211 protein-coding genes and 5 pseudogenes (2 of these 216 cut by a window edge) are annotated in these 225,133 nt (G+C 74.1%); 104 read left to right on the top strand and 112 right to left on the bottom strand.

Annotated elements, in window-relative coordinates; translation table 11 throughout:
* Positions 1-215: the 3' portion of an acyltransferase gene (locus tag K7I03_RS02500; protein ID WP_185942880.1), read on the top strand. Its footprint begins 493 nt before the window's first position; only the last 215 of its 708 coding nucleotides appear in the window; the start codon falls outside the window, past its left edge; the stop codon is at positions 213-215.
* Between the two features lie 47 nt (positions 216-262).
* Here the strand turns inward: K7I03_RS02500 and K7I03_RS02495 are convergent, their stop codons facing one another.
* The gene (locus K7I03_RS02495) at positions 263-1,123 is read right to left on the bottom strand and encodes an EamA family transporter (protein ID WP_185942881.1); all 861 of its coding nucleotides are present in this window, start codon (positions 1,121-1,123) and stop codon (positions 263-265) included.
* 95 nt (positions 1,124-1,218) lie between these two features.
* Between K7I03_RS02495 and K7I03_RS02490 the strand changes: the two genes are divergently transcribed.
* Entirely contained in the window at positions 1,219-1,839 is a 621-nt protein-coding gene (locus tag K7I03_RS02490; RefSeq protein ID WP_185942882.1) for a helix-turn-helix domain-containing protein, read from the top strand.
* Between the two features lie 31 nt (positions 1,840-1,870).
* On the top strand, positions 1,871-2,422 hold the full coding sequence (locus tag K7I03_RS02485; RefSeq protein WP_185942940.1) for a YbaK/EbsC family protein: 552 nt from the start codon (positions 1,871-1,873) through the stop codon (positions 2,420-2,422).
* Between the two features lie 19 nt (positions 2,423-2,441).
* Here the strand turns inward: K7I03_RS02485 and K7I03_RS02480 are convergent, their stop codons facing one another.
* Entirely contained in the window at positions 2,442-2,957 is a 516-nt protein-coding gene (locus tag K7I03_RS02480) for a GNAT family N-acetyltransferase (protein WP_185942883.1), read from the bottom strand.
* A 128-nt stretch (positions 2,958-3,085) separates the two neighbouring features.
* Here K7I03_RS02480 and K7I03_RS02475 point away from each other — a divergent pair, with 128 nt between their 5' ends.
* The 5 genes from K7I03_RS02475 (at position 3,086) to K7I03_RS33710 (ending at position 5,726) form a co-directional block, all read left to right on the top strand.
* Positions 3,086-3,499 carry a recombinase family protein gene (locus K7I03_RS02475; protein WP_185942884.1) on the top strand — a complete coding sequence of 138 codons (414 nt, stop codon included), beginning with the start codon at positions 3,086-3,088 and terminating at the stop codon, positions 3,497-3,499.
* Between the two features lie 32 nt (positions 3,500-3,531).
* Positions 3,532-4,713, top strand: coding sequence for a recombinase family protein (locus K7I03_RS02470; RefSeq protein ID WP_221902968.1), 1,182 nt, complete (start codon positions 3,532-3,534; stop codon positions 4,711-4,713).
* A gap of 174 nt (positions 4,714-4,887) precedes the next feature.
* On the top strand, positions 4,888-5,229 hold the full coding sequence (locus tag K7I03_RS02465) for a helix-turn-helix domain-containing protein (RefSeq protein WP_185942886.1): 342 nt from the start codon (positions 4,888-4,890) through the stop codon (positions 5,227-5,229).
* A gap of 20 nt (positions 5,230-5,249) precedes the next feature.
* Positions 5,250-5,567, top strand: a complete 318-nt coding sequence (locus tag K7I03_RS02460; RefSeq protein WP_185942887.1) for a hypothetical protein — start codon at positions 5,250-5,252, stop codon at positions 5,565-5,567.
* A gap of 36 nt (positions 5,568-5,603) precedes the next feature.
* Positions 5,604-5,726: a hypothetical protein gene (locus K7I03_RS33710; RefSeq protein ID WP_260630220.1), complete on the top strand. Its 123-nt coding sequence runs from the start codon at positions 5,604-5,606 to the stop codon at positions 5,724-5,726.
* Between the two features lie 462 nt (positions 5,727-6,188).
* Here the strand turns inward: K7I03_RS33710 and K7I03_RS02455 are convergent, their stop codons facing one another.
* A complete protein-coding gene (locus K7I03_RS02455) occupies positions 6,189-6,458 on the bottom strand; it encodes a hypothetical protein (protein WP_185942888.1) in 270 nt (89 codons plus the stop codon).
* Positions 6,459-6,513: 55 nt separating this feature from the next.
* On the opposite strand from K7I03_RS02455, the gene K7I03_RS02450 reads away from it, so the two are divergent.
* The 9 genes from K7I03_RS02450 to K7I03_RS02405 all read left to right on the top strand — a co-directional run bounded on the left by K7I03_RS02450 (position 6,514) and on the right by K7I03_RS02405 (position 11,843).
* Positions 6,514-6,831, top strand: coding sequence for an HNH endonuclease (locus tag K7I03_RS02450; RefSeq protein ID WP_185942889.1), 318 nt, complete (start codon positions 6,514-6,516; stop codon positions 6,829-6,831).
* Between the two features lie 121 nt (positions 6,832-6,952).
* Positions 6,953-7,387 (top strand): ML domain-containing protein, encoded by a 435-nt coding sequence (locus tag K7I03_RS02445; protein ID WP_185942890.1) that lies wholly within the window; start codon positions 6,953-6,955, stop codon positions 7,385-7,387.
* Positions 7,388-8,354: 967 nt separating this feature from the next.
* Positions 8,355-8,879 (top strand): DUF6879 family protein, encoded by a 525-nt coding sequence (locus K7I03_RS02435; RefSeq protein ID WP_185942891.1) that lies wholly within the window; start codon positions 8,355-8,357, stop codon positions 8,877-8,879.
* A 14-nt stretch (positions 8,880-8,893) separates the two neighbouring features.
* Positions 8,894-9,742, top strand: a complete 849-nt coding sequence (locus K7I03_RS02430) for a helix-turn-helix domain-containing protein (RefSeq protein ID WP_185942892.1) — start codon at positions 8,894-8,896, stop codon at positions 9,740-9,742.
* A 101-nt stretch (positions 9,743-9,843) separates the two neighbouring features.
* Positions 9,844-10,092, top strand: a complete 249-nt coding sequence (locus K7I03_RS02425) for a hypothetical protein (RefSeq protein ID WP_185942893.1) — start codon at positions 9,844-9,846, stop codon at positions 10,090-10,092.
* An 11-nt stretch (positions 10,093-10,103) separates the two neighbouring features.
* The gene (locus K7I03_RS02420; RefSeq protein ID WP_224346827.1) at positions 10,104-10,304 is read left to right on the top strand and encodes a hypothetical protein; all 201 of its coding nucleotides are present in this window, start codon (positions 10,104-10,106) and stop codon (positions 10,302-10,304) included.
* On the top strand, positions 10,301-10,525 hold the full coding sequence (locus tag K7I03_RS02415) for a DUF7848 domain-containing protein (protein ID WP_185942895.1): 225 nt from the start codon (positions 10,301-10,303) through the stop codon (positions 10,523-10,525). Before K7I03_RS02420 ends, K7I03_RS02415 begins: the two co-directional genes overlap by 4 nt.
* 87 nt (positions 10,526-10,612) lie before the next feature.
* Positions 10,613-11,095 carry a hypothetical protein gene (locus K7I03_RS02410; RefSeq protein ID WP_185942896.1) on the top strand — a complete coding sequence of 161 codons (483 nt, stop codon included), beginning with the start codon at positions 10,613-10,615 and terminating at the stop codon, positions 11,093-11,095.
* Between the two features lie 85 nt (positions 11,096-11,180).
* A complete protein-coding gene (locus tag K7I03_RS02405) occupies positions 11,181-11,843 on the top strand; it encodes a class I SAM-dependent methyltransferase (RefSeq protein ID WP_185942897.1) in 663 nt (220 codons plus the stop codon).
* An 87-nt stretch (positions 11,844-11,930) separates the two neighbouring features.
* On the opposite strand, the gene K7I03_RS02400 is transcribed toward K7I03_RS02405, so the two are convergent.
* From K7I03_RS02400 to K7I03_RS02375, 6 genes are all read right to left on the bottom strand, one after another.
* On the bottom strand, positions 11,931-12,344 hold the full coding sequence (locus tag K7I03_RS02400) for a CoA-binding protein (RefSeq protein ID WP_185942898.1): 414 nt from the start codon (positions 12,342-12,344) through the stop codon (positions 11,931-11,933).
* 119 nt (positions 12,345-12,463) lie between these two features.
* A complete protein-coding gene (locus K7I03_RS02395) occupies positions 12,464-12,799 on the bottom strand; it encodes a hypothetical protein (RefSeq protein WP_185942899.1) in 336 nt (111 codons plus the stop codon).
* A 26-nt stretch (positions 12,800-12,825) separates the two neighbouring features.
* The gene (locus K7I03_RS02390; protein WP_185942900.1) at positions 12,826-13,212 is read right to left on the bottom strand and encodes a hypothetical protein; all 387 of its coding nucleotides are present in this window, start codon (positions 13,210-13,212) and stop codon (positions 12,826-12,828) included.
* 65 nt (positions 13,213-13,277) lie between these two features.
* Complete coding sequence (locus K7I03_RS02385) at positions 13,278-18,008, bottom strand: putative T7SS-secreted protein (RefSeq protein WP_185942901.1); 4,731 nt, start codon at positions 18,006-18,008, stop codon at positions 13,278-13,280.
* Between the two features lie 3 nt (positions 18,009-18,011).
* On the bottom strand, positions 18,012-18,659 hold the full coding sequence (locus tag K7I03_RS02380) for a hypothetical protein (protein WP_185942902.1): 648 nt from the start codon (positions 18,657-18,659) through the stop codon (positions 18,012-18,014).
* Positions 18,659-19,192 carry a hypothetical protein gene (locus tag K7I03_RS02375; protein ID WP_224346826.1) on the bottom strand — a complete coding sequence of 178 codons (534 nt, stop codon included), beginning with the start codon at positions 19,190-19,192 and terminating at the stop codon, positions 18,659-18,661. Before K7I03_RS02375 ends, K7I03_RS02380 begins: the two co-directional genes overlap by 1 nt.
* A 199-nt stretch (positions 19,193-19,391) precedes the next feature.
* Here K7I03_RS02375 and K7I03_RS02370 point away from each other — a divergent pair, with 199 nt between their 5' ends.
* The gene (locus tag K7I03_RS02370) at positions 19,392-20,018 is read left to right on the top strand and encodes a YigZ family protein (protein ID WP_185942903.1); all 627 of its coding nucleotides are present in this window, start codon (positions 19,392-19,394) and stop codon (positions 20,016-20,018) included.
* Positions 20,019-20,056: 38 nt separating this feature from the next.
* Here K7I03_RS02370 and K7I03_RS02365 read toward each other — a convergent pair whose 3' ends face one another.
* Together K7I03_RS02365 and K7I03_RS02360 are read right to left on the bottom strand one after the other, a co-directional pair.
* The gene (locus tag K7I03_RS02365) at positions 20,057-20,545 is read right to left on the bottom strand and encodes a Pycsar system effector family protein (protein ID WP_185942904.1); all 489 of its coding nucleotides are present in this window, start codon (positions 20,543-20,545) and stop codon (positions 20,057-20,059) included.
* A 16-nt stretch (positions 20,546-20,561) separates the two neighbouring features.
* Entirely contained in the window at positions 20,562-21,062 is a 501-nt protein-coding gene (locus K7I03_RS02360; protein ID WP_224346825.1) for a Crp/Fnr family transcriptional regulator, read from the bottom strand.
* A gap of 211 nt (positions 21,063-21,273) precedes the next feature.
* On the opposite strand from K7I03_RS02360, the gene K7I03_RS02355 reads away from it, so the two are divergent.
* A complete protein-coding gene (locus tag K7I03_RS02355; protein WP_185942905.1) occupies positions 21,274-22,431 on the top strand; it encodes an exonuclease SbcCD subunit D in 1,158 nt (385 codons plus the stop codon).
* 73 nt (positions 22,432-22,504) lie between these two features.
* Positions 22,505-25,585, top strand: a complete 3,081-nt coding sequence (locus K7I03_RS02350) for an AAA family ATPase (protein ID WP_224346824.1) — start codon at positions 22,505-22,507, stop codon at positions 25,583-25,585.
* Here the strand turns inward: K7I03_RS02350 and K7I03_RS02345 are convergent.
* Complete coding sequence (locus K7I03_RS02345) at positions 25,524-26,021, bottom strand: Lrp/AsnC family transcriptional regulator (protein WP_185942907.1); 498 nt, start codon at positions 26,019-26,021, stop codon at positions 25,524-25,526. The genes K7I03_RS02350 and K7I03_RS02345 overlap by 62 nt on opposite strands.
* Before the next feature lie 358 nt (positions 26,022-26,379).
* On the opposite strand from K7I03_RS02345, the gene K7I03_RS02340 reads away from it, so the two are divergent.
* Positions 26,380-26,829 carry a rhodanese-like domain-containing protein gene (locus K7I03_RS02340; RefSeq protein ID WP_185942908.1) on the top strand — a complete coding sequence of 150 codons (450 nt, stop codon included), beginning with the start codon at positions 26,380-26,382 and terminating at the stop codon, positions 26,827-26,829.
* 226 nt (positions 26,830-27,055) lie between these two features.
* Here K7I03_RS02340 and K7I03_RS02335 read toward each other — a convergent pair whose 3' ends face one another.
* Positions 27,056-27,970 (bottom strand): ATP-grasp domain-containing protein, encoded by a 915-nt coding sequence (locus tag K7I03_RS02335; protein ID WP_185942909.1) that lies wholly within the window; start codon positions 27,968-27,970, stop codon positions 27,056-27,058.
* A 322-nt stretch (positions 27,971-28,292) separates the two neighbouring features.
* Here K7I03_RS02335 and K7I03_RS02330 point away from each other — a divergent pair, with 322 nt between their 5' ends.
* The 3 genes from K7I03_RS02330 to K7I03_RS02320 are packed head-to-tail and all read left to right on the top strand — an operon-like array spanning position 28,293 to position 29,813.
* Entirely contained in the window at positions 28,293-28,520 is a 228-nt protein-coding gene (locus K7I03_RS02330) for a hypothetical protein (RefSeq protein WP_185942910.1), read from the top strand.
* Positions 28,521-28,522: 2 nt separating this feature from the next.
* The gene (locus tag K7I03_RS02325; RefSeq protein ID WP_185942911.1) at positions 28,523-29,173 is read left to right on the top strand and encodes an RNA polymerase sigma factor; all 651 of its coding nucleotides are present in this window, start codon (positions 28,523-28,525) and stop codon (positions 29,171-29,173) included.
* Between the two features lie 4 nt (positions 29,174-29,177).
* Positions 29,178-29,813 carry a hypothetical protein gene (locus tag K7I03_RS02320; protein ID WP_185942912.1) on the top strand — a complete coding sequence of 212 codons (636 nt, stop codon included), beginning with the start codon at positions 29,178-29,180 and terminating at the stop codon, positions 29,811-29,813.
* Between the two features lie 57 nt (positions 29,814-29,870).
* Here the strand turns inward: K7I03_RS02320 and K7I03_RS02315 are convergent, their stop codons facing one another.
* Both K7I03_RS02315 and K7I03_RS02310 read right to left on the bottom strand, forming a co-directional pair.
* Positions 29,871-31,559 carry a DUF885 domain-containing protein gene (locus tag K7I03_RS02315; RefSeq protein ID WP_185942913.1) on the bottom strand — a complete coding sequence of 563 codons (1,689 nt, stop codon included), beginning with the start codon at positions 31,557-31,559 and terminating at the stop codon, positions 29,871-29,873.
* Positions 31,560-31,745: 186 nt separating this feature from the next.
* Positions 31,746-33,104, bottom strand: coding sequence for a GNAT family N-acetyltransferase (locus K7I03_RS02310; RefSeq protein WP_185942914.1), 1,359 nt, complete (start codon positions 33,102-33,104; stop codon positions 31,746-31,748).
* 195 nt (positions 33,105-33,299) lie between these two features.
* On the opposite strand from K7I03_RS02310, the gene K7I03_RS02305 reads away from it, so the two are divergent.
* Entirely contained in the window at positions 33,300-33,917 is a 618-nt protein-coding gene (locus tag K7I03_RS02305) for a flavin reductase family protein (protein WP_185942915.1), read from the top strand.
* A 987-nt stretch (positions 33,918-34,904) separates the two neighbouring features.
* Here K7I03_RS02305 and K7I03_RS02300 read toward each other — a convergent pair.
* Positions 34,905-36,281 (bottom strand): dihydrolipoyl dehydrogenase family protein, encoded by a 1,377-nt coding sequence (locus K7I03_RS02300; protein ID WP_185942944.1) that lies wholly within the window; start codon positions 36,279-36,281, stop codon positions 34,905-34,907.
* Between the two features lie 135 nt (positions 36,282-36,416).
* Between K7I03_RS02300 and K7I03_RS02295 the strand changes: the two genes are divergently transcribed.
* Both K7I03_RS02295 and K7I03_RS02290 read left to right on the top strand, forming a co-directional pair.
* The gene (locus K7I03_RS02295) at positions 36,417-36,974 is read left to right on the top strand and encodes an AAA family ATPase (protein WP_185942945.1); all 558 of its coding nucleotides are present in this window, start codon (positions 36,417-36,419) and stop codon (positions 36,972-36,974) included.
* Positions 36,975-37,100: 126 nt separating this feature from the next.
* Positions 37,101-37,652, top strand: a complete 552-nt coding sequence (locus K7I03_RS02290) for a hypothetical protein (RefSeq protein WP_221902996.1) — start codon at positions 37,101-37,103, stop codon at positions 37,650-37,652.
* Between the two features lie 21 nt (positions 37,653-37,673).
* On the opposite strand, the gene K7I03_RS02285 is transcribed toward K7I03_RS02290, so the two are convergent.
* Both K7I03_RS02285 and K7I03_RS02280 read right to left on the bottom strand, forming a co-directional pair.
* Complete coding sequence (locus K7I03_RS02285; RefSeq protein WP_185942947.1) at positions 37,674-38,324, bottom strand: response regulator transcription factor; 651 nt, start codon at positions 38,322-38,324, stop codon at positions 37,674-37,676.
* A gap of 9 nt (positions 38,325-38,333) precedes the next feature.
* Positions 38,334-39,509: a sensor histidine kinase gene (locus K7I03_RS02280; RefSeq protein WP_185942948.1), complete on the bottom strand. Its 1,176-nt coding sequence runs from the start codon at positions 39,507-39,509 to the stop codon at positions 38,334-38,336.
* Positions 39,510-39,617: 108 nt separating this feature from the next.
* Between K7I03_RS02280 and K7I03_RS02275 the strand changes: the two genes are divergently transcribed.
* Together K7I03_RS02275 and K7I03_RS02270 are read left to right on the top strand one after the other, a co-directional pair.
* Complete coding sequence (locus tag K7I03_RS02275; RefSeq protein ID WP_185942949.1) at positions 39,618-40,553, top strand: ATP-binding cassette domain-containing protein; 936 nt, start codon at positions 39,618-39,620, stop codon at positions 40,551-40,553.
* Positions 40,550-41,314: an ABC transporter permease gene (locus K7I03_RS02270; RefSeq protein WP_185942950.1), complete on the top strand. Its 765-nt coding sequence runs from the start codon at positions 40,550-40,552 to the stop codon at positions 41,312-41,314. The genes K7I03_RS02275 and K7I03_RS02270 overlap by 4 nt, the downstream gene beginning before the upstream one ends.
* Before the next feature lie 87 nt (positions 41,315-41,401).
* Here K7I03_RS02270 and K7I03_RS02265 read toward each other — a convergent pair whose 3' ends face one another.
* Both K7I03_RS02265 and K7I03_RS02260 read right to left on the bottom strand, forming a co-directional pair.
* Positions 41,402-42,808: a PQQ-binding-like beta-propeller repeat protein gene (locus tag K7I03_RS02265; RefSeq protein ID WP_185942951.1), complete on the bottom strand. Its 1,407-nt coding sequence runs from the start codon at positions 42,806-42,808 to the stop codon at positions 41,402-41,404.
* A 107-nt stretch (positions 42,809-42,915) separates the two neighbouring features.
* Complete coding sequence (locus K7I03_RS02260) at positions 42,916-43,755, bottom strand: alpha/beta fold hydrolase (RefSeq protein ID WP_185942952.1); 840 nt, start codon at positions 43,753-43,755, stop codon at positions 42,916-42,918.
* A gap of 379 nt (positions 43,756-44,134) precedes the next feature.
* Between K7I03_RS02260 and K7I03_RS02255 the strand changes: the two genes are divergently transcribed.
* The gene (locus K7I03_RS02255) at positions 44,135-44,878 is read left to right on the top strand and encodes a GntR family transcriptional regulator (protein WP_185942953.1); all 744 of its coding nucleotides are present in this window, start codon (positions 44,135-44,137) and stop codon (positions 44,876-44,878) included.
* 147 nt (positions 44,879-45,025) lie between these two features.
* Here K7I03_RS02255 and K7I03_RS02250 read toward each other — a convergent pair whose 3' ends face one another.
* Entirely contained in the window at positions 45,026-46,189 is a 1,164-nt protein-coding gene (locus K7I03_RS02250; RefSeq protein ID WP_185942954.1) for an ROK family protein, read from the bottom strand.
* 232 nt (positions 46,190-46,421) lie between these two features.
* Here K7I03_RS02250 and K7I03_RS02245 point away from each other — a divergent pair, with 232 nt between their 5' ends.
* A complete protein-coding gene (locus K7I03_RS02245; RefSeq protein ID WP_185942955.1) occupies positions 46,422-46,961 on the top strand; it encodes an EF-hand domain-containing protein in 540 nt (179 codons plus the stop codon).
* Between the two features lie 24 nt (positions 46,962-46,985).
* Here K7I03_RS02245 and mug read toward each other — a convergent pair whose 3' ends face one another.
* The 6 genes from mug to K7I03_RS02215 all read right to left on the bottom strand — a co-directional run bounded on the left by mug (position 46,986) and on the right by K7I03_RS02215 (position 53,777).
* Entirely contained in the window at positions 46,986-47,540 is a 555-nt protein-coding gene (gene mug / locus K7I03_RS02240; RefSeq protein WP_185942956.1) for a G/U mismatch-specific DNA glycosylase, read from the bottom strand.
* A gap of 3 nt (positions 47,541-47,543) precedes the next feature.
* On the bottom strand, positions 47,544-48,977 hold the full coding sequence (gene purB / locus K7I03_RS02235; RefSeq protein WP_185942991.1) for an adenylosuccinate lyase: 1,434 nt from the start codon (positions 48,975-48,977) through the stop codon (positions 47,544-47,546).
* Between the two features lie 71 nt (positions 48,978-49,048).
* Positions 49,049-49,963: an SGNH/GDSL hydrolase family protein gene (locus K7I03_RS02230; protein WP_185942957.1), complete on the bottom strand. Its 915-nt coding sequence runs from the start codon at positions 49,961-49,963 to the stop codon at positions 49,049-49,051.
* A gap of 75 nt (positions 49,964-50,038) precedes the next feature.
* The gene (locus tag K7I03_RS02225; RefSeq protein WP_185942958.1) at positions 50,039-51,052 is read right to left on the bottom strand and encodes a hemolysin family protein; all 1,014 of its coding nucleotides are present in this window, start codon (positions 51,050-51,052) and stop codon (positions 50,039-50,041) included.
* Positions 51,049-52,413, bottom strand: coding sequence for a hemolysin family protein (locus tag K7I03_RS02220; RefSeq protein WP_185942959.1), 1,365 nt, complete (start codon positions 52,411-52,413; stop codon positions 51,049-51,051). The genes K7I03_RS02225 and K7I03_RS02220 overlap by 4 nt, the downstream gene beginning before the upstream one ends.
* 206 nt (positions 52,414-52,619) lie before the next feature.
* A complete protein-coding gene (locus tag K7I03_RS02215) occupies positions 52,620-53,777 on the bottom strand; it encodes an FAD-dependent monooxygenase (protein ID WP_185942960.1) in 1,158 nt (385 codons plus the stop codon).
* A 106-nt stretch (positions 53,778-53,883) separates the two neighbouring features.
* Between K7I03_RS02215 and K7I03_RS02210 the strand changes: the two genes are divergently transcribed.
* Positions 53,884-54,456 (top strand): TetR/AcrR family transcriptional regulator, encoded by a 573-nt coding sequence (locus tag K7I03_RS02210; protein WP_185942961.1) that lies wholly within the window; start codon positions 53,884-53,886, stop codon positions 54,454-54,456.
* 7 nt (positions 54,457-54,463) lie between these two features.
* Here the strand turns inward: K7I03_RS02210 and K7I03_RS02205 are convergent, their stop codons facing one another.
* The 4 genes from K7I03_RS02205 to bioB all read right to left on the bottom strand — a co-directional run bounded on the left by K7I03_RS02205 (position 54,464) and on the right by bioB (position 58,653).
* Positions 54,464-55,141: a class I SAM-dependent methyltransferase gene (locus K7I03_RS02205; RefSeq protein ID WP_185942962.1), complete on the bottom strand. Its 678-nt coding sequence runs from the start codon at positions 55,139-55,141 to the stop codon at positions 54,464-54,466.
* A gap of 281 nt (positions 55,142-55,422) precedes the next feature.
* Positions 55,423-56,124 carry a dethiobiotin synthase gene (bioD, locus tag K7I03_RS02200; RefSeq protein ID WP_185942963.1) on the bottom strand — a complete coding sequence of 234 codons (702 nt, stop codon included), beginning with the start codon at positions 56,122-56,124 and terminating at the stop codon, positions 55,423-55,425.
* Positions 56,121-57,470 (bottom strand): adenosylmethionine--8-amino-7-oxononanoate transaminase, encoded by a 1,350-nt coding sequence (locus K7I03_RS02195; protein ID WP_185942964.1) that lies wholly within the window; start codon positions 57,468-57,470, stop codon positions 56,121-56,123. Before K7I03_RS02195 ends, bioD begins: the two co-directional genes overlap by 4 nt.
* On the bottom strand, positions 57,463-58,653 hold the full coding sequence (bioB, locus tag K7I03_RS02190) for a biotin synthase BioB (RefSeq protein WP_185942965.1): 1,191 nt from the start codon (positions 58,651-58,653) through the stop codon (positions 57,463-57,465). The genes K7I03_RS02195 and bioB overlap by 8 nt, the downstream gene beginning before the upstream one ends.
* A gap of 311 nt (positions 58,654-58,964) precedes the next feature.
* On the opposite strand from bioB, the pseudogene K7I03_RS02185 reads away from it, so the two are divergent.
* Positions 58,965-60,189 (top strand): annotated as a pseudogene (locus tag K7I03_RS02185) (8-amino-7-oxononanoate synthase).
* Between the two features lie 49 nt (positions 60,190-60,238).
* Here K7I03_RS02185 and K7I03_RS02180 read toward each other — a convergent pair.
* On the bottom strand, positions 60,239-60,502 hold the full coding sequence (locus tag K7I03_RS02180) for a DUF397 domain-containing protein (RefSeq protein WP_185942967.1): 264 nt from the start codon (positions 60,500-60,502) through the stop codon (positions 60,239-60,241).
* Positions 60,503-60,556: 54 nt separating this feature from the next.
* Positions 60,557-61,450, bottom strand: a complete 894-nt coding sequence (locus K7I03_RS02175) for a helix-turn-helix domain-containing protein (RefSeq protein ID WP_185942968.1) — start codon at positions 61,448-61,450, stop codon at positions 60,557-60,559.
* A gap of 485 nt (positions 61,451-61,935) precedes the next feature.
* On the opposite strand from K7I03_RS02175, the gene K7I03_RS02170 reads away from it, so the two are divergent.
* The gene (locus tag K7I03_RS02170; protein WP_185942969.1) at positions 61,936-62,364 is read left to right on the top strand and encodes an ATP-binding protein; all 429 of its coding nucleotides are present in this window, start codon (positions 61,936-61,938) and stop codon (positions 62,362-62,364) included.
* Positions 62,365-62,458: 94 nt separating this feature from the next.
* Here the strand turns inward: K7I03_RS02170 and K7I03_RS02165 are convergent, their stop codons facing one another.
* The 4 genes and pseudogenes from K7I03_RS02165 to K7I03_RS02150 all read right to left on the bottom strand — a co-directional run.
* Positions 62,459-62,929 carry a C40 family peptidase gene (locus tag K7I03_RS02165; protein ID WP_185942970.1) on the bottom strand — a complete coding sequence of 157 codons (471 nt, stop codon included), beginning with the start codon at positions 62,927-62,929 and terminating at the stop codon, positions 62,459-62,461.
* Positions 62,930-63,410: 481 nt separating this feature from the next.
* Positions 63,411-63,716 (bottom strand): hypothetical protein, encoded by a 306-nt coding sequence (locus K7I03_RS02160; RefSeq protein WP_185942992.1) that lies wholly within the window; start codon positions 63,714-63,716, stop codon positions 63,411-63,413.
* Between the two features lie 53 nt (positions 63,717-63,769).
* Positions 63,770-64,405 (bottom strand): ATP-dependent Clp protease proteolytic subunit, encoded by a 636-nt coding sequence (locus K7I03_RS02155; protein WP_185942971.1) that lies wholly within the window; start codon positions 64,403-64,405, stop codon positions 63,770-63,772.
* A gap of 187 nt (positions 64,406-64,592) precedes the next feature.
* Positions 64,593-64,814 (bottom strand): annotated as a pseudogene (locus K7I03_RS02150) (tyrosine-type recombinase/integrase); the annotation flags it as partial.
* An 803-nt stretch (positions 64,815-65,617) separates the two neighbouring features.
* On the opposite strand from K7I03_RS02150, the gene K7I03_RS02145 reads away from it, so the two are divergent.
* Positions 65,618-65,848 carry a hypothetical protein gene (locus K7I03_RS02145; protein ID WP_185942972.1) on the top strand — a complete coding sequence of 77 codons (231 nt, stop codon included), beginning with the start codon at positions 65,618-65,620 and terminating at the stop codon, positions 65,846-65,848.
* 580 nt (positions 65,849-66,428) lie between these two features.
* On the opposite strand, the gene K7I03_RS02140 is transcribed toward K7I03_RS02145, so the two are convergent.
* A complete protein-coding gene (locus K7I03_RS02140; RefSeq protein ID WP_185942973.1) occupies positions 66,429-67,658 on the bottom strand; it encodes a hypothetical protein in 1,230 nt (409 codons plus the stop codon).
* 246 nt (positions 67,659-67,904) lie between these two features.
* On the opposite strand from K7I03_RS02140, the gene K7I03_RS02135 reads away from it, so the two are divergent.
* Complete coding sequence (locus K7I03_RS02135) at positions 67,905-68,165, top strand: hypothetical protein (protein ID WP_185942974.1); 261 nt, start codon at positions 67,905-67,907, stop codon at positions 68,163-68,165.
* 323 nt (positions 68,166-68,488) lie between these two features.
* Positions 68,489-68,791, top strand: a complete 303-nt coding sequence (locus K7I03_RS02130) for a type II toxin-antitoxin system Phd/YefM family antitoxin (RefSeq protein WP_185942975.1) — start codon at positions 68,489-68,491, stop codon at positions 68,789-68,791.
* 38 nt (positions 68,792-68,829) lie between these two features.
* On the opposite strand, the gene K7I03_RS02125 is transcribed toward K7I03_RS02130, so the two are convergent.
* Positions 68,830-69,159 (bottom strand): branched-chain amino acid transporter permease, encoded by a 330-nt coding sequence (locus K7I03_RS02125; protein ID WP_224346823.1) that lies wholly within the window; start codon positions 69,157-69,159, stop codon positions 68,830-68,832.
* Complete coding sequence (locus tag K7I03_RS02120; RefSeq protein WP_224346822.1) at positions 69,152-70,048, bottom strand: AzlC family ABC transporter permease; 897 nt, start codon at positions 70,046-70,048, stop codon at positions 69,152-69,154. The genes K7I03_RS02125 and K7I03_RS02120 overlap by 8 nt, the downstream gene beginning before the upstream one ends.
* Before the next feature lie 62 nt (positions 70,049-70,110).
* Between K7I03_RS02120 and K7I03_RS02115 the strand changes: the two genes are divergently transcribed.
* From K7I03_RS02115 to K7I03_RS02075, 9 genes are all read left to right on the top strand, one after another.
* Positions 70,111-70,569: an Lrp/AsnC family transcriptional regulator gene (locus K7I03_RS02115; protein ID WP_185942978.1), complete on the top strand. Its 459-nt coding sequence runs from the start codon at positions 70,111-70,113 to the stop codon at positions 70,567-70,569.
* 170 nt (positions 70,570-70,739) lie between these two features.
* Positions 70,740-71,042 (top strand): urease subunit gamma, encoded by a 303-nt coding sequence (locus tag K7I03_RS02110; protein WP_185942979.1) that lies wholly within the window; start codon positions 70,740-70,742, stop codon positions 71,040-71,042.
* A 28-nt stretch (positions 71,043-71,070) separates the two neighbouring features.
* Positions 71,071-71,382, top strand: a complete 312-nt coding sequence (locus tag K7I03_RS02105; protein ID WP_185942993.1) for an urease subunit beta — start codon at positions 71,071-71,073, stop codon at positions 71,380-71,382.
* Positions 71,375-73,132, top strand: a complete 1,758-nt coding sequence (locus tag K7I03_RS02100) for an urease subunit alpha (RefSeq protein WP_185942980.1) — start codon at positions 71,375-71,377, stop codon at positions 73,130-73,132. Before K7I03_RS02105 ends, K7I03_RS02100 begins: the two co-directional genes overlap by 8 nt.
* Positions 73,132-73,824 (top strand): urease accessory protein UreF, encoded by a 693-nt coding sequence (locus tag K7I03_RS02095; RefSeq protein ID WP_185942981.1) that lies wholly within the window; start codon positions 73,132-73,134, stop codon positions 73,822-73,824. Before K7I03_RS02100 ends, K7I03_RS02095 begins: the two co-directional genes overlap by 1 nt.
* A 220-nt stretch (positions 73,825-74,044) precedes the next feature.
* The gene (gene ureG / locus K7I03_RS02090) at positions 74,045-74,740 is read left to right on the top strand and encodes an urease accessory protein UreG (RefSeq protein ID WP_185942982.1); all 696 of its coding nucleotides are present in this window, start codon (positions 74,045-74,047) and stop codon (positions 74,738-74,740) included.
* Positions 74,737-75,570: an urease accessory protein UreD gene (locus K7I03_RS02085; protein ID WP_185942983.1), complete on the top strand. Its 834-nt coding sequence runs from the start codon at positions 74,737-74,739 to the stop codon at positions 75,568-75,570. The genes ureG and K7I03_RS02085 overlap by 4 nt, the downstream gene beginning before the upstream one ends.
* Positions 75,571-75,751: 181 nt before the next feature.
* Entirely contained in the window at positions 75,752-77,302 is a 1,551-nt protein-coding gene (locus K7I03_RS02080) for an alpha/beta hydrolase (protein ID WP_185942994.1), read from the top strand.
* A gap of 145 nt (positions 77,303-77,447) precedes the next feature.
* A complete protein-coding gene (locus K7I03_RS02075; RefSeq protein WP_224346821.1) occupies positions 77,448-78,284 on the top strand; it encodes an MOSC domain-containing protein in 837 nt (278 codons plus the stop codon).
* A 15-nt stretch (positions 78,285-78,299) separates the two neighbouring features.
* On the opposite strand, the gene bla is transcribed toward K7I03_RS02075, so the two are convergent.
* The 4 genes and pseudogenes from bla to K7I03_RS02055 all read right to left on the bottom strand — a co-directional run.
* A complete protein-coding gene (bla, locus tag K7I03_RS02070) occupies positions 78,300-79,226 on the bottom strand; it encodes a class A beta-lactamase (RefSeq protein WP_185942985.1) in 927 nt (308 codons plus the stop codon).
* A gap of 10 nt (positions 79,227-79,236) precedes the next feature.
* Complete coding sequence (locus K7I03_RS02065; RefSeq protein ID WP_185942986.1) at positions 79,237-80,073, bottom strand: TIGR02452 family protein; 837 nt, start codon at positions 80,071-80,073, stop codon at positions 79,237-79,239.
* Between the two features lie 88 nt (positions 80,074-80,161).
* Positions 80,162-80,704 carry an NADPH-dependent FMN reductase gene (locus K7I03_RS02060; RefSeq protein ID WP_185942987.1) on the bottom strand — a complete coding sequence of 181 codons (543 nt, stop codon included), beginning with the start codon at positions 80,702-80,704 and terminating at the stop codon, positions 80,162-80,164.
* Between the two features lie 51 nt (positions 80,705-80,755).
* A pseudogene (locus K7I03_RS02055) lies at positions 80,756-81,244 on the bottom strand (hypothetical protein); the annotation flags it as partial.
* A gap of 108 nt (positions 81,245-81,352) precedes the next feature.
* Here K7I03_RS02055 and K7I03_RS02050 point away from each other — a divergent pair.
* A complete protein-coding gene (locus tag K7I03_RS02050; RefSeq protein ID WP_185942989.1) occupies positions 81,353-82,330 on the top strand; it encodes an Lrp/AsnC family transcriptional regulator in 978 nt (325 codons plus the stop codon).
* A 95-nt stretch (positions 82,331-82,425) separates the two neighbouring features.
* Here K7I03_RS02050 and K7I03_RS02045 read toward each other — a convergent pair whose 3' ends face one another.
* The 3 genes from K7I03_RS02045 to K7I03_RS02035 all read right to left on the bottom strand — a co-directional run bounded on the left by K7I03_RS02045 (position 82,426) and on the right by K7I03_RS02035 (position 85,862).
* Positions 82,426-84,288, bottom strand: coding sequence for a glycoside hydrolase family 15 protein (locus K7I03_RS02045; RefSeq protein WP_224346820.1), 1,863 nt, complete (start codon positions 84,286-84,288; stop codon positions 82,426-82,428).
* A 126-nt stretch (positions 84,289-84,414) separates the two neighbouring features.
* Positions 84,415-84,924 (bottom strand): DUF1269 domain-containing protein, encoded by a 510-nt coding sequence (locus tag K7I03_RS02040; protein WP_224346819.1) that lies wholly within the window; start codon positions 84,922-84,924, stop codon positions 84,415-84,417.
* A gap of 251 nt (positions 84,925-85,175) precedes the next feature.
* On the bottom strand, positions 85,176-85,862 hold the full coding sequence (locus tag K7I03_RS02035; protein WP_185945596.1) for a TetR/AcrR family transcriptional regulator: 687 nt from the start codon (positions 85,860-85,862) through the stop codon (positions 85,176-85,178).
* Positions 85,863-85,958: 96 nt separating this feature from the next.
* On the opposite strand from K7I03_RS02035, the gene K7I03_RS02030 reads away from it, so the two are divergent.
* From K7I03_RS02030 to K7I03_RS02020, 3 genes are all read left to right on the top strand, one after another.
* Positions 85,959-86,873 carry an SDR family oxidoreductase gene (locus K7I03_RS02030; RefSeq protein WP_185945595.1) on the top strand — a complete coding sequence of 305 codons (915 nt, stop codon included), beginning with the start codon at positions 85,959-85,961 and terminating at the stop codon, positions 86,871-86,873.
* A gap of 385 nt (positions 86,874-87,258) precedes the next feature.
* Positions 87,259-88,635, top strand: a complete 1,377-nt coding sequence (locus K7I03_RS02025) for an erythromycin esterase family protein (protein ID WP_185945594.1) — start codon at positions 87,259-87,261, stop codon at positions 88,633-88,635.
* A 100-nt stretch (positions 88,636-88,735) separates the two neighbouring features.
* Positions 88,736-89,128 (top strand): SSI family serine proteinase inhibitor, encoded by a 393-nt coding sequence (locus K7I03_RS02020; protein WP_185945593.1) that lies wholly within the window; start codon positions 88,736-88,738, stop codon positions 89,126-89,128.
* 322 nt (positions 89,129-89,450) lie between these two features.
* Here the strand turns inward: K7I03_RS02020 and K7I03_RS02015 are convergent, their stop codons facing one another.
* The 5 genes from K7I03_RS02015 to K7I03_RS01995 form a co-directional block, all read right to left on the bottom strand.
* Positions 89,451-89,609 (bottom strand): hypothetical protein, encoded by a 159-nt coding sequence (locus K7I03_RS02015; RefSeq protein ID WP_004948753.1) that lies wholly within the window; start codon positions 89,607-89,609, stop codon positions 89,451-89,453.
* Between the two features lie 140 nt (positions 89,610-89,749).
* Positions 89,750-90,703 carry a cytochrome c oxidase assembly protein gene (locus tag K7I03_RS02010; protein ID WP_185945592.1) on the bottom strand — a complete coding sequence of 318 codons (954 nt, stop codon included), beginning with the start codon at positions 90,701-90,703 and terminating at the stop codon, positions 89,750-89,752.
* A 92-nt stretch (positions 90,704-90,795) separates the two neighbouring features.
* On the bottom strand, positions 90,796-91,821 hold the full coding sequence (locus K7I03_RS02005) for a 6-phosphofructokinase (protein ID WP_185945591.1): 1,026 nt from the start codon (positions 91,819-91,821) through the stop codon (positions 90,796-90,798).
* A 120-nt stretch (positions 91,822-91,941) separates the two neighbouring features.
* Complete coding sequence (locus K7I03_RS02000) at positions 91,942-92,670, bottom strand: type 1 glutamine amidotransferase (RefSeq protein WP_004948762.1); 729 nt, start codon at positions 92,668-92,670, stop codon at positions 91,942-91,944.
* A gap of 19 nt (positions 92,671-92,689) precedes the next feature.
* Positions 92,690-93,928, bottom strand: coding sequence for a MurT ligase domain-containing protein (locus K7I03_RS01995; RefSeq protein ID WP_152263773.1), 1,239 nt, complete (start codon positions 93,926-93,928; stop codon positions 92,690-92,692).
* 165 nt (positions 93,929-94,093) lie between these two features.
* Here K7I03_RS01995 and def point away from each other — a divergent pair, with 165 nt between their 5' ends.
* The gene (def, locus tag K7I03_RS01990) at positions 94,094-94,681 is read left to right on the top strand and encodes a peptide deformylase (RefSeq protein ID WP_185945590.1); all 588 of its coding nucleotides are present in this window, start codon (positions 94,094-94,096) and stop codon (positions 94,679-94,681) included.
* Between the two features lie 251 nt (positions 94,682-94,932).
* On the opposite strand, the gene K7I03_RS01985 is transcribed toward def, so the two are convergent.
* Together K7I03_RS01985 and K7I03_RS01980 are read right to left on the bottom strand one after the other, a co-directional pair.
* Positions 94,933-95,568, bottom strand: a complete 636-nt coding sequence (locus K7I03_RS01985) for a GNAT family N-acetyltransferase (protein WP_185945589.1) — start codon at positions 95,566-95,568, stop codon at positions 94,933-94,935.
* Positions 95,569-95,686: 118 nt separating this feature from the next.
* Complete coding sequence (locus K7I03_RS01980) at positions 95,687-96,331, bottom strand: TetR family transcriptional regulator (RefSeq protein WP_185945588.1); 645 nt, start codon at positions 96,329-96,331, stop codon at positions 95,687-95,689.
* 152 nt (positions 96,332-96,483) lie between these two features.
* Here K7I03_RS01980 and K7I03_RS01975 point away from each other — a divergent pair, with 152 nt between their 5' ends.
* Complete coding sequence (locus tag K7I03_RS01975) at positions 96,484-97,722, top strand: acyl-CoA dehydrogenase family protein (protein ID WP_185945587.1); 1,239 nt, start codon at positions 96,484-96,486, stop codon at positions 97,720-97,722.
* A 625-nt stretch (positions 97,723-98,347) separates the two neighbouring features.
* On the opposite strand, the gene K7I03_RS01970 is transcribed toward K7I03_RS01975, so the two are convergent.
* Positions 98,348-98,950: a DUF4291 domain-containing protein gene (locus tag K7I03_RS01970; RefSeq protein WP_221903589.1), complete on the bottom strand. Its 603-nt coding sequence runs from the start codon at positions 98,948-98,950 to the stop codon at positions 98,348-98,350.
* Positions 98,951-99,187: 237 nt separating this feature from the next.
* Here K7I03_RS01970 and K7I03_RS01965 point away from each other — a divergent pair, with 237 nt between their 5' ends.
* Complete coding sequence (locus K7I03_RS01965; RefSeq protein ID WP_185945585.1) at positions 99,188-100,840, top strand: GMC oxidoreductase; 1,653 nt, start codon at positions 99,188-99,190, stop codon at positions 100,838-100,840.
* Between the two features lie 167 nt (positions 100,841-101,007).
* Entirely contained in the window at positions 101,008-101,775 is a 768-nt protein-coding gene (locus K7I03_RS01960; protein ID WP_185945584.1) for a thioesterase II family protein, read from the top strand.
* 77 nt (positions 101,776-101,852) lie between these two features.
* Here K7I03_RS01960 and K7I03_RS01955 read toward each other — a convergent pair whose 3' ends face one another.
* Together K7I03_RS01955 and K7I03_RS01950 are read right to left on the bottom strand one after the other, a co-directional pair.
* Positions 101,853-104,030, bottom strand: coding sequence for a PIG-L family deacetylase (locus K7I03_RS01955; protein ID WP_185945583.1), 2,178 nt, complete (start codon positions 104,028-104,030; stop codon positions 101,853-101,855).
* A gap of 234 nt (positions 104,031-104,264) precedes the next feature.
* A complete protein-coding gene (locus K7I03_RS01950) occupies positions 104,265-104,825 on the bottom strand; it encodes a GNAT family N-acetyltransferase (RefSeq protein WP_185945582.1) in 561 nt (186 codons plus the stop codon).
* 190 nt (positions 104,826-105,015) lie between these two features.
* Here K7I03_RS01950 and K7I03_RS01945 point away from each other — a divergent pair, with 190 nt between their 5' ends.
* The 3 genes from K7I03_RS01945 to K7I03_RS01935 all read left to right on the top strand — a co-directional run bounded on the left by K7I03_RS01945 (position 105,016) and on the right by K7I03_RS01935 (position 108,243).
* Positions 105,016-106,164 (top strand): alpha/beta hydrolase, encoded by a 1,149-nt coding sequence (locus K7I03_RS01945; RefSeq protein ID WP_185945581.1) that lies wholly within the window; start codon positions 105,016-105,018, stop codon positions 106,162-106,164.
* Positions 106,165-106,258: 94 nt separating this feature from the next.
* Positions 106,259-106,912, top strand: coding sequence for a winged helix-turn-helix domain-containing protein (locus tag K7I03_RS01940; RefSeq protein ID WP_185945580.1), 654 nt, complete (start codon positions 106,259-106,261; stop codon positions 106,910-106,912).
* Entirely contained in the window at positions 106,909-108,243 is a 1,335-nt protein-coding gene (locus tag K7I03_RS01935) for an MFS transporter (protein WP_185945579.1), read from the top strand. Before K7I03_RS01940 ends, K7I03_RS01935 begins: the two co-directional genes overlap by 4 nt.
* Positions 108,244-108,419: 176 nt before the next feature.
* Here K7I03_RS01935 and K7I03_RS01930 read toward each other — a convergent pair whose 3' ends face one another.
* Together K7I03_RS01930 and K7I03_RS01925 are read right to left on the bottom strand one after the other, a co-directional pair.
* Complete coding sequence (locus K7I03_RS01930; protein ID WP_398858453.1) at positions 108,420-110,546, bottom strand: SDR family NAD(P)-dependent oxidoreductase; 2,127 nt, start codon at positions 110,544-110,546, stop codon at positions 108,420-108,422.
* A gap of 646 nt (positions 110,547-111,192) precedes the next feature.
* Complete coding sequence (locus K7I03_RS01925) at positions 111,193-115,890, bottom strand: type I polyketide synthase (protein WP_224346818.1); 4,698 nt, start codon at positions 115,888-115,890, stop codon at positions 111,193-111,195.
* Positions 115,891-116,227: 337 nt separating this feature from the next.
* Here K7I03_RS01925 and K7I03_RS01920 point away from each other — a divergent pair, with 337 nt between their 5' ends.
* Entirely contained in the window at positions 116,228-117,337 is a 1,110-nt protein-coding gene (locus K7I03_RS01920) for an SDR family oxidoreductase (RefSeq protein ID WP_185945577.1), read from the top strand.
* Between the two features lie 9 nt (positions 117,338-117,346).
* On the opposite strand, the gene K7I03_RS01915 is transcribed toward K7I03_RS01920, so the two are convergent.
* The gene (locus K7I03_RS01915) at positions 117,347-118,642 is read right to left on the bottom strand and encodes a WS/DGAT domain-containing protein (protein ID WP_185945576.1); all 1,296 of its coding nucleotides are present in this window, start codon (positions 118,640-118,642) and stop codon (positions 117,347-117,349) included.
* A gap of 365 nt (positions 118,643-119,007) precedes the next feature.
* Positions 119,008-119,775, bottom strand: coding sequence for a TetR/AcrR family transcriptional regulator (locus K7I03_RS01910; RefSeq protein ID WP_185945575.1), 768 nt, complete (start codon positions 119,773-119,775; stop codon positions 119,008-119,010).
* Between the two features lie 128 nt (positions 119,776-119,903).
* Here K7I03_RS01910 and K7I03_RS01905 point away from each other — a divergent pair, with 128 nt between their 5' ends.
* Complete coding sequence (locus K7I03_RS01905) at positions 119,904-120,149, top strand: hypothetical protein (protein WP_185945574.1); 246 nt, start codon at positions 119,904-119,906, stop codon at positions 120,147-120,149.
* A 114-nt stretch (positions 120,150-120,263) separates the two neighbouring features.
* Here K7I03_RS01905 and K7I03_RS01900 read toward each other — a convergent pair whose 3' ends face one another.
* A complete protein-coding gene (locus K7I03_RS01900) occupies positions 120,264-120,911 on the bottom strand; it encodes a class I SAM-dependent methyltransferase (protein WP_185945573.1) in 648 nt (215 codons plus the stop codon).
* A gap of 480 nt (positions 120,912-121,391) precedes the next feature.
* On the opposite strand from K7I03_RS01900, the gene K7I03_RS01895 reads away from it, so the two are divergent.
* The 3 genes from K7I03_RS01895 (at position 121,392) to K7I03_RS01885 (ending at position 125,703) form a co-directional block, all read left to right on the top strand.
* Entirely contained in the window at positions 121,392-122,789 is a 1,398-nt protein-coding gene (locus K7I03_RS01895) for an FAD-binding oxidoreductase (RefSeq protein ID WP_185945572.1), read from the top strand.
* 166 nt (positions 122,790-122,955) lie between these two features.
* Positions 122,956-124,569: a phospholipase D-like domain-containing protein gene (locus tag K7I03_RS01890; protein WP_185945571.1), complete on the top strand. Its 1,614-nt coding sequence runs from the start codon at positions 122,956-122,958 to the stop codon at positions 124,567-124,569.
* Between the two features lie 204 nt (positions 124,570-124,773).
* Positions 124,774-125,703 carry a D-alanyl-D-alanine carboxypeptidase family protein gene (locus tag K7I03_RS01885; protein WP_185945570.1) on the top strand — a complete coding sequence of 310 codons (930 nt, stop codon included), beginning with the start codon at positions 124,774-124,776 and terminating at the stop codon, positions 125,701-125,703.
* 54 nt (positions 125,704-125,757) lie between these two features.
* On the opposite strand, the gene K7I03_RS01880 is transcribed toward K7I03_RS01885, so the two are convergent.
* From K7I03_RS01880 to K7I03_RS01865, 4 genes are all read right to left on the bottom strand, one after another.
* Positions 125,758-126,708, bottom strand: a complete 951-nt coding sequence (locus tag K7I03_RS01880) for an alpha/beta fold hydrolase (RefSeq protein ID WP_185945569.1) — start codon at positions 126,706-126,708, stop codon at positions 125,758-125,760.
* 191 nt (positions 126,709-126,899) lie between these two features.
* Positions 126,900-128,111: a wax ester/triacylglycerol synthase domain-containing protein gene (locus K7I03_RS01875; protein ID WP_185945568.1), complete on the bottom strand. Its 1,212-nt coding sequence runs from the start codon at positions 128,109-128,111 to the stop codon at positions 126,900-126,902.
* 17 nt (positions 128,112-128,128) lie between these two features.
* Complete coding sequence (locus K7I03_RS01870; protein ID WP_185945567.1) at positions 128,129-129,373, bottom strand: glycosyltransferase; 1,245 nt, start codon at positions 129,371-129,373, stop codon at positions 128,129-128,131.
* 283 nt (positions 129,374-129,656) lie between these two features.
* On the bottom strand, positions 129,657-130,247 hold the full coding sequence (locus tag K7I03_RS01865; RefSeq protein ID WP_185945566.1) for a TetR/AcrR family transcriptional regulator: 591 nt from the start codon (positions 130,245-130,247) through the stop codon (positions 129,657-129,659).
* 144 nt (positions 130,248-130,391) lie between these two features.
* Here K7I03_RS01865 and K7I03_RS01860 point away from each other — a divergent pair, with 144 nt between their 5' ends.
* On the top strand, positions 130,392-131,870 hold the full coding sequence (locus tag K7I03_RS01860) for an MFS transporter (RefSeq protein WP_185945565.1): 1,479 nt from the start codon (positions 130,392-130,394) through the stop codon (positions 131,868-131,870).
* A gap of 93 nt (positions 131,871-131,963) precedes the next feature.
* Here the strand turns inward: K7I03_RS01860 and K7I03_RS01855 are convergent, their stop codons facing one another.
* Together K7I03_RS01855 and K7I03_RS01850 are read right to left on the bottom strand one after the other, a co-directional pair.
* Positions 131,964-133,112, bottom strand: coding sequence for an amidohydrolase family protein (locus tag K7I03_RS01855; protein ID WP_185945564.1), 1,149 nt, complete (start codon positions 133,110-133,112; stop codon positions 131,964-131,966).
* A 1-nt stretch (position 133,113) separates the two neighbouring features.
* A complete protein-coding gene (locus tag K7I03_RS01850) occupies positions 133,114-134,463 on the bottom strand; it encodes a type I glutamate--ammonia ligase (RefSeq protein ID WP_224346817.1) in 1,350 nt (449 codons plus the stop codon).
* A 296-nt stretch (positions 134,464-134,759) separates the two neighbouring features.
* On the opposite strand from K7I03_RS01850, the gene K7I03_RS01845 reads away from it, so the two are divergent.
* The gene (locus tag K7I03_RS01845) at positions 134,760-135,380 is read left to right on the top strand and encodes a TetR/AcrR family transcriptional regulator (RefSeq protein ID WP_185945562.1); all 621 of its coding nucleotides are present in this window, start codon (positions 134,760-134,762) and stop codon (positions 135,378-135,380) included.
* Positions 135,381-135,585: 205 nt separating this feature from the next.
* Positions 135,586-136,536, top strand: coding sequence for a polysaccharide deacetylase family protein (locus K7I03_RS01840; RefSeq protein WP_185945561.1), 951 nt, complete (start codon positions 135,586-135,588; stop codon positions 136,534-136,536).
* A gap of 19 nt (positions 136,537-136,555) precedes the next feature.
* Here K7I03_RS01840 and K7I03_RS01835 read toward each other — a convergent pair whose 3' ends face one another.
* From K7I03_RS01835 to K7I03_RS01820, 4 genes are all read right to left on the bottom strand, one after another.
* Complete coding sequence (locus tag K7I03_RS01835) at positions 136,556-137,173, bottom strand: phosphatase PAP2 family protein (RefSeq protein ID WP_185945560.1); 618 nt, start codon at positions 137,171-137,173, stop codon at positions 136,556-136,558.
* Between the two features lie 49 nt (positions 137,174-137,222).
* Complete coding sequence (locus tag K7I03_RS01830) at positions 137,223-137,900, bottom strand: DedA family protein (RefSeq protein WP_185945559.1); 678 nt, start codon at positions 137,898-137,900, stop codon at positions 137,223-137,225.
* Positions 137,901-138,180: 280 nt separating this feature from the next.
* On the bottom strand, positions 138,181-139,941 hold the full coding sequence (locus K7I03_RS01825; protein WP_398856385.1) for a carbohydrate binding domain-containing protein: 1,761 nt from the start codon (positions 139,939-139,941) through the stop codon (positions 138,181-138,183).
* 271 nt (positions 139,942-140,212) lie between these two features.
* The gene (locus K7I03_RS01820) at positions 140,213-140,608 is read right to left on the bottom strand and encodes a rodlin (RefSeq protein WP_185945558.1); all 396 of its coding nucleotides are present in this window, start codon (positions 140,606-140,608) and stop codon (positions 140,213-140,215) included.
* 754 nt (positions 140,609-141,362) lie between these two features.
* On the opposite strand from K7I03_RS01820, the gene K7I03_RS01815 reads away from it, so the two are divergent.
* The 3 genes and pseudogenes from K7I03_RS01815 to K7I03_RS01805 all read left to right on the top strand — a co-directional run bounded on the left by K7I03_RS01815 (position 141,363) and on the right by K7I03_RS01805 (position 144,792).
* Positions 141,363-142,376: an isopenicillin N synthase family dioxygenase gene (locus K7I03_RS01815; protein WP_185945557.1), complete on the top strand. Its 1,014-nt coding sequence runs from the start codon at positions 141,363-141,365 to the stop codon at positions 142,374-142,376.
* 106 nt (positions 142,377-142,482) lie between these two features.
* Positions 142,483-143,752 (top strand): annotated as a pseudogene (locus K7I03_RS01810) (DUF692 domain-containing protein).
* The gene (locus K7I03_RS01805; protein ID WP_185945556.1) at positions 143,749-144,792 is read left to right on the top strand and encodes a TIGR04222 domain-containing membrane protein; all 1,044 of its coding nucleotides are present in this window, start codon (positions 143,749-143,751) and stop codon (positions 144,790-144,792) included. Before K7I03_RS01810 ends, K7I03_RS01805 begins: the two are co-directional and overlap by 4 nt.
* 152 nt (positions 144,793-144,944) lie before the next feature.
* Here K7I03_RS01805 and K7I03_RS01800 read toward each other — a convergent pair whose 3' ends face one another.
* Together K7I03_RS01800 and K7I03_RS01795 are read right to left on the bottom strand one after the other, a co-directional pair.
* On the bottom strand, positions 144,945-145,733 hold the full coding sequence (locus tag K7I03_RS01800) for a putative hydro-lyase (protein WP_185945601.1): 789 nt from the start codon (positions 145,731-145,733) through the stop codon (positions 144,945-144,947).
* 94 nt (positions 145,734-145,827) lie between these two features.
* On the bottom strand, positions 145,828-147,210 hold the full coding sequence (locus tag K7I03_RS01795) for an FtsW/RodA/SpoVE family cell cycle protein (protein ID WP_185945555.1): 1,383 nt from the start codon (positions 147,208-147,210) through the stop codon (positions 145,828-145,830).
* A 534-nt stretch (positions 147,211-147,744) separates the two neighbouring features.
* On the opposite strand from K7I03_RS01795, the gene K7I03_RS01790 reads away from it, so the two are divergent.
* On the top strand, positions 147,745-148,818 hold the full coding sequence (locus K7I03_RS01790; RefSeq protein WP_224346816.1) for a S1 family peptidase: 1,074 nt from the start codon (positions 147,745-147,747) through the stop codon (positions 148,816-148,818).
* 89 nt (positions 148,819-148,907) lie between these two features.
* Here K7I03_RS01790 and K7I03_RS01785 read toward each other — a convergent pair whose 3' ends face one another.
* The gene (locus K7I03_RS01785) at positions 148,908-149,960 is read right to left on the bottom strand and encodes an NAD(P)-dependent alcohol dehydrogenase (protein ID WP_274390166.1); all 1,053 of its coding nucleotides are present in this window, start codon (positions 149,958-149,960) and stop codon (positions 148,908-148,910) included.
* Between the two features lie 267 nt (positions 149,961-150,227).
* Between K7I03_RS01785 and K7I03_RS01780 the strand changes: the two genes are divergently transcribed.
* Both K7I03_RS01780 and K7I03_RS01775 read left to right on the top strand, forming a co-directional pair.
* On the top strand, positions 150,228-150,749 hold the full coding sequence (locus tag K7I03_RS01780) for a hypothetical protein (protein ID WP_185945554.1): 522 nt from the start codon (positions 150,228-150,230) through the stop codon (positions 150,747-150,749).
* Positions 150,750-150,839: 90 nt separating this feature from the next.
* The gene (locus K7I03_RS01775) at positions 150,840-151,742 is read left to right on the top strand and encodes a helix-turn-helix domain-containing protein (RefSeq protein WP_224346815.1); all 903 of its coding nucleotides are present in this window, start codon (positions 150,840-150,842) and stop codon (positions 151,740-151,742) included.
* 21 nt (positions 151,743-151,763) lie between these two features.
* Here K7I03_RS01775 and K7I03_RS01770 read toward each other — a convergent pair whose 3' ends face one another.
* Positions 151,764-153,053: a mannosyltransferase family protein gene (locus tag K7I03_RS01770; RefSeq protein WP_221903583.1), complete on the bottom strand. Its 1,290-nt coding sequence runs from the start codon at positions 153,051-153,053 to the stop codon at positions 151,764-151,766.
* Positions 153,054-153,145: 92 nt separating this feature from the next.
* Positions 153,146-153,841: a TetR/AcrR family transcriptional regulator C-terminal domain-containing protein gene (locus K7I03_RS01765; protein ID WP_185945552.1), complete on the bottom strand. Its 696-nt coding sequence runs from the start codon at positions 153,839-153,841 to the stop codon at positions 153,146-153,148.
* A gap of 111 nt (positions 153,842-153,952) precedes the next feature.
* Between K7I03_RS01765 and K7I03_RS01760 the strand changes: the two genes are divergently transcribed.
* From K7I03_RS01760 to K7I03_RS01745, 4 genes are all read left to right on the top strand, one after another.
* The gene (locus K7I03_RS01760; RefSeq protein WP_224346814.1) at positions 153,953-155,476 is read left to right on the top strand and encodes an MFS transporter; all 1,524 of its coding nucleotides are present in this window, start codon (positions 153,953-153,955) and stop codon (positions 155,474-155,476) included.
* Positions 155,477-155,652: 176 nt separating this feature from the next.
* The gene (locus K7I03_RS01755) at positions 155,653-156,732 is read left to right on the top strand and encodes a hypothetical protein (protein ID WP_221903581.1); all 1,080 of its coding nucleotides are present in this window, start codon (positions 155,653-155,655) and stop codon (positions 156,730-156,732) included.
* Positions 156,733-156,867: 135 nt separating this feature from the next.
* Positions 156,868-157,311 (top strand): large conductance mechanosensitive channel protein MscL, encoded by a 444-nt coding sequence (locus tag K7I03_RS01750; protein ID WP_185945550.1) that lies wholly within the window; start codon positions 156,868-156,870, stop codon positions 157,309-157,311.
* A gap of 362 nt (positions 157,312-157,673) precedes the next feature.
* Complete coding sequence (locus K7I03_RS01745) at positions 157,674-159,839, top strand: ATP-binding SpoIIE family protein phosphatase (RefSeq protein WP_185945549.1); 2,166 nt, start codon at positions 157,674-157,676, stop codon at positions 159,837-159,839.
* A 64-nt stretch (positions 159,840-159,903) separates the two neighbouring features.
* Here the strand turns inward: K7I03_RS01745 and K7I03_RS01740 are convergent, their stop codons facing one another.
* Positions 159,904-160,281 (bottom strand): hypothetical protein, encoded by a 378-nt coding sequence (locus tag K7I03_RS01740; protein WP_224346813.1) that lies wholly within the window; start codon positions 160,279-160,281, stop codon positions 159,904-159,906.
* Positions 160,282-160,517: 236 nt separating this feature from the next.
* Here K7I03_RS01740 and K7I03_RS01735 point away from each other — a divergent pair, with 236 nt between their 5' ends.
* Together K7I03_RS01735 and K7I03_RS01730 are read left to right on the top strand one after the other, a co-directional pair.
* Positions 160,518-161,831: an alpha/beta hydrolase gene (locus K7I03_RS01735; protein WP_185945547.1), complete on the top strand. Its 1,314-nt coding sequence runs from the start codon at positions 160,518-160,520 to the stop codon at positions 161,829-161,831.
* Between the two features lie 160 nt (positions 161,832-161,991).
* Positions 161,992-163,113 carry an IS30 family transposase gene (locus K7I03_RS01730; RefSeq protein ID WP_185946280.1) on the top strand — a complete coding sequence of 374 codons (1,122 nt, stop codon included), beginning with the start codon at positions 161,992-161,994 and terminating at the stop codon, positions 163,111-163,113.
* A 66-nt stretch (positions 163,114-163,179) separates the two neighbouring features.
* On the opposite strand, the gene K7I03_RS01725 is transcribed toward K7I03_RS01730, so the two are convergent.
* The 3 genes from K7I03_RS01725 to K7I03_RS01715 all read right to left on the bottom strand — a co-directional run bounded on the left by K7I03_RS01725 (position 163,180) and on the right by K7I03_RS01715 (position 167,199).
* Positions 163,180-164,937, bottom strand: coding sequence for a M4 family metallopeptidase (locus K7I03_RS01725; RefSeq protein ID WP_221903479.1), 1,758 nt, complete (start codon positions 164,935-164,937; stop codon positions 163,180-163,182).
* 485 nt (positions 164,938-165,422) lie between these two features.
* A complete protein-coding gene (locus tag K7I03_RS01720) occupies positions 165,423-165,848 on the bottom strand; it encodes a gamma-glutamylcyclotransferase family protein (RefSeq protein WP_185945094.1) in 426 nt (141 codons plus the stop codon).
* A 70-nt stretch (positions 165,849-165,918) separates the two neighbouring features.
* On the bottom strand, positions 165,919-167,199 hold the full coding sequence (locus K7I03_RS01715; protein WP_185945093.1) for a streptophobe family protein: 1,281 nt from the start codon (positions 167,197-167,199) through the stop codon (positions 165,919-165,921).
* Between the two features lie 168 nt (positions 167,200-167,367).
* On the opposite strand from K7I03_RS01715, the gene K7I03_RS01710 reads away from it, so the two are divergent.
* The 4 genes from K7I03_RS01710 (at position 167,368) to K7I03_RS01695 (ending at position 171,215) form a co-directional block, all read left to right on the top strand.
* Complete coding sequence (locus tag K7I03_RS01710; protein WP_224346812.1) at positions 167,368-168,150, top strand: DUF998 domain-containing protein; 783 nt, start codon at positions 167,368-167,370, stop codon at positions 168,148-168,150.
* A gap of 287 nt (positions 168,151-168,437) precedes the next feature.
* The gene (locus K7I03_RS01705) at positions 168,438-168,614 is read left to right on the top strand and encodes a hypothetical protein (RefSeq protein ID WP_185945092.1); all 177 of its coding nucleotides are present in this window, start codon (positions 168,438-168,440) and stop codon (positions 168,612-168,614) included.
* Between the two features lie 239 nt (positions 168,615-168,853).
* Positions 168,854-170,392 carry an amino acid permease gene (locus K7I03_RS01700; protein ID WP_185945091.1) on the top strand — a complete coding sequence of 513 codons (1,539 nt, stop codon included), beginning with the start codon at positions 168,854-168,856 and terminating at the stop codon, positions 170,390-170,392.
* A 16-nt stretch (positions 170,393-170,408) separates the two neighbouring features.
* Positions 170,409-171,215: a GNAT family N-acetyltransferase gene (locus K7I03_RS01695; protein ID WP_185945090.1), complete on the top strand. Its 807-nt coding sequence runs from the start codon at positions 170,409-170,411 to the stop codon at positions 171,213-171,215.
* Positions 171,216-171,696: 481 nt separating this feature from the next.
* Here K7I03_RS01695 and K7I03_RS01690 read toward each other — a convergent pair whose 3' ends face one another.
* Positions 171,697-172,986, bottom strand: coding sequence for a cation:proton antiporter (locus K7I03_RS01690; protein ID WP_185945089.1), 1,290 nt, complete (start codon positions 172,984-172,986; stop codon positions 171,697-171,699).
* 603 nt (positions 172,987-173,589) lie between these two features.
* On the opposite strand from K7I03_RS01690, the gene K7I03_RS01685 reads away from it, so the two are divergent.
* From K7I03_RS01685 to K7I03_RS01665, 5 genes are all read left to right on the top strand, one after another.
* Complete coding sequence (locus tag K7I03_RS01685; protein WP_185945088.1) at positions 173,590-173,790, top strand: hypothetical protein; 201 nt, start codon at positions 173,590-173,592, stop codon at positions 173,788-173,790.
* Between the two features lie 55 nt (positions 173,791-173,845).
* Positions 173,846-174,019, top strand: a complete 174-nt coding sequence (locus tag K7I03_RS01680) for a hypothetical protein (RefSeq protein WP_185945087.1) — start codon at positions 173,846-173,848, stop codon at positions 174,017-174,019.
* 151 nt (positions 174,020-174,170) lie between these two features.
* Complete coding sequence (locus K7I03_RS01675; protein WP_185945086.1) at positions 174,171-175,097, top strand: PrsW family intramembrane metalloprotease; 927 nt, start codon at positions 174,171-174,173, stop codon at positions 175,095-175,097.
* A 109-nt stretch (positions 175,098-175,206) separates the two neighbouring features.
* Complete coding sequence (locus K7I03_RS01670; RefSeq protein ID WP_185945085.1) at positions 175,207-176,877, top strand: sensor histidine kinase; 1,671 nt, start codon at positions 175,207-175,209, stop codon at positions 176,875-176,877.
* A gap of 46 nt (positions 176,878-176,923) precedes the next feature.
* On the top strand, positions 176,924-177,577 hold the full coding sequence (locus K7I03_RS01665; RefSeq protein ID WP_185945084.1) for a response regulator: 654 nt from the start codon (positions 176,924-176,926) through the stop codon (positions 177,575-177,577).
* A 31-nt stretch (positions 177,578-177,608) separates the two neighbouring features.
* Here the strand turns inward: K7I03_RS01665 and K7I03_RS01660 are convergent, their stop codons facing one another.
* Positions 177,609-178,259: an alpha-ketoglutarate-dependent dioxygenase AlkB gene (locus K7I03_RS01660; RefSeq protein ID WP_185945083.1), complete on the bottom strand. Its 651-nt coding sequence runs from the start codon at positions 178,257-178,259 to the stop codon at positions 177,609-177,611.
* A gap of 198 nt (positions 178,260-178,457) precedes the next feature.
* On the opposite strand from K7I03_RS01660, the gene K7I03_RS01655 reads away from it, so the two are divergent.
* Complete coding sequence (locus K7I03_RS01655; RefSeq protein ID WP_185945082.1) at positions 178,458-179,630, top strand: serine hydrolase domain-containing protein; 1,173 nt, start codon at positions 178,458-178,460, stop codon at positions 179,628-179,630.
* 67 nt (positions 179,631-179,697) lie between these two features.
* Here the strand turns inward: K7I03_RS01655 and K7I03_RS01650 are convergent, their stop codons facing one another.
* Both K7I03_RS01650 and K7I03_RS01645 read right to left on the bottom strand, forming a co-directional pair.
* Complete coding sequence (locus tag K7I03_RS01650; protein ID WP_221903451.1) at positions 179,698-180,393, bottom strand: hypothetical protein; 696 nt, start codon at positions 180,391-180,393, stop codon at positions 179,698-179,700.
* Between the two features lie 81 nt (positions 180,394-180,474).
* Positions 180,475-181,056, bottom strand: coding sequence for a TIGR03086 family metal-binding protein (locus tag K7I03_RS01645; RefSeq protein ID WP_185945081.1), 582 nt, complete (start codon positions 181,054-181,056; stop codon positions 180,475-180,477).
* Positions 181,057-181,551: 495 nt separating this feature from the next.
* Here K7I03_RS01645 and K7I03_RS01640 point away from each other — a divergent pair, with 495 nt between their 5' ends.
* Positions 181,552-182,421, top strand: coding sequence for a universal stress protein (locus tag K7I03_RS01640; RefSeq protein ID WP_185945080.1), 870 nt, complete (start codon positions 181,552-181,554; stop codon positions 182,419-182,421).
* Positions 182,422-182,550: 129 nt separating this feature from the next.
* On the opposite strand, the gene K7I03_RS01635 is transcribed toward K7I03_RS01640, so the two are convergent.
* Positions 182,551-183,780: a PP2C family protein-serine/threonine phosphatase gene (locus tag K7I03_RS01635; RefSeq protein ID WP_224346811.1), complete on the bottom strand. Its 1,230-nt coding sequence runs from the start codon at positions 183,778-183,780 to the stop codon at positions 182,551-182,553.
* Positions 183,777-185,435, bottom strand: coding sequence for a sensor histidine kinase (locus K7I03_RS01630; protein WP_185945079.1), 1,659 nt, complete (start codon positions 185,433-185,435; stop codon positions 183,777-183,779). Before K7I03_RS01630 ends, K7I03_RS01635 begins: the two co-directional genes overlap by 4 nt.
* Before the next feature lie 121 nt (positions 185,436-185,556).
* On the opposite strand from K7I03_RS01630, the gene K7I03_RS01625 reads away from it, so the two are divergent.
* From K7I03_RS01625 to K7I03_RS01615, 3 genes are all read left to right on the top strand, one after another.
* Positions 185,557-185,928, top strand: coding sequence for a hypothetical protein (locus K7I03_RS01625; protein ID WP_224346810.1), 372 nt, complete (start codon positions 185,557-185,559; stop codon positions 185,926-185,928).
* The gene (locus tag K7I03_RS01620; RefSeq protein WP_185945078.1) at positions 185,928-186,362 is read left to right on the top strand and encodes a response regulator; all 435 of its coding nucleotides are present in this window, start codon (positions 185,928-185,930) and stop codon (positions 186,360-186,362) included. The genes K7I03_RS01625 and K7I03_RS01620 overlap by 1 nt, the downstream gene beginning before the upstream one ends.
* Before the next feature lie 285 nt (positions 186,363-186,647).
* On the top strand, positions 186,648-187,829 hold the full coding sequence (locus tag K7I03_RS01615) for a L,D-transpeptidase (RefSeq protein ID WP_185945077.1): 1,182 nt from the start codon (positions 186,648-186,650) through the stop codon (positions 187,827-187,829).
* Between the two features lie 182 nt (positions 187,830-188,011).
* Here K7I03_RS01615 and K7I03_RS01610 read toward each other — a convergent pair whose 3' ends face one another.
* Positions 188,012-189,481 (bottom strand): hypothetical protein, encoded by a 1,470-nt coding sequence (locus K7I03_RS01610; protein WP_185945076.1) that lies wholly within the window; start codon positions 189,479-189,481, stop codon positions 188,012-188,014.
* Positions 189,482-189,764: 283 nt separating this feature from the next.
* Between K7I03_RS01610 and K7I03_RS01605 the strand changes: the two genes are divergently transcribed.
* Positions 189,765-190,136, top strand: a complete 372-nt coding sequence (locus K7I03_RS01605) for a hypothetical protein (RefSeq protein WP_185945075.1) — start codon at positions 189,765-189,767, stop codon at positions 190,134-190,136.
* A gap of 95 nt (positions 190,137-190,231) precedes the next feature.
* On the opposite strand, the gene K7I03_RS01600 is transcribed toward K7I03_RS01605, so the two are convergent.
* Positions 190,232-190,936, bottom strand: coding sequence for a hypothetical protein (locus tag K7I03_RS01600; protein WP_185945074.1), 705 nt, complete (start codon positions 190,934-190,936; stop codon positions 190,232-190,234).
* Positions 190,937-191,053: 117 nt separating this feature from the next.
* On the opposite strand from K7I03_RS01600, the gene K7I03_RS01595 reads away from it, so the two are divergent.
* The gene (locus K7I03_RS01595; protein ID WP_185945073.1) at positions 191,054-191,497 is read left to right on the top strand and encodes an RICIN domain-containing protein; all 444 of its coding nucleotides are present in this window, start codon (positions 191,054-191,056) and stop codon (positions 191,495-191,497) included.
* A 21-nt stretch (positions 191,498-191,518) separates the two neighbouring features.
* On the opposite strand, the gene K7I03_RS01590 is transcribed toward K7I03_RS01595, so the two are convergent.
* Together K7I03_RS01590 and K7I03_RS01585 are read right to left on the bottom strand one after the other, a co-directional pair.
* A complete protein-coding gene (locus K7I03_RS01590) occupies positions 191,519-192,196 on the bottom strand; it encodes an oxidoreductase (protein ID WP_185945072.1) in 678 nt (225 codons plus the stop codon).
* A gap of 89 nt (positions 192,197-192,285) precedes the next feature.
* Complete coding sequence (locus K7I03_RS01585; RefSeq protein ID WP_185945071.1) at positions 192,286-192,603, bottom strand: ArsR/SmtB family transcription factor; 318 nt, start codon at positions 192,601-192,603, stop codon at positions 192,286-192,288.
* Between the two features lie 129 nt (positions 192,604-192,732).
* On the opposite strand from K7I03_RS01585, the gene K7I03_RS01580 reads away from it, so the two are divergent.
* Entirely contained in the window at positions 192,733-193,047 is a 315-nt protein-coding gene (locus K7I03_RS01580) for a putative quinol monooxygenase (protein WP_185945070.1), read from the top strand.
* A gap of 16 nt (positions 193,048-193,063) precedes the next feature.
* On the opposite strand, the gene K7I03_RS01575 is transcribed toward K7I03_RS01580, so the two are convergent.
* Positions 193,064-193,717 (bottom strand): TetR/AcrR family transcriptional regulator C-terminal domain-containing protein, encoded by a 654-nt coding sequence (locus tag K7I03_RS01575; RefSeq protein ID WP_185945069.1) that lies wholly within the window; start codon positions 193,715-193,717, stop codon positions 193,064-193,066.
* Between the two features lie 87 nt (positions 193,718-193,804).
* Between K7I03_RS01575 and K7I03_RS01570 the strand changes: the two genes are divergently transcribed.
* On the top strand, positions 193,805-194,236 hold the full coding sequence (locus K7I03_RS01570; protein WP_185945068.1) for an ester cyclase: 432 nt from the start codon (positions 193,805-193,807) through the stop codon (positions 194,234-194,236).
* Between the two features lie 4 nt (positions 194,237-194,240).
* Here K7I03_RS01570 and K7I03_RS01565 read toward each other — a convergent pair whose 3' ends face one another.
* Positions 194,241-194,933: a flavin reductase family protein gene (locus K7I03_RS01565; protein WP_185945067.1), complete on the bottom strand. Its 693-nt coding sequence runs from the start codon at positions 194,931-194,933 to the stop codon at positions 194,241-194,243.
* An 82-nt stretch (positions 194,934-195,015) separates the two neighbouring features.
* The gene (locus K7I03_RS01560) at positions 195,016-195,582 is read right to left on the bottom strand and encodes a helix-turn-helix domain-containing protein (protein WP_185945066.1); all 567 of its coding nucleotides are present in this window, start codon (positions 195,580-195,582) and stop codon (positions 195,016-195,018) included.
* Between the two features lie 90 nt (positions 195,583-195,672).
* Between K7I03_RS01560 and K7I03_RS01555 the strand changes: the two genes are divergently transcribed.
* Entirely contained in the window at positions 195,673-196,380 is a 708-nt protein-coding gene (locus tag K7I03_RS01555; protein ID WP_185945065.1) for an RraA family protein, read from the top strand.
* A gap of 36 nt (positions 196,381-196,416) precedes the next feature.
* Here the strand turns inward: K7I03_RS01555 and K7I03_RS01550 are convergent, their stop codons facing one another.
* On the bottom strand, positions 196,417-198,006 hold the full coding sequence (locus K7I03_RS01550; RefSeq protein WP_224346809.1) for an amidase: 1,590 nt from the start codon (positions 198,004-198,006) through the stop codon (positions 196,417-196,419).
* 222 nt (positions 198,007-198,228) lie between these two features.
* On the opposite strand from K7I03_RS01550, the gene K7I03_RS01545 reads away from it, so the two are divergent.
* Positions 198,229-198,606 carry a hypothetical protein gene (locus tag K7I03_RS01545; RefSeq protein ID WP_185945064.1) on the top strand — a complete coding sequence of 126 codons (378 nt, stop codon included), beginning with the start codon at positions 198,229-198,231 and terminating at the stop codon, positions 198,604-198,606.
* 100 nt (positions 198,607-198,706) lie between these two features.
* Here the strand turns inward: K7I03_RS01545 and K7I03_RS01540 are convergent, their stop codons facing one another.
* The 10 genes and pseudogenes from K7I03_RS01540 to K7I03_RS01495 form a co-directional block, all read right to left on the bottom strand.
* Entirely contained in the window at positions 198,707-199,234 is a 528-nt protein-coding gene (locus K7I03_RS01540) for an isoprenylcysteine carboxyl methyltransferase family protein (RefSeq protein WP_185945106.1), read from the bottom strand.
* 82 nt (positions 199,235-199,316) lie between these two features.
* A complete protein-coding gene (locus K7I03_RS01535) occupies positions 199,317-200,426 on the bottom strand; it encodes a type III polyketide synthase (RefSeq protein WP_185945063.1) in 1,110 nt (369 codons plus the stop codon).
* Positions 200,423-202,591, bottom strand: coding sequence for an MMPL family transporter (locus tag K7I03_RS01530; protein ID WP_185945062.1), 2,169 nt, complete (start codon positions 202,589-202,591; stop codon positions 200,423-200,425). Before K7I03_RS01530 ends, K7I03_RS01535 begins: the two co-directional genes overlap by 4 nt.
* 63 nt (positions 202,592-202,654) lie before the next feature.
* Positions 202,655-203,878 (bottom strand): beta-ketoacyl-[acyl-carrier-protein] synthase family protein, encoded by a 1,224-nt coding sequence (locus K7I03_RS01525; protein ID WP_185945061.1) that lies wholly within the window; start codon positions 203,876-203,878, stop codon positions 202,655-202,657.
* Positions 203,868-204,179 carry an acyl carrier protein gene (locus tag K7I03_RS01520; RefSeq protein ID WP_185945060.1) on the bottom strand — a complete coding sequence of 104 codons (312 nt, stop codon included), beginning with the start codon at positions 204,177-204,179 and terminating at the stop codon, positions 203,868-203,870. The genes K7I03_RS01525 and K7I03_RS01520 overlap by 11 nt, the downstream gene beginning before the upstream one ends.
* Entirely contained in the window at positions 204,176-205,135 is a 960-nt protein-coding gene (locus K7I03_RS01515; RefSeq protein WP_224346808.1) for an acyl-ACP desaturase, read from the bottom strand. The genes K7I03_RS01520 and K7I03_RS01515 overlap by 4 nt, the downstream gene beginning before the upstream one ends.
* A 649-nt stretch (positions 205,136-205,784) precedes the next feature.
* On the bottom strand, positions 205,785-206,753 hold the full coding sequence (locus tag K7I03_RS01510; protein WP_185945059.1) for a ribokinase: 969 nt from the start codon (positions 206,751-206,753) through the stop codon (positions 205,785-205,787).
* Positions 206,754-206,886: 133 nt separating this feature from the next.
* Positions 206,887-208,784, bottom strand: a pseudogene (locus K7I03_RS01505) (ABC transporter permease/substrate-binding protein).
* On the bottom strand, positions 208,774-210,432 hold the full coding sequence (locus tag K7I03_RS01500; protein WP_185945056.1) for a sugar ABC transporter ATP-binding protein: 1,659 nt from the start codon (positions 210,430-210,432) through the stop codon (positions 208,774-208,776). The pseudogene K7I03_RS01505 and the gene K7I03_RS01500 overlap by 11 nt, the downstream one beginning before the upstream one ends.
* Positions 210,433-210,487: 55 nt before the next feature.
* Positions 210,488-211,483, bottom strand: a complete 996-nt coding sequence (locus tag K7I03_RS01495) for a LacI family DNA-binding transcriptional regulator (protein ID WP_185945055.1) — start codon at positions 211,481-211,483, stop codon at positions 210,488-210,490.
* Positions 211,484-211,674: 191 nt separating this feature from the next.
* Between K7I03_RS01495 and K7I03_RS01490 the strand changes: the two genes are divergently transcribed.
* The 4 genes from K7I03_RS01490 (at position 211,675) to K7I03_RS01475 (ending at position 214,515) form a co-directional block, all read left to right on the top strand.
* On the top strand, positions 211,675-212,490 hold the full coding sequence (locus K7I03_RS01490; protein ID WP_185945054.1) for an excalibur calcium-binding domain-containing protein: 816 nt from the start codon (positions 211,675-211,677) through the stop codon (positions 212,488-212,490).
* 202 nt (positions 212,491-212,692) lie between these two features.
* Complete coding sequence (locus tag K7I03_RS01485; RefSeq protein ID WP_185945053.1) at positions 212,693-212,989, top strand: barstar family protein; 297 nt, start codon at positions 212,693-212,695, stop codon at positions 212,987-212,989.
* Between the two features lie 257 nt (positions 212,990-213,246).
* Positions 213,247-213,528: a hypothetical protein gene (locus tag K7I03_RS01480; protein WP_185945052.1), complete on the top strand. Its 282-nt coding sequence runs from the start codon at positions 213,247-213,249 to the stop codon at positions 213,526-213,528.
* 378 nt (positions 213,529-213,906) lie between these two features.
* The gene (locus K7I03_RS01475; protein ID WP_221903450.1) at positions 213,907-214,515 is read left to right on the top strand and encodes a superoxide dismutase family protein; all 609 of its coding nucleotides are present in this window, start codon (positions 213,907-213,909) and stop codon (positions 214,513-214,515) included.
* A 105-nt stretch (positions 214,516-214,620) separates the two neighbouring features.
* Here K7I03_RS01475 and K7I03_RS01470 read toward each other — a convergent pair whose 3' ends face one another.
* From K7I03_RS01470 to tdh, 4 genes are all read right to left on the bottom strand, one after another.
* The gene (locus K7I03_RS01470) at positions 214,621-214,896 is read right to left on the bottom strand and encodes a hypothetical protein (protein ID WP_185945051.1); all 276 of its coding nucleotides are present in this window, start codon (positions 214,894-214,896) and stop codon (positions 214,621-214,623) included.
* A gap of 217 nt (positions 214,897-215,113) precedes the next feature.
* A complete protein-coding gene (locus K7I03_RS01465) occupies positions 215,114-216,025 on the bottom strand; it encodes a LysR family transcriptional regulator (RefSeq protein ID WP_185945050.1) in 912 nt (303 codons plus the stop codon).
* Positions 216,026-216,073: 48 nt separating this feature from the next.
* Positions 216,074-217,267, bottom strand: coding sequence for a glycine C-acetyltransferase (locus K7I03_RS01460; RefSeq protein WP_185945049.1), 1,194 nt, complete (start codon positions 217,265-217,267; stop codon positions 216,074-216,076).
* A 57-nt stretch (positions 217,268-217,324) separates the two neighbouring features.
* A complete protein-coding gene (gene tdh / locus K7I03_RS01455) occupies positions 217,325-218,353 on the bottom strand; it encodes an L-threonine 3-dehydrogenase (protein WP_004941156.1) in 1,029 nt (342 codons plus the stop codon).
* Between the two features lie 511 nt (positions 218,354-218,864).
* Between tdh and sph the strand changes: the two genes are divergently transcribed.
* From sph to K7I03_RS01440, 3 genes are all read left to right on the top strand, one after another.
* Positions 218,865-219,857: a sphingomyelin phosphodiesterase gene (sph, locus tag K7I03_RS01450; protein ID WP_185945048.1), complete on the top strand. Its 993-nt coding sequence runs from the start codon at positions 218,865-218,867 to the stop codon at positions 219,855-219,857.
* A 139-nt stretch (positions 219,858-219,996) separates the two neighbouring features.
* A complete protein-coding gene (locus K7I03_RS01445; protein WP_221903449.1) occupies positions 219,997-221,220 on the top strand; it encodes a saccharopine dehydrogenase family protein in 1,224 nt (407 codons plus the stop codon).
* A gap of 203 nt (positions 221,221-221,423) precedes the next feature.
* A complete protein-coding gene (locus K7I03_RS01440; RefSeq protein ID WP_185945047.1) occupies positions 221,424-222,350 on the top strand; it encodes an SMP-30/gluconolactonase/LRE family protein in 927 nt (308 codons plus the stop codon).
* Between the two features lie 60 nt (positions 222,351-222,410).
* On the opposite strand, the gene K7I03_RS01435 is transcribed toward K7I03_RS01440, so the two are convergent.
* The 3 genes from K7I03_RS01435 to K7I03_RS01425 all read right to left on the bottom strand — a co-directional run.
* Positions 222,411-223,565: a nucleotide disphospho-sugar-binding domain-containing protein gene (locus K7I03_RS01435; protein ID WP_185945046.1), complete on the bottom strand. Its 1,155-nt coding sequence runs from the start codon at positions 223,563-223,565 to the stop codon at positions 222,411-222,413.
* Positions 223,566-223,623: 58 nt separating this feature from the next.
* Positions 223,624-224,838 carry an FAD-dependent oxidoreductase gene (locus tag K7I03_RS01430; RefSeq protein WP_185945045.1) on the bottom strand — a complete coding sequence of 405 codons (1,215 nt, stop codon included), beginning with the start codon at positions 224,836-224,838 and terminating at the stop codon, positions 223,624-223,626.
* 65 nt (positions 224,839-224,903) lie between these two features.
* Positions 224,904-225,133, bottom strand: partial view of a cytochrome P450 gene (locus tag K7I03_RS01425; RefSeq protein ID WP_185945044.1) — the final stretch only. The gene runs 973 nt beyond the window's last position; 230 of the gene's 1,203 nt are visible here — the last part of the coding sequence; the start codon falls outside the window, past its right edge; it ends in the stop codon at positions 224,904-224,906.

Here is a 225,133-nt window from a genome sequence, read left to right as displayed (position 1 = left end):
CCGGCAGCTGGCTGGGCGCGGGGGCGGTGATCCTGCCCGGGGCGCGGCTCGGACGGAACGTCGTGGTGGCGGCCGGGGCGGTGGTCCGGGGCGAGGTCCCGGACCACGCGGTGGTCGCCGGCGTGCCGGCCAGGGTCGTCCGGCGGTGGGACGAGGAACGGGGCTGGACGCCGCCGATGCGGCCCGTGCCGGAGCGCGGGGCGCCGGACGCGTGAGGGCGCTCGCCGGCGAGGCCCCCGGCGCGCGTCGGCAGCTCGCCCCCTCAGCCCGTCGCGAGCAACACCGTGCCGACCAGCGCCAGTCCCGCGCCCGACGCCTGCACCGAACGCAGCCGCTCGTTGAGCACGCCGCGCGCGGTCAGGGCCGTCACCACCGGATAGAGCGACGCGAGGACGGCCGCGACGGTGACCGGGCCGCTGTGAGCCGCCAGGTTGTAGGTGCCGTTGGCGGCCACGTCGGCCAGTCCGACGAAGGCCAGCGCGGGCAGGGCGGGCAGCAGGGCGCTCCGGCCGCCCTCCGGGAGCACCGCGCCGCCGCGCCGCGCGGAGACGAGCAGGGTGCCGCCGCCGACGAGCACATTGCACAGCCGCTGTACGAACAGCGCGAGGAACAGGCCGGTCAGGGTGTGGGACGCCTCGGCGATCAGGGCCATCACCGTGCCGAAGCCGAACGCCGCGACGAGCGTCAGCAGCAGCGTCTGCCGCCGTACCGCGCCGCCGCCCGGACCGCTCGCGAGGACCACGCCGGCCACCGCGACCACGATGCCCGCGACCTGGAGCACGCCGGGCCGTTCGCCGGCCGCGAGGCCGACGCCGAGCGGCACGAGCACGCCGCCGAGCGCGGCGACCGGGGCGACGACGCCCATCGGGCCCTGCGCCAGCGCCCGGTAGAAGAAGAGCATGGCCACCGGGCCGATCACCCCCGCGCCCACCGCGAACCACAGCCGCGGTCCGGCCTCCGACCAGCCGCCGGTGGCGACGACGATCGTGCCCAGCGCGGTCAGGGCCAGTATCTGCGAGACCACGACCACCGTCAGAGCCGGGATACGGCGGGTCAGGAGGCCGCCGCCGAAGTCGGCCAGCCCCCACAGGAGGCTGGTGGCCAGGGCGAAGATCGGTGTCATGGGGTGAACCTCGCAGTGCAGTACAGTGAATGACGCGAACGGGCACACTGTAGTTCACTGCACTGAACCGCGTCATCGAAGATATTGGATGGAACGTGACGGACCTCGACCAGCTCACGCAGTCGCTCGCCCGGAACCTCAAACACTGGCGCGCCGAACGGAACTTCACCCTCGACGCCCTCGCCGCCCGCTCCGGCGTGAGCCGCGGCATGATCATCCAGATCGAACAGGCGCGGACCAACCCCAGCGTCGGCACCACCGTCAAGCTCGCCGACGCCCTCGGCATCAGCATCACCACGCTGCTCGACTACGAACACGGCCCGCGCGTCCGGCTCGTCCCGGAGGGCGAGGCCGTACAGATGTGGTCCACCGGGGCCGGCAGCCACACGTCCCTGCTGATCGGCGCCGAGAGCCCCGGGCCGCTGGAGATGTGGGACTGGCGGGTCGAACCCGGCGACGAGAGCGCCTCCGACCCGCACCCCGCCGGCACCGTCGAACTGCTCCGCGTGACCGCCGGGGTGCTCACGCTCGTCGTCGACGGGGAGCAGCACACCGTCCCCGCCGGAACGGCGGCGGCGTTCGAGGCCGACGTCCGGCACACGTACCGCAACGACGGTACGGAGCCCGTCACGATGACGATGGTGGTGGCGGTGCCGCCGGTGGCCCGGAAGGATGCGCACCGGGACCCCGCCCGCCGTGCCGGCGACGGCTGTTAACGTGCCCGGCATGATCACCCAACGGACCCCCATGGACGCGTTCGACGACGTCCGGCCCGCGCCCGAGCGGCTGGACCTGCTGGTACCGCCCGTCGCCGCCGCCCTCCGCGCCTGGCCCGGCCCCGGCACCGCCGACCAGGTGCTGCACGTGGACACGGCACCCGAAGTAGCCGACACGGCCGTGCTGGTGGAGCACTACGGACCCTGGCTGATGGAGCAGTCCGCCAACTGCGTCGTCGTCGCGGCCAAACGCGGCGGGGCCAGCAGCCTGGCCGCCTGCGTCGTCCTCGGCCACACGCGCGTCGACGTCAACGGCACCGTCCGGCGGCACCTCGGGGCGCGCAAGGCGTCCTTCGCGCCCATGGACGCCGCCCTGGAGGCCACGGGCATGGAGTACGGCGGCATCACGCCGATCGGACTGCCCGCCGACTGGCCGCTGTTGATCGACGCGGCGGTCGTCGCGTCCCCGTACGTCCTCATCGGCAGCGGCAGCCGGCGCGGCAAGCTCATCGCCCCCGGGGCCGCCCTCGCCGGACTCCCGGGGGCGACGGTGCTGGAGGGGCTGGCGGTGGCGGCCGGCTGAGCCGCTCTCCGTGCCGCTCTCAGTGACCGGAACGGGGGACGGGCGGGCGCGAGACGTCGAGGGAGAGCGCCGTCGAGTGCTCGGCGAACCCCAGGGAGCGGTACAGCCGTTCGGCGTCCTCCGTCGCGTGCAGGTCCACGCGCGTGACGCCCTGCGCGGCGAACCAGCCGAGCAGCGCCTCCGTCGTCGCCCGCCCGAACCCGCGCCCCCGGTACCGGTCGTCCGTACAGACGGAGAAGACGAACCCGAACCGCCCGGTGGGATGCCCGGGCGCCGGCAGCCGCTGCTCGACCGTCCCGACGGCGCACGCGGCGAGGTGCGGCGCGCCGCCTGTGCCGTCGACCGGATCCCCGTCCACGACGAACGCCCCCAGCCGCGGCGACGGGACCGACAACCGCTCCCGCACGATCCCCTCGGCAGTGGCCTCCCACGCGCCGGGGGAGTCCCGCCCGTCCATGGCGGCGAACATCAGGCGGCGCAGCCGCACTATCTCGGCCGCGTCCTCGGGACGGGCGGCCCGTGTCGTCTGGATCATGGAACGACGTTAGCGGAGGCCCTCGCCCGCGGACAGCCGGGGAATCTCGATCGCCGGAGGGCGGTGGGTTAACTCCCTAGGTGCCCTCTGCTGTGCGAAGACGTCGCGCACGGCAGAGGCTGAGAAACATGAGACGCGAAGACTCGGGGGCTCTCAAGGCCCTGGGCTTCTCCGAGGACGAACTGGCCGCCCTGGGGTTGGACCGCCCTGCTGAGGGCGCTCCGGCCGACCTCGTCGACGTATACATCCGCCGTTCCAAGAAGCGGGAAGATCTGGCCACGCTCCGGGCCCACCTGCGGGACGTGGTGCGCTGGGCCCGGTCCGAAGGGCTGGGCATCCGGCATGTGTGGTTCGAGCAGCGCAGCGCAAGCAAGGCGCACGTCCGCCGGGACGAGTTCGAGAAGGCGAAGGAAGCGGTTCTGGCGGGCCTCTCCAAAACGCTCGCCGTTGGAAGACGGACCGGCTCGACCGGCGGGGCATGGGCGCGGTCGGCTCCCTCCTGGACGAGCTGGAGAAACGGCGCGCCCGCCTTGTCTCGGTGATCGAGTCATTGGACTCCAGCAAGGGAGGGCGCATGATCTTCGCGTTCCTCTCCGAGAGGGCCCGGGACGAAGCGAAGGACATCGCGCTGCGTGTCCAGACAGGGCTGGACGAGCACCGCATCATCGGGCGCGCTCCGGGCGGCAGGCCCCCTTACGGCGTGATGCACCTTGGTGACGGCAAGGTCGGTCCGAATCCGGACGAGTACCCGACCGCCCGGCGGATCGCCGAGGCGCTGTTGCGGGGCGAGGCGAGTACGAGGATCGCTCACGTTCTGACCGCAGACGGGGCGACCACCCGTACAGGTCGGCACTGGTCCGCGAACGCGATCTCCCGCATGGCCCAGTCACCGCTGTGGGCGGGCCTGGTGCCACACCGCGAACGGCACACGGACGAGTACGGGAATCCAATCGACAAGTGGGGCTGGAAGGCGGACCCGTTGATCGGAGCCGACGGGCACCCTGTCCACTGCGGCACGGGCGTGGTCTCCCTCGGCGAGAGGTACGCGATCCGCGCGCAGTTCGCGTCCCGGACAGTGCGAGGCATCAAGGGAAGCCACGGAGCCAAGCAGCCCGGCAAGATGCTGACCGGCATCATGCTGTGCCCGCACTGCAAGGTGGGCTTGGTCTCGGGCGGCGAGTCGTACCGCTGTCGGACGCGCATGGAAGGCGGTGCGGCGGCATGCGCCGGGGTACGCACGAAGGCCGGCCGAGTGGACGAGGCGGTATCCGGGGTCTGGGTCGCCCGGGTGTCGGCCATGGAACACGACGATCCGGTCCTGCACGAGATCGCCCGACGATGGCTGGAATACCAGGATCCGGAGCGGGGCGCGCGACGGCGAGAGGTCTCCGCCGCTCTGGACGATGCCGAGCGGCGGTCGTCGGAACTGGACGATGCGTACTACGTGCATGGGCGCATGAAGCCCGCGCGATACGAGCAACTCTCGGCGGCCCTCAACGACCAGATCAGCGCCATGCGCGCCGAGCTGGCGGAACTGCACCGCCAGACGGACCTCGGTCCGCTGCTGGACGGCGAACTGCTGGCCGAGATGTTCGACGGCGCGACTCTCGTCGACAAGCGCATGTTGCTGCGATGCGCACTCAACAGCGTGACGCTCAAGCCCTCGAAGGGGCAGGGGGACAAGACACCGATCCACGATCGGCTGGTCTTCGATTGGGTCGAGACGCCGACTCAGGGGCTCACCGCGGCCGCCTGAGACTGCGGCCGAACGCGCTGCCGCTGATTCCCGCTCGTGTACCCCACCCGAACTTAATCAGTACAGAAGGCCCCGCCTTTAGTCCGCGCCCTCGTTTCTTGGGCGGCAAGAGACAAGGCGGGGTCTTTCTTTTGGTCGGGCGACTGCCTTCTGACATATCGAGAGGAACCCCGCATGTACGACCCCGTCAAGGCTCGCGCACGACGGATCAAGCTGGGGCTGACCGTTCCACAGCTCGCTGCTCGTATGGGCGTCGACAGTGCCCGTGTCTACCGCTGGGAGAACGGTGAGCGTCTCCCTTCCCTCACATCCTTCGTGACCCTGGCGCACGCCCTCCGTATCCCCTTCGAATCCCTTCTGTGCAACGCGGACGACGAGAGCCGCCCCGCTTTGATTACTGCCGAGATCCGCCGGGCCGAGCTGCCTGGGGAGCGCGAAACGATCAGGTTCGCTAGGGATGTTGCGATCGAGATCGTGACTGATCGAGTCCGCGCTGGCATGACGAACAACCACTGAAAGAGCCTTATCACTTGAGTGTGACTGACGGCGGCAACAAGATTGCCGTGACCGATAAGATCGCTGCCGTTGCACTGGCGGGACTCCGTGCGGAAATCATCCTCCCCGCTCTGGTGTACCGCGATGTTGAACGCGATTTTGTAGCCGGTGTGGGCCACATCGTAAATGTGCGCAAGCCGTCGAAGTTCACGGCCAGCAACAGGGCCCGGGGTGTTGACCTGGTGCCGGAGAACCTGGACGAGAAGGTCGTCCCGGTGAAGATCGACACCCATGCGACGCACGGCGTGAACGTCGACACCCAGGACTCCACTCTCAACATCGAGCCTTACATGGCTTAGGTCACCATCCCGCAGGCCCAGGCCATCGCGGACTCCGTGGAGGAGCGGGTCGCCCGTGAGCTGAACACCGTCATCAATGCGGGCGGCAAGACCACAGTGGACGCGGAGGGCAAGGTGATCCCGGCGGCGGTGGAGCACCGCTCATGTGCACTGGCGTGACACTTCTGTAGCGGAGAGGGGCCGCGCCTTTCAGTGGCTTCACTGCGCTTCGGGACGGGCGCACACCGTAAGCTCGTTGGCGGCCTGTGGCTGTCCGGTGACGTTCGGTGTCAGAAGGCAGCGGGAAATGCGCTGTGCGTACCTTCTTTCCTTATGTGTGTATAGGGGAAGAAGGAACGGACAGCACCCTTTTTGCTGGACTTGGTGTCCGGCGCGGCCCTGCGGGACGATTGCGCCGGCCGCTTCGCTGTTGTGCCAACCCGAACTGCATCAGGTTGCAGGACCGAGAGCGCCACGCGCGTGCGTGCGCAGAAGACGGAGCGACGCCCCGTAGCGCGGCCCTGCAACCCGCCCCGCCTGGCGCGGTCCCGTGGTGACTCTCCTCCCACGGTTCGACCCCGGGCGGGGCGCTGTACATGCTGTGCGGCGCGCTGTGCCGGCCTCCGCCGCGAGGTGAGGGTGTCAGACGAGGTGGGAACCAACTCCGCTGATGCCCCCGATACTTGTAACTGGGGTAAAGGTGTTGCCCAGGCCGTTCATCAACGAATCTCCGATGACGTGGAGAGCCTGGTTGGAAGACTCGTCGCGGTTCTGGCCGCCGCTGTCGCCCAGCCCGAGGATGCCCCCGGTGACGGTCGTCACGGGGTTTTCGTCCGCGTGAGCTGTGCCGGTGAAGGGCAGGACGGCCCCCGCGAGGGCGAGGGCGGCGAGTGTGCGCCTGACGTTGTTCATATGGTGTCAACGCCGATGGGCTGCCTGGGTTACGTGGGGCCCGCGGCGGTGCCTGGTGAGCGGCAACTGGTCCACCAGCACCCGCCGTGCCCAGCTCCCGCGTAACTGGCCGCAGCTACGCGCCGCCGTCCTCCTGCGGGACGCGCACCTGTGCCAGTGGGTCCGGTACGACACCGGTCTGCCGTGCTTCGAGGAGGCCACCGAGGTGGACCATCGCTTCGACCCACACGACCACCGGCCCGAGGCGCTGTGGTCGCTGTGCCACTGGCACCACGCTCGTAAGACGGCGCAGGAAGCGGCGGCCGGCCGGAAGCGGGCCCGCGAAGCCCGCGAGGTACCCCGCAGTCGCAGGCCCCACCCTGGGGCGCTGTAGGCCCAATGCGGTTGCCCTATGGGGGGTGCTGTTAACAAGCGGCGAACCAACCGTTGGGTGATAGCCGTGTTCCGTCGCGAATGTTCATCACTGGGCGGCGTCATGCCGATACGCTTCGCGCATGGCTGGTTGGAGTTACACAGATGCAGGCTTGGCGTCGGATCCGCTGCTGATCGAGAGCATCCGGGTCACTCCGGATCCTCCGATGCCGGGCACGTCTTTGAAGGCCACCGTCAAGGCGGCCGCCCAGGAGGAGATCGTTGATGGCGCCTACATCGACGTCGTGGTCAAGCTGGGCCTGGTCAAGCTGTCCACGAAGCGGTATGACCTGTTCGAGAAGCTGAGGGGGGACACGTCCGACTGGAGCCTGACTGCCGATCCGGCCCTCGGTGGAGAGCCCATCATGCCCGGCAACGTGGAGCTGACGTTCGGCATGGATCTTCCCAGGGAGACCCCGCAGGCCAAGTTCACCGTGAACGTCCGCGCCTATACCGTCGACGACGATGATCTGTTCAGCCTCGACTTCAAGTTCGACTTCATGAAGAAACCCTTCTGATCGCGGGCTGAGTGAGCGGTGCTCCCCATCACGGCTTGTACGTGACCGGGAGCACCGTTGTTGCAGGTGCCCTCATATGCCACTGGTCGGCACGCGCAGTACCTCCCGGGCGAACAGACCCAGGGCCAGGACAAAAGCAACTGCATTGGTGCCGTAGGCCCCCCTGGGTCTGCGCGAAACCCCCCCGGGTGCTTCCGGGAGAGGCCCCGGGCCGCAACCCCTCGGTGGGTACGTGGCCCGCGCGGAGCGCGTGGCCGGTGGGTGTGGAGGGGGGTGCCCGGTGCTGCCGTTGTGCTGTTCGTCGTGTTGTCGAACCGTGCAGTGCGCGAGCGTGCCCGGGTGTTGCCTGGGCCTGGTGCCCGTTGAGATGTGCCCTCGGTGGGCAGGGCCGATGTGCTGCCGCTCCTGCTGGTGCGGATCGTCGCGTTCGCCGCTGCTTCAACGTCGTTGCTCGCTTCTCATGCGCGAGCTGCGATGAGTCGACGTCGCGTCGTTGTGATCGTGACCAACCCAGGGGGTGGCTCCCCGATCATGATTCTCCCTGACCGGGGCGTGACAGCAGCTCGGTTTCTGTGCGATCCCGAGGCCGCCCCTTTTCCCTGGCTTCGGCCTTGCCGCCGCTGGGGAAACTGCACTTTTGCCTCGTACTGGACCCGTCGCTCGGGCACTCCCGACGAGGCACCCTTGACGCACGTCTGCCCGAGGGTGAAAGTCGCGGAAGGTTGTAGAACTCGCCACTCGTCTGAGGCAGTCATGGCGCTACGGTTCATCTCGAAGGACCCTGAGACGGATGGGGCGAACTGTCCCACGGTGTGGGTGGACGAGGAGTCACGGGAACTCGTGTTCCAAGGCCGGAAGGCCGACGAGAAGACGCAGGACGAGTGCCTGAAATCGGGCCCTATCCCTGACTACGAGGGGATCGTTCGGTTGCCGTTCAGCATCGTGGCCGCGATTCGGGAGGCATGTGATGTGGCGGAGCGCGCCGCCGTTCGATGAGCTGTTGGCCGGCTGCAAGCGGTCGGCGGTCCATCTTGAGATGCGGGACTTCTACGACGACCCTGACGAAGCCCCGCGCGTCGCGGCGTGGAGGGCCGGTCACCGGCATGACCCGGAGGACCGCGCGTCCTGGTGGCGGCCTTGGCTCGACATGGTGTCGGCCGCCGTGGACAGGGGCGTCGTGATCCGTCGTGCCCGGGTTGTCTCGGAGCCGGTGAGCGAGTACACCAAGTACCTGTACGACGGCACCTTCACCAATGTCACGGCAGGGGAGTCGATCCGTTGGCTCCCTCGCCGGAAGGCGTCGGACCTCGCGCTGCCGGGTAACGACTTCTGGGTTTTCGACGAGCGGTTGGTCCGCTTCGGATACTTCTCGGGCGAGGGCGCCTATCTCGACGACGAGGTGACCGACGAACCGAGCGTCGCGAAGCTCTGCACGGACGCCTTCGAAGCCGTGTGGGAGAGGGCGACACCCCACGAGGACTACCGGATCTGACGACCCCAGCGCGCATGCCCGTTTCTCCCTCTTCAAGCGTCGAGGCCGCACGCAAAGCCGTCGCCGACCGTCTGCGCGAGATCCGCCGGGATGCCGGGCTGTACGCCAGGGACGTCGCGGAGCGGACGGGGTGGTACGCGTCCAAGGTCTCGCGCCTTGAGAACGCGACCACCCCGCCCAGTGACGACGACATCCGCGCCTGGTGCCGGGCCTGCGGTGCGGAAGACCAAGCCGCGGACATCATCGCGGCATCACGGAACGCGAACAACGCCTACGTCGAATGGCGGCGCTTGCAGCGCACCGGGCTGCGCAGGCTCCAGGAGTCCTACGTCCCGCTCTTCGAGCGGACCCAGGTGTTCCGGATCTACTGTTCCAACGTCGTCCCCGGCCTGCTTCAGACGGAGGAGTACGCCCGCGCGTTGCTGTCGTCCATCACCGAGTTCCGCGAGACGCCGGACGACGTTTCCGCAGCCGTGGCCGCCCGTCTGGCGCGTTCCCACGTGATACGCGAGGGGAATCACCGCTTCGCGCTTCTCGTCGAGGAGGCGGTGCTGCGGCACCGCGTGGGCGACGCGGCGACGATGGCCGGGCAACTCGGCTACCTGCTGTCCGTGATGGCGTTCCCGTCCGTCTCGCTGGGAGTGATCCCCTTCTCCGCCGAGCGACGGATGTGGATGATCGAGACGTTCAGCGTGTACGACGAGGAGCAGGCCCAGGTCGAACTCCTGACGGCTCAGGTGAACGTCACCGCTCCATCCGAGGTGCGCCAGTACCTGAAGGCGTTCGGCGAGTACGCCCGGCTCGCCGTCCACGGGGCGGAGGCGCGGTCACTGATCACTGCTGCGATTGACGCGTTGGGGTGACCAGCGTGGAATTTCATAGAACTTCGTTGAGGCCGGGGCCCCGCCGCTCCTAGCGTCGCTCCACGAACAGGGCGACGCGTAAGCGGCGACGAGGGGTCGGCATGGTCACGCAGCACAGCAAGAGGGTCTCGGTGAAGCGGCGGCAGACGCGGGAAGAGCGGACCGCCGAGGCGTTCGCCTCCTTGCGGTCCGCTCTCGACCGGGCGGGGATCGTGATCCCGTCCCTCCGCCGAGACGCCGCCATGCCCGAGCTGACCCACCTCGGCAGGGTGAACCCGGAGACCGCGGAGCGCTTGGCCGCTGTGATCCTCGCCGGGTGCGAAGCGCCCGTAGGCGGAGTGGTTCGGTGAGCGCGCCCGAAGTGGGATCGCTTGTACTGGACATCAAGCGGGACCGTGTGGGCACGGTCATGGGGCAGCTCGCCGGGCGGATCTTCCTGAGACCGCCGCATGGCGGCAGGGAGTGGGAAGCGGCCCCGAGCGACGTTCGGCCCGCCGGCACCTTGGAGGAGCTGCGGGCGAAGGCGCAAGAGCTGAACGAGCGCCGACGGTGGCTGCCGTGAATGCCAGAACGACGTATCGCCATGTGATCCACAAGATCGTCGAACACCCCGACACCGACGTGACCCACGAGGCCGAGTGCCTGCACTGCGGCTGGTCCGCCACGCCGTCCATTGACTCCAAGGCCGTCGACCTGGCGTGCATGGAGCACACAGGCCGCAGCAACCACAGAGGCTTCCGCCGCATCCGGACCAGTTTTGAGATGGTCGTGCGCGCGGAGTGAAGTCCCACCCCGGTCGTGGCCGCGATCGGTCACGCCCGAGAGGGTCGGCAAGTGCAGCAACCTTCCCAAACAGGAGGAGACCGCACTATGAGCACAGCAGTCCGGACGCGGACCCGTGATCCGCGCCTCATCCTCAACCAGGTGGGGGAGCGCGTGCCCCAACTCGTCACGGACGTCGGTGTGCCCGACCTGTGGGAACGAGAGGTGCGGCTCCTGCTCCGCGACAGCGTCGCGGTGCGTAGTCTGGCGGAACGCGTCCTCGGCCAGGGCATCGCCTATCTGATCACCGCCATGGAGAACCCCGGCACCGACATGGGCGTCGGCTACACCGTGGACCTTGGTGTTCACCAGCTCATCCTCGACACCCCGCTGTACTTCGCCCTGTGCGAGGAGTACAACGGCGGCGTCTACAAGCACCACGCTCCCCTGATCGAGCGCCGCCGCGACGGCACCGTCATGCGCACGGCCGAGATCATCCGGCGCAACGGCTTCGCCGTCGACGAGGAACTGTGGTCGGTGGACGCCTCCGACTGCTCCCCGTGCGACGACAAGGTTCCCGACAGCCACTGATCCGGTACCAGAGTGCCTGCCCCTGCCCTCGCTCTCCGGAGGACAGGGGCAATGGCGCATCAACTCCCACCACCGAGGAAGCCAGTTGCCAGCACGACACGACATCGACGCAGAGCGCGAGCTGTGGGACATCTACGCTCGAAGCACCAAGGGGGACGTGTCCGACTCCGAGCCCGTTTTCCGCTGGACGCAGTACACCGACCACGGGCCGGGCCCCGAACTGCTCGGTACTCCGGAATCCGCCCTGGAGATCGGATGCGGCACGGGGCGTGCCCTGGCCTACCTCGCCCAGCAGGGCGTGAAGGCGACCGGGGTCGATCTGTCACCGGTCATGGTCGCGCAGACTACGGAACGCTGGGGACCGCTGGGAGCGCGGTTCGTCTGCGCCGAGGTACTGGAGCACCTGAGCGCGAGCCCGGGGACCTATGACGCCGTCTACTCGATTTTCGGAGCCGTCTGGTTCACCGACCCGGCCAAGCTGTTCCCCCTGATCGCCTCGCGGCTGAATCCCGGGGGCGTACTCGTCTTCTCCCAGCCGCCGGCCATCCCGGGCGCTTACGGCCCTCAGGGGATGTACAAGGGCGGGTTCGCCGGGAAGGCCATGTATACCTACCGGTACAGCCACACGCCCCGGAAGTGGCAGAACCTCGCACTGAACGCGGGCTTCGCGGAAGTCGACGCAAAGATCATTGAGGCGCCGAAGCCCGGCCACATCGGCACGCTGATCGTGCGGGCAGTGGCGAAGTGATCGCTGTCCAGCCTTGGGGCTCTCGCCGCAGCGCGCGGGCGGGCCGTCTGCTCACCTGCCCGGAGGCCCGCGCCTCCGGGCATCGGGCTAGCGATAACCTAGGGACTTAAGTTCAATCGCCGGACAGCGGTCCATGACCATGTCCAGCCCGGCTCCACGCGTCCGCTCGTACGCCTCCTCGTCGACGACACCGAGCTGGAACCAGACCGCCTTCGCGCCGACCGCCACGGCCTCGTCCGCGACGGTACCCGCGAGCTCCGACCGTACGAACACGTCCACGACGTCCACGGGAAACGGCACCTCGGCCAACGACGCGTATCCCTGCTCCCCACCCACGAACTCCGCCTTGGGGTGCACGGGCACCACGCGTTTGCCGTACTGGCGGAGCACTTCCGCCACGCCGTAGGCGGCGCGCCGCGTGTTGTTCGAAAGGCCGACCACCGCCCAGGTGTCGCCGGTCTCTTGGAGGATCTTCTTGATGGTGCCGGGGTCCGCGTACATGCCCCGGATAACGGTGGCGGGGGCGTGGACATTCCTGCCGGTGAGCCCGCAGGCAGGTACCGCGTCGTGCTCCGACAGCGGTACCGGGTGCTCCCTGAGGGGAGGACTCGCGTGACGGCTCAGTCCAACAGGTCGACATCCGGCGAAACGTCGAAGCGGTTGAAAATCATCCACGCCACCCGGATCTGCTTGCCGAGGCAGGGATCGTCGCACGGGATCGAGACCTTGAGGTCGCTGTCTCCCTCCTCCACCGCATGGGAAACAGCGACTTCGACCGTGGACCGCCCGACCAGCGGGTAGACGAACCAGCCGCTGTCGTCTCCCGAGGAAAGCCCGGATTCGAAGGCGTCCCAGTCCAAGTGACCGAAGTCGTACTCGACGATGTGTGACAGCGCGACAAGGAAGCCCTTGAGGTTTTCGCGCTTCAGCCATCCGTTCAGCTCTGTGGTCCCCATCCGGATCCAGTAGTGGGTCTGTCACGTCAAAGAAAGCTCAGCTCGACGTTCTTTTGCACGCAGACCTGCAGAACCGCGATGAGGTCGCGAGCATCAGCGATGTGCTCTCTGAGTTCAGGCTCCTGCGGTTCCGTTTCCGTCCACTCGGCCAGTACGGCCTCAAGTCGCGGCAGGAACGCCCGGCACTCATCGGGTGTGAGTGATCTCCCGTGATCGTCCGGGTGGTTGAGCAACGGTTCGAAGGCCGTGGCGATGTCATTCCATGACCGGTCCCCTCCGAATCCTTGCATCTCTTCGAGGCGGATCTGTTCGGCAAGGGCGAGCCGTCGACGAAACTGAGCGAACCCTCCGTATGAGAAGCACGCTTCCGGTCCGTCGACCTCCCCGTCGGCCGGAAACAGGCACAGCCCCATGGTGACTCCCTTCTTGCTGTGTTTCCTTGAGTAGTTGACTGCCTATCGGCTGGTCTGTGCGGACTCTATGGCGTGTATGGCCGGGACCTCGGGACGACTTGCCACGGGATCCCTTTCTTCTCGAACCACGAGGTGAATTCCGGAGGGATGGGGTTCTCGGAGATGATGCGGTAGTCGATGCCCCGATCCCGGGCTATAGCTAGCTTCTCCCCTTCGACCCCCTTGAATTTCTCCATACGTTTGGGATCGGCCAGCGTGTCCTCCCAGAACCTTCCGGACTTCGCCTCGTACCACGTGCCGCGGCCGGTGGTGCTGTCGATGAAAGCGCCGTCGAATTGCCGCTTCCCCTCCTTGAAGCCTCCGCCGCCCCCGAGTTGCTGTTGGAGGTCCGCTTCGTAAGCGTCGCCGGACTCCTGCGCCAGTCGGCCACCATTGGCCTTGTTGGTGCGATCGTAGGGCATCAGCCCGAGTGGGTCCGCGCAGATGTGCGGGTTGTGGACGTACGTCGCCGGGTTCGGGGCCGGGGGGAGGCCGAGGGGGTCTGGGGTGAGGTAGCGGGCTGTTTCGGGGTCGTAGTGGCGGTGGAGGTTGTAGTGGAGGCCGGTTTCCGGGTCGTGGTACTGGCCGGGGAAGCGGAGGGGGGTGTACGTGGTGCTGGTGGTGGGCCAGGTGGTGGTGCCCCAGAGGGTGGTGCGGGTGTGCCAGGCGAGGGTGCCGGTGTCGTCGACGAGTTCGGTCGGGGTGCCCAGGAGGTCGGTGGCCATGGCGAAGAAGCGTTCGTCCACCGCCTGTTGGTCGTGGAGGATGCGTTCCGTTTGGGCGAGGGGGTGGAGGCCCTGGTGGTCCCAGGTGAGGGCTACCGGGTGGGGGAGGGCGGGGGACGTCGTCGTCTGTTCGCAGAGGGTGGTGCCGTCCCAGGTGAAGTGGGTTTCCTCCCGTACGGTGTGGCCGTCTTCGGCCAGGCGCTGTTTCGCCGTGCGGCGGCCCAAGGGGTCGTAGCGGTAGCGCCAGCGGGTGCCGTCCGGGGTGGTGACGGCGGTGAGGCGGTCCTCCGGGTCCCATGTGTAGCGCCAGGTGTCCGGTTTCCTCGACAGGCGGTTCTTGCGGCGCAGCACCATGCGGCCGGCCGCGTCGTGGTCGTAGCGGACGCGGCCCGCGCGGGTGATGGTGGTGCCGGTGTACGCGCGCGGGCCGGTGGCCGTGGTGTCGGGGTGGTGGTTCGGCCAGCCGGCGTGGGTTTGGTTGCCCGCCGCGTCGTAGCTGTAGCGCTCGTGCCCGTTCTCGGCGGTGACGTCGGTGACCCGGCCGGTCGCGTCGAGGGTGAAGCGGGTAGCGCCGCGCAGGGTGTCGTGGAGGGCGGTGAGGTAGCCGTCGGGGCGGTAGGTGTACGTGCGGTGGTTGAGGGTGCGGCCGTCGGCGGTGAGGTGGTGGGTGGTCAGGCGGCCTGTGGTGTCCCATGCCGAGGTCAGGGACAGGGTGCCGGCCACGGTGCGGTGGGTTTCGCGGCCGGCGGCGTCGTGGGTGAAGGTGATCCGCCGGCCGCCGGTGGACAGTTCGCGGGCCCGGCCGGCCGCGTCGTAGGCGTACGTGGTGATGTGGCCGGTGGGTGTGGTGCGGCGGGTACGGCGGCCCGTGGCGTCGTACGCGTAGGTGGTGGCCCGGCCGTCGGACAGTTCGGTTGTCAGGCGGCCGCAGCGGTCGTACCGGCGCAGGAGTTCGCCGTCCGGGCCCGTGGCCCGCACCAGCCGGCCGGCCGGGTCGTAGGCGTAGGTGGTGAGCCGGCCTTCGGCGTCTTTGCGGGTCGGCCGGCCCAGCGCGTCGTAGGCGTAGCGGATCGACTCGCCGAGCGGGCTCACGCGGGCGGTGAGCTGCCCGGCCGCGTCGTGTGCGTAGCCGGTGGTGCGGCCGTCGAAGTCGGTCTCGGCGATGAGGCGGCCGGCCTCGTCGTAGGTGTAGGTCCAGGTCAGGCCTTGCGGGTTGGTCACCCGCGTGAGGCGTAACTGTGTGTCGTGGACGAACTCGTAGCGGGCGCCGTCCGGTTCGGTGCGGGCCGCGAGGAGGTCGAAGTGGGTGTACTCGAAGCGCGTGGTGTGGCCGGCGGCGTCCGTGTGACTGGTGCGGTTGCCCTCGCCGTCGTACGTCCACGACTCGCTCGTGCCGTCCGGTGCGGTGCGCCGGGCGAGGTCGCCGTCCGCCGTCCAGTGGAGCGTGGTGGTCGCCCCGAGGGGGTCGGTGATGCGCACCGGGCGGCCGAAGGCGTCGCGGTCGTAGCGTGTGGTGCCGCCGAGGGGGTCCGTCACCGCGAGCGGCAGCCCCGCGGCGTCGCAGCGGACGGTGGTGACCGCGCCGAGCGCGTCCGTGATGCCCGTCAGCCGGCCCGACGCGTCGTAGGCGTAGCGGGTGGTGTGACCGGCGGGGTCGGTGAGGGCGGTGCGGTTGCCGTGGGCGTCATATTCCTGGTGCCAGGTGGCGCCGTCGGGTTCGGTGAGACGGGTGATGCGGCCTGCCTCGTCGCGTTCGACGTGGGAGGCGCTGCCGTCGGGGCGGGTGACGGTGGTGAGGCGGCGGTGGTGGTCGTAGGTGTAGGTGGTGGTGTGGTTGAGGGGATCGGTGTGGGTGAGGAGGTTGCCGCGTCGGTCGTAGGTGAAGCGGGTGGTGTGGCCGAGGGGGTCGGTGGTGGCCAGGACGCGGCAGCCGTCGCCGATGAGGTGGCGGGTGGTGTGGCCGTCGGCCGTGGTCAGGGTGGTGACGCGGTGGCCGGTGGCGGGGTCCGGGTCGCCGTAGGCGAGGGTGACGGTGAGGTGGCCCGCCTCGCCGCCTTCCGCCACCGTCCGGTCGGACGCGTCGTAGGCGTAGGTGTAGCGGCTGCCGTTGGAGTCGGTCCAGGACGTGACGCGGTGGCGCTCGTCGTAGGTGAACGCGAGGGTGGCGCCGGACGGTTTGGTGACGGTCGTCAGGTCGCCGGCGTCGTAGCCGTAGCACATCAGGGTGCGGTCGCCGCCGTTCCCGTCCGCCCCGGCCAGGGCCAGGGCCGTGATCCGGCCTTCGGTGACGCTGACGGCGAGGTGCCGGCCCGCCGAGTGCACCAGGGCCAGCGGGGTGCCGTCGGCCGTGCGGTCGATGGTGATCCTGTTGCCGTTGAGGTCGGCGGTCTCGGCCAGCCACGCCACGCCGTCACCACCGGGCCGCGCGTCGGCCGGACCGGGGAAGTGCCGGACAAGGCCGGTGTCCGGGTCGGTGACCGCGTAGTCCCCGGCCGCGTCCCGCGCGAGCGTGCGGCGGCACGTTCCCGTCGGCGGCAGCGTCGGGACGCCCGGGACCGGGTGCGGGTAGGCGAGCAGCAGGCCGTCGGCGGTGACGTGGACGACGCCGGCCGCGTCGATCTCGAGGCGCTCGTCGACCGTCGACGACCAGGAAGGGCCGAAGAAGCGGCCGACCGTGTACCCCGACTCCACCCGGCGGGTGAACACCAGCGGCAGGTCCCCGTCCAGCACCACGTCCGTCTGCGGCAGGAACATCCGCCCCGAGGCCAGGTCGACGGGGTCCGTGCCCTGGGTGACGCGCTCACGGCCGGGCCGGCCGTGCGTACCCTCCGGCGTCTTCTCCAGCAGGCCGCGGGCGCGGCCGGCGTCGGCGGCCAGTTCCGCGCCCTCCTTCGCGACCCGCGCGGCCTTGACCCCGGCCCCCGCGCCGCCCGTGGCCGCGGTCAGGAGCACGTCCGGGGCAAGGCGCCCCAGGCCCTCCGAGGGGTCCTTCGCGAAGTCGGAGATCATCCGACCACCCGCGCCCCAGGGGTCGTTGGCGACCTGGAGGAGGCCGGTCGCGGTGCCGTTGAGACCGGTGAGGTACTCGGCCGGGTGCGTGACGTTGTACGGGTCCGTGGGGTTGACGCTGCGGACGAAGTTCAGCAGCCCCGCCGTGCCCTTGAGGACACCACCCTCGAAGTGGTCGACCATGACCGGCACTTCCCGCACCCCGTCCATGGCCTGCTCACCGTAGGACGGCTTCGGTGGGGCCGCGTCCCGCGCCGCCCGCACCGCGGCCCGCGCCGTCTCCGCCGCCGCGTTGCGCTGCCGCCGCGCCTCGGCCAGGATCTCCTGCGCCTCCTTCATCCGCGCCGCCCCCGGATCCGTGAACTCCCCCGGCTTCGGAGGCAGCGAGGCAGGGTCACGCCGGTCGGCGGGCTGGGCGTTATAGTGCTCGGCGGCCTTGTTGTACGCCGCCACCTTCTCCCGGTGCGCCTCCCGCGCCTCCTGCGACGCCTTCAAGCCGGCCTTCCACTTCTCCACCGCGGCCTGCGCCTGCCCCTGCGCCCACTCCACCGTCCCGGCGAACGAATCCAGAGCGCCGGCCGCCTTCTCGAAGGCGTCCGCGCCCTTGAACCACTTCGGCGGCTCCACCGACACCGACTCCCGGAACGCGTCCGCCGTCCTGCCCCGCAGGTGCGCGGAGTCCAGACCCCGCAGCCCCTTGCCGACGTCGTCGAACGCCGTGTGCATCCGCCGCAGGCGGGAGGCGGTGGCCCGGATCTTCGACGGGCTGCCGTAGACGAGCTTCGCCTTGTCCTCGGTCTGACCGAGATCCATCTCGTCGGTCTCGGCGCCCATCCGGTTCGCCAGCGAACGCGACCGCTCGCGCACCCAGTCCGCGCCCGAGTCCCAGCCCGCGTCCTCCAGCCGGTCCGCCGTCCAGTTCCCGACGTCCTCGACCCGGTCGCCCAGCCACTCGGTCCCCTCCTCGACCACGTCCTCGACGCAGTCGGGGGTGACGTCCTTGATGAAGTCCTTGAAGCCCACGGCTCAGCCGCCCCCGTTCCCGCCGTCGCCTTGTCGGGCTCGCTCCTCGGGGGACGGGCCGAACGCCTCGTCCACTCCACGGTCGAAGCTGTCCTGGTCGACGCCGAGCAGCTTGTTCAGCACCCGGGAACGCATGCCGCCGGTCCCTTCCGTCACCAGCGCCCGTCCGGTGTCCTTCCAATTCCGCGCGATGTCGTCACGTGCCTTGCCGAACGACGCACCGCTGTAGTCCGGATGCAGGAAGCCGGGCGTGGCCACGTCCCCCCAGCTCTTTTTGGTGATCTCCTCCTCCGAGGCGTGGGGATTGCCCACCACCGAGTTCAGCCCGACCTTCAACGCGCCCTCGATGTACCGGTCCTCCTCCCAGTGCTTGCCGGCCGCCAGACCCAGCCGCTCCGCGATGGCGTTGGCGTCCTGGACCAGCGCCCGCACACCCCAGTCCCACCGCTCGCAGAAGTCCTCGAAGTCCTTGGACAGGCCGTGGTGCCCGGCCTCCATCCCGGTCATCGACAGATCGGCCAGCCCCTTGCCGAGCACGGCCCCCGTACCGCCGCCGGCCCCCTTCAGCTCGCTCACCGCCGACCGCAGACCCCGGGTGATGCGCCCGACGTCCTCCGGATCGACCCTCAGGTCCGCCCCGCCCCCGCCCATCAACCCCCACCGCCCTCGCCCGTACCGCGCCGGGCGCTCGGAACGCTGGCGGACTCCGGCGCGGGCCCGCGCCGGGGGAGCGGGTCGTCGGTGACTACGTCGACGGCGACCGCGTCTACGGCGACCGCCTCAGGAACGATGCCGGTCACGGGCGGGAACAGCATCGCCCCCTCCGGATCGGCGATGTCGACGGCCACCCCCGCCGGGCACCCCATCAACGGGACGATCTCGTCCAGCAGCCGGGCGCCGCGCAGCGCCGCGTACTCCCACGGCCGGCTCCCGGCAAGCCCGGCCCCGGCGTCCCGTACCCCGGCCGCCCCCGCGTCCCGTACCCGGGCGAACCGGGCCAGGGCGGCCTCGTCCGTGAAACCGATGATCCACCGCACCCCGCCGAACGCCTGGGTCCACAGCCCGCCGGCCGTCATGGGCACCAGCACCACCGACCGCCGGAACTCGCCCACCAGGGCCTGTGGATCACCCGTCCCGGCCCGGCGTTCGGCGATCCGAGCCGCCAGAGCGTTCCCATCAGCCACCCTCAACACCCCCGTCACAAAAGCCCGTTGGCATGCGGTGTCTACCGTAGAACAGGACGCGTCCCGCGGACCGGTGGTTTCGCCGGACCCGCGGGCCACTCCCGGCCCGTCCGCTCCCGGGCCGCTCGCAGCAGCGGCCGGCAGGACGCTCGTATAGCCTGTTTCGGCAGGTCGGAGCCGTCGGCCGGGAAAGGGCAGGATGCAGGACGCGTATCGGACCGTGGCCCGTGAAGGGGTGCACGAGATCGAGATCAGCAGGTCGCGCTTCCTCTGCGCGCTCGCGCCCGCCGCCACGGAGGAGGAGGCGCAGGCGTTCATCGCGCGCGTCCGCAAGGAGCATCCGACGGCGCGGCACCACTGCTTCGCGTACGTCCTCGGGGCCGACGGGTCGGTGCAGAAGGCCAGTGACGACGGGGAGCCCGGGGGCACGGCCGGGGTGCCGATGCTGCAGATGCTGGTGCGCCGGGAGATGCGGTATGTCGTCGCGGTCGTCACCCGGTACTTCGGCGGGATCAAGCTCGGGGCGGGCGGGCTGATCCGCGCCTACGGGGGAGCGGTCGGCGAGGCGCTCGACGTGCTGGGGACGGTGACGCGCAGGCGGTACCGGCTCGCCACCGTCACCGTCGACCACCAGCGCGCCGGAAAGCTGGAGAACGAGCTGCGGGCGTCCGGGCGCACGGTGCGCGAGGTGTCGTACGGGGCGGGCGTGACGATCGGGATCGGGCTGCCGGACTCCGACGTGGACGCCTTCCGGGCCTGGCTCGCCGACGCCACGGCCGGGACGGCGGTGCTGGAGCTCGGGGCCGAGGCGTACGGGGAGGCGTAGCCGCCGTCGGGACGGGCCTCCTCGGACCCGCGGTCCCGTCACGTCAGGGCCGCCGCCGCGCCCACCCCCGCCGTGCCGACCGCCGCGCACACGAAGGGCCAGCGCACGTACACGTGTTTGCGCCAGGCGATCCGGCTCATGACGACCAGCTCGCGGCTCAGCGCGGGCAGCGGGTCCGCCTCCCGGAGGCGGTACTCCAGCGCGCCGGGCTCCCAGTGGCGCAGGTGCCCGAAGTAGACGAAGCGCTCCTCCGCGGGGCCCGGCACGTCCGCCCGCAGGCTCGGGGCGACGGCGAGGACCGCGCAGGCCAGGCCGACGACGAGGGCCGCGACCCCGGCCCACAGCAGCACCGCCACCAGCCCTCCCGCGTGGCCGAAACCCCGGCCCGCGCCCGCCGCCAGCCCCAGCACCAGCAGCGCCGTCGACTGCACGGTGAGCGCGAACGACGCCTTCGCGTCCGCCTTGCCCGTCCAGTCGGACAGCGCGGCGTGCAGTCTCCAGGCGGTGTCCTGGGGGGATTCCGGCACGGCCACCTCGCTCCTCTCACGACCCGACGATCGTCCCCCGGCGCCGGACGCCCCACGGGAGTCCCGCGGGAAGGTGACCGAAAGGCCGCGAAGACCGGCAACTTTTCGCCTGCGCGACAACTGACGTAGCGAGGACATGCCGGACCGCCTCGCCGACGGCGGGCCGTTCGCGGAGGACGGTGGTGAAACGGTCCGCCGGGAGGACCAGCGCGGTGACGTCCGTGAGGGCGACGAGGGACGCGGAGCGTGGCCGGCCGTCGAGGCCGCCCTGCTCGCCGAGGAGGTCGCCGGCGTTCCTGATCGCCAGGACGGCGGGGTAGCCGGCCTCGGTGCAGGAGAGCACCTTGACGCAGCCCCGGCGCAGCACCAGCAGGTACGAGGAGGTGTCGTTCTGCTGGAGAATGATGGATTTGGGCGGGAATTCCCGCATATGACCGATATGTAGCAGTGCCGCCCGGGCCGTCGCGTCGAGCAGCGACCAGAAATGCGCTTCCGTGTCCATGGGCACGCTTCCCATGTCTCTCATCTCCCGCCGCCGGAGCCGGAGTCCGGCCTCAGGTAACAGGAGACCCTTCCCGGCCCGCAAGAAGCGTGCTCCCACCTCCGGCCCCCGGACCCGCCGCCGGATGCGAGACTGTGGGGCGGCGTGGACCCCCGTGACTGCCGGGGCCGCGACAAGCGGCAGGAGCGAGGGGAGCCGAGGAGAGCATGGGGACGGGAGCCGACGCGTGAGACTGCTGCATACGTCCGACTGGCATCTGGGCCGCTCCTTCCACCGGGTCGGCCTCCTGGACGCCCAGCGCGCGTTCCTCGCGCACCTCGTGGACGCCGTGCGCGAGCACGCCGTGGACGCCGTGCTCGTCGCCGGCGACGTCTACGACCGGGCCGTGCCGCCGCTCGCCGCCGTCGAGCTGTTCGACGAGGCCCTGCACCGGCTCGCGGAGACCGGCGTGCCCGTCGTCATGATCTCCGGCAACCACGACTCCGCCCGCCGCCTCGGCGTCGGCGCCGGGCTCCTCGGCCGGGCCGGCGTCCACCTCCGCACCGACCCCGCCGGCTGCGGCACCCCCGTCGTCCTCTCCGACGCCCACGGCGACGTCGCCCTCTACGGCCTGCCCTACCTAGAACCCGCGCTCGTCCGCACCGCCCTCGACGCCCGGGGCGCCGGGCACGCCGCCGTACTGGAGGCGGCGATGGACCGGGTCCGCGCCGACCTCGCCGCCCGCCCGGCCGGGACGCGGTCCGTCGTCCTCGCCCACGCCTTCGTCGCGGGCGGCGCGGCCAGCGACAGCGAGCGCGACATCACCGTCGGCGGGGCCGCCGCCGTCCCGCCGGAGATCTTCGACGGCGTGGACTACGCCGCCCTCGGCCACCTCCACGGCTGCCAGACGATCACCGACCGCGTCCGATACTCCGGCTCGCCGCTCGCCTACTCCTTCTCCGAGGCGACCCACCGCAAGACCATGTGGCTGATCGACCTCGACGCCGACGGCACGGTGACCGGCGAGCGGATCGACTGCCCGGTGCCCCGGCCGCTCGCCCGGATCCGCGGCCGGCTGGACGAACTGCTGGACGACCCCGCCCTCGACCGGCACGAGGACGCCTGGGTCGAGGCCACCCTCACCGACCCCGTCCGCCCCAAGGACCCCATGGCCCGGCTGGCCGCCCGCTTCCCGCACGTCCTCAGCCTCGTCCTGGACCCCGACCGCGCCCCCGAGGACCCCCTCGCCTCCTACGCCCTCCGGCTGCGCGGCCGGACCGACCGGCAGATCGCCGAGGACTTCGTCGCCCACGTCCGGGGCGAGGGCCCCGACGCCGCCGAGCGCGCCCTGCTGACCGACGCCCTCGACACCGTCCGGGTCACCGCCGCCGAGGGAGAACGATGAGTCCGCGCCACTCCGGAACCGTGACCACCGGCCGGCACGTCCGCTCCGGCGAGCCCGCCGCCGAGGGGGAGCGATGAGACTGCACCGCCTGGAGATCACCGCGTTCGGCCCGTTCGCCGGCACCCAGCGCGTCGACTTCGACGAACTCTCCGCCGCCGGACTGTTCCTGCTGCACGGCCCCACCGGCGCCGGCAAGACCTCCGTCCTCGACGCCGTCTGCTACGCCCTCTACAACGGCGTCCCCGGCGCCCGCCAGAGCAGCGGCCCCGGACTGCGCAGCGACCACGCCGCGCCGGACACCCTCACCGAGGTCGTCCTCGAACTCACCGTCGCCGGCCGCCGGCTGGAGCTCACCCGGCGGCCCGAGCAGCCGCGCCCCAAGAAGCGCGGCAGCGGCTACACCCGCGAGAAGGCGTACAGCGCCCTGCGCGAGTTCCGCGACGGGCAGTGGCACGGCCTCAGCCGTTCCCACCAGGAGATCGGCGAGGAGATCAAGCAGCTCCTCGGGCTGGACAGGGAGCAGTTCTGCCAGGTCGTCCTGCTCCCGCAGGGCGACTTCGCCCGCTTCCTGCGCGCCGACGACACCGCTCGCGCCGGGCTGCTGGGCCGGCTCTTCGACACCGGCCGGTTCGGCGCCGCCGCGAAGCGCCTCGCCGAGCTGCGCGCGGCCGCCGAGACCCGGGTGCGCACCGGCGACGAGCGGCTGCTCGCGCTCGGCCACCGGATGCGGCAGGCCGCCGACGACCCGTCGCTGCCCGAGGTCGGCACCCCCTCGCCCGCCACCGCCGCCCCGGCCCGTGCCCGCGCCGGCGTTCCCGCCCCGCGAGCGGCCGAGCCGCCGCTCGCCGCCGGCGCCCCCGGGCTCGCCGCCGCCGTCCTGGAGTGGGCGGCCCTCGCCCGTACCACCGCCCGCGAGCGCCGCGCCGTCACCGCGGCCGCCGTCCGGGCCGCCGAGGACCTCCACACGCGCACGGCCGGACGCGCCGCCGAGGTCCGGGAACGGGCCCGGCTCCAGCGGCGGTACACCGAGGCGCGCCGCCGCGCCGACGAGCTCGCGGAGCGGCGCCCCGAACGCGACGCGCTCCGCGACCGGCTGGACCGGGCCCGCGAGGCCGCCGCCGTCGCCCCCGCCCTGGAACTCCGCGCCGAGGCCGAACGCCGGCACCGCGCGGCGGCCGAGGCCGAACGCCGCGCCCGCGCCCGGCTGCCCGAGGAGCACCGGGAGGCCGGCGCCGACCGGCTCGCCGCCCTCGACCGCGCCCACCGCGAGGAGCTCGGTTCGCTCACCGCCTCCCGCCGCGCCGAGGCCCGCGCCGCCGAGGTCACCGCCGAGATCGCCGCCCTCGAACGGCAGGCCCGCGCCGACGACGAGGCCCTCACCGACGACGCCGACTGGCTGGCCGGCTGGCCCGCCCTGCGCGAGCGGCACCAGCGCCGCCTCGACGCCGCCCACGAGGCCACCGCCCGCGCCGAACAGCTCGGCGCGCGCGTCACCCCCGCCGAGGAACGCCTCGCCGCCGCCCGCCGCCGCGACGAACTCGCCGTCCGGGCCGCGACGGCGGAACAGGCGGAGGCCGACGCCCGCGAGGAGGCCGCCCGCGCCCGCGAGCACTGGCTCGACACCAAGGAACGCCGGCTGCGCGGCATCGCCGCAGAACTGGCCGCCGGACTCGTCCCCGGCGACCCCTGCACCGTCTGCGGCGCCACCGAGCACCCCGCCCCCGCCCGCGCCGCCGCCGGCCACGTGGACCGCGCCGCAGAGCAGACCGCCGAGGCCGCCTACCGGCACGCCGAGACCGCCCGCGAGGAGGCCGCCCGCCGCCACGGCCCGCTCCGCGAGGCCCTGGCCGCCGCCCGCGCTGCCGCGGGTGAAGCGGCCACCGCCGAACTCACCGCCCTCGCCGACGCCGCCCGCCGCGCGTACGCCGAGGCGCGTACGGCCGCCGCCGACGCGTCCGCCGCCCGCACCGCCCTCGCCGAGGCCGAGCGCGAGTACGAACGCCGCCGCGACGCCCAGCAGGCGGCCCGGCTGCGGATCGCCGCCCGCACCTCCCACCGCGACGACCTCGAACGCGAACTGGAGGGACTGCACGAGGAGTTGACGCGGGCGCGGGCCGGCGAGGCGTCCGTCGCACGCCGTGCCGCGGCGCTGGAGGAGCGGGCCGGCCTGTTCGCCGCCGCCGCCGGGGCCGCCCGCGCCGCCGAGGAGGCGGCGACCGCCCTCAAGGCGGCCGACGACCGGCTCGCCGACGCCGCGTACCACGCCGGTTTCGCCACCCCCGCCCAGGCGGCCGAGGCCCTGCTCGGCGCCGCCGAACTCCGCGCCGCGCAGGTCCGGTTGGACGCCTGGCGGCAGGAGGAGGCCGCCGTCGCGGCGGCCCTGGCCGACGAGGAGACGGTCGCCGCCGCCGGCCTGCCGCCTGCCGACCCGCAGGCCGCAGACGCCGAACTCGCCGACGCCGTGGGGAGGTTGCGTGCCTCGTCCGACCGCGACGCGGAGGCCCGGCGCCGTTGCGATGCCCTCGACCGGCTCTCCGCCGAGGCCGCGGCCGACGTCCGGCGGCTCGCCCCGCTGCGCGAGGAGTACCACCGGATCGCCGGCCTCGCCGCGCTCGCCGCCGGCACGAGCGCCGACAACGAGCTGAAGATGAGCCTGGAGTCGTACGTCCTCGCCGCCCGTCTGGAACAGGTCGCCGCCGCCGCGACCGTCCGGCTCCAGCGGATGTCCGCCGGCCGCTACACCCTCGTCCACTCCGACGCCCGCGGCACCGGACGCGGCCGTTCCGGCCTGGGCCTGCACGTCGTCGACGCCTGGACCGGCAACGAACGCGACACCGCCACCCTGTCCGGCGGCGAGACCTTCTTCGCCTCCCTCGCCCTGGCCCTCGGCCTCGCGGACGTCGTGACGGAGGAGGCGGGCGGCACCCGCCTGGACACCCTCTTCATCGACGAGGGTTTCGGCAGCCTGGACGAGCAGACCCTCGACGAGGTCCTCGACGTCCTCGACTCGCTCCGCGAACGCGACCGCGCCGTCGGCATCGTCAGCCACGTCGCCGACCTGCGGCAGCGCGTCCCGGCACAGCTCCAGGTCGTCAAGGACCGCTCGGGCTCGGCGGTACGGCACCGAACGGGTGGGGACCGTCGGGCCGGCTGAACGCCCGCCGTTCCAGCGGCGACGAGTACACCACGCTCGTCGTCACCGACCCCAGCGCCCCGATCCGCCCCGCCACCTCCTCCAGGTGCCGCATGGACCGGGCGGCGACCTTGATGACGAAGCAGTCGTCCCCGGTGACGTGGTGCGCTTCCAGCGCCTCGGGGGTGGTGTCGAGGAGGTCGTGGAACGGCTTGTAGTTCCCGTTCGGATACCGCAGCCGGACGAACGCGAGCACCGGCATCCCCAGGCGCTCCGGCCGGACGACGGCGGTGTACCCCTCGATCACCCCCGCCTCCTCCAGCCGCCGGACGCGCTCGGTCACCGCGCTGGAGGACATGTTCACGATCCGGGCCAGCTCGGCGTATCCGACGCGTCCGTTCCGCTGGAGGGCGTCGAGTATGCGCCAGTCGGTGGCGTCCGGGGAATGATCGGTCATGGGCGGTGTCTAGCAGGGAAACACCCGGCAGATCAAGGGTTTCGCCGTGGAAGCGGACCCCGCGCTGTGTGTCCTCCGCGCGGCTCATGGGGTTCCGGCATGGACGCGACGGCGTTCCCTTCGGCGGGTGCCGCGCGGGCTGGTCGGCACCAATAGCCCGTCGGAATATCCGTGATGAAGGCGGCTTCTGCCGCCGGAGGCTCGTCGTGGTGCCCTTGGTGCCGCTCCGCGACCGCGCCGTTACGGTAGGGGATTCGGTGGTGGTGTGCCGGAAGGGCAGGGGAATCCGTGGCAAGAGACATGATCCGCCGGGGATCGAGCGTTCCCGGCCGACAGCAGCCCGCATAGATTTCCCCGCATGACGATCACCCCCTTCGCCGAACCCGCCGACTCCGCCGCCTACTTCTCCGCCCGCCTCGCCTTCCACACCGACGTCGCCGACGTCCACGCCGCCCTCACCGCCGGCGCCGCGGGCTTCGCCGTCGTCGACTCGCGCTCCACGGCGGCGTGGGACCAGGGGCACGTCCCCGGTGCCGTGCATCTGCCGACGGCCCAGATGCCCCGGCTGGCCGGTGAGTTCCTCGATCCGGCGCGGCCCGTCGTCGTGTACTGCTGGGGGCCCGGCTGCGACGGGGCCACGCGGGCGGCGCTCGCGCTCGCGACGCTCGGGTACCGGGTCAAGGAGATGCTCGGCGGCATCGAGTACTGGACGCGCGAGGGGTACGAGGTCGAGACCTGGGAGGGGACGCGCCGGTCGGCGCCCGACCCGCTGACCGCGCCGGTGGACGGCGCCGACTGCGGTTGCTGACCCCGCCGGGCCCGCCGGGCCTTGGCTCGACACCGACCCCGAGGTCACCGGCTACCCGCACCAGGCCGCCGAGCACACCCGACGCGCCCCGGCCCGGGCCCCGGTGGAACGCCGTCCCGGCGGCCGAGCATGCGTCCCCCTGCCCACACCCGTTCGTACGGCGCGGCCGGTGTGCGCGCGGGCGGCGCACGCCCCGCGCCGGGTGGTCAGCGAACGTCGCGAGTGGTCAGCGGACGTCCTCCTGCCCCGCCGCCACCGGAACCGACCGTCCGCGGCCCCCGGCCAGGGCCGTGAGCAGCGGTCCGGGGTCGGCGTCCTGCGGCAGGTCGCTCACCTGGCCGTCGCCGACCTCCACCACGCGCCACACGCCGTCCTCGCGGAGAGCCAAGTCCGTGGTGACGAAACGGCAGTCCAACGCGGCCACGCACGGCGCCACCGCGTCCAGCGCCGGGGCCGGCAGGCGCTCCGGGGTGTCCGGGTGGGCGGTCACCAGGGCCGGGCGGCCGTCCACCCACCACACCCGGGCCTCGCCCGCCGCCGTGAAGCGCTCGAAGGAGCGGAGGACGACGCCGCCCGCCAGGAACTCCCCCTGGAGCTCGACGAACCGGCCGACGACCGCTGCCAGCCGGTCCGTGTCGGCGCGGTCGGGCACGTAACACGCCTCGTCCCACTCGTGTTTGCGGGACTTCACGTAGTCCTTGACCACCACCGGACCGCCACCGCCGCCGAGCAGGGCCGCCCCCGCCGCCAGCCGCTCCCGGTCCGGCGCCCGCCCGGGCTCCGTCGGAAACCACACGGTGCGCGGTGTCACCGGGGCGAACGTCCGGTACCAGCCCGGCAGTTCGTGTGCCCGCCGGTAGTCCGCCGGCGGGGTCAGCGGCGTCACCCCGCGCCCGGCCAGGGCCTCCGCCAGTTCCGCGTACCGCGCGGCGGGGATCATCCAGCCCCGGTACCACGCCGGGCCCGGCTCGTGCGGCACGTCCGCGACCGCCCCCGCCGCGTCCCCCGCGAGCAGCGCGTCGTGGTCGATCCGCGCGACCCGCAGCCCCCGTTCGCCCGCCGCCCGCGCCTCGGCGGCGAAGTGCGGGTCCGTGCGGCGGGAGCAGAGCGGGTCGCGGCAGACGAGGAGGAGTGGAGTCATGTGCGGGACTCTACGGGGGTGTCAAGAGGGCCTCGCCTTCCCTGTGATCCGAGTCACTTGAGAGGGGGGTGTGCGGAGGTGTGGTCTTGGCGCGGGGCGGGAACGGGGTGGGTTTGCGCTGGTCGGCGCGGTGGCTGCCGACCGTCGGCCCGAATTGGTCTACTCCTCTGTGTGCTCAGCTGATCACGCCTCGTGAAAAAACTCGTCATGGGCATACGTGTTCGGGCGTACCCATTCGCAATCCTGCGAGGGAGGACAAACGTTCTCCGGCGCCCGGGACACCGGGGGTTGGGCGTCGCGCCGACTATCTCAAGGACTGCTCATGACTGTTCATGACGCGTTGGACTGGGCGGCCGTGGCCGCCGCCTTGCGAGTGCTCGTCCCGGACGTTCGTGTCCTCGCGCGGCGCATGCTCCGTACCGGCGTACGGATCGGCATCGCCGGTCTGTCGGACGGCATGGTGCGCACCGGTACCTGTACCCGCGCCCGCACCCGCGGCTCCGGCGACGGGCCGGCCCTGGTGCCGGTCCCGCGGGACGAGGAGGGCTGACCGTGACCATCCTGCCGTCACCCGACGAGGCCGACGGAGCCGGCGCGGCGCAGCCCCTCCTCCCGCACGACCTCTCCAGGGAACTCGACGCGCTGCGGGGCGTGCAGTACCGGATGCCGCCGGATCTGGAGGGCTTCTACGACCTCTACGCCCGCGCGCACCTGCGCTACGCCCACACGTTGCTCGGAGACGAGGACGCCGCCAGGACCGTCGTCCGCCGGGTCTACGTCCACCTGGCGCTCAACTGGGTCATGGTGCTGAAAGAGGAGAGCCCCGCGGCGTACGCCTTCTCCTACCTGAAGCAGTGCGTGGAGACCCATCTGCGGCTGACGGGCAGCGTGTCGCAGAACCTGCGCACCGAGGGTCTGCGGCAGGCGGCCCGCGCCACGCTGGAGGCCATGCGCAGGCAGTTGCGGGTGATGGACTCCTCCCTGGGCCTCTTCACCGCCATAGCGTCGCTGCCTCCCCGGCAGTACGACGTCATCGTGCTGCGCTACGTCCTGGGTTACCCCTGCTCCCACATCGCTTACGTCATGGGCATCAAGGCGGACACCGTCCGTACCCACCGCCGGCTGGCGAAAGAGCGCATCGCCACCAAACTCGGCCTCTCCACCCCGCCGGCCGCCGACGAACAAGAACTAGAAGAGGAGTGACGCCGTGCCGCGCAGCATCGACGATTTCCTGGCCGGAGCCGCCCTGCCCGACCCGTTCTCCGACAGGGACCTCGCCGACCTGAAACACGAGGTCGTCCGCGACGTCACCGAAAGCCTGATGTTCGGCGCCGTTCCCGCGCCCGTCGGGGAGTTCCCGACGTCCCACGGCGTGGCGCAGAAGCGACTGCGCGCGCTGGCCGCCTCGTTGCTGCACCGCGACGAGGTCGGCGACCGGCTGCACAGGCTGTGTGACGAGGGCATCGACCCCGAGGGAGCCCTCGACTTCGGATGTCTGCTGAGCCTCGCGGGGGAGCCCGCCTGCGCCCAGTTCTGGTGGCAGTTCTCCGCCGGGGTCGGCAATGCGCTCGCCGCCTACTGCCTGCACCTGTTCCACCTGGGCCGTGGGGACCTGCGCCACGCCGACCACTGGTTCCACCAGGCCATCACGCTCACCGACCACCGCTCCAGCCTCATCGCCGAGGGCGTCACCGCCCCGCAGCCGAACGTCCCCAACGACGCCCTGCGGGCGGCCGTCGGCCGGCTGAAGGCCGACGACGTCGAGGAGTTCGGCCTGGGGCGGGTGCTGCACCCCGATCCCCGGCTCGCCGACCAGATCGGGGAACTCGCCGACGTCCTCTGAGCGCGGAGGGCGGCCGGGCCCGCACCGGCCCGGCCGCCCCCTCCCGCTCACCGCCCGTCAGAGCGCCGACAGCTCCGCCACCAGGTCGTCCAGCCCCAGCGAGCCCTGCGACAGCGCCGCCATGTGCCACGCCTTCGCGTCGAACGCGTCACCGTGCCGCTTCCGGGCCGCCTCGCGGCCCAGCAGCCAGGCGCGCTCGCCGAGCTTGTAGCCGATGGCCTGGCCCGGCATGCCCAGGTAGCGGACGAGTTCGCTCTCCACGTAGTCCGCCGGGCGGCTGCTGTGCAGGCCGAAGAACTCCTGGGCCAGCTCCGGCGTCCAGCGCTCGCCGGGGTGGTACGGGGAGTCGGCCGGGATCTCCAGCTCCAGGTGCATGCCGATGTCGACGATGACGCGGGCGGCGCGCATCATCTGGGCGTCGAGGTAGCCCAGCCGCCGCTCGGCGTCGGTGAGGAAGCCCAGTTCGTCCATCAGCCGCTCCGCGTACAGCGCCCAGCCCTCGGCGTTGGCGCTGACCTGGCCCAGGGTGACCTGGTAGCGGGAGAGGCGGTCGGCCACGTGCGTCCACTGGGCGAGCTGGAGGTGATGGCCCGGCACACCCTCGTGGTACCAGGTGGACACCAGGTCGTACACCGGGAAGCGGGTCAGGCCCATGGTCGGCAGCCAGGTCCGGCCGGGGCGGGAGAAGTCCTCCGACGGGGCCGTGTAGTACGGGGCCGCCGCGCCACCGGGCGGGGCGATCCGCGACTCGACGCGCTTGACCCGCTCGGCCAGGTCGAAGTGGGTGCCGTCCAGCGCCTCGATGGCCTCGTCCATCACGCCCTGGAGCCACTCCCTGACCTCCTCCACCCCCTCGATGTGGGTGCCGTGCTCGTCGAGGTGGGCCAGCGCCTCCCAGGGCGTCCGCGCCCCCGGCAGGATCTTCTCGGCCTCGGTCCGCATCTCCGCCAGCAGGCGGTGGAACTCCGACCAGCCGTACGCGTACGCCTCGTCCAGGTCCAGATCGGTGCCGTTCCAGTAGCGCGCCCAGCGGGCGTAGCGCTCGCGGCCCACCACGTCCGGGGCGCCCTCGACGGCGGGGGCGTAGACGTCCCGCAGCCAGTCGCGGACCTCGGCGAGGGCGCCCGTCGCGGCCTCCGCCGCGCCGTCCAGCTCCGCCCGCAGCTCCTCGGGGCCGGGGGCCGTGAAGTCGCCGAACCAGCCCTTGCCGTCCGTGCCGATCCACTCGGCCAGCTGCTCCAGCACCGTGGCCACCTGCCGCGGACCGCCCGGCAGCCCGCGCTTCAACCCCTCGGCCAGCGACGCCCGGTAGCCCTCCAGCGCGGCCGGTACGGCCCGCAGCCGGGCCGCGACCGCCGACCAGTCGTCGGCGCTCTCCACCGGCATCAGCGTGAAGACCTCGCGCACCGAGTGCAGCGGCGAGTGGATGTTGCTCACGGCGCGCAGCGGCTCGCCCGCGTCGTGCACCGCGAGTTCGGCGGTCAGCCGCTCGCGCAGCAGCCGGGCGCAGCGCCGCTCGGCGGCGTCGTCCGCGCCGGGCAGCCGCTCGGCCTCCGCCAGCCGGTCCAGCGTCTCCCGCGCCAACGCGGCCACGGCTTCCTGCCCCTCGGGCGAGAAGTCGGGCAGCCGGCGGGCGCTGGACGCCACGCCGAGGTAAGTACCGGTGATCGGGTCGAGCTCGAGGTACGCGTCGACATAGGCGTCGGCGACCTGGCGGGGCAGCTGAGTGCTGGTGGTGTTCGGCATGCGCCCATCCTCGTACGGCCGGGGCCGCCGCGTCACGCGGGATTCGCCGGGACCGGGATCCGCGGCGGGTGCCCGGATCCGCGGTGGGTCACGGCCGGCAGCCCGGATCCGCGGCAGCCGTCCGGGGTTCACGGCCGCCGGCCGGGATGCGTGGCCGTCCGGCGGGTCCACCACCGTCCGGGGCCTTCACGGCGATCCGGCGGGTCGCACGGCCGTCCGGCCGGCCAGGCGCGGGACGGCGGCCGGCGTGACGCGGGCGGTGATCACCAGCGTGCCCTCCTCGACCTGGTAGTCCAGCGGCAGGCCCAGCCCGCGCATCGCCGCCACCATCCCGGTGTTGGACGCCCGGGTGACCGCGTAGACGCTCTCGCAGCCCGCCTCGGCCGCCATCACCACCAGCCGGCGCAGCAGTTCGGCGCCGACGCCGCGCCGCTGCCACGCGTCCTCGACGAGCAGCGCCACCTCGGTCTCCTCGCCGTCCCACAGCAGATGGCCGAGGGCGACCAGCCGGCCGGACGGCTCGTACGCGGCGAGCGTCCGGCCGAACCGCGGGCCGAGCAGGTGGCCGAGGTAGCGGTCGGCGGCGGCGACGTCCCGGACCGGACCGTGGTAGCGCAGGGCGAGCGTCGCGGGGGAGCAGCGCTCGTGCATCGCCTTGGCCGCCGCCAGGTCGCCGGTGTCCGCCCTGCGGACCGTCACCTCGTCGCCGGCGGGCAGCGTCAGCACGTCGTCGCGGCGCGGGAACCGCGGGCCCAGCCGCGCGTCCAGCTCGACGAGCGCCCGGGCGCGGGCGAACTCCGCCGGGGTGAACGGGAGATGGGGCCGCTCGATGGTGATCGTGCCGCCGGAGGGGTCGCGCAGCCGCAGGACGGTGTCCCGCCACTCACCCTCGGCCGGGGCCCCCGCCGCGTCCGTTGGTGTCGAGCGGATCGCGCACCGGCCGAGCAGCCGGCGCAGTGCGAGCGGCAGTTCGGCGGAGTCGAGGGCGGTGCGGGTGGCGAGGTCCAGCACCCGGGTGGGGGCGTCCACCAGGTCGTGGGCGTCGGCCCGTTCCAGCCAGGTCTCCCGGCCGCCGCCCGCCTCGGCGGCCAGGGCCAGCGCGTCGGCCGTGAGCCCGCCCGGCGCGCGCAGCAGCAACTCGTCGACCGTCCCCTCGGCCAGCGGGTGCGTCTGGAGGGCGAGGATGTCGACGCCCCGGCCGGCCAGGGCCAGGCAGAGGGCCGCCAGACTACCCGGGGCGTCGCGGACGGTGGTGCGCATCCGCCACAGCGTGCTGCCGACGGTCTCCTCGGGGAGGCTGGGGGCGGGAGCCTCGGACCGCGCCCGGCGCCGCCGGTGCCACCAGGTGTGGAACCCGGCCGTGGCCAGCAGCGCGGCGGCCGACCCGGCCAGCAGGGCCGGCCCGTCGGGACCGTGCGCCACGGTGTCGGCCACACAGTCGGCGGCGGCCACGGCGGTGAACAGGGCGGCGACTTCCGCCAGGTCACGCCGCCAGTGGTGCGCGCGGCCGGGGGCGTCCGTGGAGGTCGCGTCGGTGTCGGTCATGGTGTCCACCCTGACGAAGCGGTGTTGCCCGATCACGAACACCTCGTGTCCTCCGGGTAAAGGACGCCCGCGGCACGTTACGGACGTGGTCGCTCCGTCGGGCCCCGGCGGCCGCTCCCACCTGCGATGACGGGCCCCGCCCCGGGGGCCGTCCCAGGTCGGCGGCCGGGCCCTGTGGCGTGGATACTGGCGGGCATGCGCGTTGACATCGACATCGAAGCCGCCGGCCGGACCGCCGTCTACCGGCTCCTCACCTCGGTGGTCGTGCCCCGGCCGATCGCCTGGGTGTCCACGGTCTCCGAGGACGGGACGACGGCCAACCTCGCCCCCCACTCGTTCTTCACCATCGCCTGCGTGGAACCGCCGATCGTGCAGTTCACCTCGGTCGGCCGTAAGGACACCCTGCGCAACGTCGAGGCGACCGGCGAGTTCGTCGTCAGCCTCGCCCCCGAGGGGCTCGAACGGCAGATCAACGAGACCGGAGCCGACTTCCCGCCGGGCGTCGACGAGTTCGACGCCGTCGGCCTCGCCAAGGAGCCCTCGCTCATGGTGAAGGCGCCCCGGGTCGCGGACTCGCCCGTCGCCCTCGAATGCCGGCTGCACGGCACGCTCCGCCTCGGCGACTCCACGATCGTCCTCGGCCGGGTGGTGCACGCCGTCGTCGCCGAGTCCGTCCTGGACGGCGACCACCCGGAGATCACGCGCATGCGCCCGCTCAGCCGGCTCGGGAGGGACGAGTGGGGGACGGTCGGCGGGGTCCGCTCCATCCCGCGCGTCGCGTACGCGGACTGGAAGGCCGACGGCGCGAACTGACGCGCTCTAGAGGATCGCTCGCCGCGCCTGGAGGATCGCTCGCCGCGCCTGGAGGGCCGCTCGCCGCGAGGCGCCCGGGCCACTCGCCTGGGCCGACCTCCCGGGCGGCCTTCCGGCGGCCCTTGCGCCGAGACCCCGCCCGGCCGCCGCCCCGGCCTGTGAGCCCCGGTTTGTATGTCCCACCCGGGACCGAACCGGTCGTCCGCGACCCGGAGCCGGCGTCCGCCGCGTACGCCGCCCGGCACCCGGAAGACGCCGAAGCCGCTGTCTTCGCGGTCGGCGCGGGCCCCGGCGGCGGCAACGAACGCGAAATGCCGCGACGGCGGGGGGCGCGGGCCGCCCCCTTGGCGCCCCGGCCGGCCGCCTTGCCAGCGCGCCAGCCGGTCGCCTCGCCAGCGCCCCGGCCGATCGCCTCCCCGCCGTCCCAGCCGGTCGCCTCGCCAGCGCCCCGGCCGATCGCCTCCCCGCCGTCCCAGCCGGTCGCCTCGCCAGCGCCCCGGCCGATCGCCTCCCCGCCGTCCCAGCCGGTCGCCTCGCCAGCGCCCCGGCCGATCGCCTCCCCGCCGTCCCAGCCGGTCGCCTCGCCAGCGCCCCGGCCGATCGCCTCCCCGCCGTCCCAGCCGGTCGCCTCGCCAGCGCCCCGGCCGATCGCCTCCCCGCCGTCCCAGCCGGTCGCCTCGCCAGCGCCCCGGCCGATCGCCTCCCCGCCGTCCCAGCCGGTCGCCTCCCCGGCGCCCCGGCCGATCGCCTCCCCGCCGTCCCAGCCGGTCGCCTCCCCGGCGCCCCGGCCGATCGCCTCCCCGCCGTCCCAGCCGGCCGCCTCCCCGGCTCCCCAGCCGGCCGCCTCCCCGGCGCCCCAGTCGGCCGCCTCGCCGGCGCCCCAGTCAATTGCCTCCCCGGCGCCCGCCGGGCCGGCCGTCTCCCCGGCGTCCCAGCCGATCGCCTCCCCGGCTCCCCAGCCGGCCGCCTCCCCGCGCCCCCCGCCCGCTACCCTCCCGAGACGAGATCCCGCAGCGCGTCCTCCACCCCCCGGTGAAAGGTCGGATACGCGTAGATCATGTGCCGCAGCGTCTCCACCGGCACCTCCGCCTGGACCGCCACGGCCACCCCGTACAGCATCTCGCCGCCCGCCGGGCCGGCCGTCGTCGCTCCGACGAGGATCCCGCGGTCCGCGTCCTCGACCAGCTTGATCAGGCCCTGGTTGCCGGCCTTGTGGATCCAGCCGCGGGCCGAGGACGGCACCCGTGCCAGGCCGGTGCGCACCCGGAGGCCGCGGTCGCGTGCCTGACGCTCCGTCAGGCCGACGGCGCCGATCTCCGGGTCGGTGAAGGTGACGCGCGGCAGCGCCCGGTAGTCGGCGCCGGGCCCGGGCTCGCCCAGCACCTCACGGGCGACGATCTCCGCCTCGTACATGGCCACGTGCGTGAACGCGCCGTGGCCCGTCACGTCCCCCGCCGCCCAGAGCCCGTCCGCGGCCCGCATCCGGGCGTCCGTGCGCACCGACTTCGCCCCCGGGTCGAGGCCGACGTTCTCCAGGCCGAGGTCCCGCAGGTCCGCCCGGCGGCCGGTCGCCACCAGCAGCCGGTCGGCCGTCAGTTCCTCACCGCCTTCCAGGACGAGGGTGAACACACCGCCGTCGTGGCGGGCCGCCGTCGCCCGGGCGTCCGTCCGGACGGTCAGCCCCTCGGCCGCCAGCACCTCGGCGAGGAGGGCGGCGGCCTCCGGCTCCTCCGACGGGACGAGGGTGTCCATCGCCTCCACCACGGTGACGCGGGTCCCGAACCGGGCGTAGACCTGGGCGAGTTCGACGCCGATCGAGCCGCCGCCCAGCACCAGTAGCGACCCCGGGGGCTCGGTCGCGGCGATGGCGTCCCGGTTCGTCCAGTACGGGACGGCGTCCAGCCCGGGCACCGGCGGGATCTGCGGCTTCGTTCCGGTGGCGAGCACCACGCCGCGCGCGGCCTCGAAGACGCCGCCCTCCGGACCGTCCACGGTCACCGTGCGGGGGCCGGTGAGCCGCCCCCGGCCGCGGGCCAGCCGGCCGCCCTTGTCGCGGAACCGGTCGGCGGCCACCTGGTCGTTCCAGTCGTCGGTGGCCTCGTCGCGGATCCGCGCCGCGACCGGCGACCAGTCCGGCTCCACCCGTGCCGCGCCGGCCATCCCGGGGATCCGCCGGGCCTCGGCCAGCAGGCCGCCGGCCCGGATCATCATCTTGCTGGGCACACAGCCCCAGTACGGGCACTCGCCGCCGACGAGCTCCGCCTCCACCCCCACCACCCGCAGCCCGGCCTCCGCCAGCCGCCCCGCGACGTGCTCGCCGCCCGGGCCCATTCCGATGACGACGACGTCCACTTCTTCGGCCATGCCACCGCACTCCGCTTCCTTGTGGGTTTTCGACGCGTCCGCCCACCCTGCCAGCGCCCGGGGCGCCCGTCACGGTTGACGCGCGCCGGGCGTACGGTCGGGTGGCGGACGCCCGGGCGAAGGAGAGGAAGGCACGTGGGACAGGACCGTTTCGTCGTGGTGACCGGGGGACCCGGCGCGGGCAAGAGCACCCTGATCGACGCCCTGGAGGCGGCCGGCCACCACCGCTCGTGGGAGGCCGGACGCGGCGTCATCCGGGACCAGACGGCCATCGGCGGCCGGGCCCTGCCCTGGACGGACCCCGAGCTGTTCGCCGAGCTGATGCTCTGCTGGGAACTGCGCTCCTACCACGCCGCGGCGGAGCGGCCCGGGACCGTCTTCTTCGACCGCGGCCTTCCCGACATCATCGGCTACCTGCGGCTGGAGGGCCGCCCGGTGCCCCCGCACGTACGGGCCGCCGCCGAGCGGTTCCGGTACCACCGCCGGGTGTTCACCGCCCCGCCCTGGCCGGAGATCTACGCTCGGGACACCGAGCGCCGGCAGTCCTACGAGGAGGCCGTGCGCACCCACGAGGCGGTGACGGCCGCCTACGCGGAGCTCGGCTACGAGGCCGTGGAACTGCCCCGGGCATCCGTGGGCGAGCGGGTCCGGTTCGTCACCGGGCGGGTCCCGGAGGGTGCCGGGGACGTGTGACCGGTTCTGCCCTTGGGGGTTTTGTGAAGGACGTGCAGAATTCCCGACCGTACCGCCATGCGTCTCGCATCACGTCGCATCACGTCACGTCGTGGCACGTCGGTTTCACGCCTGTGAGGAGAAGTCATGCGCTCGGTGACCGCACGTCCGGTAAAACTGGTGCTCGCCCTCGGTGCCGCGGCCCTCGCCGCGGCCGGTGCGCTCACGGCCCCCGCGGCGGCGGCCCCGCCCGCCCCCGACTCCAACGGCAAGGCCATGACCTGGACCCTGCTCGCCGACGGGCCCAGCGGCACCGTCCAGGTCGGCGGCGGCCCCCTGAGCAACCCCTACCAGGGCGACACCGCCACGACCACGGCGCTGCCGCTGCTCTGCCTCAAGGTCGACGGCCGCCCCGTCCCCGCGGGCATCACCCCCGGCTTCTACGCCGGCTGGGCGCGCGGCACGGTCGCGGCCACCGCCCCGATCCGCGGCAGCCGGCTGTCGAGCCGTGCCGTCGCCGACGGCGTCTGCGCCAACAACTTCGGGGCCGGCTGGCGCATGGCCGAGTTCCACGACGGAAGATACGGGACCAACCTGGAGAGTTCGGGTGGCTGGAGCTTCTGGGCCGACGGCGACGTGCCCGCCGGCACCCGCTTCTGGACGGCGATCAACGACCAGCCGGCCAACCCCTGGAACTGACCGGCCCGAGGGCGGCCGCGCTCAGCCCGGGGTGACGAACCCCGACTCGTACGCCGCGATCACGGCCTGCGTGCGGTCCCGCGCCCCCAACTTCGCGAGCACCGCGCTGACATGGGTCTTCACCGTCTCCGTGCCCAGTACCAGGTGCTCGGCTATCTCGGTGTTGGACAGCCCGCGGGCCATCAGCCGCAGCACGTCCGTCTCCCGGCCCGTCAGCGCGGCCCGCTCCAGGGCCGCGCGGGCACCGGGGTTGCCGTGCTCGGCGGCCAGCCGCCGCAGGGCGGCGGGGAACAGGAGGGAGGAACCCGAGGCGACCAGCCGGACCGCGTGCACGATCTCGGCCGGGTGCGCCCGCTTCAGCAGGAACCCGTCGGCGCCCGCGCGCAGCGCCTCGTACACGTACTCGTCGTTCTCGAACGTCGTGACCACCAGGATCTTCGGCGGCTCGGGAAACGCGGCCAGCACCGCGCGGGTGGCCTCGATGCCGTCCATCAGCGGCATCCGGACGTCCATCGCCACCACGTCCGGGCGCAGTTGCCGCACCAGCGGCAGGACGGCGGCGCCGTCGGCGGCCTCGCCCGTCACCTCGATGTCGGGCTGCGCGTCGAGGATGGCGCGCAGCCCGGCGCGGACCAGGGGTTCGTCGTCGACCAGGAGGACGGAGAGCGGCATGGCGGCAGCCTAAGCGGTCGGCAGCCGGGCGCTGACCCGCCAGCCGTCCTCGTACGGTCCGGTCTCCGCCCGCCCGCCGAGCAGCGCGGCGCGCTCGCGGATGCCGCGCAGCCCGCTGCCCCGGCGCGGGGCGGCGGCCGGCCGCGGGCCGGGCAGCGGATTGCGGACGTCCAGCTCGACGGCGTCCCCGGTGACGGCGATCCGGACGGTGACGGGCACCGGCCCGGCGTGCCGCAGCACGTTGGTGAGTGCCTCCTGGACGATGCGGTAGCCCTCCCGGGAGACCGGCCCCGGCACGGCCTCCAGCGGCCCGGTGAGCTCGGCCGTGACCTCCGCGCCGGAGCCGTCGGCCGCGTCCAGCAGCCGCCGCGCGTCGGCAAGGGTGGGGCGGCCCGCCGGGTCCTGGGCGCCCTCGCGCAGCACCTTCAGCACCCGTTCCAGATCCTCCAGGGCGTGCCGTCCCGTCTCCTCGATCGCGGCCAGCGCGCGCTCGGTGAACTCCGGCGACCCCGCCGCCCGGGCCGCGCCCGCCTGCACCACCGCCGTGGTGAGCGCGTGGCCGATCGAGTCGTGCAGCTCGCGGGCCAGCCGGTTGTGCTCCAACAGCCGTTCCGCGCGCTCCTCCAGGGCCGCGATCCGCTCGGCCGCCGACGGCGCGAGCAGCCACCGGGCCGCCGCGGCGGTCAGCTTGCCGGCCCCCACGACCAGGGCCGCGAGGGCGACCAGCGGCACCGGCGCCAGCAGGGCGTACGCCCGCTCCCGGTGGACGGCCAGGTCCACCGCCGCCGTCGGCAGCCACACCGAGGCGGCCAGCGTCACGGTGCCCAACTGCACCCGCAGCACCAGCCAGCCGACGGTCCGCCACCGGTCCGCCCAGCACGCGGCCGGCGCGGTGGCGATGGCCGCGGCCTCCGACCGGTCCCGGCCGGGCAACCGCGGGCCGGGGACGAGCATCAGCCTCGCCTGCACGCCCTCGGCCACCCGCACCGCCGGCACCAGACCGAGTACCACGAGCGGCGGGACGGTCGCGAGGGACCCGAGCAGCAGCGCGGACCGCCCGCCGTCGCCCCCGGGGTAGACGAACATGCACACCATCGCGAACAGGCCGCCCACCACGAGGTGCAGCCAGCGGGTGCAGGTGACGGCGCGGGTCAGGGGGCGGAACAGCCGGTGAAGCGGGTGCATGGAGATCATCCTGGCAGCGGACCGGAGGAGCGGCCTCCCCCGGGCGGGGGAGATCGTTTCCCCTGGCGGGGGAAGCGCCGCCCCCGGCCGGTCGGCGAGCGTGGAGCCATGACCTCGATCGACATCAGGGACCTCGTCAAGGAGTACGGCACCGTCCGGGCCCTCGCCGGGCTCACCATGAGCGTCCGGCCCGGCCGCGTCACCGGCTTCCTCGGCCCCAACGGCGCCGGCAAGTCCACCACCCTGCGCATCGTCCTCGGCCTGGACCGGGCGACGTCCGGCACGGCGACCGTCGGCGGCCGGCCGTACGCCCTGCGGGACCGTCCGCTGCGGCACGTCGGCGCCCTGCTGGACGCGACCGCCGCCCACCCCGCCCGTACCGCCCGCGGCCACCTGCTGGCCCTCGCCCACAGCAACCGCATCCCCCGCGAGCGGGTCACCGCCGTCCTGGAGGAGACCGGCCTCGCGGCGGTGGCCCGGCGACGCGTCCGCACCTTCTCGCTCGGCATGCGGCAGCGGCTCGGCATCGCCGCCGCGCTGCTCGGCGATCCGCCGGTGCTGATCCTGGACGAGCCCACCAACGGCCTGGACCCGGAGGGCATCGTCTGGCTGCGCGACCTGGCCCGCCGGCTGGCCGGCGAGGGCCGGACCGTCCTGGTCTCCAGCCACCTGATGGGCGAGGTCGCCGCCACCGCCGACCACGTGATCGTCCTCGGCCGGGGCCGGCTGCTCGCCGACAGCCCGATGGACGCCTTCCTCGCCGAACACACCCCGCCCCGGGTACGCGTCCGCACCACCGAGGGCGAACGGCTGCGCACGGCGCTCGCCGACGGCGGACTGCTCGCGGTACCGGACGGCGACGGCCGGTGGACGGTGGACGGTACGGAGGCGGCTCATGTCGGCGCCCTCGCCGCCCGGTCCGGCGTCCCGATCCTCGAACTCGCCGACGAACGCGCCTCCCTGGAGGACGTCTACCTCCGGCTCACCGCCGACGACGCCGAGTTCGCGACCACCACGACGACCACCCGAGGAGCCCGGGCATGAACCCCTCCGCCGTCCCCCTGCGGTCCGCCTTCACCGCCGCCGCCCGCGCCGAGTGGGCCAAGACCGCCTCCGTCCGGGGCCTGGTCGCCGCGCTCGCCGCCACCGTCGTCAGCACGATCGCCCTGGGCGCGGTGGCCTGCGCGGTCGCCGGGGACGCCACCGGCGAGAGCGACTTCGACCCGATCCGCTTCTCGTTCTTCGGCGTCGGCTTCGGGCAGATCACGGCGATCTGCTTCGGCGCCCTGGCCATGGCGGGGGAGTACACCCACGGCTCCATCCGCGTCTCGCTCGCCGCCGTGCCGCGCCGCGGCGTCTTCTACACGGCCAAGCTCGGCGTCGTCACCGGTCTGACGCTGGCGGCGGGGCTGATCGCCGGGTTCGGCGCGCTGTTCGTGGGACAGCCGCTGCTGGGGGACGCCGGGGTGGGCGCCGGTGCCCCGGGCGCCCTGCGGGCCGCCGTCGGCTGCGGCCTCCACCTGGCGCTGCTCGCCCTGCTGGCCGCGGGCGCGGCGGCCGTCCTGCGCAGCCCGGTGGGGACGCTGGGGCTGCTGGTTCCGCTGGTCTGCCTGCTCTCGCCGGTCCTGGGCCCCGACGCGCTGGGCGGCGCGGGGCAGTTCCTGCCCGACCGGGCGGGCCAGCAGATGATGTCCGCCGATCCGGACGGTGCGCTGGGCGCCTGGAGCGGGCTCGGCGTCGCGGCCCTGTGGGCCGTCGCCGCGGCGGCGGCGGGCTGGTGGGCGCTGCGCCGCCGGGACGCGTGAGCGGGGGCGGCGCCCGGGGGCGCGGACCAACGGGCCCGCGCCCCGGCGCGTTGATGCGGCGTGCGTGGATCGGCACCGCCGGTACGGTCAGGCCGCTGGGAAGACGAAGACACCCTTCTCGACGGAGACCGCGCCGTGCCCGTCGGCGCCGAAGACCGGAACCTGGTCGTTGTCGAGCTTCTTCGCCAGGACCTTCTTCGTCTTCACGTCGACGGCGATCGGGTCCCAATACCCCTGCGTCCCCCGGTTGGTGTAGCCGTAGACGACGCCGTCGCCGGCGGTCAGCGGAGAGAAGTCGTTCTCGTCCGGCCCCTGCGCCCAGAGCCGCTTGCCGCTCTTGAGGTCCCAGGCGGTGGCCAGCCAGGGCTTCCCCATACCGGGCTGGCCGGAGGTGACGAGCGTGCCGGTCGACGCCTCGTAGGTGACCTCGAAGGTGGGGTCGGTGAGCGGGTTCCCGAAGTCGGTCCGGGAGCCGGGGGCCTCCGCCTCGACGACCGGGCCGGTGGCCAGCAGCCGCCCGGTCCTGACGTCGTTCACCGACATCACCCAGGGCTCGGTCCCGGCGTGCTCGTCGCCCTTGGTCTGCCAGGCCAGGACGATCCGGTCGCCGACCACCGTCACCGGTATGACGTTGACGGCGTGGGACTTGTCCTCCGGGAGGGCCTGCGACGGCCGGCCGGCCTCACTGGTCGTCCACGCCTTCTTGCCCGTCGCCAGGTCGGTGACCACCAGGCGCTTGGGGTGGTTGAACATGCCGCGCTCCACCTCCTCGTACGAGAAGGCGTGGTCCCCGGCGAACGTCCGCTCCTCCGGCGCGTACCGGTACAGGTCCTGGGAGCGGACGGGGCCGTGCGTCCCCTGGAGGTCGCCGGGCGTCTCCAGCTTGTTCGCCGCCCCGCCCCCGGCCCGCGCGACGGTGCCGTCCTTGGCCAGCCAGCCGTCCGAGAAGTGGGTCGCGTTCCCCTGCGGGGCGCTGCCGAGCTTGCCGCCCCGGCCGTCGTAGACCTCTTCGACGGAGGTGCTCTTGTCGGAGGTCATGCCGTCGGACGGGGTCGTGCTCGTCACGCGCACGCGCAGCGCCGGGGCGCCGTGCCAGGTGTCGGCCGTCACCTTGGCGTCGCCGAACTTCAGGGTCTTGCGGACGGCGCCGTCGCGCGCGTCGCGGAACTCGACGGTCTTGGGGCCCTCCCGCAGCGCGGGCCCCTTGTCGTTCGCCGTCTTCTCCGCGCCGGGCGCGGTCACCACGGCGAAGGCGTCGCCGACCGCGAACACCGCCGTGCCGCCGGGCGCCGCCGGCACGGTCCAGGCCGGCTTCGCCGCCAGGCCCGGCAGCGCGGCGCCCTCCCAGGCGAGACGGGCCGTTTTCTTCGCCGGGCCGTCGTCCTTCCCCGAACCCGAACCCGAACCGGAGTCCGAGCCACAGGCGGTGAGCCCGGCGAGGAGCGCCACGGCCACGGCGGCCGGGACGAGGACGGTGCGCGCGGTGGAAGCCACGAGAATCCCCCAAGGTCGTGCTGTCTGATCGGGAGATCCTATGACGCGCCGCATCACGCTTCTCTCAGGTACCTGCCATCACACCGGTAACTTCCCTCTCGGTGGGCTCAGCGCGCGGTGTCCAGCACCACCCGGGCGACCAGGGCCGGGTCGTCGTTCATCGGAACGTGCCCGCAGCCCGGCAGCCGGACCAGCCGGGCGCCGGGGATCACCTGCGCGGCGCGGATCCCCTGCCGGCGCGGCAGTACCCGGTCGCGGGTGCCCCAGGCGATGGTGACCGGCAGGTCCGGCAGTTCGTGGGCGAACAGCACGGAGCGTCCGGCGGCGAGGGTGGCCTCGAATCCCACGGCGTCCCGCAGCGCGCTCGCCTCCGCGACCACGGCGTCGACCGGGCGCCGGCCGGGGCGGGCGTAGACCAGGCTGACCAGCGCGGCCCGGCCGGCGGGGGTGGCGGCGAGCCCGGCCAGCCGCTCGGGCGGCAGCCGGCGGGCGCCGTTGCGCAGGCCGCGCAGGACGGTGAAGGCGTAACGGCGCTCGGACTCCGTCCAGAACCCGGCGGGGGAGAGGGCGGTGACGGTCCGTACCAGCTTCTCGTGGCCCAGTTGCAGGGCGATCAGACCGCCCAGGGAGTTGCCCGCCACGTGCGGCCGGTCCAGGCCGAGTTCCTCGAAGAACGCGCGGAGGACGGCGGCCGTGCTCGGCAGGTCGTACGGCACCGCCGCCGGCAGGGCGGGGGAGCGGCCGAAGCCGGGCAGGTCCACGGCGACGACGTCGTGTTCCGTGGCGAGTATGTCGAACACCGGGTCCCACGCCTGGAGATGGTGGCCGATGCCGTGCAGCAGGACGAGCGGGTCGCCTTCGCCGGCCCGCCGGTAGACCACCTCGGCCGGGTGCGGCCCGGAGGGGGTGTCGAGGGAGAACGTCGCGGTCTGCAAGGTGTCACCCATGAGTCGGCTCCTGCTGATCCTCGGGGGGTCTTGTAGACAGGATGTCAGCAATGGTTACCGCCGGGTAGACCCGTGACGTGACCCTTGCGCACGCGACTTCAAGGGCCGGCCGGCCCGGCGCTCGCGACTCGCGGCGTGCGCCTCCGCGCGCCGCTCACCCCGCTTCCCCCGGGGCGTCGGCGACGGTTGGTGACCGTGCTCCTGCGCGAGAGGGGGCGGGCGCGAACCGACGGTCACCGAGGGTGTCGAAAAGTCCGTACCACCTCGATGGATGCGGCGCATTGGTCTTGACCAAGTGCGCACACCGTCCTATGGTCACAGGCATACTGCAACAACCTTTAATAAAGAAGCGCGCGAAAAGCCTTTGCGGAGGATGAGGGTGGGGACGACGCAGCTGGAGACGGCGCCCGAGCCGAAGTACTGGCATCTGAAAACGGTGTTGAGCGACGCGCTCGACTCGGAGTTCGCGGTGGGGGAGATCCTGCCCAACGAGCGTGAACTCGCCGCCCGTTTCGGGGTCGCGCGCGCCACGCTCCGCCAGGCGCTCGAACAACTGGAGCTGGAGGGCCGCCTCCAGCGCCGCCGCGGCGTCGGCACCACGGTCGCCCCGCCGCGCGTGGGCGTCGCCGTAGCCGACGCCGAACACGCCTGGCCCGGCACCACCGAGGACGACTGGCAGCCGGTGGACAGCACCCAGGACGCCCCGCCCGCCGCCGTCGCGCTGCTCCTGGGCACCGGACGCGACGAGGCCGCGCACATCGTCCGCCGCACCCGCAGCAGCCACGGCCGGCCCGTCGCCACCGAGCTCCTCTACGTGCCCGCCCCCGCCCTCCCCGGCCTCGACATCCCCGAGACCGCCCCCGGCCCGGCCCGCGCCCGCGCCGTCCTCCGGGCCCTCCACCGGCTTCCTCTGGAGGGGCAGGACCGCGCGGTGGAACTCGGCTCCGCCCGCGCCGATGACGCCAAACAGCTCGACCGGCTGCCCGGCGCACCCGTCCTCCTCGTCACCACCCGCTACTTCGCGGAGGGCCGCACGGCGGCGGTGGCGGTCGCCACGTACCGGGCTGATACGTGCCGGCTCACGTTCGGGGACGGCGATCCGGTGGGGCTGCTCGCGAGCTGAGCGCAAAGCGCGCTGCGCGCGCTGTCCTCAAATGCCGGACGGGCTGACTTTCAGCCCGTCCGGCATTTGAGGACGAGCGGCGAAGCCGCGAAAAGGGGGTCTGGGGCGCAGCCCCAGGAAACGGCGAAAGGGCGGGACCGGGGCCACTCACCCCGTCGTAACCGGCCGCTCCACCGCGAAAAGCTCGCCCTCCACATGGTCCAGCGCCAAGCGCAAAGCCCCCGTGGCCACCGCCGAGTCACCCAGCAGTGAGAGAGCCACCCGAGGCGGCCGCAGGCAGTAGCGCGCCAGCTCTGTGCGGAGCGGATCGAGGATGCCGCCGATGCCGGCGGCCCAGCCGCCGACCACGACCAGCTCGGGGTCGAGGGCCAGGACCAGCGCGGCCACGTCGTGGACCAGGCGGCGCAGGTAGCGGTCGACGGCGGCCCGCGCCCGTTCGTCGCCTTCTCGCGCAAGGGCGAACACCCGGACGACCTGGGCCTCGTCCAGCGGGTGGAGCGGCTCGTCGGTCGGTGACAGGACCTCTTCCGGTGTTGCCTCGCGGCCCAGCAGGTGCAGGGCGCCGATCTCGCCGGCCGCGCCCCCGAATCCGCGGTGCAGCCGTCCGCCGATCAGCGAGCCGGCGCCGGGGCTCAGGCCCGCCAGGACGAAGACGACGTCGTCGACCTCGCGTGCCGCGCCCTTCCAGTGCTCGGCGACGGCCGCGGCGTTGGCGTCGTTCTCGACGAGGACCGGGCAGCGGAACGACCGCCGCAGCCGTTCGCCGAGCGGCAGTCCCGTCCACTCCGGCAGTGCCGTGCCCAGCCGGACCGTCCCGTCGGCCTCCACGATGCCCGGGCTGGCCACGCCCACCGCCCGGAGGGCGCCGCGCGGCACGTCCGCGCGCCGCAGCAGGTCGGCGACGGTCGCCCGGACCCGTTCGAGCCGTTCGTCCGCCGACGCGGTCTCCGTCACCTCGGCCGCCGCGGAGCCGGTGACCCGGCCGCTCAGGTCGGACAGCAGGGCCGCCACCCGGTGCGGTCCGATCTCGACGCCGAGCAGATGTCCGGCCTCCGCCCGGAAGCGGTACCGCCGGGCGGGCCGCCCCTGGCGGCGTGCCGCGCCCTCCTCGGCGGACGCCTCGGCGACCAGGCCGGAGTCGATCAGCCCCTCGACCACGCCCTCGACGGTGGGCCGGGACAGCCCGGTGGCCTTGACCAGGTCGGTGAGGGTGGGGGGCGAGGACGGCGCGGCGGCCCGGAGCGCGTGCAGGACCACGGCCGAATTGATCCGCCGCAGCAGGGACGGGTCCCCACCGGTGAGCCGCCCCAACGTCGCCGCCTCCCTGCCCTCGAACTCTCGCGCGTCCGCGCCTTTTGCGTCCTCTTTGCCGCCACCGGATCGTAGCCGGTGGGCGCGGGGGCGGCGAGGGCCGGTGCGCCCGGCCGTGCTCCACCCGGGCAGCTTTGACGGCGGTTCACGGTGGCGTGCGCCCGGCCGCCCCGGACCGCGCCCGCACAGTTGAGGCACCCAGGACCAGCGACCGGCACAGGAGGCCAAGCGCGTGAGCGATGTGCTGCGAGAGAAGTACGAACACCGGTTCCGCCAGCTCGACGTGGACGGTGACGGGTTCGTCAGCCAGGACGACGTCCGGGGCCGGGCCCGGCAGCTGGCCGACGCGCTCGGCGTGCCGGCGCACGACCCGCTGACCCGGGCGGCCGAGGACGCGGCCGACGTCTACTGGAAGGGCGTCGTCTCGCACACCCCCGACGGCGGCGCCCGGCGCGTGGACCTGCCGGCGTTCGTCGCCGCGCTGGAGGCCGCGCGGGAGGACGGGACGCTGCGGTCGATGGTGAAGCCGACGGTCCGCGCGCACCTGGCCGTCGCCGACCAGGACGGTGACGGCGTCGTCGACGCCGGGGAGTTCGCCGCCGCCCAGCAGGCGCTGGGCATTCCCGAGGACCGGGCGCTCGCCGCGTTCACCGCGCTGGACGTGGACGGCGACGGGAGGCTGACCCTGGCCGAGTGGGAGAACGCCGTCTGGGACTTCTATACGGGTACGGATCCCGACGGCCTCGGTGCGCGGGTCCTCGGGCACGCCTGAATCCGGTGCTTCCGGTGCTCCCGGTCAGGGGTTCTCCGCGAAGGCCGCCTCCCGCAGCCGTCCGAACTCCTCCGCCATCGTCGCGAGCGACCAGTGGGCGTTGAGGCCGCTGGGGTTGGGCAGTGCCCAGACCCGGGTGGCGCCTATGGTGCGCTCCTGCGGGCCTATCCGGGCCTTCTTGTCGCCGAAGGCCGTCCGGTAGGCCGTCACCCCGGCGACCGCCAGCCAGCGCGGCCGCAGCCGCTCGACCTTCTCCACGAGCAGCCGGCCGCCCTCGCGGAACTCCTCGTCGCCCAGCTCGTCCGCCCGCGCCGTGGCCCGCGCCACCACGTTGGTGATGCCCAGCCCGTACTGCGGCAGCAGGTGCTGCTCGGACGGGTGGAGGCGGCGCGGGGTGAAGCCGGAGGCGTACAGCACCGGCCAGAACCGGTTGCCGGGGCGGGCGAAGTGGTGGCCGGTGGCGGCGGACATCAGCCCGGGGTTGATGCCGCAGAACAGCACGTTGAGGCCGGCCGCGACCACGTCGGGGACGAGGAGGTCGCGGGCGGCTTCGAGTTCCTCAGGAGTCGGTCGGGCCATGCGTCACAGGATGGCACCCGGCGCGTACGCCGCGGCCTCCGGGCGGGCCTTGACGATCTCCTCGACGCGGGCGGCCACGGAGGCGACCTGGTCGGCGGCGGCGCCGGAGAAGGAGAGCTTGTCCGCCATGAGCTCGTCGAGCGCGGCCCGGTCCAGCGGGATCCGCTCGTCGGCCGCCAGCTTGTCCAGCAGCTCGTTGCGCTCGGCGCCCTGCTCGCGCATGGCCAGCGCGGAGGCGACGGCGTGCTCCTTGATGGCCTCGTGCGCGACCTCGCGGCCGACACCGGCGCGGACCGCGCCCATCAGCACCTTGGTGGTGGCCAGGAACGGCAGGTAGCGGTCCAGTTCGCGGGCGACGACGGCCGGGAACGCGCCGAACTCGTCGAGGACGGTGAGGAAGGTCTCCAGCAGGCCGTCGAGCGCGAAGAACGCGTCCGGCAGCGCGACGCGGCGCACGACCGAGCAGGAGACGTCGCCCTCGTTCCACTGGTCGCCCGCCAGCTCGCCGGTCATCGAGGCGTAGCCGCGCAGGATGACCATCAGGCCGTTGACGCGCTCGCAGGAGCGGGTGTTCATCTTGTGCGGCATGGCGGACGAGCCGACCTGGCCGGGCTTGAAGCCCTCGGTGACCAGCTCGTGCCCGGCCATCAGCCGGATCGTCTTGGCGAGCGAGGACGGCGCGGCGGCGAGCTGCACCAGCGCGGTGACCACGTCGTAGTCCAGCGACCGCGGGTAGACCTGGCCGACGGAGGTGAAGGCGGTGCCGAAGCCGAGGTGCGCGGCGATCCGCCCCTCCAGCTCGGCCAGCTTGGCGGCGTCGCCGCCGAGCAGGTCCAGCATGTCCTGGGCGGTGCCGACCGGGCCCTTGATCCCGCGCAGCGGGTAGCGGGCCAGCAGGTCCTCGACCCGGCCGTACGCGACGAGCAGCTCGTCGGCGGCGGTCGCGAAGCGCTTGCCGAGGGTGGTGGCCTGGGCGGCGACGTTGTGCGAGCGGCCCGCCATGACCAGCTCGGCGTGGTCGGCGGCCAGCTTCGCCAGCCGGGCCAGGACGGCGACCGTGCGGTCGCGGACCAGCTCCAGCGAGAGCCGGATCTGCAGCTGCTCGACGTTCTCGGTGAGGTCGCGCGAGGTCATGCCCTTGTGGACGTGCTCGTGGCCGGCGAGGGCGTTGAACTCCTCGATGCGGGCCTTGACGTCGTGCCGGGTGACCTTCTCGCGCTCGGCGATCGACGCGAGGTCGACCTGCTCCAGCCCCCGCTCGTAGTCGGCGAGCGCGGCGTCCGGCACCTCGATCCCCAGGTCCTTCTGGGCGCGGAGCACGGCGAGCCACAGCCGGCGCTCCAGGGTCACCTTGTACTCGGGGGACCACAGGACGGCGAGCTCGGCGGAGGCGTAGCGGCCGGCGAGCACGTTGGGGATGCGGGGCTTCGAAGACACAGGAGCAGTCACGTGACGTAAGTCTACTGGCGGAACGCGCAGAGCCGTGCGGCGGCCCGGATCGTGCGTTCCTACGAGGACGGGCCGGAAGCAACGGTTCCGTCGGTCCAGCGCCGCCAGCCGGTGACGCAACCCGGCGGCTCGGCCGCGGGCGTCACGAAGTACGCCTCGCCGAGCGCGGTGCTGAAGTGCGCGCCCGCCCGCCCGTCGCCCGAGGAGCGCCCGGTGAGCCGGCGGCCTATCCACGGGCCCAGGTGCTCACGGGCGAAGCGGAGGTCGGAGCTCCGCCGGGTGGCCCAGCCGGGGCGGACCGCCGGCGGCAGGGGCTTCCGCCAGTCCGACTCGGGCGGCAGGCCGAGCGCCTGCCAGACCGCCTCGGCGACTCGTCGGTGCCCCTCGGCGTTCAGGTGCAGCCGGTCCTCGGCCCACAGCCGGGAGTCGCCCAGCACCTCGGCGCCGAACAGGTCGACGACCAGGGCGCCGTGCCGCTCGGCCAGCTCGTCGATGAAGCCGAACAGCCGCTCCATCCGGGGGCGGAACCGTTCCAGGACCGGGCCGCGGCGGCCCGGGCTGCGCATCAGCACCAGCTGCCGGCAGCCCGGCGCCAGCCGCTCCACGGTCTCGGCCAGCCGGGCGCAGACCAGGTCGACGTCGCACTTGGGCCGCAGCACGTCGTTGAGTCCGCCGACCAGCGTCACCAGGTCGGCGCCCAGCGCCGCGGCGGGCGCCGCCTGCTCGTCGGCGATCTGCCCGATGAGCTTGCCGCGCACCGCGAGGTTCGCGTACCGGAAGCCGGGGGTCCGGGCGGCGAGGCGGGTGGCCAGCAGGTCGGCCCAGCCGCGGTAGGAGCCGTCCGGCAGCAGGTCGGACATGCCCTCGGTGAAGGAGTCGCCGACCGCGACGAAGCTGGTGAACACGGGGGCGTCGGCGGGCTGGGCCGGCCCGGTGTGCTCGGGGTTCTCGGGGTGCGTGGCATTCATCGGCATGGCGCGGCGATCCTACTCCCGTCGCTCGCCGCGCCCCTTCGGTCCCTCCTGTCTCACACCTCGCTCACACCCGGCTCACACCTTCCGCCCCACCAGCTGCCGGAGCACGTCCTCCAGCGTGACCATCCCGGCCAGCCGGTCGTCGGTGCCGAGCACCGCCGCGAGGTGGGCGCCGGTGCCGCTCATCGCGGTGATGACGTCGTCCAGCGGGGTGTCGGCCCGCACCTGGGCGATGGTGCGTATCCGGCGCAGCGGGAACGGGACGTCGCGGGGCGTCGCGTCCAGGGCGTCCTTGACGTGCAGGTAGCCCAGGATCCGGCCGTGGTCGTCGATCACCGGGAAGCGGGAGTAACCCGACCGGGCGGACAGCGCCTCCAGCTGCTCGGGGGTGACCCCGAAACGGGCCGCGACCACCCGTTCGACCGGCAGCACGACGTCGGCCACCGGGCGTTTGCCCAGCTCCAGGGCGTCCCGCAGCCGTGCCGTCGACCGCTCGTCCAGCAGTCCGGCCGCCCTGGCGTCCGCCACCATGCGGGCCAGCTGGTCGTCCGAGAAGACCGCCGCCACCTCGTCCTTGGGCTCCACCCGCAGCAGCTTCAGGGCGCCGTTGGCGAGCTGGTTGATGGCGAACACCACCGGGCGCAGCCCGCGCGAGAGGGCCACCAGCGGCGGGCCGAGGAACAGGGCGGTGCGCACCGGCTCGGCGAGCGCGATGTTCTTGGGCACCATCTCGCCGAAGAGCATGTGCAGATAGGTCGAGACGGCCAGGGCGATGGCGAACGACACCGCGTGGATGCCCCCGGGCGGCAGTCCGGCCGCGTGGAGGACGGGCTCCAGCAGGGTGGCGATGGCCGGTTCGGCGACCACACCGAGCACCAGGGTGCAGAGCGTGATGCCGAGCTGTGCCGCCGCCATCAGGGCCGAGATGTGCTCCAGGCCCCAGAGGACCCGGCGGGCCCGCCGGTCGCCCTGGTCGGCGTACGGCTCGACCTGGCTGCGGCGCACGGAGATCAGCGCGAACTCGGCGCCGACGAAGAAGGCGTTGGCGACCAGCGTCGCCAGCCCGATGAGCAGTTGCACGGCGGTCATCGGCCGGCCTCCCCCGGGCCGTCCGCCGCGTCGCCGTCGGCGTCCGCGTCGGGGCCGCGGTCGGGGGCCGTGAGCCGGACGCGGGCGGCGCGCCGGCCCGACGCGTCCGTCACCTCGATCCGCCAGCCGGCCACCTCCAGGGTGTCCCCGGCGGCCGGGATCCGGCCGAGGTCGGTGGCGATCAGGCCGGCCAGCGTCTCGTACGGGCCCTCGGGGAGCCGCAGGCCGATGGCGTCGAGCTGGTCGGTGCGGGTCGCGCCGTCGGCGTCGTACCGCTGCCGGCCCTCGGGGCCGGTGCCGACGGGGGCCAGGTCGGGGCGTTCGACGGGGTCGTGCTCGTCGCGGACCTCGCCCACGACCTCCTCGACGATGTCCTCCAGCGTGACCACGCCGGCCGTGCCGCCGTACTCGTCGATGACGACGGCCATGCTGCGCTTGGCCGAGAGCCGGTCCAGCAGCCGGTCGACGGTGAGGGACGCGGGGACGAGCAGCGGCTCGCGCAGCAGGGTGGTCACCGAACGCTGGGGGCGCTGGTCGGCGGGGACGGCGAGGACGTCCTTGATGTGGGCGACGCCGACGACGGAGTCGAGGCTGCCCCGGTAGACGGGGAAGCGGGAGAGGCCGGTGGCGCGGGTGGCGTTGGCCACGTCCTCGACGGTGGCCCGCTCGTCCAGCGCGGTGACCTGCACCCGGGGGGTCATCACGTTCTCCGCGGTCAGCTCCGCGAGGTTGAGGGTGCGGACGAACAGCTCGGCGGTGTCCGGCTCCAGCGCGCCCTCGCGGGCCGAGTGCCGGGCCAGGGCGGCCAGTTCGCGGGGGCCGCGCGCGGTGGCGAGCTCCTCGGCGGGCTCCACGCCCATCCGGTGCAGGACGCGGTTGGCGGAGTTGTTGAGGTGCCGGATCAGCGGCCGGAAGAAGGTGGAGAAGGCGCGCTGCGGCCCGGCCACGGTCCGGGCCACCGGCAGCGGCCGGGAGATCGCCCAGTTCTTGGGGATCAGCTCGCCGACGACCATGAGCACCACGGTCGACAGCACGGTTCCGAGCGCCAGCGCCACCGACGACGCCACGCCCCGGGACAGCCCGAGGGCCTGCACCGGGCCGGTCAGCAGGGTGGCCAGGGACGGCTTGGAGAGCATGCCGATGACCAGGCCGGTGACGGTGATGCCGAGCTGGGCGCCGGAGAGCTGGAAGGTGAGGCCGCGGACGGCCCGCAGCGCGCCCTGCGCGCGGCGGTCGCCGGACTCCGCGGCCCGCTCCAGCTCGCCGCGCTCCACCGTGGTGAGCGAGAACTCGGCGGCGACGAAGACGGCGCACGCGAGCGTCAGCACCAGGGTGAGCACCAGCAGGAGCACTTCGGTCATCGGGTCACCTCCGTCCCATGATCGGGCACGGGCCGGAGGGGCGCGCGATGTCGGACGCCGGGACTGCTGGGAGGTTCGCCCATGGGAGGACGCTCACACCTTTCGTTCGCACGGGAGGACGGTTCGCGGGGACTCACAGGGAGACGGATGCCCAGGGAACCATGACCACCCATGGTAAAGGAAAGGCAAAGCGGCGGTGGGGCGGCTCAGCCCAGCCGGGGCGGCGTCCACCTGGCGTGGCGCAGGACCGCCTGGACCGCCATACCGGACGGAGCCAGCCGGAACGCCGTGTTCCGAAGGGCGATCGCGAGCGGCCGGTCCAGCCGCGGACCCAAGCGCCCGGCCTGCCGGGCGGCGCGGGCGACGGCCTGGCTCCGGGGCCGCCGCTCGGCGTCGTAGCGGGCCAGCCCGGACGCGACCGACGGCTCGGCGGCCAGGGCGGCGGCCAGGGTGACCGCGTCCTCCAGCGCCTGGCAGGCACCCTGGCCCAGGAACGGGGTCATCGCGTGGGCGGCGTCGCCGAGGACGGCCACCCGGCCGGCGACGAACGACGGGAGCGGGGTCGCCAGCTCGTGGATGTCGTGGTGCAGGACGTCCTCGGGGCGGGTGGCGGCCAGCAGCTCCGGGATCGGGGCGTGCCAGCCGCCGAAGCGGCGGCGGAGGGCGACCAGCGGGTCGGCGGGGCGGAGCCCGAGTGGCGCGTTGAGGACCGCGTGCCACTCGGCCCGGCCGTCGGCGAACGCGATGTGACCGAACTCCGCGCCCCGCCCCCAGGTCAGTTCGAAGTCGGTGCGGAGGTCCAGCGGGCGCTCGGTGATCGCCCGCAGCACCGTCGAGCCGCTGTACGCGGGGCCCGGGTGGGAGGGGAACAGCGCGCGGCGCAGCCGGCTGCCGACGCCGTCGGCGGCCACGACCACGTCCGCCGTACGGACCTCGTCACCCCAGCGGACCCGGGCGCCGGACGGGTCCGACCGGTCTATCTCCGTCACCTCCGCCCCCGTCACCAGCGCCCCCGGCGGGAGCGCGGCGCGCAGGATCCCGTGCAGCGTGGACCGGGGGATGCCGACGATCGGCGTGCCCAGCTCCCGCTCCAGGGCCGCGCCGTCCATCCGGGCCAGCCAGCGGCCGTCGGGGGTGCGCGTCCCGCCCGTGTACTGGAAGCGGGACGCGGCGCGGAGCGCCTCACCGACGCCGAGTGCGTCGAGGGCGCGGACGCCGTTGGCCCCGAGGGAGATGCCCGCGCCCGCGTCGCCCAGGACGGGGGCGCGTTCGACGACCGTCACCTCCCAGCCGACCCGGCGCAGCCCCACGGCGGCCGCCAGGCCCCCGATGCCCCCACCGACGATCACCGCGCTGCTGCCCATGTCAGGCCCCTTCCCACGTCGCGCTCACACCGGATCTTCTACACCTGTAGAACATCCTTGTGCCGGGATCATAGGCCAGAGCCTCACCTGCGGTAGAAAGGGGGGCGTGGCCACCGCACGACGCATCCTCATCGCCGACGCCGCCCTCGACGTCCTGGCCGACGAGGGCATGCGCGGGCTCACCCACCGCGCCGTCGACCGGGCGGCGAACCTGCCGCCCGGCACCACCTCCGCGTACTTCCGCACCCGCCGGTCCCTGCTCGACGCCCTCGTCCGGCGGCTCGTCGACCTCGACCAGACCGAGCTGCGGACGCTCGGCGCGGCCTTCCCGGTGCCCAGGAACGCCGACGAACTGACCTCCGGCCTCGCCGCGTTCACCGCACTCCGCCTCACCGGCCCCGGCCGCCGGCGCACCCTGGCCCGCTACGCCTGCGCCGTCGAGAGCGTGCGCGACCCCGCGCTGCGGGAGGTCCTCGCCCCACGGGAGAACCCGGCCCGGGACGCCGTACGGGACTTCCTGGCGGCCCACGGCGTCCCGGACCCCGAGGAACGCACCGTCACCCTGCTCGCCTGCGTCGACGGCCTCGTCTTCGACCGCCTGGTGGCGGGCGGCGAGGTGCCGCGCGCACACGTCAGGGGCCTGGTGGAGGCGGCCCTGCGCGGACCCGGCGACGGCTGACGGCCGCTCAGTCCGCGCGGACCGCGACCCCCGTGACACACGAGGACGACGGCAGCCGCAACCCCGTCGCCGGCACCCGCACCCGCCGCGGGGAGCGGACGGCGAACCCCGCCGCGGCGAGAGCGCGCAGCGGATCCCGGCTCGTCCGGCAGCCGCCGAACAACCGGGGCCACAGGATGCGGTCGGCCACGCGCTGGACGGCGGCGAACGTCCGTTCCTCCGCGCGCCCGTGCTCGAAGAAACGGACCTCGGCGCCCGGACGCAGCACCCGCCGCAGCTCGCCGAGCGCCCTCGGCACGTCCCGCACCGAGCACAGCACCAGACAGACCACGGCCGCGTCGAACGCCTCGCTCTTCACCGGCAGCGCCTCCGCCGCCGCCGGGACGACGTCCACCGGCACCTCGGCCCGCACCGCCGCCTCCACCGCCGCCCGCCGCAGCCACTGCTCCGGCTCGACCGCCACCACCTCCGACACGGCGTCCGGGTAATACGGAAAGTTCAGCCCCGGGCCGGCCCCGATCTCGATCACCCGCCCGGCCAGCCCGGCCAGCAACTCCCGCCGGTGCGCCGCCATTCCGCTCCGCACCTCCAGCGCGGGGGCGGTCCGCGCGTAGAAACGCGCGAAGAGGGGGTGATGGACGGGGCCGGGGTCGCGCGGTGACCTGGAACGGTGAAGCGGCGGCATGGCACACCCCTTTCCGGGGACACGTCGGCTAACGCGATTGTTCCCCGTGCGGGGGGTGGTGAGCCCCGGTCCAGCCCTTTCGCCGTTTCTTGCGAGGGCCGGCCCCCCGCACGCCCGAAACCGCGCTCCGCGCGGTTGTCCTCAAACTCCCCCAGAGGGGGTGCCCCCAGACGGGCTGGAGTGGGCGCCCTATCAGCCCGTCCGGCGTTTGAGGACAAGGGGTCTGGGGCGCAGCCCCAGGAAACGGTGAGAGGGCGGGACCGGGGCACCCACCCCCAAGGTCACCCCAGCGCCGTCGGCGACCACGTCCCCGACAGCTCCGGCCCCAGCCAACCCCCCGCACCCGCGCGGAAATCGACCGGCGACAAGGCCCCCGCCCCGGCGGGCAGCGCGCCCACCAGAGGGGCACCCGCCGACTCCGGGAAGTCGGACAGATTGCACCGCATCGCCAGATCCGGCTCCGCCGGCCAGCTGCCGATGACGACGCCCGCACAGGCCAGCCCGCGCGAGCGCAGAGCCTCCGCCGTGAGCGCGGTGACGTTCAGCGTGCCGAGCCCCGCCGCCGCCACCACCAGGACGGGGGCCCCGAGCAGCCGCGCCGCGTCCGCGAGCGTGCCGCCCTCGTCGTCGAAACGGACGAGCAGGCCGCCCGCGCCCTCGACGAGGACCAGGTCGTGGTCGGCGGCGAGCTTCTCCGCCGCCGTGGCGACGTCCGCCGGGCGGACGGGGGGCAGGCCGGCGCGGCGGGCCGCCGTCCCGGGGGCCAACGGCTCGGGGTAGCGGGCCAGTTCGCGGCCGGTGACCGGGCCGGCGAGGCGGCGGACCTCGGCCACGTCGCCCGGTTCGTCCGCCGCGACGCCCGTCTGGGCGGGCTTGAGGACGGCCACCGAGCGGCCCTCCGCCAGGGCGACCGCGGCGATGGCCGCCGTCGTCATGGTCTTGCCGAGCTCGGTGCCCGTGCCCGAGACGATCAGTATGGTCATTTCCGTGTTCCTCCCGCCGTCGCCGCCGCGCGTACCGCGCGGCAGATCCGGGCCAGGTCCTCGTCGCCGGTGATGAACGGCGGCATCGTGTAGACGAGGTCGCCGAACGGCCGCAGCCAGACGCCCGCGCGTACCGCCGCCTCCGTCGCCGCCGCCATCCCCGCCGCGTCGAGCGGCGCGTCCAGCTGGACGACGCCGATGGCGCCCAGGACGCGGACGTCCCGTACCCCCGGCACCTCGGCGGCCTCGGCGAGGCCGTCCCGCAGGCCGGTCTCGATGCGTTTGACCTTCGCCTGCCAGTCCTGGCCGAGCAGCAGGTCGACCGACGCGCAGGCGACGGCCGCCGCCAGCGGGTTGCCCATGAACGTGGGGCCGTGCGCGAGCACCGGCACTTCGCCCCGCGAGATCCCGTCGGCCACCCGCGGGGTGCACAGCGCCGCCGCCATCGTCAGATAGCCGCCCGTCAGCGCCTTGCCCAGGCAGAGCACGTCGGGGGTGACGCCCGCGTGGTCCGCCGCGAACAGCGCGCCCGTGCGGCCGAAACCGGTGGCGATCTCGTCGAAGACCAGCAGCACGTCGTGCTCGTCGCAGAGCCGGCGCAGCAGCCGCAGGTAGGCGGGGGAGTGGAAGCGCATCCCGCCCGCGTTCTGCACCACCGGCTCGACGATCACCGCGGCCACCTCGTGCGCGTGCCGCTCCACCAGCTCCCGCAGGTGCGCCTCGTACGCCGGGTCGGGCTCGGCGTCGAAGCCGGGCGGCGGCGCGTCCGCGAACACCTGCTCCGGCAGGACGCCGGACCAGAGGCTGTGCATCCCGCCGTCCGGGTCGCAGACGGACATCGGCGTCCAGGTGTCGCCGTGGTAGCCGCCGCGCCAGGTGAGCAGCCGCCGCTTCTCCGGCCGGCCGGACGAACGCCAGTACTGGAGGCACATCTTGACGGCCACCTCGACCGACACCGAACCCGAGTCGGCGAGGAAGACGTGCTCCAGGCCCTCCGGTGTGATCTCCACCAGCCGGGCGGCCAGCCGGACGGCGGGCTCGTGGGTGAGCCCGCCGAACATCACATGGCTCATCCGGTCCAGCTGCGCCCGCGCGGCCTCGTTGAGCACCGGGTGGTTGTAGCCGTGCAGCGCCGACCACCAGGACGACATGCCGTCCACCAGCTCGGACGTGCCGTGCGCCGGTTCCGCCAGCCGCAGCCGGACGCCCGACGCCGACGCGACGACCAGCGGGTCGCGGCGGCCGGGCATCGGGGCGTACGGGTGCCAGACGTGCTGCCGGTCCAGTTCCAGGAGGCGGCGCGGAGTGAGGGATTCCGTCCCGGGGCGGGGGAGCGGTTCAGGCATTGGGCGGCAGGTCCGTTCCCGCACCCCGGCGGCGTACCGCGACCAGGTCCGTACGGGCCGCGCCCGGCTCGTCGGCGGCGGAAGCGGCCGGCTCGGCCGGCTCGGAGGCCTCCGAGGTCCCGGCACGCTCCCCGTCCCCGCACGGCCCGCAGCTTCCGCCACCGCAGCCCTCCGACCGCACCCGGTGCGCGGGCAGCGTCGTCGTGTCCATGCCCTCCACCTCGAAGCCCGCGTCCGCGATCATGTCGAGGTCGGCCTTGCCCTCCTGGCCCTCACTCGTCAGGTAGTCGCCCAGGAAGATGGAGTTGACCAGGTGCAGGGCCAGCGGCTGGAGGCTGCGCAGGTGGATCTCGCGGCCGCCGGCCAGCCGCACTTCCGCGTCCGGGTGGACGAAACGCACCATCGCCAGGATGCGCAGTGCCCGTTGCGGCGTGAGGTTCCACTGCTCGGCCAGCGGGGTTCCCTCGAACGGGATGAGGAAGTTGACCGGCACCGAGTCCACGTCCATCGCGCGCAGCGCGAACACGACGTCCACCAGGTCCTCGTCGCGCTCGCCCATGCCCGCGATCAGCCCCGAGCAGGCCGACAGGCCGGCGCCCTGCGCCAGCCGCACGGTCTCCTCGCGGTCCGCGTAGGTGTGGGTGGTGGTGATGTCGCCGTAGGTGGACTCGGAGGTGTTGAGGTTGTGGTTGTAGGCGTTGACGCCCGCCGCGCGGAGCCGCTCCGCCTGGCCCTCGGAGAGCAGCCCGAGGCAGGCGCACACCTCGACCTGCTCGTTCTCCTCCTTGATCGCCTCGATGGTCCGGGAGACCCGGTCGATGTCCCGGTCCGTCGGACCGCGTCCGCTGGCCACCAGGCAGACGCGCTTGGCACCGCCCGCGACGCCCGCCGACGCCGCCTTCGACGCCTCCTCGGGCTTCAGCCAGGTGTACTTGAGGATCCCGGCCTCCGAGCCCAGCCGCTGGGAGCAGTACGAGCAGTCCTCGGGGCACAGCCCGGACTTCAGGTTGACGAGGTAGTTGAGCTTCACCCGCCGCCCGAACCACTTCCGGCGCACCCGGCCCGCCCCGGCCACCACGTCCAGCAACTCGTCGTCGGAGGTCGCCAGCACGGCCAGCGCCTCGTCACGGGTCGGCGACTCGCGCCGCAGCCCCTTCTCCACCAAGGTGTCGATCAGGTCCATGGCCAGTGATCCTGTCCCACCGGAGCGCTCCGGGCCAAGGTAGGGATCTCACAACACCGCGTCTCCAAGCTGGGTGGATCACGACATGCTGATCATGCGCGGAAAAGGCTAGTTTGAGGATCGGCCGTACTCGGCCCGGGTCATGGACTCCTTAAGGATTTATGTGAACCCCACAGAATCCCCGAGGAGTCCCCTACGGAATCCCCTGCAGGTTCTGCACAGATTCCCCTAGGCGGAACCCGGACCGGCGCGGTGCGCACACCCGTAGTAGACACCCCCAACCAGGGACCGCACAGGAGCCGGGACGGCCGATGCCCCACGACAGCGCCCACAGCCGCGACAGCGTCTTCGACTGGATCGACGAACAGCACCGGGCGCGCCGCGACGCGGGCCTCGTCCGTACCCTGCGCCCCCGTCCCGCCCGCCCCTCGGGCGACACCTCCACCACCGACCTCGCCGGCAACGACTACCTGGGCCTGTGCCGCCACCCGGGCGTCACCCGGGCCGCCGCCGCGGCGGCCCACCGCTGGGGCGCCGGCGCCACCGGCTCCCGTCTGGTCAGCGGCAGCACCGAGCTGCACGCCGAACTCGAACGGAACCTCGCCGAGTTCTGCGGCTTCGAGGCCGCGCTCGTCCTCTCCTCCGGGTACGCCGCCAACCTGGCCGCCGTCACCGCCCTCGCCGCGCCCCCGGACCCGGCGGGCACCCCGTCGCTGCTGGTCTCCGACGAGGGCAACCACGCCTCGCTGATCGACGGCTGCCGGCTCGCCCGCGCCCGCAAGGCCGTCGTCCCGCACGCCGACCCGGCCGCCGTCCGCAAGGCCCTGACCGCCCACCCGGGCCGGGCCCTGGTCGTCACCGACTCCGTGTTCTCCGTCGACGGCGACGCCGCGCCGCTCGCCGGCCTGGCACGGGTGTGCCGGGAGCGCGGCGCGGGGCTGCTGGTGGACGACGCGCACGGGCTCGGCGTCCTGGGGGAGGGGGGGCCGCGGCGCGCCGTACGCCGCCGGGCTCGCCGGAGCCGTGGACGTGGTGGCCACCGTCACCCTCTCCAAGTCGCTGGGCGCCCAGGGCGGCGCGGTGCTCGGCCCCGCGCGCGTCATCACCCACCTCGTCAACACCGCCCGCACCTTCGTCTTCGACACCGGGCTCGCGCCCGCCGCCGCGGGGGCGGCCCTGGCGGCCCTGGACGTACTGCGCCGGGAACCGGACCGGGTGACCCGGGTCCGCGCGGTGGCCGGCGGGCTGCACCGGCGGCTGACGGACGCCGGGTTCACCACCGTGCGCCCCGACGCGGCCGTCGTCTCGGTCCGCGCCCCCACGCCCGAGGCGGCCGTACGCTGGCAGGCCGCCTGCCGGGCGGAGGGGCTCGCGGTGGGCTGCTTCCGCCCGCCCTCCGTGCCGGACGGCGTCTCCCGGCTGCGGCTGACCGCCCACGCCGACCTCTCGGACCGCGAGGTCGAACGGGCGGTCGCGACGATCGTCCGGACCGCCCCGGCGGCGGCCCGCGGCCTCCGGCCGGAGCGGGGGCTTTGACGGACCCCAACGGGACTTCAATGGGACCTCAGCGGGACCTAACGGGCCCTCAATGGGAGGGGCATGGGAGAGACGGGCCGTAGCGCACCGCACCCGTCGGCGCGCGCAGCAGTGTGACGAACGGCCTCCAGGCGGCGGCCCCGACCACCATCCACGGTCCCGCCGGCCGCTTGGAGTCGCGCACGGCGAGGCCGCCGCCGGCCAGGACGGCGGCCTCGACGCAGTTGTTCATCCCGGTGCTGTGACTGCTGCGCCGCCACTCGGCCGCACGCAGAACCGGACGAGAAGGTACGTACCGCGATGGTGCGGACATGGCGCCTCCCTGCGCGTCCTCGTGTGGTCGGGCACCCCGTGGGTCCGGGGCGGATCACCGCGTGCGGTCGCGGCCCGCCGCGACCTCGGCGATGTACTCCAGGGACTCTTCGTGCGAGAGGGCGTGCGCCCGGAGCGTGGTGAACGCGGCGCCGTACGCCCTGAGGTCTTCTTTCCGTTCCAGGTAGAGGCTACTCGTCAAATGGTCGAGAACCACCACGTCCAGATCGGCGATGCGCGGAAAGGAGAAGATAACGAAAGGCCCGGTGATACCGATGTGGTTGCCCCGGGTGAACGGGAGGACGTGCAGCCGCACATGAGGCAGGAGACCCGTCTCCAGCAAGTGCCCCAACTGCCCCGCCATCACCTCGGGACCGCCCACCTCGTGCCGCAGCACCGCCTCGTCCAGGATCGCGCACAGCTCCAGTGGCCGGGCCCGGCGCAGCACCGACTGCCGTGCCATGCGCACCCGGACGAGCTCCTCGACCTGCCGCTCGGGCGGGTCGCCCAGCGCGGCCCGGGTCACCGCCCGGGCGTACGCCGGGGTCTGGAGCAGGCCGGGCACCACGGTGGTCTCCAGGGTGCGCGAGCGCGAGGCCTCCGACTCCAGGCTGATGAAGTCCAGGTAGGCGGAGGGCAGCAGATCGCGGTACGCGTACCACCAGCCGCGCCGCGACCCGGAACCGCCGTCGCCCGGGCCCGTGGAGTCCGCGCCGCACAAGGCCCCGAGCAGGGCCCGGAGTTCGGGGTCCGAGACGCGGTAGGCGTCCAGCAGCCGGGTGACGTCGGCGGGCTTGGCGCCGCTGCTACCGGTCTCGATGCGGCTCACCTTCGACTGGTGCCAGCCGACCGCGTCCGCGGCCTGCCGACTGGTCATTCCGGTCAGTTCGCGCTGGCGGCGCAGTTCGGCACCGAGTTTGCGGCGGCGTACCGCCGGTCCATACCGCAACGGCCGTCCCTCCCCTCGTGTGTCGTACGGGCGGGTGTGCCGTACGTCCTCGCCTGCGTATCCCTGAGTCGGCGCGTGCCCCTGGGGCGGCGCGTGCCCCTGGGGCGGCGCGTGCCCCTGGGGCGGCGCGTGCCCCTGGGGCGGCGCGTGCCCCTGAGGCCGTGCTTACCTCTGAGCCGGCGCGTACCCATGGGGACTCCGCGTCCCTCTGAGTCAATAGACCATCGATCCGCTCACATACGGTCCGCCGTCGCAGAGTTCACCGCTTCGAGCGACAGATATATGCACATCTCGGTGGATCACACCCATCACGGGCGTTATCAGTGGCACTCTGACGTGAAGAGCCGCCCGTGGGCCTCTCCCGACCGGTCCTGTCACCCCGCGTGTCCGCACGCACCGGCCCAGGGAGCCCGCCCTGGTGGGACCGGGTGGAACCGGACGTAACTGGACGGAACCGGATGGAACCCGGCGGAAAGGTCAGTGACATGGCAGATCTCCAGGAAGCGTCCGTCACTCTGCCGAGCGCCCCCGCCTCGGTGTCCACGGCCCGCCGCTATGTCGCGTCCGTCCTGGCGGGATGGGGTCTGCCGGACGGCACGGAGACCGCCGAGGCGGTGCGGCTGATCGTCTCCGAGCTGGCCACCAACGCCGTGCAGCACACCCGCGGCCAGTCCCCCACCTTCACCGTGGATGTGCTGCTCGAACGGGACGAGGAGCTGCGTATCGGGGTCACCGACAGTCATCCCCGTCACCCTCGCCGGCTGCCCGCCGCGGTCCAGCAGGACAACGGGCGCGGGTTGGTGATCGTCCGCTGGCTCGCCGCCGAGCGCGGCGGCCGGTTCTGCGTCACGCCGACCGCCGAGGGCGGCAAGACGGTGTGGATCCGCCTTCCGTGGACCGTGCCGGTACGGTGAGGGCCGCGGACGGCCGCGGCAGGGGCGAGGGTCCCTCGCCCGGCCGACGGCCTCGGGTCGCTCGGCTTATGAAGCGCGGCGCAGGTCGCCCGCCTCAGGTCACCCGGCCGTACCAGACGCTGTTCGTCCAGATCCGCTCCAGGCGGACGACGGAACCGGTCTTGGGGGCGTGCCACATCTTGCCGCCCCCGGCGTATATCCCGACGTGGTAGACGCCCCGCCCGGAGTGGAAGAAGACCAGGTCGCCCTCTTCACGGGCGGACCGGGGGATGTGGCGGGTGCGGTTGTACTGGGCCGCGGCGGTGCGGGGCAGCTGCTTGCCGGCCCGCTTGAAGGAGTAGAGGGTCAGCCCCGAGCAGTCGAAGCGGTACGGGCCCGTGGCGCCCCACTGGTAGGGCGAGCCCTGCTTGGATGCGGCGATCTGCAGTGCCCTGACCGAGACGGATGCCGCCTCCGCCTTGGAGGTGCCGCCCGGCGTCAGGAACGAGACGCCGACGGCGGCGAGGGTCAGGGCCGATGCGGCCTTGGCTTTGGACAGCCTTGCGGGACGTTTGTGCGCGCCCATGCGCATACCCTTCGTCAGCCGCCTGTGAAGGATTGCCTGTCGGGTTCGGGCAGGCGAAGAATGCCCGGCCGCCTGGGCGGCTTCACCCCAAGGGGCGGCTCCGGGGAGCCGTCCCGCCGTGCTCGGGTCCTCCATCCCTGCCGATGCACTCCTCGTCGACCCGCCCCGGCGGCGGCAGGGTTCGGCGTCCGCCGGGACCGCCCCGCCGTGTGGCGGGGGCTTGTCGTCCCGAGGATCTTGACGCAGTCGCGGCCGGCTTTCCGAGCGGAACCCCGGTTATGTGAGCCTCGTCACCTGTGGGCAATTCAGGTGGACGCAGGGCGGTTTGACCCTCATGGGAAGGCCGTGCTGAGGCCGCCACCTGCGCCGGTTACGGATCACTCAAGCGCGGAGTGCGCGCGCCGCTGAGAGTGATCACCGCACCCCGTCTACGAACGCGTCCGCTGTCTGGAGGAATCCTGTTGAAAAGCGTTTCCGCTTCTCAACTCGCGGATGGCGGCGGCAACATCACCCGGCGCGCACGGCGCTCTCCGTCGAGGGCGCGCAACGCGCGTGCCATTGTCCCCGTGTACACCTCCCGTTCACCGCGTTCGAACATGACCGTGAGGGCGTCCCGCAGTCCCGTGCTCGCGACCACCAGAGCCTGCGCGGCTCGTAGCCCTCCGTACGTGCCCTGTACCCGGGCGGGGTTGATCCTGCCGAGGAGATCCAGTACTTCGAGGTACCGGTCCACCACCTCGCCCTCGGCGCGGGTCAGGGCGGGCAGCGGCGGCCACTCGGGCCAGATGCCGCGCGCCCCGTTCGTCCCGTCTGCTCCGTCCGCTCCGTCTTTCACCCCCGTCACCGCCCGGCCGGCTGCGTCGGCCAGGCGGCGCGGTTGTCGACGACCCGGTCGGCCAGGCCGTAGGTCACCGCCGCCGGGGCGTCGAAGACCGTGTCCCGGTCGGTGTCGGCCAGGATCCGCTCGACGTCCCGCCCGGTGTAACGGGCCAGCAACTCCGCCTGCGTGGACCGTCGGCGCAGCAGCTCCTCGGCGTGGATCACCAGGTCGGAGGGGGTGCCGCGGACCGGCTCCGGCAGGGCGGGCGGGCCGATGAGCACCCGGGCGTGCGGCAGCACCGCCCGCTTGCCCGGGGTGCCGGCGGCGAGCAGCAGGGCGGCGGCCGGGCCGGCCTGGCCCAGGCAGACGGTCTCGATGTCGCAGGCGATGTAGCGCAGGGTGTCGTGCACGGCGCACAGGGCGGCGAAGGAGCCGCCGGGGGAGTTGATGTAGAGCGAGACGTCCCGGTCGGGCGCCGCGTGCTCCAGATGCATCAGCTGGGCGATCACGTCCGTGGCGGCGGTGTCGTCGACCTCCGTGCCCAGCATGACGATCCGCTCCGACAGGAGTTTCGAGTAGGGGTCGAGCGTGCGGCGGCCGTCGGTGGTGCGCTCGGTGAACTCCGGCAGGACGTGACGGGACGTGTACGGGATCACGGCTGGCCTCCAGGGCGTGGTCGACGCGGGCGTGCTGCGGTGGACGGCGCGTCGGTCCTGATCGCGACGCCCTCTGTAAAAAATGTACAGGACGTACGTGCTGATGGAACGGGATCGGATTCTAGTGATCAGGTGAAATGCCCAGGTAAGAGGGCTTTTTGACTCCCCGCAGGTCACAGATAACTCACGCCTCGGCGGTCTCACGGTCAGCCTTCAGCGGCCGGACGTGGTCCTCGGTGGCCGGCAGGTGGGAGGGGTCGGGACGGTAGAAACCCCGCAGCCGGCGCACTGGAAGCGGATGGGGCGGGCGGGCCGGCCCGCCTTGACGTTGCTCGGCTCGATGCGGCCGCCGAAGGGGACGGCTACCGAGCGCCGTTTCGTAGGCGGTATTCGAGGTCATCGGGGCTGGGCGCGGCACGTTCGCCGGGGTCTCTCCCGCGCGGATCGCCGACGTGACAGAGGTGACGTGGGGGCGCAAGCACCGCACGGATGTCCGAGAGTGAGGCCTCGTTCGGTCCACGTGCTGTCCCCGGTGATGCGCAGGGTCTCGACGCTGGGCAGGTCGGCGTGCGGTGGCTCGCCTTCGCCAGGCTCATCGTGGTCGGCGTATGCCGCGCGGATCCGGTAGCCGAATTCCGCCGAGCCCGGATCCAGGTAGAAGGTGACGTCGCACTGTCCACAGGGCGTGTGTCGAAGTGATTCACGTGAACTGATGGTTTGGGGTGTCCATCCCCGATTTCGATCACTGTGCGGGCAGGGCTGGGACGGCGACGCCGGCCGGAGGGTGAACCGGCTGCCGGAAGGCGAGACAACTCTCGTGCGCACCGCGGGTAGTTCGCGCATGCGTCCGGCGACGCGGATCGACGTCTGCCAGGCGACAATGAGGAGGCATGGATGCCGGTCACCGAGCTCGTGGTGGGTACCCCGTCATGGCAAGGGCGATCCGGGCCGCGCCCAGCGAGGGGGGCAGTGGCGGCCTCGGGAGTGGTCCTGCCCGTGGGGCCGACGGGGATCGGGACGTCGGCCGCCCGATTCTCCAGGCACGAGGCAGCGCCCCCCGGGCCGGGTTCGTGCCACGCCGGTCCGGCGGCGCAGCCGGCCGACGGACCCGGCCGTACGCCGGAGGCGAGTCAGCTCCGCATCCCGAAGTTCCACTTTCCGTGGCCTTCGGCGGTCCACCCCGACGCCGACGATGTCGAACGGGGTGCCAGGATGTTCGCCGAGCGGTACGGACTCGCCCCCGACGAGGCATACCGGGCCAGGCTGGCCCGGGCCAAGTACGGCAGGTTCGCGGCGCGCTGCTACCCGGAGGCCGGCCGCGAGTTGCTGCGGGCCCTGGCCGACTACGCGCTCTGGTTCTTCATCGTCGATGACATGTTTGTCGACCGCGTGGAGACGCTCACCGACCGCACCCTGCCCAACCTCACTACCTCACTGCGATGATCGATGTTTGCATCCACCGGTTCTTCTGAGCCGGGCTCCGCGCGGCGTCTGACGGCCGCACAGCGCCCCGGGTGTGGCCGCCAGACGGGCGGCGCGGCAGACTGCGCGGGTGAGTAACCCGACCCGCGACCGCGCCCTGGGGAGCGGTGTCACCGCCCTGATCCCCGACATGCAGACCCCGGCCGGCCGCGCCCGGGCAGCCCTGGCCGCCGTTCAGACCGCTCAGGTCCCTCTCGCTCTCGTCGTCCTCGACGCAATCACCGGCCTGCTTGCCTCACCGGCTGACCCCGGTCGGGTCCTGACCCGAACGCCCCTCGGACCCCGCATCGGCGGGGCCCTTGTCGTACCCCTTGAGCCCGGCCTGTTGTGAACCTGATGGGAGGTCAGGGCTACCCGTCACACTGGCCTCCTCGCCGACCAGCAGGGGGTCAGTGTGACGTTCGGGGCCGTGCATCAGGAGTGGGGGACCGTCTTCGCGCACCTGCCCGACCTGGGATGCGGCCGCATCTGGACCGAGGCATGGAAGGCCCGGCCGCTTGCGCCGATCGTGTGTGAGAGGGTGAAGCCCGGCGGGACTTCGTCAGATGGACGGGACGCGTACGAGGCCAGGCCGTTCCATGTCCCCGTTGAACCGGTAGGCCGGCAGTGACGTGGTCTTGATGAGACGGAAGCCCTTGCCGCCGTTGTCCAGGGTCGTGGTGCCGGCCTTGCCGTCGGCGACCCAGTGCAGGATGATCGCGAACGCGCAGTCGCCGGTGGTGTTCTTCGCGTGGATGAGGAAGTCCTCGGGGTCGGTGAGACTGACCTTGAAGGGGAAACGCACCGGCGGGATCGCTTTGCCGTCGTTGTCCTGGCCGGCGCCGGCGGTCACCTTCACCGGCCGACGAGCGAAGTCCGCGGTGAACGGCCGCTGGGGCTGCTCCCCACCGCAGCCGTACGCGGTGTTGATGACGACGCCATGGGTCGGCGGAGGAGCGCTGCGCAGAACCGTGACCTCCAAGCCCGTGAGAATCACCGACTCCTCGGTGCGGCCCTGCACCGTCATGGCCACCGGCGGACTGTACTGGTCACTGACGAACTCCGTCGGCGTCGCGCTCTTCGTGCGGTTCTTCCACGCGGTGAAGTACTGCTCCGCCGGGCCGTCGTACCAGATCGTCGGGCCGCACACGTCGTCGGACCATGCGGCGCGCACGGCCAGAGGCGGCTTGCCCGTCCAGACCGGTCCGTCCGGCGACGCGCCGGCTGCTGACGACAGGGGAGCGGGCCGTCCGTGCCCGGCGGAGGGCGCCGCCGGGGCGCCGGTACGGCCGCCGACGGCCTCCGCCGGGGCCTGGTGACCGGTCAGCTGCCAGACGCCGACACCCGCGGCAAGCAATGTGGCCGCGGTGACGGTGACCACTTTCCAGGGCACGAGCCGGTGCCGACCGGTGACGGGGCCCCCGGCCGGCGCCGCGTCGTTCGGGGCCTCCTCTGTCTCCGCTCTCGCCGTTTTCACCGTGCGGCCGGCGGCCGCGGCCTCGTTGCGCTGCCTGCGCGCCGCGTCCCACATCCGCAGTGCTTCGGTGGTGGCCGCCTGGTCGCCGAGCGCCCGGGCGACGGCCTCGATGTTCCTGCGGTGTGACAAGCCGCGGCCATTGAAGACGTGCGTCAAGGTGCCCTTGGAGAGCGACGAGGACGGGTCGTTCTTACGGACCCGCTTGACGATGTCCTCGTAGCTGGGCGAGCCGTTTGTCACCCAGAGCTCGCGCATGTACCGCGCGAGCTCCTGCACCGCGCCCTCCTGCGCCGCCGCGTCCTCGATATCGACCACGCCCGTACCCCTCCCGCACTCCTCCGCCCTTTCCCCGGGCGGTCGGTGGAGCGCAGCCTAGACCGGGCCGCCCGGGCAGGTGGCGGCATCCGTCCAACAGGCTCCAGTCCTCTTCAACGCCATTCAAAATCCTCCAACTTCCTTCGGAATAGCGGCGGATGACGGCGCCGGGCCTTGAACTTGAGGCATCCCACCCGATCGGCCAGGCCCCGTTCGTGCCTCGGCCTCGCTGTGTCCGGAGCTGCCGTGACTCTCACTTTTCACTCGCCCCAGGGACTTTATGAACTCCTGTACGCCTGGGGAGTTCTGCAGCGCCAGGCCCGCCCGCAGCGGTGCGTCGCGTATCTCGTCCGGCACACGGACCTCGCCCTTCACGACCTCGAACACCTGCGGCTGGTACGCAACCGCTGTGCCCACCCGGAGGACGGCTGGCCCGCTCAGGTCGAGATGGACCGCGCTCTGTCCACTGCCCGCCGTGCCCGTCGCTGTCTGGGGCTGGACGGGTGATCGCGGCAGCACCAGCCCTTCGAGTGACAGGGTGGCATGCGGGCTGTCAGTCACCGACCTCGTCTGGGGGCACACAGTCCTCCAGGACTCAACCTGAGCCCCTCTCCAGGCGGGCCCGGTCGGGCCCGTGACGCTGCCGAGCGAGCCAGATCTGCCCGAACGCGGGTGCCGGGACGCTGGACAGCTCCTGTTCCACGTCTCACCTCGGCTCACACATTTCTCACAGACGAGAGCGCACGGGCGCATACGAGAGTCCCTGACCTGGGCATTCGCTGTCGTCACGGACCACGGCGGACCAGGTGGGCATTGCCTAAGCTAGGGGCATGGCCTACGAGATTCCTGTGACGCAAGCCCGAGCGGAGCTGGCGGAGCTGATCAACCGCGTCGTCTACGGCGGCGAGCGGGTCGTCGTGACGCGCCACGGGAAGCCCCTGGTCGCGCTGGTGTCCGCCGCCGACCTGGAGCGGCTGGAGCGGCGTGAGGCGGAAGCGGACGAGCGGGCCGCGGACGAGCCGGTGATCAGCACCGTCTCGACCGTCCGGCACCTGCCGTCCACCCCCGGCGACCCCGGCCGTTTCGGCATCGCGGCCGAGCACCGCGCCCCGGGGAGCGGCCCTCGGCGCTGAGGGGCGGCCCGGCGCCCCGGAGGCGGTCGTCCTGGGGATCAGTCGAAGACCGTGCTGGCGAGCAGCACGTGGACGACGGTGCCGGCGAGGACGGACAGCAGGAGATTGCGCCGCCACAGGTGCAGCGCCACGGTGAAAACCAGCGCGATGACGGTCGGCCAGGCGCGGTCGGGGACGTGCGGGTCGAAGCCGCGCAGGGTGTAGACGGCGAGGACGGCCATCACCCCGACCGGCATCGCCTTGTTGAGGTAGACGGCCAGCGGGCTCGACCGCAGCGGGGCCAGGGCGGCGAAGGGCAGGGCGCGCAGGGCCCAGGTGACGGCGACGGCGGTGGCCACGGCCGCGATCAGGTATCCGGTGTCAGGCACGGATCCGCTCCTTGTCGTCGTTCTGGTCCTGCCGGTCCTGCCGGTCCTGCCGGTCCTGCCGGTCCTGCCGGTCCTGCCGGTCCTGCCGGTCCTGCCGGTCCTGCCGGTCCTGCCCTCCCTGTCGGTCCTTCCGTGTCCGCCGTCTCCGCCGCGTCTTTCCGGTCCAGACGTAGCGGGCCAGCAGCCCGGCGGTGAACAGCGCGAACGCGACAAGCAGCATCTGCCCGGGGAACGTGAACCGGGCCACAAGCGCGCAGGCCAGGGCCAGCAGCGGGGTGGGGATGTCGCGGCGGGCGCGGAAGGCGTCGATGGCCAGGACGGTGAAGAGGGCGGTCACCGCGAAGTCGAGGCCCTTGATGCTCTCCGGTATCACCGAGCCCAGCAGGGCGCCGGTCGTCGCCCCGCCGGCCCAGTAGCAGTGGATGAACACCTGGAGCCAGAGGATCCGCCGGCCGGAGTGGTTCCGGGCGGCCTCGCCGACCGTGACCGCGTACGCCTCGTCGGACAGGGCGAAGGTGCTGTACACCTTCCCGAGCCGGCCCCGGACCCGGTGCAGCGGGAAGGACAGCGCGTAGAAGACGTGCCGGAAGTTGACCAGGAAGGCCGTCACCGCGATCGACGCGAGCGGCGCGGTCGACAGCACCAGGCCGAGGAAGAGGAACTCCAGGGAGCCGGCGTAGATGAAGCCGGAGAAGACGCTCGCCCACCACCACGGGAGCCCGGAGTGGGCGACCAGGACGCCGAAGGCCACGCCCATCGGACAGGCCCCCAGGCCCACCGAGCCGGAGTCCTTGAGTGCGCGTCGCAGGTCCGTCCGCAGTCCCTCGGGGGGAGCCGGGGGAGAGGGGGCAGTGCCGGTGCCGATGTGTCCCGTCGGAAGGGTCGCCATGCGGCAATCCTAGGATGTATGCCGCCTCATATGGTTTCGAAATATGCCCGTAGGGTGGGTGCATGAGTAACAAAAGTAAAGTCGACGAGGTCGATCGTGACATCTTGTATCACCTTCAGCAAGACGGGCGGCTGACCAACGTCGAACTGGCCCGGCGGGTCGGCCTGACGCCCCCGCCCTGCCTGCGCCGGGTGAAGCGACTGGAGGAGGCCGGGATCATCACCGGCTACCGGGCGAGGGTCGACCACGAGGCGGCCGGCCGGGGGTTGGAGGTGCTGGTGTCCATCGAGGTGTCGGTCAGCGACCTGAAGACGCTGGAGGGGCTGGAGTCGACCATCGCCGCCTACGAGGAAGTCGTCGAGTTCCGCCGCGCGTTCGGCACGCCCGACTACTACCTGCGGGTGCTGGTCGCCGACTACGCCGCCTACGAGGCGTTCCAGACGAAGAAGATCATCGGCATCCCCGGCGTCGCCCGGGTCATCTCCCAGCCGACCATGAAGAAGATCAAGGTGATCGACTGAACGGCCCGGCGCGCCCGTTCGCCATGGTGACGCAAAGCGGCGGTTAACACGGTGGAAAAGCTTGCGCAGTAAGTTGCAATCACCGGCCCCCGGGCGGGTCCGCGCCCGTCGGCACCGTGCTGAACTGGGGTAACGTCCCGCTGCGTTCGGACGACAGTGAGGTGGGACCTGTGCGACTGACCCCGCACGAGCAGGAGCGGCTGCTGATCCATGTGGCCGCCGACGTGGCCGAGAAGCGCCGGACCCGCGGACTGCTCCTCAACCACCCCGAGGCCGTGGCCCTCATCACCGCGCACGTCCTGGAGGGCGCCCGCGACGGCCGGACGGTCGCCGAACTCATGGCGTCCGGACGGAAGGTGCTCACCCGCGACGAGGTCATGCCCGGCATCCCCGAGATGATCCCCGACGTCCAGGTCGAGGCCACCTTCCCGGACGGGACCAAGCTCGTCACCGTCCACGAGCCCATAGCCTGACGAGGGGGAACCCATGACCGTCGACGCCCTGATACCGGGTCAGGTCTTCCACGCGGACGAGCCCGTCCGCCTCAACGAGGGCCTGCACCGCACCCGGATCACCGTGCTCAACGCCGCCGACCGGCCCGTGCAGGTGGGCTCGCACTACCACTTCGCCGAGGCCAACCCGGGCCTCGACTTCGACCGGGCCGCCGCCCACGGCAAACGGCTCGACATCCCGGCCGGCACCGCCGTCCGCTTCGAGCCCGGCATCCCGGTGGAGGTGGACCTCGTCCCGCTGGCCGGCAAGCGGATCGTCCCGGGGCTGCGCGGGGCCTGCGGGGGCCAGCTCGATGGCTGACTCCGCGGCCGACGCGACGCTCCCGGGACCGCCCCGGCTCGACCGGGCCGCGTACGCCGCCCTCTACGGCCCCACCACCGGCGACCGCATCCGCCTCGCCGACACCAGCCTCCTGATCGAGGTGGAGGAGGACCGCTGCGGAGGGCCCGGGCGGGCGGGCGACGAGGCGGTGTTCGGCGGCGGCAAGGTCATCCGCGAGTCCATGGGCCAGTCCCGGGCCACCCGGGCCGAGGGCGCCCCCGACACCGTCATCACGGGTGCGGTGGTCCTCGACCACTGGGGCGTCGTCAAGGCCGACGTGGGCATCCGCGACGGCCGGATCACCGGCGTCGGCAAGGCCGGCAACCCCGACACCATGGACGGCGTCCACCCCGACCTGGTGATCGGACCCGAAACCGAGATCATCTCCGGCAACGGGCGCATCCTCACCGCCGGAGCCGTCGACGCCCACGTCCACTTCATCTGCCCGCAGGCCGCCGAGACCGCCCTCGCCACCGGGATCACCACCCTCGTCGGCGGCGGCACCGGCCCGGCGGAGGGCAGCAAGGCCACCACCGTCACCCCCGGCGCCTGGCACCTCGCCCGGATGTTCGAGGCGATGGAGGCATACCCCGTCAACGTCGGGCTGCTCGGCAAGGGCAACACCGTCTCGTACGACGCCATGCGCGCCCAACTGCGCGCCGGCGCCGTCGGATTCAAGATCCACGAGGACTGGGGGGCGACCCCCGCCGTCATTGACGCCTGCCTCTCCGTGTGCGAGGAGAGCGGCGCCCAGCTCGCCATCCACACCGACACCCTCAACGAGGCCGGGTTCGTCGGCGACACCCTCCGCGCCATCGCCGGGCGCTCCATCCACGCGTACCACACCGAGGGCGCGGGCGGCGGGCACGCTCCCGACATCATCACCGTCGTCTCCGAACCCAACGTCCTCCCCAGCTCCACCAACCCCACCCGGCCGCACACCGTCAACACCGTCGAGGAACACCTCGACATGCTGATGGTCTGCCACCACCTCAACCCCGCCGTCCCCGAGGACCTGGCCTTCGCCGAGTCCCGCATCCGCCCCGGCACCATCGCCGCCGAGGACGTCCTCCACGACCTCGGCGCCATCTCCATCGTCTCCTCCGACTCCCAGGCCATGGGCCGCATCGGGGAGACCGTGCTGCGCACCTGGCAGACGGCGCATGTGATGAAGGCCCGGCGCGGCCCGCTGCCCGGCGACGGCCCGGCCGACAACCGGCGCGCCCGCCGCTACGTCGCCAAGTACACGATCAACCCGGCCGTGGCCCAGGGGCTCGACCACGAGATCGGGTCGGTAGAGGAGGGGAAACTCGCCGATCTGGTGCTGTGGGAACCGGCCTTCTTCGGCGTCCGGCCGTTGCTCGTGCTCAAGGGCGGGCAGATCGCCTGGGCGCAGATGGGCGACGCCAACGCCTCCATTCCCACCCCCCAACCCGTGCTGCCGCGTCCGATGTTCGGGGCGGTGGGCCGCGCCCCCGCCGCCACCTCCCTCAACTTCGTCACCCAGTGGGCCCTCGACGACGGCCTTCCCGAACGCCTCGGGCTCGGCAAGCGCTTCCTCCCCATCCGCGACACCCGGGGCGTCACCAAGGCCGACATGCGCGAGAACGACGCCCGGCCGCGCGTCGAGGTCGACCCGGACACCTTCACCGTCACCGTCGACGGCGATCCGGTGGAACCGAGCCCGGTGATGGAACTCCCCATGGCCCAGCGCTACTTCCTCTTCTGATGACGGGCGTCGACACCACCGCTCTCGGCCCGCTGCTCGTCCTCGCCGACGGGCGGTTCCCCGCCGGCGGCCACGCGCACTCCGGCGGCGCGGAGGCGGCCGTCGCCGCGGGCCGCATCCGGGACGCGGCCGACCTGGAGGAGTTCTGCCGCGGCCGGCTGCACACCGCCGGGCTGACCGCCGCCGCGCTCGCCGCGGCGGCCGCCGCCGGCGCGGACCCGCTCCTCCTCGACGAGGCCGCCGACGCGCGGACACCGTCCCCGGCCCTGCGCGCCACCGCCCGCCGCCTCGGCCGCCAGTTGATGCGCGCCGCGCGGGCGGCCTGGCCCTCACCCGCCCTCGACACCCTCGCCGCGGCCCGGCCGCGCGGCGCCCACCAGCCCGTCGTCCTCGGCCTCACCGCCCGCGCGGCGGGGCTGGGGGCGGGGGCCGCCGCGTACGCGGCCGGGTACGAGGCGATCGGCGGGCCCGCCACGGCTGTCGTACGGCTCCTCGGTCTCGATCCGTTCGACGCTACGGGGGTGCTGGCGCGGCTGGCGCCGGAGCTGGACGCGGTGGCGGGGCGGGCCGCGGCTCTGGGGGTGCGTGTTCTCGCGGAGGGGGCGGACGTGCTGCCGGCTGCGTCGGCGCCGCTGCTGGATGTGATGGCGGAGGTGCATGCGGGGTGGCCGGTGCGGCTGTTCGCTTCGTAGGGGGGTGTGCCCCGGTCCCTCCCCCAGAGGGGGCACCCCCACTTCGCCGATTCCTGGGGGCGAGCCCCCAGACCCCCCTTGTCGCGGCTTCGCCGCTCGTCCTCAAACGCCGGACGGGCTGAGAGGGGGTGCAGGGGCGCAGCCCCTGCAGGAAACGGAGAAAGGGCGGGACCGGGGTACCCCAAAAGCCCGCAACTACCCACCCAAGGGAGACCCGACAATGCACCTCGACCACTCCACCACCCCCTACCCCCACCGCCACACCCACTCAGCCACCCCAGCCCTCCGCGCGAACGGCCAGCGCCGAGCGCTCCGCATCGGCCTCGGCGGCCCCGTAGGCACCGGCAAAACGGCCACCGTGGCCGCCCTCTGCCGAGCCCTCCGCGACGAACTCTCGATCGCGGTCGTGACCAACGACATCTACACCCGCGAGGACGCCGAGTTCCTCCTCCGCAACGCCGTCCTGCCGCCGGAGCGCATCACGGCCGTGGAGACGGGCGCCTGCCCGCACACCGCGATCCGGGACGACATCTCGGCCAACCTCGAAGCCATCGAGGACCTTGAGGACACCATCGAAGGCCCCCTCGACCTCGTCCTGGTCGAGTCGGGCGGCGACAACCTCACCGCCACCTTCTCGAAGGGCCTCGTCGACGCCCAGATCTTCGTGATCGACGTGGCGGGCGGCGACGACATCCCGCGCAAGGGCGGCCCGGGCATCACCGGCGCGGACCTGCTCGTCGTCAACAAGACGGACCTCGCGCCGTACGTCGGCGTCGACTTGGACGGCATGGCGCGCGACGCCAAGGCCCAACGCGGGGACCTGCCGGTGGCGTTCACGTCGCTCGCCGCCGAGGGCGGCGTCGCGCCGGTACGGGACTGGGTGCGCGAGCGGCTCGCCGCGTGGCGCCGGGCATGACCACCGCCCCGATCGCCGGGCCGCGGCCGCCGGCGGCCGCCGTCCGGGCCGCCGCCCGCCTCGTCGCGGCCCCGGACGGCCGCGGCAGCACGGCGCTCCCCGTCCTGGCCGGCGAGGCGCCGTTCGCGCTCCGCAGGACCGGACACCGCGGGCCGGTGGCGCACGTCGCGCTGGTCGGCGCGATGAGCGCGCCGCTCGGCGGCGACCGGCTGACGCTGACCGCGACCGTCGAGCCGGGCGCAGCGCTCCGCTTCACCACCACGGCCGCCACCCTCGCCCTGCCCGGCCGGACGGGCGCCCCGGCCGCGTACGACATCCGGATCACGGTCGGGGACGGTGCGACGCTGCACTGGCTGCCCGAGCCGCTGATCTCCGCCGCGGGCAGCGACCTGCGGACGACCACCCGCGTCGAACTCGCCCCCACGGCCCGGCTGGTGCTCCGGGAGGAGCAGGTCCTCGGCCGGACGGGGGAGCGGCCCGGGCGGCTCACCGCCCGGCTGACCGTCCGCCGCGCCGGCCGCCCGCTCCTCGACCAGGAGCTGGCCTACGGGCCGGGCGCGCCCGGCTGGGAAGGCGGCGCGGTGCTCGGCGGCCACCGGGCCGTGGGGCAGCTCCTCGTCGTCGATCCGGACTTCGGCGACACCCCGCCGGCACCGGCCCTGCCGCCGGGCGAAGGGGCCGTGGCCGCCGCCATGCCGCTCGCCGGCCCTGCCGTCGTGGTGAGCGCCGTGGCGTCGGACGCCCTCCGGTTGCGCGCGCTCCTGCGCACGGCGGAAAGGGCACTGACGGACGAGGGTGACGCGGGACGCCTCAGGAGGCATCCGGCATGACGTCATCCTTACGGATTAGTAAAGATTCACCCGAACAACCTGTCCATCTTGGTACGGGAGACGGAATCATCCCTGGTGCAGCTCTGTGATCATCGCCGTCCCGATCCGAGGACGGCGTTCCCAGCAGGGGGATTCCCACGTGAGACCTAAAGCGATACTCGGCGCGGCCACCGGCACCGTGATGACCGGCGCCCTCGTCGCGGGCTTCCTGGCCGCTCCGTCGGCCAGTGCCACCGAGCGCGTGCCCGGCGGCGCCGCCGAGGCCAAGGGCGTGCAGGCCGCCGCCGCGAAGGCGGCGAAGACGGGCATCAAGTGGCAGGACTGTCCCGCCACCTGGGGCCTGGAGAAGCCCATCCAGTGCGGTTGGGTGACCGTCCCGGTCGACTACGCCAAGCCGAACGGCCCGACGATCAAGATCGCCGTGGACCGCGTCCACTCCACCGGCACCGCCAAGGAGCGCCAGGGCTCGCTGGTCTACAACCCGGGCGGCCCGGGCGGTTCCGGCCTGAAGTTCCCGCGCAAGGTCACGACGAAGAACCCCATCTACACCAAGGTCGCCAAGGCCTACGACTTCGTCGGCTTCGACCCGCGCGGTGTGGGCAAGTCCGCCCCGATCTCCTGCGTCGACCCCAAGCAGTTCGTCGCCGCCCCCAAGGCCGACCCGGTGCCGGGCAACGAGGCGGACAAGCTGGCGCAGCGCAAGCTCGCCAAGCAGTACGCGGACGGCTGCGCCAAGCGCAGCGGCAAGATGCTGCCGTACATGACGACCATGAACACCGCCCGCGACCTCGACGTCGTGCGCGCCGCCCTGGGCGAGAAGAAGCTCAACTACCTGGGCGTCTCCTACGGCACCTACCTGGGCGCCGTCTACGGCACGCTGTTCCCGGGCCACGTCCGCCGCATGATCGTGGACAGCGTCGTCAACCCGGACACCAGCAACATCTGGTACGACGCCAACCTCGAGCAGGACATCGCCTTCGAGGGCCGCTTCAAGGACTGGGAGCAGTGGGTCGCCAAGTACGACTCCGTCTTCCACATCGGCAACAGCCAGGCCAAGGTGCACGCCCAGTGGCTGAAGCTGCGCGCCGAGGCGAAGAAGAAGCCGATCGGCGGGGTCGTCGGCCCGGCCGAGCTCATCAACTTCTTCCAGAGCGCCGCGTACTACGACTCCTCCTGGATCCCGGTCGCCGACACCTGGGCCAAGTACCGCGCCGGTGACAAGAAGGCCCTCGTCGAGGCCGCCGGCCCCGACCTGGCCGGTGCCGTCTCCGCCGAGAACGGCAACGCCGTCTACACGGCCGTCGAGTGCGCCGACGCCAAGTGGCCCACCAGCTGGAAGAAGTGGGACCGCGACAACACCCGCATCCACCGCCAGGCCCCCTTCATGACCTGGGCCAACGCCTGGATGAACCTCCCCTGCGCCACCTGGAAGGGCCCGCAGGGCACGCCCCTTGAGGTCAAGACCTACAAGGGCCTGCCGCAGACCCTCATCGTGCAGTCCACCCGCGACGCCGCCACCCCCTACGTCGGCGCGGTCGAGCTGCACAAGCGCTTCCAGGGCTCCCGCCTGATCACGGAGAAGGGCGCCGGCTCGCACGGCGTCACCGGCCTGGTCAACCCCTGCATCAACAACCGGGTCGACACCTACCTGCTCACCGGCAAGGTCGACGCCAAGGACGTCACGTGCACCCCGCACGCCGTCCCGGCGCCGAAGGCCGCCGCCGCCAAGTAACAGGCCGACGGACTCACCACCTCCGCACCCCGGGCCGGATCACGGCCCGGGGTGCGGTCTTTTCCGAGCCCGCGGGAAGCGGGCGGGAAGCGGACAGGAACAGGCACTCATGACAGCCCCCACGACAGTTCCCCTGACAACCCCCGTGAGAGCACCAGCCACCGTCGTCGCCCTGGCGTCCTACCCGGTCAAGGGCTGCGCCGGGACCGCCCTCGGGCAGGCGGTCCTGACGCCCGCGGGGCTCGCGCACGACCGGACGTTCATGGTCGTCGACGACGAGGGGGTGTTCCGCAGCCAGCGCAAGGACCCGCTCCTCGCGACGATCCGCCCCGAGGTCGGCGCCGACGGCGCGCTGCTCACCCTGCGGGCGCCCGACGCCGGCGAGGTCGTCGTCGAGGTGGACACCACCGGGCCCAGGCGCGGCGTCGAGATGTTCGGCCTGCCCTACCGGGCCGTCGACCAGGGGCCGGACGCCGCCGCCTGGCTGAGCGAGGTGCTCGGCGCGCCCAGCCGGCTGGTCAGGGTGCCGCCGGAACACGACCGCGTCACCGACGGGCTCACCCCGGGCACCTCCGGCTGGGCCGACAGCTCCGCCGTCCACCTGCTCTCCCGCTCCAGCCTCGCCCTGCTCGACGCGAAGCTGGCCGAGCGCGGCGCGGAGCCGCTCCCCGTGAACCGCTTCCGCCCCAACATCGTCGTCGACGGCTGGGACGAGCCGCACACCGAGGACCGGCTGCGCCGCTTCGCCATCGGCGACGCCGAACTGGCCTACGCCAAGCTCGCCGTGCGCTGCGCGGTCACCATGGTCGCCCAGGAGAACGGGACGAAGGCCGGCCCGGAACCCCTCCGCACCCTCGCTGCCTACCGGCGGGCGGCGGCGGGCGGGGTCGTGTTCGGCGCCAAGTTCTCCGTCCTCCGGCCCGGAACCCTGTCCGTCGGCGACGAGTTGAGCGTCGGGGAGTGGGGCGAGCCGGAGGCGTGAGGGCCCGTCCCCGCGCTACACGGTCCGGCAGGCGCAGCCCGCGCCCGCGCAGGACGACGGGACCAGGGCGCAGCGGGCCACCGCCGCGGTCCGCGCGATGACCGCGCTGTCACCGGTCTCCGTGCTGCCGACGCGCGTCGTGTAGACCGCGACGACCAGCGGGGCCCGGCCGGGCGGCCGGACGACCGCGATGTCGTTGGCGGCGCCGCGCTGACCCGTTCCCGTCTTGTCCCCGACCCGCCAGCCGGCCGGCATGGCCTTGCGGATGCGTTCGTCCCCGGTCCGGCACCCCTCCAGCCAGCGGTTCAGCTGCTCCTGGTCGGGCGCCGCGAGGGCCGTGCCCACGGTGAGGGCGTACACGTCACGGGCCATGGCCGCGGGCGTCGTGGTGTCCCGGAGGTCACCGGGGAGGTTGGTGTTGAGCGTGGGCTCGGTGCGGTCCAGCCGGGTGTGGCGGTCACCGAGCGTCCGGGCGAACGCGCCGATCGCCCGCGGGCCGCCCAACTGCTCCAGCAGCAGGTTGCCCGCCGTGTTGTCGCTCACGGCGATGGTCGCGTCGCACAGCTCGCGTACGGTCATGAAGCCCCGGGGGAGGTTGGCCTTGGTGACGTCGGAGCCGTCGATGACCTCGCTGTAGTACACGGGACGGTCCAGGAGCCCGGGGGCGTCCCGGCGCGCCTTGTCCAGGATCGCGGCGGCGGCCAGGAACTTGAACGTCGAGCAGATCGCGAAGCGTTCGTGCGCCCGGTACGTCACCGACCGCCCGGAGCCGGTGTCGAACGCCGCCAGTCCGATCCGGCCGTGGTACGCCTCCTCCATGGCGCGCAGCCGTTCCGCCACCCCGTTCCCGGCGGCGTGCGCGACCGGGGCGGCCAGGGCGGCCGCCAGCGGTACGGCGGCTGTCGCGGTCAGCAGTCCTCTGCGGGATATCCCTGTTTCCATGATCGGCACACTAGCCGCGCCCTCCGAACACGGCGGAGAACGCGGCTCGTGTCGGCGAGTCGCTCCTCCGGTCCAGCACCGCGAAGACCACACGCCCGAAGTGCCCGGCGAACCGGCCCCTACCGGTGAGGTGAGCGGCGAACGCGGCGGCCACGTGCGCCGGTTCGTTACGGAAGACGCCGCATCCCCAGGCGCCGAGCACCAGTTGCCCGTACCCGTGCGCCGCCGCCACCTCCAGTACCCGCCCGGCGCGCGCGACCAGCGCGGCGGGGATCCGGCCGGCCCGCTCCGGCGTCCGCCGCTCGATCACACCCGCGTTGGGGGCCGCCGAGGTCAGGAAGCCCGCGCGGAACGGGGATTCGAGCAGGGCGGACCGGTCGTCGCGGAAGACCGGCACACCGGGGGAGTGGGCGACCCGGTCGCTGTAGAACGGGCTGGGGTCGGCCCGGTGTTCCGCATAGAACCCGGGCACCTCGCGCAGGCAGGCGTACAGCGCCGAGCCGCGGCACACCGCTTCCTCCTGCGCCTGCGCGCCGTTGAGGTAACCGCCGCCCGGGTTGCGGGCGGAGGCGAAGTTCAGCACCGCGACCTCGCCGGCGGCCCGGTCGGCCGCCAGCCGGCGGGCCGCCGCCAGGCTGTCCTCCCCGGTCACCTCGAACACCGTGGCCGCTCCGGTGGTGCCTTCTCCGGGGACGGCCACCGGGCCCGGCCCGTACAGCCGCGTCCCCGCGCGGGCCGCCGCGACCGCGTCGGCGATGTCCACCACCCGCCCGCCGGGCGCCGTGTACCGGCCCTCGGCGACGATCCGTTCCGTCTCCCGCGCGATCGCGCGCAGCCGTGCGCTCATCTGTCACTCCTCGTCACGCCGGTGACCCTAGGCGTACGAACACGCCGACGACCAAGGGTTTTCCACCCGCCGGGGCCACGCGGGGACGTCAGACGCCGACAGCGGCGGTCAGCGTTCCCAGCACCTCGCGCAGCCGGTCGTGAACCCCCGGATCGCCGATGAGGCCGTCCGCCCCGACCATCTCCCGCCCCACCGGCACGCGCACACACGCCGCCTCCACGATGTGCGCCCCGGTGTACTCCAGCACCGTCCGCAAGGTGGCCTCCGCGCCCTGCCCCCGCCCGGGCGCCGCCGCGTTCACCCAGGCCGTGGGCTTGTCGCAGATCTCGGTCCCGCCCACCGTCCAGTCGAGGAGGTTCTTGAACGAACCCGGCAGCGTCCCCGCGTACTCCGGCGTGCAGACCAGCACCGCCGAAGCGGCGTCGATCGCCGCCCGCAGCTCCGCCACCGGAGCCGGCAGCGGGTCGGTGTCGTCATCGGGGTTGAAGTGCGGCAACGCCGCCAGCCCGTTGTAACGGACGGTGCGTACGCCCTCGGGCGCGAAGGCGTGGGCGGTACGCAGCACGGCCTCGTTCGAGGAATCGCCCCGCAGGCTCCCGGACAAGAGCAGGACGGTCGGTGTCTGTGGCATCCGCACAACCTACCGCCGCCCGCCGGCGGACGCGTCTGGTCGAGGGCCGGGTCAGCGGCGTGCGCCATGGGCGCGGTCGGGCTCGTTGGGCTGTGGGGTGTGCGGGTGCGGCCGGGGGCGGGGGTCGTGGTCCACGAGGAGGGTGGCGGTGATCGCGGCGAGGGTGATGATGCCGGCGGCCCACCACAGGGCGGTGCTGTAGCCGTGGACGAGGGCCTCGGTGGCCCGGCCGGGGTGGTGACGGGTGTGGGCGGCGGTCGTGGTGGCGGCGATGGTGTTGAGCAGGGCGGTGCCGATCGCGCCGCCGACCTGCTGGGAGGTGTTGACCATGGCCGACGCGATGCCGGCGTCCTCCGGCCGGGCGCCCAGGGTGGCCAGGCTGAAGGCGGGCATCAGGGCGGTGCCCAGGCCCAGGCCGGTGACGAGCATGCCGGGCAGGACGACGGTCCAGTAGGAGCTGTCGGGGGTGATCCTGGTGAGGAGGGCCAGCCCGGCGGCGGCCACCAGGAAGCCGGGGCCCATCAGGGCACGGGCGGGCAGGCAGCCGGTGGCCCGGCGCCGTGCCGCCCACTGTCACCGTGGGAGGCACCGATCCCGAAGCCGTACGCTGCGGATGGCACAGATCCGTCACACAGCCCGGAGCAGACGATGGATTCCCTCACCCTGGACGAGATCGACCACCGTCTCGTTCACGAGCTCCAGCGGGACGGTCGCGCACCGTTCAGCCGCCTCGCCGAGGTCCTCGGCGTCTCCGAGCACACCGTCGCCCGCCGCTACCGGCGTCTGCACACCCTGGGCCTGCGCGTGGTCGGCGTCCCCGGGCGACGCCCTTCAGCAGGAGCGACCCGGTGGCTGCTGCGTGTGCACTGCACCCCCGACGCCTCCGCCAAGATCGCCGACGCGCTGGCCCGGCGCCCCGACACCGCCTGGGTCGGCATCGCCTCCGCCGGGACCGAGCTGCACTGCGCGGTCGAAACGCGCACCACCCGCGAGCGCGACGCCCTCCTCCTGGACAAACTTCCCCAGACCCCGCGCGTCGGCCCCGTCCACGCCTACCACCTGCTGCACGCCTTCTCCGGCGCCGCCGACGCCTGGCACATCCCGGACCCGACCCCCACCACCCGCGCCACCGACGACCGGCAAGAGGAGCCACCCCAGCCGGCCCCCGACGCCCGCACACCGGACGCCCTGGACGAACAGCTCATCGGCGAACTCGCCAAGGACGGCCGCGCCACCGTCTCCCGACTCGCCCAGGGCACGGGCCGTTCACCCGCCGCCGTCGCCCGGCGCCTCGACCGCCTGCGCGCCACCGCCGCACTGCGGCTCGCCGTCGACTTCGTCCCGGAACTGCTCGGCTACCACCTCTTGGTGCGCTTCTGGCTGCGCGTGGCCCCCGGGCGACTCGGTACCGTGGGCGCCGCTCTCGCCGCCCACCCCGAGATCCCCTTCGCGGCCGCCACCACCGGCCCGTCCAACCTGGTCGCCACCGGCATGTTCCATGACACGGACGAGTTGTACCGCTACCTCGACCACCGCATCGGCGCGCTACCGGGCGTGCAGTCCATCGAGACCACCCCCATCCTGCGAGAAGTCAAACGCCTCACCTACAACAACGCCTCCCGGTGAGCGCGATACGTACGCGGCTGCTTCGCTCGCCGAAGGTCCCTGAGGCGCGCGTGCCCGGTGTGGCCCCGGCAACGGTCCCCACCCCAGTGGCCGGCTCACCCCAGTGCCCGGTCGAGGTTGAACGCGGCGCTGATCAGCGCCAGGTGGGTGAAGGCTTGGGGGAAGTTGCCGATCTGTTCGCCGGTGCGGCCGATCTCCTCGGCGAAGAGGCCCAGGTGGTTGCCGTAGGTGAGCATCTTCTCGAAGGCCAGCCGGGCCTCGTCCACCCGGCCGGCGCGGCAGAGGGCCTCGACGTACCAGAAGGAACAGATCGAGAAGGTGCCCTCCTCGCCCCGCAGGCCGTCCGGACTGCGCCGCGGATCGTAGCGGTAGACCAGGGAGTCGGACACCAGGCCCTCGCCCAGGGCGTCGAGGGTGGCCAGCCACTTGGGGTCGGTGGGCGAGATGAACTTGGTCAGCGGCATCATCAGGACGGCGGCGTCGAGGACGTCGTCACCCTCGTGCTGGATGAACGCCCGCCGCTCCGCGGACCAGCCGCGCCGCATGATCCGCCGGTAGATCGCGTCACGGACCCGGATCCAGCGCAGCATGTCCGCCGGCAGGCCGCGGTGGCGGGCGATCCGGATCGCCCGCTCGATCGCGACCCAGCACATCAGCTGGGAGTAGAGGAAGTGCTGGGTCCTCCCGCGGGTCTCCCAGATGCCTTCGTCCGGCTGGTCCCAGTGGTCGCAGACCCAGTCGACCAGCGTGCCGACGGTGTCCCAGTCGTCGCTGGACAGCGGCTCCCCCCATTTGTCGTAGAGGTAGAGGGAGTCGATGAGGGCTCCGTAGATGTCCAGCTGGAGCTGGGTGACGGCGTTGTTGCCGATACGGACGGGTGACGAGCCCAAATGGCCCTCCAGGTGGGGCAGTTCCTCCTCCGGGAGCTCGCTTCCGCCGTCGATCCCGTACATGATCTGCAGCGGGCCTTCAGCCCCGGCCCCGGCTCCAGTGCCGGGTCCGGACCCGCATCCGGTGCGGATGATCCCGGACAGGAAACCGACGAACGCCTTGGCCTCGTCGGTGAATCCGAGCCGGAGCAGCGCGTAGATGCAGAACGCGGCGTCCCGTACCCACACATAGCGGTAGTCCCAGTTGCGCTCCCCGCCGACCTGTTCGGGCAGGCTGGTCGTCGGCGCGGCCACGATGGCGCCGGTCGGGGCGTACGTGAGGAGTTTGAGGGTGAGCGCGGAACGGTGGACCGTCTCCCGCCAGCGCCCCCGGTAGCGGGAGTGCGAGAGCCACCGGCGCCAGTACCGCACCGTGGCACCGAACATCTCCTCCGCCTCAAGCGGCGTGCAGCCCCGCGGCTCCACCCCCTCGCAGATCCGGTCCAGCGTGAACACCGCCGCCTCGCCCTCCTCCAGCGTGAAGGAGGACCGGGCGTCCGGTCCGTCGGTCTCGACCGGGACGCTGGACGTAAGGCCCAGGCACAGGCCCGGGGACGCGAAGACCGTATGGCCGTCCCGGACGCTCACGGTGTGCGTCTGCCGCCCGTAGTCGAAGCGCGGTGCCACCCGGGCGCTGAACGGCAGCGCCCCGCGGACGCACAGCACCCGGCGGATCAGGCGGTGGCGGTCCGCCTCCCGCGAGTCGTCGACGATCGGCATGAAGTCCTGGATCTCGCCGACGCCGTGGTCCGCGAAGAAACGGGTGATCAGGATGTTGGTGTCGGGGAAGTAGAACTGCTTCGTCCGGGCGGGCACGTCCGGGGCGAGTTCGAAGGCCCCGCCGCGGTCCGCGTCCAGGATCGCCGCGAAGACGCTCGGTGCGTCGAAACGCGCGCAGCAGTACCAGTCGATCGTGCCGTCCGTCCCGATGAGCGCGGCCGTGCGCATGTCGCCGATCAGGCCGTGCTCGGCGATGGGCAGGTAGCGGGGCGCGTCGGCCCTGCTCGGGCGGGGGCTCTCACAGGTCATCCGGCGGCCTCCCCTACACCGGCACCGGAGGTGCGACCACCGGCAGGGCGGTGCACGGGCCACTGCTTCGCCGGGCCGGTGAGCCGGTGCGGCGGGGCGGAGGGGGACGGTCCGGGCGCGCGGGCGTCACGCGCTCCTCCTGCCCTCCGCGATCGCCGCCTCGACCTCTTCCCTGACCCGGTCCGCCGGGTGCCGTACGGGCGTCCCGTACGGCGCCAGCGCCTCGTCCGCCGCCTCCGGGCCGTCCTCGGCGACCTCCGCCACCAGGACCGTGGTGTCCGGTGGCACTTCCTCGGTCAGCAGCTGGAGGGCGACGTTGTCCGCGGTGGCCCGCCGCGCGTCCCGGGCGCCGCCGATGAGACCACCGGCTCCGAAACCGGCCATGACGCCGAGGGGCCCGCCGAGGATGCCGACGAGGCCGCCGATCAGCCCGCCCGCGAGGAAGCCCCGAGCGGTGCCGGTGGTGTCGAGGGTGTCGGGGAAGTCGACGGAACCCTCCGCGTCCCGGGCGATCACGGCGGCCCCGCGCAGGGTGAGGGCGCCGTCGGCATCGGCGCGGCGCAGCCGGTCCAGCGCCTGGTGTCCCGTGCCGGCGTCTTCGGCCCGCATGAACAGCACGTTCTCCATACGGCTCATGGACGCCATTGTCGGGCCGCGTCACCGCGCCCGCACCTCACGACCGGCCCGCACCCTGCCCGGCGGCACCCGTCGGGACGCCGGTGGCTCAGTCGGCCCGGGTGCCCGCGTGCCTGGGCTGGAGGAACGTCAGGGCCCACATGGCGGCGAACAGGCCCGAGGCCGAACCGGCGTGCTCCTGCGGGACCTTGGGACGCCACCGAGCCGCGCACGGCCCGCGGCGACACGCCTGCGACGGCATGGGCGGGCGCTCAGGAAGCCGGACGTGCGGCGGCCGCCTCCTGGCGGGCGAGGAGTCCCCAGACGGTCACCTCCGCCGTGCGGCGCACCAGGTCGGTGAAGTCCATCCGCAGGGCGCCCAGCGCCGGGTCCGAGTCGTAGGCGGCCCGCAGCGCCTCCGAGGGACGGCTGCACGGCCAGGCCGCCATGGCCGTGAGCACGGTCGTCTCGACCAGTCCGGACGCGCCCTCGACGCCGAGCTCGGGAAGGAGCCGCCGCACCAGCTCGATCAGGGTCTGTGTGTTCTGCCAGGCCGCGTGCTTGTGCCGGACGGCGACCTCGGTGGAGATGTTGTGTTCCAGCACCGCGGCCTGTGCGGCGAGCAGGTCGCACAGCACCGGCCGCCGTGCCAGCGAGGCGGCCAGGGTCTCGGCCAGCCGGTCCCCGCGCTCGCGCGGTGTTCCGCCGGCCGGAGGGGGCGTGCGCTCCAGCTCCGCGGCCCAGTCCCGCATCTCGGCCTGCAGGACCTCGAGCAGGACTGCTTCGCGGGACTCGAAATAGCGCAGTACGTTGGATTTGGCCAGCCCTGTCCGGCGGCTCAGCTCGTTGAGGCTGAGCTTGGCGACCGGCATCTCGGCCAGCATCGCGGCCGCGGTCGACAAGATCTGCCGGCGCCGTTCGAGTCGCTGCTCGGCACTGCGTGCGCGCTGGAATTCCACCCTCCCATCGTAGCTACCCGCCGGTCTCTTAATACGAGACCGGCGGTCTGTTACCGTTGGAGGTATTAGAGACCAGCAGTCTTTTAGGAGGCGGGGATGTACCGGGTTCCCGAACAGAACGGCAAGCTCGCCGTCGTCACCGGCGCGAACAGCGGCACGGGCAGAGAGGCCGCCACACGCCTGGCCGCGGCCGGAGCCCACGTGGTGCTCGCCGTGCGCACCCCGGCCAAGGGCGAGCAAGCGCGAGCGGAGATCCTCGCCGCGCACCCCGACGCCCAGGTCGAGGTCCGCCGGCTCGACCTGGCCGACCTGGCTTCGGTCCGCGAGTTCGCCGACCGGCTGATCGCCGACGGCAGGCCGCTGGACCTGCTGCTCAACAACGCCGGAGTGGCGAACGTGCCCAGCCGGCACGAGACGGCGGACGGATTCGAGCTGCAACTGGGCAGCAACTTCCTGGGCCCGTTCGCGCTCACGGTGAAGCTGCTCCCGCTGCTGCTGTCGGCCCCCACGCCGCGAGTCGCCACGATGAGCAGCCTCGGCGCCGCCACCGGCCGGATCGACTTCGACGACCTCCAGTCCACCCGCCACTACAGCCCCACCAAGGCATACCACCAGTCCAAACTGGCCGACCTGATGATGACCCTGCACCTGGCGGACATCGCAGCCCAGCGCAACTGGCCACTACTGTCGGTCGGCGCGCACCCCGGCAATACCCGCACCAACCTGCTGAACGCGGGACCGACCCTCGGCGACGGCCGACTCGACCGGTTCACCTCGCTGGCCGCCAATATCGTGCCCTCCCAGGGCCCGGAGCAAGGCGCGGAACCGCTGCTGTACGCGGCGACCGGCCCCGACGCCTCGCCCGGTGGCTACTTCGGCCCGCGCTGGGTCATGACCGGCCCCCCGAAAGCCACCCGCCCACCGCGCCGGGCCCGGGACAGGACCGTCGCGGCACGCCTGTGGACCCAGGCCGAGCACCTCACCGGCACCGCCCTCGACGACCGGCTCTGACCAGCCCGCCCTCGTCCTCGTGGCGGCCGCCCTGTCGGCGGCGGTCGTCCTCACGACGGTTCACCTCGCCCGGCGGACCCGGCACGGTCGCCGCCCGCCGAAGGGCGCACATCCGTCTGCGCACGATCCGCACAGTGCCGGACCGGACGCGACGACGAGCGTCGGCGGACAAACCCGATGCGCGCCCGCCCCGCCCCTTGGTACCGTCGCCGGCATGTGCTTCCCCGCCGTCCAGGGCTGGTTCGTCAGGCCCCGCAGCGCCGCCTAGCGGCAGGCTGCGACCAACGTTCCGTCAGCTTCGCCGCACTCCGGTTCCCCGCCGGTGCGGTGCCTCACGCTGCCCGGCTCCGACGATGATGACGACGTACACCGCGGAGCACCTCTCATGAACGAACAGCACCACGACCACGACACCAGCGATCTGCGCGACCTCCTGCCCGCCGCCGAACCGACCCTGACCGCAGCCCCGGCCGAGCTGGTGCGCTGGGTCGCCCGGAACGCCTCCCGGCTGGCCCCGCTGGGCCCCGGCGCGGACCCGGAGGCGCCACTCGGCGACCTGGAGCCGCTGCGCGACCTCGTCGGCGACGCCCGCGTCGTCGCCCTCGGGGAGAACTCGCACCAGATACGGGAGTTCGGCCTCCTGCGCCACCGCGTCCTGCGGTATCTCGTCGAGGAACTCGGCTTCACCGCCTACGCGATGGAGTACGGCGCCGCCGAGGGCCGCGCCGTGGACGCCTGGGTGCGGGGCGGCCCCGGTGACCTCGACGGCCTTCTGGCACCCGGTGGTACGGCCGGCGGGATCCACCGTCTCGGGCTGCCCGCCGAGTGCCGGGACACCCTGCGGTGGCTGCGCCGCCACAACGCCGCCGCCCCGCGCCCCGTCCGCTTCCTCGGCTGCGACATCCCTTCGGCGGGCGGCTCGCTCGCGCCCGTCCTCGACCCCGTCGCCGCCTACCTGGCCGCCGTCGACCCCGGCGCGCTGCGCTTCCTGGAGGCCGCGCGGCAGATCTCCGAGCCGATCGCAGGCGGCACGGTGATGGTGCCCGCCTACGCCCGGCTCGATCTGGACGAGGCGACGCAGGACCGTCTCACCACCGCCCTCTCCCGGCTCCTCGGCCGCCTCACCGACCTGCGCGAGGTCCACGTCGAGCGCGCCGGCCGTGCGGCGTACGAGACGGCGCTGTCGGACGTCCGCGCCGCGGTCGCCACCGACCGGGCGCAACGAGCCATGGCCGAGGCGCTCGCGGGCGCGCCCGACGGTGCCGGCTTCGCGGCGCGGGAGCGCTATTTGGCCGACACCCCGCTGGAGTTCCTCGACCGGTCCGCGCCGGGCACCCGGGCCGTCCTCGTCGGACACAACGCCCACATCCAGCGCTCCACCGGACCGCTCGGGGTGGCCACCATGGGGAATCTGCTCGCCCGGGCGCTCGGTGCGGACTACGTGCCGATCGCGCTGACCGGCAACGGCGGCGAGACGGTCGAGAACGTGCCCGACCGCGACCACCCGGCCGGGATGCGCTGGGGCCGGGCCGCCGTCCCGGACGCCGTACCGGACAGCGTCGAGGCGCTGTTCGCGGACGTACGCGACCGGCCCGCGCTGGTGGACGCGCGGGCGCTGCGCGCGTACGCCCGCCGCTGCGGGCTGCCCGAGCCGGTCCGCACCCGGCTGGACACCGCCTTCCTGGAGGTCCCCGCTCTGGAGGCGTTCGACGGGATCCTCTGCGTGCCGGACACCACCCTCAGCGCCGATCTCCCGAAGTGACCGGGGTTCGGTTGCGCTTTGCCCCGAAAGAGGGGTGAAAGTAGCGGTTCGGGTGGTGGATGTGCGAGCATCCGGGCCCCACTTCTCGGAAGGCACAGCGATGTCCGCCACCACCGCCCTCGCCGCCGCCGCGGCGGCCGTCGCGCTCGTCCTGCCGGCCGCCCCGGCGTCCGCCGGGGAACCCGGGCCGGAGCAGGGCGAGTTGCTCCTCACCCTCTCCGGCGCCGACCACACCTGGATCCGCGGCGTCCGGCTGACCTGCCCGGACGCCGGCGGCCGGCACCCGCACGCGGCGGAGGCGTGCGCGCGTCTCGCCGAGGCGCACGGCCGGCCGAACGCGCTCCGGCGCGAGGACCGGCCGTGCGGCGCCGAGCGTGAGCCGGTCACCGCGACGGCCGACGGCCGCTGGGGAACGGCCGACCTGCACTGGAAGGGCACCTACTCCGGCCCGTGCGCCCTCGACACGGCGACCGGGCCGGTGTTCCGGTTCTGAGCGGCGGGGGCGCGGGGCGGAGGCCGGGGCGTCCTACGCCACAGCGTGGCCGCTGTGCCGCCCGCGGCAGCCAGGCGGCCCGAGGTTGCCACGTGATCCGAGGCCACCGGGTGGACCGCGGCCGCCGGACGGCCGGGAGCCCTCGGGTCACCTGCCGCCGACGGGCTGCCTGTCGTCCGCCGGTCCGCCGGACCCGGAGCCGGCAGGACCCCGATCCGCCGGACCCGGGTCCGGCGGCCGGCATCGACCCCACTCCCGTCGGCGACCGGCGGCGCCGACCACTCCCGCTGCCGCCGACCATCCGCCGCCGCCCGGCGGCCCCTCACGTCCCCCGCGCCACCAGCGCCCCTATCGTCGTCAGCCCCAGCACGACCCAGGCGAACCAGAGCCAGCCGTTGCCCCCCAACGTCACCGTGTAAGCGGTCACGGCCACCAGGCCGCCCACGGTGAGCCAAGCCATCGTCTTCGTCGATCCGGGCACCCCGCACCTCCTCACGGCGGCCCCGCGCACATATGAGGCGCACATATGCGCGAGCCGCGGCCGGAGACCATCGTCTCCGGCCGCGGCCGTCAATGCCACAGCGCTGAAGGTGCTCGTCGCTCAGCCGCGTCCGAGCCGGTTCATCTGCCGCGCGCCTGGAGCGAAGCGAGGTACGCGTTGTAGGCCGCCAGCTCCTGGTCGCCGTCCCGGTCCGCCTGCCGGTCGCTGCGCCGGGCCTGCCGCTGCTCGGAGCGGTACCACTGGAAGGCCAGCGCCAGGAGCACGACCACCGACGGGATCTCGCTGAAGGCCCAGGCGATGCCGCCGCCCGCGTGCTGGTCGTCCAGGGCGTCGATGCCCAGCGAGGCCATCGGGTGCTTGTACGTCCCGATCATGGGCTCGGACGACATCATCAGCGCGATGCCGAAGAACGCGTGGAACGGCATGCCCGCGAACAGCTCCAGCATCCGCATCACATAGCCCGGCCGGTGCGGGCCCGGGTCCACGCCCATGATCGGCCAGAAGAACACCAGGCCGACCGCCAGGAAGTGGATCATCATGGCGATGTGGCCGGTCCGGCTCTCCATGAGGAAGTCGAAGAGCGGGGTGAAGTAGAGGCCGTAGAGGCTCGCGATGAACATGGGGATCGTGAACGCCGGGTGCGTGATGATCCGCATATAGCGGCTGTGCAGCAGCATCACGAGCCACTCGCGCGGGCCCTTGCGCCCCCGGCCCGCCGGCGGCAGCGCGCGCAGGGTGAGGGACACCGGCGCGCCCAGCAGGATCAGGATGGGGGAGAGCATGCTGATCACCATGTGCTGGACCATGTGCACGCTGAACATGACCATGCCGTAGTCGTTCAGCTTGGTGCACATCACCAGCGCCACGGAGAGGACGCCGAGGGTGAACCACACGGTCCGGTTCACCGGCCACTTGTCGCCCCGGCGCCACAGCCGCACGACGGCATAGCCGTAGAGGGCCAGGCCCACGGCGCAGGCGGTGGTGAAGAACGGATCACCGCTCCACTCCAGACCCCGTCCGAGGGTGAACGGTGGCATGTCCATCATGTCCATGCCGTGCCCGCTGTGATCCATCCGCTCTCTCCCGATTAGGACCGATGCGCCGGATCCAGAGTAGAGGCGGCCCCCGTGTGACCTGCGCCCGGGGGCCGCCCCCGAGCGGTGGGTCAAAGGACGGAGTCGACCTCGCCGTAGCGGTCCTCCGGCACGGTCTTCAGCGACTCCACCGCCTCCGCCAGCGGCACCAGCGTGATCTCCGTGCCGCGCAGCGCGGTCATCATCCCGAAGTCGCCGCGGTGCGCGGCCTCGACCGCGTGCCAGCCGAAGCGGGTGGCGAGGACGCGGTCGTACGCGGTCGGGGTGCCGCCGCGCTGGACGTGGCCGAGGATCACCGGCCGGGCCTCCTTGCCGAGCCGCCGCTCCAGTTCGACGGCGAGCTGCCGGGCCACCCCGGCGAACCGCTCGTGCCCGTAGACGTCCGTCCCGCCGGTCTCGAACGCCATCGAGCCCTCGCGCGGCTTGGCGCCCTCCGCGACCACCACGATCGCGAACCGCTTGCCGGCCTCGAAGCGCTTGCCGACCACCGCGCTGAGCTCGTCGATGTCGAAGGGCCGCTCCGGGACCACGATCGCGTGGGCGCCGGCGGCCATGCCCGAATGCAGGGCGATCCAGCCGGTGTGCCGGCCCATCACCTCGACGATCAGCACCCGCTGGTGCGACTCGGCGGTGGTCTTCAGCCGGTCCAGGGCCTCCGTGGCGACGCCCACGGCCGTGTCGAAGCCGAAGGTCACATCGGTGACCGCGATGTCGTTGTCGATCGTCTTGGGGACGCCGACGATGGGGATCCCGCCGTCCGACAGCAGCCGGGCCGCCTTGAGCGTGCCCTCGCCGCCGATCGGGATCACGGCGTCCAGGCCCAGCGCCGCGACGTGCTCCTTCGCCCGCTCGACGCCGTCCCGCAACTGCTCGGGGCGGACCCGGGAGGAGCCGAGGACCGTGCCGCCGGAGGCCAGGATGCCGGCCACCGCGTCCAGGTCGAGCGGCCGGTGGTCGCCTTCGAGGAGGCCGCGCCAGCCGTCGTGGAAGCCGATCACCTCGTCGCCGTGGTCCGCGACCGCGCGGTGCACGACGGAACGTATGACGGCGTTGAGACCGGGGCAGTCGCCGCCGGAGGTGAGCACACCGATGCGCATGGTGGAAACCTTTGTGACAGGGCCGACGACCGGACCCCGTCGTCCGGTGGAATCCCCGTCACCCTACCCAGGGCGGGTGACGGGGAACACCGGCGTCCGGCACGCGGACGATGCGGACCGCTACGCGGGCTGCGTCGCCGCCGCGATGCGCTCGTTGCGCAGCGCGTCGTACCAGCGGTCGTCCACCGGCGGCAGCGCGTTGACGTCCAGCGCCAGCTTCAGCAGCAGGTCCGCGATGTGCGGGTTCCGCGCCATGACCGGGCCGTGCATGTACGTACCGAAGACCGTCTCGTTGAACGCGCCCTCGGTGCCGTCGCCCGTGCCGTTGCCGTTGCCGAAGCGGACCCGGGCGAACGGGCGCGCGGACGGGCCGAGGTGGGTGACGCCCTGGTGGTTCTCGAAACCGGTCAGCGGCGGCAGGCCGAGCTGCGGGTCGATGTCACCGAGCACGTCGCCGACGCAGCGCTCGCCCTCGCCGCGGGTGCTGTAGACGTCCAGCAGGCCCAGGCCCTGCTCGCGCTGGCCCAGGTCGTTGATGAACTCGTGGCCCAGGATCTGGTACCCGGCGCAGACCGAGAAGACGATCGCGCCGTTGGCGACCGCCCGGTTGAGGCCGCCGTCGCGGCGCAGCCGCTCCGCCGCCAGCCGCTGCGGACGGTCCTCACCGCCGCCGATCAGGTAGATGTCACCCGAGGTGGGGATCTGCTGGTCGGAACGGACGTCCAGGCGCTGGACGTCCAGGCGGCGCTGGTGGGCGCGGCGCTCCAGGACCAGGACGTTGCCCTGGTCCCCGTAGGTGCTGAGCAGGTCGGGGTAGACCCACACCACACGCAGACTGTTCTGGCTCATGCTCATGGTCCTTTGCGGGTCAGTTGCCGACGCGGCGGCGGAGGTCCTGGAACGCGGTGTAGTTGGCGATGACCTCGATCCGGCCGGGCGGGGCCGACTGCACGGCCTCGTCCACGCTCTCGCAGACCCGGAAGTCCAGGCCGGCGACCTCCAGACGCACCGCCAGGTCGAGCTTGCGGTCGCCGATCACGAAGATCGGGTGCCCCGCGAGCCGCGTGTAGTCCACGTCCCACAGCCACGAGGTGTCCGTACCGTCCGCGCCGCGCGCGTTCACCGACAGCAGCACCGGCGCCGGCGGGCCGTCGATCAGCGAGAACGTCTCCAGCCAGCCGGCCGGGTTCTTCGCCAGCAGCAGCCGCAGTTCGCGGTTCATGAACGTCACCACGTCGTACCGGCCGGCCACCGCCTGCACCTGGTACATCCGCTCCAGCGCCACCTGCGGCGGCACCCCGAAGGTGGCGGCCACGGCGGCGGAGGTGGTGGCGTTCGCCTTGTTGGCCCGGCCCGGCAGCTGGAGGTGGATCGGCCACGCCGAACCGTGCGGGTCCAGCACGTAGTCGCCCGACAGCGCCCAGCTCGGCGTCGGCCGGCGGAAACCGCACTCGCCGCAGAACCAGTCGTCGCCCGGGCGCTGCATCACACCGCCGCACGACGGGCAGGACCAGGCGTCGTCCTTCCACTCCTGGCCGGCCGCCACCCACACCACGTTCGGCGAGGACGAGGCGGCCCACACGATCAGCGGGTCGTCGGCGTTGGCGATGATCACCGCCTTGGAGCCGGCCAGGCCCTCCCGCCACTTCTCGGCCAGCATGCGGGTCTCCGCGGCGCGGTCGAGCTGGTCGCGGGAGAGGTTGAGCAGCGCTATGGCCTTGGGCGAGACGTCCCGGGCGACCATCGCCAGGTACTTCTCGTCCACCTCGATCACGCCGAAGCGCGCGTCCGAGCCGCCGGCCAGGGCGGAGGTGATGCCCGCGGGCATGTTGGCGCCCAGCGCGTTCGACACCACCGGGCCGCTGGCCCGCAGCGCCTCGGCGATCAGCCGGGTCGTGGTCGTCTTGCCGTTCGTGGCCGAGACGAGGACCACATCGAGGTGGGTCGCCAGCCGGGCGAGCAGGTCAGGGTCGAGCTTGAGCGCGACCTTGCCGCCGATCACCGATCCGCTGCCGCGCCCCGCGGCCCGCGACACCGCCGCCGCGGCCTTGCCCGCTGTCACGGCCAGCTTGGCGCGTGCGGACAGCGGCCCCGAGTTGCCTGCCATCGTCCTAGATCCTCCTTGTTCGGCGCCGTCGCCTGTTCCCTGGTCCGCCGGTGGAACGCCCCCTCCGCGCCGAATCGTCAGCCAGGAGGCTTCGGTCGGGGATCAGCCTATCGAGATCCGCCCGTGGGCCCGAAACCGTCTTCCGCGGGCCCGTAGGCTGGACCCATGCGAAGACGTGCCATTCCAGGAAGTTCCGGACGCGTGCGGCCCGTGCGGCTGCTCGGCGATCCGGTACTGGCCGCCCCCTGCGCCGAGGTCGAGGACTTCACGGCGCCCGTCGAGGCCGACGGGGAGCGCACCGACCTGGCCGGACTCGTGGAGTCGATGTTCGCCACGATGTACGCCTTCGACGGCGTCGGCCTCGCCGCCAACCAGATCGGCGTCCCGCTGCGCGTCTTCGTCTACGACTGCCCCGACGACGAGGACGTCCGCCACCTCGGCCACCTCGTCAACCCCCGCCTCGTCTCGACCGGCGGGGTGGAGGTACTCGGCCCCGAGGGCTGTCTGTCGCTGCCCGGCCTCGAGGCACCCACGCCGCGCTCCGACGAGGCGGTGGTCGAGGGCTTCACCCTGGACGGCACCCCGGTGCGGGTGACGGGCACCGGCTTCTTCGCCCGCTGCCTCCAGCACGAGTGCGCCCACCTCGACGGCGGCCTCTACCTCGACCACCTCACCGGCTCCGCCCACCGCCGCACCCTCCGCGCCGCACGCCGGGCGCCCTGGGCGGGCGCGGGGGTACGGCCGGTGCCGTAGCGCGCGGAGCGCGCGGTGTGCCGGGGGCTTGTGCCGGGGCTCGCGCCGGGCGTGGCCCGCGCGGCGCGCGCTCGGCGGACGGACGGCGCCGGACGGTGGCCCGCGCCGTCTCGCGGCCGGTGGGCCGTGCGGCTGCCGTCCCGCGACCGGCGAGCGCCGCCTCATGGCCGACAGGCGTCAGGTTCGCCGTCCCATGCCCGGCAGGCGTCAGGTCCGCCGTCCCATGCCCGGCAGGCGTTCCGCGCGCCGGCTCACGGTCGGTAGGCGCACGCCGTCAGGGCCGTGTGCCGCTTCCAGCCCAGCGTCTCGTACAGCGCGCGCCCGTCGTCCGTCGCGCCCAGGACGCCGGTGAACGCGCCCGCGGCCAGGGCGTGTTCGCCGAGCGTACGCATCACGAGGCGGCCGAGGCCGCGCCGGCGGTGCGCCTCCTCGGTCACGACGCGGTCGACGACCGCCACGTCCCCGACGACCACCAGCTGCCCCTTGGCGGCGGGTCCGCCCGCCGCGTCGGTCACCCGGACGTGGAGGACGCCGTCGGCCTCGTTCACGGAAGCCACGTATCCGGGCGGCGCCGTCGACGGGCCGGCGGGCGGTGCGAGGTCGACGGCCATCAGATGGCCGGTGTCCTCCTCATCCACCACCCAGCCCCGGGGGAGCAGGCGCCGTATCACGTCGGGATCCTCGGCGGCCTTGAGCCAGGCGTACGGGACGGGGTCCGCGCACGCCGCCCGTACCGCGTCCGCCTCCGGGACGTACACGACCCGGCGCTCCGACTGCTCCGGCAGCCCGACCGTGATGACGCATCCCCAGGGGTGCGCGGTGGGCGGGTGAGTCCCCCGCGAGACGGCCCAGCCGGCCGCCCAGGCCGTGACGAGTTCCGGAACCATGGTGCCCCTTCCGAGTAATGCCTGCCTTGCGGCAGTGCACATTACGTCGAGGAAGGGAGGCGGGCATCCGGTTTTCCGCCCCGCCCGCCGGGACGGCGGGCGGACCGGCTCGTGGCGGTCAGAATCCCGGGCCGTCCGCCCGGTCGCCCGCCGTGGCCAGCCGGCCCCACAGGAGGTCGGCGAGGTGGCTGACCAGGTGCTCGCGGGGGAAGGGGTGCTCGCGGAGCCACCAGTCGCCGGCCGCGTGCATCATGCCGACGATGCCGTGCCCCCAGGCGCGGGCGAGCCCGGTGCCCTCCGGGCCCAGTTCCACGCGCTCGGCTATCACCACCGCCAGCTCCTCGCCCATCCGCCGCAGGAGCGGCGCGGAGTGCCGGCCCACGTCGAAGCCGCGGTCCGACGGGCCGGCGTCCTCGGCCGGGTGCATCAGGAACCGGTAGACCTGCGGCCGCGCCTCTATGGCGGCGAGGTAGGTGTCGAGGGTCGCCTCCACGCGCCGCCGCCGCTCGGCCGGCGCGTCGAGCGCGGCCCGCAGCCCCTCCAGCAGTGCCTCGGTGTGCCGGGCCGCGAGCGCCCGGTAGAGGCCGCCCTTGTCGCCGAAATGCCGGTAGAGGATCGGTTTGGTGATCCCCGCCTCGGCCGCGATGGCGTTCATCGACGCCCCCGGCCCGTCCCTGAGCACCACCCGGTCCGCGGCCTCCAGCAGTTCCCTGCGCCGCCGTTCCGTCGTGCGCTGCTGGTCTTCCCGCTGACTGGTCGTCATGGCTGTGCCTCCCGCCCCCGTGTCTTCTCACATGCCTGCGCAACGTAACACCCGCGGCACCCAGCGGATCCGGGGGGAGAGGGGAGTTGACAGGTCCTACTGACCGGTAACAGACTCCTGTTACCGCAGGTAAGCAACGCTCGGGAGGGGCCATGGCGGGTTTCGGACTGGAGCTCGACGACGAACAGAAGGCCGTGCGCGACTGGGTCCACGGCTTCGCCGCCGACGTGATGCGGCCCGCCGCCGCGGAGTGGGACGAACGCGAGGAGTTCCCCTGGCCGGTCGTCCAGGAAGCGGCGAAAATCGGCCTGTATTCGCTCGACTTCTACGCGAAGCAGTTCTTCGACCCCACCGGCCTGGGCATCCCCGTGGCCATCGAGGAGCTCTTCTGGGGCGACGCCGGCCTGGGCCTGGCCATCACCGGCACCGGCCTGGCGGCCGTCGGCGTCCTCACCAACGGCACCGACGAACAGATCGGCACCTGGATCCCGCAGATGTACGGCGACCCGGACGACGTGAAGGTCGCCGCCTTCTGCTCCTCCGAGCCCGACGCCGGCTCCGACGTCTCCGCGATGCGCACCCGCGCCGTCTACGACGAGGCCAAGGACGAATGGGTGCTCAACGGCACCAAGACCTGGGCGACCAACGGCGGCATCGCCAACGTCCACGTCGTCGTCGCCGTCGTCGAACCCGGCCTGGGCGCCCGCGGACACGCCTCCTTCATCATCCCGCCGGGCACCGAAGGGCTGTCCCAGGGGCAGAAGTTCAAGAAGCACGGCATCCGCGCGTCGCACACCGCCGAGGTCGTCCTCGACGGCGTCCGGGTGCCCGGTCACTGCCTGCTCGGCGGCAAGGAGAAGCTCGACGAGCGTCTGGCGCGGGCTCGGGAGGGCAAGAAGAAGGGCGGTTCACGCGGCGGCGAGCGCGGCGGCAACGCGGCGATGGCCACCTTCGAGGCGTCCCGCCCGGCCGTGGCCGCCCAGGCCGTCGGCATCGCCCGCGCCGCCTACGAGATCGCCCTCGACTACGCCACCACGCGCGTCCAGTTCGGCCGCCCGATCATCGACAACCAGGGCGTCGCCTTCCAGCTCGCCGACATGCGCACCCGCATCGACGCCGCCCGCCTCCTCGTCTGGCGCGCCTCGGCGATGGCCGCCACCGGCAAGCCGTTCACCTCGGCCGAGGGCTCCATGAGCAAGCTCTTCGCCGGCGAGACCGCCAAGGCGGTCACCGCCCAGGCGATGCAGATCCTCGGCGGCAACGGCTACACCCGCGAATACCCCGTGGAGCGGATGCACCGGGACGCCGCCATCTACACGATCTTCGAGGGCACCAGCGAGATCCAGCGGTTGGTGATCGCCCGGGCGGTCTCGGGGGTGCAGGTGCGCTGAGGCGCGGGCCGGGGCGGCGCGGCGGGTCGTTACGGGGCGACGTGCCGGGCGCGCCGGCGCACCGGGCGGACTGACGCGTGGACGACATCGGGCGCGCCGGCGCACCCGGCGGTCTGACGTGTCGACGCACCGGGCCTGCCGACGCGTTGAGGCACTGAGTGGGTGTCGACGCGTGACGCGCCGGACGCACTGACGTATCGCGACGTGCCGGGTGCACTGACGCGCCAATGCGCCGGGCGCGCACCGGCAGGGCGCGCGCCCTCGCGTCTCAGGGCACGCCGCCCCCACACCCCTGGCGACCGGTCATGTGCCGGACCATCCGGACCACTGCGTCGTACCGCATTTGCGGCAGCGGCTGGCGCCGCTCCACAGGACCCACTCGTGGTCGCACTCGTCACTCATCGCACTCTCCCCTTCTCCTGACTTCTCCCGAGGTGACCGCGAACCCCACGCCACCCACCAGTACCACCAGCCTGCACCAGTACGGCCCCGGTCGTGCCCGGGCGGGATCCCACTCACCCGCCCTCACCCGCCGTATGCCCTCACCCGCACTGACTCCCCGCGGGCCGTGGGGGTTTACCGCCGGCGCGGGAACTCCGTCGCGTTCCGGGGCGCGGGGGAGGGGCTACGAGCACAGATGCGCGAGGAACCCGTCCGCCACGGGATACGGGCGCTCCTCCGGCAGCAGCCGCTCGGCGCCCTTCAGATCACCCTCGCGCACGCGCGCGTGCACGGCATGGGCCAGCGCCGTGACGTCCGTGATGCCCACCGTCCACTCGTCCGCGTACCGGCGGGCCGCCTCGCCGGACAGCCCGAGCTGCAGCGACCGGTAAGGCAGCGGCCGCAGCCGCGGATCCCGTTCCGGATCCCACTGCACCCGCGCCGGCGCCCGGCGCAACTCCCGGCGCCAGGCGTCCCGATCCTCGTGCACATCCGGGTCGTAGTGCGACAGGCACGCGTTCCGCAGCGCCCACTCGAACCCCTCCCGGTCGATCTCCACGGCCAGCACCGTCCGCTGCCCCTCCTTGGTGCCCCAGCCGCAGCGGTACATCATCCAGAGGAAGGACGGCTTGATCCACGTCATGCGGTCCCGCTTCCAGGTGGCCGGAAACCGGCCGTCCCGTGCGGCGGGCAGGCCGATGGCCGGATCGTACGCCTGGTAGACGGTGATGGTGGAAGGGGAGTACAGGGCGCGAATCCGGTGTTTCTGTGCTGTCACGGATACCAGGGTCCGTCCGGCGGGCGGGTCTGGCCACTCATTTACGGGGAGTGAAGCGGGCGTACCGCGTCGGGCCGTCGGCCTTCGGCGTCTCTACTTCGTCCCGCCGCGCCGGTCAAGCGGAATGGGGAAATCAAGGGCTGTTCCGGTGCAACTCCCTTACCTCTCCGGCAACTTCTGTTTGCATGCGTCCGGGGTCCTGGCGTTCGTCCCATTCGGTGGGCCCCGGAAAGGTGAGGTGTGTCCATGTCGGTTCAGCGTCATCCGTCCCGTCGTCGGGTGCTCGGCGGCGGGCTCGTGCTGGGGGCGGCGGCCCTTGGTGGCGGGGTTCTCCTCGGGGGTTCCGGTGCCGAGGCTGCCGAGGCCGCCGAAGCCGCCGAGGTCGCGCGGGACGGGGCGTTCGTGCCCGCCGTCGTCGTCGGGACCGGGTACGGGGCCGCCGTCACGGCGTTACGGCTCGCCGAGGCGGGGGTGCGGGTGCTGATGCTGGAGATGGGGCGGTGGTGGGACCGGCCGGGGGCGGACGGGCGGGTGTTCTGCGGGATGCTCGACCCCGACCGGCGGTCCAGCTGGTTCCGGACCCGGACCGCGGCGCCGCTCGGCTCGTTCCTCTGGCTCGACGTCGTCGACCGGAACGTCGAGCCGTACCCCGGCGTGCTCGACCGGGTCGACTTCGGGTCCATGGCCGTCTACGCGGGCCGCGGTGTCGGCGGCGGCTCGCTGGTCAACGGGGGGATGGCCGTGGCGCCCCGGCGCGACTATCTGCGGCGGATGCTCCCGCAGGTGGACGCGGGGGAGATGTACCGCCGGTACTTCCCGCGCGCCCGTGCCATGCTCCGCGTCAACGGCGTCGACCGGACCTGGTTCGAGGGGACAGAGTGGTACCGGTACTCGCGTGTGGCGCGTGAGCAGGCGGCGCGGGCCGGGCTGCGGTCGGTGTTCCTCGACAACGTCTATGACTTCGGGCATATGCGGAGGGAAGCGGACGGTACGGCACCGCGGTCCGCGCTCGCAGGTGAGCTGATCTACGGCAACAACCACGGGCGGATGTCCCTCGACAAGACCTACCTGGCCGCGGCCCTGCGCACCGGGCGCGTCACCATCGCGACCCTGCACCGGGCGCGGGCCATCCGCCGCCGGCGGGCCGGGGGTTACGTCCTGACGGTCGAGCGGTCCGACGAGGCCGGGCGCCGGATCGCCGTCAAGGAGATCGGCTGCCGGCGGCTGTTCCTCGGGGCCGGAAGTCTCGGGAGCACCGAACTCCTGCTGCGCGCCCGGGAGACCGGCGCCTTGCCGGACCTCGGCCCCGAGATCGGCCGCGGCTGGGGGCCCAACGGGAACGTGATGGCCGCGCGCGCCAACCACCCCACCGACCCCACCGGTTGCCACCAGTCCACCGTCCCCGCCCTCGGCCTCGACGCCTGGGACGACCCGCGGCACCCGGTCTTCGCCGAGGTCACCCCGGTGCCGGCCGGCATCGAGACCTGGATCAGCCTCTACATCGCGATCACCCGCAACCCCGAGCGCGGCACCTTCGTGTACGACCGCGGCACGGACCGGATGGGGCTGCGGTGGACCCGGGACCAGAGCCGGCCCGCCGTCGACGCCGCCCGCTCCCTCTTCGACCGCGTCAACCGCGCCAATCGCACCGACTACCGCTACGACCTCTTCGGCCCCCGCGCCAAGGCGTTCGCCGACGACTTCACCTACCACCCCCTCGGCGGCTGCGTGCTCGGCCGCGCCACCGACCCGTACGGCCGGATCCCCGGGCACCCCGGCCTCTACGTCACCGACGGCGCGCTGATCCCGGGATCGCTCGGCGTCAATCCCTTCCTCACCATCACCGCGCTCGCGGAGCGGAACATCGAGCGGATCGTCCGGCAGGACGTGGCGCGGTAGCCGGGTCGCCGAACGTGACGCCCGCCGCATCAGGTGTGCGGCGCCGGCTTCCGGGGCACGTCTGACCTGGCCCTACCCGGCCGGCCGGTGGGGGACCCGGACCTGTCATCGTGGTGTCCACCGGTCCGCGGCACCGCCCGGCAGCTCCTGGAAGGAAGACCCGTCCCGTGAACGACGTCCGTGGCATCACCGAGGAGAACACCCAGTGGATACGCAGGTTCGCGCCGCGCCCGGACGCTGACGTCCGGCTGGTCTGCCTGCCGCACGCCGGCGGCTCGGCGAGCTTCTACTACCCGATGGCGCGGGCCATGGCCGACGTCGCCGACGTGCTCTGCGTCCAGTACCCCGGCCGCCAGGACCGCCGGGACGAGCCGCTCGTCGACAACATCCCCGACCTCGCGGACCGGGTCTTCTCGGTGCTGCTGCCCTGGGCCGACCGGCCGCTGGCCTTCTTCGGGCACAGCATGGGCGCCAGCCTCGCCTTCGAGGTCGCCCGGCGGTTCGAGCGGGAGAAGGGCGTCGTCGCGACCGCCCTGTTCGTGTCCGCCCGCCGCGCCCCGTCGATCCACCGGGAGGAGACCGTCCACCTGCGGGACGACGACGGGATCATCGCCGAGACCCGGCGGCTGAGCGGCACCGACGCCCAGGTGCTGGAGGACGACGAGCTCGTCCGCATGATCCTCCCGGTGCTGCGGTCGGACTACCGGGCCGCCGAGACCTACCGCTACGAGCCCGGCCCGCCGCTGCGCTGCCCGGTGGTCGCGCTGACGGGCGACGCCGACCCCAAGGTGTCCGTGGACGACGCGGCGGCCTGGGCCGGCCACACCGCGTCCTCCTTCGACCTGCGCGTCTTCACCGGCGGCCACTTCTACCTGACGAGGCATCAGGACGCGGTGGTCCGCGAGGTCACGGAGCGGCTGCGGCCCGCGGCCTGAGCCACGTCGGAACACGGCGGCCGCGCCGCCCGCCCCGGTTCCAGGGACGGGCGGCGCGGCCCTCGCGTGCGCGGCCCCTACGCCGACGTGCCGCCCTGCGACCGCCCGTCCTGCCCGGTCCAGGCCGTGAACGGGTACTTGCCCGACGTCTGCGTCCGGGCGCTGCTCAGCTTGCCGTCCATGCCGAGCACCACGACGGTCGTCAGACCCCGCGCGTCCTGGGCGAGGCCCGGCGTGGCGCGGTACGTCACGCCGCCGCCCTGCCAGGGGCCGGGGCGTCCCGAGCCCTTCGACAGCCGCACCCGGCCCCGGGCGTCCCGGGCGGCGAGCACCACGTTCCGGCCGTCCTGGGCCAGTGCCACCCGGCCGTACCCGCCGATCGGCGGCAGGTCGGCGGTCATCCGCCAGGGGCCGTTCGCCGGGCGCTCGGCGACCATGACGCGCGCGGTGGAGGGCTGCCGGGTGACCAGCCGCATGCCGCCGCCCGGGAAGGCGGTCAGCGACAGCGGGCCGCTCGCGGTGGGCAGCCGGGTCGCCCCGGTGGGCTGCGGCGGCTCGCCCTCGTTCTCGGACATCCAGTGGTAGAGGGTCTTGCTGTCGGCGGCGACCACATGGATCCGGCCCTTGTCGTCCAGGGCGGCGTCCAGCCCGTCGAGGACCACCGGCGGCTGGTCCCCGTCCGACTCCAGGTGCTCCCAGTCGGTCCAGTCCGTGCCGTGCTCGCCGGTGCGGTACATCAGGCCGCCGGCCCAGTCGCGGACGAAGAGGAAGACCTTGCCGTCCTTGCCCGCGACGGTCACCGGGTAGCCGACCTCCATCGACCGCTCCGGATCGGCCTCGGGCGAGCCCAGGGACTCCCAGTTCCCGAAGGACGGGACGGCTCCCGGGCGGGGCTTGCCGTTCTGCCGGGCGGTGACGATCTCCCGGTGGTGCGGGGTGCCGCGGCTCGGCAGGACCGTGCGCACGGAGAACAGCTGGAGCGTGCCGTCCGCGTGCCGCAGGACCTCCACCTGCCCCTCCAGCATCGACCCGCCGATCTTGGCGGGTCCGGACCAGGCGCCGGTCCCGGGCCTGGTCTCGGTCCAGCAGTGCACGGCGCCGTCGAGGAGCGCGAACGCGGCGAGCCGGCCGTCGGGCAGCGGCTGCACCCAGCGCTGGGTGCCGGGTGCCCGGTAGCGGAGGTTGTTGGACCAGCGGACGTCCTTGGAGCGGGCGCCGACCTTGCGGTCGCCGCAGCCGGCGGGGTCACCGCAGTCCTTGCCGTCGGCCCAGCCGTAGATGTCGAGGAGCTTCACCTTGTGCCGGGTGGTGGCCGCGTCGAGGTTGGACGGCAGGAGGGAGACTTCGTAGCCGACGTAGTTCTCGACCGCCGTGGGGCGGCTGTGCCGGCGTCCCCAGTACTCGGCCAGCGCCGCCTGGGCGAAATGGGCGGAGGTGGTGTGGTCCTGGTGGTCGTAGTGGGATATGCCCTCCAGCTCGTGCGCCACCCCGGGGAACTGCTGCTGGATCGCCCGGTGCGTCGGGTTGGGGTCGAGGGTGCGGACGACCGTCGGCCGGTACCGGTCCAGCACCGCCACCAGCGAGTCGATGACGTGCTTGCGCTCGTACAGGTACGTGCGCTTGACCGGGCTGTGCGCCGGGACGAGCGTCGTCAGCTTCGGCGTGACCCCCAGCCACAGCCCGCGCAGGCTCTCCTTGCGCGGCACCCGGATGAACCGGGCCTCCACCAGCTCCAGGAAGATCAGTTGGACCTGCGGAGCGGCCTTGAGCGTGTGCAGCTCCGCCTGGAAGCCGGGGATCAGCTGCGTCGTCTCCACCCGCCAGGGGCTGAGCCAGTCGCCGGTGGCCATCTGGGCGGTCGCCTCGCGCAGGCCGTTGATGCGGGCGCGGACGAACTCCGGCCGCTTCATGGGCAGCTTCGGGTACCCGGGCGTCTGCGAAAGGGCGTTGCGGCCGTCCGACTCACCGCCGGTGAGGCACACGGTGACGGTCGGGGCGCCGCTCCGGATGGACTGCTCCAGCTCCGGGTTCATGAAGTACAGCGAGTCGTCGGGGTGCGCGATGATGTGGACGAACGACTCGGTCGTCACCACCTTCGCCGGCTGCACGGGGAACTCGTCCTCGTGCCCGCTGCCCTGCGCCGAACCGGGGGCCAGCCACTGCCAGGCCCCCACCGTGCCCGTTCCGACGACCAGACCCGCACCGCCGACCTGGAGAACCCGGCGGCGGGACAGTCGTGATATTCGCCCCGGCACAGGGGTCTCCCATCTCCTGCGCCCAAAGCGCGGTTGAGCAAACGCGGACATGTCGGACAAAGTCGAACCAACCCCCCTTAGTTGACCGTAAGATCTTACGACTCGCGGGGCGCGGTTTTCCGACTGTCGTGTAACAGCCGTGCTTCGGCGAACCATAGATTGCGATGCAATCGTGCGTCGTGAGCACGGGGAATGGCTGTGAGACGGCTGAAAGGCCGTGGGGTCGGTGCGGTGTCAGCGCGGCTCGCGGTCGTGCAGGATCCTCTGAAAGAGGTAGTGGTCTCGCCAGGCGCCGTCGATGTGCAGATAGTTCGGCGCGGTGCCGAACCGCTCGAAACCGCACTTCGCCAGGACGCGCTGCGAGGCGGCGTTGGCGATCACCGTGCCCGCCTCCACCCGGTGCATCCCGAGCTCGTCGGCCGCCGTCCGGCACACCGCCGTCACCGCGGCGGTGGCCAGCCCCCGGCCGGCCCGCCGGGCGGCGACCCAGTAACCGAGCGAGCCGCTCTGGAAGGCGCCCCGCACGATATTGCTCAGGTTGACGATGCCGACGATGCCCTCCCGCTCGTCATCGAGTACCCAGGGCACCATCCGCCCCTCCCGGCGCAGCGCCGTCAGCTCGCCCAGCCGGGCCGTCTGGCCCTCGGCGGTGAAGAACTCCGGGGCCCGGTGCGGCTCCCAGGGGCGCAGGTGATCGCGGTTCTCGGAGTAGGCCCGGGCCAGGCCGGCCGCGTCGTCGAGGGTCGCGAGGCGGAGGACGACGCCGGGCGCGACGGTGCGGGGTTCGATGATCATCCCCGTAGCGTAGGACGGTCCGGCGCGGGAGGGCGAACGGGCGTCCGTGCCCGCCACTCCGCGCCGCGCACCGTGCGCCACCCCCTACCCCGGTATCACTCCCGACTTGGCCCCGGAGGGTGACGCCCGCCCGGGTACCGCCTCCTTACCTTCCCCTCGCACCGCAACGGAACGAGGGAGAACGCCCGACATGCACCGCTTCAAGCGCACCCTGGCCGCCGTCGCGCTCACGACGACCGTGGTCGCGGGGACGGCGGGCTGGGCCGCCGCCCACCGGGAGGCCGCGGTCACCGGCCCGCCGCCCGGCACCGCCGCCTGGCGCGCGGACCACTCCCTCCACCGCACCCTGCCCGACCCGGCCACCGCCTCGCCCGCCGAGGTCGCCCGCTTCTTCGCCGCCCTCCCCGAGGACGCCCGGCAGCGGCTCGCGGACCGCCACCCCATGGTCGTCGGCAACCTGGACGGCGCCCCGCCGGCCCTGCGGTACGCGGCCAACCGCCGCGCCCTCGCCGCCGAGCGCGCCGAGCGGCTCCGGCAGGCGGCCGACACCTCCCTCCCGGAGTACGAGCGCGCGGAGGCCCGCGCCCTCGCCGACCGCTACCGGGAACTCCTCGCTCCCGGGCGGCGGATCCTCGCCTTCGACCCGCGCGGGCGCGGCCAGCTCGCCGAGGTGTACGGCGACCTGGCCGCCGCCCGGCGGACGGCCGTCGTCGTCCCCGGCTCCGACATCGACCTGTCCTCCTTCGACCGGCGCACCGACCCCTACGGCACCCCGGCCGGCATGGCCCGGTCCCTGCGCGCCGAGATGGCCCGGCAGTCGCCCGGCACCCCCACCGCCGTCATCGCCTGGGCCGGCTACACCACCCCCGTCGGCGTCGGCCCCGACGCCGCCACCGGCCGGCTCGCCGAAGCCGGCGCGCCCCGGCTCGACCGCTTCCTCGCCGGGCTGGCCGCCGCCGGGACCGCCGCGCCGGCCGTCTTCTGCCACAGCTACGGCTCGGTGGTCTGCGGCCTCGCCGCCCACGCCATCGGCCGCGGCGAGGCGACCGACCTCGTCGTCCTGGGCAGCCCGGGCGTCCGCGCCGGCTCCGCCGCCGGCCTGCGCACCACCGCCCGGGTCTGGGCCGTCCGCCGCAACGCCGACGACTGGATCGGGAACGTCCCCAACGTCGAGCTGTTCGGCCTCGGCCACGGCACCGACCCCACGTCCGCGGCCTTCGGCGCCCGTCCCGTCTCCTCGGCGGGCGCCCACGGTCACACCGGCTACTTCGCGCCCGGCACGGAGTCGCTGCGCCACTGCGCCGAGATCGCGCTGGGCGCCTACGACGCGGTCCGCTGAGGCGCGGTCCGCCGAGAGGAGCGGGAGCAACTGCCAAGAGTTCTTCGCAAAAATCTCTTTGCGAAGAACTCTTGGCGGTCTAGAGTCCCCACTCATGGCAGACGAGAGTGAACTCGCATGCGGCGGAAAGGGGTTGGCGCCCGACCCGGAGACGGACGTGGTCCTGGACGCCAAGGGCCTCCGCGCCCTCGCGCACCCCCTCCGCGTCCGGCTGGTCGGCCTGCTGCGCACCCACGGGCCGTCCACCGCCACCCGCCTCGCCCAGGACCTGGGCGTCGGGTCGGGCGTCACCAGCTACCACCTCCGGCAGCTCGCCGCCGCCGGGTTCGTGGCCGAGGACGGCGAGCGCGGCAACGCGCGGGAGCGCTGGTGGCGCGCGGCGCACGAGACGACGTGGCTCCGCGACAAGAGCCTCTACGACGAGGAGCCGGAGGCCGCCGCGGCGTTCCGCGGCTCCGTCGCCGGCATGCACGCGCTGCACACCCAAGTCGCCCTCGGCCGGGTGCCGTCCATGCCGCGGCCCTGGCGCGACGTCCTGGAGACGAGCGACTGGCTGCTGCGGCTCACGCCCGAGGAGACCGCCGAACTGTCGGCGGAACTGCGGGCGGTGCTGGCCCGGTACCGCCGCTGGGCGCCGGGGGCGGAGGGGGACGCGCCGGCGGACGCGGAACAGGTGAAGGTCGTGCTGCACGTGCTGCCCGACCCGGCGGCGGCCGACGGGCCGGCCGGGAAACCGGGGCGGACGTGACGGGCGTCCCCGCGACCCGGCCGGGCCGAGGCGTACGCCCCCTCGTCGGGGTGCTGGTCTCCACGGCCGTCGCCCTCACCGCCACCCGCGTCTCCGCCATCGCCCTGCCCTGGTTCGTGCTGGTCACCACCGGCAGCGCCACCCGCACCGGGCTCGTCGCCTTCTGCGAACTGGCCCCCTACGTCGTGGTGAAGGCTCTCACCGGACCGCTCGTGGACCGCGTCGGCCCCCGCGTCGTCTGCTGGACGGCCGACTCCCTCAGCGCGACCGCCGCCGCCCTGATCCCGCTCTGCCACACCCTCGGCGCGCTGCGGTTCTGGCTGCTGCTCGTCCTCGTCGCCGTGATCGGTGCCGTCCGCGGGCCGGGGGACCTGGCGCGGGACGTCATGGTCCCCGAGGCCGCCGACCGCGGCGGGCTGCGGCTGGAACGGGCCACCGGGCTCGCGGGCGTCGTCGAAAATCTCGCCGCGACCGTCGGACCCGCGGCCGGCGGCGCCCTCGTCGCCCTGACCGGTCCGCTGCCGGCGCTGCTCGCCACCGCCGGCTGCTTCGCCCTCGGCTCGGTGATCATCGCGCTGGTGCTGCCGCCCGGCATGGGACGCCCGGCCGCGCCCGGGAGCGCCGGCGACACCCCCGAACCCGGCGGCTACGGGCAGCGGCTGCGCGAGGGGTCCGTCTTCCTGCGCGGCGACCCGCTGCTGCTGGCCATCTGCGGCGTCGTCGGCGTCGGCAACTTCCTCGGCGCGGCCTTCGCCCAGGTCCTCGTCCCCGTCTGGGCCCGCGAGTCCGGCGGCGGACCGGCCGCCATCGGACTCGTCAACGGCCTCTTCGGCGTCACCGCCGTCCTCGGCGGCCTCACCGCCGCGGCCGTCGCCCACCGGCTCCGCCGCCGCCTGGTCTTCTTCACCGGCTACCTGCTCAGCGACTCCCCCCGCTACCTGGTCCTCGCCCTCGACGCACCGCTGTGGCTGGTGGCCGTCGTCTTCGCGACCGGCGGCCTCGGCGCGGGCTTCCTCAACCCCATCCTCAGCGCCGTCTCGTACGAGCGCGTCCCCCGCCACCTCATCGGCCGGGTCCGCGCCCTGACCGCCGCCCTCGCCTGGGCGGGCATCCCCTTCGGGGGGCTGGCGGCCGGCGCCCTGGTCGCCGCCGCCGGCCTGGCCCCGACGCTGCTGGCGGCGGGGGCGGCGCACGTCACGGCGGTGGTGACGGGCGGGACGCGGCGCGAGTGGAAGGAGATGGGGACGGGGAAGGGGAAGGGGACGCGGACGGGCGGGGAGCCCGGCCGCGAGAGCGCGCCCCCGCCGCGCTCGGTCGGCCGAGCCCCGTAGGCCGGGTGCGCCGCCGGGCGCGGGGCCCGGCGGGACGGTGAGCTCGGCGGCGTCGGCGCCTCTCCGCGCACCGGCACCCGGACCGGTACCCCGGCCGGGCCATGGGTGAGGACTCCCGCCGATCCGCACCCGGCGGGCGCCGATCCGCACCCGCCGGGCCGAGGCGCGTCGTCCGTCTATGCCTCCGCCTCCCGAAGCCCCGCCGGCGCTCCGGCGAGACCGGCGTGGCCGTCCTCGCCGTCGTCCCCCCGCGCCGTCGCCGTCTCCTCCGGGTCGTCACCGTCCCCCGCCCCCGCCGGCCCGAGCGCCATGTGCACTTGACGGGCGATACCGGCGATGGTGCCGTTGCCGCTGAGCAGCTCCATCGGGGGGATGCGGACGTCGAACATCTCCTGGAGCGTGGTGAAGAACTGGGTGCCCGTCAGCGAGTCCATGCCGTAGGCGTCGAGCCGGGTGTGCGGGTCGAGGCCGTCGGGGGAGACGCCCAGGGCGTCGGCGACCAGGCGGGTGAGGTCCTCGACGAGGTGGTCGAGCGCGGTCCCGGCGGGCATGCGGCGGAGGTCTTCGAGCCGCTGTTCGCGGGCGTCGTCGTCGGCCGCACCGGCGGGGACGAGCGCGCTGAGACGGGGACCGGCCGCCTGGGGCAGCAGGCCCGCGACGCGCGGCCACCGGTAGCGGCCGACGCCGACGACATCGGCGGTCGCGGGCAGGCGCTCGGCGACGGCGAACGCCCGCCGTGGCGGGAGCGGTTCGACCCCGAGCGCGGCGAGGCCGTCGAGGAGGCCGCCGCGGGCGGCGTGGCCGGTGCCGGAGAGGGCGCCCCAGGCGATGGCCAGGCCGGGGCGGCCCTCCCGGCGGCGCCGCCGGACCAGGGCCTCCACCGCGAGGTTCCCGGCCGCGTAGGCGGCCTGGGTGACGTTGCCGAGCAGGGCGGTGCCGGAGGAGTGGCACAGGAAGAGGTCGCAGTCCCGGTCGCGGGTGAGCGCGTCGAGGACGGCGGCCCCGGTCGCCTTCGGCGCCAGGACGGCGGCGGCCCGGGCCTCGTCCGGCTCGGTGAGCGGCGCGTCGTCGAAGTGCGCCGCGGCGTGGACGACACCGCGCAGCGGCCAGCCGGTGCGGTCGATCCGCCGGATCAGGTTCCGCATGGCCTTCACGGAGGTGACGTCGGCGGCGTGGGCGGTGGCCCGGACGCCGCGGGCCGCCAGCGCGGCCAGCACGGCCGCCGCCTCCGGGGCCGCCGCCCCGCGCCGGCTCACCAGGGCGATGTGCCGGGCGCCGCGCTCCGCGAGCCAGACCGCCGTGGCGGCGCCGAAGCCGCCGGTCCCGCCGGTGACGAGGTAGGTGCCGGCCGGGTCGGGCCGGGGCGGGGCCGCGGCCGGCTCGGCGGGGACGGGCTCGTCCTCGGGGTCGAAGGTGACGATGACCTTCCCGATGTGCCGGGAGTGCTGGAGGAGGCGGAACGCCTCGTGGACCCGGGCGGCGGGGAAGACGCTGTGCGGCAGGCCGTGGTACTCGCCGTCGCCCAGTTCCGCGCTCAGCGCCTCGTCGATCAGCCGCGCGCAGAAGTCCCGGTCGGGGAGGAGCGCGGAGATGTCGACGGCGAAGAAGGCGGTGTTGTTCTGGAAGGGGCGCAGGGGCAGGGGCTTGTTCTCGTGGATGTCGCGCTTTCCCAGTTCCACGAACCGGCCGCCGGGGCGCAGGAGTTCGAGGCCGCGGACCATGGCCTCGCCCGCGAGGGAGTTGAGGACCACATCGACGCCCCGGCCGTCGGTGAGAGCGCGGACCCGGTCGGCGAAGTCGAGGGCGCGGGAGTCCAGGACGTCCTCGACCCCCAGGGAGCGCAGGACGGAACGTTTGACTCCGCTGCCGGCGGTGGCGATGGGGCGCGCCCCCACACGCGAGGCGTAGCGCAGGGCGGCCAGCCCGACCCCTCCGGCGGCGCCGTGGACCAGCAGCGTCTCGCCCGGGCGCAGCCGGGCCAGGTGGCCCAGCCCGTAGTGGACGGTGACGAAGGCGATCGTCCCGGTGGCGCCCTCGGCGAAGGTGAGGCCGTCGGGCAGGCGCATGAGCCAGTGGACCGGCGTGACCGTGTGCGTCCCCAGGCAGGAGGGCGCGATGCCGACGACCCGGTCACCCGGCCGGAAGCCGGTCACGCCGGGGCCGCAGGCGGTGACGGTGCCGGCGCACTCGACGCCCGGGCCGCGTTCGGAGGGCGTGCCCTCGGTGAACTCGCCCGGGAGCAGTCCCGTGGTCTGCATGACGTCCCGGTAGTTCAGCCCGACGGCGCGCACGGCCACCGCCACTTCCCCGGGGCCGGGCCGCACGGGTTCCGTCTCCGCCCAGGACAGCCGGTAGTTCAGCCCGGGGTCGCGCACCCGCAGGCGGAACGCGGCGCCGTCCGGCCGCACCCGCACGGCGGCCGTACCCGGCCGTTCCCTGGGCACGAACCGGCCCCCGGCGGTGAGCACGACCTCGTCCTCCCCGTCGGGCGCGAGGAGTTCGCGGGCCAGGCGCCCGGCGTCGGCGGCCGGGTCGCCGGTGCGGGCCAGGGCGATCCGGCGGGTGTGCAGGCCCGGGTGCTCGTTGGCGAGGGTACGGGCGGCGCCCCAGAGGGCGGCGGCGGCCGGGTCGGCGTCCCGCCCGGGGCCCGGGAGCGCGTCGTGCGGGTGGGTGACCAGCCACAGCCGGGGCTCCCGGCCGGCGGTCCGGTGACCGCAGGCGGCGGCCAGGGCGCCGAGCGCGGCGATCGTCCGGGCGGCGTGGGCGGCCGGGGCGCCCGGACCGGTGCCGGCCGTGCGGCCGAGGAGCAGGACGACGTCCGACGCCCCTGCGTCGAGCAGGCCGGTCCACTCCCGCGGCGTGGTGGCCACGCGGCCGGTGGGCACCGGGGGTGCGCCCGGGTGGGTGAGGGCCGCGGCGAGGGCGTCCCTCAGCGTGTCCTCCCTCCGGTCATCGGCCAGGAGGAGGAACGCCCCTTCCGGGGGCGCGGCGGGCGGCCGCCACGGCAGGGGCTCGGTCAGGGGCTCGGCGTGGGGCGCGGCGCCCAGCAGGACCGTGTACCCGTCGGTGCCGGTGCGGGCGACACCGGTGAACCCGGCGCGCCGCAGCGCCTCCGGCCAGGCGTCGCCGTCCGGGGGCGGGCGGAGCACGGGGCCGGGGCCGTCGCCCGGCCCGTACAGGAGGTCGCGCAGCCCGGTGTCGTGCGCGAGGGAGGTGACCAGGTGCCCGCCGGGCGCCAGGAGGGCGGCCGCCTGGCGGAGGACGGCGTCCGGGGCGGGGTGGTCGCCCGGCCGGTCGTCGACGACGACGTCGTACGCGTGGGCGGGAGCGCCGGCCGGCGGGTCCGCCGTCTCGACGAGCTCGACGAGCTCGACGAGGCCGTCGTGGCCCAGGGCCGCCAGCCGGGCGGGCAGCGCGGCGCGGGCGGCCGGCGGCACGCCGGTGAGGTGGTAGCGGACGCGGTCGGGCGGCAGGACCGGGAGCAGCGCGAGGGCGGTCGTCCCGTCGCCGGTGTCGAGGACGCGCAACGGCCGGTCGGGCGGCCAGAGTTCGACGATCCGGGCGAACAGGGCGCGGAGCAGCCGGTACCGGCGGCGGTCCGCGGGCAGCGCCCCGCGCACCTGGTCGGCGGTGGCCACCAGGTCCGCGGGCGGGGCGTCCGGGGTGGCCGTCCAGTACCGGTCCGCCGTGGCGGCCAGGGCGAGGGCGGTGCCGAAGGCCGGGTCGGCGGCCAGGCAGCGGTGGGCGGCCTCGGCGGTGTCGTGGGCCTCGGCGGTCAGCCGGTGGCGGCCGTCGCCGAGGGCCTCGGCGGTGCCGTGCCGGTGTGCCAGGCCGAGGACGCGCAGGGCCCAGGCCCGGTGTCCGTTCGGCGCGTCGGGGCCGAGCAGGTCGGCCACGGCGAACGGCGCCCGGGCGTCGGGCAGGAGGCGGGCGAGGGCGTTGGCGTGGTGCCGGGCGGCGAACGCGTCCATGGCGTCCCGGGCACGGCGTTCGCGGTCGGGGCGGAGCGGTGGTTCCGGCGGGCGGAGGCCGTCGAGGATCCGCCGCGGCGCGGGCAGGGGCGAGGCGGTGCGGGGCTCTCCGGGCCGGGGGGGCCGCGCGCACGACGGTGTGGTGGACGGTGACCGGGGTGCCGCCGGTGGCGGCCGTCCGGCGCAGCCGGCAGCCTTCCGCGCGGACCGTGACGTTGCCGTCCGGATCGGTGAGGGTGAGGTCCCACCGGACCTCCTCTTCGGTGCGGCAATGCTCCCGCACCCACACGAACCCGGTGGCGGACGGGGTGTCCCACACCCGGACCGCCGCGATGGAGGCGGGCAGGAACACCTGCCCGGCGTCGAGCCGGTCGGCGAGCAACTGCACACCCGCCTGCAACGCGCCGTCGAGCACGGCCGGGTGGACGACGAACGGCGCGCCGGGCGCCTCGTGCCGGTAGGCGGCCAGCACTTCGGCGGGGCCGGTGCTCAGCCCGGTGAGCACCTGGAAGGCGGGCCCGTACTCCAGTCCGGTCGCGGCCCGGTCCCGGTAGTAGTCGTCCGTGGCGACGTGCTCCGGGCAGCGCGCGCGGACCGCGGCCGGGTCCACCGGGGCCGGGCGGGGAGCGGTCAGGACGCGGACCCGGGCGGTGGCGTGGACGCGCGGCGGGTCGCCGGGCCGTGCGGTGCTCGCGATGGTCACCGTGCCGTCGTCCGGGCGCAGCGACGTCTGGAGGCCGACCTCGCCGGGGTCGTCCCAGGGCACCACGAGCCCGCCGCGGATGAGGAGGTGTCCGGCTTCGAGGGGCCCGTCGTCCAGGGTGCGGCGGCCGGCCGCCAGGGCCATCTCGACGTACCCGGTGGCGGGCATCAGGACGGCCCCCTGGAGGCGGTGATCGCGCAGCCAGGGCACCAGCACCGGCTCGACGGGTCCGTGCCACTGCGGGTGCGGGGCCGGCATGCGCTCGCCGAGCAGGGGGTGGTCCAGTGTCCCGTCGCCGCTGGTGCGCAGCCACGCCCGCGGGCCGCCCGTCCAGTGGCGCCGGTGCTCCCAGGGGTAGGCCGGCAGGTCCACGACCCGTCCGGGCCGGAAGGCGGGGCCCGCGGCGCCGGCGCCGGCGGCGATCAGCGCGGCCACGGCCGTGGACAGGGCCCGCGGCCCGTCCTCGTCGCGGCGCAGGGTGGGCAGCACCACCGCGGGGGCCCGGCGGTCCCCTCCGGTGCTTCTGCGCAGGTAGCCGCCCAGCACGGGGTGGGGGCCGAGCTCCAGGAAGACGTCGGCGCCGTCCTCGCGGGCGAGTGCCGCCGCGTCGGCGAAGCGCACGGGCCGGCGGATGTTGTGCCACCAGTAGTGGGCGTCCAGTTCCGTGCCGCGCAGTTGCGTGCCGGTCACGGTGGAGTAGAAGGGGACGGCGGCGGGGGAGGGGGCGAGCCCGGCGAGCGCGCGGGCCAGCGGCGCCTCGCAGTCGTCCATGGCGGGACTGTGGAAGGCGTGGTCGAGGTCCAGCTCCTGGAAGAACACCCCCCGGGCGCGCAGGTGTTCGCCGAGGGCGGCCAGGCCGTCGGCGGGGCCGGCGACGGTGACGTCCCGCGGGCTGTTGATCCCGGCGAGCACCACGGTGTCCCCGTACCGGGCGAGGACGTCCGCCGCCTCCTCGGCGGACAGCCCGACGGCGGCCATGCGGCCGCGGCCGCGCGTCGGGGCCTGGACGGCGGAGCGTTCGGCGATGACCCGTGCGGCCCGCTCGGTGTCGAGGACGCCGGCCGCGTGTGCGGCGGCCACCTCGCCGACGCTGTGCCCGGGGACGGCGGAGGGCGTGATCCCGTGCGCGCGCAGGACGGCGGTGATCCCCGATTGGACGGCGAGCAGGAGCGGCTGGGCGTATTCCGTGGCCTCCAGGCGCCAGGAATCGGGCGGCCGGGTCAGGACCTCGGCGACGGACCAGCCCAGGCACGGCGCCAGGTGGGCGTCCAACTCGTCCACCGCGTCCCGGAAGGCCGCCTCGCGGGCGTACGGACCGCTGCCCATGCCGGGCCACTGGGAGCCGTTGCCCGCGTACACGAACGCCACCCGGCCCCCGGCGGCCCTCCCGACGGCTCCCCCCGGGCCGTCCGGCGCGGGCCCGTCCGCCGCCAGCGCGCGCAGCCCGCGCGCGGCCTCGCGCGCGCCGGCGGCCAGGACGACCGCGCGATGCTCGTGCCGGCCGCGCCGCCAGAGGGTGCCCGCGACATCGGGGAACTCCCGCTCCGCGCAGGTGTCGAGGCGGTCCGCGAGCCGCGTGGCCGCCCGGCCGAGCGCCCGGGCGGAGCGGGCGGAGACCAGCACCGGCAGCGGGCGGCCCGGGGACGGCGGGTCCGGCTCCGGCGCGGGGTCGGGCGCGGCGACGAGGAGGTGCGCGTTGGCCCCGCCGAACCCGAAGGAGTTGACGCCCACGACCGCGCGCCCGGACGCGGCCACCGGGACGCGCGCGGTGACCGGGCGCAGCCCCAGGCCCGTGAAGTCGATGGCGGGGTTGAGCGGTTCGGCGTGCGGGGCGGCGGGCACCGCGCGGTGGCGCAGCACCAGCAGGGCCTTGCAGAGCCCGGCCATTCCCGCGGCGGGCTCCAGGTGGCCGAGGTTGGCCTTCACCGATCCGACGGGCAGGTCCCCGGTGATCCGGCGCATGCCCAGGGCCCGTCCGATGGCGGTCGCCTCGATGGGGTCGCCGACCGGCGTGCCGGTGCCGTGGGCCTCGAAGTAGACGAGTTCGTCGGGGTCCACGCCCGTCTCGGCGCAGACGCGGCGCAGCAGGTCCTCCTGTGCTTCGGCGCTGGGCAGGAACACGCCCGGGGTGCGGCCGTCGCAGTTGGTGCCGGTGCCGAGGATCACCCCGTGGACCCGGTCGCCGTCGGCACGGGCGTCCGCCAGGGGCTTGAGGAGCACCATGACGCCGCCCTCGGCGCGGACGAAACCGTCGGCGTCGGCCGAGAAGGCCGCGCACCTGCCGCGCGCGGAGAGCATGGACGCCTGCGAGAAGCCCAGGAACTGCTGCGGGTTGAGCAACACGTTGACGCCGCCGCACAGGGCCGTGCGGCAGGAGCCGTCCCGCAGGGCCCGGCAGGCGCGGTCCAGGGCGACCAGCGCCGAGGAGCAGGCGGTGTCGACGGACATGCTGGGGCCGCGCAGGTCGAAGGCGTGGGACACGCGGTTGGCGGCGAGGGACAGCGCGCCGCCGACCATGGTGTAGGGGGTGATCTCGCGCGGCGCCGGCATGAGCGCGTACGAGCCGTCGGAGACGCCGACGAAGACGGCGGTGTCCGTGCCGGCCAACCGGGCCGGGTCGACGGCGGCGTCGTCCAGCGCCTCGGCGGTCAGTTCCAGGAGCAGCCGGTGCTGGGGGTCCATGGCGGCGGCTTCCTTGGGCGCGATGCCGAAGTAGGCCGCGTCGAAGCCCGCGATGTCGTCCAGGAATCCGCCGGCGGCCGTGTAGCTCTTGCCGGTCCGGGGGCCGCTGATGTCGACGAACCGGGCGGTGTCGAACCGGTCCGCCGGTACTGTCGTGATCATGTCACGCTCTTCTTCGAGGGCCGTCCACAGCTCCGGCAGGCCGCCGATGCCGCCCGGCAGCCGGCAGGAGACCCCGATGATGGCGACGGCCCCGTCCGGAGCCCCTCGTCCGTCCGCTGCCAAGTCCACGGCCCCTCCCCTCATCGCCCCTCATCGCCCCTGATCGACCGCCGCCGGGCCGCCCGCCGGTGTACACGCCGTCTGTGAGCGGGGAGGCCGGCGGCCGGCGGGCTCATGTCATTTCTTCGCCTGAAAACACGCGCTAAGCGGCCCGGTATGGGTATTCACTCGTCCAGGTGAATTCCGGCCAAGAGGGCTTTCCTGATGGGCATTTGAGGAGGTCAATGCGGCGCTGAGGGCCCGTCGGATCCATCGGTGGGCCCCTCGCCGGCCGTTCCCCGGTGGCGACCTCACCCACCGGACGCGCCGGCCCCGGAACACCCGGACCGCCGGAGGGACGTCGCCCATGCCTGTACTCGTCACCGGCGCCACGGGATTCCTCGGCAGCAGACTCGTCCACCACCTCCTGGGCCAGGACGACGACACCCCCGTCACCGTCCTCGGCCGCGACGCCCCGGACGCGCTGCTCGACCGTGTTCGCGCGGCCGTCGCCTGGCTCGACGTCAACGGCGCGCTCCGGCCCGGGGCTTACGACCGGTTGCGCGGTCTGTCCGCCGACCTCGCCGGCGCCGGGCCGCTCCCGGACGCCGCGGTCGCCGCCGCCCCCACCGCCGTCTGGCACTGCGCCGCCGCGACCGCCCTGTACGGGGACCCCCTGCCCGTCCACCGCGTCAACGTCCTCGGCACCCGCCGCGTCCTGGAACTGGCCGACCGCGTACCGGCGGCCCGCCTCGCCCACGTCAGCACCGCCTACGTCGCCGGCCGCCGCACCCACGGAGCGGTCCGGGAGACGGACCTGTGCGACGCGGCCGGATTCCACAACGCCTACGAGCAGAGCAAGTTCACCGCCGAGCGGATGGTCCGGCACTGGGCCCGCGCCCGCGGCCGTACCGTCACCGTCCTGCGGCCGAGCGTCCTCCTCGACGACCGTCCCGCCCCCGAGGGACTGCCGCCGCATCCCTTCGCCGTCCTCTCCCGGACCCTGCGCGCGACCCTGGACCAACGTGCGGCGCGCACCCCCGCCGCGTCGCACCTCCGGGGCGGAACACCCCCGGGAACGCTGCGGTTCCGTCTCCAGGGGGCCCCGGACGGATCGCTCAACCTCCTCCAGGCCGACTGGGCGGTCCGGGCCATGGTCCGCGCCGTCACCGCCCATCGCGGGCCCGGTGTGCTCACCGTGCACGTCACCCACCCGGACAACACACCGGTGCGTGCCATCGCCCGGGCGCTGGAAGCGGTCCACCCCGGCGTGTCCCTCGACATCGCGCCGCGGATCGCCGACCCCACCAGGCTGGAGGCGCACGTCATACGGGAGTTCGGCCCCCTGCTGGGGTACGGCGGTCAGCATCGCACGTATGAGCGCACCCATCTGGCGGCGTGCGTCGGCGACTTGCCGGCTCCCCGGCCCGTCGACGGCCCCTACCTCGAACGGGCCCTGGCGGTCGCCCGGCCGTAGGCGCCGGCGTCACCGCCCATCGCCCGGCCCGGCCGCCGCGCACAGCTCGCGCACCGCCTCGGCGAGCCGTCGCGGCAGGCCGTCCACCCCGCCGTATCCCGCGCGCGCCGTGAAGGCGACACAGAACTCACCGCCGTAGTCCATGACCGCGACGGCCAGCGGGTGGCCCGCGGGCAGGAACGTCAGCGGCACCACGTGGTCCACCCGCCAGCCCGGCAGCCTGATCCTCCCCTGCGGCCCCGGCACATGCGTCGCGAGCAGGGAGCTCCCCCACGGACGGAGACCGCGTCGCAACGTCCACGCCGCCACGGCATCGGGACACCAGCGCAGCAGCCGCTCCGTCTCCGGGCGTGCCGCCACCCGCCGTACCGTGCGCATGCGCGCCGCCACAGCGCACAACCGGCGTACGGGGTCGGGCTCCCCGGCGGGCAGCCGCACCCGCGCCCCGACGAACCGGTTGCCGTCCTCCGGCCCGTGCGCGTCCGCCCGCAGCGTCACCGGCACCAGCGCCGTCACCGTGCGCGGCACCCGGCCGCCCCCGTCCCGTGCCCCCAAGGCGCCCGCCAGGCAGGCGAGGACGACGTCGTTGGGGCCGGCGCCGAAGGCGGACATCACCGGGCGCAGCAGCGCGGTACGGAGGAACGCCCAGTGGTGCAGCAGCGGTTCGTCCGGACCCCGCTCCCGGACCACCGCCAGCCGTGCCGCCGGCGGGACGCCGACGGCGACGTCGGCCAGCAGGAGTGCCGCCCGGCACACGCCCCACCCGCTCGCCGTCCGCCGGCCGGCCCCCGCGAGCGGAGCGGGCTCCGGCCGCGGGCTGTGACCGGAGCCGGCGAGGGCCCGGACGATGAGGGCGGTGACCGCACTGCCGCCCACCCCGTCCAGCAGACCGTGCCGGACCCGTGGCACCAGCGCGAACGCCCCCGGGGCGTATCCCGTCACCAGCCACAGGTCCGCACCCGTGTCCGGCAGCGGTGCCACCGCCAGCCGTCCCAGCACGGCGCGCAACCCCCGCTCGCCCGAGCCCCGTCCGGCCTCCGTCTCGAAGACGTGCCGGTCCAGGACGGCCGTCGTCTCGGCCTCCGCGGGCGCCAGCGCGGGCATCAAGCGGGCGGCCAGGCGCACCATCTCGCGCAGCTCCGCCCGGGATGGCGGCAGCCCGGCGCAGAGGAACGCCTGGGCCATGACCAGCGGATCGGCCGGGTACCGCCGTTCGTAGGCGGACCACGCCCGGGCCCAGAAATCGTCCCGCCCCGGACGCGGGCCGGCGGCCGCCGTGGCCTCGGGGACGGGGGGCTCGGGCACGGGACACCCCCTTCCCGGGGACGCGGAGGTACTCCGGAAGTGTTCCCCCTCCCGCCGCCCCGCAGACGGCACGGCGGCACCTCCGTCCACCCGTCGGCCGCGGTGGTCCGGGGGCCGGCGGGCCCGTGGTGTGCGCGCCCTCGCCGGCCGGGCCGTCGGCCTCGGCCGGCGACGCCCGCGCACCGCCGTGAACCGGCGGCTCGGGAAGGCGCGGGAGGGCGCGGGAGGCCGCGCGGCGGCAGAGCTTCGCCTGCCACAGGGGGCGGCACGACGAGGAGGTCCGGTCGTTGCCGGCGCCGGAGCGGCGGGGGCCGAGCGGGCGTCCCGGCGGCCGGGACGGGACGTGCCCGCCCCCGTCCGCCGCGTCAGCCCGCCCCCGCCGCCCCCGCCGCGAAGATCCGCTCCAGGTGGTGGTCCACCGTGCGCCGTACGTCGGTCAGGCTCCGGCGCCCGTGCAGCACGTCGATGCTCAGCCCGATGACGCCGGAGACCAGCAGGTCGGCCTCGCGCCGCGGGTCGGCCGGCGGCAGGCCGGCGGAGCCGGCGGGCAGCCGGGCGATGAGCGCGGTGACCAGGTCCTCCAGGGGCTGGGCGTCGTGCAGGAAGACCTCGGCGAGCGCCGGGTCGGTGAGGCTGCGCGCGTAGTACGCGGCGTGGACGCGCAGGGCGACGCGGCGCCATTCGTCCAGCGGCAGGAACTCGTCGAGGACGGCCCGCAGCAGCGCCCGCGGGTCGGACGGCCGGCGCAGGGCCCGCACCCGGGCGTCGGCCTGCCGCGCGCTCTCCTCGTGCAGCATGCGCAGCGCGGCCACGAGCAGTTCGTGCTTGCTGTCGAAGTGGTACTGGACGACGCGCAGGGACACCCCGGCCTCGGCGGCGATCTCCCGCATGCTCGCCGCGTGCAGCCCCCGCCCGGCGGCGACCCGCCACACCGCCTCGGCGATCTGCCGCCGCCGCCCGGACGGGACGGCCGACGGCGGGATCTCCGGCGCGGGCGGCGGAGGGTCCTTCCGGCGCCGGTAGGCCCGGGCCTGGCAGCCCCGCGAACAGTACACGGGCGGCCGGCCCCGCCCGGCCGGCGCCAGCGGGGCGCGGCACACGCGGCAGACCGGCGCCTGCTTTTCGTCACGCATGCGCCCAGGATAGCCGCAAGAAAGTGTGACGTTACGGCAGAACGGCCTGCGGATTCCGGCTTTTCCTGCCCTGCCTGTGGTTACGCTCGTAACGTTCTTGTGGGAAGAAACGCGACACAGCGGGAGCGATGATGGACGAGGCCGGGTACCGGCTGGGCATGGTGGTGGCGTTCACGCTGGGCCTCTGGGAAGGGGTGATCGCGATCGTCTACCGCGCGTTCACCGACAAGGGGCCCGGCGTGATGACGGCGGTCAACTACCTTCCGAGCCCGTGGTGTTACGTGGCCGGCGCGGCGGTCGTCGTGGCCGCCGCCGTCATCGTCGAGGCGCTTGACCGGGGCCGCAAGCGGCTTCCGGCGCGGCGGGACGCCTGAGCGGCCCGCCGGGCGGTCGTTCCGGCGGTCGTCTCGGGTGGTGCCCCGCCCCACGCGTCGTACGTGGGCCGGGACACCACCCGTCCCCCCCCCTCGGGCCGGATGGTCGGTGGGTCAGCGCAGGCGCCGGACGCGCAGGACGTGGTCCACGCGGAACCCCGCCTCGCCGTCCGGCCCGGTCGCCTCCGTCCGCAGCGACTCCCGGACCTCGACGTGCCAGTCCGGCGACGGCAGGCCCATGGCCGCGAGGAGTTCGCCGGCGGTGGGGAAGCGGACGTCCGCGTGGGCCTGACGCTTCCAGGACGGGCTCTGGGCGTGGCCCACGAAGAGCAGGACACCGCCGGGAGCCACCGCCGCCGCGGCGGACCGGACGATCCGCTCGACCGGCAACTCCAGGGGGGAGTGCAGGAACTGGAGGGAGACGAGGTCGTGACCGCCCTCGGGGCCCTCGGGGAACGACTCGCCCAGGTCGTGCCGCCGCCAGTCGATCCGGTCCGCGACCCCCGCCTCGGCGGCGTGCGCGGCGCCCCGCTCCAGCGCGGTCGCCGAGACGTCGACGGCGGTGACCTCCCAGCCCCGCGCGGCGAGCCAGATCGCGTCCGCCCCCTCGCCGCATCCGAGGTCCAGCGCGGTGCCCGGCGCGAGCCCGGCCGCCTCCCGGACCAGCAGCGGGTTGGGCCGCCCGCTCCACACGCGGTCGTCGCGCCCGTAGAACTCCTCCCAGAAGACCTCGGGAGCGGGCTTCGGCCGGGTGTCCGTCATACGGGGTCTTCCTCACTCTGCTCACCGCGTCACCGCGGTGCCGGCGCCTCCGTGGCGCCCGCGTGCCACCATGCTCGGCGCCCGCCGGGCCACCGGGCAAACCTTGTTGCGGAAACCGCAAACTGTCCGTTCCCAGGGCGCCGCGCCGGCCGTCCGGCCGCGCCGCGTCCCGGCTTCCGGCGTGCGCGTCATCCACGGCAGGCAGGCAGGCAGGCAGGGCAGGGCAGGGCAGGCTCCCGTGACCGGGAGCCAGGCCGCCGTCGCACCCTCCGTCGTGTGGTGACCCCCGCGCAGACAGGCGACCGCCACCGGGAGGACGCGGCGGTGTGCGGCGCGGCCGGACCACGCACCCGGCCCGATCCGCGCGGTGCCGTGCGGCCCGTCGGCGGCGGAGGGCGTCTCGTTCCATACGTTTCGCCTCTGAGCGGTATCCGCAGCAGCTCTTGGACGTATGGCCACGGGGATCGCCATCGTGGGGGCATGCAGACCACGACGCGTCCCGTCACCTCCGGCAGCCCCACCGATCTCCACGGTCTCACCGGCCCCGTCTTCCGCCCCGGCGATCCCGGCTACGCCGAGGAGGCCGCGGGCTTCCAGACCGGCTACGTCCACCGGCCGGACCTGATCGTCGGGGCCGCGCACGCCGAGGACGTCCGGCGGACCGTCCGGTACGCGGCCCGGAACGGCCTCCCGGTGGCGGTGCAGGCGACCGGGCACGGGCGTTCCGTACCCGCCGACGGCGTACTGGTCAGCACCCGCCGGATGACGGAGATCGCCGTCGACCCCGCCGCGCGGACCGTCCGGTTCGGGGCCGGGGTGCGCTGGGGCGCCGTCGTCGAGGAGGCCGCCCGCTACGGGCTCGCCCCGCTCAACGGCTCGGCGCCGTCCGTCGGCGCGGTCGGCTACCACCTCGGGGGCGGCATCGGGCTGCTCGCCCGCCGGTACGGCTACGCCGCCGACCACGTCCGCGCCGTCGAACTCGTCACCGCCGACGGCCGGCGCCGGCGCACCGTCCCCGGCGACGACCTCTTCGCGGCCGTGCTCGGCACCGACGGCAACTTCGGCGTCGTCACCGCCATGGAGACGGCCCTCTTCCCGGTCCGCACCGTCTACGGCGGCCAGCTCGTCTTCGACACCGCCCTGGCCGGCACGGTCCTGGAGACCTGGCGCGCCTGGACCGCCGGCGTGCCCGAGGAGCTGACCTCCGTCGTCTCCCTGATCCCGTTCCCCGACATCCCCGAGCTGCCCGCCCCGCTGCGCGGCCGGTACGTCGCCACCGTCCGGATCGCCTTCGAGGGGTCCGCCGAGGAGGGCGAGCGCCTCGTCGCCCCGCTGCGCGCGGTGGGCGCCCGGATCAGCGACGACCTGCGGGAGATGCCGTACCGCGAGACGGCCGCCATCCACCGCGACCCCGAGGAGCCGCACGCGTACGCCTCCGTCGGCGTCATGCTCCGCGACCTGCCCGCGCGGGGCGCCCGCGCCCTGCTCGCGGCCGCCGGCCCCGACTCGCCCGTCCCCTGCGTGCTGAGCGTCCGCCACCTGGGCGGCGCCCTGCGCAGGCCGGGCCCGGCCGGGATCGCGGTCGACCACCGGGACACCGAGTTCCTCGTCCAGGCCATCGCCGAGTACCGCCCCGAGGGCACCGGCGGCGGGGGAGACGCCGCGACGCGCGCACGGCACGGCCTGCTCCGCGCGTCCCTCCTGCCCTGGACCCTCGGCCAGAACCCCAACTTCCCGCACGGCGACGGCCCCTACGCCGACGAGCGGCGGGTCCGCGAGATCCACGCGCCCCTCACCCGCAAGCGGCTCGCCGCCCTCAAGGCCGTCCACGACCCCGCCAACATGTTCCGCTTCAACCGCAATCTGCGCCCCGAGTGAGGGCCGCCGGGAGCCGTCGCGGCCACCCGCTGCCGGGCCGCGGCGGCGCCTGGTAACTTCTGGGAAGTTGATCATCCGCATACCGTTCGCCTGTCGTTCGGGTGTGCGGGCGTCGACCGTTCAGTTCCGTACGGATCCCCGACTCCCCAGTCCGAAGGACGCAGCCTTGCTCCGCCGTTTACACCGCCTCACCCGCCGCGCGACGGTTCCCGCCATCCTCCTCGCCCTCCTGCCGGCCGGCCCGGCGCTCGCCGCCGGGGACGCGCCCGGCGCCCCGCACCTCGACGCCGTCGAGCGGACCCTGCGCCAGGTGTCCCCCGGCCTGGAGGGCGACGTCTGGCAGCGCACCGAGGGCAACAGGCTCGACGCCTCCGCCGCCGACCCCACCGACTGGCTGCTGCAGACCCCCGGCTGCTGGGGCGACGCCGGCTGCGCGGAACGCCCCGGCACCAAGCGGCTGCTCGCCAAGATGACCGAGAACATCTCCCGGGCGCGGCGCACGGTCGACATCTCCACCCTCGCGCCGTTCCCCGACGGCGCCTTCCAGGACGCCATCGCGGCCGGCCTCAAGGCGTCGGTGGCCGCGGGCAACAAGCCCCGCGTCCGCGTCCTCGTCGGCGCCGCCCCGCTGTACCACATCAACGTGCGCCCCTCGGCCTACCTGGACGACCTCCGCGCGCGGCTCGGCACCGCGGCCGGCGCCGTCACGCTGAACGTGGCCTCGATGACCACCTCCAAGACCGCCTTCTCCTGGAACCACTCCAAACTCCTGGTGGTGGACGGCGAGTCGGCGATCAACGGCGGCATCAACGACTGGAAGAACGACTACGTCGACACCACCCACCCGGTGACCGACGTCGACCTGGCCCTGACCGGCCCCGCGGCCTCCACCGCCGGCCGCTACCTGGACACCCTCTGGGGCTGGACCTGCGGCAACAAGGGCAACGTCGCCAGCGTCTGGTACGCCGCCTCCGACGGCGCGTCCTGCATGGCCGACCTGGAGAAGGACGCCAACCCGAAGCCCGCGGGACCCACCGGCAACGTCCCGGTGATCGCCGTGGGCGGCCTGGGTGTGGGCATCAAGGACCGGGACGCCTCCTCCGCGTACCGGCCGGAACTGCCGTCCGCCCCGGACACCAAGTGCGTCGTCGGCCTGCACGACAACACCAACGCCGACCGCGACTACGACACCGTCAACCCGGAGGAGAGCGCCCTGCGCGCGCTGGTCGGCAGCGCGGAGAAGCACGTCGAGATCTCCCAGCAGGACCTCAACGCCACCTGCCCGCCCATCGCCAAGTACGACATCCGGCTCTACGACGCCCTGGCGAAGAAGATCGCGTCGGGCGTGAAGGTCCGCATCGTCGTCAGCGACCCCGCCAACCGCGGCACCGTCGGCAGCGGCGGCTACTCGCAGATCAAGTCCCTGACGGAGATCAGCGACGTCCTCCGCAACCGGCTCGCCCTCGTCACCGGCGGCCCGGACCAGGCGAAGAACGCCCTGTGCTCCAACGTCCAGCTCGCGAGCTTCCGGAGCGCGAAGAGCGCCAAGTGGGCCGACGGGCACGCCTACCCGCTGCACCACAAGCTGGTGTCCGTGGACGGCTCGGCGTTCTACGTCGGGTCGAAGAACCTCTACCCCTCCTGGCTCCAGGACTTCGGCTACATCGTCGAGGACCGGACGGCCGCCGGGCAGCTCGACGAGAAGCTGCTGGCGCCCGAGTGGAAGTACGCCCAGGACACGGCGATCGTCGACTACGAGCGCGGTGTCTGCGCGCTCTGACGCCCGCGCCGTGCACCGAGGGGCCCCGGTCTTCCGCCGGGGCCCCTCGTCGTACAACACGCCTTTCGCGCACTCCAGTTCGCTGTGCGAACGGCAGGCCGTGCCCACCCCTCACCCGTTCGTGGCGCGATTTCCCGTCGCGCGCGGCGGGGTGCGACCATGCGCTCCTCCCGAACCGCATCAGTGAGCCATCCTGGAGTTTTCATGCCACGACATGGGGGAAGCGCGGCCCGCCGCTGGGCAGCGGTGCCGGCCGTCGCCCTCTCGGCCGGCGCGGCCCTGGCCGTCGCCCTCCCGACCGCGACCCACGCCGCCGACGGCCCCACCGGCATCGGCGCCAAGGGCGCGTTCCTGCTCGACAGCGGTGCCGGAAAGGCGCTGTGGAGCAAGGCGGCCGACGCCCGGCGGCCGATCGCCAGCACCACCAAGATCATGACGGCGGTGGTGGCCCTCGACGGGCACCCCGCCGACCTCGACAAGCAGGTCACCGTCAAGCAGTCCTACCGCGACTACGTCACCCGCCACGGAGCCAGCACCGCCGACCTCAGGACCGGCGACAGGCTGACCGTGCGGCAGCTCCTCTACGCCCTGATGCTGCCCTCCGGCTGCGACGCCGCCTACGCCCTGGCGGACTCCCTCGGCAGCGGGCCCGACGAGGCCGCGCGGACCAAGTCGTTCGTCGCCAGGATGAACGCCAAGGCCGCCGCGCTGGGACTGCGGAACACGAAGTTCGACTCGTTCGACGGCATCACCGCGGGCGGCGGCTACTCCACCCCCCGCGACCTGGCCGCGCTCGCCCGGCACGCGCTGCGGAACAGCACGTTCACCACGGTCACCAAGGCGCTGAGCACCCAGCAGAAGGCGCTCAACGTCAACCGCCGGTACACCTGGTACAACACCAACAAGCTGCTCGGCTCGTACGAGGGCGTGTTCGGCGTCAAGACCGGCTCCACCCGCGCCTCGGGCCCCTGCCTGGTCTTCTCGGCCCGGCGGGACGGCCGGACGGTCGTCGGGGTCGTCCTCGACGACGCGGCGAGCCGCTACCCGGACGCCGCGAAGATGCTGGACTACGCGTACCACACGCGCACCCCGCTGACGCTGCGCCGGCTCCCCCCGGCGGCGCACGAGGACTGAGCGCGCCCGGAACGGCGAGCGGGCCGGCGTCCCCGAGGGGAGCCGGCCCGCTTCTCAGTGTTCCCCGCCGGTGCGCGGCGCGGGCAGCGGGGCCCGCGCCACCCCGGCGCGTCCCCGCACCCCGAGGTGCTCCACCGGATGGCAGTAGTCCAGACCGGTCAGCGGCTCCCCGCCGAAGAAGCGCAGCAGCAGGTCGACGATCTCGGTGGGACGCTCCAGGTGGACGAGGTGGTCCGCGTCCTTGAGCACTGTGAACAGGGCGTCGGCGCACCGGGCCGACACCTCGCGGCTGAGCGCCGGAGTGGTCAGCGGGTCGTGCTCGCCCGTCGTCACCAGCACCGGGATCTCCACCGTGGGGCCGCCGGGCGGCTCGGCGTGGTCCAGCAACCGCCGCGAGTTCTCCCGGTACTTGTCCACGCCCTCGGTGGTCAGCTTGTTCAGGGCCTGGGTGAGGCAGCGGATGACGACCGGCCGGCGCGCGACCGTGATCCGGGGGTCCCGGCAGACCATGGTGCCGATGACCTGGTCCACGAACTCCGCGTGGCTGCCCCGCTCCAGCATCCGGATGGTGAGCTCCACCTTGGCCCGCACATGGTCCGTCAGCTGGGCCATGGTGCCCACCAGGGCCAGCCGCTCGGCCCGCCCGGGGTTCCGGCGCGCCCACTCGTGGGCCACCGCGCTCCCGTAGGACGCGCCCACCACGTTGACCGGATAGGGGGCGATCTTCGAGAGGAACAGGTCGAGGGCGCCGGCGAGGAAGTCGATGCCGTGGTGGGCGGGGAGGCGGTCGGAGGTGCCCCAGCCCGGCAGGTCCACGGTGATGACGCTGGCGGACTCCAGGAGCATCCGCTCCAGCCTCCCCCAGCCGCCCTGGTGCTGGAAGGCGCCGCCGACCAGGACGATGGGCGCGATCCGCGGCTCCGGGTGGTGGACGATCCGGCCGCTGTACCCGAAACCGCCGTAGGTAAGCGGAATGACCTCTTCCGAGAGTGCGGTAGGCGTCATCAGAGCCGGTCTCCGTTTCACGATCGTCGCCGCGCGGTGGGGGAGCGTCCCCGTGGTCCGCGCGGCCGGGATCTCGTGGGGTGCCATCACCGAGGGAATGAGTGGGGAATGGGTGCCTTCACCAGAGGAACGAGAGCCGATGGAGGACGTTACTCCTGACGGGCGTCCCGGGGCCGGTGCGACCCGGCCGGTCACCGGCCCAGCGCGAGGATCTCCTCGCGCAGCAGGGCGGCGAGCCGGCCGGCGAGCGCGCGGCGGCCGTGATCGGTGATCACGGCGAGCGTCGCGCCCGTCGTGTCCCGCGTCATGGTCAGCGCCAGCGGGTGCCCCGGGCTCAGCGGCGGCAGCAGCGACAGCCCCGTCAGCCGGGCCGCGCCCAGCGCCAGCGGCCCGGTGCGCTCCGCCAGGCTGCTGCACAGCACCGAGGCGTACAGCGGGGAGTCCACATAGCGGCCGAGCGCGTCGGTGACGGGCCCGTGCCGCCGGGGCGACGCCGCCACCGCGCGCGCCTGCGCCCGGGCCCGCTCGCGCATCGCCGCCCGCCGGGTGAAGCCGTCCACCACGGCCAGCCGCCGCCCTGGCCCGCCGGTCACCGGCAGCGGGACGCGGACGGTCGCGTAGTGGTTGCCGAGCGCCGCCGCCTCCCCGGCCGGACGCACGTCCACGGGCACCATCGCGCAGACGCCCGGCAGGAACGGCAGCCGCCCGGTCGCCTCCGCCGTCCGCAGCGCCCCGGCCGCGCCCGCCAGGAACACGGCGTTGGCGGACGCGCGCCCCGACGGCAGCCCGTCCCTGGCCGCGTCCAGCTCGGCGCCGGTGACGCGGCGCCAGGCGACCGCCCGGCGGGCGTCCACCGGACCGTGGAACGGCAGCGGCCGCGCCCGGGGAAGCAGGTCGGACAGGGCGTGCAGCGGCCGGCGGCGCGGCGCCGGGACGGGCGCGCCGGCCGGCCCGGGGGCGGCCGGCGGGCCGTCGAGCAACTCCCGGACCAGGGCCAGCAGCGACCGGCCGTCGAGGAGCGCGTGATGGGCCCGGAGCAGCAGCGCGAACCCGTCCTCGCCGCTCTCGCCCGGGAGCAGGTGCAGCCGCCACGGCGGCCGCTCCGGGCCGAGCGGCCGCGCCAGCAGCCGTGCGACGTGCTCCTCCGGCGGCCCGTCCGGCTCGGCGACGACGTGCCGGACGAGGTCCGGCCACGCCCCGGACGTCCACCGCGGCCACGCCGGATGCTCCGCGTCCCCGACAGCGAGCCGCAGCCGGCCGTACCCCGGCCAGCGCTTCTCGACGAGCGACCGCAGGACGTCCGGCCCGGGCGCGGGCCCCGCGAAGCGGGCGAGCAGCGCCACGGTCATACAGACGGCCCCGCTGCTCTGGTGCCGGTGCAGCCAGGCGTCGAGCGGCGGCATCGCGGCCTCCGGCCCCCTCACGGCGCCATCGCCGCCACCGCCCGCGCCACCGCGCCCGCGCCGTCCTCCCGGGCCAGCCGCCCCGCCAGCTCCGACGCCCGCGCGGCGAACCGGGGTTCGCCGGTCGCCCGGGAGAGCGCGTCCGCCAGCCGCCCCGCCGTCAGCGCGGACGGCGGCAGCGCGCCCGGGCTGACGCCCAGCCGCACCAGGCGCGACGCCCACCAGGGCTGGTCGGTCAGGTGGGGGACCGGGACGGCGGGCACCCCGGCCCGCAGCCCGGCCGCCGTCGTCCCGGCCCCGGCGTGGTGCACCACGGCGGCCGTCCGGGGGAGCAGCCAGCCGTGCGGCAGCGGACCGACCGTGATCACGTCGTCGTCGGTCACCGAGAGCCCGGCCCAGCCGGCCTGCACGATGCCGCGCAGCCCGGCCCGGCGCAGCGCGCGGGCCGTGACGTCCCCGAGCCGCTCCGGGTCGCCGGGCATCATGCTGCCGAACCCGACGAACACCGGCGGCGGCCCGGCCGCCAGGAAGTCCGTGACCAGGGAGGGGGGTTGCCAGGACGGGCACTCGTGCGGCCACCAGTAGCCGGCCACCCGCAGCCCGGGCCGCCAGTCCGGCGGCCGGGGGACGACCGCGCGGCTGTAGCCGTGCCAGATCGGCCAGCGGCTCTTCTCCCGTTCCCTGCGCAGCAGATGGACGCTCCGGCAGGTCAGGCCGAGCCGTGCGTGCAGCCGCCGGTTGGCCGCCGCGTAGAGCGCGTCGGTCACGGCGTTGACCGCCCGGGCCCGCAGCCGGTTGGCGTACCCGGGCGGCTGCCAGGGGAGCACACAGGGCGGGAACGCCGAGGTGGGGGCGTCGGGTTGGAGGAACACCCCCATGCTGCGCACCTTGTGGTAGCGGGCCACCACCCGGCCGATGGGCGCGGCGAGGGTGGACAGCAGGACGAGGTCGGCCTTGGGGTCGACGGCCGTGAGCATCCCGTCCACCAGCCGTACGGCGGCCCGTTCGGTGGCGCGCGCGAGGTCGCGCAGGGCGCGCGGTGAACGGCGGGCGCCCAGGAAGGCGTTGTGCGCGGCGAGCAGTTCCTCGAACGGGTCCGGCTCCAGGGGCCGCGTCCGGAGCCCGCAACAGGTCACGATGCCCGCGAATTTCGCGTGGGTCACGAGCTCCACCTCGTGCCCCTCGGCGACGAGCCGGTGCCCGAGGCCGGTGTACGGGACGACGGACCCGGTCGTGCCCGCGGTGATGATGTCGATGCGCAATGTTCCGGCCTTCCCTGCTCCCGGGCCCTCCCCGGCCGCCGGGACGGTCCGGCGTGTCACGAGGCGTGTGCCTGCCGGAACAACGACGCGGCCCCCGGGCGGATACGGCACGGGTGCCACCCTGGGCGCAGGTGTGCGGTTTCCGCGCGCGGGGGCGGAGGGCCGGCGTCCGTGGAGCCGGTGTGCGCGGATCCGGCGTGCGTGCGTCCGGCTTTCGCGGATCCGGCGTCCGTGGACCTGACACGCCCTGTCCGAAGTGCCGCCGTCCGTAAGCCCGTCCGCGTCACACCCGCCGGCCGCCCACCTCCTGGCCGCCCAGCACTCCGTCGAGCAGCCGCGACAGCGCCCAGCCGAAGTCGGCGCGGGGATCGCCGCCCTGGGAGTGTGCTGTGCTGGTGTGGCCGACGGGGTGGGAGTTGAGGAGGTGGCCGAGGAGGAGGTGCCAGAGGACGCGGTAGGCGCGGGCGGCCTCGTCCGGCGGGAGGCCCGCCTCGGCGAGGGCGGCGAGGGCGCCGTCGGCGAACGGCGCGGCGGCGTCGACCGTGTGCTCCCCGTCGGCGATGATCCGGGCGGCCCAGGGGTGCCGGGCCAGATGGTCATGGGCCGCCAGCCAGTGGTCCCGGAGGCGCTCGCGGGGGTCGCCGGTGCCCGTGCGGCACGGCAGCCGGACGGCCACGTCCTCGGCCAGCAGGGCCAGCAGCTGGCCCCGGTCGGTGATGTGACGGTAGAGGGACGCCTGGCCGGTGCCGAGCCGCTGTGCCACGTGACGGACCGTCAGGGCGCCGAGGCCGTCCGCGTCGGCGATGCGGCGCGCGGCGTCGACGATCAGGGCCCGGGAGAGCGGGCGCCGGCGGCCGGGGACTGGAGATGTCACACCGTCACTTTACACAGCGGAGCGTGATGGGCCGGGGCCGTGAACCGCTTGCGGGGCGCCGTTTGGTTAGCCTAGCCTTACCTGACGCGAACGGCGTTCGCATACGCCTGATACCCCTTCCCCCTTCCCTCCTTGAGGTATCCCTTGGCCACCTCGCCCTCCCGCGGCGGACCGGCGGGCAACGCGGCCCTCGCCGCGCTCGTCCTCACGGTCCTCTCCTACTCGCTCGTCCAGACGATGCTGGTCCCCACCGTCGGCGTCCTCCAGCGCGACCTGCACACCTCACCGGCCGCCGCGTCCTGGGCGGTGCTCAGCTCCACCCTGCTCACCAGCGCCGTCCTCACCCCGCTGATCAGCCGGCTCGGCGACCGGCACGGCAAACGCCGGGTGCTCGTCGCCACCCTGACCGTCCATCTGGCCGGAACGCTCGGCGCCGCCTTCGCCTGGGACGTCGCCTCGCTCATCGCCCTCCGCGCGGTGCAGGGCGTCAGCCTCGCCCTGCTGCCGCTCGCCCTCGGGCTGATCCGCGACGTCATGCCCCCGCACCGGGTGGCCGGCGCCCTGGGGCTGGCCTCCGGGCTGGTGGCGGGCGCCGCCGGCGCGGGCCTGCTCGTCGGCGGGCTGCTGGTCGACCACGCCTCCTGGCGCTGGCTGTTCGCGGCCGGTGCCCTGCTCGTCGCGGCGGCGCTGGCCGCCGTCCTGCGCTGGGTGCCGGAGGGCCCCACGGCCCCTTCCGGCTCCCTCGACGTTCCCGGCGCCGCGCTGCTCGGCGGCGCCCTGGTCGCCGTCCTGCTCGGCCTCACCCAGGGGCCCGCCTGGGGCTGGACCTCGCCCGCCGTACCGGGCCTGTTCGCCGGCTGCGCCGTGCTGTCGGCCCTCTTCCTGGCCTGGGAACGCCGCACCCCGCACCCGCTCGTCGACCCGGCCCTGCTGCTCGGCCCCGCCATCCGGACCGTCCACCTGGGCGCCTTCCTGCTCGGCGCGGTCCAGTTCGTCTTCTACGTGCTGATTCCCAAACTGGCCGAGACACCCTCCGGTTCCGGGGCGCCGGGTGGCTACGGCTTCGGCGCCTCCGTCACCGTCGCCGGGCTGATCCTCGTCCCCGGCACGCTGTGCGGCCTGCCCGCGAGCGCCCTGACGGGCAGGGTCGAGGGCCGCTTCGGCCCCCGCGCGCCGCTCGCCCTCGGCCTGGCCGTCAGCGCGGCGGGCGGCGCGCTGCTCGCCCTGGAACACGACGCCGTGTGGCAACTGGTGCTCGGCTACGCGGTCATCGGCACCGGCTTCGGGTTCGCCATGGCGGCGCTGCCCCGGATGGTCCACCAGGTCAGCGGCCCGGCCACCGGCGCGACGGCCAACGGCGTCAACACCGTCGCCCGGACCGTGGGCGGCGCCGTCGGCAGCCAGCTCGCCGCGGCGATCCTGGCCTCGCGGACCGAGCCGCACAGCGCCGTCCCCGCCGCCCACGGCTACACCGTCTCCTTCTGGACGGCCACCGGCGTCGCCGCCGCGGGGGCACTGCTCCTGCTCGCCGGACGGCGGGCGGACGGCACCGGACCAGCTGCCCCAGCGGCGGCGGGCCGGACGCGGCGCGCGGACGGAGCGCCGGCCCGGTCCGACCCGTAGCCCGGCCACCGGAGTCCCCGCCCCGCCAGGGCTCAGAGTGCGGGCGGAGGGCCCCGTAGAGCTCGCCCGGGTATCCGTAGGGGCCGGCGGGACTCAGCGCGCGGGCGGAGCGTCCGTCCGCCCCAGCCCGTACACCCGCCGCGCGTTGTCCGCGCCCACCAGTTCCGCGACCCGGGCGGCGTCCGTGGCCGACCAGGCGCCGTCGCCCACCCAGGTGGCCAGCAGCCGGTCCAGGCCGCGCCGGAACAGGGCGGCGCCCACCACGTACAGCTCCGGGAGCCCGTACGCGTCGGTCGAGAACATCAACTTGCCGAAGGGGGCCAGCTCCAGGGCCTCCGCCAGCACCGCCTCGGCCCGTGCCCCGGTGTACGACAGGGCCAGCCCGATGTCGGCGTACACGTGCGGGAAGGCGTGCGCCAGGTAGGCGGCGCCGCGGTGGTACGGGTAGCAGTGCAGCAGCACCAGCGCCGACCCCGTCGGGCGGACCGCGCGGGCGAAGTCCGTGAGCAGCGCCGGGTCGCAGCGGTGCAGCCGCAGATCGGGATCGCCGAAGCCGGTGTGCAGCTGGATCGGCAGGCCCGTCTCGGCCGCGGACCACAGCAGGTGGCGCAGCAGCACCGGGTCGGCCAGCCGGTCGCCCGGGGTCCGGTGGGCCAGCCACCGGTCGGCGGCCAGCCGTACCTCCGTGCGGCCGGGCGGGTTGGGTTCGAAGTCCAGCCCGTAGCGGTACGCGGCCACCGACTTGAAGGCGACGGCCTGTTCGGCGGCCGTCTCCACCGCGTCCGCGAGGCGGGAGAGGAAGCGCGCCGGTCCGTCCGCCGTGTCGGCGACGCGCTCGGCCAGCCGCTCCAGCCGCACCACCTCGTGCCAGGTGGCGCCGCCCATCCGGGCCAGTTCCCGAGGGGACGTCAGGTCGCCGGGGATGCCGGTGTCCACCAGGTAGTCGGTGATGCCGGTGGCGCCGAGCAGTCGCCGGGCCGTCTCGGCCGGGCCCAGCTCGCGGCGGCGCTCCAGGTACTCGGCGGGCGCGCAGTGCGGGTCGAGGCCGAGCAGCGGCGGGCACCAGCGGCGGACGGCGTAACCCAGCTGGCTGTCGAAGAAGCTGGTGCCGGGCGCGGCGGGCGCGTCCGACTCGCTGAGGAAGGAGGCGAACGCGTCGGGGCCGAGGTCGGACCGGGCCACGCCGTGGCAGTGGTGGTCGACGAGAGCGGACGGAGCGGGGGGCGGAACGGCCGTGCTCACCTCAGTACCGCCCCCTCGTCGCGTCGGCGAGCTCCTCCGGCGTCGCCCCCTCGTACCGCTCGATCTCGCCGCGCCGGACGGCGGCGACCGCTTCGAACAGGGGGGTGCCGAGCGCCTCCCGGAGCACGTCGGAGCGGGTGAAACGGTCCAGCGCGGCCGTCGGTGACTCCGGCAGCCGCTCGTGCCCCTCCCCGTGCGCGGGATCGCCCGCGACGGGCGGCGGGAGCTCCGCGACGGCCCCGATCCCGGCCAGCCCGGCGGCGAGCACCGCGCCGGTCACCAGATAGGGGTTGGCGGCGCCGTCGAAGCACTTCACCTCGGCGTTGGCCTGGTCCTCGGCGTCCGGCGGCCCGGGGACGAAGCGCAGGGCGGCCTCCCGGTTCTCCGGCCCCCAGCAGGCGTACGCCCCCGCCCACCGCGAAGGGCGCAGCCGCAGATGGCTGGCGGGGGAGGGGGCGCCCAGGGCCAGCAGGGCGGGGAGTTCGCGGAGCACGCCGGCGAGGAACGCGGCGCACTCCGCCGTCATCCCGCAGGGGCCGTCGCCGCCCCGGCACAGGTTCCGCTCGCCGCGCAGCAGGCTCAGGTGCAGATGGGCGCCGTTGCCGACGGTGTCGGGCGCGACGACGGGCCCGAACAGGGCGTCCAGGCCGTGCGCGAGGGAGACCGCACGGACCGTCTCCCGGACGAGCACGGCCAGATCGGCCGCGCCGACCGGGTCGGCGGGGGCCACCGACACCTCGAACTGGCCCGGCTTGTACTCCGGATGGAGCTGCAGCACCTCCACGCGCTGGGCGGTGAGGGCGTCGAGCACGTCCCGGAGGTAGTCGGCCAGCTCGACCAGCCGGGCCATGCCGTAGGCCGGTCCCGCGCCGGGCGGCCCGCCCGGGCCGTCGCGGCGGGCGACCACCCACTCGGTCTCGAACCCCATCCGCAGCCGCAGCCCCCGCTCGGCCGCCCGCGCGGCCATTCGGCGGGCGAACCGCCGCTGGCAGCCGGCATACGGGCGCCCGTCCTGCTCGAACCGGTCGGCGGGCGCCCAGGCCCAGCCGCGCTGGCCGGCCAGCACGGTCAGCCGGCCGAGGTCGGGGAAGAGACGCAGGTCGCCGTCGGGGCCGCCGGTGTACGGGCTGGTGACGCTGGAGTCGTCGGTGAGGTAGACGTCGAAGACGGGCGACATCCCGACACCCCACCGCGCCGCGTGCGCGAGCCGCGCGGTGGGGACGGCCTTGACGCGGGTGATGCCCGCGTTGTCCACCCAGGTGAGCGCGACGGCCTGCACCCCGAGGGCGGTGAGCTGGGCGGCCTCCTGCCGGGCGGCCGATTCCGCGCGTTCCCGTTCCGGCCTCTGCATGCTGGGCTCCTCCGCCGGGGTGCTCAAGGGGGGACAGGGGCGACGGCATCCGGTGAGGGCCCGCCGCCTGGATCCTCGGCCGGATTCTTCCGTATTTCACCTCGGCGGGGGGCCGTTCGGGGGAAGCGGCCGGGATGTGGCGGCCGGTCGCCGTCCGGCGTCCGGCCTGCGGGCTTCCGCCGGTCAGCGGGGGTCGGCGACGGTCGGTATCGGACGCCGCCGGCGCGGCGACCGATCGGAACCGGTCACCGCCCTCCGGCCGGCACCCACCTAACCCGCCCGTGCTATAAAGCCGCATGCCGAAAATCGTCGACCCGGACGAGCGCCGCCGCGCCGTCGCCGAGGCCGTGCTGCGCGTCGTCGCCCGCGACGGACTGGAGAGCGCCTCCCTGCGCAACGTGGCCGCCGAGGCCGGGCTGGTCGTCGGATCGGTCCGGCACTACTTCGCCGACCACACCGCGCTGATCATCTTCGCCATGGAGGAGCTCGGCCGCCGCATCGGCCGCCGCCTCACCGCCCGCAGCGCACCGCTGCTCGCCCTGGCACCCGGCGCCGACGGCGCGGCCCTCACCGAGGAGCTGTTCGCCGAGCTCCTCCCGCTCGACGAGACGCGCCGCCGCGAGGCGGTGGTCTGGCTGGCCTTCACCACCGCCGCCCGTACCCGGCCCGAACTCCGCGCCTGCGCGCGCGAGATGCACGACGATCAGCGCGCGCTGGCCGCGCACGTGCTCACCGAGATCCGGAACCGGGGCGCCCTCGCCGACGGCCTCGACACCGCCACCGAGAGCCTGCGGCTCTGCGCGCTCCTCGACGGCCTCACCCTCCAGGCCGTCCTCCAGCCCGACAGCGTCACCCCCGAGGCCCTGCGCGCCGTCCTCCGCCGGCACCTCGACTCGCTGCGCGCCGCCCGGACCTGAGGCCGCGACGGCTCCCACCCTCCCGGCGGTCCGGACGGCGGACCCACCGGTTGCGGGACCGGATACCCGCACCGAGGCTGGAGCCAAGATCACCGATCCAGCTCGGGTGCTCGTCCCGGAGCGGTGCCTCTCCGCGCCCACCGGCACCGGGCGTGAGGTGCCGGACCGGCCGCCCGCCGCCGGCCCGCACCGTTGAGGAGTCAGCATGTCGGAAATCCGTGGCGTCCTCCGGCGCGGCCGCGGACGCCACCGGCGCCGCAAACGGGTGCCGTTGAAGACGGCCGTCGCCGCGGCCGTGCTGGTGGCCGGCTCGGCCTTCGCGGTGAACGCGGTGGACGACCGCCCGGAGTGCGAGCCGCAGGCCCGGCCGGGCGGCGCGCACGACGACCACCGGCACGGCACCGCCATGGGCACCTGCGGCACCCGCCCCACCGCCGCCCACGACCACCGTCCCGAGGGCCACGGCGCCCCCGAGGGCGCCGGCCACCCCCCGGCCGGCGGCCGGCAGGCCCCGGCCCTGGTCCCCGACACGGCCGCCGGCTACGACCGGGAACGCTGCGGCAACACCTCCGGCCGGGTGCTGCTCTCCCTGGACGACTGGGCCTACAGCGACCCCGAACGCGCCACCCGCGTCGGCGCCCAGCTCCAGGCCCAGGGCGTCCGCGCCGCGTTCTTCCTCATCAACAAGTACGCCTCGCAGTACCCGCAGATCACCGCCACCCTCCGGCAGCAGGGCCACTGGGTCGGCAGCCACACCTGGTCCCACCGCCAGCTCACCCGGCTGACGGACCAGGAACTCCAGGACGAGCTGCGCAACGGCATCCCCGGCAACTTCCTCCGCCCGCCCTACGGTGACGCCGGCCCGCGCGAGACGGAGGTCGCCGCGAGCATCGGGCAGCGCGTCTGCAACTGGACGATCGACACCTACGACTGGCAGCAGACCGACGGCGCCTTCCGCGACGCCGAGGCGATCCGCACCACCGTCCGCGAGGCCACCCCCGAGGAGAAGAACAACGGGGTGATCCTCGGCCACCTCTTCAGCAACTTCCCCGACGCCCTGGCCGGCATCATCACCGACCTCCGCGATCAGGGCTACCAGATGTGCCGCAACACCGGCCCGACCACCGACCAGGTCCCGTACCCCCTCCAGTGCTGACGACCACGGAACCCGGCCGTCACACGGACGACAACAGCAGGGCGCGCAGCGGACCCTTGCGCGCCCGCGCCACCCACGGCGCGCCCCGCGCGGCCGACACCGTCAGCGGCGCGGCCAGGGCGACGCCGAGCAGCGCGCCCGCCGCCACGTCGTGCGGATAGTGGGCGCCCACCCAGACCCGGGAGGCGGCCATCATCAGCGCGGCCGGGACGGCACCCGCCGCCAGCACCCGGTCCACCACCCAGAGCGCCGCCGCCGCGGCGAAGGCGACGGCCGCGTGGTTGCTGGGGAACGACCAGTCGCCCGGCGCGGGACACGCCTCCAGCGTGAACCGGCCGGGCAGCGACCGGCACGGCCGGTCCTCCCGCACCAGCTCCTTGAGCGCCATGTTCACGCCGTACGCCAGGGCCACGATCAGCGGCACGGCCAGCGCCCGCGCCATCACCGGGGCGTCCGCCCGGCGCGCCCGCCACCAGGCCGCCGTCATCAGCGCGGCGAACGCCGTGAGCCCGAGCGCCGACCAGGCGGACGCGGTGTCGTTGAGCAGCCAGGGGGCGTCCCGCGCCGCCCGGGTGATCTCCGTGTAGAGGCCGCCGTCCAGGCCCGATCCGTCGAAGGCCAGCGGAGTGACCGTCATGTCCCCTCCCTCGTGGCTGCCGCCGTGCTCGTCCGCCCGCCCCTACCCGCTATCCGCGCCCGTCACCGCGCGTACCGGCCCCCGCCCGGCGGCGGGCGCGCAGCAGTTCCACGGCGAACGGCAGCAGCGAGAGCACCACCACCGCCGCGACCAGCGGCAGCAGATACCGGTCGACGTCCGGGACGACGGACCCCAGGGCGTACCCCGCCAGCACCAGCCCGGCCGTCCACACCAGCCCGCCGGCCACCTGCCAGACGAGGAAGACGCGCCCCGGCACGGCCAGCGCCCCGGCCAGCGGGTTGAGCACGGTGCGCACCACGGGCACGAACCGGGCCAGGACGACCGCGCGGGCGTGCCCGTACCGGCCGAGCAGTTCCTCGGCGCGCGCGGCGCCGTCGAGCAGCCGCCGGTTGCGTGAGCGGGCCAGCAGCGTCCGGCCGCCGCGCCGCCCGAGCAGATAGCCGCACTGGGCCCCGGCCAGCGCCCCGGCCGCCGCGCACACCAGCACCTCGGCGAGGCCGAGGCGCGGCCCGGTGTGCGCCCCGGGCCGGCACAGCAGGCCGGCGGTGAACAGCAGGGAGTCGCCGGGCAGGAAGAAGCCGACGAGCAGACCGGTCTCGGCGAAGAGGACGACGGCCACCCCCACCGCCCCGAAGGACGACAGCAGGGAGGAGGCGTCGAGGAGGTCGACGGCGAGGGCGGCGGGCGGAGCGGGCGCGAACGACACGGCTGAGCGGCCTCCGGCGGTCGAGGGCGGTGGTCCGCCCGTCTCGACGGTACGGGCCGGACGTCTACGCGGCGGTGGACGGTCTACGCGACTGTAGACGATCCGGGGCGGCCGACGGGCGCCTTGACCGACTCCATACGGGGCCCGGCCGCGTCCGCGCGCGGGGGCGCGCACCACCGGTCCGGACGTCCCCCGGACCCGTCCGGGTGACCCGCGCCGCGCCGGGGAACGGCGCGGGGCCCGCCGGACGGCCGGCGGGCCCCGCGTACCGGACGGCGTGTCAGCCGAGCGCGATGTCGTCCGCGAGGACGGCCCCCTGCCCGAACCAGCCGTGCACATAGACCGTCACCCGGCCGGTGGAGTCGGTCGTGAAGGGCACGGACAGCCGGGTCCAGTCGCCGGCGGACGCCCAGCGGCTCGCGTTCGCCCCGCCCGAGACGCCGAGGAACGCGTAGTCCCCTCGCACCCAGCCGGTGAGCGTGTACGAGGTGGCGGGAGAGAGGGTGAGGGTCTGCCGGCACTCGCCGGTCCCGCCGCTCGTCGGCGCGGTCCGCAGCGCGTAACTGCCGCCGTGCACCGGGCTCTTGACCACGGAGGCCCCGTCGTCGCACGTCCACGGCCCGGTGGAGCCCGACTCGAAGTCGCCGTTGACCACCCGGCCGGGCGTGCCGGAGCCGGTGACGGTCAGGGCGACCGACGCCGAGTGGCTCCCCGACGAGGCGGTGCCGGTCACGGTCACCGGGTATGCGCCGGGCGCCGCGTCCTTGGCGACGGTGAACGTGAGCCGCGCCGACTCGCCGGCGGTCACCGACGACGGGCTGAACTCCGCCGTCACCCCCTTCGGCAGACCGCTCGCCGAGAGCCGCACGGTCTGCGCCGGGCCGGACACCGCGCGGGTGGCGACGGTCGCCGTGGCGGTGCCGCCCGGCGGGACGGAGGCCGCGTCCGGGGAGACGGCCAGGGAGAAGTCCTGCTCCGTGGTCCCGCCGCCGGTGAAGGGCGCGAAGGTGTGGGTGAAGTACCAGGTGTCCTGGACGATCCCCGAGCAGGTGTCGGAGCCCTTGGTACCGGGGCAGCCGCCGTTGTCGCGCTGGAGGGCCCAGAACGAGAGGGTGTTGATGCCCTTGCCGACGGCCCAGTCGTAGACCTTGGCCGCGTCCTGGGTGGTGAAGGTCTCGGCGGGCCCGTAGTCGTCGATGCCCGGCATCTCGGTGACGCCGACCATCGCCCACCGCTGGGCGTCGCTCTTCCCCGGGTAGAGCCCGGCGAGTTGGGTGTGCAGGCCCTCGGCGGCGGTGACGGTGTCGGCGGCCATGTCGTGCTGCGCGCCGTCGTAGTAGTCGAACGTCATGATGTTGACGACGTCCACCCGGGCGCCGTTGTCGACGGCGTTGCGCAGGACGGCGAGCCCGCTGTCCGCCAGGCCGTGGGTGGTGGTCGGCAGGGTGTACGCGATCCGCACCGTGCGCCCGTTGGCGGCGGCCCAGTCCTGGACCTTCCTGATCGCCTTGTTGCGGCGGTCGATCCCGGCGCTGTTGGTCAGCGAGTTGTCCTCGATGTCCAGGTCGAGCCGGGTGACGTCGTAGGTGGTGATCACCTTCTCGAACGCCTCGGCTATCCGGTTCACGTCGGTGCAGCTGTCGGAGAGTTCGGTGCCGCCGTTGTCGGCCGCGTACCCGCCGAAGGACGGGATGACGTCCCCGCCCCGGGCGCGGATGGCCGTGATGTCGGAGCCGAGGACGGAGGTGTCCACCGGTTTGCCGGTGTCGCCGTTCCAGTAGGGGGTGCAGGAGCCCTTGGCCTCGGTCTGGAGGAAGGCCAAGGTGAGGTGTTGGGCGCCCGACTTCTCGGCGAGCGCGGCCGGGCTGTCGGAGCCGTAGGTCTCGAAGTAGGGCGCGAATACCCGTGGGGGTAAGGGGGCGGCGGCAGTGGCGGGGGTGGCGGCGGTCGCCGTGCCGGCGCCGCCGAGGGAGAGTCCCGCGCCGGCCCATGCGGTGGCCAGTAAGGCCACCACGGCGCGGACGGACAGGCGTCGTCTCAACGGATGCTCCCGGTGGCTGAGGTGTGCACGAGGTGGGGGCGGTTGCGCGCTGAACATCGTTGGACTGGACCAGAGTTGCGTCAAGGGGCCAGGCCCCCGGAATTCCCGCCGGGCCGCCGAGGGGAATCCCCGTCCGGGCCGGGAAAACCGTCGGCCCGGGCCGGCGGGCGTGGAAAGCCGTTCCGCCGGGCGGGCGCGGAAAAAAAGAATCCCCCCGGTTCCGGCACGGATGCCGGAACCGGGGGGATTCCCCGGAACCGCGGGGCCTACGTCAGCCGTTGGCGGAGCCGTTGCCCGACAGGATCGGCAGATCGTCGAGGATGTGCGACAGCGGGTCGTCGCCGTCGTTGATCGTCGAGTTGTCGGTGCACTGCTGCTCCTGCTCCGACGACAGGATCGGGATGTCCTGGAGGCCGATGTTGAGCAGGGCCACGATGTTCTGGATGTTGGCCCGGCCGAGACCGATGCAGAGCTTGTTGAGCGAGCCCTGGACCAGGCTCATCTGCGGGCTTTCCTTGCCGCCGGTGTGGGTGTTGCCGTAGCCGGTCTTGGCGCCGTTCCCGTTGACGGCGTCCTGCTCGTCGCCGCCCCATGCCATCGCGGGAGTGGCCATGGCGCCGATTGCGGAAGCCGTCACCGCGGCCGTGGCGATTGCCTTCTTGAGCACGTCTATGCCTTTCGATCGAAGAGGTTTTTCCCGCTGGGAAGCGAACTGAGTAACTGTGACCGTTTTGGGAAGTTCCGGGATTTCACTCATTCGCCCCATCGCCGCTCGTCGGGGCCGGTGCGCGGGTCCGCCGCGGCCTTCCGGCCACTCCCGCGGGGGCGGTCGCCGGTGGGGGACGGTCACCGGGGGACGCCTGTGAGTGACACTGTCCGGACGCTGTGCGTCCGGCTGGTAGCGTGCGGTGCGCGGCGGGGTTTCCGGCCGTCGGCCCGCCCGGACGGCGCCCCCACGCGACGCGCCGGGCGGGCCTGCCGCACCTCGTCCAGGCTGGCGAAGGCTCCTCGGCGGGCTCCCGCCCGGCACCGCCTTCGCCCAGGTCAACGGGTGTGACGAGGGGGACACCGCCAACCATCCCGCGGTCGTATACCCTCTTTCGTGTGAATCTGCTTGTAAAGCGACGCCACGTGGACTTCCTGCGCGTCACGAGCATGTCCTGTCGCCTCTCCGGCTGACCCGCGCCTCCTGCCGCCCGTCCTTTCCGACCGGGCCGGGGCGCTCTCCGCGCTGATCCCGCGCGTTCTCCGCGCTGCCTCTCAGCGTTCTCTCGCATCGTTTTCGCACCGCTCGCACTTCGCACCGGGCATCCGCCCGTTCCGGCTCCGCGCGCCCCGCTCCGCCCTGCCCGTATCCGGGCGGCGGTGCGGGACGCGCGGGGACCACGGGCGTACCCGGGCCCTCACGCTGTGGACATCTCATGAACGACAAGCTCCCCGTCATCGACCTCTCCGCCGCCTCCGGCACCCCCGAGGACCGCGCCCGCCTCCACGAGGCGCTGCACGCCGCCGCCCGGGACGTCGGCTTCTTCCACCTGACGGGCCACGGCATCACCGACGACGAGACCGCCGCCCTGATGCGCACCATGCGCGCCTTCTTCGCCCTGCCGGAAGCCGACCGGCTCGCCATCAGCAACCTCAACTCCCCCCACTTCCGCGGCTACACGCGCATCGGCGACGAGCGCACCGGCGGCAGCCGCGACTGGCGGGACCAGCTCGACATCGGTGCCGAGCGCGCCCCGCACGCGCCCGCCGCCGACGAACCGGGCTACTGGTGGCTGGACGGCCCCAACCAGTGGCCCGCCGCCCTCCCCGAACTGCGCACCGTCGCCCTGCACTGGATCGACCGCCTCAGCGCCGTGGCCGAGCGGCTGCTGCACGAGCTCCTCGCCTCCATCGGCGCCCCGGCCGACTTCTACGACGACGCCTTCGCCGACCGCCCCCACCTGCACCTCAAGCTCGTCCGCTACCCCGGCAGCGCCCCCGACGGCTCCGGGCAGGGCGTCGGCGCGCACAAGGACTACGGCTTCCTCACCCTGCTCCTCCAGGACGAGGTCGGCGGGCTCCAAGTGGAGGGCCCCGACGGGGAGTTCCTCGACGTCCCCCCGCTGCCCGGCGCCTTCGTCGTCAACCTCGGCGAGCTCCTGGAAGTGGCCACCAACGGCTACCTCAAGGCCACCAACCACCGCGTCGTCAGCCCGCCTGGCGCCCGTGAGCGCTACTCCGTGCCGTTCTTCTACAACCCGCGGCTGGACGCCCGCATCGAGCCCGTCCCCTTCCCGCACGCGCACCGCGCCCCCGGCGTCACCCAGGACGCGGCGAACCCGCTGTTCGCCGAGTACGGCCGCAACGAGATCAAGGGCTGGCTGCGGGCCCACCCGGGCGTGGCCCGGCGCCACCACCCCGACCTGCTGGCCCCCGCGCCCGTGGGGTGACCTGGATCACTCCATGGCCCCCTCCCGTTTCCCCCGGCGATTTATAAGGTGAGCGGGCGGAATCACCCGGGGTCCCTGAGGCCCCGGGGCCATGGGGGTGGGGATCATGAATGTTTCGGGGACGCTGGGGACGGGGATCGGCTGGCGGCCGGAGATCGCGGACGACATCGCGGCGCTGCCCGGCGTCGACTGGGTCGAGGTGGTGGCCGAGAACCTGTGCCCCGGCCACCTGCCCGAGCCGCTGCGCCGGCTGCGCGCCCGCGGCCTGCCGGTCGTGCCGCACGGCGTCTCGCTCGGACTGGGCGGCGCCGAGCGGCCCGACCTCGCCCGGCTCGCCGCCCTCGCCGACCTCGCGGAGGCCCTCGGCTCTCCGCTGGTGAGCGAGCACATCGCCTTCGTGCGGTCCGGCGGCGGGCTGCTGCCGTCCCACCGCCTGGAGGCCGGGCACCTGCTGCCCGTCCCGCGCACCCGCGACGCCCTCGACGTCCTCTGCGCCAACGTCCGGCTGGCCCAGGAGGCCCTGCCGGTACCGCTCGCCCTGGAGAACATCGCCGGCTACCTGGCCTGGCCCGACGAGGACTTCACCGAAGGCGAGTTCCTCGCCGAACTCGTCGCACGGACCGGCGTACGGCTGCTCGTCGACGTCGCCAACCTGCACACCAACCACGTCAACCGCGGCGAGGACCCGTCCCGCGCGCTCGACGAGCTGCCGGTGGAGGCCATCGCCTACGTCCACGTGGCCGGCGGCCACGAACGCGACGGCGTGTGGCACGACACCCACGCCCACCCCGTCGGCCCGCCCGTCCTCGACGTCCTCGCCGACCTGTGCTCCCGCGTCACCCCGCCCGGCGTCCTGCTGGAACGGGACGACGACTTCCCCTCGGCGGACGGCCTGGCGGCCGAACTCGCCGCCGTCCGCGCCGCGACCGCCCGGACGGGCAGCCGTGTCCGATGACCTCGACGCCGCCCGCCGGCGGCTCGCCCGCGCCCAGCACGACCTGCTCTCCGCCCTCGTCGAGGACACCCCGCCGCCACCCGGCTTCGACCCGGCCCGGCTGGCACTCCAGCGCGACGTGCTGCTGACCAAGCGCCTGCGCGTCGTCGCCAAGGTGGCCCCGGAACTCGCTGGCGTCCTCGGCGACCGGTACCGGCCGCTGTTCCTCGCCTACGCCACGGGCCGGCCCCAGGCGCACGGCTACCGGCGCGACGCCCGGGACTTCGCCCGCCACCTGCTGCGCACCACGGCGGTCGCAGGCGAGCCGGCCCGGCGGCTGGCGGAGTGGTCGGCCGCGGCGGAGGAGACCACCCGGCCGGGGCCACTGCGCCGCCTCACCGCGGCCCTGTCCACCCGGCGTACGAAAGGCGGCGACCGATGATCCTCCTGCTCCTGGTGGCGGTGCTGACCGTCGTCGCCCCCTCCGTCTGGATACTGCGCCTGTGGTACCTCGGTTACGGTGATCTCGCGCCCGGGATCGAACTCGACCGGCTCGACCTCGCCTACCTGACCGGCGGCGCGGGCCGCGTCGCGGACACCGTGATCACCGCGATGCGGCAGGACGGGCGCGTCACCGTGAACGGCGGCCGGGTCACGGTCGTCAGCCCCGCCTCGCGCGACGCCCTCGAACGCGCGCTGCTGCGGCACTGCGGCAACGACTGGGCCCGCTCGCTGCGGAAGCTCCGCCGCGCCCTGCGCGAGGACCCGGCCGTGGCGGACCTGCACCGGTCGCTGGTCGAACGGGGCGTGCTGCTGCGGCCGGACGTCCGGCGCTGGTGGCGCCGGGCGATGTGGATCCAGCTGCCCGGGCTGCCGGTCACCGGCGTCCTCGCCCTGGCGCTGTTCCAGCCCGCCTCGATGGCGGCCCTCATCCTGGTGATGCTGGGCGTCGTCGCGCGGGTCGGGTGCCGGCCGCAGAAGACGCTGATGCCCTTCACCCGGGAGGGACGCCGACTGGCGCGGGAGCGGATCCGGACGGCCCCCTGGAACGAGCCCGACCCGGCCCGCCACCCGGAGGGCGCCGCGGGCGTGGTCGCCGTCGGCGGGACGGGCGCGCTGCCCGACGGCGGGCTGCGCCGGGAGTTCGAACGGGCCGCCCAGCAGGAACCGGTGCCCTCCCGGCGGTGGTGGAACGGCCGGGGGCGCGGGGGCTCCTCGGGCTCCGGCACGGCCACTTCCCCGTCGTCTGGGTCGTCCTCGTCGTCCTCGTCGTCCTCGTCGTGGTCCTGCGGCGCGGTGCTCGTCGTCGGCGCCTCCTGCGACAGCGGCACCTCGCGGGACTCCGGCGGCTCGGCCGGGCACACCGGCGGACTGCTGTGCTCGTCCGGTTCCGGCTGTTCGTCCTCCGACTCCTCGTCCGGGTCGAGCTGTTCGTCGAGCAGCTGCTCGTCGTCGAGTTGCAGCAGCAGTAGCTGCTCGTGACGCGCCGGGTCACGGCCGCCGGCGCCGAGCCGCTCGGCCTGGCCGGGGGCCGGCCACGTGCCGGGCCGGGCACGCCGGGTGGGAGCGGCCGCCGGGCGGCCCCGGCCCCGAGGCCGCGGCCTTCCGGGCGTCGGCCCGGGCCGGGGACGGGATCACAGCACCCGGTACTCCTCGTCGCGGACGTCCGTGACCAGCATGTGCCCGGGCGCGTGGGTGATCGCGAACGGCGGCGCGGAGGCCGCCAGGGCGGCCTGCGGTGTGACGCCGCAGGCCCAGAAGACGGGCACGTCTCCCTCGTGGGCGGCGCAGGGGTCGCCGAAGTCCGGCCGCGCGAGGTCGGCGATGCCCAGCTCCGCCGGGTCGCCCGCGTGCACGGGCGCGCCGTGCACGGCGGGCATCAGCGCGGTCAGCCGGTGCGCGGTCGCGACCAGGCCGGCGGGGACCGGGCGCATGGACACCACGAGCGGCCCGCGGAGCCGGCCGGCCGGGCGGCACTGACGGTTCGTCACGTACATGGCGACGTTGCGGCCCTGCTCGACGTGGCGCAGCGGCACGCCCGCCGCGCGCAGGGCGCCCTCGAAGGTGAAGCTGCACCCGATGAGGAACGCGACGAGGTCGTCCCGCCAGACGTCGGTGGCGTCGGTGGGTTCGGCCACCGGCCGGCCGTCGCGCCAGACGCGGTACCTGGGCAGGTCGGTCCGCAGGTCGGCGCCCGGGGCGAGCGGGGTGGTGACGCCGCCCGGCTCGGTGACGTCGAGGACCGGGCAGGGCCGCGGGTTGCGCTGGGCGAAGAGGAGGACGTCGTACGCCCAGTCGGCCGGGACGGCGATCAGGTTGGCCTGGGTGTGGCCGTCCGCCCAGCCCGCGGTGGGCTCGGCGCGGCCGGCGCGGAACGCGGCCCGGGCCGCGGCGGGGGTGGTGGCGTGCGGGGACGTGCGCATGGACACCTCGCCGGTGTGGGGGGCGGTGGTGTCAGACGACGATAGGGATTGTTGAACAACGAGGCAAGGGGGCGCACAGGCGCGGGAGTTGGGGCTACCGGCGGATCATCTGCGTCGCCTGTTCGTCCACTGCGGCCGCCCCCGGGTCCGGCCTGCGGGCCGCGTGGCTGATCTTGAGGAGGAGGCCGACGAGCACCCAGGTGGCGACCTGGGACGAGCCGCCGGAGGCGAGGAACGGCAGCGCCTTGCCGGTGAGCGGGATCAGGCCGGTGACCCCGCCGGCGACCACGAACACCTGGAGCGCGAGGGCCCCCGACAGCCCGGTGGCGAGCAGGGTGCCGAACGCGTCGCGGGCGCCGAGGGCCGTGCGGAAACCGCGCTCGACGAGGAGGGCGTAGAGCAGCAGGACGGCCATCAGGCCGGCGAGACCCAGCTCCTCGCCGACGGTGGTGAGGATGAAGTCGCTGCGGCCGGCGAAGCCGATGAGGTCGGAGTGGCCGCTGCCGAGCCCGGTGCCCAGGACGCCGCCGCTGCCGAAGCTGAAGAGGGCCTGGGCGGACTGGTCGGAGACGATGCCCGGCGGGCGGGGCGTGTCCCAGTAGGCCATCGGGTGCAGCCAGGCCGAGACGCGGCCCTTCACATGCGGTTCGAGGCTGCCGACCACGGCGGCGCCCGCGGCGAACATCAGCAGGCCCGACACCACCCAGCCGCCGCGCTCGGTGGCGGCGTACAGCATGATCACGAACAGGCCGAAGAAGATGAGCGACGTGCCCAGGTCCCGTTCGAAGACGAGGACCAGCAGGCTCAGCAGCCACACGGCGGCGATCGGTCCGAACTGCCGCCCCCGGGGCAGCGGGAAGCCCAGGACGCGGCGGCCGGTCAGGGCCAGGGCGTCCTTGTGCTGGGTCAGATATCCGGCGAAGAAGACGGCGATGCCGATCTTGACGAACTCGCCCGGCTGGAACGAGAGCGCGCCCAGCCGGATCCAGCGTTTGGCGCCGTAGGTGTCCGCTCCGAAGAACGCCGGCGCCATCAGCAGCACCAGCGCGCCGAACACCATCACGTACGTGTACCGCCGCAGATGGCGGTGGTCCTTGAGCAGCGCGGGCACGGCGACGCAGACGGCGACGCCGATCACGCTCCACAGCCGCTGGTTCCCCTCGGTCGGGGAGGCGTGGAACCGGATGGCGTACGAGACGTCCAGGCGTTGCAGCAGGACCAGCCCCAGCCCGCTCAGCGCCACCGCCAGGGGCAGGATCAGCGGATCGGCGTACGGCGCGAACCGGCGGACCATCAGGTGCCCGGCCCCGGCGACGGCCGCCAGCCCGGCCGCGTACGGGACCAGGTCGCCCGGCAGCCGGTCCGCCGTGGCCAGTCCCACGCAGGCGTGGCCGAACAGGGTGAGCAGCACCGCGAAGCCGAGCAGCAGCAGTTCCGCCCGGCGCGCGGGTGGCGCCTCCGGCCTCGCCTGCCTCATGGCCCTCCTGCCTGTCGCGCCCATGCGTCCCTCGGCTTCCGTGTGACCGTCGTGACCGTCGTCGTGGGGCGTGGCGGTGCCGCGCCCTCCGGGGAAGAGGCCGTCGAGGGCCGAAGGGTTGCCGGACCGGTGGTGGAGGACCCCGGCGTCTGTCATGTCAGGGGTGGTTGAAGGAGCGGCCATTTACGGCCGTTGTGCGCGGGGCCGGGTACGTGCCGGTGGCCTGTGCCGGTGGCCGCCGGCCGGCCGGGCGGCGGCCGTGACCTCCGCGAAGGGCGGGCGGCGGCTCGGTGTGGAGGGTGCCGCCCTGGGGTGGGGGAGGCGTCGCGGGGTGACCGGTTTCCCGTGCGTCCCAGGGGTGTCGGCGGGCGCCGTCCCTTGTAGCCGGACGGGAGCGGTCCGATACTCGCCTCACGTTTGGCATGGACGCGACGACCACCCTCTCGGCGGGTGGCATACCGTCACTTCCGGCCCTTCGCCTACCTCCGGGCCCGCCGCACCACGGCGGGCACACCCCCCTCACAGGAGGTCGAGTTGACTACACGACGCACACGCGCGCGCCACGCCGCCCTGGCCGCGACCGCCGCGGCCGTCATGACGGCGACCGCCCTCGGCGCCCAGGGCGCGGGCGCGGCCCCCGCGCCGGACCCCACCCCGCTGACGGACACCCAGGCCGGCGCCCTCGCCCACCGGATCACCCACGACCTCGGCGACCGGACCGCCGGCGCCTACTACGACGCCTCGGCCCGGAAACTGGTCGTCAACGTCGTCGACGCGAAGACCGCCGCCGCGGTACGGGCGGCCGGCGCCGAACCGCGCACGGTCACCCGCTCGGCCGCACGACTCGCCGGGGCCACGAAGACCCTGGACGCCCAGGCCCGGATCCCCGGCACCGCCTGGGCGGTCGACCCGCGCACCAACCGGGTCGTCGTCAAGGCCGACAGCACCGTGCGCGGCGAGCGGCTCGCGCGGCTCGACAAGGTCGTCGCCTCCCTCGGCGACGCCGCGACCCTCCGGCGGGTGCCCGGCGCCTTCCGGCCGACCCTCGCCGGCGGCGACGCCATCTGGGCCCCGCGGGCCCGCTGCTCCCTCGGCTTCAACGTCACCAAGAACGGACAGGCGCACTTCCTGACCGCCGGACACTGCGGCAACATCTCGTCCACCTGGTCCGACCGGCAGGGCGGCGCCACCATCGGCAGGACGGTGACGTCCGTCTTCCCCGGCCACGACTACGCCCTCGTCAGATACACGGCGAACATCGCCCACCCCAGCGCCGTCGACCTCTACGACGGCGGACAGCAGACCATCACCGGCGCCGCCGAGGCCGCCGTGGGCCAGTCGGTGCGGCGCAGCGGCAGCACCACGGGGGTGTACGGCGGCCAGGTCACCGGGCTCGACGCCACCGTCAACTACCAGGAGGGCTCCGTCACCGGGATGATCGACACCACCGTCTGCGCCGAGCCGGGCGACAGCGGCGGCGCCCTGTTCGCCGACTCGTCCGCCGTCGGCCTCACCTCCGGGGGCAGCGGCGACTGCTCGTCCGGCGGCGAGACGTTCTTCCAGCCCGTCACCGACGCGCTGAGCGCCCTCGGGGCCCAGCTGCCCTGACGACGGGCGCGGGACGGCCCCGGGCGCGCCCTTCCGGCGCCCGGGGCCGTCCTCGCGGTGCGTCGGCCGTCAGATGGCGGCCGTGTCCGTCAGATGGTGGCCGTGTCGATGACGAACCGGAAGCGGACGTCACCGGCCAGCACCCGCTCGTAGGCCTCGTTGACCCGCGCGGCGTCGATCACCTCGACCTCGGCGGCGATGCCGTGCTCGGCGCAGAAGTCCAGCGTCTCCTGCGTCTCGGGGATGCCGCCGATCATCGAGCCGGCGAGCGACTTGCGGTGGGTGATCAGGGCGAACGGCGAGACGGCCAGCGGCTTCTCCGGACCGCCGAGCTGGACCATGGTGCCGCCCGGCCGCAGCAGGCCCAGGTAGGCGTCCAGGTCCAGGTCGGCCGAGACGGTGTTGACGATCAGGTCGAAGGTGCCGGCCAGCTCCTCGAAGGTGGCCGGGTCGGAGGTGGCCCGGTAGTGGTCCGCGCCCAGCCGCAGGCCGTCCTCCTTCTTGCGCAGCGACTGGCTGAGGACGGTGACCTCGGCGCCCATCGCGTCCGCGATCCGCACCCCGAGGTGGCCGAGGCCGCCCAGGCCGACGATCGCGACCTTCTTGCCCGGGCCCGCCTGCCAGTGGGCGAGCGGGGAGTAGAGCGTCACGCCCGCGCAGAGCAGCGGGGCGGCGGTGTCCAGCGGGATGGCGTCGGGGATCCGGAGGACGTACTCCTCGTCCACGACGACGTGGGTCGAGTAGCCGCCCTGCGTCTGCTCGCCGTCCCGGCCGGTGGCGGCGTAGGTGCCGATCATGCCGGTCTCGCCCGTGCAGTACTGCTGGAGTCCGGCCCGGCAGTTGTCACAGGTGCGGCAGGAGTCCACGAAGCAGCCCACGCCGACCCGGTCCCCGACGGCGTACCGGGTGACCTCGGCGCCGACCGCGGCGACGACGCCGGCGATCTCGTGGCCGGGGACGATCGGGTAGACGCGGTCTCCCCAGTCGCCCTGGACGGTGTGGATGTCGGAGTGGCAGATGCCCGCGTACTTGATTTCGATGAGGATGTCGTGCGCCCCCAGGGCGCGGCGGGTGACGGTGGTCTTGACGAGGGGGGCCTTCGGGGCCGGTGCGGCGTACGCGGCGACGGTCATGCTGTTCATGCCCTCGATCATGCGAGCCCGCGCGGCACCCAGCCAGAACCCCGTTCAACGTAGGCTCGCGGTGCCTACCACTGGCAGGGCCACCCTGGGGCGTGGGCCGCCCGCCTCGGGACGGCGCGCACAGGTAATCGACTCCTCACTTGATGGGATGGGATCCGGTCACGGGGCGGGTCGTACCTCTGCGGTACGTGCTCCTCTGGTACTCCCCAGCGCCGGCGCGTGCCGGTGCGCCGCAGCGGCATCGGAGGTACCGAAATGGTTCGCTCAATGCTCAGAAGGCTGTGGAAACCGGCCCTCGCGTCGGCGGTGGCACTCTCGGGGTGCCTGCTCACCACCCCCGCCCCGGCCGCGCCCCGCGCGGCGGCCGTACCCTCGGGCGACTACTGCGCCCCGACCGAGAGCCTCTACGGCGGTGGCAGCTACACGTACACCGATGTGCAGGTGTGCCTGCACGTGGGAAGCTACTCCGACCACTCCGACGACGCGGTACGGGTGAGCACCCGCAACAACACCTACTACTGGGGTGGCGCCTGGTACAGCGCCAGCCCCGACCACCCGGCCGACTGGACCGGCGAGGGTTCGTTCACCAAGGACGGCACCGAGCACTGGTTCGGGTCGCACCGGACGCAGGTCGCGCGTGAGCTGTCGGACGACACCAACCAGAACCCCTTCTCCTGCGGGACGTACACCGTCGCCTTCAGGTTCCGCCAGAAGGGTCCCTACTGGACCGCCGACGGGAACGACATCAACCTGGGCGAGCGCTCGTACCAGATCTCTCTGCCCTGTTAGCGGGCCGGCGCCCGCTCCCCGGCGGCCACCGTGCCGGGCGGGAGCGGGCGTCACTGCCGGTAATGTCCCGGCCCTGGCTAGGGTGGGGGAGTGACAACCAAAGTGACAGAGCTCAGCGAGTTCCTCCGCTCCCGCCGTGCCCGGCTGCGGCCGGAGGACGTGGGGCTGACGCCCTTCGGCGGGCGGCGGCGGGTGCCGGGGCTGCGGCGCGAGGAGCTGGCCCAGGTCGCGGGGGTCAGCGTCGCCTACTACACCCGGCTCGAACAGGGGCGGGGGCAGAACGTGTCGACGTCGGTGCTGGACGCCATCGCCGACGCGCTCCGGCTGGACACGGCCGAACGGCACCACCTGCACAAGCTCGCCCGCCCGGAGAACCGGCCGCGGCGCCCCGCCGACCGGCCGCAGCGCGTCCGGCCCGCCGTGCGGCACCTGCTGGACTCCATGGAGAACGTGCCGGCGCACGTGCTGGGCCGGCGGCTGGACGTCCTCGCCTGGAACCGGATGAACACCGCGCTGCTGGGCGACTTCGGCGCGCTGCCGCCGCAGCGGCGCAACATGGCCTGGATGGTCTTCCTCGACCCGGCGGTCCGGGAGCTCTACGCGGACTGGGAGGGCAAGGCGTCCGACATCGTCGCGCTGCTCCGCTCGCACGCCGGCTGCTACCCCGACGACCCCGCCCTCGCCTCGCTGATCGGCGAACTGTCCATGAAGAGCCCGGAGTTCCGGAAGCTGTGGGCCGCGCACGACGTCCGCGACAAGTGCTTCGGGATCAAGGAGCTGCGCCACCCCGTCGTCGGCCCGCTGACCCTCGCCTGCGAGACGCTGGTGCTGCCCGTGGACCAGGACCAGCGGGTGGTGACGTACCACGCGGAGCCGGGCTCGGCGTCCGCCGAGTCGCTGCGGCTGCTGGCCAGCTGGACCCTGGAGGCGGCCGGTGGCGGCGGCACGGCGGCGCCCGCCGAGGGGCGCGACGCCGTGTCCGGCGAACGCTGACCGGTCAGCCGGCCCACCCGGTCAGCCGGCCCACTTGCCCGACGTGAAGACCAGGGTGAGCACGGTCGCCAGGGGGGCCGCCACCGTCAGGTAGGCGGCGCGGATCCACGGCCGGCGCACGCTCGCCACGGCCAGCGCGACCCAGAGCGGCCACCACAGCAGGGTGGCCCGGGGGACCGACATGTACCAGTACGAGGTGCCCAGCGCCCACAGGCTCAGCCCGATGTACACCGCCTCCGGCCACTGCCGCCGCCGCACCAGCAGGGCCAGCAGCAGCACCCCGACCGCCATGGCGAGCAGCTCCGCCTGGAACATCGCGGCGTAGGCGGTGGGATTGGTGTGCGAGAAGGCGCCGTCCCAGGTGTGCCACCACGCCTCCCACGGCGTGTGGAACTGCCGGTACCAGCCGCGCTCCTGCGCGTGCTTCCAGGCCATCCAGTCGCCCGTGTGCGCCTGGAGGTACCAGCCGTAGGCCAGGGCCGGCAGGGCGGGGAGCGCGAGCCAGGGGGCCGGGCGCCACCGGCGGTGCTCACGTCCGGACTCCCGCGCGGCGACCAGGAACCGGACGACGAGGGCCGCCGCCAGGAAGAGGCCGCTGATGCGGACGGTCGTGGCCAGGGCGCCCAGGGCGGCGGCGAGCGCCCAGCGGTTCCGCTCGGCGGCCAGCCAGGCCGGCAGGGCGAAGGCCAGGAACAGGGCCTCCGTGTAGCCGGCGGCCAGGAACACCGCGCACGGCGACACCAGCAGGAACAGCGCGGCGCGCGGCCCCGCCCGTTCCCCGGCCTCCGCCGGGAGGCGCAGCCGCGCGATCCGGGAGAGCGCCACGGCGGCCACCGCGCCGGCCGCGAAGGAGACCAGCAGGCCGGCCAGCGGCCAGCTCGGCACCACCGTGTGCACGGCCCGCAGGATCATCGGCAGGCCGGGGAAGAACGCCTCCCGGTTGTCCGGATGGGCCGAGCCGGGGGCACCGGGCTCGGCGAAGTAGCCGTGTTCGGCGATCCGCCGGAAGAAGTCCCAGTCCCAGCGCGCCCACAGCGACAGGAACGACGGAGCCCGCCGGGCCTCGGGGTCCGAGGGGAACAGCCAGGCGCCGCAGTAGCCGGTGATCAGGACGGCGATCCTGGTGAGCGCGTAGAACCCGAGCACGGCCCGGTCCGCGGCGTCCAGCCGGTCGAGCCGCAGGAACCGGACCGCGGCGGCCGGCGGGCCGGGGCGGCGGCCCGGACCGCGCTCCCCGGGCGGCCGCTCCGCCGCCTCCTCCACTGGGCACCGCCTCCCGGGCGGTGCCTTGGGTATCGGTATCCGGGCCATGCTGGGGCGCCTCCTGGCGAGCGGTATCGAGCGTAGGGAACGCCACAGCACATCACAGACGCCACACCCCTCCCAAGCCGCGCCCCGGCCGGCTACCCCGCCCCGGCCTCCCGCAGCGCCCCCAGCCCGTCCAGCAGCAGGGCCAGCCCGAACTCGAAACGGCTGTCCATGTCGGGACCGGTGAGCTCCCCGGCCAGCGCGACCAGGTGCGGATACCGCTCGGCGGGCAGCGCGGCCAGCCGCTCCCGCGCCTCCTCGACGGCCTCGGCGGGCGTCGCCCCGCGCTCCTCGGCGGCCGACATGGGCACGGCCTCGTGCAGCACGAACCCCTGCACCCAGATCACGACGGTGTACGCGCCGAGCGCCGTCTCCGCCGGCCCGAAGCCGAGCCGGCGCAGCATCCCGAACGTCTCCTCCAGCGGCCCGAGAGCCCGCGCCCCGGGGGCGAAGCGCCCGGCGAGCACCCGCACGGCACCCGCGTGCGCCAGCAGGTGCGCCCGCAGCCGCCGCGTGGCGGTGGCGAGACAGCGGCGCCAGTCGTCGGGGGAGGCGACGAGGCCGGGCGGGAGCGGGACGTAGCCCTCCCAGAGGGCGTCGGCGGCGAGGTCGAGGAGTTCTTCCTTGTTCTGGACGTGCCAGTAGAGGGAGGCCGCCTGAACGCCCACCTCGGCGGCCACCTTCCGCATCGTCAGGCCCTTGGGGCCCTCCCGCTCCAGCAGCCGCAGTGCGGCATCGGCCAGGTCCTCCCTGGTCAGAGAGGCGTTTCCGGCCGTCCGGCGCCCTGCCATGCTCCCCGCCTTCCACTCGACGGCTTGCAATCTAACATCGTTAGGCCCAGGCTAACGATGTTAGGGAACATCTAACGTTGTTAGGGGATGGATGTGGGCAAGAAACCTCCGGTGCGTGCGGGACTCGTGCTGCTGACCCTCTGCTCCGGCCTCTTCATGGCCATGCTGGACAACCTCGTCGTGACCACGGCCCTGCCTGCCATCGGCGCGGAGCTGCGGAGCGGGACGGCCGGACTCCAGTGGGTGGTGGAGGGGTACGCCCTGGTCTACGCCGCCCTGCTGCTCGGCGGCGGGGCGCTGGGCGACCGGTGGGGGAGGCGGCCGGTCTACCTCGCGGGGCTCGCCCTGTTCACCGCGGGCTCCGCGCTCTGCGCGCTCGCCGGGAGCCTCGGCGTCCTGGTCGCGGGGCGGGCGGTGCAGGGGTGCGGGGCGGCCCTGCTGACCCCGGGATCACTCGCCATCGTGCGGCACGTTTTCACCGGGGACAACGAACGCGCCCGGGCGATCGGCGTCTGGAGCGGGGTCTCCGGCTCGGGGCTGGCCCTCGGGCCCGTCGTCGGAGGGCCGCTGGTCGACCACTTCGGCTGGGCGAGCGTCTTCTGGGTCAACGTGCCGGTCGGCGTCGTCGGCCTGGTGCTCGCCGCCCGGGTGCTGCCGGACGTCCCGCGGACCGCGCGCCGGGCCGACCCGGCCGGTCAGGCGACCGTCGCGCTCGGGCTCGGCGCCCTGGTGTACGCGCTGGTGGAAGGGCCCGTCCGGGGCTGGGACGACGGACGGGTGGCCGGGGCCGGTGCCGTGGCGCTGCTCGGACTGGCCGCGTTCGTGGCCGTCGAACGGCGGGTCGCGGCGCCGATGGCGGACCTGCGCCTGCTGGCCGACAGGACCGCCGGCACGGCCGCCTGGGCCGGGTTCGCCGTCAGCTTCGGGTTCTTCGGCCTCGGGACCTTCCTCAGCCTCCACCTCCAGTACGTCCTGGGCCTGTCGCCCACCGAGGCGGGCTGGGCCATGGCGCCCTGCACCCTGGCCACCGCCGTCGCCTCGGTCGCGGCCGGGCGGCTGTGCGCCCGGTACGGGCCGCGCCCGCCGCTCGCCGCCGGTCTGCTTCTCGTCGCGGCGTCCCTCGCCGCGTTCGCCCGGTACGGGCCCGACGCCCGCGTCGCGGACTTCGGCTGGCTCCTGGGCGTCCTCGGCGTCGGCCTCGGCCTCGTCTTCACCCCCGTCTCCGTCGCCGTGCTGGGCGCGGTCCCGCCCGAGCGGGCCGGTATGGCCTCGGCCACGGCGAGCATGGCCCGCGAGGTGGGCGGTGTGGCCGGAGTGGCCGTCATGGGCGCGGTGCTGACGGCCCGTTTCGAGGCCGTGCTGCGCGACCGGCTGCCTCCGGGCGGCGGGACCGACGCGGCCGCGCTGGCCCACGCGGTCACGGCCGGCGGCGGACGGGGGCTCGGGCGGGCCGGTGGTGCCGGGGACGGGATCGGACGGACCGTCAACCAGGCCTTCGTGGCCGGGCTGCACCTCGCCGCGCTGGTTTCGGCGGGCGTGCTGGCCGGGGTCGCGGTGGTCGTCGTGGTGGTGATGCGGCGGCCTCGGGGTGACATCGGGGGCCGAGCGGCCGGGGCGCTGGTGCGCCGGTCCTGACGGCCCGCTAGTGTTCCCCGAACGGAAGCCGGAACCACACGCGTTCACCCCTTCTCGGGGCCGCGGGAGAGAACGAGTGGGTCCGGACGCGGCGGAGGGAACCCCCGGCGGGGGTACGCCCTCTCCCCAACCGGAATCGTGCAGAGGTGGACACAACCCGAATGCGGGGACAGTTGATGACAGAGAGAGTCGCACAGCGGCGGTCGTCGGGCGTGCGGAAGGCGGCCGGGAAGGCGGCGGTGGTGCTGGCGGCCGGGGTCGTGGCCGCGGGCGCCGCGTGGCCGGCCGAGGCAGCCCCGGCGGTACGGACCGCGTCCGCGAAACCCGACTGCGGCGGTTTCCGCGCGTCCGCCGCGCCGGCGGCGCCCGCCGCCGACCAGGCCCAGGCGCCGGAGGTGCCGCCCACCGTGGCCGGCAGCGGCGCGCTCTCCTACTCCGTCGCCTCCGCCCAGGCCCCCATCGGCCTGTGGTCCAAGGCCGGGCTGACCCTGCGCACCCCCGTCGCCAAGGGCACCGCCCGCCTCGACGTCAGCAGCCGCGGGTTCAGCACCGACTCGGTGACGGTCCAGCGCTACGAGCCCGCCAAGCACGCCTGGGTGGACCTCGACAGCCGCTCCGGCGGCGGCAGCTGGCCGCACCGCGGCACGTTCACCTTCCCGGTCTCCGCCCCCAAGGCGAGCGCCCAGCACCCGTACGCCGTGGCGCTGCGGTTCCAGGACCTCGACAGCCCCGGCACCCTCACCGTCAACGCGTCCGTCGCCGACGGCCGGGGCCACACCTACCGGGCGCCGGTCCGCACCGTGACCGCCACCCGGCCGCAGGTCTCCGTCACCGGCTGGGCGAACGGCACCGCGAAGCTGACGCGCGGCGGCGCGGCGCAGCCGTTCACCATCACCGTGCGCAACACCACCAACCGTGCCTACCCGGCGCTGAACGTCAACTACTTCGCCTACGGCGCCGGCAAGCGGCACGCGCTGACCCCGAAGGACCTGGTCCTCCAGCAGTACCGGCCGGGCCGCGGCTGGGAGAAGGTCGCCCTGACGGCCGGCGGCTGCGACCCGGGCATGGGCGCCGCGCTGCTCCCGAACCGGACCGCCCTCGCCCCCGGCGCCAAGGCCGTCTACCGGCTGCGGCTGGCCGTCGCCGGGTCCGCGCCCAAGGACGTGGTCACGGCGGACAGCGGGTTCTCGGTGAGCAACGGCGACCAGTCGTTCGCGAACAAGCGGCTGCCCTTCACCATTCGCGCCGGCAAGTAGCGCGCGGAGACGGCAGTCGAGGAGCCGCCCGGGGACATCCCGGGCGGCTCCGCCGGTTTTCGGCGGGAAAAAGAGCGGGCAAAAGGTAGCGTTCGGAGCGTCACATCCGAAATGTCCGAACCTCGGGAACCGGTCATGCTCAAGGGATTCAAGAACTTCGTCATGCGCGGCGACATCGTCGTCGTCGCGGTCGGCCTGATCATCGCGCTGGCGCTGAGCACCCTCATCAAGGCGTTCACCGACTTCGTGATCAACCCGATCATCGCCAGCCTGCAGGGCGGCCGCTCGCTCGGCCTCGGCTGGCAGCTCGGCCGGGCCGGGAACAAGGCCACCTACCTCGACCTCGGCGCCTTCATCTCCGCGGCCATTTACTTCCTCATCTTCATGGCCGTCGTCTACTTCTTCATCGTCCTCCCGTACCGGCACGTCCAGGCCCGCCGCGGCGTCGTCGTCTTCGACGAGCCGGGCCCCCTGCGGATCTGCCCGTCCTGCCTCTCCGAGGACCTCCCGGCCGCCGCCACCCGGTGCCGCCACTGCTGCGCCGACCTTCCGGCGGCGGGCGGACGGGCACACCCCTGACGCCGCCCGGATGTCGCGGGAAGAGGGCGGCCCGCGGTGTTCGGGCATTCCCCCGGCCGCCCGGAAATGGCGGACCCGCCATTTCCGGGCGACGGACGCGGGAATTCCGTGCGGAAGTCCCCGCTTTCCGCCGGGCGGGGATTTCCGTCGGAAGGGCCGACTCGCCGTCGCTCACCGGCCCTGTTCGGGGCCGCGGTACCGGGGGCGTGCCCCCGCCGATCGGCCGAGCGGAATTCCCGGAAACCGGCGGTCGCCGCCCGCGGACGCTTAACCGCCACGGCCCGCGGGAACAATCAGTCCGGCCTCGATTCGTGCGGATCGCGAGAACCGCCGAACCGCACCGAGCAACGGGATGAATCCGTATGGACACGAACGCCGCACCGGACGCTCCCGGCCCGCCGCCGGAGGACGCGGCCGACCTGGGGCGGTGGGCGCTGGCCCAGTTCCCCATCGGGATCGCCGTCTACGACCGGGACAACCGGCTGGTGACCGCCAACGACGAGATGGTCCGGCTGAGCGGCCTGAGCCGTGACGGCCTCACCGGCCGCCGCCTCGACGAGCTGCTCCCCGGACCACCTTTCGAGGAGTTCGCCCGCATCGGCGACGAGGTCCTCCGCACCGGCCGGGCCGTCCGCGCCGACAACTACTTCGTGTCCCCCGGCGACGGCCGCGAACGCGCCTGGGCCAGCTTCTTCACCCCGATCAAGGACGCCGACGGCCGCACCCGAGGGCTCTCCCTCGCCGCCCTGGACGTCACCGCCGAGTACCGCGCGCGGCAGCGGCTCGCCCTCGTCAACGACGCCGGCGCCCGGATCGGCACCACCCTGGACATGGACCGCACCGCCGCGGAGCTCGCCGAGTCCACCGTCGGCCGGTTCGCCGACTTCGTCGCGGTCGACCTGCTCCCGGACGGCATCGGCTCCGACGGGGAGGCCGGGCGGCCCGGTCCCGGCGAGCCCGTCGAGCTGCGCCGCACCGCCCGGCGCTGGAGCGTCCCCGAGGACTCGGCCGACCCCGCCGCCCCCGTCTCATCGGACGGCACCTACCGCTGCCCGCCGCACTCGCCGCCCGCCCTCGCCCTCGCCTCCGGCAAACCCGCCCGCCACCGCGGCGACGAACCGGCCGTCCGCTCCTGGGCCGGGGACTCGCCCACGCTGCCGCCCGCCGTGCGCGCCCGCGGCGTCGGCTCCCTCCTCGTCGTACCGCTCGCCGCGCACGACACCGTCTCCGGGCTGGCCCTGTTCGTCCGGCACCCGGACTCCGAGCCGTTCGACGACCACGACCTGCTGCTCGCCGAGGAGATCACCGCCCGCGCCGCCGTCTGCGTCGAGAACGCCCGGCGGTACGCGCGCGAACGCGCCGTCGCCCTGACCCTCCAGCGCAGCCTGCTGCCCGCGCGGCTGCCCGGGCACGCGGCCGTGGAGGTCACCTCCCGCTATCTGCCCGCCACCGCGCAGGCCGGCCTCGGCGGCGACTGGTACGACGTGATCCCGCTCTCCGGGGCCCGGGTCGCGCTCGTCGTCGGCGACGTCGTCGGGCACGGGCTCCAGGCGTCCGCCACCATGGGCCGGCTGCGCGCGGCCGTCCGCACCCTGGCCGACATCGACCTGCCCCCCGACGAACTCCTCACCCACCTCGACGACCTCGTCGTCCAGCTGGCCCAGGACCGGGCGGCCCAGGCGCGGGACGGCGACGCCGGCGACGAGGCGGGGGAGACGGACGCGTCCTGCCTCTACGCGGTGTACGACCCGGTCTCCCGCCGGCTCGTCGCCGCGAGCGCCGACCACCCGCCGCCCGTCCTGGTGACCCCCGACGGCACCGCCCGCTTCCTGGAGCTGCCTCCCGGGCCGGCGCTGGGCGTCGGCGGGCTGCCGTTCGAGTCGCTGGAGGTGGAGGTGCCGGAGGGCAGCCTGCTCGCGCTGTACACCGACGGGCTGGTGGAGGGACGCGGCTCCGGTTCCGCGTCCGGCCGCGACGCCGGTTCCGGTGCCGGCTCCGACGGGGACGGCGGCCGGCTGCTGCGGCGGACCCTGGCCCGGCCCGCCGCGGAGCTGGAGCGGGTCTGCGACGACGTCCTCGCCGCCCTCCTCCCGGAGCGCCCCGCCGACGACGTCGCCCTGCTGCTGGCCCGCACCAGGGCGCTGGCGGCCGACCGGGTGAGCACCTGGGAGCTGACGGACCACCCCGCGTCGGTGGCCGACGCCCGCAAGCGCGTCGCCGGGCAACTCGCCGCGTGGGGGCTGGAGGAGCTCGCCTTCACCACGGAACTCGTCGTCAGCGAGCTGGTCACCAACGCCATCCGGCACGCCGCGCCGCCCATCCGGCTCCGGCTGATCCGGGACGGCGCGCTGATCTGCGAGGTGTCCGACGCCAGCAGCACGTCGCCGCGGATGCGCCGGGCCCGGGCCTTCGACGAGGGCGGCCGGGGGCTGCTGCTGGTCGCCCAGCTCTGCCGGCGGTGGGGGACGCGGTTCACCGCCGCCGGCAAGACGATCTGGGCGGAGCAGCCGCTGTCACCGGCGGCCTGACGCGGGGAGGGCGCGCGGGAGGCGGTGCCGGGCGGCGTCTCCCGTACGCCCTCCCGCGGCCCGGTCAGTGCCGGACGACCTGGTAACTGAGAGCCGGGAAGGAGAAGTTCGCCCAGCTCAGGGTGCCGAGCCCGAAGTACCAGTCGTTCGGCCGGTCGGGGAGCCCGGTGCGGCAGTCGCGGTTGTAGTACACCTTGATGTCCGCGGTGGTGAAGTTCACGGCGGACCGCGCCGGTTCGGCGAGGTTGTGGCACGTGGTGTCCGTGATGTCGACCGGGGCCTGTCTGCCGGTCAGATCGCTCCCGGCGGCGAAATACGCCACTTCGGCGTGCGGGAAGTCGACCGCGGCGGCCGGCTGGGCGAGCCCCGCGCCCAGCAACAGCGCGGCGCCGGAGAGTGCGGCGGCGCCACCGGTCAGCAGCTTCTTCCGTAACGTGGTCATGGGATCACTCCGTTTCGGGGTCGCGGACATGTTTTTCACGACGCCGCCGCGCAACTCCCGTCCGCGGCTTGGCGCTCGTGGTCATTGCATCTTCAAAGAGTTCGCTTCAGGGCGTCAACAGCCATCTGACTGAACTCCGTTCGACGCGCGGCATCCGGCCAGAATGGACCCGCGCCCCCGGCACGGCCGAGGCCGCGGCGACCCGCCGGCCCGCGGCGGGCGAGGAAGGAGAGCACGTGCCGACGTACGAGACCCGGCAGCACCCCGCGGCGGCCCCGCCCGGCCGGCGGGCCGTGGTGGCCGCCGCCCTGCTGGCCGCCGTCGCCGGACCGGCGGCGCGGGCCGCGGCGGCGGTCCCCGGCCGCCCTCAGGCGGGCCCGGCGCCGCTCCGGCTGCCCGCGCCCACCGGCCCGTACGCGATCGGTACGGCCGCGCTGCACCTGACCGACAGCGCCCGGCCGGACCCCTGGCGGCGCGACCGGAGGCGCGAGGTGATGGTGAGCTTCTGGTACCCGGCGGTTCCCGGGACGGGCGGCGCGGAGCCGGCGCCGCACATGGAGCCCGCGGCGGCGGTCCACTTCGGCGGGGAGGACGGCATGGCCGCCCTCAACTACCGGGTACCGCCCGGGAGCACGGACTGGCGGGAGACGCGGAGCCACGCCCGCCCCGGCGCCCGGGTGCTGCCCGGCGGCCCCCGGCCGGTCGTGCTCTGGTCGTCCGGGACCGGCGACCCGCGCACCTGGGGCACCGGCCTCGTCGAGGAACTGGCCTCGCGCGGCTACGTGGTGGTCACCATCGATCACACCTACGAGGCGTCCGAGGTCCTGTTCCCGGACGGGGCGCTCGCGGTGTCCGTCCTCCCCGCGCTGATGAAGCGGCCGAATCCGGACCTCGCGGCCCTCACCCGCCGGTCGATGGAGGCCAGGGTGGGCGACGTGCCGTTCGTGCTGGACCGGCTGCACGCGCTCCGGCGCGGCGGCCGTACGGCGGCGGAGCGCGCGCTCCCGCGCGGGCTGGCGGAGGCGCTGGACCTGTCGAGGACCGGCATGGCCGGGCACTCCGGGGGCGGTTTCACGGCGGCCCAGGCCCTGTGCGACGACACCCGGCTGGTCACCGGGATCAACCTCGACGGGCAGATGCACTTCCCGACCAAGGCCGACGGGTCGGGCGTCGAGCTGGGAGCGGTGGCCGAGAAGGGGCTCGACCGCCCGTTCCTGCTGATCGGTTCGGCCGCGGACGTGGCCGACAACCGGCCGGGGTGGGACGCGCTCGTCCGGCACAGCCGGGGACACGTCCGGCGGCTGATCGTCCACGACACCGCCCACGGCGCGTTCACCGACGCCGCCGCGCTGCTGCCGCGCCTGGCCGAACGCGGCACGCTGTCCCGGGAGACGGTGACGGAGCTCCTCGGGGCGCTGTCGGCGGGGCGGTCGATCGCCATCACCCGGGCGCTCGTCACGGCCTTCCTCGACCGGCGGCTGCGCGACCGGGACGCCCGGCCCGGGGACGTGCCGACGGACCCGTTCCCCGAGGTGGAACGGGTCCGGTGAGCGCGCGGGCCCCCGGCCGGTCCTTGGGTTCTAGTGGTCGTCGCAACACCCCAGTTCAAGGGGTGCGATGGACGTCGAGAGCGGCAGGGTACGGAAGCGTCCGGGGCATGCTCCTTTGATCCATAAACGGGAGGAATACTTCCGGCTTGTGGATCAAGGAATGAGCTTCGCGGAGGCCAGCCGGATTGTCGGCATCAACCTCCGCACAGGCAAGCGCTGGCGAAACGGCCGTCATGCCTCTGGCGGCCGGAAGGCGGTACCACCGGTCAACGCGGTGGTACCGCCTTCCGGCCCGTCCCGGTATCTGTGCGAGGCCGACCGCATCCACATAGCCGACCGGCTGCTGGAGAAGGCCACGGTCCGCGCCATCGCGGCGGAGCTGGGCCGCAGCCCGTCCACCGTCAGCCGTGAGATCCGCCGCAACCGGCATCCGGTCAACGGCCAGTACCGGCCTTATGCCGCCCAGGTCCGCGCTGATGCCCGCCGGCCCCGGCCCAAGACCGGGAAGATCGGGCAGAACCCTGCCCTGCGGGACTTCATCCAGGCCCGCCTGGCCCTACGGTGGAGTCCCGAGCAGATCTGTCAGGCTCTGCGGGAGAACTTCCCCGAGCGGCCGGAGATGCACGTGGTCCACGAGACCGTCTATCAGGCCCTCTACGTCCAGGGCCGCGGCGAACTCCGCCGCGAACTCACCCGAGCCCTGCGCACCGGACGTACCCGCCGCAAACCGCACCGCCAGGCCCAGCACCGTCAGGCCAGGTTCTCCACCCCGATGATCATGATCGGCGAGCGCCCCGCCGAGGCCGACGACCGGGCCGTGCCCGGCCACTGGGAAGGCGACCTCATCATCGGCAAGGACAGCGGCTCGGCAATCGGCACCCTGGTCGAGCGCGCCACCCGCTACACGATGCTGGTGCACCTCCCCGACGGCCGCAGCGCGGAACGCATGCGCGACGCCCTGGTGAACACCGTCCAGAGCCTGCCCGGCCACCTGACCCGCTCACTGACCTGGGACCAGGGCGCCGAGATGGCCGCCCACGGCTCCTTCACCCTCGCCACCGACATCCCCGTCTACTTCTGCGACCCCGCCAGCCCCTGGCAGCGCGGATCGAACGAGAACACCAACGGCCTGCTGCGGCAGTACTTCCCCAAGGGCACCGACCTCTCGGTCCACCCCCGCGAGCACCTCAACGCCGTCGCCGCCGAACTCAACGGCCGCCCACGCAAAACGCTCGGCTGGGAAACCCCAGCCGAGCGCCTGCATAAACTGCTCACGGCCTGATCAAACCAACCCAGTGTTGCGACGATCCCTAGAAACCGCCGTCCGGCCGGGGGCCCACGGTCCTCGTCAGCGCCGGGCGGACGGGGTGTTGGCCTCGGTCACGTTGACCGCGGCCCAGGCGCGGTCGACGGCCTTGTACTCGGCGCTGTCGGCGCCGTGGATGTCCGCGGCGGCCTGGAGGGTGGCCTTGCGGGCGTCGTGGAAGTCGGACGTCGAGACCATGTACCGGGTGAGCGCCCGGTAGAAGATCTGCTCCGCCTTGTCCCGGCCGATGCCCGTCACCGACTGGCCGTCGTAGGTGGGGGAGTCGTAGGAGAACTTCCCGATCGTCTTCTTGCCGCTGCCCTCGGCGAGCAGGTAGAAGGCGTGCGAGGAGACGCCCGAACCGGCGTGCACCTCACGGTCGTAGGAGCCGGCGTCCCAGTAGTCGACCGTGCCCTCCAGCTTGTCCAGCGAGGGCTTGTCGAGGCGGCGCAGGAACTGCTGGTCCAGGCCGAGCTTCTCGCCGAGCAGGTAGTTCGGGGGGTTGCTCGCGTTGTTGGTGCGGAACTCCATGCCGGTGCCGAAGATGTCCGCGAACGACTCGTTGAGGGAGCCGGCCTCGCCGAACTGGTTGCCCTGCGCGTCCACCCGGGTCGGCTGGAAGTCGGCCGTGGCCGAGATGACGCCGTGGGTCAGCTCGTGGCCGGTGACGTCCAGGGCCACCAGGGGCTGCTTGAACGTTTCGCCGTCCCCGTCGCCGTAGAGCATGCACCAGCAGTCGGGGGACCAGAAGGCGTTGCCCACCTTGTTGCCGAAGTGCACCAGGGCGCGCGGACCGACACCGTCGTTCTTGATGCCGTTGCGGCCGAACGTGCCCTTGTAGTAGTCGAAGGTGCTGGTGACGCCGAACTGGGCGTCCACGGCGGCGCTGGTCGGGTCGGAGGCGGTGCCGTTGCCCCAGCGGTTGGTGCTGTTGGTGAACGCCTTGCCCTTGGTGAAGGTCTCGAGCTCCTGGCCGCTCGCGGTCCGGGTCTCGGCGCTGCCGCGGCTGAGGTCCTTGAGGGTGAAGGCGCTGCGCGCCGTCTGCGTGGTGACCAGCGGGACGGTGCCGACGAAGATCGAGGCGCCGTTGCCGTTCGCCTGCGCGGGGTAGGTGGCCGCGGCGCCGGAACCGGCGGTCCGCGGCGTGGCCGCCGCGCCGAGGCGCGGGGCGGCGGTGCGGCCCTTGGCGCGCAGGGTGTCCTTGAGCTTGGGGGAGATGAACGCGTCGGTGAGCGGGGTGGTGGCGAGGACCTTCCCCGAGACGGCGTCCACGGTCACCGCGCGCAGGGCGCCCTTCTCGGCCGCGCGGCCGCCGGTGACGGTCACCCGGTAGGCGAGGACGGACGTGCCGCCGGTGGCGTCCACCACCAGCTCGGTGCGGCCCGCCGTGCCCTTGACCGCCTCGGCGGCCTTGGCGGCGGCCTGACGCTCCGTCAGCTCCGGCGTGACGGACTTCAGGGCCACCTGGTGGCGCGCGGCCCGGGTGGCGCCCGCGTAGCCGCCCTTGGCGTCGAGGTGGACGACGAGGTCGCCGCCGACCACCGGAACGCCCTTGTAGGCGCGCTCGAACCGGACGTGACGCTTGCCCTCCGGGTCGACCAGGGAGTCCTTGACGGTCAGCGTCTCCTGCGGGCCGACGCCGGTGTCCTTGGCGTGGGCGACGGCGGCGGAGCGGGCCGCCCGCACCACGTCGGCGCCGGCCACCTGGGAGGCCGCGGAGCCGGGTCTCGCCGTGGCCACCGTGGTCGTCGTGCTGTGTGCCGTGCCCGTCGCCGGGGCGGCGACGGCGCCGCCGGCCATGGCCGCCGCCGCGGCCACCGCGACGGCGACAGTCAGTATTCGGCCGGGGGTTGTGGGGGATGTACGCACTGTTCAGCGCCCTTTGCGTCATGACGGCCCGGGGTGGCCGGGCCGCTGGCGGGGGGCGGTGCTGTCACTCGTGCACCGCGGGACCCTGTGGTCCCGGGCAGACTGTGCAGCGCTTGGCATGCTCATGGAAAGGCTGTTTACACGGTGTTCACATCAGTTGATCAACATTTGACATGAGATCAACGGAAAGTGAATGGCGGGCAACAGGATGTCCGTTCGAAGCGCAAGACCGCTCAAGAGGGCGGCGGGTTGCGCGAGTTCGGCGACCGTTCAGCATGTGGGACGGTCGGTGACGCGGTGCGTGTCGGTGGTGACGCGGTGGATCTCCCGCGCCTGTCGCGCCTGTTGATACGCGGCTGGATACGCGCCGGATGTCACGTCCCGGCCGTCACGCCTTGTTCCTCACGCCCCGGTCGTCACGCGCGGTGCGGCCACTCGTCGCCGGGGACGCGGACGCCCTCCGCGCGCAGCCGGCGGGCGATCCGCTCGGCCGCCACGTACACCCACGCACATACGGTCTCGCCCCGCTCGGTGCGCACCGCGCGCACCACCCGCTCGTAGAGGTTGCCGGGATCCCCGGGGCGGTGGCCCTCCAGCGCGTCGAGGGCGGCGAGTACGACCGCGTGGCCGGCCGGGGCGAGCGTCATCAGCTCGCCGTGGATCTCACCGGCCGGAGCGGTGACCGCGAACGGATAACCCGGGCCCTCGTACAGCACCGCCCCCGCCAGCCGGGCCGGGACCTCGGCGGCCGTCCGGCCGCGCAGGAACGCGTCGTAGTTGACGCCGTCGCGGCGCAGCGTGCCGTAGACGAAGACCGGCAGCGGTGCCTCGTCCCCCGCCATCCCCGCCTCCCTCCCGCCGTGCCCCTCCGGCCCGTGCCCCTCCGGCCGCGCGCCCGGTCAGCCTAACCGGCTATCCGGCGCCGCCCCGCGGCCGCCGGGCGCGGGTGAGCGCCTCGGCGAGCACCCCCGCCGTCGCCCCCGCGACCAGACCCCACAGCGCTCCCCAGCCCAGCAGCAGCGGCAGCCGGGGGTGGAGCCGGACCTCCCCGCCGAACGCGTCGAGGTCGCCCATGCCGAACAGCGACAGCCCGTAGCGCGCCGAGATCCGGGTCAGCAGGCCGACGGCCACCAGGGCCACGGCCAGGGCCGGGGCCAGCCGGACGGCCTGCCGCCACCACGGCGCGGGGAAGCGGCGGGCCGTCAGGAACGCGGCCGCCGCCAGCGCGAGGGCCGCCACCAGGGCCAGGACCCACGCCCGGTCGTCGTACCGGCCCAGCGAGGCCAGGTTCACCGTCGCCGTACCACCACCCGGCTCCCGCAGCACGGCGGCGAGCGCGTAGGGCACCGGGAGCCCGATCGCGTCGGGCACGTTCCCCTCCCAGGCACCGCCGAGGCCGATGCCCAGGGCGAGCCAGGCGAGGTTGGGCAGCCCCAGCAGCAGGGTGGCCGCGGTCTCCGCCGGGTGCCCCCGGGTGCACAGCGTCACCAGACCCACCACCAGCCCCAGCGCGACGTAGCCCAGCAGCAGCCCCAGCACCGCCCGCACCGGCGGGCGCGCCGCGTCCTGGAAGCGGCGCAGCGGGGGAGGGAGCGGGGTGCGGCGCGCGACGAGGGCGATGATCACGTACAGCGCTAGCAGCCACAGCAGCCCCCGGCCCAGGGTGGCCGCCACGTCCGCGCGGAACCCCACCTCCGGCCGTACGTCCAGCGCGTCCCCGATCTCGTCCAGCAGCCCGCCGCCCAGCCCGATCCGGAAGGTGTGGCGCGCGGTCAGCGCCGGGACCAGCAGCGCCGGGACCCAGAGCACCGCCACCCGGGCCGCGCGGGCCGCCAGTTCCCGCCCGTCCGGCGGCGGCCCGTGGCGCGGCGGCCCCAGCGGCCGCAGCACGCCCGCCGCCAGGGCGAGCGCCCCGGCCAGCGACACCGACAGCGGCACCACCGTGAGCGTGGCACCCGTACGGCCGAAGAACCCCGCGCCGCCGGTCAGTTCCACCGTCCCGCCCACGGCGGCCACCAGGGTCGCCGCCAGCACGGCCGGGAACGCCCCGGACGGCAGGCCGCCGGCCCCGGCCGCCCACAGGCCCAGGGCGGCGGTGGCGACCATGGCGGCCACGGCGGCGGCCACCGCGCCGAACGCCTCCGCCCACGCCCGTACGGCCTCCCCGGAACGGGACCTCGACTCCTGACCCACGCGCGCTCCTGCTTCGGACGGACGGCGGCTGACCTCCCCATATGGCTCGAACCGTACGCCCCGGAACCGATTGCCACCCCTCTGCGGGGGCACTAGGGGGAAGCGGACGTCCCGTTTGCGGTGAGCGAGGTCCCGGTACACACAATGAAGATCTGGGGTGGCGCGAAGATGACCGACGGCACTGACAGCAGTTGCCCCGACCACGGGAGGCAGGCCCTGTACGAACGGCCCTCCCCCGGTTCCCGGCGGACCGCGCTCGCGCCCGCCGGGCCCCGGCCCGCCCCGCCGCCCGCACCACCGCGGCGCCGCCTCTTCGCCCGTACGGTCGTGGCACCCGCCCTGCTGCTCACGGCGGCCGTCGTCTACAACGACTGGCTGCTGGAGTTCCCGCTGCCCACCGGGCTCGACCCGCGGCACTCCTACGTCAGCGAGCTCTACGCCGCCGACCAGCGCTTCCACCTCCTCTTCGGCGCCGCGGAACTCCTCGCCGCCGCCCTGGTGGTGGCCGGCGCGCTGCTCGCCAGGGACCGCCGGGCGGGGCCGGTGGCCGAGGCCGGATGGTGGTGCCTGGTCGCCTTCGGGATCTGCTCGGTGGCCGACGTGATCGTGCCGATGCGCTGCGCCCCCTCGGTGGAGGCCGGCTGCGAGGCCGTCAACCCCTGGCACACCGCCACCAGCGCCCTGGTGCACGCGGCCCTCTTCGGCTCGATGTTCCTGTTCACCGTCGCCGCGGCCCAGGCCCGGTGGCCCGTCCTGTCCCGCTGGACCCCCTGGCTTCCGGCCGCCGCCCTCGCCACGGCCGTCTCCACGGTGGGCCCCCTCTTCGGCCACCCGGGCTGGCACGGCGTCCCCCAGCGGGCGCACCTGGCCCTCGTCGGGGCCTGGTTCGTCCTCCTCGCGGCGGAACTGCGCGGGCCGGTGGGGGAGCGGGGCGGGGCGCCGGGGCTGTGAAGCGGCGGCGCGGAGCCGCGCCGTGAACGCCCGGGCGCCGAGCGGGTGGACATGCCGGGGGCGGGCGGACCGGTCCGTGCCGTAACGGCCGGGACCCCCCTTGGCCGGCCGCCGTGCCGTACGGGCATGATGCCGCCATGGTGGCAACATCCCCGGACCGGCAATGCGTCGCGATCACGAAGAAGGGCTACCGGTGCCCTACCGGCACCGCCCGACCCTCGGGTCTGTGCCACGTCCATGACCCGGACCTCCAGTGCGGGTATCCGACACGGAGGGGGCGGTGCGGGGTGGCCACCGGCGGCGGCCCCTGTACGACGCACCGCCGGGAGCCCGGCCCCGGCCAGGAGGCCCTGCCGGGGGCACCGGCACCGGTCCCCGGCCCGGCACCGGACCCCGCCGCGGAACCGGACTACGCCGCGCCCATCCCGCCGGCCCTGGCCGCGCGGACGCTGAACCTCGGCTGAGACGCGCGGCGCCCGCCATGCCCCGGCGCCCGCCATGCCGCGGCGCCCGCCATGCCGCGGTGCCCGCCTCGTCCGGTGACGTCGTCGTCCGCGCGGCGGCCGAACGGCGGTCTCGTGCGTGACGGTATCCGCCAACTATGTTGGGCGCCGCGGTGATTCGCTCCGCCGTGTGCGTGCGGCGTGCGGTCGTCGGGCGGCCGCCGCGTCACGGCGTCCGCTTCTCTGTCCGGAGGATTCCGATGCGTACAACGGCACGTGCGCGACGGCGGCGGTCCGAGCCGTCGGACGACGACGAGCGCTTACTCGAGGAGCTCGGCTACACCCAGCAACTGCACCGGCGCATGGGCGCCTTCGGGAACTTCTCCGCTTCCCTGTCGGTCATCTCCATCATGTCCGGAACGCTGCTGCTGCTCGGTTACGGCCTGAACAGCGGCGGTCCCGCGGTGGTGGTATGGGGGTGGCTCGCCGTGGGCCCGCCGGTGCTGTGCCTGGCGGCGGCGCTGGCCGAGATCACCTCCCGGTACCCCACCAGCGGCGGCCTGTACTACATGGCCCGTCAGCTCGGCGGCGAGCGGTGGAGCTGGTACACCGGCTGGCTCAACCTGCTGGGGCTGCTCGGCGGGATCGCCGCCCAGGACTACGGCATCGCGACCTTCGCCGGCGCCTGGGCCAACCTCCAGTTCGGCTACGTGCCGACGCCGGGATCCCTGCTGGCCGTCTACGCGATCGTCCTCGCTCTGCACGCCGTCCTGAACCTCTTAGGCACCCGGCTGATGAACGTCCTGACCTCCCTGAGCGCGTGGTGGCACCTGGCCGGGGCCGTCGTCATCATCGGCGCCCTGACCCTCGTCCCCTCCCACCACCGGCCGGCCGGCTTCGTGTTCACCGAGTTCACGAACAACACCGGCTGGTCGAGCCCTGTTTACGTGGTCCTGCTGGGCATGCTGCTGCCGTGCTTCGCCCTGGCCGGCTACGACACCTCCGCCCACCTGAGCGAGGAGACCACCGGCGCCTCCGTGGCCGCCGCGCGCGGGATCGTCCGCTCGGTGGCGGTGTCCTGGGCCGCCGGCGGCGTCCTGCTGGCCGCCCTGCTGTTCGCGATCCAGGACTACGCCGGGACACTGGGCAGCGAGACCGGAGTGCCGGTGGCACAGATCCTGCTCGACGCCCTCGGCGTGGCGACCGCCAAGGCGCTGCTGCTGGTGATCATCGGCGCGCAGTTCCTGTGCGGCTACACCGTCACCGCCGCCGCCAGCCGCATGATCTACGCCTTCGCCCGGGACGGCGCCCTGCCCGGCTCGGCACGCTGGCAGCGGGTCAGCCGCCGGACGGTCATTCCGGCGAACGCCGTCTGGCTCGCCGTCGCCGTCGCCTTCGTCCTCGCCCTGCCGTCCCTGTACTCCGCCACGGCCTTCTCCGCGGTCACCGCGATCTCCGTCGTGGGCTTCACCCCCGCCTACGCCATCCCGGTGCTGCTGCGCCTGCGCCACCGGGGCCGGTTCACCCCGGGGCCCTGGCACCTGGGCCGCTGGAGCCGGCCGATCGGCTGGGTGGCGGTGGTCTGGGCGGCCGGGGTGACGGTGCTGTTCCTGCTGCCGCAGTCCAGCCCGGTCACCGCGGAGACCTTCAACTACACGCCCGTCGCCCTGTCGGTGGCCCTGGTCCTGGCCGCCGTGTGGTGGCGCTTCGGGCGCCGCTCCTACGGTGTGCCCCGCTCCGGCGCCGCGCACGCCCACGGGCGGATCGAAGGGGCCGAGAACGCCGAGAACATCTTCTGACGCATATGGAGGCACCGTGACCGTTCCCGCGGAGTCCATCGAGTCCGTACGGCAACTCACCGCCGTCTGGCGGGCGCTGGTGCTCGACCGCGACGCCGGCGCGGACGTACGCGACCTGCCGGGCATCGCCGTGCGCTGGGCCGACAGCCGGTTCGCGTTCTGGAACTGCGTCACCCTGACCGAGGCGGAAGCGGGAGCGGACCCGCTCGGACGTCGGCTGGGCCAGGCCGCGGACATCATGCGGGCCAAGAAGCACCCGGGCTATCTCTGGCTCTTCGAGGACCTTCTCGACGACGAGGCCCGCTCCGTGCTGGAGAAGACCGCGGAGCAGGTCGGCCTCAAACACGCCTTCTCAGGCACCGGCATGGCCGCCGACCTGCCGTCCCTCGCCGAACCGGCCCATCCCGACCTGACCTTCGCCCGCGTCCGCACCGACGAACAGCTGCGGGCCTACGCCGACCTCCAGTCCCGCGCGTACGGGTTCCCCTTGGAGGAGGGCCGCGACGGTCTGGCCGGTTCCGCCCTCTGGAGGAACGGGGTGCACGCCTACCTGGCCGCGCGGGGCGACGAAGCGGTGGCCTGCGCCGCCACCGTCGCGGCGCGGGGGCGCCTGCACGTCGTGTTCGTCGCCACGGACCCCCGGTGGCAGCGCAGGGGCTACGGCGAGGCGGTCACGCGCAAGGCGCTGTACGAAGGCGCGCGGGCCACCGGACTGACCCGCGCCACGCTGCACGCCACCGCCGCCGGGGCCCCCGTGTACCCGCGCATCGGGTTCGAGGCGAACACACGGATCCACTTCTACTTCCACGGAGGGAAAGGCTGATCCGGCGGGGTGAGACCCGGCTCACAGCGCGGGGGATGTCACGCCCCGGGGGGGCCGTACCCCTCTCAGGGATGAGCACCACGGAGGGACCCGCAAGGGCGCCGGGGAAACGGCGTCCGCCCGAGACCGCACGGTTCCCGCCGGCGCGTCGGACGCCTGGGCGATCCGGTGCGGCGGCGGCCGTGCAGCCCCGCCCGTCGCCCGTGCGCCGGGAAAATCCCCCGTCACCCAGCGCGGGGTGGCGGGCGGGGCGTTCTTCACGCTTTTCGCTTCGTTGTTCACCCGGCCGCCGGCGGGGCCGCGTACCGGCACGCCTCGGTCGTCGACGACCCCGGGGAACCGCCGGCCCCCGCCGGCACGGCCGTGCGGCCCCCGGATGCTCCCGGGGCCCGCACGGCCCCGCCGCGCGCCGGCCTGCCGCACCGGGCGGCGTAGGTGATGTGGACGGCGTAGGCGGCGTTCCGGCCGTGCGCGCCGCGGCCTAGGCGTCGGCGGCCCGGCCGGACAGCGGGCGGACGTCCGCCGCCGCCTCGCCGGACGCGCGCTGCGCGGGCGGCCCCGGGCGCTTGCGGCCGCGCCGGTCGATGAGCGACAGCAGCGGGCCGGTCATGGCCGTGGTCACCAGGGCCATGACGACCATCAGCGAGTACAACGGCCCGTCCAGCAGCCCCAGTTCCATGCCCACGCCGAGGATGACGAGCTCGGTCAGGCCCCGGGTGTTCATCAGGGCGGCCAGGGTCGCCGACGGGCCGCCGGCCAGGCCCTGCGACCGGGCGCCGAGATAGGTGCCGCAGAACTTGCCGCCTATCGCCACGGCCAGGATGGCCAGGAGCTCGACGACGCCCTGCGGCCCCACGCCCCGCAGGTCGACCTTGAGGCCGGCCACCACGAAGTAGACCGGCAGCAGCAGGGCCGTCAACTGCTCGGTCCGGCCCGCCAGTTCCTCCCGTACGCGGTCGCTGCCCTCGCGGGGCAGCGCGGCGCCGAACAGGAACGCCCCGAAGATGTAGTGCATGCCCATGGCCTCGGTCGCCGCGGACGACAGCAGCGCGCCGGTCACGGCGACGGCGAACGCGCGGGAGGTCAGCGCGCCGTCCGGCCCGGCGGGACCGAGCGCCCGGCGCAAAACCGGCCGCAGCAGCACCAGGGCCGCGATGAACGGCAGCAGCAGCGCCGCCCGCCAGTGCCCCTGCCCGCCCGGCCCGCCGACGGCCGCCTGCACGGCCGCCAGCGCCGACCAGGCCACGACGTCCACGACGGCCGCCGTCGCCAGAGCGAGTCCCCCGGTGTCCGTCCGGGCCAGTCCGCGGTCGGTGAGGATCCGCGCCAGGACCGGGAAGGCCGTCACCGACACCGAGAGCCCCACGAACACCACGAACGCGGCCCGCTGGTCGGTGGGATGCCCCCGCAGCAAGTAGAAGGCGAGCCCTAACCCGAGGGCGAAGGGCACCAGCGTCGAACCGAGCGCGGCACCGGCCGTGACGCGGGTGCGCCCGCGCAGGGCCCGGTGCTCCAGCTCCAGTCCGACGGTGAACATGAACAGCGCGACGCCGATGTTGGCGAGCGCCGACAGGAACGGCCGTACGTCCGTGGGAAACAGCCGTCCGGCCGGGGCCGCGCCCAGCAGGCTCGGCCCGAGGAGCACCCCGGCGAGGATCTCGCCGACGACGGGCGGCTGACCCACCCGCGCGGCGACGGCGCCCAGGGCGCGGGCCAGGACGAAGATAAGGGCGAGATCGAGGAATAGCCATTGGATGTTCTGGCTCGTCATGCACGTTCCCCCGTAGTCATACCGTGCGGTGAGTGGCTCGCGGGCCAGGCTACCCACGCAGGGTGGCGCCGAGAACGCCTGTCGCACAAGACTGGGGAAATTCCGGAGCGTTGGGTAAGGGGAAAATCCGGGTGGCACCGGGGTTTGGACGGAACGGTGCGCAGAACGGACGATCGCCGGGTGGCGGACGTCGGCACGGTCGCGGAAAAGTGAAATACCGCCGGAATGCGGGCGGTAGGAACGGGCCGAGTCGGGGCACCTCGGCAAAGTGCCGTGCGGGGAAGCGGAATTCGCCGGGCAATACCCTCGCGGGGGATAGGGGAACGAGCCGGCGCGGTCCTCCCGTCGCCCTCTCGGCCAGCGCCGGTCGTCGTCTCCGCCGGAAAAAGGAGGGAATCGCTCCCCTTTGTTTCCCGGCCGGTAACGGAGGAGGCGAGCGGGCTCTCCGCCACCGCGCCGGGGGCGCGGTGCGGTGCCTACGCTGGACGGGAGCGGACGGAAGGTTTCGCCGGAGGTTTCCACCGCCCCCGCCCGGACAGGCGTACCGACCAAGCGATCACTTCGACAGGACCGACCAAGCGATCACTCGACAGGGGAGGCCCGATGACCAAGAACCCCCAGCAGAGTGCCCTGCGGCGCAGTGGCAAGGGCGCCACCAGCCAGGACTCCGCCGCCGCCAAGGCGGACCTCGACCGCAAGGTGGGACCCGGCGGCCCGGAGCGGGCCCACGGCACCGACAAGGGCACCAAGGGCGGCGGCCGCGGCGGCGGCGTTCCGCCCGGCCAGCGGCCCGACCATCCCTGAGCCCCCCCGACACCGGAGACCCCCCACCGGAACCGGAGGAAGGAACGCCACGGCCATGCAGCGGCAGAGCGACAAGCACAGCCCCAAGAAGGACGACCAGCTCAAGAAGGAGTTGCGGGCCCAGACCCGCACCGGCCGCCCCACCCGCTCGGAGGAGTGGCGCGAGCCCGAGGCCCTGACCCGCGACGAGGAGACCTCCCCGGAGCGGCGCCCCGGCCGCGACACCTGACCCGCCCCCACCGCGGCGGCCGGGCCCGGGGAACCGTCCCCCGCCCGGCCGCCGCCGTACGCCCGCGTCACCGGCCGCGCACCGGGGCGCCCCCTCACCCGGACGGCGTGCAGCGCGCGCGACGCGCCGCGGGCCGGGGTCCGATGAGGGCATGCCGCACCCGGGACCCCCGCCGCCCGTCGCCCCGACCCCCGTCCGCCCGCCGTCCGGCGCGCCGCCGAGGATGTGGGCGCGCTGCCTGGGCGGGGGACTGGCCCTGTGGCTGCTGGCGGTCCTCGTCACCTGCGCCACCCAGAACACCAACCTGCTGCCGACTCTGATCCTCCTCGGCAGCTTCCTCGTCCCCGGCTGCTTCGCGCTGTGGGCCTGCGAGCGGTACGGGTCCGAGCTCGGTGTCGGACTGCTGCTCGGCTGCTTCGTCGTGGGCGGGGTCCTCGGCGTCCTCGGCGCCTCCGTGCTGGAGTACTACCTGCTGTACCCCTCCGTCCCCCTCTTCCTCGGCGTCGGCCTGATCGAGGAGGCCGTCAAGGGGCTGGCGCTCGTCCTGCTCGTCCGGCGGCACCGCGCGGTCCGGGGGACGCGGGCGGGCCTGGTGCTCGGCGCGGCGGTCGGCTTCGGCTTCGCCGCGTTCGAGAGCTCCGGCTACGCGTTCAACGCCCTGTTCACCGTGCGCGGCACCATCTCGCTGCGCGGCCTGGTCGAGACGGAGGTGCTGCGCGGGCTCCTCGCGCCGTTCGGGCACGGCCTCTGGACGGCCATCCTCGGCGGCGCGCTGCTCGGCGCCCGCCGCGCGGACGGGCGGTTCCGGCTCACCGGCGGGGTGGCGGCGACCTACCTGGGTGTGGCGGTGCTGCACGCGCTGTGGGACGCGGTCAACGGGATCGCCGTCTGGCTCGTCTACCGGCTCACGGCCACCGGCGCCGAGCGCGCCCTCTTCGAGTTCGGCTACCTGCCGCGCCCCACCGACCGGCAGAAGCACCTCTACACCCTCTTCTCCGACGGCGGCCTGCTGCTGGTGGCGCTCGCCGGGGTGACCTGGCTGCTGTCCCGGACGCGCGCGGCCCGCCGCGGTCCTTGATCCGGCCGCTCCGCTGATCCGGCGCCCCCTCGAACGTCCGCCTTTCGACGACGTGACCGGCGACTTTCGGCGAACGCGCCGGCCGCGCGCCCCCGCCTAGGCTCTCGGCATGCGCGTGATCAGCAAGGCCCGTGACGTATGGGCGAGGTTCGTCGAACCGGGGCAGTGGACGTGGCGGCGGGTGGTGGGGGAGTCCCTGCTGGCCGCCCTCATGGCGCTGCTCGCGGGCGCCCTGGAGTACGACACCGGGCAGGGCTGGCCCCTCACCGTCCTCTTCGCGGTCGTCACGGCCGCGCTCTCGCTCGCCCGGCGGGTCCTGCCCGCCACGTGCCTGATCGGCGTCGCCGCCCTCACGGGGGCGAACGAGGCCGGACTGCTGCCGCTGCTCGCGGTGGTCGCCTGGTCGGCCGGCCGCAGGATCGAGGGGGCCCTCCGCGCGCTCGCCGTGTGGGCGGCGGCCCTCGCCGCCTTCGAGGCGCTCGTCCTCTGGGACCAGCCGCCGCTGTCGTTCGTCGGCCTCTTCCTCATCCTGCTGTTCCTGTTCACCACCCTCGTCCCCGGCCTGGCCGGCCGCTACTCGTCCCAGCGGCGCGCCCTGCTCGACACCCTCCGGGACCGCAACGCCCAACTGCTGCGCGAGCGCCGGATGGTCGCGGGCCAGGCGCGGATGCGCGAGCGCCAGCGCATCGCCCAGGACATGCACGACAGCCTCGGCCACCAGCTCGCCCTCATCGCCGTCCAGACCGGCGCCCTGGAGGTCTCCCACGGGCTGAGCGACCAGCAGCGCGAGGCCGTCGGCGTGCTGCGCCAGGCGTCCGTCGCCGCCATGCACGAACTCCGGGCCGTCGTCGGCGTCCTCAAGGACGGCACACCCGAGGACGAGCGCCCCGGCGGCGTGGCCGGCATCGACGGGCTGGTGGAGGCGGCCGAGGCCGCGGGTACCCCGGTCCGGCTGGTCCGGTCGGGGGAGCCCCGCCCGCTGGGCGCCGCCGCCGACCACGCGGCCTACCGGGTGGTCCAGGAGGGGCTGACCAACGCGTTCAAGCACGCCTCGGGCGCCGAGCTCACCGTCGGACTGCACCACGAGGCCGACTCGCTGGTCGTCGAGGTCGTCAACGGGCCCCCGCCCGAGGGCGCCGCCCCCCGGCCGGCCGCCGTCAGCGGCGGACAGGGCCTCACCGGTCTCCGCGAACGCGCCCGGCTCGCCGGGGGCATGGTGTACGCCGGGCCTCTGGAGGACGGCGGCTTCCGCCTCGCCGGGCTGCTCCCGTACCACCCGGCTCCGGACGCCGCCGGAAGCGAGGCGTCCGACGACACCTGGCCACCGGCCGGGGACCTCGCCGGGGACGGCCTGCCCGGCGCCGCCTGGGCCGACCCGCGTGAGGAGCTCAAGAACCTCACCGGAATGCGCCGGAGCAAGGGCTGCCTGGCCGGGTGCGGCGTCGGCGTGCTCGTTCTGCTGGGCCTTGGCGTGCTGCTCGCCTTCGGCGCCGTGGCGCTCTTCGAGGCGCTGGACAAGTCGCAGGTCGAGCCGGGCACCTACCGGGAGATCAGGGTGGGCAGCCCCGAGTCCGAGGTCCGTGACCGGCTGCCCTCCGGACGGTCCTTCCTGACCTCCGGCCTGGACCGCAAGGGCCCGGCCGCGCCGGCCGGCGCGCGGTGCCTGTCGCTGCTGTCCACCGACTCCCCGAAGGACATGGACAAGGACCGCGTGTACCGCTTCTGCTTCCGGGGCGGGAAACTGATCGAAAAGCGCGAGTTCATCGTCAGGAACGACTAGTGAGTGCTCGTGTGGTGACCCTCCGACCGACCTGCGGGAGACCTGCGTGATCCGCGTCCTCATCGCCGACGACGAGCCGCTCATCCGGGCCGGCATCAGGATGATCCTGACCTCGGCCGACGACATCGAGGTCGTGGCCGAGGCGCCCGACGGCAGGGAGGCCGTCGAACTGGCCCGCCGGCACCGGGTGGACGTCGCGCTGGTGGACATCCAGATGCCCGTCATGGACGGCCTCACCGCCCTGGCCGAACTGGGCAGGACCGCGCCGGAGGTCCGGGTCCTCGTCCTCACCACGTTCGGCCAGCGCGAGAACGTGCTGCGGGCGCTGCGCGACGGCGGGGCCGGCTTCCTGCTGAAGGACTCGGCGCCCGGTGAGCTGATCGGCGCCGTCCGCGCCGCCGCCGCGGGCAACGCCTACCTGTCGCCCGCCGCCACCCGGCACGTCGTCGACTCGTTCGCGTCCGCCCCGGCCGAGGAGCGCGGCGAGGAGGCCAGGGCCCGCGTGGCGGCCCTCGGCGAACGCGAACGCGCGGTGCTCGCCCTGCTCGGCGAGGGCCTGTCCAACGCCGACGCGGGCCGGCGGCTCCATATGAGCGAGGCCACGGTCAAGACCTACGTGAGCAGGATTCTGGCCAAACTGGGGTGCGCCAACCGGGTGCAGGCCGCTCTGGTGGCGCGGGACGCGGGCCTGGGACGGTAGGACGGCCGCCCGAGGGCCGGGCGCGGCCCGCTCAGGCCACTCCGCCCGGCCGGAACTGCACGCTGATCCGGGGCCCGACCGCCCGCGCGGTCTTCGGTATCGCGTGGTCCCAGGTGCGCTGACAGCTGCCGCCCATCACCAGCAGGTCGCCGTGGCCGAGCGGCTGCCGGACGCGGGCCGGGCCGCCGCCGCGCGGCCGGAGCAGCAGCGGGCGCGGCGCGCCCAGGGAGAGGATCGCCACCATCGTGTCCTCCGTCGAGCCGCGTCCGTGCCGGTCGCCGTGCCAGGCGACACTGTCCCGGCCGTCCCGGTAGAGGCACAGACCGAGCGTCCGGAACGGCTCCCCCAGCTCGGCCGCGTAGTGCGCGTTCAGCGCGTCCCTGGCCGCCGTCAGCGCGGGGCGCGGCGGCCCGTCGGCCTCGCCGAAGTAGGCGAGCAGCCGGGGCACGGCCACCTCGGCGTCGTACATGTGCCGCCGCTCGGCGCGCCACGGCACGCCGGTCAGCAGCGCCTCGAACAGCGGGTCGGAGCCGCTCAGCCAGCCGGGGAGCACGTCGATCCAGGCCCCGGACCCCAGCTCCGTCCGGCGGGCCCCGGCGAGCGGGCGCCCGAGGCGGATCTCGTCCGCCGTGTCGAAGAGCGAGCCCTGGAGGGCGACGGCGGGTACGGACGGTGTGGCCATCCCTCCACCGTACGTCGCGAAGTCGACATATCGCCGTTTTGCGGTGAGGGGTACGCGAAGGGGACGTACCGCGTACGTGAGGGCGGGCAGACTGGCTCGAATTCGCCGCCTTCCAAAGGAACTCTTTACCTATACTTCACTCGCCCATGATCATTCCGACGTCACCCCACCGGGGTGACGGGACGGCGAGGATGCGCAATGCCGAAGCTCTCACCCCGGATACGTGGCAAGGCCCTCGGGTTCACCGCCGCCCTGGCGGTCGGCGCCGCGGCCCTGACGGGACCCGCGACCGCCCAGCCCGTCACGGAGACCAAGGGGTCGCACCAGCAGACGCGGCAGGCCCTGAACGCCCTCCAGGCCGCCGGGATGCCGGGCGTCGCGGCCGGAACCCTCGGCCCGGACGGGGCGTGGTTCGGCTCCGCCGGCTACGCCGACACCTCCACGCAGCGCAAGCGCACCGCCCAGGACCACATCCGCGCCGGCAGTATCACCAAGACCTTCGTCACCACCGTCATCCTCCAGCTGGAGGCCGAGGGCAAGCTGCGCCTCGACGACTCCGTCGAGCGGTGGCTCCCGGGCCTCCTCCAGGGCAACGGCTACGACGGCAGCAAGATCACCATCCGGCAGCTCCTCAACCACACCAGCGGCGTCCACGACATGGTCGAGACCCCGGAGTGGCGCGCATACATGAACGGCCCCGGCTTCCTCAAGCACCGCTACGAGTACCGCTCGCCCGAGCAGATCGTCGCCATGGGCCTCAAGTACCCGCCCTACTGGGCGCCGGGCGGCGGCTGGCACTACTCCAACACCGGCTTCGTCATCGCCGGCATGATCATCGAGAAGGCCACCGGCAACCCCTGGGCCCGCGAAGCCGAGCGGCGCATCGTCAAGCCCCTGGGCCTGCGCGAGACGACGTTCCCCGGCACGAACCCGAAGATGCCCGCCCCGCACCCCGTCGGCTACTCCAAGCTCTACGCCGAGAAGCCCGGGCCCGAGGTCTACGACGCCACCGAGTACAACCCGGCCTGGTCCGGCGCCACCGGCGAGGTCATCAGCACCACCGGCGACCTCAACCGCTTCTACAGCGCCCTGCTGCGCGGCAAGCTCTTCCCCCAGAAGCAGCTTGACGGGATGCTCACCACCGTCAAGACCGGGCAGCCCTTCGAGTACGGCCTCGGCATGATCGTCCGTTCGCTGTCCTGCGGCGTGAAGGTGTACGGCCACGACGGCATCGTCTGGGGCTCGCTCACCAGCACCGCCGTCACCCGGGACGGCAAGCACGCGCTCACCTTCCAGCTGAACGGCGACTGGCTGGAGGACGGCAAGCCGTACGACGACATGTTCCCGGCGGAGTTCTGCGCCAAGAGCTGAGGCCGTGCCGGGGAGGGGACGGGGCTACGCGGGTTCCCGCCTGGGCTACGCGGATTTCCCGCCAGGGCTACGCGGGATCCCGCCGGTCGCCCACCAGCAGCAGCTGGGGCACCTGCGTGAACCGCCACCCCGTCCCCTCCCGGGTGAACACCCACACCAGGTCGTAGCGGTCCCCGGGCCACGCGCGCGGCGGGGCCGGACGCACCCGGCCCAGGCCGGCGACGATCCGCGCGATCCTGCGGTGCTCCCACGACACCAGCGTCGCGCCGTGCCGCGCGGCGAGCTCCCTCGCCAGCGCGGCCTCCTGGCCCTGGCCGTACGAGCTGTCGACCGGCTCGCCCAGCCGGGCCGCGAGCGGCGCCACCGTCTCGGCCGGCCGCAGCCCCTTGCCGGCGCCGTGCGCGTCCGCCGCGTACACGGCGTCCGGGCGGCGCAGCCCCGGGCGGACCGGCGCACCGCCCTCCGGGGCGAACAGCGGCACCAGCGCGCCGGCCCGCTGCCAGCCGCGTATCAGCAGGGCGTGCGCGTTCCGCACCCCGTCCTCCGTGACGCCGAACGGCGGCTTCCCGCCGCCGTCGCCCTCGTCCGGCTTCTCCGCATGCCGGATGATCATGACGGTGTCGGCGCCGGCCGCCGCCCGGGGCGCCGCCTCCCGGGCGGGCGCCGCGCCGTCACCTCCGCCGCAAGCGGCCACCGCCGCGCCGCAGACCGCCGCCGCGGCCATCCGCCGGAGGCCGGTCCACCGTGATCCGCGCTCGGGCATGAGCCTCTTATATCGGGCCGGGGGAGCGGTGGGCCAGACCGCGCCGCCCGCCGCCCGGCACCGGGAACGTCACACCGGGCGTCACACGGTGCGTCCCAGCCGGGCCAGCAGCCGCGTCCAGTCGTCCGCGCCGGGCGGCGCCGGGACCGGGGCGCCGAACAGGCCGGTCGGCGACAGATCGTCCCCGTGGGAGCCGAACACCCGCCCCGCCGCCGCCACCAGCGGCTCTGGCGGGCGCTCCGGCGCGCCGATGGCCCGCGACAGGTCCCAGGCGTGCACCACGGCGTCCGCCGTCATCTCCGCGCAGTAGTCCTCCACGGCCGTCTCGCCGTACGACAGCCGTACCGTGCGCTGGAGCGCGCCCCGGGCGCCGAACGCCGCGACGGCGGCCTCGGCCGCCGCGTCCCAGACGGCCGGCGGATCGTCCCCGAGGACGTCGCCGTCCAGCTCGTCGCCGACGTCCTCGACCGACGCGCCGTCCAACAGGCGTGGCACCCACAGCTGTTCGGCCGTCAGGTGGTTCACCAGGTCGCGCACCGTCCACTCCGAACACGGCGTCGGCGCGCCCCACTGGCGCGGCCGGACGGCGTGCACCCGCTCGCCGAACAGGGCCAGCGCCTCCCGGTGCCGGGCCCGCAGGGTGCTGCGTGAGTCCTTGGTCATGCCTCCATGCTCGGCGCGGTCGCCGCGCACCGCGAGCGCGGCGGCGCCGGCCGCGGCGGGCGGTGCTTTAGCGGGGGCGGGCCCCGCGCCCTCGCAGCGCCCTGCGGGCGCTGACCTCAAGCGCCGGACGGGCTGGTTGGGCTGGCGGGCTGTCCGGGTTCCGCCACCGGCCCTCGGCTCTTTGCCGGTTGTCCCGGCGTGCCGGTGCTCTTGCGGGGGCAGGCCCCCGTACCCCCGAAGCGCCCTGCGGGCGCTGTCCTCAAGCGCCGGACGGGCTGATTGGGCCGCCCAGGCTGCCCGGGATCCGTCGTCGGCCACGGGCCGCCCGCGCCGCTCGGGGGCAGCAGGCCGTGCGGCGCGGCACCTCTCCGGCGGCGACTGGCGGCCTCCGGCCGCCCCCGCGTCGGCCGAACGGACCAGTCGCCGTTCGCGGCCCGTGTCCGGTGGTGCGAGGGTGGCGAGAGTGGGGGCGTGGGGGTGAGGAGGTGGGTGGTGATGGAGCTTCCGCTGGTCGTGGGTGTCGACGGGTCCGCCGGCAGTCTGCGGGCCCTGGACTGGGCCGTGGACGAGGCGGCCCGGCACGACGCGCGGCTGCGCGTCCTCTACGCCTCGCTGTGGGAGCGCTACGAGGGGCGCCTCCCGCCCCCGGACGGGCCCTCCGACGAGACCCGGGCCGAGGAGACCGTCGCCCCCGCCGCCGCGCGGCACGTACGGGAACGCGACCCGTCCGTGCGCGTCCACGCCGAGACCGTCCCGGAGGAGGCCGTGAACGCCCTCGTCGAGGCGAGCCGGCACGCCGCCGCGGTCATCACCGGCCCGTCCGGCCGGGGCACTTTCACCGGGGTGCTGCTCGGCTCGGTCAGCCTCTCGGTGGCGGCCCGCGCCCACTGCCCCGTGATCGCCGTACGAGGGTCGGAGGACGGGCTGCGCGGCTCCCGCGGCCGGGTGCTGGTCGGCGTCGGCGACAGCGAGGAGGCGCCCGCCGCCGTCCGCTTCGCCTTCCGGGAGGCCGCCGCCCGGGGCTGCGAGGTGTACGCCGTCCGCTGCTGGCGGCTTCCCGCCCGGCAGTCCGTGCTCCACTACCCGCTGCCCAGCGACGAGACCCTCGACCACGAGGAGCGGGCCGGCCGCGAGCTGCACGACGCGCTGCGCGCCGCCGGGGCCGAGTACCCGGAGGTGACCGTGCGCGCGGTCACCGTCGAGGGCCCGGCGCATGGGACGCTCGTCGCCGCCTCGGACGAGGCCGACCTGCTGGTGGTCGGGGCCGTGCGCCGCCACCACGGGGGCGGCCTCCAGCTCGGCCGGGTCAGCCACACCGCCCTGCACCGGGCGGACTGCCCGGTCGCCGTGGTCCCGGCGGACTGACCTTCCCGGCGGCCCCGACCCCGACCCCGGCGGCTCCGACCCCGACCCCGGTCCCGGCGGCCCCGACCCCGACCCGGCCCCGGAGACGGCTCGGTCCGAAGCGGCCCGGCCCCGGAAACCGCCCCGCCCTCACTCCGTCGCGCGCCAGTCCAGCCGGAGGATCGCCAGGTCGTCGGCGTGCCGTTCGGCGTTCAGGGTGCGGACGGTCCGGATGAGGCGGTCGAGCTGACGGTCCGGGGGCTCCTGCGACGGCACCCGGTTGACCAGGTCGACGAGGCCCTCCGCGCCCAGCCGGTGCGACCCCGGGCCGTCGTGGCCCTCGATCAGCCCGTCCGTGTACAGCGTCAGCGCGCCGGACCGCGGCACCGCGAGCCGGGTGGCCGGCCAGTGGCACAGGCCCGGCGCGATGCCCAGGGCCACCCCGTGTTCCGCCGGCACCGGCCGGGTCGTCCCCTCCGCCGTCAGCAGCGGCTCGTGGTGCCCGGCCAGGTGCAGGACGGCGGTGGACTCCCGCAGGTCCAGGGTGAGCAGCGAGCAGGTGGCGAACATCTCGTGCCGGGTGCGCTCGGCCACCAGCATCCGCTCCAGCAGGTCCAGCAGCCGCTCGCCGCGGTGTCCGGCCAGGGTCAGCGCCCGCCAGGTGATGCGCAGGGCGACGCCCAGCGCGGCCTCGTCGGGGCCGTGCCCGCTGACGTCGCCGATGAGGGCGTGCACGACGTGGTCGTCGGTCTGGACGACGTCGAGGAAGTCCCCGGCCAGCAGGGCGCTCTCCCGGCCCGGCAGGTACCGGGTGGTGGCGGTCACGGCGGGGGACTCCAGCAGCGGCGTCGGCAGCAGACCGCGCTCCAGCCGGGTGTTCTCCTGTGCCCGCAGCTGGGTGGCCTGGAGCTCCGCCTTGGCCCGCTCGGCCTGCTTGCGGTGCACCGCGTAGTGCACGGCGCGCTGCAGCAGCTCCGGCTCGACCTGCCCCTTGACGAGGTAGTCCTGGGCGCCCGCGGTGACGGCCCGCACTCCGGCCTGCGACTCCGCGAGGCCGGTGAGCACGATGACGGCCACGTGCGGGTCCGCCTGCTGCACCGCGGTCACCGCCGCCGTGCCGGAGGCGTCCGGCAGGTGCAGGTCCAGCAGGACGCAGTGAGCACCGTCCGCGACCAGCTCCGCGCGTGCCTCGGCCAGTGTCTTGCGCCAGATCAGGGTGTGGTCCAGCCCGGTGTCGGCCAGCAGCTCCTCCACCAGGAGGGCGTCCCCCGCGTCGTCCTCGACGAGCAGGACGCGGTAGTGCGGCGGCGCGGTGGACTCGGGTTCGGGGAGGGCGCCGCCGGCCAGCCGCTCCGGGGCGTCGGACGTCCGCGCGGTCACGAGGCGGGCCGCCCGGTGCCGTCGGACACCGTGGTGCGGGAGTCGTCCGCGCCCGCGGCCGGCAGCGTGAAGACGACGCGGGCGCCGCCCTCGTGCTCCGGATCGACGGCGATCGTGCCCCCGTGGAACTCGACGATCTTGCGGCACATCGCCAGGCCGATGCCGGTCCCCGGGTACGCCTCCCGGGTGTGCAGCCGCTGGAAGAGGGCGAACACCTTCTCCGTGTACTCCGGTCCGATCCCGATGCCGTTGTCGGTGACGGCGAACCGCCAGACGTCGCCGTCCCGCTCGGCCGACACGTGGATGGCCGGACGGCGGTCCGGCGCGCGGAACTTCACCGCGTTCGAGACCAGGTTCTGCCACAGCATGCCCAGTTGCGTCCGGTCGCCGACCACCGTGGGCAGGGGATCGTGGGTGATCTCCGCCTCCGACTCCTCGACCGGCACGCTCAGCGCGTCCAGCGTGGTCTCCAGGACGGCCTCCAGGTCCACGGTGTCGTGGTCGTTGTGCACCCGGCCGACGCGCGAGAAGGCCAGCAGGTCATTGATGAGCACCTGCATGCGGTTGGCGCCGTCCACCGCGAAGGCGATGTACTGGTGCGCCCGCTCGTCCAGGCCGTCCCCGTACCGGCGTTGCAGCAGCTGGCAGAAGCTCGCCACCTTGCGCAGCGGCTCCTGGAGGTCGTGCGAGGCCACGTAGGCGAACTGCTCCAGCTCGGCGTTGGAGCGGCGCAGTTCGGCGGCCTGCTCGTCGAGCCGCGTGCGGGCCGTCTCGGTGAACTCCAGCTGGCCCACCATCCGCCGCCGCATCGCCTCCACGTCGCCGCTCAGTCGGCGCAGGTCGGCCGGGCCGGTGGCCGCGATCGGGTGCGTGAAGTGGCCCTGGGCCACCAGCCGGGCGTCCGAACCGAGCCGTTCCAGCGGGGTGGTGACGCCGCGTCGCAGTCCCTCGAAGATCAGGACGGCCACCAGGACGATCACCGCGGCGATGGCCGCGAAGACCCCGTTGCGCAGCCGGCGGGTGTCGGCGAGGTCGTCGCCGGTTTCGGCCCGTTCCTGGGCCAGGTGCCGCTGCTGTTCCTGGAGGGACGCGCGGACGACGTCGAAGGGGCTCTTGCCGCCGCCCGCCCGTTCGAGGAGGCGCGCGGCCTCGGCGCCCTGGGCCGCCGCGACCGGCCGGGCGACCCGCGCCTGCCACGCCTCGGCCCGCTCCAGCACCCGGTCCAGGTCCTCCCGGGCCGCCGGCTCGTCGCCGACCAGCCGGCGCAGCCGTGCGGCGGCCGCCTTCTCGTCGGCCAGCCCCTGGGTGTACGGCTCCAGGAAGTCCCGCCGGCCCGTGAGGCCGTAACCCCGTACGCCCGTCTCCTGGTTCACCAGCGCGCTCTCCAGGCGGACGGCCTCGACCAGCGCGGGGGAGCGGACGCTGACCAGGTGGTCGCTGATTGACGCCGTGCGGGCCAGTGCCCAGGCCCCCACGGCGCCGAGCACCGTGAGCACCACCAGCGTCGCGCTCACGCCGACGCGCAGCCACCGGCGCGTCGTCCAGCCCGGCCGGCCGGCCGGGGCCCGCGTACCGCCGGATCCGCCGTCGCCGGCGGGTCTCTCCGCCGGGGAATCCGGGGAACCGCCCTGTTGAGGAGCAGTCTCGACCGCCACGTTGTCCGCCTTCCGTCTCCGTTCCCCCGGGCTGCTTCCCCGGCACCTGGGCAGTCACACCGTATCGGTACGTGACAACAGTAGTTGTCGGGAGGGCGGCGCAGGACCTAGGGTGGGCGCCATGCCCGGCACCCACTTCTCCCCGCGCCTCGCCGAAAGCGAGATCTCCGCGATGGTGGAGGAAGCGCTCGACGGCCTCGCACACCGCCTGGCCCAACAGTCGTTCCGCCTGCTGCCCGCCGCCGGCGGTCCCGCGGACCCCGACGGCGCCCGGGCCGAGGCCCTGGCCTACCTCCACATGCTGGTCCACCTGCAACGGGCGGTGCACCGCCTCACGGACCGCGCGGCCGAGGAGGCCGCGCGCACCGGGGCCGGCTACCCCCAGATCGGGCGGGCCTGCGAGATGAGCCGTCAGGGGGCCCGCAACCGCTGGCCCGGCATCGTGCACGGCACCACCCACCGTCCCCCGAAGCACACCGAGCGGAGCCGATGATGATGGCCGCCCCCGCGCGCCCCTACGACGTCCTTCTGGTGGAGGACGATCCGGCGGACGCGATGCTCATCAAGGAGGCGCTCCTCGAACAGGGAGCCGCCCGCAACCTCACCCAGGTCCAGGACGGCATCGCCGCGCTGGACCACCTGCGCGACCCCGCCCTGCCCCGGCCGGACCTGATCGTGCTCGACCTGAACATGCCGCGGATGAACGGCCGGGAGCTGCTGGCCGTCCTCAAGGGGGACGAGGAGCTGCGCACCATCCCGGTCGTCGTGCTGACCACGTCCGCCGCCCCGGACGACGTGACCGACGCCTACCGGCGGTACGCGAACGCGTACGTCACCAAGCCCGTCAACCTCGACGACTTCACCCGCGCGGTGCGCAGCATCGACGCGTTCTACCTGGACACGGCCACGAAACTGCCGCGGCAGTAGGGCCGTTCCGGGCGGTGGCGCTCGCTCCGGGGTTCCGGAGCCGGTGCCGCCGCTCCGTCGTTTCCGGGGGCGGGACCCGGAGCGGCGCGGGGCGGACGGCCGTCCGCCGCCATGCGGACCGGGATCGTCCGCACGATTCCCGCACAAATATCGTTTTTCCCAGGAACCGTGGCGGCGCCCAGGTCATCTGTACAGGTGAGGCGGGGGGTTGTCGTACTTTTTGGCTTTCTCGGACCGGCAGCGGAGCCGGGCCCGCCGCGGTCTCGCTGTCTTGGAGGTTTTCACGTGCACGTCGGGAAGGGCCGTCGCCCCGTCCTGCTGATATCCGCCCTCATGGGCTCGTTGGCGCTGTCCGCCTGTTCCGGGGGGTCCGGCGGTGGTTCCTCGGACGACGCGGGCCCCGCGGCCAAGGTGACCGTGAGCCCGGCGTCCGGCGCCAAGGAGGTCAAGCTCGGCTCGCCGATCTCGGTCAAGGCCGACGGCGGCAAGCTGACCTCGGTGGAGGTGAAGGACGACAAGGGGGAGAAGGTCGAGGGGAAGCTGTCCGGTGACGGCGTCACCTGGCAGTCGGCCGGCAAGGTCAAGCCGCAGACCACCTACACGGTGAAGACCGTGGCGGAGTCGGCCAAGGGCAAGAAGTCCGACTCGACCGCGACTTTCAGCACCCAGCAGGCGCCGAAGGTCAACAAGCTGACCAACACCCCGCAGAACGGGCAGACGGTCGGCACGGGCATGCCGGTCTCGATCCTCTTCGACCACAAGGTGGACAAGGACAAGCGGGCCGAGATCGAGAAGAACTTCAAGGTCACCTCCAGCCCGCAGGTGGAGGGCGCCTGGGGCTGGGTGACCGACTACTCCGGCCAGGACCGCCTCGACTGGCGGCCCAAGACGTACTGGCCCAGCGGTACCAAGGTCTCCGTCAAGGGCGCGCTCGCCGGCGTCGACAGCGGCGAGGGCGGCTGGTTCGCCCGGGACTACAACTACGGCTTCACCATAGGCGCCGACCACAAGGCCGTCATCGACGTCCCCGGTCACACGCTGACCATGTACGACGGCGACAAGGTGGTCGGCAGCGTCAAGGGCTCCGCGGGCTCCCCGGAGGCCCCGACCCGCGGCGGCATCCACACGGTCCGCAGCAAGAACGCGGACGAGACCATGGACTCGTCCACCATCGGCTACGGAAACCAGTGGATGCTGGACGCCAAGTGGGTCACCCACATGACCGCCTCCGGCACCTTCCTGCACTCCGCCCCCTGGAACAACCAGATCGGCGTGGTCAACAACAGCCACGGCTGCTTCGGCATGACCACCGAGGACGCCAAGCGGACCTACGACTTCCTGCCCATCGGCTCCACCGTGGAGGTCAAGGGCACCTCCAACACCGAGAAGACCGATGTGGGCAACGGGCTCGAGGTCTGGCAGGAGACCTGGGAGCAGTGGCAGAAGCGCAGCGCGCTGAAGGGCTGAAGCACCTCACGCACACGGCGCGCTGAGGAACCGGCGCGGTGACGCGCTCGGGACCACACCCGACGGGGCGGCCGGGAGGGAGATCTCCGGGCCGCCCCGTCCGGCGTTCCGGTTCCGTCCGGCATCTCCGGTCCGGCCGGTTCGAAGCGGGCCGCGCGGGGGCCGTGGGCGAAGCCCTCGCGTCACGGGACTTGACCCAGGACCCCGCCGTCCCGCAGCGCGCGTACCGCGCGCGGGGACAGCGGGCGGAGCGCCTCGCGCAGGGTGTAGCCGTCGCGGTAGCGGTCGATGGCGTCGGCGACGCGCAGTGAGACGTAGGAGCAGGCGCCCGTCCGGAGGTTGACGGCCAGGGCGCGGTCGGCGCGGGCGCTGCGCCGGCCGACGACGACGTCGGGGTCCAGGCCGCGCACGGAGTCCGGGTGCGGCCCGGGGGGCGGCAGATAGGCGCCGGCGACCCGGCCGGGGGCGAGCCGGCCGGCACGGGCCAGCGGACGGCCGAGCGCCGCGGCGAGGGCGGTGAGCTCCTCGGCGGACGGGAGGGCCGGAGCGAGCACGGGACGCCGCCGGGCCAGGTCGGGACCGGCGTCCCCCAGCGTCACCGGCGTGGCGGCCCAGAACGGATCGCCCCAGTCGGCCGGCCAGTCGAAGTGGCGGAGCCCGATCACCCGGTCCACCGTGTCCTCCAGCCGGGCCAGCGCTTCCTCGGCCGCCTCGGGCGCGATCCCGGGCGCGCCCAGCCAGAATTCGGCGACGACGGTCGTGCCCCGGTCGCGGGCGGTGCCGACGGCGGAGGCCAGCCGTTCCCAGGACAGCTCGGTGCCGCCGCGGCCCACCGCCCGGTCGGCGGCGGCGCAGACGCCTATGACGGCGAGACGGGGAAGCCGGCCGGGACCGGAGGGGCCGGCTGTTCCGGCCGTGCCCGGTACCACCCCGCCCACCAGCTCCCGCAGTCCCACCCGGCCCGCCCAGGGGTCGGGCGGCAGCGGGTCGGCCGCGCGCTCGCGCCAGCGCAGGCCGTCGTCGGGGGCCGGGCCGAACGGGTCCGCGAGCTCCCAGGCCAGCCCCCGGGGCGCGGGGGTGAGGCGGGCGTCGGCGAACGGCGGCAGATGGCCGAGCGCCGGTGCGTGGGCGGTCGCCCACCGGCCCGTGAGCTCCAGGCGCCGCGCGCGGGGGAGCAGCGCCCGGGCGAGGGCGACGGCGGCGGGCACCTGCTGTTCGCGTTCGACGACCAGCCGTACGACGGCCCCGCGCGGCACGTCCGCGCACGCCCCCGCCAGGGTGCCGTCGTACGGGGCCGGGGCCGCCGCGGCGCGCAGGACGTCGGCGGTGGACTCCAGGCTTCCGCCGGCCGGTTCGAGGTCGTCCAGGCTCAGCCGTACGCCGTGCCCCGGTTCGTGGAGCGCGCCCAGCACCGCGCCGAGCCCGCGCAGCCGGTGCAGCCTGGGCCGGGAGGCGTCGCCCAGGGCGCGGGTGCCCGCCGTCGCCATGAGCCGGTCACCGGGCGCCCGCGACCGGGTGCGCAGCGCGCCGCGCGCGGCCTGGCGGGTCAGCTCCGCGACGAAGCGGCGGCCGACGTCGACGACCGTGGCGCCGTCGGGCACTTCGGCGAGCCGCAGGGTGGGGTCGGCGCCGGGCGGGACGATGAGGATCATGCTGCTCCCGCTGTCGCGTGTGGTGGGCTGCCGTGAACTGCCGTGGTCCGGGATGGAATTGACGCGACGTACACCAGACAGCTCCACCATATCAGGGTGAAGTGGGACGTTGGCCCCTGTCTCGCCCTTTCCTCTTTTCTCGCGGGATCTCCGCCTCCGCACCCCCGGTGGAACCGGCAAAGCCCGCTCCCGGGAAGGCAGTCGAAAGATCTGGCAAGCCGGATTCCACTCCTGCTACGCTCCCCGGCGTTGATCTTGCACACCATCAAGGGGGAACCCCACCATGCGCCGTCGCGCCGCCCTCACCATGGCCGCCTGCATAGCCGCCGGCACCACGCTGCTCGCCACTCCCGCGCACGCCTCCGGGAGCGACCGCGTCAAGTGCACCAGCATGAGCAACGGCCAGCTCTGCATCTCGCTGAACACCAGCCCCTCCCGCATCGAGCTCATCTACACCAAGAAGGCCGGCTCCCCCATCAAGGCCCACCTCGGCTTCCGCTCCAACGGCACCACCTGGGGCGAGCTGAAGACCATCAGCAAGGGCGAGCGCGCCAACAGCACCTGGAACATGAGCTACCCCTGTGACCGCAAGTACGTGGGCCTGATCAAGGTCGACGGCCAGGGCACCTTCGAGACCCCGCCGGCCACCTGCTGACGGCCACCCGCTGACGGACACCGCGAAACGCCGGAGGGCGCGGGGGCGGGCCCCTCGCGCCCTCCGGCGTACCCCGGACGAACGGCCGCCCGGCGTCAGCCGCCCAGCGGCAGCAGGTACTCGACGGCCCGCCGGTCCGTCGGGACGAAGCCGACGGCGGTCAGGGCCGCGCCCAGGGTGTCGTCGTCGGGCGCCGCGTACGCCTCGGCCGCGCGGACGGCCGGATGGGCCTCGCGCACCCGCCGCACCACCGCCGCCACCAGGGCCGTCAGCTCGTCCGGGGTGTGCTCCTCCTCGCGGTCGTGCACCAGGACGGCGGTGTCGTCCTCGATCTCCACGTCGAACAGCGCGTCCTCCAGGCCCAGCCGGAAGACCGCGTCCTCGCCCGCCGGCCGCTCCTCCACCGCCCCGGCCCCGCCGGGCCCGGGCTCGGTGCGGGCGGCGGACAGCTCCAGCCGCCACCAGCGGTAGACGTCGCCGTCCTCGGCGGCGCCGAGCTCCTCCGGTACGGACGGGGGCATCTCGTCGGACTCGGCGACCCAGCGCAGCGCGGTGCCGCCGGCCCCGCCGGCCAGCGCCGCCGCCTCGCGCAGCATGGGGACCAGCGCCTCGAAGGCGCCTTCGGGCACGGCGGCGAAGCGGAGGGCCGGGTCGTCGGCCCCCAGGTCGAGGACGACGACCGAACCGATGACCGCGCCGTCCTCGCGCGCGAGGACGACCGCGGTGGTGCGCTCGTCCTCCCAGTGACCGGCGGGGTCGGCGTCGGTGCGCTCGCGACAAACCTCAAGAGAAACAGACATACCCTGATCATCCCCTATTCCGGCGCGGAGGGGGCGGCCCGCGCCACGCGTTACGATCATGGTCTTCACCGGCGGCTTCATCGGCATCCGCACCGGCGCACTCGGGGGCAGACAGGCATGGACGGCACGTACCGCATCCGCAACGTCCACAGCGGCCTGCTGCTGCGCGTCGCCGGCGGGAGGGCGGGCGGCGGCGCCCCCGTGGTGCAGGGCGCGGGCGACGGCACGCCCGCCGAACTCTGGCGCGTCTCACCCGTGCACGAGGGCAGCGGCCTGCACCACGTCGTGAACGCCGGCAGCGGCAAACGGCTGGACGTGGCCAACGCGTCGGTCGAGAACGGCGCCACCGTCCAGCAGTGGAAGGCCAACGGCTACGGCGCCCAGGAATGGCTGATCGAGGAACTGGTCGAGGATCCCGGCACCGTCATCCTCGTCGCCCACATCAGCGGTCTCCTGCTGGAGGTCGCCGACGCGGCCACCGAGGAGGGGGCGCGGGTCCAGCAGTGGGAGGACCGCGACATCCCCGCCCAGTGGTGGCGCCTGGAGCCCGTCGCCGGCTGAGCGGCGGCGCTCGGTGCACCCTCATGCCGCCGGAGCGGTGACGCACTTCCCGTCCTCCTCCGGACGGCCGGTGAGGACGGTGTAGCCCTCGGGACCGTGCGTATAGAGGTGCGCGGTGTCCGGCGCGGCGAGCGGCAGACCCGCCGCCAGCCGCCGCGGGAGGTCCGGGTTGGCCAGGAAGGCGCGCCCGTACGAGACGAGGTCGGCGGTGCCCGCGCGCAGGACCGCCTCGCCGGCCGCCCGGTCGGTCGGGGCGCGGTTCTCGCCCACGTTGCCGATCACCGTCGTGCCCCGCAGCAGCGGCCGGAGCTCCGCCAGGGCCGGGTAGCCGGACGCCTGGCTGAGGTGCGCGTAGGCCAGTCCGAGCGGCGCGAGCGCGGTCGCCAGGGCCCGGTAGACCGGTCTCGGGTCGGCCTCGACCATGCCGGACTGCGGATTGCCGGGGGACAGCCGGATCGCCGTGCGGTGCGGGCCGACGGCGTCGGCCACGGCCTCCACGGCCTCCCGCGCGAACCGGATCCGGCCGGACACGTCCCCGCCGTACGCGTCGGTGCGCAGGTTGGTGCCGTCCGCCAGGAACTGGTGGATCAGGTAGCTGTTGGCGCCGTGGAGTTCGACGCCGTCGAAACCGGCCCGGACGGCGTTCCGGGCGGCGCGCGCGTAGCCCGCGACCGTGTCCGCGATGTCCCGTGCGGTCATCGCCAGCGGAACGGGGAGGCGCGCGGGCCGTCGGCGGTTAGCGGCCGGCGCCCCCGCCTCCACTGCTCCGCGGCCTCGCCTCCGCCCTCCTACTCCGTGGCCTCGGCCGCGACGATGTCCAGCAGTCCCGGGAACCGCCGCTCGATGTCGGCCCGGCGCAGCCGGGCCATCCTGCTGTTGCCCCGGTCCACCTGCCGGATCAGGCCGGCCTCGCGCAGCGCGCGGAAGTGGTGGGTGACGGTCGCCTTGGACACGGGCAGCGCGAACGAGCTGCACGTCCGCGCCGTTCCCTCGGGAGCTCGCGCCAGTTCCCGCACCACCCGGCGGCGCAGCGGGTCGGCCAGCGCGGCGAGCACCGCGCCGAGCTCGATCTCCTCGACGGCGGGGTGGCCTTCGTCGTCGGGCACCGTGTGTCTCCCTTCCGGTCGCGGTCTGTAGGTATGGCTTGCATCGTACCTAAGGCGTTGGCTAGCGTGCCGTGCCGGAGGTACGAGATCGGTCGTACCTCCGGTCGCGCCACCCGAGGAGACACGCCCATGACCCAGCCGTTCACGCTCGTCGGCATCGCCCGCCCCAAGCCCGAACGGGCCGCCGAGCTCAAGGAGTTGCTGCTGTCCTTCGTCGAGCCCACCCGGCGCGAGCCGGGGTGCCTGGAGTACCACTTCCACGAGGACCGCGACGAGCCGGGCGTCTTCGTCTTCTACGAGGCGTGGCGCTCCCGCGCCGACCTCGACGCCCATCTGGCCCTGCCGCACATCCGGGACTTCCAGGAGCGCCGCATGGACTACCTGGCATCCGACCTGGAGGTCCGCTTCCTCGCTATGCACAGCCCGTACCGGCCCGCCGTCTGAGCCCCGCCTGCCTCGGTCAGTCCCCGGCTCCCGCTCCGAACCCCGTGATCAGTGCCTCCACCGCGTAGGCGAACCGCTCGGCGTCGTCGGTCCCCGCGCCCGTCCGGGCGGCCTCGCCGGTCAGCGGGTACCGGTCGGGGTCGAGGCCGGCGAGGTCCGCGGCCGAGCCCGGGCCGTCGGGCGTGGCGAGGGCGCACTCGGCGGCGGCGTGGCTGACGACCAGCAGGGTCAGCGAGTTGAGCGCGTGGAGGGCGCGGCCCAGCGGGAAGCCGGCGGAGGTGAGGACGCGGAGCCCGCGCTCGACGGCGTCCAGGGCGGCCGGGGTCGCGGCGGGCCGCGCCGCTGCGAGCGGCAGGACGTCCGGGTGCCCCAGCAGCGTCGTGCGCAGGGCGTCCGCGTACGCCCGCAGCCAGGACCGCCAGCCGTCCGGGGCGTCCTCGACGGGGGCGGCGCCGGCGAAGACCCGTTCCACCAGGCCGTCCAGCAGCGCGTCCTTGCCGGGGACGTGGTGGTAGAGGGTCATGGCCTCCACGCCGAGCGCCGCGCCCAGCCGGCGCATCGTCAGCGCCTTCAGCCCCTCCCGGTCCACGAGTTCCACTGCGGCGTCCAGGACCCGCTCCCGGGTCAGCCCCGCCCGTTCCCCTCGCGTCCTCTTGGTCTCGGCCGGCATGCGTCCTCCCGCTCCCCTTGACTTTCTTACATCGTAAGTCCACTCTGATGGCGGCACGAAACTTACGTTGTAAGAAAGAAGAGGACAGTGGACACCCAGCACCCCGGCAAGCGGCTCGTCGCGGACTTCCTCCGGGCGGTCGGCGAGCGCCGGCTCGACGACCTGCCCCGCTACCTGGCCCATGACGTCGTCGACCACAACAAGATCATCGTGGGGGAGCCGGACGAGCCGGGAGCGGCCTTCGAGGGGATCCGCCGGCAGCTCGCCGCGTTCGGCGAGTTCGCCGTCCGGACGGACGGGCTCGTCGCCGAGGGCGGCACGGTCGTCGCCCGGCTCACCGTCAGCGGCCGGCACACCGGCGAGCACCCCCGCATGCCCCGCCCGACCGGACGGACCTTCTCCGTGGAGCAGATCTGGGTGTTCACGGTGGCCGACGGCCGGATCACCGAGATCCGCGCGGTCAGCGACCGGCTGGGCATGTTCCTCCAGCTCGGCTGGGACTGGCCGGAGAGGGACTGACCCGTCAGCGGACCGGCGTCTCCCGCGCCCGGTCGACGTCCGGACTCCGGTACCACAGCTCCGGGATGCTCGCCAGCCGCGAGCCGTGTACCCGCGGCCCCAGCCCGTACAAGTGCTGGAAGCTCATCACCAGCGGCCGCCACGCGTCGGGGTCCACATGGTCGTCCGTGCCCGGCAGCCGGATCTCGTCGTGGACGAACACCCGCCGCACCCGCACCTCGAACGCCACGATCGAGCCGCGCTGCCGCTCGTCGTCCTCGCCGATCGGGTGCACCGCCTCCAGGACCGCCTCCATGGCGACCGGGCACTCGGCCACCCGCGGCGGAGCCACCGTCTCGGACGGTACGGGGGTGAGCCCGGCGCGCCCGAACTTGTCCGGCACGTACCGGTATCCGCGCTCCTCCTTGCGTGGCGGTACCGGGTTCCGCCCGGTGGTGAGCGCGAGCCGGTCGACGTGGCCGGCGAGGGCGTCGGACGGCAGGTTGAGGACGCACTCCCGGGTGCGCGTCAGGTTCAGGCTGGTCTGCGCCCGGGCGGAGAGCCCGAGCACGGCCCGCCAGCCGAGCCAGAACACCGAGGACATGGGGGCGAGGTTGGGCGTGCCGTCCTCGTTCTGGGTGGAGAGCAGCACCACCGGGGTGCCGAAGTACAGGATGTTCGGTTCGATGCGCGTATGCGTGGGGTTGATCGTGGTCACGGACGCAAGCCTGGCCCGGGCGGGCGGCGTTGTCCGGCGGAGATCGGACGTCGTGTTCGCCGCCGCCGGCCGGGCCGGCGGTTCACGGCAGGACGGTGAACAGGGCGTACCGCGCCCGCTCCGGACCCGGGCAGCGGAACCGCGACCGGCCCCAGAGCCGGAAGCGCAGGCAGTCGCCCGCCCGCAGGATGTGCGCCCCACCGGCCGCCGCCACCTCCATCGCCCCCTCCAGTACCCACACGTGCTGCTCCACCCCGGGCACCCGCGGCGCCTCGCACACCACCTCCGCCCCCGGCCGCAGGACGTGCTCGGCGATCTCGCCGCGCAGCCCGGGCCCCGGCGGCGAGACCGACCGCCGTACGGCGCCCGCCTCGTCGTCGCGCCGCACCGACTGCCGCCCCGCCCGCACCGGCCGTGGCGCCCCGTCCTCCACCTCGGCGAGCACCTGGGCCGCCGTCCGCCCGAACGCCGCGCACACACGCGCCAGTTGGGCGGCGGTCGGACTGATCTCGGCCCGCTCCAGCCGCGACAGCGTCGAACGGCTGACGCCCGTCCGGCGCGCGAGCTCGTCCAGCGGCCAGTCGCGCTCCGCCCGCAGCGCCGCCAGCCGGTGCGCCAGCCGCAGCCGTGCCTCCTGATCGTCTCTCATCCCCGGGACCGTATCCCAGTACCGGGAGACACCTCCCGGCGAGGCCGACGGGCATGGCAGCGTGGGCCCTTCGGCACGGGAGGATCACCCATGAACCACGAAGAGCTCACCCGGCGCTTCTCCGCGCTGACCACCGCGCACGTCGCCGACGCCTGCGTACGCGCCGCGCTCCCGGTGCGCGCCGCGCCGCCGGACATCCGCCCCCTCGCCCCCGGAAGCCGCCTGGCCGGCCGGGCGTGCCCGGCGCGCCACGTCGGCAGCGTGGACGTCTTCCTGGAGGCGTACGCGGCGGCGGCCCCCGGCGACGTGCTCGTCGTCGACAACGACGGACGGCTCGACGAGGCGTGCGTCGGCGACCTCGCCGTCCTGGAGGCCGGGCAGGCCGGCCTGAGCGGCGTGGTGGTGTGGGGCCTGCACCGCGACACGGCGGACCTGCGGGCCATCGGCCTGCCCGTCTTCAGCCTGGGCGCCACCCCGCCGGGCCCCCGCCGCCTCGACCCCCGGCCCCCGGAGGCACTGCGCTCCGCCGTCGTGGGGGAGTGGACGGTGGACCGGACGGACCTCGTCCTCGGCGACGACGACGGCGTCCTCTTCCTTCCCGCCGCCCGCGCCGACGAACTCCTCACCCTCGCCGCCGCGATCCGCGACACGGAACGCGACCAGGCCCAACGGATGCGCTCCGGCGTCTCGCTGCGCGAACAGGTCCGCTTCGACACCTACCTCGCCCGGCGCCGGGAGAACCCCGCACTGACCTTCCGCGAGCACTTGCGGACGGTGGGCGGGGCCATCGAGGAGTGAGACGCGGGCCCGGCGCGGTGGTACCGGGGCGCGCGGTCAGGGCAGCGTCGGCAGGCAGCCGGGCGGCGTACGGGCCGGGCCGGCCTGCTCGAAGGCGTAGGCGCAGCCGAGCACCAGCGCGTCGGCGCCCCGCGCACCGACGAACGAGATGCCGAGTGGCAGCACGTCCCGGGCGTACCCGGCCGGCACGGTGACGTGCGGGTTCCCGGCCACCGCGGCGTCCCGGGTGACGGCGGCGAACGGGCCGTCACCCGTCGTCCCGGCGAGCAGCGGGGCGGGGCCGGCGGTGGGTGTGACGAGGACGTCCAGCCGGTGCCGGGCGAACGCGCCGTCGAGCGTCCGCCGTGCCAGCCGGACCGCGGCGGCCCGGTGCCGCCGGTAGACCGGGTCGCGGAGATCGCCCCCGGTCCGCTCCGCCCGTTCGAGGACGTCCTGGCCGAAGAGGGCCAACTCCGTCGCGGCGTGCCGGGTGTTGTACGCGATGACGCCGGCCAGGTCCTTCGGGTGCGATCCGGGCGTGGCGGCGAGCCAGGCGCCGACGTCGTGCCGGAACTCCGTCAGCAGGGCCGGCTCCAGGTGCCGTTCCGCCTCCTCGTCGGTGTCGGGCAGGTCCACGTCCTCGACGAGATCGGCGCCCAGGTCCCGGATCCGGTCGACGGCGTCCTCGAACACCCGCTCCGTCCACGGGCCGAGGCCCGCCGGGCGCCGGACGCCGACGCGCCGGCCGCGCAGCGCGCCGCGGTCGAGCACGGCGCCGGGATCGGCGGGCAGGGCGCCGGCCGCGCGGGCGGTGACCGGGTCGGCGGGGTCGGGTCCGTGGATCGCCCACAGCACCAGCGCCGCGTCGGCGACCGTACGGGCGAGGGGCCCGGCGGTGTCCTGGCGGGAGGAGAGCGGCACGATGCCGCCCCGGCTCACCAGCCCGCGCGTGGGCTTGAACCCGACCGTGGCGGTGACGCTCGCCGGCAGGACGATCGAACCGTCGGTCTCGGTGCCGATCGCCGCCACGGCCAGCCCGGCCGCCACGGCCACCGCCGAACCGCTGGACGACCCGGAGGGGCTGCGGTCGAGGACGTACGGGTTGCGGGTCTGGCCCCCGGTCGCGCTCCAGCCCGCCACGGAGTCCTCGGACCGGAAGTCGGCCCACTCCGTCATGTTCGCCTTCCCCAGCACGACGGCCCCGGCCGCCCGCAACCGCCGCACCAGGAACGCGTCCGCGTCCGGCCGGGCCCCCAGCAGGGCCGCCGAACCGGCGGTGGTCGGCTGCAGGTCCGCCGTGCCGACGCTGTCCTTGAGCAGCACCGGAATCCCCTCCAGCGGCCCGCGCGCCCCACCGGCCCGGCGCAGCGCGTCACTTCGGCGCGAGAGGGCCACGGCATCGGGGTTGACGGTCGTCACGGCGCGGAGCAGCGGGTTCAGCCGCTCGATCCGTTCGAGGAGGGCGAGCGTGAGGCGCTCGGAGGTCAACATGCCGTCTGCCATGCCCTGTTGCAGACCGGCGATCGTGCAGCGGTCGAGGTCCAGGGCGGGATCCGGGCCGACGGGCGCGGCCGCCCCCACCGCCGAGCCGGGTATCGGTGCTGCTCCGGACGGGCACACTCGGTTCTCCTCCGCGTCGCGGTCCACGATTCCGTGACTCCGGCCGGACCGGCGCGGACCTCGTCCGGCCCACGGCCATCCCCTCGACCCGCGCCTGGCCGCGGCGGGTCCGGGCCGACCTTACGCGCCGCCGCGCCGGCCCGCGCACCCCACCCCGTCCGGTGGTGACGGACGACCGCCGTCCGAACTCGCCTGGCGCGGCTCCGAACTGTGTGGACCGTCCCGTCGCGACTGTGCTCCACTGCCCTCATGAGCTTGTCGGTGGATGTCTTCCTTGTGGACGAAGACGGTGCGGTTCGCCTGCTGGACGTGCCGGAGGGGTGTTCCGACCTGGCCGGGTTCGAACAGTGGCGTACCACGGTGTGGGGTTCGGAGGCGGTCCGTTCGCTGGGAGCCCGGTTCCTTCCGGTCCTGGCCGACGAAGACCTGCGGGTCGACGCCGGCCGGGTGCGGGCGTTCAGGCGTGAGTGCGCCGTCCTGCGGGAGAACCTGGAGGAGGTCCTCGCCGGTCTCCGGCCCCTGAGGACGGTCGACGAACTCAGGGACCAGCTCTCCGCCCGGTTGGCGAACATCGAGGACGCCGCCCGGCGGGCGGAAGAGGCGGGCGGCGGCGTCCTCATCTGGTGAGGTGTCGGAGTCCTTTCGGGCCTGCCGGGCAGGCCCGGAACCCGACCCGTCGGACACGCCTTGGACCTCGGCAGCCCTCGAGCGTGACCGGATACGCGCCCTAGGACGCGAGCCCCAGCGCCCTGTTCTCCACCTGCAGCCGTACGGCCAGCAGCACCGCGTTGGCGGTGGTGAAGAGGAGGGCGGTCAGCCAGGCGTTGTAGACCAGCGGCAGGGCCAGGCCCTCGGTCACGACGATGACGTAGTTCGGGTGCCGGAGCCAGCGGTAGGGGCCGCGGGTCTCCAGGGGCATGCCCGGGACGACGATCACGCGCGTGTTCCAGCGGGGGCCGAGCGACCGCACGCACCACCACCGGGCCACCTGGACCAGGCAGGTGACGGCCAGGGCCGGCCAGCCGACCGCCGGTACGAACTGCCGGTGGGCCGCCGCGACCTCGACCAGGATGCCGGCGAGCAGGCCGACGTGGAGGACGACCATGGCCGGATAGTGCCGGCGGCCGTACTCCACCCCGCCGTTGGCGGCGGCCCAGCGCGCGTGCCGCTGTGCCACGAGGAGTTCGAGGCCGCGCTCCACGGTGATCAAGGCGATGAGTGCCAGCAATCCGGCGGGGAGCTGGGCCGATCCCAGGACCGTCACGATGCCATTCCTTTCCATTCCTTTCGAGTACTTTTCGTTGTCTTGCGTCGGGAGGGGGCTGGGCGGTCGCGGTTCACCAGCGGACCAGGGCGAGTTCGATGGCGAACCCCGGGCCCATGGCCGCGACGAGCCCCGGCGTACCGGGCCGTGGCGGCGTCCGCATCATCGTGTGCAGGACGTCCAGGACGGAGACGGACGAGAGGTTGCCCCGTTCCGACAGGGACCGGCGCGTGGGCTCCAGAGCCGCGGGCGGCAGGTCGAAGGACCTCTCCACGGCGGTGAGGACCTTGGGGCCGCCACCGTGGACGATCCAGCTTCCGACCTGGCCCGGCAGCAGATCGTAGGTGCCGAGGAAGTCATGGACGGCCTTGGGCAGATGCTCCTCGGTGAGCGTGGGCACCTCGGGGGCGAGCAGGATCCTGAAGCCGTGGGATCCGATGTCCCAGCCGAGTACCTCCTCGCTGTCGGGGACCAGCCGGCTGCGGGAATCGACGAGCTGAGGGCCCGCCGCCGCGGCTTCGGCGCCCCGGTGTCCGCCGACGGCCACGACCGCGGCCGCACCGTCCCCGAAGAGGCTGCCGGCGACGATGTTCGCCATCGAGGTGTCCTGCATCTGATACGCCAGCGAGCACAGTTCCACCGCCAGGAGGACGGCCACACGGTCCGGGTGGGCCCGGAGGTAGTCGTTCAGCCGGGCGAGTCCGGCGGCTCCTCCCGCGCAGCCGTACCCGAACAGGGGAACGCGCGTGACGTCCGGCCGCAGGCCCATCCGGTGGGCCAGGCGGGCCTCCAGCGAAGGCACGGCGAGGCCCGTCACAGTGGTGCTGATCACCGCGTCGACCTCGCCCGGCTCCACCCCAGCCGCCCGCAGGGCCCCGGTGAGCGCGCGTTCCCCGAGTTCCAGGGCGGCGTCGTGCCACAAGCGGTTGTTCTCGGTGAAGTCGTCGAGCTCGATGAGCCGCTCCAGCGGCAGGGCGAAGTGCCGTGTGGCCACCCCGGCGTTGGCCTGGATCTTGCGCAGCATCAGGATCCCCGTCTGGGACTCCATCAGTGTGGTGCGCGCCAGGGCGGCCATGATGTCCTGCTGGCGATACCGGTGGGGTGGTACGGCCGTCTCGATCGCGGTCACCCGGGGCAAGGGTTCGTCCGGCCCCCAGGCGAAGCCCTCCGTGAACCGACTCATTGACTCAGCCTTCTCCTTCCTTCGCGTGTGCGGTCATCCCGCGTACGGCCGTCCGCCGTGTGATCCGGCTGCCGTGCGATCCGACTGCCGTGTGGTGTCCACCAGTTGGCCGGCCCCAGGGCCGCCATGACAGCGGGGACCAGGACACCGCGTACCAGGACGGCGTCCACGAGGGCACCGAGGGCGATACCGATGCCGATGAGCTTGAGGAGCGCGACATGGGACATGCCCATGGCGGCGGTCGAGACCGCCACGGCCGCGGCCGCCGAGGTCATCAGCCGGCCCGTGCGCGCGATGCCGTCGACGATCGAGCCGCGGTTGTCATGGCTGCGTTGGTACTCCTCGCGGATGCGGCCGAGCAGGAAGACCTCGTAGTCCACCGACAGGGCGAGCGTGATGAAGAGGACGAACAGCAGCGTGGAGGCGTCCAGCGCACCCGGCGCGGTGAAATCGCCGAGCACGGCGCGGCCGTGGCCGTCCTGGAAGAGGAGGACCATCGCCCCCAGACCGGCCCCGAGGCTGACGGCCGCCACGGCCACGGCCTTGAGGGGGGCGACGGGGGAGCGGGTGAACAGCCCGAGGAGCACCATGAGGCCGACCGCCAGGAGCAGCCCGCACGTCGGCAGGGCGCCGCGCACCGCGGCCGAGCTGTCCGCGATCTCCGCGGCCCGCCCGGCGACCGCCACGGCTCCCGGCGCGGGTTCTTCCCGCACCCTCCGCACCAGCGTCTCCGCCCCGGACGTGCCGGGTGGCGCGGTGGAGGCGACCAACAGGACGGCGGCCTCCCCCTTCTCTGCCACGGCGGACCGGACGGCGCGTTCCACGCGGACGCCCGCCACGCCCGGAAGGCCGTCGAGGCGTGCGGCGTAGGCCGGCGCGGCGTCCCGCGCCCCGGGGCCGGTCACCACCACGGACAGGACGCGCTCGGGCGGGACGGCGAACTCGTGGCCCACGCGGGCGGCGGCGGAGGCCGCCGACGCGGACGGGGGCAGGGTGCGCTCGTCCACCAGGCCCAGCCTGACGTGGGTGAACGGGACCGCCATCAGGACCAGGGCGAGGACCGCGAGGCCGCCGGCGAGGAGAGGCCGCGCGGTGACCGTGCGTGTCGTCCTCCGCCAGAAGCGGCTGTCGTCCCCGGTGTCCGTACGCCGCCACCGTGCCAGCGGATCCCACGCCTGGACGCGCGGGCCGAGCAGCCGAAGACACGACGGCAGCACCAGCAGGGCGACGAGCGCGGACAGCACGGTGACGACCATCCCCGCCAGGGAGAGTCCGCGCAGCAGGGGAACGGGAACCACCATGGCGGTGGCCAGACAGGTGGTGACGGCGGCCGCGGAGAAGGCGACCGAACGGCCGCTGGAGCGGAGAGCGGCGGTCAGCGCCGTTTCCCGGTCCGCGCCCCGTGCCATCTCCTCGCGTACCCGGGCCAGCAGGAAGAGGCTGTAGTCGACGGCCATGCCGAGCCCGACGGCGGAGGCGGCGCTCACCGCGACCCGTGACACGTCGGTCCACTGGGCCAGCACACCCAGGACCGGAAGCGTGCAGCCGACGGCCGTCACGGCCACGAGGACCGGCAGCAAGGCGGCGACGACCGATCCGTAGGCGAGGACCAGGAGGAGGAAGAGCACCGGCGCCGCGATCAACTCGGCCCGACTCAGGTCGTGTTCGATCGTCTCGTCGATCTCCCGGTTGGTCCAGACCTCACCGCTCGGCTCCACGCGGGCCCCCGGAGCGGCGGACCGTGCGGCGGCCACGACATCGGGGGCCGCGGTCTTGCGTTCCTTGTCCGTCCCTCTCAGCCGCACGCCGATCAGCAGGGACCGGCCGTCCTTCGACCGCAGCCAAGTGTTGCCGGTCGTCCGGGCGGACCACACCGCCCGTACGGCCGGATACCGGGAAAGGGTCTTCACCACGGCCCCGGCGTCGCCCCGGACCGTCCCCGTCCCGCCTCCCCCGCCGGGCCGGTCCACGGTGAGCAGCAGATCGGGCGAGGGCACGCCCAGCCGCTCGGCCTGCCGCCCGGCTCGCCCGGCCTCGGTCCCCGTGGCGACCGCGCCGCCTGTGCCCAGCGCCGAAAGCGCCACCGGGGCCAGTGCCCAGGCGCACACCGCGGCGAGCACGGCGCCCACCACCACGAGCCACGCCCGCCGTCGTACCGCATCCACCCGTGTATCCCTCCCGCCCGCTGGGCCGTACCGTCGTCGGGCCCGTACCGTCGTCGGATCCGCTCAGGGAGCCGTGAAGAGCAGGACCGCGTTCTGGCCGCCGAATCCGAAGGAGCAGCTGATTCCGGCCTCCGCGGCCGTCGCGCGAGGGTGCCCGGCCACGATGTCGAGCTTGTGGTCCCCTTCCTGGTGCGCGAAGTTCGCCACCGGCGGGACGGCTCCGTGCCGCAGCGCGAGGACCGTGTAGGCCGCCTGGACCGCTCCGGCCGCCCCGAGGGTGTGGCCGATGACGCCTTTGGACGCGGTCACCGGTGGTGCGTCGGCTCCGAAGACACGTGTGAGGGCCGCCGCCTCGGAGGCGTCGCTGAGGACGGTGGCGGTGCCGTGCGCGTTGACCAGCCCGATGTCCCGGGGGCCGCACCCCGCGTCCGCCAAGGCGGCGGAGACGGCCCGGGCCGCCCCTTCCCCTCCGGGGTGGGGGGCCACGGGATGGTACGCGTCGGATCCGGCGCCGTAGCCGCGCAGCAGGGCGAGGACCCGTGCCCGACGGGCGCGCGCGGTGGCGGGCCGCTCCAGGACGAGGACGGCGGCGCCCTCGCCCAGGACCATTCCGTCCCGTTCGGCGTCGAACGGACGACAGGCGAGAGCCGGCTGCTCGCGCCGCCGGGAGAGGGCCCGCATCCGGGTGAAGCACGTCGTCGCCATACGGGAGCGGGCCGACTCGCTGCCGCCCGCGAGGACGATGTCGCAGGTCCCCGAGCGCAGCAGGTCGCGTGCGACCCCGATGGCGGTCGCGCCCGAGGCACAGGCACTGGAGGTGGTGAAGTTGGGGCCGCGGACACCGAGATCGATCGCGACCTCGCTCGCGGCCATGTTGGGCACACTGCGCGGCAGGGCGAGCGGCGAGACGCGCTCCGGCTTTCCGGCGCCGAGACGGCAGAACTCGTCGACGTAGGAACTCAGGCTGTTCGACCCGACGCCGAGGATCACTCCGATCCGCTCGCCCCGCCAGGACGATGGATCGAGCCCGGCGTCGGCGACCGCCCGGCGCGCGGCGATCAGGGCGAACTGGATGAAACGGTCCGTTCGGCGGGCACGGGACCGGCCGAGCTCCCCGTCGACGTCCAGGTCGCGGACCCGACAGGAGAAGTCGACGGGAAGGCCCGCCAGTTCGGGGTCGGTCGCGGCGAGCGAACGGCCCCGGCACAGGGCCTCCCAGTTCGCCGACGCCGTGTGCCCCGCGGGGGTCACCAGGCCGAGGCCGGTGACGGCTACCTCAGACCGCACGCGCGTTCCGGAAGGCGCGGGCCGCCTCGGCGAGGGTCGAGGAGGGAGCGAGGTCCAGCGCGTCCTCGGGCAGGACGACGGCGAACTTCTCCTCCGCGGCGACCACGAGTTCCATCAGCGACAGCGAATCCATGCCGAGGCTTTCGAACGTCATCCCGGCGGAGAGGTTCTCGGGGCGCGCGTGCACGCCCAGGTGGTCGGTCAGCAAGGCCAGCAGGTTATCGGGGAGCGCCGGCTGTTCCAACCGGTCCGGCCGCTCCGCCTGGTCCGACCGCTCCGCCTGGTCCGGTGACTGTGTCATGCCGGGATCTCCTGTTCTTCCGTTGCCGGGCCGGACGCCCTGGACGCGTTGAGGCGGACGTAGATGTCACGCGCGCGGGATGCCTGTGCCTGGAGCCGTTCCATATGCCGGCCGATGTGCTCCTGCGCCTCCCGCCCGGCCGGCCCCAGCCCGGTCGTGGTCATCACACCGAGCGCCCGCACCAGCGGCTGGAGCACGTACTCGAGATGGACGTCCAGGTTGAAGATGCCCGCCGCGGCCACGCGCGCGGCGCGCGCCCGGAAGCCGGGGATCTCGGTGCCGGGCATCCGGAAGTCGCGGACCACGTCGGTGAGGGCGACGAGGGCGTCGTCGGGGAAGGCCCGGATCGCGTCCTCGTACAGGCCCCGGTAGAACAGCATGTGCAGGTTCTCGTCGGCCGAGATCCTGGCCATGAGCGCCTCACCGACGGGGTCCCCGCACGCCGCGCCGGTGTTGCGGTGCGCCTGCCGGGTCGCCAGTTCCTGCACCGTGACGTAGGCCAGGAGATGCAGCGGAGTCGGCAGGTCGTTGCGGTATCCGTTGCCCACGTGCCGCATCCGCAGGTCCTCGAGGGCGACCGGGTCCACGCCCCGCCGGGCGTGGAGGTAGGCGCGCAGGACGGACGAGTGCCGGTCCTCTTCCGCCGTCCACCGGTGGACCCACGCGCCCCAGGCACCGTCACGGCCGAGCCGTGAGGCGATCTCGAAGTGGTAGCTGGGCAGGTTGTCCTCGGTCAGCAGATTGATGACCAGGGCGTCCTGGACCGCGTGCGGCAGCGCCGACTGCCCCGGATCCCAGCCCGAGCCTTCCAGCGGCCCGTCGAAGTCCCTCGCCGCACTCCACGGCACGTACTGGTGGGGCAACCAGTCACGTGCCACCGCCAGATGCTGGTTCAGCAACCGCTCGACAGATGGTTCCAACTCCCGCAGGACGCTTTCCGCCGTGCCAGGGGACACCCTTCACCTCTGCTGTCTCGATCGATCGCGTACGCCTACTGGTCCAACGCACCTCCGCGAGAGAGGCCACGGTGATCCACGCGATCGAGGGAGGATGATCGGTTTGTTTGACAGTCGGAGAGGGGTGAGGTAGCTCGCAGGGCCGATGGCCTCCGGGCGAGGGAGTCGGCATTGTGCCGCGAATCAGGCTGCTCCCTGGCGTATGTGACTGGCCGTCATTCGGGGTAGTACCTCGTCCGGCCTCTCGGTGGGCGCGACACGCGCGGACAGGCCGGCCGGCCCCGGCGGCCCCCCGCGCCCACTTTCCGTGACGGCACCCGACGTTCAGGAGCCCGCCGATGGGCGACGACCGGGCGTGCCGGGTCTGCGTCGAACTCGTCGGCGTGGTCGCGCACCCAGGCGGTCGCCTGTCTCACATCCCGGGGCGAGTCGGTGCGGGCGGTCCGCAGCGGCTGGCCGCGCCCGCCTGGCCGGCGCTCCACAACCGCCGTCCCAGGCACCGCCATTCACCGTCCGGAAAAGCCGCCGCCTCCGCCAGGCCGGCGAACATCGAGGACGCCCCCCGGCGGGCGGAAGAGGCGGGCGGCGTCCTCATCTGGTGACGCGCGCCCGCGTCCCGTCCTCGGCCACGAGCCCCGGGGTCCCGCCCCTACCTGTCCTCACCCGCCGGCGGCAGTTCGTCCACCGTCGGGTACGACGGCTGCGCCCCCGGCTTCGTCACCGCCGCCGCACCGACCCGTACGGCGAACCGGACCGCGTCCGCCAGCGGCGCGCCGGCGGCCAGCCGGGCGGCCAGGGCGCCGGTGAAGGCGTCGCCGGCGCCCGTCGTGTCCACCGGGCGGACGGGGACGCCCGGGACGGTCACCGGATCGGCGGCGCCGGCGTCCAGGGCCAGGGCGCCGGCGCCGCCCAGGGTGACGACGACGGAACGCGCGCCCCGATCGCGCAGGGCCCGGGCCCACCCGGCCGGGTCCTCCTCGTCCGGGGCCCCGGAAAGGTGCCGGGCCTCATGCTCGTTGACGACCAGGGGGTCGGCCGCCGCCAGCAGGTCACGGCCGAGCTCCGGCGGTACGGGGGAGGGGTTGAGGACGACCCGCGTCCCGTTCTCCACCGCGAGGGCGGCGGCGGCCCGGACGGTCTCGGCCGGGACCTCCCACTGGAGCGAGACCACCGACGCGGCGGCGACGAGCGGCCGGGCCGCCGCCACATCGTCCGGCGAGAGACGGGAGTTGGCGCCGGGGGAGACGATGATGGTGTTGTCGCCGTCCGCACCGACGACGATCATCGCCGTGCCCGTCCTGGTCTCCGGGAGGACGCGCACGTGCGCGGTGTCGGCGCCGGCCGCCCGCTGCGCGTCCAGCAGCAGCTCGCCGTACGCGTCGTCACCGACCGCGGCCAGCAGGGCCGTGCGGGCGCCGAGGCGGGCGGCCGCCGCGGCCTGGTTGGCGCCCTTGCCGCCGGCCGACTCCACCAGGTCCGTGCCGAGCACGGTCTCGCCGGGACCGGGACGGCGGTCCACCCGGACCGTCAGGTCGGCGTTGGCCGAACCGATCACCAGGACGTCGTACGCCCGGTCGTCACCGTTGCCGTGGCCGTTGGCGTCGCTGTCGTTCCTCATCACGTCTCCGGTTTCCGATCCTTTTCGTGTTCTCTCGCGCCGTCACGCCCCGGGGGCCGCCGCACGCGTCCATGATCGCCCGGTTCCCCCGGTGGGCCGGCCGCTGCCCGGCGCCTTCCCGCCCCGCTCGGCCTCAGCCGCCGAACTCCGCCGCGTTCTCCCGCGTCACCGGCACCACCGGCACCTTCACCGTGCCCGGCAGCCGCTCGCCCCGCGCCGCGCGCAGCGCCCGGTCCACCGCCTGCCGGCCCAGCAGTTCGGGCTGCTGGGCGATGGTCGCCGTCAGGACGCCGTCGCGCACCGCCGCGATCCCGTCGGGCGTGCCGTCGAAGCCGACGATCCGCACCTTCCCGCCCGCCGAGGAGCCCAGCGCCTTGGCCGCGCCGAGCGCCATCTCGTCGTTGGCGGCGAAGACGCCGGTCACGCCCCGGTGCGCCTGGAGGAGGTTGGCCATCACGTCCATGCCCTTCGCGCGGTCGAAGTCGGCGGGCTGCCGGGCGACGACCTCGATGCCCGGGAACGCCCGGATGCCCTCCTCGAACCCCTTCCCGCGCTCGCGGGCGGCGGAGGTGCCGGGCTGGCCCTCCAGGACGACGACCCGGCCCCGGCCGCCCAGGGCCGCGGCCAGCGACCGCGCCGCCTGTCGGCCGCCCTCGACGTTGTCGGAGGCGATCGTGGTGGCCAGGCGGCCGCCGTTCACCCCGCGGTCGATGGAGACGACCGGGACGTCCGCCCGGTTGGCGACGCCCACGGCGGGCACGGCCGCGTCGGAGTCCACCGGGTTGATGATGGCGGCCTTGACGTTCTGGCTGGTGAACGTCTCGATCTGGTTGATCTGCTGGGTCGGGTCGTTCTGCGCGTCCGTGATGTTGATCTTCAGTCCGCGGGCCTTCGCCTCCGCCTGGGCGCCCTTCTTGATGCCGACGAAGAACGGGTTGTTCAGGGTCGACAGGGCCAGGCCGAGGTCGGTGTTCCCGCCCCGGTCGCAGCCGGAGGTGCCCAGGCCCAGTGCCGTCAGCAGCAGTACGGCCGCCGCTCCCCGCCCCCGCCGCCTCACCGGGCGCTCCGCCGGCGCAGCGTGTCCAGCAGCACGGCCACCGCGATGACCAGGCCCGTGGCCACCTGCTGCCAGAAGGCCGAGACGCTCAGCAGGTTGAGGCCGTTGCGCAGGACCGCCAGGATCAGGGCGCCGATCAGCGTCCCGGACGCCTTGCCCGAACCGCCGGACAGGCTCGCGCCGCCGATCACGACGGCGGCGATGGCGTCGAGCTCGTACCCCGTCGCCGCCTGCGGCTGCGCGGACGTCAGCCGGGCGGCCAGCACGATCCCGGCGACCGCGGCGAACAGCCCGGACAGCGCGTAGACGACGAGCTTGCGCCGCTTGACGTCGATGCCCGACAGCCGCGCCGCCTCCTCGTTGCCGCCGATCGCGAACATCGCCCGGCCCGTGTACGTCCGCGCCAGCACCAGCGCCGCCAGCAGCCCCATCGCCGCCATCACCAGCACGGGGACCGGCAGCCATCCGGCGAGCGTGTCCCCGAGGTGGTTCACCGCCGACGGGAAGGCGATCGGCGAACCGCCCGATATGACCAGCGACAGCCCGCGGGCCACCGACAGCATCGCCAGCGTCGCGATGAACGCCGGCAGCCGCCCGTACGCCACCAGCGCGCCCGACACCAGGCCCGCCGCCACCCCGACGGCCAGGCCCAGCAGCAGCGCCACCGGCACGGGGAGCCCCTTCGACGTGGCCGCCCAGGCGGTCACCGTCGCGGACAGCGCCGCCACCGAGCCGACCGACAGGTCGATGCCCGCCGACACGATCACGAACGTCACCCCGAAGGCGAGGATCGCCGTCACCGACGCCTGCACGCCCACGTTCAGCAGGTTCCGCCCGTGCAGGAAGTCCCGGGACAGCACCGCCATCACCGCCACCAGGGCGAGCAGCCCGCCCAGCGGGCCGTTGCGCAGCACCGCCCTGGTGAACCACTCCGCCGGGGCCGCCCCCGGCGCCCGTACCGCCTCAGCCGACATCGGAGCCCTCCATCGCGCTCTCGTTCCCTGTTCCCACGCCGGTTTCCGGGCGGGTTGTCACGCCCGCTTCCAGGTCGGTGTCCAAGCCGTCCGCGTGCCGGACGGCCAGCTCCATCACCGCGTCCTGCGCGGCCGGCCCCTGGTCGCCGCCCGGCACCTCGCCGGCCACCCGGCCCCGCGCCATCACCAGCACCCGGTCGCTCATCCCGAGCACCTCGGGCAGATCGCTGGAGACCATCAGCACCCCGCAGCCCGCCGCCGTCAGCTCGTTGACGAGCCGGTAGATCTCCACCTTGGCGCCGACGTCGACGCCGCGCGTCGGCTCGTCCAGGATCAGCAGCCGCACGCCGGCCAGCAGCCACTTGCCGATGACGATCTTCTGCTGGTTGCCGCCGGACAGCGTCCGCGCCGGCTGCTCCAGCCCGCTCATCCGCACCTTGAGCCGGGCGGCCATGTCCGCCGCCTCCCGGCGCTGCGCCCGCCGGTCGACGAACCCCGCCCGGGTGTCCCGGTCCAGCCGGGCCAGCGTCAGGTTGTCGTGCAGCGGCGCGTCCAGCAGCAGGCCCTGCGCCTTGCGGTCCTCGGGGACGAGACCGACGCCCGCCCGCATCGCGGCCCGTACGTCGCCCGGGCGCAGCACCCGGCCGTCCACCTCCACGGACCCGGCCGTGTACCGGTCGACGCCGAACACCGCCCGCGCCACCTCGGTGCGGCCCGCGCCCACCAGCCCGGCCAGGCCCACGACCTCCCCGGCGCGCACCTCGAGGCCGACGTCCTCGAAGCCGGGCGCGCCGTCCGCGCCCCGCCGGGTGAGTCCGCGGACGCGCAGCAGGGGCGCGCCGGGCGGGGTGCGGCGGCGCGGGTACTGCTCGGTGATGTCCCGGCCGACCATCAGCCGGATCAGCTCGTCCTCCGGCGTCGACGCCGGCACCTCCGCGACGCTCCGGCCGTCCCGGAGGACGGTCACCCGGTCGCCGAGGGCCGCGATCTCCTCCAGGTGGTGGGTGATGAAGACGATGCCGACGCCGCTGTCGCGGAGTTCGCGGACGATGCCGAAGAGGGTCGCCACCTCCTCGGAGGTGAGGACCGCGGTCGGCTCGTCCATGATCAGCACCCGGGCGTCCAGGCTCAGCGCCTTGGCGATCTCCACCATCTGCAGCGCGGCGATGCCCAGGCCGGCGACGGGCGCGGTCGGCGGGACGCGCAGCCGCACCCGGTCGAGGAGGCGGGCGGCGCGCTCGTTCATCGTCCGCCGGTCCACCAGGCCGAGGCGGGTGCGCGGCTGCCGGCCCAGGAAGACGTTCTCGGCGACGGTCAGGCCGGGCACCAGGTTGAACTCCTGGTGGATGGTGGCGATCCCGAGCCGCTCGGCGTCCTGCGCCGAACGGATCGCCGCCTCGCGGCCGTCGACGAGGACCCGGCCGGCGTCGGGGCGGTGGGCGCCGGCGAGCATCTTGATCAGCGTGCTCTTGCCGGCCCCGTTCTCCCCGAGCAGGACGTGCACCTCGCCGGCGAGGAGCCGCAGATCCACGCCGTCCAGCGCCTTCACACCGGGGAACGCCTTGGTCACTCCCTCCACACGGAGCAACTCCGCGCGCTCGGGCGGGACTTCGCGGCCGGCCCGTACGTCGTCGTTGACGCCGGTCATACGCCTCTCCTCGTTCTGTGGACTGTTCCGTGGGGGGTGTCAGGGGCCCGCCCGGTCACGCCGGTTCGCCGCAGGAGCGGCGCACCACCAGCCGGGCCGGCAGCAGCACAGACTCGGCCGGGCGGCCCTCGACGCGCTCCAGCAGGGTGTGCACCGCAGCCCGCCCCAGCTCCCGCGTCGGCTGGGCGACGGCCGTCAGCGGCGGATCGGTGTGCGCGAACCAGGCCACGTCGTCGAACGACACCAGCGCCACGTCGTCCGGGATCCGCAGGCCGCGCGCCCGGATCTCGTCCAGCGCGCCCAGCGCCATCAGGTTGTCGGCGGCGAGCACGGCGTCCGGCGGTTCCGGCAGGTCGAGCAGGTCCCGCAGCGCGCGGCGGCCCCCGGCCGGCGTCATGTCCGGCGACCCGACGGCACGTTCCGGCGGCAGCGCGACACCGTGCGCGGCGAGCGCCTCCCGGAAGCACTCCAGCCGCTCGTCCCCGACAGGCGTACCGGCCGGCGCGACGATCACGGCCGGGCGGCGGCGCCCCAGCGCGGCGAGATGCGCGGCCAGTTCGGTGAGCGCGGCCCGCCCCTCGGCGCGGACGCAGGGCGCCGCCACGCCGGGCACCGACCGGTCCAGCAGGACCAGCGGGGTGTCGGAGGCGACGATCTCGCGCAGCACCTCCGAGCCGGTGCCGGCGGAGCTGACCATCAGCCCGTCGATACGGCGGTCGAGCAGGGTGCGGAGCTGGTCGTCCTGCTGCTCCGGGCTCTCCCCGGCGTTGCCGATGATCAGGCTGTAGCCGAGCCGGCGGGCCTCCTGCTCGACGGCGTCGGCGAGTTCGGTGAAGAAGGGGTTCCGCAGATCGCTGATGACCAGCCCCAACGTCCTCGTCCGCGCCGTCCGCAGCGCCCGCGCCACCACATTGGGCCGGTACCCGAGCTCGGCGACGGCGGCGAGGACCCGGTCCCGGGTCGCGGCCACGGGAGACCGGCCGTTGAGCACCCGCGACACGGTGGCGACGGAGACACCGGCCCGGTCGGCCACGTCCTTGATGGTCGCCATGGGCGGGGCCTCCGTCGTGTAATCGTTTTCGCGGGGTGGGTGAGCTCAGGTAATCGATTACACGGTGGTCGCGTCAAGGCGATGGGGGGGGTGGTCCGGCTCACATGCGATGGGGCGGGTGGGGTGCTGGGGGCCGCATAGGATCCATGTGCATGTAATGGGCAAATAAATGTGCGGGCGGGGTGTGCGGAGTGCCATCGGGCAGGAAGAACGCGGCCGGGGAAGGTGTCGAGGGCTGCCTCGGCTGCCTCCTGCTGGTCGTCATCGGCATCGCCGTGTTCGTCGGCTGCGACTTCGGCGGCTCCCACGACGACGCGGCTCCGCACGACACCGCGCGGCCTTCGTCCGCTGCCCCGGTCGCCCGCTGGCGCCCGGAGGCGGACGACGACGAGACGTCGACGTGGGTCGGGGAGCGCACCACCGTTCCGGTCACGTCGAACGACACGGCGGTGGACGCCGAGGGCACCCGCATGGACGACCTCGACGCCCGGGTGTCGCACCACTTCACCACCAAGGACACCATCGTCCGCGTCGTCACCGGGCCGCGGCACGGCAGCGCGGCCGTCAGCGGCGCGGACGTCGCGTACACGCCGGAGGCGGGGTTCAGCGGTGACGACGAGTTCGAGTACACCGTGGCCCTGAACGGCCGTACCAGCAAGGCGAAGGTCTCCGTCAAGGTCGAGTACCGGCCGGGGGAGGGGCCGGAGGACTCGTCTTCCGGTGCGGCGAGGCGCCGATCCGACGACTCGGGCCGGTCGTCCGACGACTTGGACCGGCCATCCGGGGACTCGGGCCGGTCTTCCGGGGGAGGCAGCGAGGACTCCGGGGAGAGCCCTGAGAACGCGGGCTCCGGTCAGGGCGCGGGGAAGGGCGGCGCGACGTACTACCGCAACTGCGCGGCGGCCCGCGCCGCGGGTGCCGCCCCCGTGCATCGAGGGGAGCCCGGATACGGCAGCCACCTCGACCGGGACGGCGACGGAATCGGGTGCGAGGGACGCCGTCGGTGACGGAGGGGCGGGGCCGCGGCTCGGGGCATCCGCTACCCGTATCGGGCCCGCTGTCCGGAGCGGGCCGCGCGGCGCCGGATTGCGTGCGACGGCCTGGACGAGCCGATCGTGGACCCTGACAGAGCCCACGCCCCGAGCGCACCCGCGCGGAGGGCCCCCGGGCGGTGACGGGGCGCGGCGACGAGCTCGGTAGTCTGCCGCGGTGACCAACAGTGAGCTGACGGTCGACCTGCGCGGTCGGCTGATGGAGACCCTCGACGACTTCTGGGACGCGGTGGCCAAGCCGTGCGGGCTGCCCGAGTGGTTCGGGCGGAATCTCGACGCGTGGGCGGACACGATCGGGACGCGGGGCATTTCCGAGGTGATCGACCGTCACGACCTCCTGGTCGTGCACGTCGGCCGGCAGGGCCTCTTCGACGGGAGCCGGCCGGAGGGCGACGTCCTGGCCGGCGTCTTCGACGGAGAGCGGAACCGGCTCGTCGTCCACGCGGCGGCCTGAGGGGAGCCCCCGGCCCTGCCGCGCGGGCGTTGACGGCCCATGGGAGCGATCCGGCCACGGAGGGCGTGATCCAGGCCACGGGAATCTTATGTTCCGGGATCATGTCCTCTGCCCGACTTGCCAGCTTCCCGCGTTGACGATCTCCGTTACGCTCCGCGTCGTCGACCACCTTGGGTAACCGACGGGGTCGGCTTTCCTGTCCCTCAGAGGCCACGGATCCCCCACGAAGGGGCCCGGACCGGAAGTTGGAGAAACACATGCGCCGACGCATAGCCGCGCTCGCCGTGAGCGCCCTCATGGCCGGTGGCACGGTCGCCATGACCCTGCCCGCCCAGACGGCCACCGCGGCCACCATCACCTGCCACCCCGCGCAGATGCGGCAGCAGATCGCCCAGCTGAAGCAGAAGGCGGCCGAGCAGAAGCGCCGCGGACAGCGCGAGGCCGCCCGCCACACCCTGGCCCAGGCGGACGCCCTGTCGAAGAAGCTCCACTGGTGCATGAAGGCGGACGAGGACGCGTCCAAGCCCTTCCCGCGCTAGGGATACCGAACCCGCGCCGGCGACAGGCCGCCGGCGCGGTGACGTGGACTCAGGGCCCGACGCCGGGGCGCGTGTGTACATACGCGCCCCGGGCCGGGCCCGTTCGCGTACCCGGCCGGTCCGGGCGCGCGGGCGAACGCGCCGTCCGCCCCCCGACGCGCGCCTCCGGACGCTCCGTGCGCCGGGCGCGGCGGCGCCCCCGTGCTGCGGAAACCCGGAAGGGCCGGTGCTGTCCGGGTCTGGCAGGGCGACCGGCGGGGTAGCGCATCAGTCGTCCGGACGCCCCGGAGCCGAGGCGGTGGGTGCCCGGCCACGTCCGGGGCGGAACCGCACCCCGCACCGGTGAGGCGGGACTCCCGCCGGGGAAGAGGGAGGAACATGATCTCCGCATCCGCAGTGGCCGCTGCCGCCGCCCTCCTGGTGGCGGTCCCCGCCGTCGGTCCCGGCCCCGGCCCCGGCTCCGATCCGGGCTCCGGTCCCGGCTCGGGCTCCGGGCGCGACGCCGTCACCGTCGCCGAGACCTTCCGTACGCGCTCGGGCGGCGCCGCCGTCACCTACGTGCCCGACGCCGTGCCCGGGGGCGCGCGGGTCCGGGTGGCGGAGCGTCCGGCGCACGGCGGGGGCACCCGGTTCGTCCTGCGCCTCCAGGGGCTGCCCGCCGGGCGGACGTTCGGGGCCCATGTGCACCGCCAGGCGTGCGGACCGAAGCCCGACGACGCGGGGCCGCACTATCAGAACGTCAAGGATCCGGTGCAGCCCTCGGTCGACCCCGCCTACGCGAACCCCCGCAACGAGGTCTGGCTCGATCTCACCACCGACGCCCACGGTGCCGCTCGCGCCGAGACGGCCGTCGCCTGGCGCGTCCGCCCGGGCGAGGCCCGTTCGGTGGTCCTCCACGAACACGCCACCGACACCCGCGCCGGCCGCGCCGGCACGGCGGGGGCGCGGCTGGCCTGCGTCACGGTGCCCTTCGGAACGAAGCGCTGAGCCCTGCCGACGGCCGTCCCACGACGGCGGTCCCACGACGCCCGGCACGGTCCGGAGCCGGCCCGGCCCGACGGCGGAGGCGCCGGACGGGCCCCGGACCGCGTGTCACGCCGCGTGCCGGCGACGCCGGCCGACGCGCTCCCCGCGGGCGCCGGACGAGCCGGACGCCTCGGAGGGCAGGTTCCGCACGATGCTGAGGTGACGTTTCGCCGGTGCCGGATCGGACGAACCGGCGTCGGACGCACCCGCGAGGGGCGTACCGGCGCCGGGCGTACCCGCGCCGGGCGTTCGCGCCTCACCCAGCACCCGGTCCTCGTACCCCGAGAGAGCGAAGATGAGGCCGAGGAGCAGGGGAGGGATGAGCAGGGCGGTGAAAACCACAGGGGGACTCCTTCCCGGAAGGCCGTCCCTGCCCGTGTTGCCGTCCTCGGCGGGCGGAAACCCCACACCCCCCGTCCCGCGCACACGCCGGTTCACTCGAACGGGGTAGCTGGGGTCCATGCAATGACCGGGATCGCCCGAACGGTTGATCCACTTCTGGTCATCCGCGCGGCGGCAGGCCGAACCGGCGCGGAACTCGCCGGGCTGCTCGCGTTCCTCAGGCCGACAGCGAGCCCGCCACCTCGCCCAGCGCCTCCAGCACCGGGCGGATCAGGGGATGCCGTTCCGCGCCGCGGCGGACGGCGGCGAAGACGCGGCGGGTCGGCGTGACGCCCTCGACGGGCCGCACCACGACATCTTTGAGGTTCATGCCCGACAGCGCCGAGCGCGGCACGAGAGCCACCCCCGCGCCCGCCCCGGCGAGCGCCGCGACCGCCCGGAAGTCGTCCGAGGAGTGCGCCAACCGGGGCTGGAATCCAGCCAGTTCACAGGCCAGGACCGTCATGTCGTGGCACGGGTTGCCGGGGTAGGGGGCGATCCAGTCGCTGTCGGCGAGCTCGTCCAGGCGCACGTGCGGCTCGCCGGCCAGCGGGTGGGAGGTGTGCAGTACGGCGTCGAACGGCTCGGCGTAGAGCGGGACGCGGACCAGCCGCAGATCGTCCTCGCGCGGCGCGCCCCGGTACTCGACGGCCAGGGCGACGTCCGCGACCCCGTCCATGACCAGCGGCAGGCTCTCGTCGCCCTCCGCGTCGCGCACCCGGAGCCGGATGCCGGGGTGGCGCCCGGCGAGGAGGGCGATCACCGGCGCCAGCACCTCCGCGATGCCGGTGGCGAAGGCCGCGACGGTGAGCTCGCCCGCGGTGCCGTCCGCGTAGGCGGCGAGCTCGGCCTCGGCCCGCTCCAGCTGGGCCACCACCCGGTGGGCGTGGCCGAGCAGGATCTCCCCGGCCGGAGTGAGCCGTACACCCCGGCCGCTGCGGGTCAGCAGCACATGGCCGGTCTCCTGCTCCAGGGCGGCGAGCTGCTGGGAGACGGCGGACGGGGTGAGGTACAGCGCGGCGGCCGCGGCGGTCACCGTACGGTGCTCCGCCACGGCCCGCAGGACGCGCAGTCGCCGGGGGTCGATCACCCGGCCAATTTTGCCAGGGTCCGGCCGGACCCCGGTCCCGCCACCGGGTCAGCCCTTGAGCGCCGCGCGCGCGTCGACGAACGCCGCGATCGCCCGCTCGACGTCGGCCGTCGAGTGCGCGGCCGACAGCTGGACGCGGATCCGGGCGGCGCCCATCGGGACCACCGGGTACGAGAAGCCGATCACGTACACGCCGCGCTCCAGCAGCAGCTCGGCCATCCGGCCCGCCTGGGCCGCGTCGCCGATCATGACCGGGGCGATCGGGTGGTCGCCGGGCAGGATCTCGAAGCCCTCCTCGGTCATCCGGCGGCGGAACAGCGCCGTGTTGGCGTTCAGCCGCTCCCGCAGGTCGCCGGCGGACTCCAGCAGGTCGAGGACCTTGAGGGAGGCGGCGGCGATGACCGGGGCGAGGGAGTTCGAGAAGAGGTACGGGCGCGAGCGCTGCCGCAGCAGGGCGACGATCTCGGCGCGGGCCGCGACGTAGCCGCCGGACGCGCCGCCGAGGGCCTTGCCGAGGGTGCCGGTGATGATGTCCACCCGGTCCATGACGCCGTGCAGCTCGGGCGTGCCGCGGCCGCCGGGGCCGACGAAGCCGACGGCGTGCGAGTCGTCCACCATGACCATGGCGTCGTACCGGTCGGCCAGGTCGCAGATCTCGCGGAGCGGGGCGACGTAGCCGTCCATGGAGAACACGCCGTCGGTGACGATCAGACGGCGGCGGGCGTCCTGCGTGTCCTGGAGCTGCTTCTCCAGGTCGGCCAGGTCGCGGTTGGCGTAGCGGTGGCGGCGGGCCTTGGAGAGGCGGATGCCGTCGATGATGCTGGCGTGGTTGAGGGCGTCGGAGATGACGGCGTCCTCGGGGCCGAGCAGCGTCTCGAAGACACCGCCGTTGGCGTCGAAGCAGGAGGAGTAGAGGATCGTGTCCTCCTGGCCGAGGAACGCCGACAGCCGCGCCTCCAGCTCCTTGTGGACGTCCTGCGTGCCGCAGATGAACCGCACCGACGCCATGCCGTAGCCCCAGCGGTCGAGGGCGTCCTTGGCGGCGGCGACGACCTCGGGGTGGTCGGCGAGGCCGAGGTAGTTGTTGGCGCAGAAGTTGAGGACGTCACCCGGGGCGCCGCCGGCGGTGACGCTGACGGAGGCGCTCTGCGGCGTGCCGATCACGCGCTCCGGCTTGAAGAGGCCAGCTTCGCGGATCTCTTCGAGCGTGGCGCGGAGGTCGTCGCGGACGGAGTCGAACATCGGGGACAGGCTCCTTGAAGGGTTGGGGCGAGGCGGGACGGAGGGCGCCGGAGGCGGTCAGGCGGTCCAGTCGAGGATGATCTTGCCACTGCGCGCGGTGGCGGCCTCGTCGAAGGCCGCGTCGAAGTCCCGGTACCCGTACCGGCCGGTGATCACCGGACTGAGGTCCAGGCCGGCCTCCAGCAGCACGGTCATCGCGTACCACGTCTCGAACATCTCACGGCCGTAGATGCCCTTGATGGTGATCATCGAGGTGACGAGCTTCGCCCAGTCGACGGGGAACTCCTGCGCGGGCAGACCCAGCATGGCGATCCGGCCGCCGTGCGTCATGTTGGCGATCATGTCCTGGAGCGCCTCGGGGCGGCCGGACATCTCCAGGCCGACGTCGAAGCCCTCGCGCAGGCCCAGCGTGCGCTGCGCCTCGGCGATCGAGGACTCCGCCACGTTGCACGCCAGGGTGGCGCCGGCCTTGCGGGCCAGGTCCAGGCGCGGCTCGCTGACGTCGGTGATCACCACGTTGCGGGCGCCGGCGTGCTTCGCCACGGCCGCGGCCATGATGCCGATCGGGCCCGCGCCCGTGATCAGGACGTCCTCGCCGACCAGCGGGAAGGACAGCGCGGTGTGCACGGCGTTGCCGAACGGGTCGAAGATCGCGGCGACGTCCAGGTCGACCTCGGTGCGGTGCACCCAGACGTTGGAGGCCGGCAGCGCGACGTACTCGGCGAAGGCGCCGTCCCGGCCGACGCCGAGGCCGACCGTGCTCCGGCACAGGTGGCGGCGGCCGGCCAGGCAGTTGCGGCACTTGCCGCAGACCAGGTGGCCCTCGCCGCTCACCCGGTCGCCGACCGCGATGTCCCGGACGTCCGCGCCGACCTCGGCCACCTCGCCGACGAACTCGTGCCCGAGCACCAGCGGCGTCTTGACGGCCCCCTGGGCCCACCCGTCCCAGGAGCGGATGTGCAGGTCCGTCCCGCAGATGCCGGTGCGCAGCACCCGGATCAGCACGTCACCGGCGCCGATCTCCGGCTCGGGGACGTCCATGAGCCACAGACCCGGCTCGGCCTTGTGCTTGACGAGTGCCTTCATGGACGGTGGCTCCTAGGGAGGGTCGGCACCGGGCCGGCGGCGGCCGTGGTGGTTCTGTGCGCACCGATGGGTTCGCGCGCACCAATGTGCCGAGTGATGCCCCCGGCGTCCATCGAGGTTTTCTTAAGCGGGTCAACAGCAGAACTTCACACCGCTCCGGGGAGGGGCCGAGTCACCCTGCCCGTGGACGCCCGTGCTCCTCCCGCCGGGCGTGCGGGCCCGGCGCGAGGAGCGCGACCCGCGCTCAGTCAGGGCCGCAGCGCGCCGTCGAACTTGTCCCATCCGGTCCAGCCGCCGCCGGCGTAGGTCTGAGGAGACGCCCGCCGTCGGAGAGCGGACGCCCGTACGGAAGCGGGCCGCCCCTGTCCGTCCCGCTTCCGGAAGGCTCCGCTCACCTGACGGTCGCCCGGACGTCACCCGCGAGCGCTTCGCTGTGCCGCGACGCACCCCACGCCCCACACCGCTCGTCCACCCCTCACCACTCCTCCACCCCACCCGTTCAGGAGACCCCGTGCAGCTCCCCGGCCCCACCCGTGCCGCGACCACCCTCGCCGCCGCCCTGCTGACCGCCGCCGCACTGGCGCACCCGGCGGGCGCCGCCGGTGCGGCCGCGCCCGACCCTGCCGTGTCGGGGCTGAAGGTGCTCACCTACAACACCTTCCTCATGAGCACGAACCTGTACCCGAATTGGGGACAGCGGCACCGGGCCGAGGCGATCCCCGCCGCGGGCTTCTTCCAGGGGCAGGACGTCGTCGTCCTCCAGGAGGCGTTCGACAACGACGCCTCCGACGCGCTCAAGGCCCGCGCCGCCGACCGGTACCCGTACCAGACGCCCGTCGTCGGCCGCTCCAAGGACGGCTGGGACGCCACCGGCGGCGCCTACTCGGCCCTCACCCCGGAGGACGGCGGGGTGACCGTGCTCAGCAAGTGGCCCATCGTCCGCAAGGAACAGGTCGTCTTCAAGGACGCCTGCGGCTCCGACAAGTGGTCCAACAAGGGCTTCGCGTACGTCGTCCTGAACGTCGGCGGCGCCCGCGTGCACATCGTCGGCACCCACACGCAGTCCACGGACGGCGGCTGCGCGGCGGGGGAGGCCGTCGCGGACCGCGCCCGGCAGTTCCGGCAGATCGACGCGTTCCTCGACGCCAAGAGCATCCCGGCGAACGAGCAGGTCATCGTCGCCGGAGACCTCAACGTCGACTCCCGGAGCGCCGAGTTCGCCTCCCTGCTCGCCGACGCGGACCTCGACCCGGCGGAAGCGCGCACCGGCCACCCGTACTCCTTCGACACCCGCGAGAACTCCGTCGCCGCCTACCGGTACCCGAACGACGCCCGGGAGGACCTGGACCACGTCCTGCACCGCAAGGGCCACGTCCGGCCCGCCGGGTGGACGAACACGGTGGTCCAGGAGCGGTCCGCGCCCTGGACCGTGTCGAGCTGGGGCAAGGAGTACACCTACACCGACCTCTCCGACCACTACCCGGTCGTCGCCGGCGGGCGCTGAGCCCGGAAGGCGCGGCCGCCGAACCCCGGAAGGCGGGCGGACAGGCGCTGTTGACGGCGGAGCGGCGGCTCTGTGAGGGTTGCGGATCACATGCGGGCGGCGAGCGGCCCCGGTGATCCGGCCCGGCGCAGGAGGTGCCATGAGCAGTGCCGAGAGCAGTCCCGTGCACACTGCCGTGAGCAGGCAGGACGGCCCCCGGCGGCCCTACGACGTCGTCCTCTTCGGCGCCACCGGCTTCGTCGGCGAACTGACCGCCGCGTACCTCCTGTCCCACGCGCCACAGGGCTGCCGGCTGGCCCTCGCCGGGCGGAACCGGGCCAGGCTGGAACGGCTGCGGGAGCGGCTGGCCGACGGGTCCGGTCCCGCGCCCGCCCTGCTCACCGCCGCCGCCGACGACCCGGCCGCGCTGCGCGGCCTCGCCGAATCCGCCCACGTCGTCGCCACCACCGTGGGCCCGTACATCCACCACGGCGAGCCGCTGGTCGCCGCGTGCGCGGCGGCCGGCACCGACTACCTGGACCTCACCGGCGAGGCGGAGTTCGTCGACTCCGTGTACGTCCGGCACGACGCGCGGGCCCGCGAGACGGGCGCGCGGATCGTGCACAGTTGCGGCTTCGACTCGGTCCCGTACGACCTCGGCGTGTACTACACCGTCCGGCACCTGCCCGAGGACGTGCCGCTGCGCGTCGACGGCTTCGTCCGGGCCCGCGGCGCCTTCTCCGGCGGCACGCTGGCCTCCGCCCTGACCGTCGCGGGACGCGGCCGGCAGACGCTGGCCGCCGCCCGGGAGCGGCGGCGGTACGAGCCGCGGCCCGCGGCCGGCCGCCGGGTCAGAGTGCCGCTGGGCGGGCCGCGGTTCAGCCCGGAGACGGGCGCCTGGGCGCTGCCGCTGCCGACCATCGACCCCCAGGTCGTACGGCGCTCGGCCGCCGCGCTGGAGCGGTACGGGCCCGACTTCCGCTACCGGCACTACGCGGCGGTGCGGACGCTGCCGGTCGCGCTGGCCGCCCCGGTGGGAGTCGCCGGCCTGGTCGCCGCCGCCCAAGTCCCCGCGTTCCGGGGCTGGATGGCGGGCCGCTACCCCGGCGGGCGCGGTCCGGACGCCGAACGGCGGGCCCGGAGCTGGTTCCGGGTCCGGTTCGTCGGCGAGGGCGGCGGGCGGCGGGTGCTGACCGAGGTCGCGGGCGGCGACCCGGGGTACGGGGAGACCGCCGTGATGTTCGGCGAGGCGGCACTGTGCCTCGCGCACGACCGACTCCCCACGACCTCCGGGCAGGTGACGACCGCCGTGGCGATGGGCGACGCCCTGACGGAGCGGCTCATCGCCGCGGGGATCCGCTTCCGCGTCGCGGCGGCCGACTGAACCGCCACGGCCGACGGCGGCACCCGCGTACATGACCCTGCCCGCGCGCCGTCGCCCTCCCTGCGCCGGCGGCGGACCCGGCCCCGCACCCGGATCCGTCCCCCGACGACGCCCTGCCGCCGGAGGACGGCCGCGCCGCCGCCGCGTCCCGGCCCGACCACGCCGCACCCGCGAACTCCCACGCGACCGAAGGAGAAGACAGCATGCGAGTGCGCTCGACCATGGTGGTGGCCGCCCTGCTGGCCGCGCTGACGGCCGGAGGGACCGGGGCGGCCACGGCAGCGCCCGGCGGCACGGCCTTACCGTCCTGCGGGCAGCGGGCCCGCGTGGAGGTCTTCCGCGAGGGTGGCGTCCCGCTGCTCGACTGGCGGGAGAACCTGGAGTTCGACGGCCGGGGCACCCTCTGGGTCTCGAACCTGACCAGGCACCGGGTCGAGGGGTACGCCCCCGACGGCACCTCGCGCGGCGGCTTCCGGCTGGCCGGGCCGGGCGGGATCCGGCGCGGCCCGGACGGCATGATGTACGTCAACTACGGGGTGAACCCGCTGACTCCGCGCGGCGGCGTCGTCCGCTTCGACCCGGCGGCCGCCGAGCCGAGACCGCAGCGGGTCGTGGACGGGATTTCCGGCATCAACGGCCTCGCCGTCGACTCCGCCGGCAACCTCTACCTCAGCCGCGAACTGTCCACCGGAATCCTCAAGATACGCCCGGACGGCACCCGCGACGAGGCGTGGACCAAGGCCGCGTCCCTCTTCGGCAGCAACGGCCTGGACATCGTCGGCGACCAGCTCTACGTCAGCGTCCTCACCGACCCGACGTCCAGGATCGTACGCGTCCCGCTCGACGACCCCGGCCGGTACACCACGGTCGCCCGGCTCACCCCCAATCCCCTGCACGACAAGTTCCTGGACGACCTGACGCACTTCCGCGGCGACCTGGTGGTGGCCGGCTTCCGCAGCGGTGAGCTGATCCGCGTCGACCCGGCCACCGGCCGGTCCTGCGTCCTGGCGACCGGCCTGCGCATGCCGACCAGCGTCCGGGCCGCCCAGGGCTTCGGCGGCCTCGACCCCGAGCACCACCTCTTCGCCGTCGAGGCGTCCGGCCGCATCGTCAAGGTGACCGTGGACTGACACGGACCAAGGCGAGTGGACCGGAGGGGCCGGCCGGACACCGGGCGGCCCCCGTCGCCGTCAGGCCCCCGCCACCAGCTCCTCCAGCCGGCCCACGACCTCCGCCGGGGCCGGCATCGACCGGATCTCCTCGCGGACCTCCGCCGCGGCCGCCCGCAGCCCGTCGTCCGCCAGCACCGACTCCAGCAGCTCCGGCCCGATCTCCTCCGGCCGTACGGTCCGGCCCACCCCGCGGTCGGCGACGAGCCGGGCGGTGGCCGGCCGGCCCAGGCCCTTGAAGACCGGCATGATCTGCGGCAGACCGTGCGCCATCGCGCCGAGCGCGGTGCCCGGTCCCGCGTGGTGGACGACCGCCGAACAGCGGGCCAGCAGCGCGCTGTACGGCACCCAGTCGAAGGCGTGCACATTGTCCGGGAGCTCGCCGAACGGCTCCAGGTCGACGCGCGGCAGGACGACCACGAACTCGGCGTCCGTCTTGGCCGCCGTCGCCAGGATCCGCTCCATCACCTGCGCCGCCTCCCCGGGCACCGGGCCGCTGCCCAGTGAGACGGCGATCCGCGGCGTCTCCGGCACTCGGTTGAGGAGGTCGAACAGCGGCTTCGGCAGCGGACCGCTGCCGTCGTAGGGCACGTACCGCAGCGGCCACGCGCCCGGCTCGGTGGGCACGACGCTCGGCGGGGTGATGTCGACGACCGCCCGGGTCTCGGGGAGGTCCACCCCGTGCTCCTCGAACAGGTCGGCGTGCAGCTCGCGCATCAGCTCGGCGGACGGGTTGAGGAAGCCGAAGCCGTGCTGCACGGAGGGCACCCCCAGCTTGGCCGCCGCCACCATGCCGGGCGTCAGCAGCGGGGAGTGCACCACGACGTCCGGCCGCCACTCCTCGGCCGTCCGGATCACCGCCGCGACCATCTCCGGCTGGAGCCGCAGCGCCGCCGCGACCGCGCCGCCGACCACCTCCAGATAGCCGGCGCCGTCCGTCTCCTGGAGCAGCTTGCCGGCCACCTCGGGGTGGCGCTGGGCCAGCAGGCCCACCATCTTCTCCAGGGACAGGCCGGGCGCGACGTCCACGGTGCGCGCGCCCGCCTCGCCCAGGGCCAGCCCGGGGCCGCAGGAGGCGACCAGGACCTGGTGACCGGCCGTCTGGAGCGCCCAGCTGAGGGCCACCAGGGGATAGGTGTGGCCGGTGCCCGGGGTGGTCGTGATCAGTACGCGCATTGCCGTGGGTTCTCCGTTCGCGAGGGGATGTCGGGGCGGATGGGACCTGGAGCGCCGCTCAGCGCAGGGCCGCGGCCGGGTGCTCGGGGCGCAGCCCGATCGCCATCGCCCGGGCCGGGCCGCCCTGGAGCGGGGGCAGCCGCCGCAGGACGCGCAGCACCCGGGGTGTGGTGGACTTGCCCTGGCCGTTGATCCACGGCTCCAGGAAGCCCGTCTGCAGGGCCCGTTGGATGCGCTGGGTGACCACCGTGGGCGGCATGCGGCGGCGCTGGACCCGTTCCAGGTGCGCGGTCTCCAGCGTCCCGTCGCGCAGCGGCCGCGCCAGGATGTTCGCGGCGGCGACGGCGTCCTGGACGGCGAGGTTGATGCCGACGCCCATGATGGGCGACATGGTGTGCGCCGCGTCCCCGATGCACAGCAGCCCCGGCCGCCACCACCGGTGCAGCCGGTCGATCTGTACGTCGAGCACCTTGACGTCGTCCCAGGTGCGGACCTCGTGCACCCGGTCGGCGAGGAACGGCTTGAGCGTGGCCAGCGACTCCCGGAACGCCTCCAGGCCCTCGGCGCGCAGCTGTTCGTAGCCGCCCTTGCGGACGGCGAGGGCGGCCTGCCAGTGGCCCTGCCGCTCGATGCGGACCAGCAGCTTGCCGTCGGCGGAGAGCCGGCCGACCATGCCGCCCGGGTCCTCGTCGCGCTTGGACAGCCGGAACCACAGGATGTCCATGCCCGAGCCGAACGCCCGGTGCCGCAGCCCGGACGCGGCGCGGACCGCCGAGCGGCGGCCGTCGGCGGCGACCGTGAGGTCCGCGTGGAGCTCGTGCTCCCGCCCCTCGGCGTCGCGGTAGCGGACGCCGGTCACCCGGTTCCCGGACCGGAGGATCCCGGTGACCTCGCTCTCGCGCAGCAGCCGGAAGTTGGGGAACCGGTCGGCCTCCTCCACGAGGAAGTCGAGGAAGTCCCACTGCGGCAGGAAGGTGATATAGGGGAACTCACCCGGCAGCCTGCGGAAGTCGGCCAGCGTGAAGGGCCCGTCGTCGGTGACGACCTGGAGCCGGTGGATCCGGTGGTGGGGGAGCTTGCGGAAGCGTTCCCCCAGGCCGAGTTCGCCCATCAGGCGGTGGGTGGAGGCGTGCACCGTGTCGCCCCGGAAGTCACGCAGGAAGTCGGCGTGCTTCTCCAGTACCACGGTCTCCACGCCGGCCCTGGCGAGCAGCATGCCGAGCATCATTCCGGCGGGTCCCGCACCGGCGATGGCACACGTCGTACGACTCATCCCCTGCCCTTCCTCGGTCGGTCGTGTCATACCGTCGCGCCCGGGTCCGCCGGGTGACGGCCGGCTCACCATGTGACGGGCAGCGCCTCCGGCGCCCGCGCGATCAGCCCCGGTTTCCACGGGACCTGCTCCGGCGGCACGGCCAGCCGGAGGGTGGGGAACCGGCTGGTGATCCCCTCCAGCGCCACCTTGAGCTCGGCCCGGGCGAGGCTCGCGCCGAGGCAGTAGTGCTGCCCGTGGCCGAATCCCAGGTGCGGGTTGTGCTCCCGGTCGAAGCGGATGGTGTCCGGGTCCT

The organism is Streptomyces mobaraensis (genome assembly GCF_020099395.1).
GTDB lineage: Bacteria > Actinomycetota > Actinomycetes > Streptomycetales > Streptomycetaceae > Streptomyces.
This window is presented reverse-complemented; position numbering and strand designations above follow the sequence as displayed.

Excerpts from the sequence above, each read along its gene's own strand:
- K7I03_RS02495 (WP_185942881.1), bottom strand. The coding sequence starts at position 1,123 with ATGACACCGATCTTCGCCCTGGCCACCAGCCTCCTGTGGGGGCTGGCC.
- K7I03_RS02485 (WP_185942940.1), top strand. The coding sequence starts at position 1,871 with ATGGACGCGTTCGACGACGTCCGGCCCGCGCCCGAGCGGCTGGACCTG.
- K7I03_RS02480 (WP_185942883.1), bottom strand. The coding sequence starts at position 2,957 with ATGATCCAGACGACACGGGCCGCCCGTCCCGAGGACGCGGCCGAGATA.
- K7I03_RS02475 (WP_185942884.1), top strand. The coding sequence starts at position 3,086 with ATGAGACGCGAAGACTCGGGGGCTCTCAAGGCCCTGGGCTTCTCCGAG.
- K7I03_RS02470 (WP_221902968.1), top strand. The coding sequence starts at position 3,532 with ATGATCTTCGCGTTCCTCTCCGAGAGGGCCCGGGACGAAGCGAAGGAC.
- K7I03_RS02465 (WP_185942886.1), top strand. The coding sequence starts at position 4,888 with ATGTACGACCCCGTCAAGGCTCGCGCACGACGGATCAAGCTGGGGCTG.
- K7I03_RS02455 (WP_185942888.1), bottom strand. The coding sequence starts at position 6,458 with ATGAACAACGTCAGGCGCACACTCGCCGCCCTCGCCCTCGCGGGGGCC.
- K7I03_RS02445 (WP_185942890.1), top strand. The coding sequence starts at position 6,953 with ATGGCTGGTTGGAGTTACACAGATGCAGGCTTGGCGTCGGATCCGCTG.
- K7I03_RS02435 (WP_185942891.1), top strand. The coding sequence starts at position 8,355 with ATGTGGCGGAGCGCGCCGCCGTTCGATGAGCTGTTGGCCGGCTGCAAG.
- K7I03_RS02430 (WP_185942892.1), top strand. The coding sequence starts at position 8,894 with ATGCCCGTTTCTCCCTCTTCAAGCGTCGAGGCCGCACGCAAAGCCGTC.
- K7I03_RS02425 (WP_185942893.1), top strand. The coding sequence starts at position 9,844 with ATGGTCACGCAGCACAGCAAGAGGGTCTCGGTGAAGCGGCGGCAGACG.
- K7I03_RS02410 (WP_185942896.1), top strand. The coding sequence starts at position 10,613 with ATGAGCACAGCAGTCCGGACGCGGACCCGTGATCCGCGCCTCATCCTC.
- K7I03_RS02400 (WP_185942898.1), bottom strand. The coding sequence starts at position 12,344 with ATGTACGCGGACCCCGGCACCATCAAGAAGATCCTCCAAGAGACCGGC.
- K7I03_RS02395 (WP_185942899.1), bottom strand. The coding sequence starts at position 12,799 with ATGGGGACCACAGAGCTGAACGGATGGCTGAAGCGCGAAAACCTCAAG.
- K7I03_RS02390 (WP_185942900.1), bottom strand. The coding sequence starts at position 13,212 with ATGGGGCTGTGCCTGTTTCCGGCCGACGGGGAGGTCGACGGACCGGAA.
- K7I03_RS02380 (WP_185942902.1), bottom strand. The coding sequence starts at position 18,659 with ATGGGCGGGGGCGGGGCGGACCTGAGGGTCGATCCGGAGGACGTCGGG.
- K7I03_RS02370 (WP_185942903.1), top strand. The coding sequence starts at position 19,392 with ATGCAGGACGCGTATCGGACCGTGGCCCGTGAAGGGGTGCACGAGATC.
- K7I03_RS02360 (WP_224346825.1), bottom strand. The coding sequence starts at position 21,062 with ATGGGAAGCGTGCCCATGGACACGGAAGCGCATTTCTGGTCGCTGCTC.
- K7I03_RS02350 (WP_224346824.1), top strand. The coding sequence starts at position 22,505 with ATGAGACTGCACCGCCTGGAGATCACCGCGTTCGGCCCGTTCGCCGGC.
- K7I03_RS02345 (WP_185942907.1), bottom strand. The coding sequence starts at position 26,021 with ATGACCGATCATTCCCCGGACGCCACCGACTGGCGCATACTCGACGCC.
- K7I03_RS02340 (WP_185942908.1), top strand. The coding sequence starts at position 26,380 with ATGACGATCACCCCCTTCGCCGAACCCGCCGACTCCGCCGCCTACTTC.
- K7I03_RS02335 (WP_185942909.1), bottom strand. The coding sequence starts at position 27,970 with ATGACTCCACTCCTCCTCGTCTGCCGCGACCCGCTCTGCTCCCGCCGC.
- K7I03_RS02330 (WP_185942910.1), top strand. The coding sequence starts at position 28,293 with ATGACTGTTCATGACGCGTTGGACTGGGCGGCCGTGGCCGCCGCCTTG.
- K7I03_RS02315 (WP_185942913.1), bottom strand. The coding sequence starts at position 31,559 with ATGCCGAACACCACCAGCACTCAGCTGCCCCGCCAGGTCGCCGACGCC.
- K7I03_RS02310 (WP_185942914.1), bottom strand. The coding sequence starts at position 33,104 with ATGACCGACACCGACGCGACCTCCACGGACGCCCCCGGCCGCGCGCAC.
- K7I03_RS02305 (WP_185942915.1), top strand. The coding sequence starts at position 33,300 with ATGCGCGTTGACATCGACATCGAAGCCGCCGGCCGGACCGCCGTCTAC.
- K7I03_RS02300 (WP_185942944.1), bottom strand. The coding sequence starts at position 36,281 with ATGGCCGAAGAAGTGGACGTCGTCGTCATCGGAATGGGCCCGGGCGGC.
- K7I03_RS02290 (WP_221902996.1), top strand. The coding sequence starts at position 37,101 with ATGCGCTCGGTGACCGCACGTCCGGTAAAACTGGTGCTCGCCCTCGGT.
- K7I03_RS02285 (WP_185942947.1), bottom strand. The coding sequence starts at position 38,324 with ATGCCGCTCTCCGTCCTCCTGGTCGACGACGAACCCCTGGTCCGCGCC.
- K7I03_RS02280 (WP_185942948.1), bottom strand. The coding sequence starts at position 39,509 with ATGCACCCGCTTCACCGGCTGTTCCGCCCCCTGACCCGCGCCGTCACC.
- K7I03_RS02275 (WP_185942949.1), top strand. The coding sequence starts at position 39,618 with ATGACCTCGATCGACATCAGGGACCTCGTCAAGGAGTACGGCACCGTC.
- K7I03_RS02270 (WP_185942950.1), top strand. The coding sequence starts at position 40,550 with ATGAACCCCTCCGCCGTCCCCCTGCGGTCCGCCTTCACCGCCGCCGCC.
- K7I03_RS02260 (WP_185942952.1), bottom strand. The coding sequence starts at position 43,755 with ATGGGTGACACCTTGCAGACCGCGACGTTCTCCCTCGACACCCCCTCC.
- mug (WP_185942956.1), bottom strand. The coding sequence starts at position 47,540 with ATGGCCCGACCGACTCCTGAGGAACTCGAAGCCGCCCGCGACCTCCTC.
- K7I03_RS02230 (WP_185942957.1), bottom strand. The coding sequence starts at position 49,963 with ATGCCGATGAATGCCACGCACCCCGAGAACCCCGAGCACACCGGGCCG.
- K7I03_RS02225 (WP_185942958.1), bottom strand. The coding sequence starts at position 51,052 with ATGACCGCCGTGCAACTGCTCATCGGGCTGGCGACGCTGGTCGCCAAC.
- K7I03_RS02220 (WP_185942959.1), bottom strand. The coding sequence starts at position 52,413 with ATGACCGAAGTGCTCCTGCTGGTGCTCACCCTGGTGCTGACGCTCGCG.
- K7I03_RS02215 (WP_185942960.1), bottom strand. The coding sequence starts at position 53,777 with ATGGGCAGCAGCGCGGTGATCGTCGGTGGGGGCATCGGGGGCCTGGCG.
- K7I03_RS02205 (WP_185942962.1), bottom strand. The coding sequence starts at position 55,141 with ATGCCGCCGCTTCACCGTTCCAGGTCACCGCGCGACCCCGGCCCCGTC.
- bioD (WP_185942963.1), bottom strand. The coding sequence starts at position 56,124 with ATGACCATACTGATCGTCTCGGGCACGGGCACCGAGCTCGGCAAGACC.
- K7I03_RS02195 (WP_185942964.1), bottom strand. The coding sequence starts at position 57,470 with ATGCCTGAACCGCTCCCCCGCCCCGGGACGGAATCCCTCACTCCGCGC.
- bioB (WP_185942965.1), bottom strand. The coding sequence starts at position 58,653 with ATGGACCTGATCGACACCTTGGTGGAGAAGGGGCTGCGGCGCGAGTCG.
- K7I03_RS02180 (WP_185942967.1), bottom strand. The coding sequence starts at position 60,502 with ATGTCCGCACCATCGCGGTACGTACCTTCTCGTCCGGTTCTGCGTGCG.
- K7I03_RS02170 (WP_185942969.1), top strand. The coding sequence starts at position 61,936 with ATGGCAGATCTCCAGGAAGCGTCCGTCACTCTGCCGAGCGCCCCCGCC.
- K7I03_RS02165 (WP_185942970.1), bottom strand. The coding sequence starts at position 62,929 with ATGGGCGCGCACAAACGTCCCGCAAGGCTGTCCAAAGCCAAGGCCGCA.
- K7I03_RS02145 (WP_185942972.1), top strand. The coding sequence starts at position 65,618 with ATGTTCGCCGAGCGGTACGGACTCGCCCCCGACGAGGCATACCGGGCC.
- K7I03_RS02130 (WP_185942975.1), top strand. The coding sequence starts at position 68,489 with ATGGCCTACGAGATTCCTGTGACGCAAGCCCGAGCGGAGCTGGCGGAG.
- K7I03_RS02120 (WP_224346822.1), bottom strand. The coding sequence starts at position 70,048 with ATGGCGACCCTTCCGACGGGACACATCGGCACCGGCACTGCCCCCTCT.
- K7I03_RS02115 (WP_185942978.1), top strand. The coding sequence starts at position 70,111 with ATGAGTAACAAAAGTAAAGTCGACGAGGTCGATCGTGACATCTTGTAT.
- K7I03_RS02100 (WP_185942980.1), top strand. The coding sequence starts at position 71,375 with ATGGCTGACTCCGCGGCCGACGCGACGCTCCCGGGACCGCCCCGGCTC.
- K7I03_RS02095 (WP_185942981.1), top strand. The coding sequence starts at position 73,132 with ATGACGGGCGTCGACACCACCGCTCTCGGCCCGCTGCTCGTCCTCGCC.
- ureG (WP_185942982.1), top strand. The coding sequence starts at position 74,045 with ATGCACCTCGACCACTCCACCACCCCCTACCCCCACCGCCACACCCAC.
- K7I03_RS02085 (WP_185942983.1), top strand. The coding sequence starts at position 74,737 with ATGACCACCGCCCCGATCGCCGGGCCGCGGCCGCCGGCGGCCGCCGTC.
- K7I03_RS02080 (WP_185942994.1), top strand. The coding sequence starts at position 75,752 with ATGACCGGCGCCCTCGTCGCGGGCTTCCTGGCCGCTCCGTCGGCCAGT.
- bla (WP_185942985.1), bottom strand. The coding sequence starts at position 79,226 with ATGGAAACAGGGATATCCCGCAGAGGACTGCTGACCGCGACAGCCGCC.
- K7I03_RS02065 (WP_185942986.1), bottom strand. The coding sequence starts at position 80,073 with ATGAGCGCACGGCTGCGCGCGATCGCGCGGGAGACGGAACGGATCGTC.
- K7I03_RS02060 (WP_185942987.1), bottom strand. The coding sequence starts at position 80,704 with ATGCCACAGACACCGACCGTCCTGCTCTTGTCCGGGAGCCTGCGGGGC.
- K7I03_RS02050 (WP_185942989.1), top strand. The coding sequence starts at position 81,353 with ATGGATTCCCTCACCCTGGACGAGATCGACCACCGTCTCGTTCACGAG.
- K7I03_RS02045 (WP_224346820.1), bottom strand. The coding sequence starts at position 84,288 with ATGACCTGTGAGAGCCCCCGCCCGAGCAGGGCCGACGCGCCCCGCTAC.
- K7I03_RS02040 (WP_224346819.1), bottom strand. The coding sequence starts at position 84,924 with ATGAGCCGTATGGAGAACGTGCTGTTCATGCGGGCCGAAGACGCCGGC.
- K7I03_RS02030 (WP_185945595.1), top strand. The coding sequence starts at position 85,959 with ATGTACCGGGTTCCCGAACAGAACGGCAAGCTCGCCGTCGTCACCGGC.
- K7I03_RS02025 (WP_185945594.1), top strand. The coding sequence starts at position 87,259 with ATGAACGAACAGCACCACGACCACGACACCAGCGATCTGCGCGACCTC.
- K7I03_RS02020 (WP_185945593.1), top strand. The coding sequence starts at position 88,736 with ATGTCCGCCACCACCGCCCTCGCCGCCGCCGCGGCGGCCGTCGCGCTC.
- K7I03_RS02010 (WP_185945592.1), bottom strand. The coding sequence starts at position 90,703 with ATGGATCACAGCGGGCACGGCATGGACATGATGGACATGCCACCGTTC.
- K7I03_RS02005 (WP_185945591.1), bottom strand. The coding sequence starts at position 91,821 with ATGCGCATCGGTGTGCTCACCTCCGGCGGCGACTGCCCCGGTCTCAAC.
- K7I03_RS02000 (WP_004948762.1), bottom strand. The coding sequence starts at position 92,670 with ATGAGCCAGAACAGTCTGCGTGTGGTGTGGGTCTACCCCGACCTGCTC.
- K7I03_RS01995 (WP_152263773.1), bottom strand. The coding sequence starts at position 93,928 with ATGGCAGGCAACTCGGGGCCGCTGTCCGCACGCGCCAAGCTGGCCGTG.
- def (WP_185945590.1), top strand. The coding sequence starts at position 94,094 with ATGCGAAGACGTGCCATTCCAGGAAGTTCCGGACGCGTGCGGCCCGTG.
- K7I03_RS01985 (WP_185945589.1), bottom strand. The coding sequence starts at position 95,568 with ATGGTTCCGGAACTCGTCACGGCCTGGGCGGCCGGCTGGGCCGTCTCG.
- K7I03_RS01980 (WP_185945588.1), bottom strand. The coding sequence starts at position 96,331 with ATGACGACCAGTCAGCGGGAAGACCAGCAGCGCACGACGGAACGGCGG.
- K7I03_RS01975 (WP_185945587.1), top strand. The coding sequence starts at position 96,484 with ATGGCGGGTTTCGGACTGGAGCTCGACGACGAACAGAAGGCCGTGCGC.
- K7I03_RS01965 (WP_185945585.1), top strand. The coding sequence starts at position 99,188 with ATGTCGGTTCAGCGTCATCCGTCCCGTCGTCGGGTGCTCGGCGGCGGG.
- K7I03_RS01950 (WP_185945582.1), bottom strand. The coding sequence starts at position 104,825 with ATGATCATCGAACCCCGCACCGTCGCGCCCGGCGTCGTCCTCCGCCTC.
- K7I03_RS01945 (WP_185945581.1), top strand. The coding sequence starts at position 105,016 with ATGCACCGCTTCAAGCGCACCCTGGCCGCCGTCGCGCTCACGACGACC.
- K7I03_RS01940 (WP_185945580.1), top strand. The coding sequence starts at position 106,259 with ATGGCAGACGAGAGTGAACTCGCATGCGGCGGAAAGGGGTTGGCGCCC.
- K7I03_RS01920 (WP_185945577.1), top strand. The coding sequence starts at position 116,228 with ATGCCTGTACTCGTCACCGGCGCCACGGGATTCCTCGGCAGCAGACTC.
- K7I03_RS01910 (WP_185945575.1), bottom strand. The coding sequence starts at position 119,775 with ATGCGTGACGAAAAGCAGGCGCCGGTCTGCCGCGTGTGCCGCGCCCCG.
- K7I03_RS01905 (WP_185945574.1), top strand. The coding sequence starts at position 119,904 with ATGATGGACGAGGCCGGGTACCGGCTGGGCATGGTGGTGGCGTTCACG.
- K7I03_RS01900 (WP_185945573.1), bottom strand. The coding sequence starts at position 120,911 with ATGACGGACACCCGGCCGAAGCCCGCTCCCGAGGTCTTCTGGGAGGAG.
- K7I03_RS01895 (WP_185945572.1), top strand. The coding sequence starts at position 121,392 with ATGCAGACCACGACGCGTCCCGTCACCTCCGGCAGCCCCACCGATCTC.
- K7I03_RS01885 (WP_185945570.1), top strand. The coding sequence starts at position 124,774 with ATGCCACGACATGGGGGAAGCGCGGCCCGCCGCTGGGCAGCGGTGCCG.
- K7I03_RS01880 (WP_185945569.1), bottom strand. The coding sequence starts at position 126,708 with ATGACGCCTACCGCACTCTCGGAAGAGGTCATTCCGCTTACCTACGGC.
- K7I03_RS01875 (WP_185945568.1), bottom strand. The coding sequence starts at position 128,111 with ATGCCGCCGCTCGACGCCTGGCTGCACCGGCACCAGAGCAGCGGGGCC.
- K7I03_RS01850 (WP_224346817.1), bottom strand. The coding sequence starts at position 134,463 with ATGCAGAGGCCGGAACGGGAACGCGCGGAATCGGCCGCCCGGCAGGAG.
- K7I03_RS01845 (WP_185945562.1), top strand. The coding sequence starts at position 134,760 with ATGCCGAAAATCGTCGACCCGGACGAGCGCCGCCGCGCCGTCGCCGAG.
- K7I03_RS01840 (WP_185945561.1), top strand. The coding sequence starts at position 135,586 with ATGTCGGAAATCCGTGGCGTCCTCCGGCGCGGCCGCGGACGCCACCGG.
- K7I03_RS01835 (WP_185945560.1), bottom strand. The coding sequence starts at position 137,173 with ATGACGGTCACTCCGCTGGCCTTCGACGGATCGGGCCTGGACGGCGGC.
- K7I03_RS01815 (WP_185945557.1), top strand. The coding sequence starts at position 141,363 with ATGAACGACAAGCTCCCCGTCATCGACCTCTCCGCCGCCTCCGGCACC.
- K7I03_RS01805 (WP_185945556.1), top strand. The coding sequence starts at position 143,749 with ATGATCCTCCTGCTCCTGGTGGCGGTGCTGACCGTCGTCGCCCCCTCC.
- K7I03_RS01800 (WP_185945601.1), bottom strand. The coding sequence starts at position 145,733 with ATGCGCACGTCCCCGCACGCCACCACCCCCGCCGCGGCCCGGGCCGCG.
- K7I03_RS01795 (WP_185945555.1), bottom strand. The coding sequence starts at position 147,210 with ATGAGGCAGGCGAGGCCGGAGGCGCCACCCGCGCGCCGGGCGGAACTG.
- K7I03_RS01785 (WP_274390166.1), bottom strand. The coding sequence starts at position 149,960 with ATGAACAGCATGACCGTCGCCGCGTACGCCGCACCGGCCCCGAAGGCC.
- K7I03_RS01780 (WP_185945554.1), top strand. The coding sequence starts at position 150,228 with ATGCTCAGAAGGCTGTGGAAACCGGCCCTCGCGTCGGCGGTGGCACTC.
- K7I03_RS01770 (WP_221903583.1), bottom strand. The coding sequence starts at position 153,053 with ATGGCCCGGATACCGATACCCAAGGCACCGCCCGGGAGGCGGTGCCCA.
- K7I03_RS01765 (WP_185945552.1), bottom strand. The coding sequence starts at position 153,841 with ATGGCAGGGCGCCGGACGGCCGGAAACGCCTCTCTGACCAGGGAGGAC.
- K7I03_RS01755 (WP_221903581.1), top strand. The coding sequence starts at position 155,653 with ATGACAGAGAGAGTCGCACAGCGGCGGTCGTCGGGCGTGCGGAAGGCG.
- K7I03_RS01750 (WP_185945550.1), top strand. The coding sequence starts at position 156,868 with ATGCTCAAGGGATTCAAGAACTTCGTCATGCGCGGCGACATCGTCGTC.
- K7I03_RS01745 (WP_185945549.1), top strand. The coding sequence starts at position 157,674 with ATGGACACGAACGCCGCACCGGACGCTCCCGGCCCGCCGCCGGAGGAC.
- K7I03_RS01740 (WP_224346813.1), bottom strand. The coding sequence starts at position 160,281 with ATGACCACGTTACGGAAGAAGCTGCTGACCGGTGGCGCCGCCGCACTC.
- K7I03_RS01730 (WP_185946280.1), top strand. The coding sequence starts at position 161,992 with ATGAGCTTCGCGGAGGCCAGCCGGATTGTCGGCATCAACCTCCGCACA.
- K7I03_RS01725 (WP_221903479.1), bottom strand. The coding sequence starts at position 164,937 with ATGGCCGGCGGCGCCGTCGCCGCCCCGGCGACGGGCACGGCACACAGC.
- K7I03_RS01720 (WP_185945094.1), bottom strand. The coding sequence starts at position 165,848 with ATGGCGGGGGACGAGGCACCGCTGCCGGTCTTCGTCTACGGCACGCTG.
- K7I03_RS01710 (WP_224346812.1), top strand. The coding sequence starts at position 167,368 with ATGACCGACGGCACTGACAGCAGTTGCCCCGACCACGGGAGGCAGGCC.
- K7I03_RS01700 (WP_185945091.1), top strand. The coding sequence starts at position 168,854 with ATGCGTACAACGGCACGTGCGCGACGGCGGCGGTCCGAGCCGTCGGAC.
- K7I03_RS01690 (WP_185945089.1), bottom strand. The coding sequence starts at position 172,986 with ATGACGAGCCAGAACATCCAATGGCTATTCCTCGATCTCGCCCTTATC.
- K7I03_RS01685 (WP_185945088.1), top strand. The coding sequence starts at position 173,590 with ATGACCAAGAACCCCCAGCAGAGTGCCCTGCGGCGCAGTGGCAAGGGC.
- K7I03_RS01680 (WP_185945087.1), top strand. The coding sequence starts at position 173,846 with ATGCAGCGGCAGAGCGACAAGCACAGCCCCAAGAAGGACGACCAGCTC.
- K7I03_RS01675 (WP_185945086.1), top strand. The coding sequence starts at position 174,171 with ATGCCGCACCCGGGACCCCCGCCGCCCGTCGCCCCGACCCCCGTCCGC.
- K7I03_RS01670 (WP_185945085.1), top strand. The coding sequence starts at position 175,207 with ATGCGCGTGATCAGCAAGGCCCGTGACGTATGGGCGAGGTTCGTCGAA.
- K7I03_RS01660 (WP_185945083.1), bottom strand. The coding sequence starts at position 178,259 with ATGGCCACACCGTCCGTACCCGCCGTCGCCCTCCAGGGCTCGCTCTTC.
- K7I03_RS01655 (WP_185945082.1), top strand. The coding sequence starts at position 178,458 with ATGCCGAAGCTCTCACCCCGGATACGTGGCAAGGCCCTCGGGTTCACC.
- K7I03_RS01650 (WP_221903451.1), bottom strand. The coding sequence starts at position 180,393 with ATGCCCGAGCGCGGATCACGGTGGACCGGCCTCCGGCGGATGGCCGCG.
- K7I03_RS01645 (WP_185945081.1), bottom strand. The coding sequence starts at position 181,056 with ATGACCAAGGACTCACGCAGCACCCTGCGGGCCCGGCACCGGGAGGCG.
- K7I03_RS01640 (WP_185945080.1), top strand. The coding sequence starts at position 181,552 with ATGGAGCTTCCGCTGGTCGTGGGTGTCGACGGGTCCGCCGGCAGTCTG.
- K7I03_RS01625 (WP_224346810.1), top strand. The coding sequence starts at position 185,557 with ATGCCCGGCACCCACTTCTCCCCGCGCCTCGCCGAAAGCGAGATCTCC.
- K7I03_RS01620 (WP_185945078.1), top strand. The coding sequence starts at position 185,928 with ATGATGGCCGCCCCCGCGCGCCCCTACGACGTCCTTCTGGTGGAGGAC.
- K7I03_RS01610 (WP_185945076.1), bottom strand. The coding sequence starts at position 189,481 with ATGATCCTCATCGTCCCGCCCGGCGCCGACCCCACCCTGCGGCTCGCC.
- K7I03_RS01605 (WP_185945075.1), top strand. The coding sequence starts at position 189,765 with ATGCGCCGTCGCGCCGCCCTCACCATGGCCGCCTGCATAGCCGCCGGC.
- K7I03_RS01600 (WP_185945074.1), bottom strand. The coding sequence starts at position 190,936 with ATGTCTGTTTCTCTTGAGGTTTGTCGCGAGCGCACCGACGCCGACCCC.
- K7I03_RS01595 (WP_185945073.1), top strand. The coding sequence starts at position 191,054 with ATGGACGGCACGTACCGCATCCGCAACGTCCACAGCGGCCTGCTGCTG.
- K7I03_RS01590 (WP_185945072.1), bottom strand. The coding sequence starts at position 192,196 with ATGACCGCACGGGACATCGCGGACACGGTCGCGGGCTACGCGCGCGCC.
- K7I03_RS01580 (WP_185945070.1), top strand. The coding sequence starts at position 192,733 with ATGACCCAGCCGTTCACGCTCGTCGGCATCGCCCGCCCCAAGCCCGAA.
- K7I03_RS01575 (WP_185945069.1), bottom strand. The coding sequence starts at position 193,717 with ATGCCGGCCGAGACCAAGAGGACGCGAGGGGAACGGGCGGGGCTGACC.
- K7I03_RS01560 (WP_185945066.1), bottom strand. The coding sequence starts at position 195,582 with ATGAGAGACGATCAGGAGGCACGGCTGCGGCTGGCGCACCGGCTGGCG.
- K7I03_RS01555 (WP_185945065.1), top strand. The coding sequence starts at position 195,673 with ATGAACCACGAAGAGCTCACCCGGCGCTTCTCCGCGCTGACCACCGCG.
- K7I03_RS01545 (WP_185945064.1), top strand. The coding sequence starts at position 198,229 with ATGAGCTTGTCGGTGGATGTCTTCCTTGTGGACGAAGACGGTGCGGTT.
- K7I03_RS01535 (WP_185945063.1), bottom strand. The coding sequence starts at position 200,426 with ATGAGTCGGTTCACGGAGGGCTTCGCCTGGGGGCCGGACGAACCCTTG.
- K7I03_RS01520 (WP_185945060.1), bottom strand. The coding sequence starts at position 204,179 with ATGACACAGTCACCGGACCAGGCGGAGCGGTCGGACCAGGCGGAGCGG.
- K7I03_RS01510 (WP_185945059.1), bottom strand. The coding sequence starts at position 206,753 with ATGAGGAACGACAGCGACGCCAACGGCCACGGCAACGGTGACGACCGG.
- K7I03_RS01500 (WP_185945056.1), bottom strand. The coding sequence starts at position 210,432 with ATGACCGGCGTCAACGACGACGTACGGGCCGGCCGCGAAGTCCCGCCC.
- K7I03_RS01495 (WP_185945055.1), bottom strand. The coding sequence starts at position 211,483 with ATGGCGACCATCAAGGACGTGGCCGACCGGGCCGGTGTCTCCGTCGCC.
- K7I03_RS01480 (WP_185945052.1), top strand. The coding sequence starts at position 213,247 with ATGCGCCGACGCATAGCCGCGCTCGCCGTGAGCGCCCTCATGGCCGGT.
- K7I03_RS01475 (WP_221903450.1), top strand. The coding sequence starts at position 213,907 with ATGATCTCCGCATCCGCAGTGGCCGCTGCCGCCGCCCTCCTGGTGGCG.
- K7I03_RS01460 (WP_185945049.1), bottom strand. The coding sequence starts at position 217,267 with ATGTTCGACTCCGTCCGCGACGACCTCCGCGCCACGCTCGAAGAGATC.
- tdh (WP_004941156.1), bottom strand. The coding sequence starts at position 218,353 with ATGAAGGCACTCGTCAAGCACAAGGCCGAGCCGGGTCTGTGGCTCATG.
- K7I03_RS01445 (WP_221903449.1), top strand. The coding sequence starts at position 219,997 with ATGAGCAGTGCCGAGAGCAGTCCCGTGCACACTGCCGTGAGCAGGCAG.
- K7I03_RS01440 (WP_185945047.1), top strand. The coding sequence starts at position 221,424 with ATGCGAGTGCGCTCGACCATGGTGGTGGCCGCCCTGCTGGCCGCGCTG.
- K7I03_RS01435 (WP_185945046.1), bottom strand. The coding sequence starts at position 223,565 with ATGCGCGTACTGATCACGACCACCCCGGGCACCGGCCACACCTATCCC.
- K7I03_RS01430 (WP_185945045.1), bottom strand. The coding sequence starts at position 224,838 with ATGAGTCGTACGACGTGTGCCATCGCCGGTGCGGGACCCGCCGGAATG.